Source organism: Microbacterium sp. A84 (assembly GCF_051842815.1).
Lineage (GTDB): Bacteria > Actinomycetota > Actinomycetes > Actinomycetales > Microbacteriaceae > Microbacterium.
In genome coordinates this window covers 226,889-457,574 of sequence record NZ_JBPXMS010000002.1, presented here as the reverse complement: position 1 = coordinate 457,574, position 230,686 = coordinate 226,889, and the positions used below count along the sequence as shown (strand labels likewise).

The following is a 230,686-nucleotide window of genomic DNA, read 5'->3' as shown; positions in this document are numbered from 1 at the left end:
GCGTCGGCACGGGTGAGGCGCTGAACGAGATCGCGACAGGTTTTCAGGGTCCGGGCGAGCAGGAATGGCCGGAGTTCCGTGAGCGCTTCGCGCGGCTGCGGGAGTCGATCCGCCTGATGCGTGCGTTGTGGACGGGGGAGCGGACGAGCTTCGACGGCGAGTACTACTCCACACACGATGCATCTATCTATGACGTCCCCGAAGGCGGTGTCCCGGTGTATATCGCCGCGGGCGGACCGACGGTCGCGAAGTACGCCGGCCGTGCCGGTGATGGGTTCATCTGCACCTCCGGCAAGGGTCGGGAGCTGTATGTCGACAGCCTCATCCCCGCGGTGAAGGAGGGTGCAGCAGCGGGCGGCCGGACATTCGAGCAGATCGATCGGATGATCGAGATCAAGCTGTCCTACGAGGAGACGGCCACGGCCGCGCTAGAAAACACCCGGTTCTGGGCGCCGCTGTCGTTGTCGAAGGAGCAGAAGCACGACATCACTGACCCGATCGAGATGGAGAAGGCTGCGGATGCCCTCCCGATCGAGCAGGTCGCGAAGCGCTGGATCGTGGGCACGGATCCCGGCGAGGTTGTCGCGCAGATCAAGGAGTACATCGACTGGGGCTTCAACCACCTCGTCTTCCACGCCCCCGGCCACGACCAGGAACGCTTCATGACCCTGTTTGAACGGGACCTCGCGCCGCGGTTGCGGGCGCTGTAGCCCTAAGCTGGCCGCATGCGCTTCGGAACCTTCATCCCTCAAGGCTGGCGATTCGATCTCGTTGGCATCGACCGCGCTGATCAGTGGACGACAATGCGCGATCTCGCGCAGGCAGCAGATGCCGGACCCTGGGAATCGTTGTGGGTGTACGACCACTTCCACACGACCCCCATCCCCAGCGAAGAGCCGACCCACGAGGCGTGGACGCTCATGTCGGCATTCGCCGCTTCGACCAGTCGCATCCGCCTCGGACAGATGTGCACCTGTATGACGTACCGCAATCCGGCGTACCTGGCGAAGGTTGCGGCGACGGTCGACATCGTCTCTGGCGGCCGCACCGAGATGGGCATTGGTGGTGGATGGTACGAGCACGAGTGGCGGGCCTACGGCTACGGATTCCCCTCGGTGGGTGACCGCCTCCGCCGTCTCGACGAAGGCGTCCAGATCATGCGCCAGGCGTGGACGACGGGCGAAGCCACTCTGGACGGGAAGTTCTACCAGGTCGACCGCGCGATCGTCCGGCCGCTTCCGCTCCAGGAGAATGGCATCCCGCTGTGGATCGCCGGCGGCGGCGAGAAGGTCACGCTGAAGATCGCCGCGAAGTACGCGGACTACACGAACTTTGCTGGCAGCCCGGAGGAGTTCACCCGCAAGAGCGAGATCCTGCGGCAGCACACGCTCGACGTCGGAACGAATTTCGACGCGATCGTGCGCTCGACGAACTTCAACACCGTGATCGGTGCGACCGAGGCTGAGGTTGCCGAACGGCTCGCCGTGATCGAGGCGCGCGTTGCTCCTCACCTCGGCGACCGTACGGATGCATATATGCAGAACTATCGCGGCGATCAGGGTCTCGCGGGCACTCCGGAGCAAATCGTGGAGCGGCTGCAGGCCATGTCCGACCGCGGGCTCGGCTACGCGATCCACTACTTCCCCGAGGCCGCCTACGACCGCTCCGGGATCGAGCTGTTCGAGCGCGAGGTCATCCCCGCGCTGAGCTGAGCCCGCACCGAGCGCGCTCTGACCCGAGTCGCAGCCTTAGCGACCGATGACGCGGTCGATCGACATCGTGAGGATCACGCGGTCGGCGCTGTCCGCCGGCGCAGGCGTGTCAGGCGTGCCGTACCGGCGACCAAGCTGCTGATAAAACGCACCGGTGGGGTCATCCGTGATCTCGATGAGGCGCCCGCGCACCTCGACGTATCGGGTCGGGTTATCGGAATCGAACACCGCAAGGCTCATTGACGGATTGCGCTGCAGGTTGCGGTACTTGGCCCGCTTGTTCGTGTGAGTGAAGCGGATGGTGTCACCATCGCGTTCGAACCACATCGGGCTCACGTTCGCGGCGTCGTCACGGCCGACCGTGCCCAGGGCGCCGTACAGTGGCCGCTCCAACAGGTCGATCAGATGGTCGGGGACGCTCGAAGTACTCATACCTCCGAGTGTATCGACGCCCAGGATGGCGAGGACAATCCGGTGGTGGGCTCGACAGGCTCGGCATCCAGCGGCGAGAATGCGATCAACGGTGAGCCATCCACCGGATGCGGGATGACGTCGGCGCGCACACCGTAGACGAGCTGGATCAGCTGGGGAGTGAGAGTGTCGGTCGGCGCCCCGGATGCCACGACTCGACCATGGTCGACGACGATGACCTGGTCGGCGTAGCGGGCAGCGAGCGGGAGGTCGTGCAGCGCCGCGAGGATCGCGATGCCGTCGTCGGCCAGCGTGCGCATCAGCCCGAGCGTGTGCAGCTGCGCATGGATGTCGAGGTGGTTAGTCGGCTCGTCCATGAGTAGCAGTGTCGGCTCCTGCGCGAGTGCGCGGGCCAGCAGCACTCGCTGGCGCTCGCCGCCGGAGAGCTCCTGAAACCGCCGCCCTGAGAAGGCATCCGCCCCCGCGCGACGCAGTGCCGCACGGGCGATTTCAGCATCCGCCTGATCCGGCCCTCCGAGCATCGAGAGGTGAGGAGTGCGCCCGAGAAGGACGACATCGAGCACGCTCAGATCGAGATCCGTGTCTGCCTGCTGCTCGACGAGCGCGGTATAGCGCGCCCGCGCGCGGCGCCGCATCGTACGAGCATCCGTCCCGCCGAGCTCGATCGCGCCCGTCGTCGGCGCTTCCGCGGCGGCGATCAGATGCAGCAGCGTCGACTTGCCCGCACCGTTGGGGCCGACGAGCGCGGTGAGGGAACCGGCCTCGACAGTGCAGTCGATACCGTCGATCAGCATCCGCCCGCCACGGTTGAATGAGATGCCGTGAGTACGAAGGGGCGCGCGCGTCATGAGATCCTCCGAGAGCGCAGCAGCAGCAGCCCGAACAACGGTGCCCCGATGAGCGCAGTGACGACGCCGACGGGCAACTCCCTCGGGTCGAACAGCGTGCGAGCCAGTGTGTCGGCCCAGATCAGGACGATTGCACCGGTCAGTGCCGACAGCGGCAGCAGTACGCGGTGCCGCGCGCCGACGATCAGTCGCACGGCGTGGGGGACGACCAGACCGATGAAGCCGATCGAACCGCTCACCGCGACCAGGCATCCCGTCAGCAGCGCCGTGGCGCCGAGGAGGATCCAGCGGGTCCGTTCGACCGAGACCCCGAGGGATGCTGCCGCGCGGTCGCCGAAGGCGAAGGCATCCAGTGCGCCCGCGCTGAGCATCAGCGGCCCGCCCACCAGTGCAATCGCCGCCAGCGCGAGGATGGCCATCGGCCAGGTAACACCGGCCAGCGACCCGAGCAGCCATCCGAGGATCTCCCGGTAGGTGTCGCCGGTCGCGCTCCAGAAGATCACCAGGCTCGTCAGCGCGCCGAGCGCGGCAGAGACGGCGACGCCGGCCAGGATCGTCCGCGACGCGGTCATGCGCCCGATCGCACCGGCCATCACGAGCGTCAGTGCCAGCGCTCCCAGCGCACCGCCGAACGCGGCGAGAGGAAGCGCGATCGAGAACCCCAGCACGATCACCAGGACAGCACCGAAGGATGCGCCGGAGGAGAGGCCGAGCAGGTAGGGGTCGGCAAGCGGATTGCGCAGCACCGCCTGCATGATCGCCCCGCAGATCGCGAGTCCGGCGCCGACGGCGGCGGCTGCGAGCACGCGCGGCATCCGCAATTGCCAGATGATTCCGTCGCGCAACGGCGTCAGAGATGACTCCCCGATCCCCAGATGGGACAGGATGCTGCCCCACACCTCGCCGGCGGATATCTGCGCCGGGCCCAGGGTGACGCTGACCACAACGGAAAGCCCGAGCGCGATGATCAGGGCGACCGTCCACGCGCTGGTACGCGCGCCGGACCGATCACGCCGATCGTTATCGGGCGCAATAGCCGGTTGATTCGAGGTGAGGGCGGTCACGGCAGGTCGATCGCCTCCAACTGGGTGAGCAGAGACTCGACGGCCTCGACATTGCGGACCCCGGCTTCGGCGGTGGGGAACGGCACGACCAAGTACCGGCCGTTCAGAACCGCCGGAAGCTGCGCCGTCGCCGGGTTCGCCTCGAGCAGGCTGATCTTCTTCTCCGTCGAGCCCCATGCAGAATCGACCAGCACGATGACGTCCGGGTTGGCGTCCACGACGACCTCCCAGCTCAGGCTCGACCAGGTCTCGTCCACGTCTGCGGCGATGTTGGTGAGGCCGGCGGCATCCATCATCATCTGTGGTGCGCCGATGCCGGCGCCGACGAACGGGGTGTCGCTGCCCGAGCTGAACCAGAGCGCGGTCAGGCCGCGGTCATCAGGGGTGACCGCATCGAGTCGGGTCTGCAGTTCGGCGACGAGGTCGGCCGCGGCATCCGATGCGTCGAAGATCGCACCGACCTGCTCGATCTCGGCGAAGACGTCATCGAAAGTCAGCGGAACCGGCTGGTAGCCAGGCTCCTGGCAGGCCGAAGGTGAGACGAACGTGTTCACGCCGAGCGAGGCGAGCACCTCGCGGTCGCCGGCGCCGTCGGCCGTGACGTTCGACTCCCAGCCCGCGTAGACGAGGTCAGGTTCGAGTTCGAGCGTCGCCTCCTGGCCGGGCACCTTGTCGGAGATCACCGGGATCTCGGCGCCGCGAGCGGCCCACGCTTCTGCGAGTGGTCCGTCCGAGAAGGCAGTACCGATCATCCGGTCTTCCAGGCCCAACGCGAGCATCATCTCGATCGAGGTCGACTTGATCGCGAGGGTGCGCTCTGGCGCTTCGTCGAATGTGACGGAGGTGCCACAGTTGTCGATCGTCAGCGGGTAAGCAGAGCCCGCGACGGAAGTCGGGACATCTTCTGCCGCCGTGCTCGGCGTGCTGGCGGAGCATCCGCTGGCGACGAGCGCAGTGAGCAGAATGGCGGATGCCGCGAGTGGGCGGCCGGTGACAACGGGCATGGATCTCCTGAGCGCAAGTCGAAAGTGAAGACGTGCGGCCAAGATTCCGGCCGAGAAACCCCGCCAATGCGGGCGAGGTGTGTCGCGAGTCTAGCGGAACGGACGGGCGCCGTGCACAACTTCGGATCACGGGCGCGACACGCCGGTCTGCGGCATCCGTTCTCGGGGTGTCACCCTTTCGAATCCGAAGTTGTGCCTACGCGGAGAGGCCGAGTTCGGCGGCGAGGGGACGCAGAGTCTCCATCGGGTCCTCGCTGGCGGGCAGCACCTGGACGCAGACGTGGTTGGCGCCGGCATCGAGGTGGCCACGAACCGTTGTCGCGAGCTGGGCTGCCGTCCCGTGCGGCGTGAGTGCGTCCACGGCCTCGTCGGTTGCGCCGCCGTCGAGATCCGCGGCGGCGAAGCCGTGGCTCTCCAGCGTGCGTCGGTAGTTGGACAGGCTGAGGTAACGCGAGAGGAATCGTCGACCCGCTGCGCGGGCTTCATCCTGGTCTGTGTTCAGGATGAGCCGCTGTTCCGGCGCGATGAGGGAGTCGTCCCCGACGATCTCGCGGGCGAACCGGGTGTGCGCCGGGGTCGTCATATACGGGTGGGTGCCCGCTGCGCGTTCCGTCGCGAGTTTCAGAGTCTTCGGCCCGAGAGCCGAGATCACCCGACGCTCGGCGGACACTCCCGCATCGTCGAGGGCATCGAGATAGGCGACGAGCGCGGCGTAGGGCTTCTGGTAGGTGTCGCCCTGGGCCTCGCGGTGCCCGATGCCGATGCCGAGGAGGAACCGGCCGGGGTGGGTCCGCTCGAGGCGGTGGAAGGATGCGGCGACCGAGGCGGCCGGGGCGGTCCAGATATTCACGATCCCGGTGGCGATCGTCAGGTGCTCAGTGGCATCCAACAGCTCTTCGGCGATGTTGAGATCGGCCGCAGGCGAGCCGCCGATCCACAGCGCTCCATATCCGAGCTTCTCGATGGATGATGCGATCTCGGGGGTGAGGAGGCTGCCGCCGCGCCACACGCCGACCTGGCCGACTGACTGGATTGCCGATGATGGAGAGATGGGCATGTGGTTCCCCTTCGATGGTGGAATCGGCCGCTCCGGTTCCGGTGAGGGGGATCGTGGGCAGCACTGCGCAGGAGCCTACACGTCGCGATCGATCCGACGGCGATGAGCCGGTGCATGCCAAAGTAGAACCCATGAGGAAAACGGCGCGAAGAGTCACCGCCATCGTCAACGTTCCTGCTCGGAAGAAGGCGAAAGTTGCCCTGTGTACCGCGGTGATCGCGGCGGGCTTCGTCTTGACCGGATGCACCGCTCCGACGGCGGAGGAGACGGCGCCGCACGTCGAGCAGACGCCTTCCGAGGTGACTGAGCAGACCGCCGGGCCCGAACCCACGCCAGAGCCCACGCCCGAACCCGCGCTGGGAGCGACCGAGAGCTTTCGGGCATGGCTGGAGGCTTCACGCATCCCCGAGGTCGATGAGGCCTGTGCCACGTTGGCTCCCGAGCTCGTGACTCGCATGCTCGCGGAAATGGCGGAGTCGGGCATCGAAGCTTCCTCGTGCGAGGAGATGATCACGGTCACCGCAGATCTCTACCGCGCATTCGATCAGAACGCAGACATCACCATCGCATCCGTGTCGGAGACCGAGACGGATGCAGTGCTGCACGTCACCTATCTCGCTTCCGGCGATTGCGGAACGGTTGTCATGACGCGTCCGGCATCCGAATGGATCATCACCGAGCAGACGCAGGAAACATGTGAGTAGTCGCACGCGCTCCGTGCGCTGAGCACGATCGATACAACGTTGTAGAGTGGCCGAAAAGGGGGTAGCGCATGGCGGCGACGCTGCATGACGTGGCGAGGCTCTCCGGAGTGTCGATCAAGACGGTCTCGAACGTCATCCATGACTATCCGCACATCCGACCAGAGACGCGGGCGAAGGTCGAGAAGGCCATCGCTGAGCTCGGCTATACGCCGAACCTCACCGCCCGGAACCTCCGCTCTGGGCGCACCGGTGCCCTCGCCCTCGCCCTGCCGGATCTGAGCCTGGCGTACTTCGCCGAGCTTGCCGCTCAGGTCATCCATGAAGCCGAAGCCGCCGGAGTCGTCGTCCTCGTCGAGCAGACCGGCGCCGACCGCACCCGCGAGCTCGAACTGCTGCGCAGCCCGCGGCTCAAGCTCACCGATGGCCTGATCTTCAGCCCGCTCGGCATGGGCCAGGAAGACGCCGCGGCGCTCGACGTGCCTTTTCCGCTCGTCCTTCTGGGTGAACGCATCTTCGACGGTCCCACCGATCACGTCACCATGCGCAATGTGGATGCCGCACGGGCGGCGACCGAGTACCTGATCGCGTCCGGAAATCGCCGCATTGCCGTCGTCGGCGCACATGAGGGCGAAGTGATCGGATCGGCGGGTCTGCGTCTGCGCGGCTATCGAGAGGCATTGGAGGCCGCAGGCATCCCCTTCGACGAGAGCATCGTCGGCTACACGACCCTGTGGCATCGCGCGAACGGCGCCGAATCGATGCGTGAGCTGCTCGCGCGCGGAGTGAAGTTCGATGCCGTCTTCGGGTTGAACGACACCCTCGCCCTCGGTGCGATGCGCGTATTGCAGGAAGCCGGGCTGCGGGTGCCTGACGATGTGCGCGTGCTCGGATTCGATGGGCTGGACGAGGCCGAGTACTCCATCCCGTCGCTGACGACGGTCGATCCCGGCCGAGACTGGATCGCCCGCACTGCGGTGGAGACGTTGCTTGAGCGGATCTCTGGTGTGGAGAAGGGGGAGCCACGCACGCGCTTCGCCGATTTCCGTATCCTCCGCCGCGAGTCCGCGCCCGGCTCCGCTTGAACTTTCACTGCCGGGCATAACCTCTCGAAATCTCGATTGACACCGGCGCCGGAGTACGTCACAATATCCTCTACAACGTTTACTACAACGTTGTAGAGGCTTGACATGACGATGTGTTTCTCCGATTCCAAGCGTCTTGAGCCCTCTTCCTGAGACAAAGGTGTCCCATGCACCGCGAGAGGAAACAGCACATGAAGAACAAGATCTTCGCTGCCGTCGGCGTTACTGCTGTCGCCGCAGCTACGTTGACCGGCTGCACGGCCGGGAGCGAAGCGGTGGACGGCGCGACAACCATCACGTTTTGGAACAGTTTCACCGCCGACGATCGTCCTGCTGTCGAGGAGCTCGTAGAGCGGTACAACGATTCGCAGGACGGGGTTGTTGTTGAGCTGAACATCATGCCTGGGGATGTCCTCGGACAGAAGCTGTTGCCAGCTTTCCAATCCGGCACTGGGCCGACGATCGTGGCTATCGATCCCTCCCAGGTACCAGGCTTCGCCGAAAAGAAAGTGATCCAGCCGCTCGATGGCCTGTATGAAGAGGGCGAGCTCGATGTCGCCACTCTGCCGGAGTCGCAGATCGCCGCGACGACATGGGACGGCAAGCGATACGGCGCACCAATGAGCGCCGCGACCGCCATGCTGTATTACAACAAGGCGCTCCTCACCGATGCTGGGATCTCCGAGCCAGCGACCACGCTCGAAGGGCTCGCCGAGCAAGCCGTCGCACTCACGGAATACGTCGAAGGCAAGGACACGACTAACCAATACGGCTTTGTCATCGCCGATCACGCGGCAGTCCCGGTGTGGGCATCGCTCCTATGGTCTTGGGGTGGCGGCGTCGTCTCTGCGGATGGAACCGAGTCTCTGCTCGGGTCATCGGAATCGATTGCGGCCGCAGATTACTGGGTAGATCTGATCCGCGAGCAGCACATTTCACCCGTCGGCTTGAGTGGTGTGGACGCCGGGGCGATCTTCCAGGCCGGTCGTGCGGCCTACGTGATCGAGGGGCCTTGGGCATCTGCCGGCTACAGTGAAGCGGGAATTAACTTCGGAGTGACGACGGTGCCAGCTGGTCCCGCTGCTCAGTCGTCCGTCGCCGTCGGCGCCACAATGACCCTGAACAGCGCCTCGAGCGACGCTGAGCGGGATGCCGCGTACGACTTCATGACGTTCTGGAACTCTGTCGAGTCTCAGACGTACTGGTCGATCGAGACATCGTACCCGCCGAACCGCACGGACATCGATGCGGCTGACATCAGCGAGAACCCGACGGCTGCGGCGTTCGCCCAATCTCAGGACTCCGCCTTCTTCCCCGGAGGGCCCGTCGTTGACTTCGCCAAGATCTTCGATGACATCTTTATCCCCTCGTTGCAGAAGATGACCAATGGCGAAGGGGCGCCGGCAGATGTCCTCCCGACGGCTTCTGATCAGATCGACGCTCTCCTTCCGTGACCCGAGAACAACGGGAAACCATGACATTCGGCTCCACAACAGCCGTGCGATCCCCGCGCAGGCGAAACGTGGTGCGGCGGCTGGACCGCCGCCGCACCATTACGGCCTTGCTCTTCTTGGCACCCGCGCTGATCGTGCTCGGCGTGTTCGTCATCTGGCCGGTCTTGCGCTCAACCTGGGTGTCGTTGACAGACGACACGGGGTTCGGGAATGCCGAGTTCATCGGGCTCGACAACTTCGTCGCCGTCTTCTCCGATCCTCGGTTCGGAAACGCGCTGCTGAACACAGTCATCTACACGCTGGGGACCGCACCCGCCTCGATCGCGCTCGCTCTGCTCCTTGCTATAACGCTCAACAGGCGCCTGCCTGGACGGGGTTTCTTCCGCGCAGCGCTCTTCCTGCCGTTCATTGCTTCGCTGGGGATCATCTCGATCGCCTGGTCGTACATGTTGGATCCTCAGATCGGCTTCATTGCCGCCTGGCTTGCGGAGTGGGGCATGCCCATCGGAAACGGCATCAGGGACCCTGCACTGGCCATGCCCGCTGTGATCTTGGTTGGAATCTGGCGGAACGTCGGCTTCTTCATGGTGATGTACCTCGCCGGGCTGCAATCCATTCCCGGCGATGTGAAGGAAGCGGCGACGATCGATGGAGCGGGGCCAGTCCGCACGTTCATCAGTATCACGTGGCCACTGCTGTCGAACACCACGATGTTCGTCTCGATTATCGCCGTGATCTTCTCGCTGCAGGCCTTCGATCAGATCTACGTGATGACGGCCGGTGGTCCGTTCTTCCGGACGGAGACGCTCGTGATGCTCATCTTCAAGACCGGGATCGAGCAGTTCGAGATCGGATACGCCTCGGCTATGTCCTGGGTTCTCGTCGCCCTCGTGCTCGTCGTCAGCCTCCTCCAGTTGCGTTTCTTCCAGAAGAGGGCGGTGCAGTACTGATGACCGAGACCTCGACAATCATCGCTCGGACGGTTTCGAGTCGATTCGTCCATTCACACCGCTCCCGACGTGGCGCCCTCACCACCGGCGCTACCGTTGCCGTCCTCGCGGTCGTCTCCATGCTGTTCCTGCTCCCCTTCATCTGGATGGCAGCCACCTCGTTCCGGACTCAGGGAGACTTGTCATCCGCGCCCCTCAGTCTGCTTCCGCAGGTGTTCACCTTTGAAAACTACGTGCACGTGTGGGAGCGGATCCCCTTTGGCCGGCAACTGATGAACACCGTGCTGTTCGCCGGCACGGTCACCGCTGTCTCGGTCGTCCTCGATTCGATGGCTGGGTATGCCTTCGCGCGGTTCGACTTCCCGGGGAAGAACATCCTGTTCGTCATCGTGCTCGTCACCTTGATGGTGCCGATACAGGTGACCTTCATTCCCCTGTACTCGTTGCTCGTCGACCTCGGCTGGGTGAACACGTTCCACGGCTTGATCATCCCGCGAGTGGCAGACGCCTTCGGCATCTTCTTCTTCCGACAGTTCTTTCTCGGGCTGCCGAAGGACCTCGAAGACGCGGCACGCATCGACGGCGCAGGTGAGGCCCGCATCTTCGCGCAGATCATGCTGCCGCTGGCGTCGCCTGCTGTGCTCACCATCGCAATGTTCAACCTCATCGCCAACTGGAACGATCTGCTCTGGCCGCTCATGGTGACCACGACCCCCGACATGCAGACGTTGCCGGCGGGGCTGGCGCTCTTCCGTGGGGAACACGTCACGGATTACGGATTGCTGATGGCAGGAAGCGTACTAGCGCTTCTGCCGATGGTCGTCGCGTTCCTCTTCGTGCAGCGACGGTTCATCGAAGGCATCGCAACGAGTGGCATGAAATGAAAGGAATGACTGAATGACCCGAGACTGGTGGCGCAGCGGCGAGCTCTTGTTCGCCGTGGGCCTTGAGGACACCTTCATCACACAGACGAGGGACGGCGAGCGTGAGCTCGATGAGTATGAGCTGACTCAGCACTATGACCAATGGCATGCAGATCTGGGTCTGATGGCTGAATCCGGCGCATCGTTGACGAGGTGGGGCATCCCGTGGCATCGCGTGAATCCACAGCGAGGTGTGTGGGACTGGTCGTGGATCGACCAGATCGCTGATCGCCTCGAGGAAGTTCAGGTGACACCGATCATCGACCTCATGCATTATGGGACTCCTAAATGGCTCGAGGGGGAGTTCCTCCACAAGGACTATCCCCAGCGGGTCGCAGAGTATTCGGCACTGGTCGCTGAGCGCTATCGTGGCCGCTTCGCCTGCTTCACGCCGGTGAACGAGCCGATGCTTAATGCGATCTACTGCGGCCAGTACGGCTACTGGCCGCCCTACGCCGAGGGCGACACCGGCCTTGTATCGCTGATATCGGCGCTGAGTCGGGGGATATCTTTGGCGCAACGCGAGATCGTCGACGCCGTCGGTGATGAGGCGACGTTCGTCCATGTGGAAGCGTCGTTTCCCTTCGAAGCAGATGCGCCGGAAGCGGAGCAGGAAGCAGCCTTCCTGCGCGAGCGCGCGTTCATCATCCAAGATCTCGTGACAGGGAAGGTCGGGCCTGACCATCCCTTGCTCGGGTTCCTCAATCGAAACGGAATGGACGATGCAGCGATCGCCTGGGCGGCAGAACATGCCGTTCAGCCGGACGTGATGGGAGTCAATTACTACCCCGCGGGACAGACCGAGATCGTGTCGATCGCCGACCCGCACCATGGGGGCCCCGGAGACTTTCGACCCCGCCGCAATGCGTGGACGGAGGGGCTGGAGGATGTGCTCGACGTCTTCGCCGAGCGATACGAGCGACCGGTCTTCCTCACCGAGACAGCCTTCACGGGCACGGAGCAGGAGCGCATTGACTGGCTGGATGCCTCGGTCGCGACCGTTCGCGCTATGCGCAAGCGTGGGCGCGATGTCGTCGGATACACGTGGTGGTCGCTGATCGACATGTACGAGTGGAACTACCGGCACGATGGCGGCGAATTGGACGACTATCAGTTGGCGATGGGGTTGTGGCAGCTCGTCAGGGAACCAGATGGCACGCTCCGACGGCAGCGAACTGAACTCGCCGATCGATTCCGTGCGCACGCACTTGGGCAGATCGCCTGAGGAATCGTCGCAAGCGAGAGGACGTGCGCGATCGCGCACGAGAGAGAAAAATAGAGAGGGAACATGATGAAGCAAAGAAGTTTCGCCGCCCGATCTGCCGTTTCGGCAGCGTCAGTTCTGATACTGGCGTCAACACTGGTGGCTGTACCAGCGATGGCGACCGACGCGCCGCCATCGCTCATCCATTCGGAACCGGCGACGAGCTCGTCCGCCCCGGTATACACGCACGGCATCGTTCTGCGGCACAGCGGGGCCGCCAACGGTACAGTGCTCGCCACCTTCGAGCACGACATCTACACCAACCCGATGTCCTTTCCGATTTACAAGAGCACTGACGATGGCACTTCCTGGACGCACCTGACGGATGTGCAGGACACGGCGTACAACCGGGGGCTTCGAGGACAGCCGGACCTCTTTGAGTTGCCGCAGGCCGTCGGGACGATGCCCGCTGGAACAATTCTCCTGGCTGGCTCTGTGCAGCCGTTGGATCAGAGTTCGACGACGTTGGTCCTGTACAAGAGCTCGGACCATGGGGCGAGCTGGACCTATCTGTCGACCATAGACGTCGGTGGGCCGGCGATATACGACCCGAGCCCGACGTCCACGACGACGACGGTCTGGGAGCCGGAGATCTATCTCGACGCGAACGGCGACATCGTCGTTTCCTACTCCGATGAACGGCAGAAGGCAGATGACATCCTTCAAGCGCTCGTCCACCGCACCTCGTACGATGCCGGACTCACGTGGGGGCCGGTCGTCAATGACATCGCAGTCCCGGATCTCTCGACGCGCCCCGGAATGATGACGGTCACGAAGTTGCCCGACGGTCGATACTTTGGGGCGTACGAGATCGTCGGAATCCCGGAGGTACCGGTATACGGACGCTTCTCCGACGATGGTCAAGACTGGGGCGACCCAGAGGACATCGGTGATCTGCTCGCCACATCGGACGGCAGCTTCCTGTTCGGCTCGCCGCAGGTGATATGGGTTGATGCTGGCGGCGCGGACGGCACGCTGGTGGTCAATGGACAGCGATACGTCACGTCGACAGGTTCGACGAAGTCGATGTTGCTGACGAACACGAGCCTAGGAAACGGAGACTGGACCCCGGTCCCACAGCCAGTTCAGATCACCGGTGACATTCTCACGATGGCCGGCTTCAGTCAGAGCATGGCGGCTTCGCTTGACAACACGAAGTTGATACAGGTCACCACTGTGAACAACAGCGTGGGGATGCATGACGTCGTCTCCGCGACCATGCCGTTGAATTCAACCCGCTACGCGGCGGCAGACGCGGCGTTGGCGGGCGGAGCAGCTCTGGTGTCGCGCTCCGCTTCAGCTGCGGGGTCCGATGTCGGATACATTAATGATGCTGCGAGCACGGTGACGTTCTCGAGCGTCACCGTTCCGACAGCAGGCACGTACGAACTTCGAGTTCGCTACTCCAGCGGCCTTGGCGCACCTGCCAGCCATGCGATCACGGTCAATGGTGGGGCCCCCATCATCGCGTCGTACGAGCCGACGGTCGATTGGAACTCGTTCTTGTTCGAGACCGTGACAGTCTCTCTGAACGCAGGAGCAAACACCATCATTTTCGCGCACGACACAGGGTTTGCCGAACTCGATCAGATCGAAGTACACGAGTAGCAAGCGATCGGGGTTTCGGTGCTTCGCATCGAAACCCCGATTGTCGGAACTTTACGCTCCGAGAAACGTCGCGAGTTTCTGTGTGTTCGGCCTGATGTAGGGCTTGGCTCCGGAGCTCATCCGTCCCATGTCGCCGTCCTCGTGACCGCGACCGCCGCGGCCGCGGTGACCGCGACCTTCCCGGTGCTCCTGTCTCTCGTCGGCATCTCCTTCCACTCGTCCTCATCCTCCGCATGCTCGACCGCCGCCTGATGCGCGCTGATCCGGTGCATCCGCTTCTCGAACCAGTCGCCCACTGACCATTCCCCTCATTCACGCCTCGGCGTGATCGTCCGCCGCGCTCTTCGCGCGGCCCGTCTCCGAAGGAGAACACCGTGACCACCGCACGAATCCAGGTCGATCGCACTGCGATCGTCGCCCCACTCAACCGGCGGATTTTCGGATCGTTCGTCGAGCACCTGGGGCGCTGCGTCTACGACGGCATCTACGAACCCGGCCACCCCACTGCGAACGAAGACGGCTTTCGTCTCGACGTCGTCGACCTGGTTCGCGAGCTCGGCTCGAGCACTATCCGCTACCCCGGCGGTAACTTCGTCTCCGGCTTCCGCTGGGAAGACAGTGTCGGGCCCCGTGAGCAGCGTCCCGTACGCCGCGACCTCGCATGGCACGCGCTGGAGACCAACCAGGTCGGCGTCGACGAGTTCTCGCGCTGGCTGAAGCTGACCGGCTCCGAGTTGATGATGGCCGTCAACCTGGGGACCAGGGGCATCGAAGCTGCTCTCGACCTGCTCGAGTACTCCAACCATCCATCCGGCACGGCGCTGAGCGACCAGCGCATCGCCAACGGTACGCCGGAGCCGCACGACATCCGCATGTGGTGCCTCGGCAATGAGATGGACGGTCCCTGGCAGACCGGCTACATGACGGCTGACGACTACGGCAAGATCGCGGCCCGCACGGCGCAGGCGATGAAGGCGGCAGACAAGAACCTGGAGCTCGTCGTGTGCGGCTCTTCCGGTTCGGGTATGCCGACCTTCGGCGATTGGGAGCGCACCGTTCTCGAGCACTCATACGAGCACGTCGACTACATCTCCTGCCATGCCTACTACCAGGAGCGCGGCGGCGACCTCGCGTCCTACCTCGCCTCGTCGATCGACATGCAGTACTTCATCGAGACCGTCGTGGCCACCGCCGATCACGTCGGCAACAAGCTGAAGTCGAAGAAGAAGATCAAGCTCTCCTTTGACGAATGGAACATCTGGTACCTCGATGAGCACCGCGACTCTGACGAGGTCAACGACGAATGGCGCTACGCCCCGCGTCAGCTGGAGGATGTGTACTCGGTGGCGGATGCCGTGGTCCTCGGCAACCTGCTCATCACGCTCCTGCAGAACCACGACCGTGTGGTCTCGGCATCCTTGGCGCAGCTCGTCAACGTGATCGCCCCGATCATGACCGAGCCAGGTGGGGATGCCTGGCGTCAGACGACGTTCTTCCCGTTCTCCGTCACCTCGCGTCTGGCGAAGGGTGAGGTGCTGAAACCGCGTATCGACGCTGGCACGTACGAGACGGCCGTGTATGGCGCAGCTCCGCTCATCGACTCGGTCGTCACCCGCTCCGACGACGGCTCGGCAGTGTTCCTGGTCAACCGCAGCCTGACGGAGTCCATCGAGGTCACGGTCGATGTGGCCGCACTGGGGATCTCTTCGATCGAGGAGGCCGTCACGCTCTGGGACGACGATGTATACGCGAAGAACACGCTCGTCGACCAGGACCGTGTAGGGCTCAAGTCGCTCGAGGGCGCGGTACTTGCGAATGGTGTTCTCACCGTGACGCTGCCTCCTGTGTCGTGGTCGGCGATCGCGCTCGGCTGATCCTGGGATGCGACATCACCTCGTGCGTCTTGTCGGCGCCGCCGCCGTGGTCATCACCGCGGTGGCGGCGCTGACGGGGTGCGCGGCGTCGGCGGCTCCGCTCGAACTCTCCGGCGACATCTACGTCCACGACCCGGCCTACGTGCAGGCCGGCGACGCCTCCTACATCTACTCCACCGGCAACGGTCAGATCGGCGACGGCAACATCCAGATCCGTCGCTCATCAGATGACGAGATCTGGGAGTACGTCGGCGAGGTGTGGAGTGAGAAGCCGGCCTGGCTTGAGGAACGCGTGCCGGGAGTCGACAACCTCTGGGCGCCCGAGCTCTACGAACACGACGGCACCTGGTACCTCTACTACGCCGCATCCACGTTCGGAAGCAACCGTTCGGTGATCGCGCTCGCCACCAACACGACGCTCGAGCTCGAAGACCCCGACTATGAGTGGGTCGATCGCGGCGAGGTCATCGCTAGCGAGGGCACCGACTTCAATGCGATCGACGCCGGCATCGTCGAGGATGCGGACGGCACCCCCTGGATGTCGTTCGGATCGTTCTCCAGCGGTCTGCACATGGTGCAGCTGGAATGGCCGAGTGGCCTGCGCGCGGACGATGAAGAACCGCTGCTGATCGCTGACCGCGGCCTCGTGGAGAACGCGATCGAGGCGCCGTTCATCCTGCCCCATGACGGACAGTTCTATTTGTTCGCCTCACGCGGCTTCTGCTGTCGGGGGGTCGACAGCACCTACGAGATCATCGTCGGTCGATCGGATGCCGTGACCGGCCCCTATCTGGATGCCGACGGTGGCGAACTGCTCGACGACGGCGGAACGGTCATCCTGACGACAGACGGCACACGGATCGGGCCCGGCGGCCAGTCCATCTCCGGCGACATGCTCGCATTCCATTGGTACGACGGCAACGCCGACGGTCAGTTCACGCTGGGCTTGCTCCCGCTGCGCTGGCAGGATGGCTGGCCTACCACCGAATGGCCAGCGGAGTCGGACCCGTTCAAGTAGCGCAGATGGCTGTTGCACGGTTGGCGCGATGCGCTGGCCTCGTCGGAGTTGAGGTGACCCGTCCCCCGTTCAACAGGCATAAATTGCGGTATCTGCGCGCCGGATTGAGCCATTTGCGCTTGTCGCACGTCAGATCTGGGTGCCGGATCGCCGTACAGTGGTCGGCGTGAGCGAGTTGAGAGCGGGCGCAGCCCGCACCGTCGGTGTCAGGGACGTCGCCGCGCTCGCCGGAGTGTCCCGGCAAACCGTCTCGCGTGTGCTGAACGACCATCCCGACGTTGCGGCCGAGACCACAGCCCGCGTGCGGCAGGCGATGGACGAGCTGGGCTACCGCATGAACAACGCTGCCCGCGCCCTCGGCACCCGCCGTTCGCGCACGATTGGCATTCTCGCGTCCGACACGCTGCTGTATGGCCCTTCGCGCAGCATCGCGGCGATCGAAGCATCCGCGCGTGACGTCGGGTACTGGGTGAGCGCGGCATTCGCGGAGTCTGGCGACCCGGACGCCGTCGCTGCAGCCGTCGAGCACCTCGTCGCCCAGGGAGTAGAAGGCATTGTGGTCGTGACGCCGCACGCGCGCACCCTGCAGGCCCTCGAGGCGTTGCACGTGGGCGTGCCCGTGTTGACTCTGCAGTCGGCGGGCCGCGGTTCCCGGGGGCTCTCTGTCGATCAGGTCGCCGGAGCCCGCCTCGCTGTCGCCGCGCTCGCGAATGTCGGACACACCCGCATCGCACACCTCGCCGGTCCCGCGCACTGGCTGGAAGCGGAACTGCGTGCGGATGGCTTCGCCGCTGAGATCGCGGCCAGAGGGCTCGAGCCCGGCCTCGTGCTCGAGGGGGACTGGACCGCGCGCTCCGGGTATGAGGCGGCGCCTGCGGTGATCGACGCCGGCGTCACCGCGGTCTTCGCAGCAAATGACCAGATGGCGTTGGGGCTGATCGGCGGTCTGCACGAGGCGGGCGTTGCCGTGCCCGGTGACGTCAGCATCGTCGGCTTCGATGACGTCCCGGATGCCGCCTTCTACTGGCCGCAGCTCACCACCGTCCGCCAGGACTTCGAAGAGCTCGCGCGCCGCGCGGTCGCTGCGCTCACCGGCGGTGCGGATGGTGATGGCGTTGCGGATGGCGATGGCGTTGTGGATACCGCGGCATCCGATCTCCCACCTGTCGAACCCGTGCTCATCGAGCGCCGCTCGGTCGCCGCTCCTGCCGCTCCCAATGCGTCATCTTGACGCCCCGAGTCCTGCACACCTAAACTTCTGAGACCGGAACTGTGACCGGTCACAGCCCTACGAGCATCCGATGAGGTATCCGTGAGCCACGAAGCACCCGCCTACACCGCCGAGGTGGAAGCATCCATCCAGACAGTCCGTGCCGACGTCGCGCGACTGCACGGCGAACTGGTCCGCAACGGCCTGGTCGTCTGGACCGGCGGCAATGTCTCTGGCCGAGTGCGCCTTTCAGAAGACGGCGGCGCCGACCTGTTCGTAATCAAGCCGTCCGGCGTCTCCTACGACGACCTCACCGCCGAGAACATGATCCTGTGCGACCTCGACGGCAACGTCATCCCGGGTTCCGCGGGCAGCGACCGCTCGCCTTCAAGCGACACCGCCGCCCACGCTTACGTGTACCGGAACATGCCCGGCGTCGGCGGCGTCGTGCACACGCACTCCACGTTCGCGGTCGCCTGGGCCGCGCGCGGGGAGGAGATCCCGTGCGTCATCACCGCGATGGCCGACGAGTTCGGCGGCCCGATCCCGGTCGGACCGTTCGCGATCATCGGTGATGACTCCATCGGCCGCGGCGTCGTCGAGACCCTGACCGGTCACCGCTCGCGCGCCGTACTCATGCAGAATCACGGGCCGTTCACAATCGGTGTGAACGCCGCGGATGCCGTGAAGGCAGCGGTCATGGTCGAAGACGTCGCCCGCACCGTGCACTACGCCCGCGAAGCCGGGCCCGTGATCCCGATTCCGCAAGAAGCGATCGACAGCCTCTTCAACCGGTACCAGAATGTGTACGGCCAGAACTCGGATGCCCGCCGATGACTCTTGGACAGGGCGTGAGCGCCGCAGCTGATATCGCCGCCGGCCGTACGAGTCTCGGCATCGAGCTTGGTTCCACTCGTATCAAGGCCTGCCTGATCGGGCCGGATGCCACCGAGGTTCTCGCCACCGGATCCTTCTCCTGGGAGAACAGCCTCGAAGACGGCCTCTGGACCTATGGGATCGACGAGGTCTGGCAGGGGCTGCAGAGCGCATATGCGGATCTCGTCGACGATGCCGAGAAGCGGCATGGCGTCCGCCCGGAAACCTTCGGCGCCATCGGGATCTCGGCGATGATGCACGGCTATCTCGGCTTCGACGAGTCTGGCGAACTGCTCGTGCCGTTCCGTACCTGGCGCAACACCAACACCACTGTCGCCGCTGCGGAGCTCACCGAACTGCTCGGCGTCAACATTCCGTTGCGCTGGTCGATCGCGCACCTGCACCAGGCCGTCGTCGACGCCGAACCGCACGTGCCGAACCTCGACTTCGTGACGACGCTTGCGGGCTACGTGCACTGGCGCCTCACCGGCGAGAGAGTGCTCGGTGTGGGAGACGCATCCGGGATGTTCCCGATCGACTCCGCCACCTGCGATTACGACGCGCGGATGCTGGATGCCTACGACGTGCTCGCCGCAGACCGCCTCCCTGCACCTGCGGCGTCGCTGCTGCCTCGGGTGCTCCCCGCCGGTGCATCCGCTGGATTGCTGACCACCGAAGGCGCGAAGCTGCTGGATCCGAGCGGCGCGCTGCCCGCAGGCATCCCGCTCTGCCCGCCTGAGGGTGACGCCGGCACCGGCATGGTTGCGACGAACTCGGTCGCTCCGCGCACCGGCAATGTCTCCGCGGGCACGAGCATCTTCGCGATGGTGGTTCTGGAGCATCCGCTGGGCGAGGTGCACCACGAACTCGATCTCGTCACCACGCCAGCCGGAGACGGCGTCGCGATGGTGCACTGCAACAACGGAGCCAGCGAACTGGCCGCCTGGGTGGGCCTGTTCACGCAGTTCTCGGCGGCCGCCGGCCAGCCGATCGACAGCGACGCTGCCTTCGACGCGCTGTTCCGCGAAGCGCTGGAAGGCGAAGCGGATGCCGGCGGGCTTCTCGCCTACAACCACCTCGCGGGTGAGCCGATCGCCGGACTGACCGAGGGGCGTCCGCTGTTCGTGCGCACACCGGACAGCGCCTTCACCCTGGCGAACTTCATGCGCGCGCAGCTCTACGGTGTGTTCGGCACGCTCGCGCTCGGCATGAAGGTGCTGGAGGCGGAGGGTGTGGGGCTCGACCGGATGTTCGCGCACGGCGGGATGTTCCGTACGGCAGGTGTCGCCCAGCGCTTCCTCGCCGGTGCGCTCGGAGCCCCGGTCGCTGTCGGAGAGCTCGCTGCTGAGGGTGGCGCCTGGGGGATTGCGGTGCTGGCCTCGTACCTCGCGCACGCCGAATCTTCGGATCTCGGCACCTACCTCGACGAGCAGGTGTTCGCCGCAGCATCCATCTCGACCGTCGATCCGACGCCCGCGGATGTTCAGGGTTTCGCCACCTACCTCACCCGCTACCGCGCCGGCCTCGCCATCGAGTCCGCCGCCGTCACCTCGCTCTAACCCGTCCCAGCCGCGAGACTTCACGAATGTCACCTTTTCGGGCCGAAAACGTGACACACGCGAAGTCTCGCGAGCTGAGTGAAAGGAACACCATGTCAACGCTCAACACCACACTCGACGGCTTCGAGGTCTGGTTCCTCACCGGCAGCCAGCACCTGTACGGACCGGAGACGCTCGCGCAGGTTGCTTCGCAGTCGCAGGAGATCGCTCGTCTGCTCGACACTGCGGGTGACGTCCCGGTGAAGATCGTGTGGAAGCCCGTCCTCACCGACAGCGACGCGATTCGCCGCACCGCGCTCGAAGCCAACTCTGACGACCGCGTCATCGGACTCGTCGCCTGGATGCACACCTTCAGCCCCGCGAAGATGTGGATCGCGGGCCTGGATGCACTGAAGAAGCCGCTTGCACATTTGCACACGCAGGCGAATGTCGAGTTGCCCTGGGCAGACATCGACTTCGACTTCATGAACCTCAACCAGGCCGCCCACGGCGACCGCGAGTTCGGTTACATCCAGACCCGCCTCGGCGTGCCGCGCAAGACCATCGTCGGCCACGCCAGCGACCCGCGCGTGCAGCAAGAACTCGGCACCTGGCAGCGCGCAGCGGCAGGGTTCGCGGCATCCCGTTCGCTGAAGCTCGCCCGTTTCGGCGACAACATGCGCTTTGTCGCCGTTACCGAGGGCGACAAGACCGAGGCCGAGCTGCGCTTCGGCGTGCAGGTGAACACCTGGGGTGTGAACGAGTTGGCGGATGCTGTCGATGCAGCGACCGACGCCCAAATCGATGCGCTCGTCGCCGAGTACGAAGAGCTCTACGAGGTTGTTCCTGAGCTGCGAAAGGGCGCCGAGCGTCACCAGTCGCTCCGCGATGGCGCGGCGATCGAGATCGGGCTGCGGTCATTCCTCGAAGAGGGCGGCTTCGGCGCCTTCACCACCTCGTTCGAAGACCTCGGATCGTTGAAGCAGCTGCCGGGTCTCGCCGTGCAGCGACTGATGGCCGAGGGCTATGGCTTCGGCGCCGAAGGCGACTGGAAGACGGCCATCCTCGTGCGCATCGCGAACGTGATGGGTGCGGGCCTTCCGGGAGGCGCGAGCCTCATGGAGGACTACACCTACGACATGACACCCGGCGACGAGCTCATCCTCGGCGCCCACATGCTCGAGGTCTCCCCATCGTTGACGAGCGCGAAGCCCACGCTGGAGATCCACCCGCTCGGCATCGGTGGCAAGGATGACCCGGTGCGCCTGGTCTTCACCGCTGACGCGGGCCCGGCGATTGTCGTCGCGATGAGTGATATGCGCGACCGCTTCCGTCTCACGGCCAACGTGGTCGAGAACGTCGCGCCGCGTGCCTCGCTGCCCAATCTGCCGGTCGGCCGCGCCGTCTGGAAGCCGCAGCCGGACTTCAACACCAGTGCGGCAGCCTGGCTGACCGCCGGCGCCGCGCACCACAGCGTCATGTCGACCGCCGTGGGGCTGGAAGCGTTCCGCGACTTTGCCGAGATGGCTGAGGTTGAGCTGCTCGTCATCGACAACGAGACCACGCTGCCGGAGTTCCAGAAGCAGGTGCGCTGGAACCAGGCCTACTACCGTCTCGCGCAGGGGCTGTGATCCCGACGGCTATCGTCGAATACATGAACGCTTCTTCCCCCGCATCCGGTCGTCAATTGCGCATCTCGGCACACGGATACGAGGCGGCCATCGCCAGTGTCGGTGCGTCGCTGCGCGTGCTCCAGTACGACAATCGCGACCTCATCGTGCCATTCGGCGCGGATGAGGTCCGCCCCGCCTACCGTGGTGCGACGCTCGCTCCGTGGCCGAACCGCATCGTCGACGGTCAGTATGCCTTCGCGGATGCCGAGTATCAGCTGCCGCTCACCGAGCCAGCCCGCGGTCACGCGCTGCATGGCCTCTTGGCCTGGACGGAGTTCGCCGACCGTCTCGTCGAGAGCGACCGGGTTGTGTTGGTCGCCGTCATCGAACCGCAGTTCGGGTACCCGTTCCGCGTCGAGGTTGAGGTCGAGTTCCGCCTCGCAGCCGACGGCCTCACCCAGACCGTGACGGCGCGCAACCTCGGGGCGGACGCTGCGCCCTGGGGTACCGGACCGCATCCGTATCTCGTCGGAGGCGATGGCCGTGTGGATGACTGGACGCTCACGCTTCCGGCATCTGAGGTACTCACGGTCACCCCCGATCGGCTGAGCCCGGTCGCGGTGGAGCCTGTCGAGCAGCATCCGGAATGGGACTTCCGAGAGGCGCGCGCGATCGGCGACGTCTTCATCGACCACGCGTTCACCGAGCTTTCACGGGCGGATGGGTTCGCCGAGGTACGCGTCGTGGCCGCGGATGGTCACGGTGTGGCGCTGAGCTGGGATGAGAGCTGCCCGTGGGTGCAGGTGCACACCGCAGACACTCCCGACCCGGCCACCCATCGGATCGGCCTTGCGGTCGAGCCGATGACATGCCCGCCGGATGCCTTCAACTCGGGTGTCGATCTGATCGTTCTCGAACCCGGTGCCGAGGCCGCGGCATCCTGGCGGTTTACCGCGCTCTGAGTCCCGGTTGACCGGAGTCCGAGCGTCGCCGCGCCTAGCGGGCGAGCCAGCGTCGTAGGGTGCGAGTGACCCAGGGGAGCACCCAGTACGTCATGATCGGCGTCAGCACGAGCGTCGTCGCGAGCACGCGCAGCCAGAGGGGGAGTTCGCCCCAGACCGGGATCGGCGACATCAGGTAGGTGAAGAGCAGATTCGTCGGAAAGAACCCCAACCAGATCGCTACGGCCTGCTTCCATCGCGCCGGCGCAGGCGGAGGAGTGTCGAATTCGGCTGTAGCGGGTAGGTTGATGGCCCCGGTCGCCGGTTCGTCGAACCAGCCCTCGATTCCGGTGCGACGTCTCGAGCGCTCGCTGCGGACGAAGCCCTGGCCCATCGACAGCCACCAGGTCCGCTCGGACGAGTGCTCCCACGCTTCGAGCGTCTCGGTGCTCGCGAAGCGGTAGAGCATGTGCCAGACCTGGGAATCATCGCCAGCACGCACCCACCCTGACCCCAGGAATCCGGGGTACTTATGGGCGAGATTCACCCCGGTCTGTACCCAGGTCGTCGCCTCGGAGATGCGTGCGGGATCGACCTCTCGGCGGATCGAGACGGTGATGGGTTCGCTGGACATGGGTGGGCCCCTCGGGAAGAAAGCTGCTTGTGGCGAATCCGAGTGTACGTCGACTGTGTTTCGCGTTTGCTACGAGGGCGTCGGGCTCTATCCGTTCGACAGGTGCAAATGGCGGCATCTGGCATGCAGATCGAGCCATTTGCGCTTGTCGAACGCCGCGTCATCGGCCGAGCGCGGCCGAGACCCGACGGACAAGCTCGGCGGGGCGCTTCAGGAGCGGGCCTGTCGCCTCGATGACTGTCCAGCCCGCGGCGCGCAGCGCAGCTAAGCGCTCGACGTCTTGCGCCCAGCTCTCGCCGTGCAACATTCCGAGGTACTCGATCGCCACCTTCTCGCCGGGATAGACCATATCGACGCACCCCAGGAACAGTCCAGACTCGTCGAACACGTCGATGTTGAGCTCATCACGCGTAGCCAGCGGCGCACGACCGGCGTTCGGTCGCCCGTAGCCCGCCCTCCATTGCCGGCAGAAGTAGTCGCCCAGGGCGACCAGATCGATCACCGGCAGTGTGCCGAGCATCGCCCAGGTTGACGCCTATCGCGCACACGTGCAGCTTGAGCTCGGCCTCAGTGGCGAGCGTGTCACACCGTGTAACCGCGCGGTTACACGTCGAATGTCGGCCCGAACTCGGGCGGAAGCTCCTGTCGTCGTCCCATCCGCACACCGTGCCACAGCCGCCGGCTCCGCCGCCAAGGGTATCCACAGGCTGGTGCTCCGTTCGACAAGCGCAAATGACTCAATCTGGCCACCGGATGCAGCCATTTGCGCTTGTCGAACGCCCCGGAGGCTATCGCCGCCCAGGGATCCGCGCCACGATCGGCGCGAGCGCACCGCGGAGCAAGCCGACCAGGCCGAACGGTACGAAGAACGCGAACAGGATCAGCACGATGCCGTAGGTCGCGCCGGTCGCCGACGGGCTGATGCTGGAGGTGAACGTCGGGACGTACTGGATGAACAGGGCTCCGAGCACCGCGCCAGGCACGGTGGCGAGGCCGCCGACGACGATCAGCGTGACGAACGAGATCGACATCATCAGCCCAAAGTTCTCGGGGCCGACGAACTCCAGCATCATCGCGTACAGACCTCCGGCGACGCCGGCATACGCAGCGGATGCCGCGAACAGCCGGGTCTTCGTCTGCCAGACATCCACACCCAGCGTCTCGGCGACCAGTTCCGCGTCGCGCACGGCGATGAACGAGCGCCCCAGCCGTCCGCGGGCCAGCCGTCGAGTCACGACGTAGGCGATCGACACCACCAGCAGCGCCAGGTAGTACACCCACTGATCGTGGGCGAGCGGCACCCACGCGGGCGGATCTCCGTCGATCGCGATGCCGCGGCTGCCGTGCGTGATCGGCTCGAACGCCCGGATCGCGGCCGGTGTTGCCATGGCCATCGCGAGGGTCACCAGGCCCAGCTGTAGACCCTTCAACCGCAGCGCGGGCAGGCCGATCAGATACCCCAGAATGAAGGGCAGGATGCCGGCGGCGATGAGCGTGAACGGATGCGGCCACCCCGCCTCTCCGCCGACGGCGACCGTATAGGCGCCGATCGCGAAGAAGGCGGAGTGGCCGAGCGAAATCTGGCCGCCGAAGCCGACCAGCAGATTCAGTCCGAGTCCGACGATCGTCCATATCATCACGAGGGTGACCGTGAGGTTGATGTAGCTCGGATTGACCAGTGGAATGAGCACAAGGGCGACCGCAAGCACGATGAGCAGCACGAGCAGAAGCCAGCGTGGCAGCTGCAGCGCAGGACGAGGCCGGCGCAGCCATTCACTCACCGAGGTGCGCTGCGTGCGCGCGGCCAGCAGATTCCGGATGGGGGAGGTCACCGCGGTCATGCGCGCACCAGCTCTCGTCGTCCGAAAAGTCCCTGCGGTCTGACCAACAGCACAACCACGATGATGAGCAGCGCCACCACCTGCTTGAGCTCGCCACCGATCACCGGGATGTAAGTCCCCGCCAGATTCTCGACTACGCCGACCGTGACGCCGCCGACGAGCGCGCCCAGTGGCGAGTCCAGCCCGCCCAGAGTGGCGGCAGCGAATGCGTAGATGAGCACCGGCGCCATCATGCCTGGATGCAGGAAGAGCTCAGGGGCGATGAGGGTTCCGGCAAGAGCGCCGACAGCCCCCGCGATCGCCCAGCCAGTCGACATGGTCCTGCCGGTTGAGATGCCGCTGAGCTCGGCAGACTCCGGCGCCGAGACAGCTGCCCGCATCCTCAGGCCGATCCGGGTTCGACCCAGCAACAGGGCCAACGCCACGGCGGCAACGCTCACGCAAACGGCGATGCCGACATCCTGTCGTGACAGCGAGATCGGCCCCAGCGTGAACGAGCCCGAGCCGAACAGGGCGGGCACCTCTTTGGTCTGATACGTCCACGCCCATCCGATCAGCGCATTCAGCGCGATCATGAGGCCCAGGCTGACGATGATCAGCGCGAGATGCTGATTCCGGCGCACGAGGGGACGGAACAACACCCGCTCGATGCCGGCGGAGAGCATCGCCAGCGCGAGCATCGAGATGACGAGAGCGACCCAGATGGGCACACCCCACGCGGTCAGCTGCCATGACACATAGGCGCCGAGCAGCGCGAGCTCGCCCTGGGCGAAGTTGAGCGTGTGCGAGGCGCGGTAGACGAGCACGATCGCGAGGGCGAGGGTGCCGTAGATCGCGCCAGTGGCGATGCCGTCGACGAGTTGCTGAAGGAACATCTCACACTCCCAGGTACGCGCGGCGGACGTCGTCGTTGTCGCGCAGATCGGACGCCGTGCCACGCAGTGTGATCTCGCCGCTCTCGATGACGAGTGCCTCCTCGGCGATGCCGAGCGCGAGCTGGGCGTTCTGCTCGACGACCAGCAGGGCGGTGCCGCGCTCGCGGGAGAGGCCATCGAGTGTCGAGAACAGCTCGGTCGTGATCTTTGGTGCCAAGCCCAGAGAGGGCTCATCGAGAAGCACCAGGCGAGGGTTCGACATGAAGGCGCGGGCGATCGCGAGCAACTGCTGCTCCCCGCCGCTCAGACCGGATGCTGGGCGGGAGCTGCGTTCCGCTAACCGGGGAAAGCGCTCCAGCCAGCGGTCGGCATCCGCCATCGCGTCGCGCCGGGAGCGCGTGGTGCCACCGGCGAGCAGGTTCTCGCGCACAGTGAGATCGCCGAAGGTACCGCGGCCCTGCGGCACGTGGGCGATGCCCGATGCTGCGACGCGGTGCGGCGCAAGCCCCGCGAGCTCGCGACCGTCGAAGCGGACGGATCCGGCCATCCGACACATCCCTGAGATCGTGCGCAGCGTCGTCGTCTTGCCCGCACCGTTCGCACCGAGGATGACAAGGCGTCCGCCCTCAGGAATCTCGAACTGGATATCGCGCAGGATCGTCACCGGTCCGTAGCCAGCGGCAGCGATGTCGAGGCTCAGCAGGCTCATGCGGCGCTTCCCAGATATGCGGTGATGACCTCAGGGTCACGAGAGACCACGAGAGGGTCGCCCTCGGCGATGAGACGTCCGAAATTCAGCACCACGACGCGGTCGCACACGCTGGTCACCAGGCCCATGTGATGCTCGACCAGGAGGATCGCCGTTCCTCGTTCGGTCGCCAGTCGGCGCAGAGTCGCACCGAGCTCATGCACCTCGCTGTGGATCAGACCATTCGCCGGCTCGTCGATCAGCAGCAGACGCGGTGTGGTCAGCATGGCGCGGGCCAGCTCGACTCTCTTGAGCGTGCCGAAGGGAAGTACCGCCACGACCTGGTCCGCGACTGCTGAGAGCCCCAGCTCTTCGAGCAGTGCATCGGCGTCGGCGCGTAGCGCGCGCTCGGTCGCAGCGGTCCGTGGCAGGGCGAGAGCGGTCGCCCAGTAGCCCCCGCGCGTGGTGTGGTAGCCGCCGGCGAGCACATTCTCGCGGACAGTCTGCGATGGCAGCAGGCCAAGATTCTGGAAGGTGCGGCTCACACCGAGACCGGTGATGCGGTGGCGACGCATCCTCGTCACCTCGGTGCCGGCGACACTGATGCTGCCGCTCTGCGGGCGGTAGAGGCCGCCGATGCAGTTGAACAGGCTGGTTTTGCCCGCGCCGTTGGGGCCGATGAGACCCACCACTTCGCCGTCGGCGACCTCGAAGCTCGGCCCGTCCAGTGCCTGCAGGCCGCCGAACGATAGGTGCACGTCGCGCACGTCGAGTAATGCGTTCATGTCATCTCCCCGGTGAGATGGGTGGGCTTCCGGTATCCGGAAGCCCACCCAGGTTCGTCAGTCGACCGTGTAGGTGTCGGGAGCCAGGTCCCAGGTCTCCCCGTTGAATACCTGCACGCCCAGCTCTCGGAACGCGAACGGATAGTCCGGCGTGGTGGTGATGGCCACCGGCGACAGGTCGAGCTCGAGTTCTTCGAACGAGGATGCCGCTTCCAGCAGCGATTCGCGGGTGCAGCCTTCCATCTGTGCTAGCGCTGCTTCAAGTAGCTGCGCCGTCTGATAGCCGGCGGCGGCCGGGGCACTGAGAGCATTGATGTCATCAGAATGCGCACCGGCGAACTCGGTCCAGGCATCGAAGCCGGCATCGCCAGCCAGCGAAGGGTCGGTGATGTCCTTCGTGTAGGCGATAGAGACGACGCCGTCAGCTGCCCCTGGACCGGCCGGCTTCAGGAAGAACGTCGCATCGGCGGCCGGGGCGTTGATGACCGTGGTGGCATCCCAACCGAGCTCGAGCTTCTTCTTCAGTGACTGCGTTGCGAAGGCGCCCACGGCCCAGTTCAGGAACACGTCGGCACCGGATGCGGCCAGGTTCGTCACCTGACTGTCGATGGTCGCCGAAGTCAGTTCATAGGGCTCAGCGGCGACGATCTCCAGATCTGTGCCCTCGAAGGCGGCTTCGAAGCCGGCCCGGATGCTCTCGCCGAAATCGTCATTCTGGTAGAGGATCGCAGCCTTGGCGCCAGGGTGATTCTCGACGAGGTACTCCGCGAGTGCCTTCACCTCGAAGCCGTACTGCGGCATGAAACCGGTCGTCCATGACGGGTCGTCGGCGTGAAGTTCGAGCATGGCATCCGTGCCCGTGCCGGTGAACAGATTGGGCACGCCCTGCTCTTCGATATAGGGAGCGACGCTGATCGCTGCTCCGGTGCCGAGCACGCCGGCGAGGGCGAACACGCCATCCTGCTCAACAAGGGTGCGGACGTTGGTAGCAGTCTTCGCCGGATCGTAGCCGTCGTCCATGATCTCGACGTTGACCTCGCGCTTCTTGCCATCGGTGAACTCCAGGCCACCGGCGGCGTTGATGTCGTCGAAGTAGATCTTCATGGTCTGGGCGATGGCGCCGTACGTGGCAGCGGGGCCGGATAGGGCGATGCTGTTGCCGATCTTCACCTCCGTGTCGGTGAAGCCAGGGCTGCACTGCACAGCATCGCCTGCAGCGGCGGGTGCGGCATCGGCCGGGTCGTCGCGACCGGCGCAGCCGGACAGGACGAGGCCGGCGGTGAGCGTGCTGGCTATGGCGATCGGCAGTGCGCGATTTCGGGTGGTGCGCAGAGTGGACATCATTCCTCCTTGAATGAACGTGGAGCTCAGGTGCTGCGAGGTAGGTGGTCGGGGACGATCACTTCGCGCGGGCCGACCTTCTCCAGCGCGAAGTAGTACAGGGCGCCGTCGTCATCGGCGGCGTGTCGACCGGTCATGACGCCGAGGACGGCATCGGGGCCGAGGCGGGTGAACAGGTCGATGATCGGCATGCCGTCGTAGACCATGGCGGCGGTGCGGATGCCTTCGTGCTCGACCGTGCGCAGCATTGCGCCGCCTCGAGCGAGGGCGACATCAGCCGTCAGCACGCCGTCGAAGCCTTCGCAGACGAGCGGCACCACGTCGTCGTCGGAGCGGAACAGCTTTCCGAACCATCCGCTTCGGGTGAGCATCCGGTGCGTGCGATGCTGAGGACTCAGACCGATGCCCTGCCAGAGTCCACGGAGCTCTTCCGGGCGCACTGCGGGCAGCGACCTCCAGAGTGTGGGCAGGTCGGCGGCCGGTACCCGGCCGTCCCGCAGCAGATCGATCAGCGCACCGGTAGGGGGCATCGTCGTGGGCAGAGACACGTCGTCGGCATCCATCATCAACACCGGTTTGATCGCGCGCCCGGCGCGTGCGTCGTCGATGGCCACGCCGATCTCATCGAATCGATAGCTGCGGATCAGCTTCTCGACCGGGAGGTGGCCGGCTCGCCACAGCCCGATGAGCATCGCGATGTCACGATCGATCTGCGCATCGCCCTCGACAACGCCGGTGAGCGTGCGGCCCCACAGCAGCTGCGACTGCGAGACCGTGACGCGGTTCGATCCGGAGTGCAGCGCGACCGTGGCGCACACGCCGCGCGGGCGTAGGGCGGCGAGCCCCGCATCGATGGTGTCCTGTCGGCCGACCGTGTCGAGCGCGTGAGTGACGCCGAGTCGTCGTGCATCGAGTTCACCGGGGGCCCATGCCTCGGTGGCGCCGAGCTCGAGCGCGAGCGCCCTTCGCGCCGGATCGGGGTCGCTAACGATGATGCGCAGGGCGCCGCGGTGATGCGCGGCCATGACCCCTGCGAGCCCGGTAGTGCCTGCCCCGAGGACGAGGAGTGAGTCTGCGGGCCCAGGTCGCAGCACGTTGATGACACTGCCCGCGCCGGTGAGGATGCCGCAGCCAAGGGGTGCGGCGACCTCCCATGGCACGTCGTCGGGGATCCGTACAGCGTTGGTCTCGCGCGCCAGTGCCAACGTTGACCAGGATGACTGCGCCATCCATCCGGTTGTGATCGACTCGTGCGCGGTCTCGGCATCCGAGCGGGGAAGATGATTGCGTTCCGCGAAGCGTTCGCAGTACGCAGGGTGGCCGTTGTCGCATGACGTGCACGCGCCGCAGGCGTCGAAGCTCAGCACCACACGGTCGCCGATTTGCACCTTCGTCACCGCGGGGCCGGTCGCCTCGACGATACCCGCCCCCTCGTGTCCGAAGACCGCGGGGAATCGATCGCCGGCACCGCCGGACATGCCGAACAGGTCGGTCGGGCACACGCCTGAGGCGTGGATGCGAACGAGAATCTCGTCCTCGCCAGGCTCACGCATCATGACGTCGGAGAGCACGACGGATCCGCCGCGCTCTCGAACGAGTGCGGCCACAGCTGCATTCATTGGCTAGGCCACCGACACTTTGGAGTCGACATGTTCGCGGTCGGCCGCGCGCAGCGCGACCTTGTTCACCTTGCCGCCGGCATTGCGGGGCAGCGCGTCCATGAAAACGAGCGCCTTGGGCTGCTTGAAGCGGGCGAGCTTGTCGCCCAGCCACGACTGCAGCTCTTCGAGGGTGAGCTCTTCGCCTGGACGCACGGCGACGGCGGCGACCGGGATCTCTCCCCAGCGCTCGTCGGCCCGACCGTAAACGGCGGCGTCGAGCACCTTCGGGTGCGCGGCCAGCACGTTCTCGACCTCTGCGCAGTAGATGTTCTCGCCGCCCGAGATGATCATGTCCTTCTTGCGGTCGACGACCCAGACGAAGCCCTCGTCATCCTGACGGACCAGGTCGCCGGAGTGGAACCAGCCACCCTCGAAGGCCTCGGTGGTCTCCGTGGGCTTGCGCCAATACCCCTTCATGAGGTTGGGACCGCGATAGACGATCTCGCCGACCTCACCGCGGGGCACGTCATCGAAGTTCTCGTCGACTACGCGATACTGGAGCGTCGAAATGGGCCTGCCGACGCTGCCGAGCTTGCGCAGGGAGTCCTCGCCGCTGAGCGCGCAGGTGATCGGCGTCATCTCGGTCTGCCCGAACACCGCGACGTTCGTCGCCTTCGGGAAGCAATCGGCCATCTGCCGCAGCAGGGTGTCGGATGCGGGAGCCGCACCCCAGCTGATGATGCGCAGGTACAGATCGCGGTCCGCGATGGTGGGATCGGCGCAGATTACCTGCCACTGCTGCGGCACGTTGAAGACGATCGTCGCCTTCTCGGTCTCCCAGGCGTCGAGCAGTTCGGTCGGGTTGAAGGCGCCGAGTGGATGGATGACGGTCGGGATGCCGATCACGAAGTTCGGTGCGATCGAGCCGAGGCCAGCGATGTGGAACAGGGGAGCGGTCATAAACGCGATGTCGTCTTCACCGAAGACCTGGTTCACGCGCAGCAGGGTGAGCGATTGCGCGAACAGATTGATGTGGTCGAGCATCGCGCCCTTCGGGCGACCCGTGGTTCCCGAGGTGTACATGATGAGGCAGGTGGTGTCTTCTGGTACATCGGGGGCCTCGAACCCGTCCAGGTCTTCCGCGACGAGGTCGTCCCACGACTCCTGCCCGTCACCTGCTTCGCCGATCACGATGACGCGCGTGATGCGGTCGGTCACCTGCGCCACCGCGCCCACCAAAGGTGCCAATGGGCCATCGACGATGAGGACATCGGCGTCGGCATCGTCGACGATGTAGGCGATCTCGGGAGGCGTGAGGCGGATGTTGAGAGGGACAGCGATCGCGCCGAGGCGATTGATGCCGAAAACCGAGAGCACCACCTCGGGGCGGTTCAGAGTTAGCAGCAGCACACGGTCGCCGAAGCCGACGCCGCGTCGAGCAAGGGCTGCGGCGAAGGAGTCCATCTTTTCGGCGGTCTGACGCCAGGTGGTCACATCTCCGAGGTACTTGAACGCGGTGTCATCTGGCTTCATCTCGCTGTGCGTCGCGACCTGGTTCATCCAGTGGTTGCGGCGCGTGGCCGCGGGGATCGCGGAAGGAATCTGGTCGGACATCGGATCGTCCCTCTCATTACGTCTCTGTAAGGCTGCCGCGTCACTGCGGCTGGGCTTGCCACGAGTATGCCAGGACTTCGCGCCGATGTCACGACTTTTGTTAATGAAAATTCACATTATGCTAGGCGCGATAAGTTAACAGCCAATCACGTCAGGTGTGGCCATCTCGGCGAGTAGGCTGTCGATCATGCCCCGCATCGATGGCCCACCTGCGAATCGCACGCGTCCGCGCGACCGCAAGCGTCACATTCAGGATGCGGCGGCGTCGGCTTTCGCGCGTAACGGGTATCACGCCGTCGGCATGCAGGACATCGCGGATGCCGTGGGCATCTCGGCGCCTGCTCTTTATCGGCACTTCCCGAACAAGTACGCCCTCTTCGTACGCACGGCCTTCGCGCTCGTGCAGCAGCTGATCGAGGCGACGGAAGAGGCAGCCGCCCGCCCTGCAGAGACCGTGGATGAGGCGCGTGCCGCACTGAATGCGTTGCTGGACGCGGTCATCGCCACGACCGTCGGGCTGCGCGACATCGGCGGAATCTATCGCTGGGAGGGTCGCTACCTCGAGCGTCCTGATCGCGAGCAGCTGACCGGGCAGTTCCGGGTGCTGCGCGAGAGGTTCGAGCGTGTGCATCGCGTGTATCGGCCGGAGATGGATGAGCGTCAGCGACTTCTCGTGGTGCTCGGCGCGCTCAGCGTCGTTGCCAGCATCACGGCGCACCGTACGGCCGTGGCGGCGCGCAGCCTGCGGGCACTGCTCAAGACGGCGGCCTGGCGCATGCTCGACGTCGGTTCAGCGGACGCGGCGTCGTCGATCGGTGGCGGCGATTTCGTCGAGTCCGTCGATGTCGGCGTCGGACGGCGAGAGCAGCTCGTCGACACCGCTGTCCGGCTTTTCGCCGCTCGTGGCTACAACGAGGTCACGATCGAAGACCTCGCCGTCGAGGTCGACCTGACGCCTTCGGGTGTCTATCGTCACTTCGACGGCAAGCCGGCCGTGCTGCTGGCTGCGTGCGACCGGGCGGCCGTGGCGCTGGAGCGTGCCGTGCTGCGCGTGCGTGAATCGGCGAACACCCCGGAGGAGGCGCTTCGTCGGCTGTGCCGTGCCTACGTCGACCATTCGTTCCGCAACCTCGCGCTGATGCGGATCTACTTCTCCGAGTTGGGGAATCTCGCGCCCGAAGACCAACGACGGCTGCGGGCCATGCAGCGTGCGCACATCGCTGACTGGACCGCTCTGCTGCAGGCTGTTCGTCCGGAACTCGGCGGACGCGAGGCTGCCGTGCTCGTGCATGCAGGCCTGAGCGTCGTCACCGACGAGATCCCGCTACTGTCGGAATTCGATGAAGCTGCGGCCGTGCGGCTCGCCCACTTTGTGGAGACCGTGCTCGGAATCTGACCCGCCTCAGCGACTGCGGCCGTGCAGCATCGGGATCATCTTCGCCACCAGATGCATGTCGCGCCCGGAGCGCTCCATTGTCAGAAGATTCAGTGCGGCCTTCCCGGTCTGGCGTGCGATCGACTTCGGCACGCTGAACTCACGCAGGCCGTCGGCGCCGTGGATCCGACCGAAGCCAGACCCCTTGACACCGCCGAAGGGAAGCGCAGGGATCGCGGCGAAGCCGAGCACCGAGTTGATGGTGACGACCCCGGCGCGCAGACGCGCGGCGACGGCCTCGCCCGTCTTCGCGCTCTTCGTGAAGACCGCGGCGCCCAGGCCGAATTCGGTACCGTTCGCGCGCTCGATCGCTTCGTCGAGATTCACGACGGCGTTGATCACGACGGTCGGGCCGAATGTCTCCTTCTGTACGGCATCCGAATCCTCCGGCACGTCGACCAGGACGACCGGTGCCACGTGGCGCCCGTCGACCGACTCGGGGCCGCCGAGGACAGCGTGACCGCCTCGTGCCAGCGCATCTGCGATGTGATCGGCGATCACTTCGGACTGCGGCGCGAGCGTCAACGGCCCATAGGAGGGATCATCGCCGTCCAGGCGCAGCCGCCGCGCGCGTTCGACGACCTTCTCGACCAGGGCATCCCGCACCGAACGCACGACATAGACGCGCTCAACGCCGACGCAGGTCTGGCCGGCGTTGCCGAGGCCGCCGAACACGATGAAGTCCGCAGCGGAATCGAGGTTGGCATCCGCGGCGACGATCATGGCATCCTTGCCGCCGCACTCGGCGACCAGCGGTGTCAGCGTTTCTGCGCAGGCGGCCATCACGCGCTTCGCGCTCGCCGTGGATCCGGTGAACGCCACCTTGTCGATGTCGGAGGCGACGAGGGCGGCGCCCGTGACGCGATCGCCGGTGGCTACCTGCAGGACGGGGTGTTCGCTGACTTCATTCCACCGTGCTTCGATCCAGCGGGCGGTGCCGGGTGTCAGCTCGCTGGGCTTGAACACGATCGCGTTTCCGGCGGACAGCGCGTACGAGATCGAACCCATCGGCGTGTACAGCGGGTAGTTCCACGGTCCGATGACGCCAATGACGCCGTACGGCTCGTAGCGCAGCGTCGCCTTCTGGTTGTAGTTGATGATCCCGGCCTTCACGCGACGGGGCTTAAGTACGGAGTGCGCGTTCTTGGCTGCCCAGTCCAGATGGCCGAGAGTGAGCATGACCTCGAGCAGGGCGTCGCCCGCGGGCTTGCCCGTCTCGCGGGAGATGATCGCGGCAAGATCGTCGGCGCCGCGAGCAATCGCCGACTTCCACGCCAGCAGGGTGCGCTTGCGGCCGTCGAAGCCGATCTCGGCCCACCAGGCGGCGGCCTTTCGCGCGGTGCGCACGCGCTCGGTGACGCGTGCGTCGTCTTCGAGCGCGTACTCGGCGATCACGGATCCATCGCGCGGATCGCGGGTGGTGAGACCGATGGTGGCTTCTGCTTCGCGGTTGATTGTCATGGGGCACCTCTTTGCTCGTCATTGAGAAAAAGTTAATCGATATTCACATTAGGGTGATTGGTGTCGAAGGGCAAGAGCTCGGAGAATATTTTCGAATCCTGGTTAGAATGAGCCAGGGAGGCGAGATGATCACGCAGCAGTCGTCGAAGTCGGCACGCACACGTCAGCGCATCCTGGATGCCGCAGCTCAGGTGCTCAGTCGCAAGGGCTACGCCGGTACTCGCCTCACTGATGTCGCCGAGGTCGCAGGTGTCCAAGCGCCCGCAATCTACTACTACTTCGCTTCGCGCGATGAGCTCGTCGAAGAAGTCATGTGGGCAGGCGCTCATCGCGTGCGGGTGCATGTGGAAGAGGTCCTCGCGGCGTTGCCTGATGACGCTGCGCCGCGCGAACGGATCCTCGTCGGAGTCAGCGCGCATCTGCGCTATGAGCTGCAGATCTCCGATTACACGACGGCATCCGTGCGCAACGCGGGACACGTTCCCGAGCATCTGCGGGTACGCCCTGCAGCAGAGGAGGGTGAGTACAGTCGACTCTGGCGCGAACTCTTCCTCGCAGCGCAGGATGTCGGCGAGCTGCGTGAGGGCCTCGACATCAATGTGTTCCGCCTGCTGTTGCTCGGTTCGATGAACTGGGCAGTTGAGTGGTGGAACCCGCGCACGCGATCGCTCGATGACCTCGTACGTGGGGCCCAGGACATGGTCCGCTACGGGACCTTCGCGCAGCCCTGACGGAACGCGCTCAGGCGAACATCCCCAGTCGGTCGGTGAGCACCTGGTGCGCCTGCGCGACCGTGCGACGCACAACTTCCCCCGCGGTCGGGATGTCGCGGATAATGCCCTGCACCTGGCCGACCGTCCAGATCCCGGCATCGAGGTCGCCGTCCTCGAAGACCTTGCGGCCTCGGACGCCGGCGACGAGCGGTTGCACGTCGGGAAACTGCCCGCCGTCGGCCAGGATCTGCACGACCTCGTCGGAGACGGCATTCTTCGCCACGCGGGCAGTGTTGCGAAGGCTGCGGAAGATGAGGTTGGTGTCGAGTTCGGATGCCTCGACGATGCGCTCCTTCACCGCCTGAGCGACCGGCGACTCCACGGTGCTCATGAACCGTGAGCCCATGTTCACTCCGCTCGCGCCGAGCGACAGCGCCGCAGCAAGCCCTCGACCGTCAGCGAAGCCGCCCGAGGCGATGAACGGAATCGTCAGCGCATCGGCTGCCGCAGGAATCAGCACCAAACCTGGCACGTCATCTTCGCCGGGGTGTCCTGCGCACTCGAAGCCATCGATCGATACTGCGGTCACTCCGACCGCCTGCGCCTTGAGCGCGTGGCGCACCGAGGTGCACTTGTGGATGACTCTCACGCCCGCAGCGTTGAAGATCTCCATGTGCGGCTCGGGGCTAGACCCCGCAGTCTCGACGATCGTGATTCCTGCGTCGATGATCGCGCGCCGGTACTCGTCGTAGGGCGGCGGGTTGATCGACGGCATGATCGTGAGATTCACCCCGAACGGCTTGTCGGTGAGCGTGCGTGCCCGTTCGATCTCCTTTACGAGATCCGCCGGGGTCGGCTGGGTGAGTGCTGTGATCATCCCGAGCCCGCCTGCCTCAGACACGGCTGCGGCGAGTTCGGCGCGGCCGACCCACATCATGCCGCCCTGGACGACCGGATGCTCGATACCGAGCACCTCGGTGAACGGGGTGCGCAGGTGCGGCGTCGTGGTTGTCTCACTCATCGGTACTCCTCCCCGACCTCGGCGCGAGCCAACAACGACTCAGGTGGCGTAAAGCGCTCGCCGTAGGTTTCGGCCAGCTCCTTTGCTCGTTCGACGAAGCCGGGCAGTCCGCCCTCATACTGGTTGACGTACTGCAGCACCCCGCCGGTCCAGGCAGGGAACCCGATGCCGTAGATCGAGCCGATGTTCGCGTCGGCGACTGAGGTGAGCACGTTGTTGTCGAGGCAGTCGATCGTGTCGAGGGCCTCGGCGAACAACATCCGCTCCTGCAGATCTAGCAGCGGCAGCTCGGTGCGACCCGAATCGTATTTCTCGCGCAGCCCTGGCCAGATTCCGACCCTGCGACCGTTCTCGTCGTAGTCGTAGAATCCGCCGCCCGACTTGCGGCCAGGCCGCTTCGCGTCATCGACGATCCAGTCCATAATCGCCTCTGACGGATGCTCGACCCATGCACCGCCCTCGGCCTCGACCGCCGTGCGCGTCTCCTGCCGAATCCTCTGCGACAGCGAGATGGTCAGCTCGTCCAACAGCTGCAGGGCACCGGCCGGGTACCCGGCCTGGAGTGCCGCCTGCTCGACGGATGCCGGCTCCACGCCCTCGCCGACAGCGGCGACCGCCTCGGCGATGAACTTTCCGATGACTCGGGAGGTGAAGAAGCCTCGCGAATCGTTGACGACGATCGGAGTCTTACGGATCTGCTGCACGTAATCGAACGTCTTCGCGAGCACCTCGTCGCCGGTGTTCTCGCCGCGGACGATCTCCACGAGCGGCATCTTGTCGACGGGGGAGAAGAAGTGGATGCCGATGAAGTCGCCCCGCCGCGTGATCCCCTCCGAGAGCACCGTGATCGGCAACGTCGAAGTGTTGGAGCCGAGCACGGCATCCGATGCCACGATGTCCTCGATCTCCTGGAACACGCCCTGCTTGACAGGGACGGATTCGAACACCGCCTCGATGACGAAGTCGACGCCGTCGAAGTCGGCTGCATCGCCCGTCGGGTGGATGCGTGCCAGCAGCGCCTCGCTCTTCTCCGGCGTCGTCTTGCCCCGGGCGAGTACCTTCTCTTCGAGCGTGCGGGCGTAGTCCTTGCCCTTTTCTGCGGCCTCGGCGGAGACGTCCTTCAGCACGACCTCGATGCCGGCCTTCGCTGAGACGTAGGCGATTCCTGCGCCCATCATGCCCGCGCCGATGACGCCGAGCTTCTTCGCGGTGTGCTTCGGGAACGGCTCTCCGTTCGCCTGCAGTGGGCGGCTGCCGCCGGAGTTGATCTCCTGCAGATCGAAGAAGAACGCCTTGATCATGTTCTTCGCGACCTGCCCGTGGGTCAGGCTCACCAGGTAGCGCGTCTCGACTTTGGATGCCGTGTCGAAATCAACATATGCACCCTCCACTGCTGCTGCGAGAGCCGCGCGAGGAGCAGGCATCGGTGAACCCTTGAGTTGCTTGCGCAGCAGTGCGGGAAGGGCTGGGAGCAGCGCGGCCACCGAGGGGGAGCTTGGAGCGCCTCCCGGAAGGCGGAAGCCCTTCTCGTCCCACGGCTTCACGGGAGACGGGTTCGCCGCGATCCACGCGCGGGCGCGGGCATCCAGTTCCGCCAACGGTGCGACCTCGTCGATGATTCCCACCGTCAATGCATCCTCAGCGCGGAATCGGGTCGCAGGGAGAATGACGTCCTGCAGAGCTTTTTGCAGACCGAGCATCCGGACCAGACGCGTCACGCCGCCGCCACCGGGCAGCAGGCCGAGCGAGACTTCGGGCACTCCGAACTGAGCGCCCTTGGCATCGGATGCGACGATGCGATGGTGAGTCGCGAGCGCAACTTCGAGTCCGCCGCCGAGTGCCGTGCCCGTGAGGGTGGCGACAACGGGCTTCCCGAGTTGCTCAACCCTGCGCAGCAGCGCCTTCACGTGGTCGATGTGGGCGGTTTCTTCCGCTGCCTTGGCGGGGTCTGCTGCACGGAGCAGATTCAGATCTCCGCCGGCGAACCAGCTCTTCTTCGCCGAGGTGAGGATGGCGCCGGCGATGTCATCACGCTCCATCTCCAAGCGCTCAACCGTCGCCTCGAGCGATGCGACGAAGTGCGGGTTCATGGTGTTGACCGCAGCATCCGGGTCATCCATGGTGATCGTGACGATGCCGTCGGCATCCTTCTCCCAGGCGTAGCCGGTGTATACGCCCGTGTTCTCTGCAGTGTTCATGATTCTCCTCAGACCTTTCGGCTCAGACGCGCTCGATGATGGTGGCGATGCCCATGCCCGCTCCGACGCAGAGTGTTGCGAGGCCGCGCTTGAGATCCCGACGCTCGAGCTCGTCGAGCAGGGTGCCGAGGATCATGGCGCCGGTCGCACCCAGGGGGTGGCCGAAAGCGATCGCGCCGCCGTTGACGTTGACCTTGTCGTCGGGGATGCCGAGATCCTTCTGCCACTTCATGACGACCGCGGCGAAGGCCTCGTTGAGCTCGAACAGGTCGATGTCATCGACCGTGAGCCCTGCACGATCGAGCGCCTTCTGCGTCGCGGGCGTCGGACCGGTCAGCATGATGGTCGGCTCTGAGCCGACGACCGCAGTCGAGATGATGCGGGCGCGCGGTGTCAGACCTGCGGCCTCACCGGCCGAAGCGGATCCGATCAGCATGAGGGCCGCGCCATCCACGATGCCCGAAGAATTTCCTGGCCCGTGCACATGCTCGATGTGTTCGACCGCGTGATACTTCTGCAGTGCCACGGCGTCGAAGCCGCCCTGTGCGCCGACGGCGGCGAAACTCGCCGGAAGCTTTCCGAGCGATTCGACGGTCGACTCGGGGCGACGGTGCTCGTCGGTATCGAGCAACACCACGCCGTTGATATCGCGCACGGGGATGATCGACTTCTCGAAGCGACCCTCCCGCCAGGCGGTCTCGGCGCGCTGCTGTGAACGCTCGGCGAAACCATCGACATCCTCACGGCTGAAACCCTCGAGCGTCGCGATGAGGTCGGCGCCGATGCCCTGCGGCACGAAGTAGTTGTCGTATGCGGTGGTTGGATCCTGCGCGTAGGCGCCGCCGTCCGAACCGATCGGCACGCGTGACATCGACTCGACGCCGCCTGCCAGCACGAGATCCTCGAATCCGGACGCGACCTTCTGCGCCGCGAGGTTCACAGCCTCCAGGCCCGAGGCGCAGAACCGGTTGATCTGCACTCCGGCAACGGTCTCGGGAAGATTCGCCACCAGAGCTGCGGTGCGGGCGATGTCGCCGCCCTGCTCGCCGATCGGCGATACGACACCGAGCACGATGTCATCGATGGCTGCGGCATTCAACCCTGGATTGCGATCGCGGATGGCGTCGATCAACGTCACCACCAGGTCGACCGGCTTGGTGCCGTGCAGCGCCCCGCCCTTGTTCTTACCGCGGGGTGTGCGCACGGCGTCGTAGATATACGCGTCTGTCATGTTCTGCTCCTATGCCTGCTCTGTGCGAGTACGCGGATGACTAAAGCCCGAGGTCCCGGCCGACGATCTCTTTCATGATCTCCGTCGTTCCTCCGTAGATGGTGGTGATGCGCGCATCGAGATAGTCCTGTGCGATGCGGTACTCCTTCATGTACCCGTATCCACCGTGCAGTTGCAGGCAGCGGTTCACGATGTCGACGTACTGCTCGGTGGTCAAGAACTTCGCCGCCGAGGCATCCGCGGCCGTCAGCTCGCCCGCGTTGTGCTGCGTGATCGCCTGGTCGATGTATGCGCGACTGGCGGCCGTCGCCGTCACCATCTCGGCGAGCTCGAAGCGGGTGTTCTGGAACGATCCGATCGGTTTGCCGAATGCGGTGCGCTCCTTCACATAGTCGAGCGTGCGTGCAAGCACGCCTTCGCTGGATGCCACGGCGGCGGATGCGATCGACAAGCGCTCCTGCGGGAGGTTCCTCATCAGCCCGAGGAAACCCGCTCCCTCATCGCCGAGCAGGTTGGCGGCCGGAACTCGTACATCCTCGAAGATGAGTTCGCTCGTGTCCTGTGCGTGTAGTCCTACCTTGTCGAGGTTCTGGCCGCGCGAGAAGCCGGTCATTCCTCGCTCGATCACGAGCAGGCTGAGACCCTTGTGTGGGTCGGGGGAGGTGCGCACCGCGGTGGCGACCAGGTCCGCGTTCTGGCCGTTGGAGATGAAGATCTTCGATCCGTTGACGATGTAGTCGTCACCATCGCGCACGGCGGTGGTGCGGATGCCGCTGAGATCACTGCCGGTACCGGGTTCGGTCATCGCAATCGCGGTGATCAGCTCGCCTCGGGCGATGCCAGGCAGCCAGCGCTGCTTCTGCTCGTCATTCGTGAGATCGGTGAAGTAGGGGATGGTGATGTCGTTCGACAGGGCGATGCCCGCCATTCCGCTGGAGACCGGATTGCCTGCAAGTTCTTCGCCCATGATCGCGTTGAAGCGGAAATCGTCTGTCCCGCCTCCGCCGTGGGCCTCATCGATCGCGAAGCCGAGGATACCGGCATCCGCTGCGGCAGTGAAGAGCCCGCGGTCGACCACGCCTTCGGCATCCCAGCGTTCGATATGCGGTCGGACGTTGCGCTCGACGAAGTCCCGAACGATCTTGCGGAATTCTTCGTGCTCTTCGTCGTACAGGTGTCGTGTCAGCGCCATCGCCGCTCTCTCCTTCTCCGCGTCGTCGCGGGTCACAGTTTTTATTATCCATTCAAAATGGCAAGAGTCAAGCCCGAGGAAATCAATTGGCTATGGGTTGCATTGCGGCAGGAATTTAATGAAAATTAGAGAAAGCCTGACGATCGAAGGAGATCTCATGTCGGATGCCGATGGACTGCTCGCCGGCCGCACAGCGCTGGTCACCGGTGCCAGCCGGGGGATCGGCCTCGCCATCGCGCAGCGTCTGGTCGCCGACGGCGCGTCGGTGTGTGTGACCGCGCGACGCAGTGAGCCGTTGGAAGAGGCCGTCGCGGGCCTAGGCGGACGCGCAATCTGGGTGGCAGGGTCTGCCGACGATCCGGAGCACCGTCGAGAGGTGTTCGAGCGAATCACCGCGGAGTTCGGCCGACTCGACATTCTCGTCAACAACGCTGGAATCAACCCTGTGTACGGGCCGCTCGTCGATCTCGACCTGGATGCGGCGCGCAAAATACTCGAGGTCAACGTGATCGGTACCCTCGCCTGGACGCAGGAGTCGGTGCGCGCGGGGCTCGGTTCGCAGGTGACAGGTGGCGTTGTCGTCAACCTCTCGTCCGTCACCGGTGAGGTGTCATCGCCCGGAATCGGCTGGTACGGAGTGAGCAAGGCGGCGGTGAGTCATCTCACACGCACGCTGTCGGTGGAGCTCGCCCCGCGCATCCGTGTCAATGCGGTGGCACCTGCGGTCGTCAAGACGCGCTTCGCGCGGGCGCTCTATGAAGGACGCGAAGAGGAAGTCGCCTCCGCCTACCCGATGGGCAGACTCGGAGCGCCGGAAGACGTGGCGGATGCTGTCGCGTACCTCTGCTCCGACGGCTCCGCGTGGATCACCGGCCAGGTGCTCAATGTTGACGGCGGACTACTGAACGCAGGAGGAACCGCATGAACGATCTCGTTGCCGTCACCGATCTCATTGCGCGCACGCGCACCTTCATCCGGGAAGTCGTGATCCCTGCGGAGCCCGCATGGGGTGAGACGCTGTCGGATGCAGCGCTGCAGAGGCTGCGCGCCCAGGCGAAGGATGCCGGTGTCTATGCGCCGCACGCACCGAAGGAATATGGCGGTCTCGGGCTGTCCTTGCCGCAGTGGTCGTCGGTGTTCCAGGAGGCGGGCTATTCGCTGATCGGACCTGCGGTGCTGAACTGCATGGCGCCGGACGAGGGCAACATGCGCCTGCTCGAGGTTGTGGGTACCGATGAGCAGAAGGAGCGGTATTTGCGGCCGCTCGTGGGCGGCGGCATCCGCTCCTCCTTCGCGATGACGGAACCGCATCCGGGCGCAGGGTCCGACCCGGATGCCCTCGCGACCGTCGCCGAGCGCGTCGACGGCGGGTGGCGTATCAGCGGGGAGAAGCGCTTCATCTCCGGTGCCGAAGGTGCAGCGTTCGCGATCGTGATGGCGCGCACTGAGGCGACCGGGGATCATTCGGCCGGGGCGACGATGCTGCTCACGCCTTTGAGTGCCGAAGGCGTGCGGATCGGGCCGTCGATTCGCACGATCGAGGCGGCGATCTCCGGCGGGCACCCGCACGTCACCTTTGACCGAGTCTTCGTTCCGGATGCTGATGTGCTCGGGACTCCCGGAGGCGGCTTCCGCTACGCACAGGTGCGGCTGGGGCCGGCCAGGCTCACGCACTGCATGCGGTGGCTGGGGCTGGCCAGGCGTGCGTTCGACATCAGTCTGGATCGCGCGAACTCGCGCTCGCTTTTCGGGTCGCAGCTTGCCGACCTAGGCGTCGCGCAGTCGCTGATCGCCGACAGCGCGATAGACATTGATACCAGCGACGCGATGATCGATCGGGCGGCTCGGGTGCTTGAGGATGATCCGCGCGCGGGCGCGGCGCTGTCGTCGATCGCGAAGGTGTACTGCTCCGAGGCGGTGAACCGCATCATCGATCGCGCCGTGCAGTTGTGTGGAGGTGATGGTGTGAGCTCTGGATTGCCGTTGATCCAGTACCTGAACGAGGTGCGCCCGTTCCGGATCTACGACGGGTCGAGTGAGACCCACCGCTGGGCGATCGCGCGTCGAGCGGCTAAGGCGCGGCAGCGTGACGTGGATGCGGGAGAGCCGCGCCGCGACATCGTGAATCCACGCATCGTCGGGGGCGCGTCGTGATTGACGCCGATCTCGAAGTGGTGCGCACTCGCGAGGAGGCATCGCTGCTGGGGCGACCGCCGTTACTCGTGCTCGATGCGCTGGCTGATCATCTCCGTGAGGTTGGCCTCGGCGATGGGGATCTGCAGTGGTCGAGGATCGGCGACGGGCACTCGAATATCACGTATTTATTGGATGTCGGTGGCCGGAAGTTGGTGCTGCGGCGCGGGCCCCGGCCGCCCCTGCCTCCGTCGACGCACGACATGCTCCGTGAGGCAAGGGTGCAGCGGCTGCTGGGGGCTGCCGGCGTTCCGGTCCCAGAGATCCTGGATGTCTGTGCGGACGAGAGCGTGCTGGGTGTGCCGTTCTATGTCATGGAGCACCTCGATGGGGATGTCGTGACCGATCGGATGCCGCCGGCTCTCGATGATGCAGAGGGTCGGCGCGCGCTGCCGTTCGCTGCCGTCGACACACTCGCCGGGTTGCATGCGCTCGATGTGAGCACGGAAGGGTTGTCGACGCTCGGTCGTCCCGATGGTTATCTGCGTCGGCAGGTGGAGAGGTTCGCCTCGCTGTGGCCGAACGTGTCACGGCGGACTTTGCCAGAGGTCGATCGGCTGGCCGACTGGTTGCTGGCGAACCTCCCTGTATCGGCGCGTGCGTCGGTAGTGCACGGTGATTATCGGATCGGCAACCTCATGTATCGCAGGGAGGGTCCCGCATCCGTGCACGCAATCCTGGACTGGGAGATGGCGACGCTCGGCGATCCGCTCGCTGACCTCGGCTATCTCGTGGCGACCTATGCGGAGGCGGATGCCGTGCCGACGCCGCTGGAGCTGACAACCGTGACGCGAGGTGAGGGATACCCGCGGCGCGCGGACCTGATCGAGCGCTACGTCGAGCGCACCGGAGCGGACGTCTCGGCACTTGCCTGGTACGAGGTGCTCGCACTGTGGAAGGCCGCGGTGTTCTGTGAGGCGATCTACACGCGCTGGCTCGACGGCGAGCGGCCTGGCGACACGTTCGCCCCGACGCTGGCGCAAGGTGTCCCCGTGCTGCTGGCTCAGGCTGCGGCTCGCGCCGCAGCCTGAGCGCCGTTCGACAAGCGCAAATGGCTCGGTCTGACCGTCGGATGCAACCATTTGCGCCTGTTGAACCTCATCGCTGTGCAAAAGGAAAGATCCCCGCCGACCCGATTCGGCGGGGATCTTCTCATCCGGGAGCTGAGCTCACCGTGGCGCGGAAGGCGTCTGAGTTACCCGATCCGGTCTGAGATTCTCCCGCGCACAAGCAGTTGTACGTGCCGAAGGTGACTGGGTGGTGAACGGAGTCGGAACAGGTGGATGCGACTTCTTCTGCACCGATCTGACTTCGCGGCGAGTTGTCCACAATGCCCGGAATCTCACGGAGGGCCTTCTCTTAAATCGGTCATCATCGTGGGCATGACTGAAACAACCAACCCCCTCAAGAGTCGGGTACTTGACCGCGATGATGACCTGCGTGACGTGCTGGAAGTGCTGCTGCAGCGCGCGAACAGGCGGCAGATGTGGCTGATGTTCATGGATGATCGCGGATGCCTCGGCGACCCGCTCATGCCCATGGCCGACTACCCCGATGACCCGAGCAACGTGGTGGAGATCGATGATCTCGGCCAGGTGACCGAGGCGCACGTGCTCATGCATCGCGCGGGCATGCTGCGGGAGATGACCGGCAACGCCAGCGTGGTCCTCGCGTGGGAGCGGGGCGGTTCGAGCGCCGTCTCGAAGGATGATCGAGCCTGGGCGCAGGCGATGGCTGAATCGGCGCAGAAGCTCGACATCCCGCTGCGCGCGCAGTTCATCGTGCATTCGCGAGGGGTGCGCCAGCTCCATCCCGACGACTACCTCTGAGTCCTGGTCAGCGGCGAGCACAAGCGAAATGCAAGGGCACCCTAGTAAATCTCAGGATGCCAGAGTAATCTGGTCATCGTGCCAACGACGGCACGAAGGGACATCGCATAATGACTCGTACCATCCCCCATTTCGTAGGCGGATCGCTCCTCACCCCGGATGCCGGACGCTTCAGTGACGTGTTCGACCCGAGCACGGGAGCCGTACAGGCACGTGTACCGCTCGCCTCGGCCGACGACGTTCGTCGAGTGATCGACGATGCCGAGGCCGCGCAACCCGCGTGGGCCGCGACGAATCCGCAGAAGCGCGCTCGTGTGCTGCTGCGTTTCCTTGATCTCGTGCATCGTGACATGGATTCGCTGGCACGTCTGCTCTCCAGCGAGCATGGCAAGACTTTCGACGATGCGAAGGGCGACATTCAGCGCGGGCTGGAAGTCATCGAATTCTCCGCGGGCGCCCCGCATCTACTGAAGGGGGAGTTCGCCACTGGCGCGGGCACCGGCATCGACGTCTACTCGATGCGCCAGCCGCTCGGCGTCGTCGCCGGGATCACTCCATTCAACTTCCCGGCGATGATCCCGTTGTGGAAGGCAGGTCCCGCGCTCGCCGCAGGCAACTCCTTCATCCTCAAGCCGAGCGAACGCGACCCCTCCGTGCCGGTGCGGCTCGCAGAACTCTTCCACGAAGCGGGTCTGCCGGCCGGTGTCTTCAACGTCGTCCACGGCGATAAGGAAGCGGTCGACACGCTGCTCACCGATCCGCGCATCCAGGCGGTGGGCTTTGTCGGCTCGACTCCGATCGCCGAGTACATCTACTCCACTGCTGCTGCGCACGGCAAACGCGCGCAGTGCTTCGGCGGAGCGAAGAACCACATGGTCGTGATGCCGGATGCCGACCTCGACCAGGTTGCCGATGCGCTCATCGGCGCAGGATACGGTTCTGCGGGAGAGCGTTGCATGGCGATTTCCGTCGCGGTCCCGGTCGGCGAAGAGACGGCAGACGCGCTGGCGGCGAAGCTCGCCGAACGAGTGGCAGAGCTGAGGGTCGGGCCCTCGCTTGCCGAGGGTGTCGACTATGGCCCGCTCGTCGCGCGCTCGGCGGTCGAACGCGTCGAGGGCTATATCCAGCAGGGCGTCGACGAGGGTGCGACGCTGCTGGCTGACGGCCGAGGCTTCACCGTGCCCGGTCATGAGGCGGGCTTCTATCTCGGCCCGACGCTGTTCGATCACGTCACGACCGACATGGCGATCTACCGCGAAGAGGTGTTCGGTCCGGTGCTCGTGATCGCACGCGCCGCGGATTACGAGCAGGCGCTGGCCATGGCATCCGATCATGAGTTCGGCAACGGCGTCTCGATCTTCACTCGCGACGGCGACGCCGCCCGTGACTTCACCGCACGCGTCAACGTCGGCATGGTCGGTGTCAACGTGCCGATTCCCGTGCCGATCGCCTACTTCAGCTTCGGAGGATGGAAGAAGTCAGGGTTCGGCGATCTGAATCAGCACGGCACCGATGCCTTCCGCTTCTACACGAAAACCAAGACCGTGACGAGCAGATGGCTCTCGGACACCGTTCGTGAAGGTGCCAGCTTCGTCATCCCCACGATGAGCTGAGGAGCCAGCCATGACCATCACCGCCACTGTCACCACGGCCGAGGAGCGAGAAGCGATCCTCGGTGCCGTGCGCGAGTATGCCGAAACTGAACTCGCCCCCTACGCGATCGAGCGCGATGAGAAGCACGAGTTCCCACGTGAGGCGCTACGTCGCGGGGGTGAACTGGGCCTCGGCGGTATCTATGTGCGCGAGGAGTCGGGTGGCACCGGGCTCGGCCGCGTCGACACCGTGGCGATCTTCGAGGAACTCGCCAAGGGCGACCCGACGATCGCGGCGTACATCTCTATCCACAACATGGTCGCCTGGATGATCGATACGTACGGTGACGATGCGCAGCGTGGCGAGTGGATCGAGAAGCTCGCAGCCATGACGGAGTTCGGAAGCTACTGCCTCACCGAGCCCGGCGCGGGGTCGGATGCTGCTGCCATCGCCACGAGCGCTCGCCGCGATGGGGACGAGTACGTGCTCACCGGGGTCAAGCAGTTCATCTCGGGCGCAGGTGAATCGGGCGTCTACGTCGTCATAGCGCGCACGGGCGATGCCGACAGTGGGGCGCGCGGGATCAGCGCGTTCCTCGTCCCCGCCGATGCCGATGGCCTCAGCTTCGGGGCGCTCGAGAAGAAGATGGGCTGGCACGCTCAGCCCACACGGCAGGTCATCTTTGACGGACTGCGCGTGCCAGCATCCGCCATGCTGGGCGACGAAGGCCGCGGTTTCGCGATCGCCATGTCGGCGCTCAACGGCGGTCGCCTCAATATCGCGGCGTGCTCGCTGGGCGGCGCGCAGTGGGCACTCGATCGTGCGGTGCAGTACGTGCAGGAGCGCGTCGCGTTCGGAGAACCTCTGGCAGAGAAACAGTCGATCCTGTTCACCATCGCCGACATGCGCACCGAGTTGCAGGCCGCGCGCTTGATGGTCAGGGACGGCGCGCAGGCGGTCGACGAGAATGCTCCGGATGCCACGATGCGGTGTGCGATGGCCAAGCGCTTCGCCACGGATGCCGGGTTCGATGTCGCCAACCAGGCCCTCCAGCTGCACGGTGGCTACGGGTACCTGCAGGATTACGGGATTGAGAAGGTGGTGCGCGATCTGCGCGTGCACCAGATACTGGAGGGAACCAACGAGATCATGCGGCTGATCGTCGGCCGAGAGATGCTTCGCCCGGCCGGATCCGCATCGATGCGAAGCGCCGCGAACGAACACCCGAGGAGTGCATGATGACCAGAATCGGTTTTCTCGGCCTCGGCCACATGGGTATGCCGATGGCTGTCAACCTGATGAAGGCTGGCCATGACGTGCGCGGCTTCGACCTCGTGCCTTCGGCGATCGAGGCAGCGCTGGCGGCCGGAATCCCGATCGCCGAAAGCGCCGCGGATGCTGCGGCAGGCGTCGATGTCGTGATCACGATGTTCCCCGCAGGCAAGCATGTCATCGAGGCGTATCAAGGCGGGCTGTTGGCGGCGGCTCGGCCAGGCACGCTGTTCATCGAATCATCCACGATCGCCGTGGAGGAGGCCCAGACTGCGCATGCGCTGGCCGTCGCTGCCGGGCATCGCAACATCGATGCTCCGGTCTCGGGTGGCGTCGTTGGCGCCGAGAACGGGACTCTGGCGTTCATGGTTGGTGGTTCGGAAGAGGATTTCGCCACGGCACTGCCGCTGCTCGAAGCGATGGGCAAGCGCATCGTGCACTGCGGCGGCCCTGGCCTCGGGCAGGCCGCGAAGGTGTGCAACAACATGATCCTGGCGGTGTCGCAGATCGCTGTCGCCGAAGCATTCGTGCTGGGGGAGCGGCTGGGGCTGGAGCATCAGGCGCTGTTCGACGTCGTCTCGCAGGCGTCGGGTCAGTGCTGGTCGATCACGACGAACTGTCCGGTACCGGGGCCGGTGCCGACGAGTCCCGCCAACCGTGACTATCAGCCGGGCTTCGCGGGCGCGTTGATGGCGAAGGATCTCGGGCTCGCCCTGCAGTCGATCGAGGGCACGGGGACGGATGCCAGGATGGGTATGCTCGCCCAGCAGATCTACGCGACGTTTGCCGCGGGGGATGGCGCGGGGCGCGATTTCTCCGGCATCATCACCGATATTCGTGACGCGTCTTCTGCTGATCTGTGACCGATGCGTAAAAGCAGACCCGGATAACCTCGACGTCGTGCTCTCGATGCTCGGTGTTCCTTATACATTCCGACGTGTCTCGCTGTACTCGGCGGGGATGACGAACATTGTGCGCGCGATGGCGCAGCACGACGTGCGCCGCCTCGTGTGCGTGAGCTCGAGCGGCACGGATCCCGCGTTACGCTCACGCGACACGGGCGGAGGATTCCTGTTCGAGAAGATGCTCAAGCCGCTCGTGGTCGCCACGCTCGGTCGGACGGTCTACGCCGACATGCTGCGGATGGAGCAGCTGGTCACGGCATCCGCTCTCGACTGGACGATCGTGCGCCCTGGTGCGCTCTTCCACACTGCCGATGTCACGGACTATCGCACAGCTGACGATTGTCTCGCCGGGCGATACACCTCCAGGGTCGACCTGGCGGACTGCGTGCTGCGACAGCTCGATGACGGGCGTCGCGTCCGCAGGGTGGTCGCCGTCGCCACGGTCGCCGTGCAGCCCACCATGGTGGGCATCTTCTGGAACGAGGCACTGCAGAGCGTGTCGAGGTGACGGGGATGCGGCGATACTGGACGAGAACCACGGACACTGGACGAACCACAATGAAGCGGTGAAGGGAACGAGATGACTGAGTACGAGACGATCCTGGTCGAGCAGCGAGGCCGCGTCGGGTGGATCACCCTCAACCGGCCGCAGGCGCTGAATGCCCTGAATGCCCAGCTCTCCCAGGAGGTCACTGCGGCGGCGGTCGCCTTCGATGCGGATGACGGGGTCGGCGCGATCGTGGTGACCGGGTCGGAGAAGGCATTCGCCGCGGGCGCCGACATCAAGGAGATGGAGTCGATGTCGGCCGCCGAGATGCGCGAGACCGACCACTTCGGTGCATGGAGCGACTTCGCCGCAGTTCGCACGCCCGTGATCGCTGCCGTGAGCGGCTTCGCGCTCGGCGGCGGATGCGAGCTGGCGATGATGTGCGACATCATCCTGGCCGCCGACACCGCGAAGTTCGGGCAGCCGGAGATCAATCTCGGGGTGATCCCTGGGATGGGTGGGACGCAGCGACTCATCCGCGCCGTGGGCTATTACAAGGCCGCCGAGCTCGTTCTTTCTGGCCGCATCATGGGTGCCGAGGAAGCGGAGCGTGCGGGTTTGGTGTCGCGTGTGGTTCCGGCATCCGATCTTCTTGCAGAAGCTACGAAGCTTGCCGAAACGATCGCGTCGAAGAGTCTGCCTTCGGTCTATGCGGCGAAGGCTGCGCTGGATGCGGCGATGGAGACGCCGCTCGCGGAGGGGCTCGCGCACGAGAAGGATGCCTTCGCCGCGCTGTTCGACACTGCGGATCAGAAGGAGGGCATGTCTGCCTTCCGTGAGAAGCGGGCGCCGAACTTCACGAACAGCTGAGACGCCAGCCGCAGGGTTTGGCTACGTCCGCTGCGTGAGACACCAACGAGGACGTGGTGCCTTACGCAGCGGATGTTGCGGTGCGCGTACGCTGGCGCGTCAGGCACGCATCCAGGATCGAGAACACGCAAACCGTCCTTCCGGCGAGGCGGGAAGGGCGGTTTGTGCGTTCTCGGTCTCAGCGCTCAAGGGATGCAGCGAGCAACTCGTTGCGTTCGGAGATCAGCCGGCGCATGTACTCCCGCATGAAGAGGCGGTCGACAAGCCTGCCGATCGGTCCGAACGGCGAGCGAAAGGTCACCGTGTCGCGCATCAGCGTGCCGTCCGGATGCTCCAGGAACAGATGTTCGTGATGGAATGCGCCGAACGGACCTTTCGTCTGCTCGTCGCAGAACCGATGCGGCGGGTCGATGTCGAACACGATCGAGCTGAGGTGGAACGGCACACCGAAGTGCCGCGCGCGCCAGGTGACCGTTGATCCCTCAGTGAATGTGCCTCCGGCAGGACCGGAAGTCATCGTCTCGCCGTAGCGCGCCATGGACTCGACATGAAGTGCCGGATCGAGGGATGCCGCGAACGCTTCCGCAGGCGTTGCGCGGATGACCCGCTCCAGCACGAACTCCGCCATCAGAGCGGATCCGGCTGCGGGCGCGGATCGGTGAAGTCCCCGGCATCCTTACGCAGACGGGCGACGATCGACACGAGATCGGCGGCATCGGCGTGGTTCACGCCCGGTTCGTTGAATACCTGTGCATTGAGAGCCGTAGTCGCCCGCTCCACCAGATCGCGCCCAGCATCGGTGAGCGCCAGCATCGCCGCGCGTCCATCGTGAGGATGCGGCTCGCGCAGGATCAGTCCATCGCGCACCAGCCGGTCGGCCGTGCTCGTGACCGTGGTGGGGTGCACCTGAAGGCGCGCGACGACGCTCGACAGCGGGAGGCGACCCGAGCGGCTGAAGGCGAGCAGCCGGAGCACCTCAAAACGCGCGAAGGAAAGCCCGAAAGGTTTGAGGGATGTATCCACTCGTGCGAGCAGCAACTGCTGGGCGCGCATGATCGAGGTCACGACCGCCATGCCGTCTGCGGCATCCGTCCACCCGTGCGAGATCCACTGACGCTTCGCCTCGGCGAGAGGGTCGATCGGGAGCGGACGAGGTTGGGCCACGAAGTCCACGGTACCGGGAAGTGCGTCGTGCGGATGAATTGTTCGTTCTGTATACATTAGGCCGCCGTTTTGGGAGTCAGTTCGGGGGTTATGGCCTGGATTGGCTACATAGCACGAGATATAGCTAGACTCAGCGGTGTCGTGAGGAGTAGTCGATGAAGATCTTCGTCTTGGTCAAAGAGGTGCCGGACACCTATGGCGATCGCAAGCTGAATCTGGAAACAGGTTTGGCCGATCGTGCGGCGGGTGATGTGGTCCTCGATGAGATCACTGAGCGCGCTCTTGAGGTTGCGCTGTCGTATGCCGATAAGTCAGAGGGCACCGAGGTTGTGGCGCTCACGATGGCTCCCGCGTCTTCGACGGCGTCGCTTCGCCGTGCGCTTGCGATCGGTGCGGCATCCGCTGTGCACATCGTTGATGAGCAGTTGGCCGGTGCCGATCTGGGTTTGACCGCCGAGGCGCTGGCTGCGGCGATCCGCCGTGCCGAGCCTGATCTGGTCATCACCGGAAACCTCTCCACCGATGGCTCCGGTGGTGTGATCCCGTCGATGTTGGCGGAGCACCTCGGCTACGCGCAGGCGACTGCCCTCAACGCGGTGGAGATCACCGCCGAGGGTGTCTCGGGTACGCGCGCTGCTGACGATGGCTCGCAGCCCGTTTCCGTGTCGTTCCCTGCGGTGATCTCGATCACCGAGGCGCTGCCGGATGCGCGGTTCCCGAACTTCAAGGGCATTATGGCCGCGAAGAAGAAACCGCTGGAGGTGCTGTCGCTCGATGACCTCGGTGTCTCGGCTGATCCTGCCGCGGCGCCGCGCGCGATCATGACGACCATTTCCCAGAAGCCCCCGCGTGCGGCGGGCGTGAAGATCACCGATGAGGGTGACGCCGGCGCCAAGCTGGTCGAGTTCCTCGTGCAGAACAGGCTGGTGTGACGACGATGAGCTACCCCGACAAGTCGATCCTCGTCCTGGTGGACGTGACGCCCACCGGCGCTGCGGCAAGTTCTACTGCCGCGCTCATCGGCGCCGCATCGCTGATCGGCTCACCGGTCGCGCTGGTGCCCGGTGGCTCGCAGAGCGCAATGGATGCCGCCTCCGCTGCCGGCGCATCCGTTGTGCTGACTGCCGACGCGGATGCCGCATCTCTCACCGTGCCGCTCGTGGATGCTCTGCAGGCGGCCTATCAGCGCGTGCAGCCCGACGCCGTGTTGGTGTCGAACTCGATCACGGGCCGCGATGTCGCGGGCCGTCTTGCGGTGCGCGAGAGGCTCGCACTTTCGGTTGACGCGGTCGGCGTCTCCCGAGATGACGAGGGCATCGTCGCGCAGCACTCTGTCTACGGGGGCGCGTACCTTGTGGATTCCGCGCCCACCTTCGGTGCGCCTGTCATTACGGTTCGTCAGGGTGCGGTGGATGCGCGCGCCGAGGCCGTCGCCTCGCCGACTGTCGAGGCACTTGAGGTCACGGCATCCGGATCCACTGCCGCGACCGCGGGTGCCACGGAGGTCATTGAGGTCGAGTCGTCTCGTCCTGATCTGCGGGGTGCCGCGAAGGTCGTCTCCGGTGGCCGCGGCCTCGGGTCGAAGGAGAAGTTCGTGCTCGTCGAGCAGCTCGCGGATGCGCTGGGGGCTGCCATCGGCGCCTCTCGAGCAGCGGTCGATGCCGGCTACATCCCGTACGCGCACCAGGTCGGTCAGACCGGCGTCTCGGTGTCGCCGCAGCTCTACATCGCGCTCGGCATTTCCGGTGCGATCCAGCACCGTGCCGGGATGCAGACCGCCAAGAACATCGTCGCGATCAACAAGGACGGCGAAGCGCCGATCTTCGACGTCGCCGACTTCGGCATCGTCGGTGATCTGTTCACCGTCGTGCCACAGGTGATCGCCGCGCTCGAAGCGCGGAAGAAGTAGCGAACGATGGGTGCGCAGAAGCTGCGTCGGGGGCTTCCCCGCGTTGTCGGCGGCGACGGATGGCCGCCGGCCGGTGACGTCGAGACGGCGGATGCTCCGGTGGTGGATACCGCTGCCGAGGTTGCTCCGGTAGCGGATGCTGCTTCGGTGGCTGCGCCGGTAGCGGATGCTGCTGCGCCCGTTGTCGAGACTGCGGCTGTCGCTCAGTCGTCGGCGCCTGTGGCCGCGTCTGCTGCCCCGGCTGCGGCCAGCGGCGTGCGTCGAGGACTGCCTCGCACGCCCGGTGGCGAGCCGTGGCCTCCGTCTGACGCTGCGCCTTCGGTCGGTGCCGCTTCCGCCGCCGCGCCTTCGGTCGCCGCGCCTTCGGTCGCCGCGCCTTCCGTCGCTGCGCCTTCGGTCGCTGCGCCTGCAGTAAGCAGCCCAGTTGCTGCGTCTGTTGACGCGCCCGCTACGAGCACCCCGAGTGCCGCGCCCGTCCACGCCTCCAGCGCTCCGGCGGTTACCGCGCCGGCCCCGGCCGGCGGAGGTTCCGCCGTGCGTCGTGGGCTCCCGCGCACGACCGGTGGCGAGCCTTGGCCGCCCGCCGGCACGAGCGCACAGATCGCCGCTGTCGCGACCGCGGCACCCGAGGCAACAGTGTCGCCCGCGACGGCGCCGTCCGCGACGACAGCCGTTGCGGTAGCTGTTGATGCAGCGACGGCCGTGACGCCGGTTGACGTGAGTGCTCCGCTGCCTTTCCGGCGCACGGTCTTCGCGGGCGAGTATGCCTTCGCCCGTCCGGCTCCCGTCCCGGAGCCGGTGCGTATGGGCCCTTTCACCAAGGGGCAGTGGGCGGGGGCCGTCATCGTTGGCGGCATCGGTCTGTTGGGCGCTGCGGCCATGGCCGTGCTGTTCGTGCGCTGGCTGCTGAGCCTGTCGGGCATGCAGGACTTCCTACAGACTTACCCCGGCGAGTATCACCTGCCCGAGGGCGCTCCTGTGGGCTTCCCGAGCTGGCTGGGCTGGCAGCACTTCTTCAACGTGTTCCTGATCGTGCTGATCATCCGATCCGGGCTCAGCGTGCGCCATGACGAGCGCCCGACCGCGTTTTGGACCGCACGCGGCAACGGCAAGACCAAGATCAGTCTGACGCTCTGGTTCCACCAGGCGCTCGACATCCTGTGGCTCGTGAACGGCATCGTCTTCGTGATCCTGCTGTTCGTCACGGGGCAGTGGATGCGGGTCATCCCCACCAGCTGGGAGGTCTTCCCGAACGCGCTGTCGGCTGTGCTGCAGTACGTGTCGCTGGACTGGCCGACCGAGAACGGTTGGGTGAACTACAACTCCCTGCAGCAGCTCGCCTACGGCACGACGATCTTCATCGCCGCTCCTCTCGCCGCGATCACTGGTGTGCGGATGAGCGGGCTGTGGCCGAAGAACGCCGCGAAGCTGAACAAGGCGTACCCGGTCGAGCTGGCGCGGGCACTGCACTTCCCGGTGATGCTCTACTTCGTGGTCTTCATCTTCGTCCACGTCGCCCTGGTGCTCGCCACCGGTGCGCTGCGCAACCTCAACCACATGTATGCCGCGCAGGGCTCCGTCGACGGCATCGCCTACGCAGACAACTGGACCGGGTTCTGGATGCTCGTGGCATCCCTCGTCGTCATCGCCATCGCATGGGTCGCCGCGCGACCGCTCGTGCTCGCACCGATCGCAAAGCTGTTCGGCACGGTCTCCGCGCGTTGATGTCCGCAGCTCTCGATCGGCCGCAGTCGATGCGTGTGCGCAGTGACGGCATCACGTTGACCGGCGATCATTGGCCGGTACAGGCGGACGCGCACGGCAGCGTGCTGCTGCTGCACGGCGGCGGCCAGCGTCGGCACTCGTGGCGTCGCACAGGGGAGTGGCTCGCCGAGGCAGGGTGGTCCTCGTACGCCTTCGATGCCCGTGGGCACGGTGAAAGTGACCGTTCTCCGACGGGTGATTATTCCGTGTCAGCGCTGGTCGGTGATGTTCTCAAGATCATTGAGCAGATCGGCGAGGCGCCCGTTCTCGTCGGCGCATCGATGGGTGGCATGACCTCTCTCATTGCTGAGGGGGAGCATGGTCCGCTCGCTCGTGCACTCGTCTTGGTCGATATTGTGGCGAAGGTCGAAGCTGAGGGGGCACGCCGCATCCAGACATTCATGTCGAGTGCTCCGAACGGATTCGCCTCGCTCCAAGAGGCATCCGATGCCATCGCCGCGTACAACCCGCACCGGCCGCGCCCGAAGTCGCTCGACGGGCTGCGCAAGAACCTCGTGCAGCGCCCAGACGGACGCTGGCATTGGCACTGGGACCCGAAGGTGATGTCCCGTGGCACTGAACCGGAGCGCGAGATCGGGCGCGAGCGTGCGGTCGCGGCGGCCCGTAACATCACCGCGCCCACTCTGCTGGTGCGCGGCGCGCAGTCCGACATCGTGAGTGACGAGGGTCTGCAGGAGATGCAGGAGCTCATCCCGCATGCGCAGGCCGTTGAAGTGCAGGCCGCGGGTCACATGATCGCGGGCGATGACAACGACGTGTTCACGACGGAGCTACTGCGCTTCATTGAATCCACGCGCTAACGCGGGGCCCCGGCAGAAGAGCGCCGGGGTGACCCGCGCTCAGCGTACGAAGCGGACTTCGGTCAGCTGCTCGCCGAGGAACGGCTCGGTGTGGCTCGCGCCATCGAGTGTGAACCCGTTGCGCTCGTAGAAGCGGTGGGCGCGGGGGTTGTCCTCGGCGACCCAGAGATACAGCGGCTCGTCCTTGTCGACAGCGGCATCGAACAGCTTCTGACCGAGACCGGTGGAGTGCCATTCGCCCAGCAGGTAGATGAAGTACAGCTCGCGGAACGCGGGAGAATCCTTGTCGCGCGCGGGGCCAGAGCCGACGAAGCCGACGATCTCGCCGTCGACGAGCGCAGCGCTCATGTGGAAGTCGTCGCCCTGTGCGGCCCAGTGTGTCCACAGCTCGGCGAGGCGACGAGGGGAGACCTTCTCGAGGGCGGCCTTGCTGATCAGGTGATCGTAGGTCTCGTGCCAGCACTTGGCGTGCACGCGACCTAGGGCCTCCGAATCAACATCACGGACCGGACGGACAATGACTTCAGGCTGGGCTTCGGCGCTCATGCCGCGACTCTACGCGCGACCCGCGCTAAGGCGAAATCGAGCGACGCTCCTGTGCGATATCCACAAAGGAGTGCGCAGTTCATGCGCCGGTGACTACGATCGAACCTCGTGAACGTGATCTGGCGGACCCTGCTTGTGATGTGGAACGCGCGCCGTCGCCTGCGCAAGGAAGGACGCCTCGCGTCCACGGAAGTGGGGCGCGTGCGCGTGACGACGCTGCCCACCGACCTCGACGTGCTTCGGCACATGAACAACGGCCGTTACCTGTCGCTGTTCGACTTGGGCCGCTGGGATCTGCTGGTGCGCACCGGGATGAGCGGTGCGATGAAACGCCACGGCTGGTACGCCGTCGTGTCTTCCGAGACCGTCACGTTCCGCAAATCCCTCGAGCTGTGGCAACGCTTCGACGTCGAATCGCGCCTGCTCGGCCACGACGACAAGGCGATCTACCTTGAGCACCGTGCCGTGGTCGACGGTGAGATCTACGCCAAGGCGATCGTCAGGGCGCGGATGCTGAAACGAAGCGGAGGCACGCTCTCGCATCAGGAGCTGTTTGCCGCCATCGGGCGTCCAGAGGGCCTGCCGGACGTTGAGCAGTGGGTGCACGAGTGGGCCGCGGCATCCGCCCTGCCACCCACGCGCGCGGACGCGCCCAGTACCTGGTCTTGAGCGAGGCGTGTGGCGTCGCTGCTACCACCGGCACTAGCGTGGACTCGTGCTGACGCTTCTCGCTTCCATCGGCCGTGTGCTCCTCGCCCGCTGGCCGGCGCTGCTGGCGTGGTATCTCGGCGGCGCGCTGGTGCACTACTTCGGCATCATCGGCGCCGCGTACGCCGGGGCGACGAGCGCAGCGATCGGCTTCCTACTGCTGCCCTTGGCGATTCTCGCGAAGCTCATCGCCTTCGTGGCGATGTTCCTCGTCGTCCGAGACGCACTGCGCGAACTACAGGCGATCGCCCCGCTGCCGGAAAGCGGCGTCGAGCGGCGTCGTACCTTCGCGGTGACCCTGCTCGCCAGCATCCTGCCGTTCTTCGCGATCTACACGGCCTGGGGATTCCTGCAGGACGACGTCGACTCCTATGCGCAGCGGGCGCTGGCGATCAGATCGGGGCTCGCCTGGCAGGCGGTCGTCGACGGGACAGACTCCCTCGAAGGTGGCGCTGTCCTCGAACTGAACGTGACCGTGCTGTCGCTGTTCACGATCGTCTCCGCATTCTCCGCCCGCTGGGCGTTCAAACGTTTCGGCGCAAAGCTGCCCAAGTGGACGACTCTGCTCGCGGTCTACTTCGAGGCCGTCTGGGTGTTCTTCTCGCTCTACCTCATCGCCGGCGGGTTCGCCGCCCTCGGCGAGTGGGTCGATTCGCGGGTCGCGATGGTGTGGCTCGGTGACATCCGGGACTGGCTCGGCGCATGGCTGGTTCCGATCGCGTGGCTGTGGGATGCTATCGGCGTCGTCGCGGGCAATATCGCGGGCCTCCTCGTGCAGCCACTGGCCTGGCTGACCATCGCCGGCGTCATCTACGGGCAGGCGATCGAGGCCGAGCAGCCGGGATTCCAGAAGAGGTTCACCGCGACCACGCAGAAGCGGCTGAAGAAGTTGCCGAATACCGTCGTGCGCTGGCTCGGTGAGCTCGCGGGCGAGTTCACCTCCCGTTTCCGTCCCATCGTGAACGCGCTCGTGCTCATGTGGCGGGCGGGGCCCGTGCTCATCGCCTCATATGTGCTGCTGTACACGATCGTGTTGGCACTTGACCCCTCGCTGCAATGGCTGCTCAGCCGCATCGTCGGCCCGCAGGATCTGAACGACTTCTGGCGGGCGTATGGTCCCGCGCTGTTCCTCGTCGTACCCTTCCTGCTCGAACCGGTGCGCATAGCCGTCGTCAGCGGCGCCTATGACAGCACGCTGGGTCGACTGCGCAAGAAGTCCGATCAGGGATCGATTGAGAAGCGGATCACCGAGGGGATGGCATCTACCGAAGCGATCTCCACCCAGAACGGCCCTTCGGCGTCGGCTGGCACGATGAACGGCACGATCATCTCGTAGGACGCGACCCTGTTCTCGCCGTCCGTCACGCAGCTCGTCGGCTCCTCGCTGGATGAGAGCAGACCGAGCTGGAAGCGAGATTCGGGAAAACGGATGCCGGTGCTCTGCTGCACGAGGGTCGGCGCGGAGCAGGACGGCGCATCGCCGTGCGGATCGACCGTGATCGCGGCGGCGATGATCCGCGCATCCGTTGGCATGTCGAAACCGGAGGTGTCGGTGATCTCGGATGCCCGGACAGGTCCCCAGGTCGTGTCGATGAGCTCCATGCTGTCGCCGTCGGCGACGTCGATCGGGATGGTGTTCGTGAACAGGTTGTGGTCCTGCCAGCCGTCCCAAGTGATGGCGCCGAAAGTGACAGGGGTGAGCACAACGAGGGCTCCGAGTGCCACGGCGTTGCGCCGCCACCAGCCGGTCATCGGATCCACTCCGGCCCGATGACCTGCGCCTCGGAGAGCGGACTGATCTCGTCGAGATCGATCGGGATTTCGAGCACCGAGTCCATCCTGGTGTCGGTGCTGAGCGACAGCTTCAGCACGCCGGTGCCGGCGAGTTCTGGTAGTTCGAAGGCCACGGATCCATGTCGGGGGACACCAGGGTTCAGTCGCACATTGAGCATCGATGGCGCGCGCTCGGTCGCGCGGTACTCGCGCCCGTCGAGTTCGAACATTGCGCTTCCGAGATTGACAGCGCCGGTGATGTACGTGGTCCGCGGGCCGGTCACGCTCGCGGCATCCAGATCGACGATGAGCCAGTTCCCGTCGGCGGTCCAGGTGGTGTCCCCGTTGTGATCTTCGTCGCCGGTCACCGTGGTCGTGGTGCGGACATCGGTCACCGTGGCGATGAGATCGCGCCCTGTCACCTGCTCGCCGATCTCGCCACTGACGACGAATGCGGCAACCTCGGCATCCTCAGCGGGGGCGATGGCGGACACGACACCAGCAGCGGCGAGCAGCACGATGGTTGCCAGCCAGATCTTCAGATGATTCATTCCGCTTCCCCCTTCCCGAGGTCCTCGATCGCGAGGTCGGCGTAGGCGCCGGTGTACTGGTCGGACCAGTAGACGCCGTAGAGGACGGACTGACCCATGCGGCGGGTCGACGTCGGTAGCGCGAGGCGCATCGTGTCGCCGTCGCTGAATGCGCCCACTGGCACCGCCCAGCTGAGCACGACGCGCACCGGAATCTCCGGCTGCAGCCAGGGGCCGAAGGTACCGTCGTCAAGGCGTGCGACCGAGGGTGAGATCCCGCTCATCACCTGCAGCTCGGTCAGCTCGGTGGTTTCGAGGACATCCTGCAGTCCTTCGACTCTTGTCAGCCCCAACACGCTGTCCGTGCTGGATGCCCGTGCGAACTCGCTCATATTGCGGACATCCATGACGAGGCTGAGGATGCGCTGTTCGCCAGGTATGGGGAAGACGCCTGTGCTGCCCAGCTTGTCGATCACCGTCAGACGCACTGGAGTCATCTCGAGCTCACCGCCGATGAACGTGTCGCCGGCTGCGATCACCGGCGTCTCCGGCGTCGGTACCGATTCGAGTCCGCCGAACAGGGCCGTCACACCGAGGAATACCGCGAGCGCCGCGGTGCTGAGCCATTTCACCGGCACCCGGTCGATGGCGCGCTGGGCGAGGGTGCGCTTGCCTCCGGATGCCGCAGGCGCAGCCCCTGGCATCGTGGCCGTAGCTGCAACGGTCGCGGCCGCGCGTGAGGTGGAACCGGCTCCGGCGGGCCCGCCGGGGGTGATCGGGGTGCCCGGCTTGGTCGCGGAGGAACTGCCGCCGAGCGCCGCGGCGAGACTCTGCTCTCCCGCGGCCGGTCTGTCCCCCTCGGCCGGTGTCACGGATCCAGCATAGAACGCGGCAAACCAGAGAAGAAGCATCCTCGCCACTGTGTGTCACCGCTCCGAGGGGATACCTCGCTCTTAGGCTGAACATATGTCAGAGTCGTCAGCGCCAGGCGCGGCCTCGCTCGCCGATCAGTCGGTCGAACTCGCACGCCGTTGGGTCGCCGAAGCAGCCGATGCAGAGGTCGATCCGGCTGCCGCTCGACTCGCCGATATGTTGCAGGATGAGAACGGCCTGCCCTTCACGCTCGGATTCGTCGACGGCGTCATGAGGCCCGAGAGCCTCGCGGCCGCCGCATCCCAGCTGCAGCGCATCGCACCGATCGTTCCCGGCTTCCTGCCCTGGTATCTGCGCGGCGCCGTGCGCCTTGGTGGTGGTGTCGCACCGCTGATGCCGTCGCCGGTCGTGCCGATCGCCCGGCGCGTTCTGCGTGACATGGTCGGGCACCTCATCGTCGATGCGCGACCGGCCAAGCTCGGCGCCGCGATCGAGAAGCTTCGCGGCAGCGGCGCACGGCTGAACCTCAACCTGCTCGGCGAGGCAGTGCTCGGTGAAGCCGAAGCGCAACGGCGGCGGGACGGCATCCATGAACTTATCCGGCGGGAGGATGTCGACTATGTCTCAGTGAAAGTTTCATCCGTCATCAGTCATATCTCGCTGTGGGCATTCGATGAGATCGTCGACAGGGTGGTCGAGCGGCTTCTGCCGCTGTACGTCACGGCCGCCAAGACCGGAACCTTCATCAATCTCGACATGGAGGAGTACCGCGACCTCGATCTGACCATCGCGGTGTTCACGCGCATCCTCGAGGATCCACGCCTGCTATTGCTCGAGGCCGGCATCGTGTTGCAGGCCTATCTGCCCGATGCGCTCTCTGCGCTGCGCGAGCTGACGGCGTGGGCGAAGGATCGAGTCGAGCACGATGGCGCTGCAATCAAGATCCGTGTGGTCAAGGGTGCGAATCTTGCGATGGAGCGAGTGGATGCCGCGATGCACGGGTGGCCACTGGCCACCTACGAGACCAAGCTCGACACCGACGCGAACTACCTGCGGATGCTCGATGAGGCGCTCCGTCCGGAGAACATCGCGGCCGTGCGAATCGGCGTGGCCGGTCACAACCTGTTCGGCATCGCATACGCCTGGTTGTTGGCAGGCGAGCGGGGTGTGCGAGACGAGGTCGAGTTCGAAATGCTGCTGGGCATGGCGCAGGGGCAGGTAGAAGCTGTCTCCCGCGAGGTCGGGCAGGTGCTGCTGTATGTGCCGGTCGTGAAGCCCGATGAGTTCGACGTCGCGATCAGCTACCTCGTCAGACGACTCGAAGAGAACGCCGAGCCTGCGAACTTCCTCTCTGCGGCGTTCCACTTGCACACCGACGAGAGCCTGTTTGATCGGGAGCGCGATCGTTTCATTCGCGCACTGGCCCGCTCTGCGGACCGGACGCTGCGGATCGTCCCTCGTCGTACGCAGAATCGCCAGACTCCGGTACATGAGTCATTGCGGCCATCGCCGGCAGCGCACGTCGAGGATGCCGACCTCACAAACGTCGTGCTCGGCATCGCCCGCGGATCCGGTGGAGAGCCCTTCGTTGAGACCGCTGTGTACTCCAAGCGCGAGATGGACTCCGACTCCGCGGGGGCACCCGGTTTCACGAACACCGCCGACAGCGACCCCGCACTGCCGGCGAACAGGAAATGGGCGCAGGAAATCCGCTCCCGCATCGAGACGTCCACGGCGGGCGACGTCACGCTGCGCGAATCGAGGATCACCGATCCCGAAGCGTTGGAGAGGACGATCGCTCGAGTACGCGCTGCGGCATCCGCATGGGGAACCCGCCCGGCATCAGAGCGGGCCGAGACGTTGATACGGGCGGCCGTCGCGCTCGAGTCTCGTCGCGCGGAACTCATCGAGGTCGCGGCATCCGAAACGGGCAAGGTGCTGGCCGAGAGTGACGTCGAGGTCAGCGAAGCGGTCGATTTCGCCCGTTTCTACGCGGCGAAGGCACGAGAGCTGGATGCCGTTGCCGGCGCCAGTTTCGAGCCCGCACGCGTCACCGTGGTCACGCCGCCGTGGAACTTTCCGATCGCGATCCCCGCCGGAGGAGTGCTCGCAGCGCTCGCCGCAGGCTCTGGCGTCGTCTTCAAGCCGGCGCCGCAGGCTCGCAGGTGTGCGGCAGTCGTCGCCGAGGCGCTCTGGGAAGCAGGAGTCCCGCGGGACGTCCTCACTCTCGCTGACATCGAAGAGGGCGAGCTCGGTCGACAGCTCATTTCACATGACGCGGTGGATCGGGTCATCCTCACCGGCGCATGGGAAACGGCGGCACTGTTTCGTTCTTGGCGCGCGGATCTGCCGCTGCTCGCGGAGACCAGCGGCAAGAACGCGATCGTGATCACACCATCGGCAGACCTGGATCTCGCCGTCGCCGACCTGGTCAAGAGTGCGTTCGGGCATGCCGGGCAGAAGTGCTCTGCGGCCTCTCTCGCGATTCTCGTCGGCCCGGTCGGTCGGTCCAAGCGCTTCGCGCGTCAGCTGGTGGATGCCGTGCGCTCGCTGCACGTCGGATGGCCGAGCGATCCACTCGCAGAGGTCGGACCGGTGATCGAGGAGCCGCAAGGCAAACTCGCGTGGGCGCTCAGCGAGCTCGAGGGTGATGAGCAGTGGCTGATCAAGCCTTCGCGTGTGGATGGGGATGAAACCGGAAGGCTGTGGCGCCCTGGCATCCGCGTCGGTGTGCAAGGGGGCTCGCGTTTTCACCTTGAGGAGTTCTTCGGGCCGGTGCTCGGCATCATGCACGCGCCCACCCTCGGCCGTGCGATCGAACTGCAGAACGCGGTGGAGTACGGGCTGACGGCGGGGCTGCACACGCAGAACCCCGATGACCTGTCCGAGTGGCTCGATCGGGTGCAGGCCGGAAACTTGTATGTGAACCGCGGAATCACCGGCGCCATCGTGCAGCGTCAGCCCTTCGGTGGGTGGAAGCGCTCCTCGGTCGGCCCCGGCACCAAGGCGGGCGGCCCGAACTACCTCATCGGGCTTGGGTCATGGCGATCGCGCGGCGGCGGGCAGGCGTCCAGCACCCTGCACCTGCGGGGCCTCGACACCCGGATCACGGAGCTGATCGAGGCAGCGCAGCCCTCGCTGGACTTCGAGAGCTTCGAATGGCTGCGCCGTGCCGCGCTTTCGGATGCCGTCGCCTGGGACCGCGAGTTCGGACAGGTGCGCGATGTCGCGCAGCTCGGCGTCGAGCGCAACCTTTTCCGGTATCGTCCGGTGCCGGTGATGATCCGGGCGTCCGGGGATGCCGCATGGCACGAGCTGCTGCGGGTGGTGATCGCCGCGATTCGCACCGGTGCGAGATTCTTCCTGAGTACGCCGGTCGGGCTGCCGGCTGACGTGCGTCGAGTGCTGTCGGAGTTGAAGGTTTCGGTCGCGGTCGAAAGTGATGAGCAGTGGATCGAGCGGATGTCGCGCAGCGACGATCCGGCCGACGTGCTCAATCCCGCGGTCGAGCATCGTGCGCATCGGGTGCGTCTGGTCGGCACGAGGGATGCCGTGGCCACCGTGCATCGCGCGCTGGCCGAGGCTGTCGGTGGCGACCCTGATCTCGCCGTATACGACGGCGAGGTGACGTCGGCTGGTCGCATCGAACTGCTGCCCTTCGTGCACGAGCAGGCGATCAGCATCACCGCGCATCGCTTTGGTAACCCGGACGACTGGAGCGTCGAGGTCATCTGAGCCCGAAAGTGAACCCCGCCGCTGCGGACCTGCACAGGTATGTGCAGGTATGTGCAGGTCGGCGTAGCATCAGTGCATGGCTACTTTGGAGAAGCGAGTTCAAGTGCTGTTCTCAGCCGAGCAGTACGCCCAATTGGAAGCGGATGCCGCGGCTGACCGCATGAGCATGGGCGCGTACATCCGTCAGGCGCTGGACGGTTGGCGGGACCGTAAGCGATCTGACGCGCTGGCAGCGCTCGAGCGGCTGTTCGAGCGTGCTGATCGGAATCCGATGCCGGCGATGACGCAGGAAGAATGGCAACTGCATAAGGAAGATTTGCTGGATCGGCCGTCGTTACGCGACATCCCATGACTGATCGAATCAATCCGATGAGCGAGAGCGCTGTGCTCGTCGATGCAACAGTTGTTCTGCATTCCTTGGGAGAGGTCGAACCTCACCGCAGCCGGTGTCGTGCATTTCTTCGTGAGCTGTGGAGCGGGACCGGCCGGGCCTATGCCAGTACCGAAATGGTGCAAGAAGTGGTCTTCCATCGGATGCGCAGGACGGGACAGGCGCAGGCGGTGGCGGATGCGCGTGACATCGCACGCTATCTCATTATCTTGAACTTCGATCACGAGGTTCTGGAGACCGCTCTCGCGCTCATCGAGTCGACCGAAGTGCGCGGTCGCGACGCCGTGCACGCTGCCACGGCGCTCGCGTACGGGATCGAGACGATCGCATCCTCGGATCCTGCGTTCGACGGCATCCCCGGTCTGCGCAGACTCGATCCGCTCCTGCCACGAGACTGACGCGCCTCTGGCGCGCACACAGATGCGGGTGCCACAATAAGACATGGCGTGCCAGCGTCGCATCTTCCCCCTCGTCTCGGTAATGAGCGGAGGGTCGAACTTCCGCCTGGCCCCTGGACAGCGTCCGCCGCATCCCTCTCAAGGAGAATGATGTCGACGCCAGAAACGATCACCGCACCCGCCCCGGTCCGCACGGCGCAGCACCGCCGCTATCTGATGTGCCGGCCGGAGCATTTCACGGTCAGCTACACGATCAACCCGTGGATGGAGCCGGCGAAGCCGACGGACACGACGAAGGCCGTCGCGCAGTGGCAGAAGTTGTACGACCTGTACATTCAGCTCGGCCACGAGGTCGAGCTCATCGAATCTCTCGCCGACTACCCGGACATGGTCTACACGGCCAACGGCGGTTTCGTCATCGGCGGCCGTGCCTACGTGCCGAAGTTCCGCTTCACTGAGCGTGCCGGAGAAGCGCCCGCGTTCGCGGACTGGTTCCGTGCGAATGGCTACGACACGACCCTGCCGGAAGAGGTCAACGAAGGAGAAGGCGACTTCCTGCTCGTCGGCGACGTGATCCTCGCCGGCACCGGCTTTCGCTCCACTGGCGACAGCCACCGCGAGGTAGGTGAGATCTTCGGCCGCGAGGTCATTTCACTGAACCTCGTCGACCCACGTTTCTACCACCTCGATACCGCTCTCACCGTGCTTGATCCGGTGCAGGGTGTCGAGAACGGCGGTCCGGGGCGCGCGAACATCGCGTATCTGCCAGGAGCGTTCGATGACGCGAGTCGGGCGATCCTCGAGGAGCGTTTTCCGGACGCCATTCTGGTGTCGGACGAGGACGGATCAGTCTTCGGCCTCAACTCCGCCAGCGACGGATACAACGTCATCATCTCGCCGCGTGCGGTCGGGTTCGAAGCGCAGTTGCGCGAGCGCGGCTATAACCCCATCACCGTCGACCTGTCCGAGTTGCTGCTCGGCGGCGGCGGCATCAAGTGCTGCACGCTCGAGCTGCGCGCGGCAGAGGAGGAGCAGGCATGACGACTTCAGCCCCCACGAACACAGAGTCCCACGTCGCCGAGAACTACCACCCGCTACCCGTGACGATCGCGTCGGGTGAGGGTGCCTGGGTCACCGACACTGAGGGCAAGCGCTACCTAGACCTGCTCGCGGCTTACTCGGCCGTGAACTTCGGCCACCGGCATCCGACGCTCATCGCTGCGGCGACCGAGCAGCTCGACCGGGTCACTCTCGTCAGTCGCGCGTTCATGAGCGACCGTCTCGAGCCCTTCGCTGCGGCGCTCGCGCGGATGTGCGGCAAGGACCTCGTGCTGCCGATGAACACCGGCGCGGAGGCCGTCGAAACAGGCATCAAGGTCGCTCGCGCGTGGGGCTACCGGGTCAAGGGCATCGCGCCTGAGAAGGCGCGCATCATCGTGGCGGCCGGCAACTTCCACGGCCGCACGACGACCATCGTCAGCTTCAGCGACGACGAGCAGGCCCGCGACGACTTCGGCCCGTACACGCCAGGTTTCGACGTGGTGCCGTTCGGAGATGCGGATGCCATCGCCGCAGCCATCACGGATGACACTGCGGCCATCCTGGTTGAGCCGATCCAGGGCGAGGCCGGCGTCATCATCCCGTCGGAGGGGTATCTGCGCCGCATCCGTGAGCTCTGCGATGAGCGCAATGTGCTGTTCATCGCCGATGAGATCCAGGCCGGACTCGGCCGCGTCGGCGAGACCTTCGCGTGTGATCGTGAGGACGTCGTTCCGGATCTTTACCTGCTCGGCAAGGCGCTCGGCGGCGGCATCCTGCCGGTGTCGGCCGTGGTCGGCAACCGCGATGTGCTGGGCGTCATTCGACCCGGCGAGCACGGTTCGACCTTCGGGGGTAATCCGCTGGCCGCGGCCGTCGGCCTGCGTGTGGTGCAGTTGCTGGAGACCGGCGAGTTCCAGGAGCGTACCCGCGCGCTTGGCGCGCACCTCGAGTCCGGGCTGGAGAAGCTCGTCGGCAACGGTGTCATTGGCATCCGTGTTGCGGGGCTGTGGGCTGGTGTCGACATCGATCCCGAGCGAGGCACCGGACGCGAAATCAGCGAGAAGCTGATGGAGCGCGGCGTGCTCGTGAAAGACACCCACGGTCAGACGATCCGCATCGCTCCGCCGCTCGTGATCCGCGCGACCGAGATCGACTGGGCGCTGGAGCAGCTGCGGCTGGTGCTCGAGGGTTGAGCGCTGGACGTTAGCGCCGCGGCGCCGTGCGGATCGGTGTGGTGGCGGCTGCGACCTCGTCGCTGAACTCCACCGGATCGACGCGCAGGACCGAAATTGGGCGCGTCTCGTCGAGCGTCAGCCGGAATCGTGAATTTTCCTGACGGTGCAGCCTGCCGGATACCAGGATCCAGGCGAGGCCGATCGCCATGGCCACGATCCCCGCGATGCCGCCGACGAGGATGGCGGCGCGCGGTCCGGCGACATCGGTGATCCACCCAGCGATCGGGGCACCGATCGGTGTCGAGCCCATGACGACGGCCATGTACAGCGCCAGCACGCGTCCGCGCAGTGCCGGATCAGTGGTGGTCTGCACGTAGCCGTTCGCCGTGGTCAGCATGGACACCGTGGCGAGTCCGACGAAAATGAGCACGGTTGCGTACGTCCAGTACGTCGGCATCCACGCCGAGATCACGGATGCCACACCGAACCCGCCGGCGGCGATGATCAGAACTCTCACTCGTGCGCGGTCACGTCGTGCGGCGAGCAGCGCGCCGGCCAGCGAGCCGATCGCCAGTACCGAGCTCAATATTCCGTAGCCGTCGGCGTCGCGGCCGAACTCCAGCGCCATGGTCGATGCGAAGATCGGGAAGTTCATCCCGAAGGCGCCGATGAGGAAGACCATCACGAACGTGATCTTGAGATCGCTCCGGCCCCATACGTAGCGGAAGCCTTCGGCGAGACCGTTTCGCCCCTTGCTCTTGGTTCGGGGGAGGAGCTCGCGCGAACGGATGAGCACGAGCGCGACGAGCATGGCGAGGAAGGTCACGGCGTTGAGCACGAACACCCATCCGGTGCCCACGGCAACGATCAGCAGGCCACCGACAGCGGGCCCGATGAGCCGTGCCATGTTGAACGATGCGGAGTTGAGTGCGACCGCGTTCGACGCGTCTTCGAGCGTGACCATGTCTGAGACGAAGGCCTGGCGCGCCGGTGCGTCGAAGGCGTTCGTGACGCCGAAGGCCAGAGCGAAACAGAACATCAGTGGAAGCGTCATGACATCGGTCAGCAGCAGCGCGGCCACGCCGAGCGCGAGCAGCAGCAACATCGACTGGGTAAGCAGCAGGATCTTGCGGCGGTCGAACCGATCCGCGACCCATCCGGTCATGCTCACTAAGACGAGAGGCGGTCCGAACTGCAGAGCCATCGTGAGGCCCATCGCAGTGGCATCATTGTCCGTCAGTTCGGTGAGGACCACCCAGTCCTGCGCGGTGGCCTGCATCCAGCCGCCGACGTTCGAGACGAGGGCGCCGAGGAACCAGATCCGATAGTTGAAGTTCGAGAATGACCGGAACATCGCGCTCATCGTTCGGCCACCTTCCGCATCAGGGCCGAGGCTGCTCTCAGCGTCGCCAGCTCCTCACCGGTGAAGTCGAACTCGGCCAGTGCCGCGGCAAGAGCGGTGTCGCGCTTGCGCACAGTCGCGGTGACGATCTCGATGCCGGCATCCGTGATCTCGATGTACACCCGACGGCGGTCCGCCTCATCGGGAACCCGAACGACGAGCCCGCTTTCCGCCAGTGCATCCACCGTGTTCGACATCGTCGGTGCGCTCACGCGCTCTCGGTGGGCCAGCTCGCCCACCGGAAGGCGGCCGTTCATCCTCAGGCAGGCGAGCACGGCGAACTGCGCGTCACTGAGGGTGTCTACCGCCCTCTCGCGGCGCAGTCGGCGAGCGAGACGAAAGGTGGCGAGGCGCAGATCAGTGGCAGTGGCGAGTACGGGATCATCAGGTTCAGTCATTACTTAGGTAGTCTAACTAAGTTTTCTGAGAATAGGGGCAGAATGGATGCCGTGAACATCGCGCTCGAACTCGCCGTCCAAGACCCCGCAGGGGTTCGCATCGCCCGGGAGGTCGGCGCTGCGCGCGTCGAACTCGCCCAAGCTCTCGCTCTTGGCGGGCTCACGCCATCACCCGCCACTCTCGAGCTGGCGCTGGAAGCCGCGGGGGAGGCCGGCCCCGAAATCCACGTTCTCATCCGCCCTCGCGCGGGCGGATTCCACTACGACGCCGACGAGATCGCGCTCGCGGTGCGAGACGTGGAATTGGCTGTGACCGCTGGCGCTTCCGGGGTCGTCATCGGTGCGCTGGATGCCGCTGGCGCGCTCGACTTCGACGCGGTGGCTCGGCTGCGCGATGCCGCGGGTGAGGCCGCGGTCACCCTGCACCGCGCGATCGACGTCACCGCTGACCCGGTGGCAACGCTAGACAGCGCGATCGCACTCGGGCTGCGCCGGGTGCTCACCTCTGGCGGTGCCTCCTGCGCGATCGAGGGCATTGAGACGTTGCGTGCGATGGTGGTGGCCGCTGGCGGCCGGATCGAGATCATGGCGGGCAGCGGAGTGAACGCCTCGAGCGCTGCTGCTTTGGCGGCCACGGGCGTCGATGCGCTGCACTTTTCCGCCAAACGCAACGTTGTCGTCGACGGTGCTGGCGGTGGTGGCGTGCGGATGGGATCGGCTGCCGATGGCGTCGGAGGGTACGAGGTCACCGACCGCGATGCCGCGTTCGCGGTACGAGAGGCGCTCGGACTCTGACACAGGTCTAGCCGTTTTCCCTGGCATCCGTAGACTCGACCCATGCCCCAGACTTCGGAGTTCACCGACGCGCACGGAGTCGTGATCGTCTACGACGTCCACCCTGCACAGGGCGCACCGCGAGGCGTGGTGCAGTTACTGCATGGTGTCGGAGAGCACGCCGGACGCTACGGCGCGCTGATCGCCGCGCTCACCGCTGCAGGTTTCACCGTGTATGCAGATGACCACCGCGGTCATGGGCGCACCGGCATCCGTCAGCATGGGGGCCCCGCGAAGCTCGGCAAACTTGGCAAGGGCGGGATGAACGCGGCCAAGGACGCGATCTGGCAGCTGACCGGAATCATCCGCGCCGAGCATCCTGATTTGCCGCTCGTGCTGCTGGGCCACTCCTGGGGCTCATTCCTCGCGCAGATGCTGGTCAACGACCATCCAGAGGCCTGGGACGCCGTCGTCCTCTCCGGCTCCGCGCTGCGCACCCCTCGCGACCTCAATGCGGCACCGTTGAACGCCCGATGGGAGGGGACGGATGCCACTGGATACGAATGGCTCAGCCGCGATGCCGCCGTCGGTAAGGCCTTCGACGACGACCCGCTCACCACGAACGTGCCGCTGCTGAGGCTGTTCGGTCCGATCGAAGCACTGAAGCTCTACGGGCGGCCGGCGAAGAATCTCGCTCGCGACATTCCGATGCTGTTGATGGTCGGTCGAGATGACCCGGTGGGCGGGCCGCACAGCGTGCACAAACTCGCCGAGGAGTATCGCACCCGCTCGGGTCTGACGGATGTCACCACACTCGTCTACCCGGATGCGCGTCACGAGATCTTCAACGAACTGCAGCAGGACGAGGTTCGCGCCGACCTGCTTGCCTGGCTCGATAAGCACGTGCCGGTCCGGGCCTGACGACCGGGGTTCCCGAGCCCATCGAACCTCGCGCGGCTTAAGCTGGAGTCGTGCATGGTGAATACAAGGTTCCCGGTGGAAAGCTCGTGGTCGTCGACGTCGAAATCGAAGACGGCAGGCTGAGCGACTTCCGCCTCGCGGGCGATTTCTTTCTTGAGCCAGACAGCGCGCTCGAAGACATCAATGCGGCCGTCAACGGGCTGCCAGCGGAATCGGATGCCACGGCCATTGCCGCAGCGGTCCGAGCGGCGCTGCCCGCCGGCGCGCAGCTGCTCGGATTCAACCCGGAATCGGTTGGCACCGCCGTGCGTCGCGCACTCGTTACTGCTCCGGGCTGGCGCGACTTCGATTGGGAGATCGTCCATGAGAAGGCCGTCTCACCGCGGATGAACCTCGCACTCGACGAGGTTCTCACTTCCCGCGTCGGCGAGGGGCGTCGCCGTCCGACGCTCAGAATCTGGGAGTGGGATGAGTCCGCGGTCGTGATCGGCTCCTTCCAGTCGTACCGCAATGAGGTCGACCCCGAGGGCGCTGCCAAACACGGCTTCGACGTCGTGCGTCGTATCTCCGGCGGAGGCGCGATGCTGATGGCCGCGGGGCAGATCATCACGTACTCGCTGTATGTTCCGGCATCCCTCGTGCAGGGTATGACGTTCGCCGATTCCTATGCGTTTCTCGATGACTGGGTGCTGCAGGCGCTGCGCGCCGTCGGTATTGATGCGACCTATCAGCCGCTCAACGACATCGCGAGCCCGACCGGGAAGATCGGCGGTGCTGCGCAGAAGCGTCTGGCCAATGGTGGTGTGCTGCACCATGCCACGATCTCGTACGACATCGACGGGCAGGTCATGACCGAGGTACTGCGCATCGGTCGCGAGAAGCTCAGCGACAAGGGCACGACCTCGGCCGCCAAGCGTGTTGACCCGTTGCGCACCCAGACCGGGCTCAGCCGTGCCGAGATCATCGACAGCTTCAAGGAAACATTCCGCTCGTTGACGAATGCGGAAGACGGCGGCATCACCGCCGAGGAGTATGCCGACGCGGAGTCACTCGTGGAGTCGAAGTTCGCGACCGACGCGTGGCTGCAGCGCGTCCCGTGAGCTCCGCTCTTCCTGAACCCGACGCGGTCCCAGGCTCCGTATCGATCCTTCAGGGTGACAACCTCACCGCGGCGCGATCTTTGCCATCGGCATCCTTCACGCTCGTCTACCTCGACCCGCCCTTCAACACCGGCCGCACGCAGACCCGGCAGGTAGTTACCGCGCGTCGTACGTTCACAACGTCGCAAGAACCGGAAGCGGAGCCGAAGGAGATCCGGCACGGCTTCCACGGCCACGAGTACGAGCGCGTGCGCGGAATGCTGCGCACCTACGACGACAGTTTCGACGACTACGGCGACTTCCTCATGCCGCGACTCGAGGAGGCCTGGCGCCTGCTCGCCGATGACGGCACGCTCTATCTGCACCTGGACTATCGCGAAGCGCACTACGCGAAGGTCATGCTTGACGCCGTATTCGGGCGCGACGCCTTCCTCAACGAGTTGATCTGGGCATACGACTACGGCGCGAAGTCACGGCGCCGCTGGCCGACCAAGCACGACACGATCCTCGTTTACGTGAAGACGCCCGGCGCGCACGTATTCAACGCCGACGACATCGACCGTGAGCCCTACATGGCGCCCGGCCTCGTCACCGCGGAGAAGGCAGCGAGGGGCAAGCTGCCCACCGACGTCTGGTGGCACACGATCGTTCCGACCACCGGCCGGGAGAAGACCGGCTACCCGACGCAGAAGCCCGAGGGGATCCTCCGTCGGATCGTGCAGGCTTCCAGCCGCCCGGGCGACCGTGTGCTCGACCTCTTCGCCGGCAGCGGCACGACCGGGGCGGTGGCATCTGCACTCGGTCGCAACGCCGTGCTCGTCGACGACAACCCCGAGGCGGTGCGCGTGATGCAGAAGCGGATGCCGCACGCCGAGGTCACGACGCTCTGACACGTCAACGACTGAGGCTCTCGGCGGATGCGACGCATCCACAGAGAGCCTCAAAGCTGCGGGTCAGATCAGCGGATCAGGCCGAGCGTCTCCGGCAGCCACATCGAGATCGCCGGAACGAAGGCGACGATGAACAGGCCGACCACGAGCGCCCAGAAGAACGGCCACAGTCGTGCGATGACCTTCTCCAGGCGCACGTTCCCGACGCGGGCGGCGACGAACAGGTTGTTGCCGATCGGAGGCGAGATGTTACCGAGGCACATGTTGAAGACCATCATCGCGCCGAAGTGAATCGGGCTGACGCCGAGTTCCATCACCACCGGGAGGAAGATCGGCGTGAAGATCAGGATCGCCGGTGTCGGGTCCATCACCGTTCCTGCAAGCAGGAGCACGATCATGATGATGATCAGCACGACCGCGACGTTGTCGGTGAACCCGAGTAGTCCCTCGGTCACCAGCTGTGGGATGCGCGCGAACGCGAGCACGTAGCCGAGGATGCCGGAGACGCCGATCAGCAGCATGATGATGCCGGTGACCTTGGATGCCTCGAGGATGATCTTCGGCAGTTCCCTGATCGGCAATGTCCGCTGAATCAGGCCGAGGAAGAAGCAGTACAGCACGGCGATCACCGCGGATTCGGTCGCGGTGAAGAAGCCGCTGAGGATGCCGCCGATCACGACGAAGATCATCAGCAGCGCGGGCAGCGCCTTCAAGAAGACGATCGTGACCTGTCCGACGCTGGGGCGCACCGAGCCCTTGGCTTGGCGCAGCTCGGGGTGCTTGTGGGCGTAGAGGGCCACGACCACGATGCAGACCAGTGCCCAGATGAGACCCGGTCCGACACCGGCCATGAACAGCGCGCCAATCGAGGTGCTCGAGACGAGCGAGTACACGATGAAGGTATTGCTCGGCGGGATCAGCATCCCTGCCGGTGATGACGCAGCATTGACGGCGGCGGAGAATGCCGGATCGTACTTCTCCTGACGCATCCGCGGCGTCATGACGGTACCGATCGCAGCAGCAGAGGCAACCGAAGCGCCGGAGACCGCACCGAACATGGTGTTCGCAACGATGGTGGTCTGCGCGAGCGATGCGGGCAGGCGACCGGCCACGACCTGGGCCAGATCGATGAGGCGGGCGGCGATGCCACCGGTGTTCATGAGTCCGCCAGCGAGTATGAAGAACGGTATCGCCAGCAGACTGAAGGAGTTACTGCCCTGGAAGATCTTCTGGGAAGCGGTGAATGTCGCACCTTCCCAGTCGCCAAGGAGGATGAAGATCGCGATTGCCGAGGGCAGGCCCATGGCGACCGCGACGGGCAGGCCGATGGCGATGCCGATGGCGATGCCTGCGACCAGGACGATCGACGCGACAAGTGTGATGGTGTCCATGTCAGATCGCCTCGCTGATGTCGTTGGTGTCGGGAGTGGGCTCCTCGACACCGGCCAGAAGACCGATGATCTGCACGATGGAGTAGAAGAGAATGAGCACGCCGGAGATCGGCATGATCAGGTAGATCTGCCCGATCGTGAGCGGGAGTGATGACAGGCTCTGGTGCCAGGCATTCTGTGCCACGGCGAGGCCGCCGATGATGAACACGGCGACGATGAAGAAGACCACGATGAGCTCGATCACGACAGCGGCGGCGCGACGTGATCGCAGCGGGAGTTTCTCGATGAGAATCTCGACCGCGATGTGTCCTCGCTCGGAGAAGACATAGGCCGCAGCGATCATCGCAAGGATGACGAAGCTGTACTGCGCGGCCTCCTGCGTCCACGCTGCGGTGTCGCCTAGTACCTCGCGGGTGAAGACCTGCCAGGCGACGATGACGACCAGTGCCACGAAGACAATGATGCACAGCCATCCGAGCAGTCGGTCGACGCCTTTGCGGGCAGTGCCAAGCACAGCCATCAGGCCATGCCAGCGGGTGGCGCCGGCCGGAGGGTTCGCCTCGCCAGCGTCATCGGGTGGGTTCGTGGTCACGGTGTCCTCCGTTCCGGCCTGACAGCGGGATGCTGTCGCCGATTTCGCACGTCGTCGTTGCGGGATGGAGCCTGAGCAGACCGGCGAGGACGCCAAGCGGTCGAGGTGACCGCCCTGCGCCCTCGCCGGGTGCGTCAGGTCTTACTCTGCAGCGCTGCGGATGGCTTCGTAAAGAGCGATCTGCGAGTCCTCGGTGAGGAACTCGTCGATCAGGGGCTCGAGGGCCTCTGCGAAGGCCTCGGTGTCGACCTCGGCGAACTCGGCGCCGCCGGCCTCAGCATCGGCGACGGCCGTCTTGGTGTCGGTCTTCCACAGCTCGGTGTGGTGCTCCCATGCGGCGGTCCAGCCTTCGTCGAAGGCCGCGCGGTCCTCGTCTGACATCTCGGCGAGCGTGTCGCTGTTGATGATCAGGAAGTCCGCACCGACCAGGTGACGCGTCAACGAGAAGTACGGTGCCACCTCGTGGTGCTTGTTGCTGAAGTACGAGATCTCGTTGTTCTCTGCGCCGTCGACGACACCGGACTGCAGGCCGCTGTACACATCACCGAACGGCAGCGGCGTGGGGGAGGCGCCGAGCGCTTCGATCATCGCGAGGAAGACGGGGCTCTCCTGCACGCGGATCTTCTTGCCCGCCAGGTCAGCAGGCGTTTCGACGATGCCGTCCTTGGTGTAGATGCTGCGCTCGCCCTGTGTGAGCCCACCGACGACGGAGATGTTGTTACTTTCCTCGAGCGATGAGTACACGTCACCGACGAGTTCCTGATCGTCGAGTACCGACATCTGGTGGTCGATGTTGTCGAAGACCTTCGGAAGGCTGAAGAGGACGAATTCTTTGTTCAGGTTCTCCAGCTGCGGAGCCGAGACGATCGCGAGGTCGATGACGCCCTGGCTGACCGACTGCAGGTACTCATCCTGGTTGCCGAGGGTGCTGTTGGCGTGCACTTCGATGTCCCAGCGGCCGTCGGTGGCTTCCTTGAGCTGCTCACCGAAGGCCTCGAGCGCGATGTACGAGGGGTGCGTCTCTGGCTGGTTGAGCGCCAACTTCATGACGGTGGGGCTGGTCGCGGCGCCGTCGCCAGCGCTGTCACCAGCATTGTCGCCTCCGGTGCCGGAGCATCCGGCAAGAGCGAGGGCGGTGATCGCAGTGGCCGCCAGGAAGGCGATCCGGGTTTTGCTCCGCATGAGATTCTCCTTTGAAATGCTGTGAGTGTGGGGGACAGCGGTCTGCAACGACCGGTCTCATACATTCATCCATCTGCATCGAGATCTTGGCAACCAGTTGCCATGGGTTGCCGTGCGAGCGTGATCGGGAATGCCGGTCCTCGGCTCAGCGGTCGCCGTCGTCCGTGAACGCCGGGCGGCCGCCGTTTGGCCAGTCATTCGTCGGGTTCGCGGGCCCAGTGGATGCCCTGGTCACCAGGCGAGCGGGGAGCAAAGCCGTCTTCAACGGACCTCCTGGCGACGTGCGTGGAATTCGCGGTGTGCCGCGCAGGTCATCGAGCAGGATCTGCACTGCCACCGCGCCCAACTGGCGCAGCGGCGCGGCAACAGTTGTCAGCTGCGGCGTGCAGAAGTCCGCGCCGAAGATGTTGTCGAAGCCGACGACCGAGACATCCTCGGGAATGCGGATGCCGAGACTCTGCAGTCCGCGCATCATGCCAATCGCCAGCAGATCGTTGTACGCGATGACAGCAGTGCTCGGTGATGCGGTCAGCTCCCCGGCCGCGGAGAGCCCGCCGGCCTGGGTGGGGGAGAAAGGCCCGATACGTCGCGCGCGAAGGCCGAGTTCGTGGCACGCCTCACGTAGTGCCTGCCATCGGATACCGTTCGCCCACGACGCATCGGGGCCGGCAACATACGTGATGCCGGTGTGTCCGAGCGCGCCGAGATGCTCGACGGCTCGGCGCATGCCGCGTGCATTGTCAGTCGCAACGCTGGCAATATCGCTCATCGAGCGGTTGAGCACGACTGTCGGACGCTGCTTGGCGGCGACACGGATGGAGGAGTCGGACATGCGAGAAGTGGCGAGCACGACGCCCTCGACCATGGGCAGCACCCGGTCGAGCGCTCGCCGCTCGGCTTCGACCGATTCCTGCACGTCGGCGACCAGCAAGGTGTAGCCAGCTTTGGTCGCCGTGTCCTCTGCGCCGCGCAGCAACTCGAAGAAGAAGGGGTTGGTGACGTCGGCGACGATGATCGCGAGCAGCGACGTCTTGCCGGTCGGCAGTGCCCTGGCGAGGGGGTTGGTGCGATAGCCCATATCGGCCGCGATCTGTCTGATCCGCTCCGCGGTCTCGGCGTTGACGCGGCCGGGGCGAGAGAATGCCCTGGATACTGTTGAAGGCGCGACTCCTGCCGCTTTGGCGACGTCGTAGATCGTCGGACGCGCCGTGCGCCCGGCGCTGGCAGAGGGCTCCTCAGTCATGCCGTGAGCCTAGGTCAGCCGTGCAACTGATGGCAACCGATTGCTGCTTTGTTGCCGCGCGGGCTGAATGGAACTGTCAAGAACGACGACCGCGCTGAGCGCACGACGATGAGGACCCGCGTGAACAACGACGACATGCTTGCTGAGGCCGAGATGGCAGAGGCGGAACTGGGCAGGCTGGGCCTCGGTTACGTGCGGGTCCGTGCACACGGAGAACTCGCCTGCCTTGACGTTCCGTTGAACGAGATTCCCGTGCTCGCCGGTGATCCGCTGCGCTCCGAAGTGCTGCGTGCAGTGCGCGGAGCCGGATTCGAGCGCGTCGCCGTGCACATTGATACGGAGTGACATCATGACTATGCGACTCCACGGCCACATATGGCAACCGGTTGACGTCCATGCAGACCGTCTGAATCATGGAGGGATGCCAGTGCCGCTCGAACTTGACGACGACCGCCTTCTGCCCGTGGACCCCGCCACCAGGGCGGTGGCACGCGACCTCTATGCCCTGGTCGCCGACCTGCCGATCATCTCCCCACATGGGCACGTCGACCCAGCCATGCTGCTTGAGGATCTGCCTTTCTCTGACCCGGCTGAGCTGTTCATCACCAAGGATCACTACGTCACGCGACTGCTGCATGCCTCGGGCGTCGACCTCGCGTCCCTCGGCGCAGGCAGCACGACAGGTGCCGATCCGCGCCAGGTGTGGCGACTGTTCGCCGAGAACTGGCATCTGCTGGCAGGCACGGCATCCGGCTACTGGCTCACGCACGAGCTCGTCACCCTCTTCGGCATTGACCTCGAGCCGTCCGCCGAGACTGCCGATGCGATTTACGACACGATCGCGGAGCGGCTGACCGAGCCCGCATACCGGCCTCGCGCGCTGTTCGAGAGGTTCGGCATCGAGGTGCTGGCCACCACAGACGACCCGATGGATGACCTCGCCGTGCACGCGGCGCTCGCCGCAGACGAGTCCTTCACCGGGCGCGTGCTGCCGACTTTTCGACCTGATGCGTATCTTGACCCGACGGCTCCGGGGTTCCGCGAGCGGATCGAGCGTTTGACGGCATCGAATCAGAGCGCACCGGATGATTTCTCGGGCTATCTCGCCGCCCTCGAAGCGCGCCGCGCCCATTTCATCGCCCACGGTGCAGTCTCCGCCGACCACGGCGTCGTCGACCCGTACACGGTTGATCTGAGCGATGACGACGCGGCCGCGCTCTACCGGCGCGCGGTCGCTGGCGAGTTGGATGCCGCGGGCGCCCGCGAGTTCCGCGGCAACATGCTGTTGCGGATGGCGGGCATGAGTGCGCGCGACGGGCTCGTCATGACCATTCACCCCGGTGTGTACCGCAACCATTCCTCGGCCACGTTCGAGGGGTTCGGAGCGGACACCGGACACGACATCCCCGTGACGACGACATACACCCAGAACCTTCGCCCGCTGCTGGAGAAGCACGGACTCGACGCGAACCTCACCCTCGTGCTGTTCACCGTGGACGAGACCGTCTACTCGCGCGAGATCGCCCCGCTCGCGGGTTTCTATCCCAGCGTTTTCATCGGCGTTCCCTGGTGGTTCCTGGATGCTCCGGATGCCGTGCTCCGCTTCCGCTCAGCCGTGACAGAGACGGCAGGGTTCTACCGCGGCTCCGGCTTCATCGACGACACCCGCGCATTCCTGTCGATCCCGGCCCGTCACGACATGGCGCGGCGGTTGGACGCCGCCTTCCTCGCACGGCTCGTCGGTGAGGGGCGTCTGTCCCGTGCGCAGGCCGAGCGCATCGCGGTCGACCTCGTGACGACCGTGCCGCGAAAGGCGTTCAAGCTGTGACCGATACTCACGCTGTAACTGAGATTGCCATCGCCGGGCTGGATCGCGCATCCGCCGCCGCTCGTGCCGGCCGTGCGTTCGACCGAGCGCCCGTGCGCATCGTGCACCTCGGCCTCGGCGCCTTCCACCGCGCGCACCAGGCCTGGTACACCGACGTTGCCGACGAGGCGAACGAGTGGGGAATCCGCGCCTTCACCGGGCGCAGCGCAACTGCCGCCGAAGAGCTCGCAGCCCAGGACGGCCTCTACTCGTTGATCGAGCGATCCGGTGCCGGAGACAGCATCACGCTCATCGACTCCATCGTCGATGCGGTCGATGGAGCCCGCATCGACATCCTGGCCGCAACGCTCGCCGAGCCAGCGACCGCACTGGTCACCCTCACGATCACTGAGGCGGGCTATGCGGTGGATGCCGAGCACCGCCCCGATCTGAACAACGCCGCGGTCGCGGCCGATGTCAAATGGCTTCGTGCGAATCTGGCTGCGGACGTGCTCGATCTGTCCACTGCGCCGCAGACGGCACTTGCCCGACTGCTCGTCGGTCTCGAGGCCAGGCGCCGCGCGGCTGCGGGCGCGATCGCTGTCGTGTCATGCGACAACCTTCCTGGCAACGGCGAGCTGACCCGGGCGGCGCTGACCTCGCTCGGAGAGCTTGCCGGTGCATCCGACACCCTCGCATACCTCAAGGCACAGGTGAGCTTCCCCTCGACCTCAATCGATCGCATCACGCCCAAGACGACGTCCGCCGAAATTGCGCTCGTGCGCGAGCAGACCGGTTGGGACGACCGCACTCCGGTGGTCACCGAGCCTTTCCGCGACTGGGTGATCAGCGGGGAGTTCCCTGCCGGTCGGCCGGAGTGGGAGAAGGCCGGGGCGCGCTTCGTTGACGACATCGATCCGTTCGAGCGTCGGAAGCTGTGGCTGCTCAACGGTTCGCACTCGTTCCTCGCCTACGCAGGGGCCGCTCGCGGCCACGAGACGGTGGCGCAGGCGATCGGCGATCCACAGATCCGCGCATGGGTGGGTGAGTTGTGGGATGAAGCAGCACGCCACCTCACCGAACCGCACCTCGACATCGACGACTACCGCACAGCTCTCCTGGAGCGGTTCGATAATGCCCGCATCCAGCACCTGCTCGCCCAGATCGGTCAGGACGGCACGATCAAGCTGCGCGCCCGCATCCTTGAGGTGCTGTTCGCCGAACGTGCAGCCGGTCGTGACGGCGCAGCGTGCATCCGTGTGCTCGCGGCCTGGGTGGCACGTGCACTGGGCGGCCGGCTTCCGGCAGACAGCAATGGCGCAGCAGTGTCCGATGCCGCCACACTGGATACGTCCGCCGCAGTGCCGGCGCTGCTGGCAGTGATCGATCAGCGACTCACCGACCCTGAGATCGTGGCAGCGGTCGTCCGTGCCGCTGCCGACTTCGTACAGAACTGATGAACACCACTGGAGGACCCCATGATCATCGATAAGGCTGAAGTCATTGTCACCAGCCCCGGCCGGAACTTCGTCACACTGCGATTGACGACGGATGAGGGCCATGTCGGCATCGGCGATGCGACCCTCAACGGTCGCGAGCTCGCGGTCGTGAGCTATCTGAAGGATCACGTCGTTCCGTTGCTGCTGGGCCGGGATGCACACCGCATCGAGGACACCTGGCAGTTCCTGTATCGCTCGGCGTATTGGCGTCGCGGTCCGGTGACGATGGCGGCAATCGCCGCGGTCGACATGGCGCTGTGGGACATCAAGGGCAAGGCGGCCGGGATGCCGGTGTACCAGCTGCTGGGTGGCGCAAGCCGCACCGGGCTGATGGCATACGGCCACGCCTCCGGCAAGGAGCTGCCGGAGCTGTTCGACTCGATCCGCGCGCATCAGGAGCAGGGATACCGCTCGATCCGCGTGCAGACTGGCGTGCCAGGGCTGAAGGCAATCTACGGGATCGCCTCGCAGGCCGCGGACACCGCGGATGGCAGCATCCGTTACGACCACGAGCCAGCCCGTCGTGGGGCGAAGCCCACGGAGGAAGACTGGGACACGCGCGCGTACCTGCGCACGCTGCCCGGTGTGTTCGAGGCGGTACGCAACGAGTTCGGTCCCGAACTGCCGCTGCTGCACGACGGACATCACCGGATGACGCCGATCCAGGCCGCACAGCTCGGCAAGTCGCTCGAGCCCTACGACCTGTTCTGGCTCGAGGACTGCACGCCGGCCGAGAACCAGGAAGCGCTGCGCCTGGTGCGTCAGCACACCACTACGCCGTTGGCGATCGGTGAGATCTTCAACACCGTCTGGGACTTCAAAGACCTGATCAGTGAACAGCTGATCGACTATGTCCGCGGAGCGGTGACGCACATGGGCGGCATCAGCCCGTTGAAGAAGACGCTGGACTACGCGGCGCAGTACCAGATCAAGTCCGGCATGCACGGACCGACAGACATCTCGCCGGTGGGGATGGCTGCGGCGATGCATCTCGGACTGAGCATCCACAACTTCGGAATCCAGGAGTACATGCAGCACTCCGCAGAGACGGATTCGGTATTCCAGCAGTCGTACACCTGGGAGAACGGCATGCTCCACCCCGGCGATCAGCCCGGGCTCGGCGTCACTCTGGACGTCGACGAAGCAGGCAAGTACCCGTACGAGCAGGCCTACCTGCCCTACAACCGCCTCGCCGATGGAACAGTACATGACTGGTGAGCGGGAATGACCGATGAGAACGCGCCGTTGATCTGCGTGATGGGAGTGTCGGCGGCGGGTAAATCCACCGTCGGCATCGCCCTCGCCGAGAAGTTGGGCGTGCCGTTCACTGACGCTGACGCGCTGCATTCGGATGCCAATCGCGCCAAGATGGTCTCTGGCACACCGCTGACAGATGAGGACCGTTGGCCGTGGCTGGAAACGGTCGGTGACCGCTTCCGCAGCAGTGCCGACACCGGTCTCGTCATGGCCTGCAGTGCACTTCGGCGCGTGTACCGTGACCGGATCCGCTCGGTCGCACCCGACGTGCTGTTCGTGCACCTGCACGGTTCACGCGAGCTGTTGCTGGAGCGAGCCCAAGCCAGGACTGATCACTTCATGCCTGCTGCGCTGTTCGACTCGCAGCTCGCAACGCTGGAGGTGCTCGACGAGGACGAGGCCGGTTTCGTCGTCATCGTCGATCGGGAGCCGCACGAGCTCGTCGAGGAGATTGTCGGTCGGCTGGCTAAGTCGTCCGTTCGCTGAGCGGCCCGTTTCAGACCAGCCCGTTTTCGGACCAGCGCATTTTCAGACCAGTGCGAGCACGCTGTCGTAGGCGTCGCTGGTGACCTCTTCACCTGATCCGCCGAAGATCCGCGTGGTGCCGGGGTCTGTACGCCAGGTTGCCCAGCCCGGGTCTCCATCGACGATGAGCGCCACGGCCGCGCCGTGCAACTCGTCGGCCAACGATTGCGGCGGGTGCGGCCCGGTGAGGGCATCGACACGCACCCGGTCGAGCCCGTCGAACCAGAACGGCACATCGAGACAGTGGCATGCCCAGCCCTTGGCGGGGGAGACCCAGGAGAACCGATACGCCCAGGTTGGGGCATCCGCGCTCTGTCTGGCCTCCGCCACTCGCGGCACGAGCACCCGGAAGATGTGGTCGCTGACGTAGCGCCCGGCCATCGCCGCCGTGCCCTTTGCGCGCTGTGGCGCGTTCGCGTCGAGATAGGCGCGACGCACGGTGCGATCGTGGATGAAGGGCCGCAGCAGTAGCCCTGCCGGGACTCGGCGCAGCACCGAGCGTTCGCGCTCTGCGACCATCGTGAACTCGTCATCAGCCGCGCCGAGCAATAGCGGCTTGTCCGCGCCGATCCCGGCCCGCAGCGCATCCACGGTGGGCCGAGCGATCAGCTCACCGTCGACCATCGGACCCCATGGCAGTCCGTTCTCCATGAGGTCCGCGATGACCCCGAGCCCGCGTTTGGCGCTGGCGGCCTTGCCCTGGAAGCTGTGCAGAGTCGCTTCGTCGACTGAGCGGAAGCCGCGGGCTGTGGCGTCGACGCCGGCCAGTTTCGCCAGCCGGGCCGAACGCGCCTTGGCCTCCTCCATCGGGACGTCGGCCAGTGCTCCCGACGCCGACAGCGCGCGGTGGAACAGGTGCTGCGCCGATGGCATCCCGAGCAGTGTGAGTACGGCGCCGCCGCCGGCTGACTGTCCACCGATCGTCACCTGGGCCGGGTCTCCGCCGAAGGCCGCGATGTTCTGCTGCACCCACTCGAGCGCGGCGATCCAGTCGAGTACGCCGCGGTTATGCGGGGCGCCCTCGATGTAGCCGAAGCCGTCAAAGCCCAGCCGGTAAGAGATCGATACGGTGACGACGCCGTCGCGATTGAATCGGCCCCCGTCGTACCACGGACTCGCCGGGGATCCTTCGGTATAGCCACCGCCGTGGATCCAGACCAGCACCGGTAGCGATGCCTCGGTCGACGGTGTGAACACGTTGACGTTGAGAATGCTGTCGCCTGCAACGGCGGGTTCGGGGATGAGTGTGTCGGTGCCCGTCGTGCGCAGTGCAGTTGCGCCGTATTCGGTCGCGTCGCGCACCTCAGCCCACGGGGCAGGGGGCACAGGGGCCGCGAAGCGCAGCTCGCCCACGGGCGGGGCTGCGAACGGGATGCCGAGAAAAGCGGAGGATCCGTCCCGCGCGAGCCCGCGGACTGGCCCTGAGCTGGTGATGACGACGGGGGCGTGCGGCACGCTGTCTCCTTCGAATGTGGGTGGCATCGCCAGCGTAGCGGCGCGCCGCTGCCGCAATGTGACTCAAAGTGTCGCTCTTGTGTGACACTTCATGTCATACTGTTGACGACGATGCACGAGGACATACTGTGACGAAACCTCTGGCAGGGCCGCAAACCCTGTTGCGTACGCTTAATTCGAGAGCGATCCTGGAGGCTTTGGCGCAGCGTGGGCCTTTGACTCGTGCGGAGTTGATGGGCGAGACCGGGTTGTCGCGGACTGCTGTGACTCAGGTCCTGAGGATGCTCGAGGCTGGGGACGCCGTAGCATCCGCTGGGGTGGACCGAGACACGCGTGGGCCGGCGGCAACCCGCGTCTCCCTACATCCCCGACTGGGGTTCGCGGCCGCCGTGCATGTTGATCACTATGCGATGCACGTCAGTCTGATCGATCCCACCGGCACCGTGCGCGCCGCGCAGGATGCCCCGCTCGGTCGTGTCGAGGAGCGCGCCGTCGATATCGCCCGCATGATCGCGGATTGCGCGCAGACTGCCCCGGGCCGGCTGCGCCACGCGGTCGTCGCCATGCCGGGGATCGTCCGGCCCGACGGTGAGATCAGAGACGACCAGGGTCCGGATGGTGGTGCCTTCCGTGCGGCTCTGGAAGGGCTTCTCGGTTGCCAGGTGCAGGTCGAGAACGATGTGAACCTCGCGGCGCTCGCCGAGGCGGAGTCCGGTGTCGGGCATGACCTGGAGAGCTTCACCCTGCTGATGATCGACCAGGGGCTCGGTGCGGGCACCGTGCTGGGCGGCCTGCTGCGCCGCGGCTTCGCCGGGGTCTCCGGTGAAGTGCAGTATTTACCGCAGTCGCCGGTGCCCATCGGTGTTCCGCTCATCAACGAGACGGTCGTCGAAGACCTCGCCCGCAGCAACGGGCGTGACCCGGCTGACCCGCTTGCTGTGCACCTCGACGCCTGCGCGGCCGGCGATGACGCTGCCCAGACGATGATCGACGAGCTGGCGAGGCGGCTGGTGCTCGTGGCAGGGAGTGTGACCCTTGTCGTCGACCCAGAAGCCTTCGTGTTGGGTGGGCACGCCGCGCATCCGTGTTTCTTTGCCGCGATCCTTCGGGCGGCCGAGGCGATTTCTCATCTGCTGACGCTGCGCTTCGTGCCCTCCGCCTTCGGGCGAGAGGCGACGATGATCGGTGCGATCGGTGAGGCGACATTGGCGCTGCGCGAGCGCGAGTTCACCGGCATCCTTTCTGGACAGTCCGGCATCCTTTCTGGAAAGTACCGGGTGACGCGATGACATCGCTCGTCTCTCGATTGGGTTTTCCGTCCGACGCGAAAGCGATCATCCTCAACGCCGACGATTTCGGCATGTGCCATGCGGCGAATGAGGCCATCACCGAGATGCTTGTCGGAGGGCATCTCGACTCGACAACCGTCATGGTGCCCTGCGCGTGGGCGCCGGAAGCGCTCGCCTTCGCCGCAGCCAACCCGACGCTGGATGTCGGCGTGCATCTGGTGCTCACCAGTGAGTGGAGCAGGTACCGCTGGCGTCCACTGACCGGGAATGGGTCGACTCTCGTCGATGCGGACGGCTACTTCCCGGCCGATGTCCGCTCGGTGGAAGAAAACGCCTCCGTCGCCGATGTTGCAGCCGAGCTTGCGGCGCAGTTGGAAGCAGCGCTGCACGCGGGCGTCGACGTCACCCACATCGACAACCACATGGGGTCGGTCTACGGCCTGCACACCGGGCGCGATCTGCTCGGCCCGGTATTCGAGCTTGCGGTGCGGCACGGTCTGCCGTTCCGGCTGCCCCGCGTCGTCGAAGGGACCGAGTTCGGCGCGGACCTCCAGCCGGTCCTCGATCGTGCGACGCAGGCGGCGGATGCCGCGGGCATCGTCATCCTCGACCGGCTGTGGACGCACCCCTTCGCGCTGGCAGGTGAGGGCACGGATGCGGAGGAGACGTACGAGCAGGTCAGGGATGGGTTCCTCGAATTGCTGCGCGCCGTGCCGGCCGGAGTCACTGAGATTTACCTGCATCCGATGGTCGATTCTGCAGAGTTGCGCGCGGCTGTCGATCACAGTTCGAGCAAACGTGGGTATGAGCGTCGGCTGCTTGCTGATCCGATTGTTCATCAGACCATCGAGGAAGAGGGGCTCATCCGGATAGGCTGGCGTGCGCTGCGTGACCTGCAGCGCCGATAGGAGCCCCGCAGATGAGTCTCACCGCGCGTATCCGCGACCGTCGCCTTGGCGCGGCGCCTACCCGTGCCCAATCCATGGCTTTCGGTGCATCGGGTTTCCCAGTGCAGCTGATGGGGCAGACCTTCTCGGCCTTCGTCGTCTACTTCTACGTCGCCCACCTCGGCGTGGCCGCAGAGTGGGTGGCGGCGGCGATGATCGCCCACGGCATCCTGAACGCCGTGCTGAATCCGGTGGTCGGTGCGCTCTCCGATCGAATTCGCACGCCCTGGGGGCGACGCATCCCGTGGATCGGGCTCGGCATCGTTCCGCTGGTCGTCGCGTTCGCGCTGATCTGGATCCCTCCGGAACTGCCCGCGGGCGGGCTGATCGCCTGGTTCCTCATCGTCGTCGCCGTGTACGACATCGCATTCGTGGTCGTCGTGTTGAACATCTCGGCGCTGTTCCCGGAGATATTCCGCACGACCGAGGAACGGGCGCGCGGCAATGTGCCTCGTCAAGTCTTCGCGATCGTCGGGATGATTCTCGGCACTGCCGGAGCGCCGCTGCTCTACGACAGCATCGGCTGGCCGGGGATGGCAATCGCACTCGGATTCGTGTGTCTGGTGATGTTCGGCTGGTCGTTCGCCGGCGGAATGGTCGAGCGTCGAGGCGAGGTTACGGCGTCGGCGTCGTCTTCGATGACGTGGAAGGACCAGCTGCGATACACGTTCGCCAACCGGGCCTTCGTGCCGTACGTGCTGGGGTCGCTGTTCGTGCAGACCTCGATCGCCGTGATCCTCGCGGCCATCCCGTTCTACGTGAGGTACTCGCTGCATGCGGCGGAGGGTGAGAGCAGCATCCTGCTCGGCGTGATCTTCGTGGTCGCGGTGCCGGCGATCTTCCTGTGGAGCTGGGTCGTCCGCCGCACTTCACCACGCGCTGCGCTGCTGTGGGCGGTCGGTGTGTTCGGCATCGCCGTGCTCGGGTATCTGCTGCCGTCGGGTGTTCTTGGCGCGGCGCTGGTCGGCGTCGCGGTCGGTGTTGGGGTGGGCGGCCTGTTGCAGCTGCTGGAGGTCGTGCTCTCGCAGATCATCGATGACGATGCGCAGCGCACCGGTCTTCGCCGTGAGGGCGTGTACTTCGGAGTCAACGGCTTCGTGGTGAAGGGCTCCATCGTGTTGCAGGCGATCGTTGCCGCGTGGGTGCTCAACGCCAGCGGGTTCGACGCTGCGCTGGGCGATTCGCAGCCGGAGGCCGTGGACGGTGGCATCCGGATCATGCTGGCCGTCGTGCCGATGGTGTTCACCGCGCTCGGGTGGGTGTGTTTCTGGCTGTACCCGATCCGGGTGCGCGATGTGGAGCCTGTTCAGGGCTGATTCCGCGGTACAGATGTCTGGTCAGATCACGGATGTCGGTCGAGATCCCGGTGTTCGGCAGGCATCCGTACTTCTGACCGACATCTGTACCGCTGGGACGGTCAGATTTCGGGGATGAGCTGTTTCACCCGGCGGCGTTCGGACAATGTGAAGCCCGGGCGCTCGTCGAGCTTGGTTCCGCCGTCCTCGGTCCAACCGTGACGCTCGTAGAAGTCCGCCGCGCGATCGTTGCCATCCAGCACCCACAGGTACGCGCTGCGATGCCCATCCTCTCGGAGCGCATCCTCAACCGCAGCAAGGAGCGCGCGCCCGACGCCGGTCGACCAGGAATCCGGGTGGGCGTAGATGCCCCACAGCTCACCGGTCGCCGGTGCATCGTCATCGCGCGCTGCGCCGAACGATGCCCACGCCAGGATCTCGCCGTGTGCTTCGACGACCAGCGTGTGCGAGTTCGTCGCGGGTTCGGCGAGGATGCCGACCCAGCGCTCGACGCGATCCTCAATCGAGAGCCCGTCGAGCACATCCTGCGGCAGGAGGCCGAGGTAGGCGCTCTGCCACGAGTGGACATGCACGCGGGCGATGCCGCGCGCGTCAGCAGTGGTGGCATCCCGGATCAGCATCGGGCTACTCGGCGTTGCGGCGAGCTTCCCAGCCGGTGCGCACCATCTCGTCGACGGTGTAGCGCATCTTCCAGTCCAGGTCGCGGGCGGCGAGCTCGCCGGTGGCGACGATCCGGTCGGGGTCGCCGGGGCGGCGCGGGCCGATCTCCGGCGTGAAGTCGATTCCAGTGACACGTGCGACGGCATCCATGATCTGCTTCACGCTCAGCCCGTCGCCGGATCCGAGGTTGTAGGCGGCCTCGATGGATGCGCCGGACGCGAGCCGCTTTGCAGCCTCGACATGGGCTGCGGCGATGTCGCCAACGTGCACGTAGTCGCGGACGTTGGTGCCGTCCGGGGTGTTGTAGTCATCGCCGAAGATCTTCGGAGTCTTCTCGGCGATCAGCGCCTCGAACACGATCGGGAAGAGGTTGTGCGGGCTGACGTCGTACACCGTGGGGTCCGCGGAGCCGACGACGTTGAAGTAGCGCAACGACGTGTGACGCAGCGGCTTGTCAGAATCGGCGGTCGCGATGGCCTGGTCTCGCAGCAGCCATTCGCCGATGAGCTTCGACTCGCCATAGGGGCTGGCAGGCTTCTTCGCGGTCTCCTCGACGACGAGCGACACGTCAGGGGTGCCGAAGACGGCGGCGGACGAGGAGAACACGATGTTCGTGACGCCTGCGGCATCCATTGCCTCGAGGATCACGCGAGTGCCCTCGACATTCTGCGCGTAGGTGTGCAGCGGGCGGTTCACCGAAACACCTGCGTACTTGTAGCCGGCGACGTGGATGACGCCCTCGGCGTTGTGGTCGCGGAGCGTCTTCTCGACGAGTGCGCGGTCAAGAATGCTGCCTTGCACGAACGGCACGCCCTCAGGCACGAACGATGCAACGCCGCTGGACAGGTCATCCAGGATCACCGGGGTGAGTCCGGCATCCGCAAGTGCGCGCACGACGTGCGCTCCGATGTAGCCGGCGCCGCCGGTGACGATCCAGGACATTCGTTCCCTCTTCCTCGTGACTCTTTATTCTCGCAGGCGTCAGGAGTCGCGGTGGGCGCCAGCGGCGGGCGTCACCGTGAAGATGTGCGGAGCCGTGAAACCGGATGCGGCGAACGCTGCGGTCACGGCATCCGACACCTGTTGCACGGAACCCTGCTCGACGAGCGCGATCGCTGCGCCGCCGAAGCCGCCGCCGGTCATGCGCGCGCCGATCGCGCCGGCAGTCAGGGCTGTCTCCACGGCGGTGTCGAGTTCGGGAATCGAGATCTCGAAGTCATCGCGCATCGAGACGTGGGATGCGACGATCAGCGCGCCGATCGCGCGGGGGCCCTGTGCGCGCAGCGCGGTGACGGTGTCGAGCACCCGCTGGTTCTCGGTCACGACGTGGCGCACTCGGCGGAAGGTCACGTCATCCATGAGCTCCTTGGCGCGGGGCAGGTCGTCGACGGACACGTCGCGCAGCGACGGAACACGCATGATCGCGGCACCGCGCTCGCAGGACGCGCGGCGCTCGCCGTATCCGCCGGTCGAGTGCGCGTGCTTGACACGGGTGTCCATGACGAGGATCGCGAGTCCGGTTTCACTCATGCTGAGTGGGACCAGGTTGGCGTCGAGGGTGCGGCAGTCCAGGAACAGTGCGGCGTCGGTTTCGCCGAGCATCGATGCCATCTGGTCCATGATGCCGGTCGGGGCGCCGACGGCATCGTTCTCCGAGCGGCGGCCGATTCGGGCCAGGGCACTGCGGTCAAGCTGCGCGTCCCAGAGCTCGTTCAGAGCGGATGCTGTGGCACCCTCGATCGCGGCAGACGAGGAGAGCCCCGCGCCGACGGGGACGTCAGAGGCGATCGCGATGTCGACGCCCACTCCGGTGGCTCCGGCCAGCTGCAGCGCCCAGGCCACGCCGAGCGGGTATGCGGCCCACTCGGCGACGGCCGGTTCTGCGCCGGTCGCCGTCGGGAAGAGGGTGTTCAGCTCATCGAGGGCAACTTCGACGGCCTCTTCGGCGAAGGTCGAGGCGACGCGGATGCGGCCGTCCTCGCGCATGCCGACCGCGGCATATGTGCGGTGCGGGATCGCGAACGGCAGCACGAAACCGTCGTTGTAGTCGGTGTGCTCACCGATGAGGTTGACGCGGCCCGGTGCCGACCAGACGCCAGCGGGGGCGTGGCCGGTGAGCTGCTCGAAGAGGGTGCGTGCGGCATCCTGGGGAGCGGTCATGCGCTGATCTCCTGTGCATCGTTGTCCTGTGCAGTGTTGCGGTCTGCACTGTTGTGCTCTGCGCGCTCGATCGCTTCGCGGATGCGGGCGGCGCCCTGCTCTGGAGTGACTTCAGCAGCCCATGCCCACATGGCAGCCTCGGAGCCGGCGAGGAACTTCAGCTTGTCGGCGGCGCGACGCGGACTCGTCAGCTGCAGGTGCAGGCGCACCGTCTCGCGTCCGACGTTCACCGGTGCCTGATGCCAGGCGGCGATGTACGGCGTGGGGGTGCTGTAGAGCGCGTCGACGCCCTTGAGTAGCTTCAGGTACAGCGGAGCGAGCTCATCGCGTTCGGCGACGGTCGTTTCGGCGAAATCCGGCACATGGCGGTGCGGCATGAGATGCACCTCGAGTGGCCAGCGCGCGGCGAACGGCACGAAAGCGGTCCAGTGCTCGCCGCGGAACACAACGCGCTCCGAGTCCTGCTCTGACTCGAGGATGCGCTGGTACAGATCGGGTGCGGTGCGGTCGATGCTTTCCAGTGCACGGGCGGTGCGCGGAGTGACGTACGGGTAGGCGTAGATCTGGCCGTGCGGGTGCGGGAGCGTGACGCCGATCGCTTCGCCGCGGTTCTCGAACGGGAAGATCTGCTCGATGCCGGGGATCTGCGACAGCGCGGCGGTGCGGTCTGCCCAGGCCTCGATCACGGTGCGGGCACGAGTGACGGTCTGAGTGCCAAAGGAACCCGAGTGGTCCGGGCTGAAGCAGACGACCTCGCAGCGGCCGACCGAGGTGCGGGTGCGGCCCAGGCCGAGCGCGGCGAGATCATCCAGACCTCGTGGCGGGTTGGCCGCGAAGGGCACTCCGCCGAAGCCATCGGGCAAAGCGGGGCCGAACGCGGGGGAGCGGTTCTCGAAGACGGCGACGTCATAGAGCGACGGCACTTCTGAGGGGTTCGTCGGCGATTGCGGTGCCAGCGGGTCGGCGTCGGCGCTGGGCATCATGACGCGGTTCTGCCGGTTCGCGGCGACGGTGATCCAGTCTCCGGTGAGCACGTCGAGGCGCATGTTCGCGGTGTCAGGACGCGGATCGAGCACGCGCGCATCCACAGCGCGCTCCGCGCCGAGTGTGGTGCCCGGGTCGTCGTAGTAGACGAGGTCGCGGCCGTCGGCGAGCGTGGTGGCGCGCTTGACGATGCCGGCACTCAACTCGGACGTGCGTAACTCCGCAGATTCTTGCATGTTCACGTAAACACGGTACCTGCTGGGCGATGGTAACGTCAACATTGCAGAATTGTGAGCGGCGCAGTTATGAACGGTTGAGGGAGACGGATGCCCGGGGAAGACGACCTGATCCAGCCCAACCGGGCGCGCCCGCAACGCCCCTCGTCGGGCCGAGTGTCCATGGCGCAAGTCGCCAGCCGCGCGGGAGTCTCCGGCCAGACCGTGTCGCGGGTCGTCAACGACAGCCCTCGTGTCGACCCCGCCACCCGTGCCAAGGTCGAGAAGGCGATGGTCGAACTCGGCTACCGGCCCCATCGGGCGGCCAGAGCGCTGCGTACGGGCCGCACGCAGACCATCGGCCTCGTCGTGACCACGCTGGCGACGGTGGGAAACTCGCGGATGCTGCAGGCGACCGCCGCAGCGGCCGAGCTGCGTGGCTACGCGCTGCTCGTTGTCACGGCTGGCGACTCGGTCGCGACAGCATTTGATCGCCTCCACGAACAGGGCGTCGACGGTGCGATCGTTCTGAACGAAGCGTCGGCGATGACGCGCGCGAGCGATCTGCCAGAGGGACTGCGGCTGGTCGTCGTCGATGCGCCTGCGGCATCCGATCTTCACATCGTGCACAGCGATCACGCCGGTGGAGCCGCGGCGGCGACGAAGAGGATGCTCGATCTCGGCCACGACACCGTCTGGCACTTGGCCGGGCCGGAGGGATCGTTTGCCGCGACAGAGCGCGAGCGCGGCTGGCGGGAGACGCTTCGAAGCGCGGGCCTTGACCCGGAACCCGTGGTGAGAGGTGACTGGTCTGCCGATTCCGGCTACGCGGCTGCACCTGGCATGTCCGGGGCCGCCGCTGTCTTTAGCGCCAATGATCAGATGGCGCTTGGCCTCATTCGCGCACTCGCCGAGCAGGGGCGACGGGTTCCGGAAGACGTCAGCGTGATCGGCTTCGATGACGTGCCGGATGCCGCGAACTACCGCCCGCCGCTGACCACTGTGAGGCAAGATTTCGCTGCGCTCGCGAACGCTGCCGTCTCGGCGCTCGTCGCCGAGATCAACGGGAAAGAGCTGGTTCCGCCCGCAGTCATTCCCGCTACGCTCATCGACCGAGCCAGCACTCGCTCGACATAGCTCACGGCCGCGGCGTGAGCCTCAGAGACCTCCAACGATCGCGTTGTCGAGCTCGTCGATGTTGATGCCTTCACGCATCGCCCGGTTTGTCAGCAGCACCCATGCAACGCCTGCGGTTGGATGCACCCAGAATTCCGTTCCGGCCCAGCCGCTGTGGCCGTACACGTCACGGTCAACGAGGTCAGGTGCACGCGTGCGCAGGTTCCAGGTGAAACCCCAGTCCTGCCCGCGCTCGGCGGGATACGGCTCGAGCCGGGGGATCTTGCCCGTCAGCGGACGTCGCATCATCTCCAGGGTCGCTGGATGCAGGATTCCGCCGTGTTCGCCCTCGCCGATGCGCAGCAGCGCCGTGCCGAGCCGCAGCAAGTCGTCGGCGCGTCCGGCAACACCCGCGCCGGGAGATTGCTTGCGCGCGAATCGGGTCATGTCCAGGCCTGCCGCGGCCGCATCGATGACCGGATGCGCGTCGGACAGGTCGAGACTCAGCCCGTCTGCGCCGATCTCGGCGACCCACGCTGCGACCTCGGCCTCCCACGTTCTGTCGGTGGCCTGCTCGATAAGCGCGGCGATGCCCTCGAACGCGAGTGTCGAGTACCGCGATGCTGCGCCAGCGACGAAGTCGCGACCCTGTGCGAGCAGTTCCTCGCGCAGGGGCGGCGCGGAGTCCATCGGGGGTTCGCTGATCCCGGAGGTGTGGCTGACCAGGTGCCGCAGCCGCACAGTGTCGTCGTCGTGCGTGTCGTCGCGCGCGTCGCCGAACGCCGGCAGCGCGGCGGTCAATGGCGTATCCAGCGTGAGCAGGCCGCGCTCAATCGCGCGCGCCGCGGCGATGCCGACGAGAGGCTTGGTGATCGAGAACAGCGGATAGCGGTCGTCAACGCGTGCGTCGCCGAACGACTCCAGGGCGACGGTACCGTCGGCGGAGGCGATGCCGAGCACGGCGGTGGGCAAACGGCCAGCCTCGACGTGCGTGCGGACCCAGTCGAACGCAGCGGAAAAGGTCATCGGTCGAGCAGGAAGTCGGTCTCGCCGACCCGGAAGTGGGAAGTCACGCCGTCAGCCTAACCCGAGGGACTAACATGGAGCCGTGACACGGAGAGCGCTTTCCCGCATCCCCGACCTCATCGATGGGTCTCACCCGACGTGGTCGGTGCTGCGGCTGCTCATGCGCCGCCCCGGACGGATGCTCGTCGCCGTTCTCGCCTTCACGGTGAAGGAGATCCCGCTGTGGTTCCTCCCCGTCGTCACGGCGGCCATCATCGACATCGTCGCCGACGGGGGTGAGCCATCCGCCGTGCTGTGGTGGTTCGCACTGGCCGCTTTCCTGCTGCTGCAGAACTACCCGAACCACATCCTCTACACTCGCAGCTTCATGACGGTCGTGCGTGATACCGGCGCCGATCTGCGCAATGCACTGGCTGCGCGACTGCAGAGTCTGTCGATCGGATATCACACCAGAGTCAGCTCCTCGATCGTGCAGACCAAGGTCGTGCGCGACGTCGAGAACGTCGAACTCATGCTTCAGCAGGTCACCCATCCGTTGCTGTCCGCGGCGATGGTCATGACCGGCGCGATCGCGATGACGTCGATCGTGGTGCCGCAGTTCCTGCCGGTCTACGCGCTGACCGTTCCGATCGCAATCGGCATCCGCTACGGCATGCGCACACGCTCGCGTACGCGCAACGAGGTTTTTCGCCGCGAGGTGGAGACGCTGTCGGTGAGGGTGGGGGAGATGGCCTCGCTCATCCCCATCACCAGAGCGCACGGCCTTGAGCAGACCGCAGTCACCCGCGTGGCCAGCGGCGCCGATGGTGTGCGCCGCGCGGGCCTTCACCTCGACATGCTCAACGGGCACGTCGCCTCCATCTCCTGGGTTGCGATGCAACTGCTCGGCGTCGGCTGCCTCGTGCTCGCCGCCGTGTTTTCGCTCACCGGCTTCCTGCCGGTCACTCCCGGTGAGGTCGTGCTGCTGTCGACATACTTCACGCTGCTGACCGGTGGACTGGCCCAGTTGCTCATGCTGATTCCAGTCGGTGCGCGCGGCCTGGAGTCCGTGCGCTCGATCGCCGAGGTGCTGCAGGAACCAGACGTCGAGCTGAACGAGGGCAAGCTCCGGGTCGATGCCGTCGAGGGCACGATCACGCTCGAGGACGCCTCTCAGCGCTACGCCGGCGCGGACGTCGACGCCTTGCATCGTATCGATCTCGAGATCCCCACCGGAGCGACAGTCGCCTTCGTCGGCTCGTCCGGATCGGGCAAGTCAACCCTCATGAACCTGGTGCTCGGCTTCGTGCGGCCGAGCGGGGGACGCATCCTGCTTGACGGCGCCGACATGCGGGAGCTCGACATGCGCACCGTGCGCCGGTTCGTCTCGGTCGTGCCGCAGGAATCAGTATTGTTCGAGGGATCGATCCGCGACAACATCGCGTACGGGATGCCGGATGCCACGGACGAACGCATCAGCCAGGCGCTGCGCGATGCCAACGCGTGGGAGTTCGTGCAGGACCAGCCACGGGGCTGGGATGCCGTCGTCGGCGAGCGGGGTGCGCGACTGTCGGGCGGGCAGCGTCAGCGTCTGGCGATCGCCCGCGCGCTCGTGCGCGATCCGCGGATCCTGCTACTCGACGAGGCCACCTCGGCACTCGACCCCGAATCGGAGGGGCTCGTCAAGGAGGCGCTCGAACGGCTCATGCGCGGGCGCACCACCCTCGTCGTCGCCCACCGGCTGTCCACGGTGCGGCAGGCCGATCGCATCGTCGTGCTCGAGCACGGCCAGATCGTCGAGAGCGGCACCCACGACGACCTGCTCGCCGCAGGAGGTCGCTACGCGAAACTGCACCTCACCCAGGCGGGGCTCACCTGAGCCACTGCCTCGCGTCCTAATCCACGAAGGAGTGACATGACCCTGACCGTCGATCGTGCCGCCACCGAGATCGTCGTCCGCGACGGCGACGTCGAGCTGCTCCGGTATGTCTTCGTTCCTGATTCGCCGCAGCTCGAGTCGCCGAAGCCGTACCTCGATCCGCTGCGCACGCGAGCTGGGCGGGTGGTGAGCCTGTTCCGGCCGTGGGATCACGTCTGGCACAAGGGTATCGCCTGGTCCCTGCCGGTCGTCGACGACCAGAATTTCTGGGGCGGGCCCACATACGTACACGGGCATGGCTACGTCCAGCTGCCCAACGACGGCACACAGGCGCATATCGCCGTCACCGCAGTCGACGAGGGCCAGATCGCCCGCTTCGCGCACGATCTGGAATGGATCACCGAGAATGGCCGCCGTCTTTTCACCGAGCGCCGCGAGCTCACCGCGCGACTACTGACCGACGAGGCATGGGCGCTCACGTTCGCGACCGAGATGACCAACATCACGGATGCGCCGATCCTGATCGGCTCTCCGACGACGAAGGGCCGCGACAACGCCGGTTACGGCGGACTGTTCTGGCGCGGCCCGCGCTCGTTCACCGACGGAATGCTCGTCACCGCAGACGGGACAGGGTCTGGATCCGACGTCCGTGGCCAGCGTCACGAGTGGATGGGCTTCGCCGGCCGGCATGACGAGATCGATGTGACGTCGCTGCTCGTGATGGTCGATGCGACGTCCAACCCTCATCACCCGCCGCAGTGGTTCGCCCGCTCCGAGGAGTTCGCCGCGTTGAATCCGGCACCGTTCTTCAGTGAGGAATTCACGATCGCCCCGGGTGAGACGGCGACGTTCCGCTACGCGGTCGGGATCGCGGATGCTGGAGCGGATGCCGCCGCGGATCTCGCGGCGCGACTGCGGGAGCTGCTGTGACCGGCATCGGAACGATGTCCTCTGGTGCGCGTCGTAAAGTTCAAAGCGTTCCTTCTTCGAGACTCTAAGGCTCCCGCATGATCTCCCCCCTCCGCGCCGCGATCGTCGGCACCGGCTCAGTTGCCAACCTCCACGCCCAGGCGGTGGCGGTGCATCCGCGCGCCGAGCTTGTCGCCGTGACCGACCTGTCGCGCGCCGCGGCCGACGCCTTCGCTGAGCGGCACGGCGGTCCGGCTGTGTACGACACGCTCGACGCGCTGCTGGATGCGGAGCATCCGGACGTCGTGCTCATCTGCACTCCGCCGGTGGTGCACCGCGAGCAGGCGCTTGCCGCGCTCGCCGCCGGTGCGCACGTCGTGGTGGAGAAGCCGCCGGCGCCGTCGCTGAATGAACTGGACGAGATGCGCACGGCGGCGGCGGCGGCCGATCGTCAGCTGGCGGTGGTGTTCCAACAGCGCACCGGTACCGCCGCCGCGCACATCCGGCGTCTGTTGCACGAGGGTGCGCTGGGTCGCCCGCTGATCGCCGTCTGCCAGACGCTCTGGTATCGCGGCGAGGACTACTTCGCCGCGCCGTGGCGCGGCAAGTGGAAGACCGAGGGCGGCGGCACGACGCTGGGTCACGGCATCCATCAGCTCGATCTGCTCGCGTTTCTTCTCGGTGACTGGGCGAGCGTGCAGGGGCGACTGTGGCGGCTCGATCGCGAGACCGAGACCGAGGACGCATCCACGGCTACCATCACCTTTGCGAACGGCGCCGTCGCGCAGGCAACGACCAGTGCGGTCTCGCCACGCGAGACCAGCTCGATCCGCATCGACACCCAGAAGGCAACCGTGACCGTCGACCATCTCTACGGGCACGGTCACGTGAACTGGTCGATCACACCGGCTCCCGGTTTCGAGGGTGAGTCCGACGGCTGGGCGCTGCCGCCGGTCGAAGAGCAAAGCGGCCACGCGGTGTTGCTACGCGACGTGTTCGACGCGTTGCTGGACGGCCATGAGCTGCCAGAGACCGCAGACGAACCGGCCCGCTCGTTCGAGCTCGTCGCTGCGATCTACGCCTCGGCAGCCAGGGACGGAGCCGTCATCACGCCGGCCGATCTCGCTTCGCACTCGACGCATCGCACCGGTTTCGCGAGCCCGGTGACCGACATGCGGGACGCGGACGCATGATGCTCACCGGTGTCGAGACCTACCGCGGGTGCGCGGAGGAATGCCGGTGACGCGTCACGATTCAGGCTCAAGGGGGAAGCGTTGCGTCACACGCTTGCAAAACGTTTCAACGCGTAGTACCGTGACCGGCAAGCGCTTTCCCTGAATGTAATCTTCTGTTCGATATGAATAGCGCCCACCCTGCACCCACATGGACAATGAACGTTCGCCCGAGCACAGAGAACGCGGACGTTCACAGAGAGGACAAAGATGTTCAACAAGAAGCGGTCACTCGCAGCGGTCGCGCTCGTCACCGGCGCAGCCCTGGCACTCGCCGGCTGCGCCGCCGGCGGTAACGAGCCAGCAGAGGAGGTCGACTCCGAGGAGGAGGTCACGCTTGACCTCGCGTTTTGGGGCAACGACGTGCGCGCGGACATGTACAACCAGGTCATCGAGGCGTTCAACGAGGAGCACCCGAACATTACGGTGAACGCCACCTTCCTGGGCTTCCCTGAATTCTGGGAGAAGCGCCAGACTGAGGCCGCCGGCAAGAACTTGCCGGACGTCATGCAGTTCGATTACTCCTACCTTCGTCAGTACGCCGAGAACGGGCTTCTCCTCGACCTTGACCCGTACCTGGGTGACATCATTCAGACCGAGCCGCTCTCCGAGAACATCTTGTCGATCGGCGTTGTGGCTGACACCACCTATGCGATCCCGACCTCGACCAATGCGTGGGGTCTGTTCACCAATCCGACGCTGCTCGCGACGGTCGGCGCCGAGGACTTCGGCGGCGGTTCGTGGGCCGACTACACCGACTGGATGGCCGGCGTCACCGAGGCTGCAGGCGGCGAGTTCTGGGGCGGCGCTGACTACACCGCTCGCATCCAGAACTTCGAGCTCCAGTTGCGCGCAGAGGGCGGGAATCTCTTCAACGAGGATGGCACGCTCGGCTTCGATGAGGATCGCCTCGCCGAATTCTGGGAAGAAGGGCAGGAGGTCCGCGACGGGATCGGCGTCCCGCGGCAGCTCATCGAAGAGCTGATGCCCCTCGACCCGTTCGACGCGGCCAAGACCACCAGCGCGCTCACCTGGGACAACTTCGGCAGTGGCTTCCTCGGCAACCTCGGCGAGGGGTACACCGAGCTGGGTCTGCTGGCTCCACCGGTGACTGTTGAAGGTGCGAAGGACCTGTATCTGAAGCCCTCGATGCTGCACTCGATTGCCGCGAGCACCGAGCACCCCGCGGCTGCCGCCACGCTGGTCGACTTCCTGATCAACTCTCCGCAGTCGGGCGAGATCTTCGGTACGAACCGCGGCCTGCCTGCGTCGAGCACCGCGCTCGAGGCGGCTGGCCTCGATCCGTTGAGCCTGCAGATCAAGGACTACCAGTCCTCGATCGCCGACCGCCTCGGCGATGCCCCGCCGGTGCCGATCGTCGGCTCTGGCACCATCGAGGAGAAGTTCCGCCTGCTCGGCGCTGAGCTGAGCTTCGGCACGATCACCGTCGAGGACGCGGTCGCGCAACTCTTCACAGAGATCGACGTCATCCTGAACGGCTGATCTGGCTGACGGGTACGGGGTTCGGGCGGTAGCATCACCGCACGGACCCCGCACCCAGGACGCCACCCGAACTGCCCTCATCCCCACAGGAGCCCCCGTGAGTACGACTGAGACGAGAGTCATCGTCACCGGTGAGAAGCGGCGCCAGCCGCTGCGCCGCCGCCGGCCCGAGAGTCTGAACCGCCCCAGTCAGAAGCGTCGCCAGCTGCGCGAGACCGCCGCCGGGTACGGTTTTCTCATCCCGTGGTTGATTGGCTTCTTCGGTCTCACGATCATCCCGATGGTGTATTCCCTGTACCTATCGTTCACGCGGTACAACATCTTCCAGCCGCCACGCTGGGTCGGCTTCGACAACTACGTGCGGCTGTTCACGAACGACCCGCAGTTCATGCAGTCGGCGCAGATCACGCTGATCTACGTGCTTGTCGGCACCCCGATCTCTCTGGCCGCGGCCCTGGGGGTCGCGATGCTGCTGAACTACCGAGACAAGGGTGCCGGCTTCTTCCGCTCGGCGTTCTACGCCCCGAGTCTGATCGGCGGCTCGGTGTCGGTCGCGATCGTGTGGCGGGCGATGTTCGGCTCGGACGGCCCCGTCGACAGCGCGTTGAGGTCCTTCGGCCTCGACCTGGGTGGCTGGGTCGGCAATCCCTCACTCGTACTGCCAGCGATGATCGTGCTGGCGATCTGGCAGTTCGGCGCCACGATGGTGATCTTCCTGGCCGGCCTCAAGCAGGTGCCTAAGGAGCTGTACGAGGCAGCTGAGATGGACGGCGCGAACGCGTGGCACCGCTTCCGAGCAGTGACACTGCCGATGCTCTCTCCAGTGATTTTCTTCAACCTGCTGCTCGGCTTGATCGGCGCATTCCAAGTGTTCGCCTCGGCGTACATCATCTCCAACGGCTCTGGTGGTCCCGCGGGCATGACGAACTTCATCACCCTGTACCTGTACAAGCGCGGCTTCTCCGACGGGCAGATGGGCTACGCCGCCGCGATCGCGTGGGTGCTGCTCGTCGTCGTTGCGATCATTGCCTTCATCCTCTTCAGAACCCAGCGTTCCTGGGTGCATTACGCGGGAGACAACCGATGAGCACTTCCAACGCCGCCACGACGTCCGGTGCAGCCTCCACTCCGGTCTTCGCCGTGCAGCAGACCACACCGGCCAGCCCGCCTGCCCCCCGGCGCCGAGTGAAGCGCAAGACCTGGCAGACCGTTGTGTGGCTCCTCGTGTTGCTGGTACTCACCGCGATCGTGCTGTACCCGCTGCTGTGGCTGTTCTTCTCCACTTTCAAGCCCAATGCGGAGTTCGGCCAGAACCCCGGTCTGCTGCCGAACTCGCCCACGATCGAGAACTACATCAAGGTCGCCGACGGCATCGCTGGCGTGCCGATGTGGCGGTTCTTCCTCAACTCGCTCATCCTGGCCGTCGCGGCCGTGGCAGGCACGGTGCTGTCCTCGGCACTGGCCGCGTACGCCTTCGCCCGCGTGCAGTTCAAGGGCCTTGGCATCCTCTTCGCCGCGATGATCGGGACGCTGCTGCTCCCGTTCCACGTCGTGATCATCCCGCAGTACCTCATCTTCAACAACCTCGGACTGGTTGACACCTTCTGGCCGCTCGTGCTGCCGAAGTTCCTCGCCACCGAGGCGTTCTTCGTGTTCCTGCTCGTGCAGTTCATTCGGCAGATGCCGCGTGACCTGGACGAGGCTGCGCGCATCGACGGCGCCGGGCACTTCCGGATCTTCTGGGCGATCATCCTGCCGCTGATCAAGCCCGCCCTGATCACCTGCGCGATCTTCTCGTTCATCTGGTCGTGGAACGACTTCCTTGGGCCGCTGCTCTACCTGACCAGCCCCGACAACTACCCGCTACCGATCGCTCTGCGCCTGTACAACGACCAGACCTCCAGCAGTGACTACGGCGCTACCGTCACCGCCTCGTTCATTGCGCTGCTGCCGGTGCTGCTGTTCTTCCTGGCCTTCCAACGGTTCCTCGTCGACGGCGTCGCCACTCAGGGACTGAAGGGCTAAGTCAGCGTGGTCATGCAGGAGGAGATGACGATGTCCCGGCGCGAGGAGCGCGCCGCCCGCCGGGCTGCGCTCTCGGGCAGTGGTCCGACTAGGGGCGACGCGCAGCCTGCGCGCTTCCCGGGCGCAGGCGCGAAGTTCGCCCTGTTCGGCGAGGTGCTGCTCACCGGGCTCCTCATCACGATCGTCAGCGTGCTGGTCCTCACGCTGCCCGCGGCGCTGGCCGCCGGCGTCCGTCATCTGCGCCGGTTCATCGCGGCGGAAGACTCACGACTGAGTCTGTTCTGGGTGGACGTGAAGCGGGCGATCCTGCCGGGCCTGCCCCTCGGCCTCGGCGCAACCCTTCTCGCCCTCGTGCTGTTGCTCGACATCGATCTGGCGCGGTCGGGCTTCCTGCCCGGAGGGTCGATGATCGAGGTCGTCGGCTGGGTTGGCCTCGCCGCCGGAGCGCTTGCGCTGCTCACTGCCGCCGGCGCATGGACGCCCGAACTCGGCTGGAGGGGTGCGCTGCGCGCGATCCCGAGCGTCGTCGGGGCAGACATCGTCGGCGCCTGCTACCTCGTCGCTGCGGCGGTGTTCGTCGTCGCGACCACGTGGGCGCTCGCACCACTGTTCGTCCCCGCGATCGGATGTGCGGCGCTCGCTGTCGTCGCGATCCCAGAGCGTCGCCGTTCCCGCTGACGGCTGACTGCTGACTGTGATCCTCTGAGACGGCAAGACAGCGTGGGCGCGGCTTGCGGAAAGCGTGTTCCGATGCCATGATGAATTAACTGGAAAGCGCTTACCAAGTCGGGGTGGGCCGGAGAAAAGGAACGAAAGTGTCAGAGACGACCACGCTCGCTACCGCCCCCGCGGCATCCACTCGCCAGCAGGTGCGCGAGATCGGCATCATCATGAACGGCGTCTCCGGGCGCATGGGCTACCGGCAGCACCTGGTGCGGTCGATCCTCGCGATCCGTGATCAGGGGGGCATCGAACTTTCAGACGGCACGAAGGTGACGGTGAAGCCGATTCTCGTCGGTCGCAGCGAGACCAAGCTCGCCGAACTTGCCGCTGTGCACGGCATCGAGGACTACACGACCGATCTTGACGCGGCACTCGCTGACCCGCAGTGGGAGATCTACGCCGACTTCCTGGTGACGAAGGCCAGAGCATCCGCCATCCGCAGGGCGATCGCTGCGGGCAAGGCGATCTACACCGAGAAGCCCACTGCGGAGACTCTCGAAGAGGCGCTCGAACTCGCGCGTCTGGCGAAGGATGCCGGTGTGAAGACCGGTGTGGTGCACGACAAGCTCTACCTGCCGGGCCTGCAGAAACTCAAGCGACTCATCGACTCGGGCTTCTTCGGTCGCATCCTGTCGGTCAGAGGAGAGTTCGGGTACTGGGTGTTCGAGGGTGACTGGCAGCCGGCGCAGCGCCCGAGCTGGAACTACCGCACCGAGGATGGCGGCGGCATCATCACCGACATGTTCCCGCACTGGAACTACGTGCTGGAGAACCTGTTCGGTGAGGTCAAGAGCGTCTACGCGCAGGCCGCGGTTCACATCCCCGAGCGCTGGGACGAGAAGGGCGAGAAGTACACCGCCACCGCCGAGGATGCCGCCTACGGCATCTTCGAGCTCGAAGGCGGCGTCATCGCCGAGATCAACTCCAGCTGGACGGTGCGCGTGAACCGCGATGAGCTCGTCGAGTTCCAGGTTGACGGCACGCACGGGTCGGCAGTGGTCGGACTCTTCGGTGCGAAGATCCAGCCGCGTAACGCCACGCCCAAGCCGGTCTGGAACCCTGACCTTGAAGACACTCACGACTACGACGCAGACTGGCAGCAGGTTCCCACCAACGAGATCTTCCTGAATGGTTTTCGCCAGCAGTGGGAGGAGTATCTGGAGTCCTTCGTGCGCGGCACCGACTACCCATTCGACCTTCTTGCGGGGGCCAAGGGCGTGCAGTTCGCCGAGGCGGGACTCACCTCCAGCGCCGAGGGTCGCAAGGTCGTTCTCGAAGCTCTGACGCTGGACTGACCCATGACGATGCTTCGCCTTCTCTCCGATGACGGTGTGCTGTCGGATGCCACGCTGAACGACACGGGCACGTACACCCGTCCGAATGCGCCGCTGCGCAGCCGGGTGGCCTTTGCCGCCGCGCACGTTGTCCCCAAGGTTCATGCTGACAACACTCCGGGTCAGCCCGCGGACATCGACTGGGATGCAACCCTCGCATTCCGACGCAACGTCTACTCGTGGGGTCTCGGGGTTGCCGATGCGATGGACACCGCGCAGCGCAACATGGGGCTGGACGCGGCAGCCACGCGCGAGCTCATCGCCCGCAGTGCCGAAGTTGCCCGTGAGGAGGGCGGTTCGGTCGTGGTCGGTGTCAACACCGACCACATCGCCTCTGATACCGGCGCCGAGTCGCACATCTCGCTCGATGCCGTCATCGACGCCTACAAGGAGCAGCTGCACTTCACTGAGGAACAGGGTGCCGGTCCCGTGCTGATGGCTTCGCGCCACCTCGCTCGTGTGGCGACGGATGCCGCGGACTACCGTCGCGTATACCGCGAGGTGCTGCAGTCGGCGACCGTGCCAGTCGTGCTGCATTGGCTCGGTACCGCCTTCGATCCTGAGCTCCGCGGCTATTTCGGTGCGGAGGACTGGCAGAGCGCATCCGCGGTCTTGCTGGACATCATCGAGGAGAACCCGGGAAAGATCGCCGGGGTCAAGATGAGCCTGCTCAATGCCGAGTCCGAGATCTCGGTGCGCTCGCGCTTGCCTGAGCACGTGCGCATGTTCACCGGCGACGACTTCAACTACGTCGACCTCATCGGAGGAGACACTGTCGGACGAGGAAGCGGTCACTCCGACGCGCTCCTCGGCGCGTTCGCCGCAATCACGCCGGTCGCCTCGGCGGCGATTCAGGCGCTGGATGCCGGAGATCCCGAGGCGTACCTGCGCATTCTCGGGCCCACCGAGGAACTCAGCAGGCAGGTGTTCGCCGCGCCAACGTTCTACTACAAGACGGGTGTGGCGTTCCTGTCCTGGCTGAACGGTCATCAGCCAGCTTTTCAGATGATCGCAGGGCTCCACTCGGCCCGAAGCCTCCCGCACCTCAGCCGCATCGTCGAGCTTGCGAACGCATCGCTCGCGCTGGAAGACCCTGAACTCGCCCACACCCGCTGGCACGCGATGCTGCGCCTGAACGGAGTGGACGCATGAACGCTCCAGACCCGCGCCTGTCCATCAACCAGGCCACCATCAAGTACGCCGACCTGGCCACAGCGCTTCGGGTGACGGTCGAGGCCGGAGTCCAGGCGATCGGGTTGTGGCGTGAGCCGGTACAGGCGGTCGGCTTGACGGAAGCGGCGGCGATGCTCGCCGACTCGGGGCTGCGGTTCACCACACACTGCCGCGGTGGCTTCTTCACGATTCCTGAGGGGCCAGCGCGTCGCGCGTCGATCGATGACAACCGGGTCGCGATCGAGGAGGCTGCAGTCCTCGCGGCGGCCGGCGCTGAAGGATCCACCGCCACTCTCGTACTCGTCGCCGGCGGCCTGCCCGAGGGTTCGCGCGATCTTGTGGGGGCTCGTGAGCGAGTCCGCGACGCCATCGGGGAACTCGCCCCTGACGCCGCCGCCGCAGGTGTCACCCTCGCGATCGAGCCGCTGCATCCGATGTATGCGTCCGATCGTTGCGTGGTTGCCACTCTCGGGCAGGCGTTGGACATCGCGGCAGACTTCGACCCGGCTGTCGTGGGCGTCACGGTGGACACCTTCCACATCTGGTGGGATCCGGATGTGATCTCGAGCATCCAGCGTGCGGGTCGTGAGAGACGCATCGCGACATACCAGGTCTGTGATTGGAAGACACCGCTTCCGCTGGATGTACTCCTCGGCCGCCACTACCCGGGAGAAGGCGTCATCGACTTCGGGCCGATGACGCGTGCCGTACTCGCAAGCGGGTACGACCGCGACATTGAAGTGGAGATTTTCAACGAGAAAGTCTGGGCGACAGACCCGCTCGAAGTCGTTCGACGAACTGCTGCGGGGTTCGGTTCAGCCGTTTCGCCGCACCTCACCGCTTAGAATCACGATTGTGACTGACGTTCCTGCTCCCGCGCACTCCGGCTCAGCCACGCTGCATGACGTGGCGCGAGAAGCCGGAGTCTCTCTGGCCACTGCATCGCGTGCTCTGAACGGCTCGACGCGCAAGGTCGCGGACTCCTATCGGGAGCGGGTCGAGGCAGCTGCTGAAAGGCTCGGATACACCGCGAACCTGTCGGCACAAGCAACGGCTCGTGGCACGTCGGCCATCATTGCACTGCTTGTGGCTGACATTGCCGACCCTTACTTCGGTGAACTGGCATCCGGCGTCGCCCGAGGAGCCGATGAGGCGAGTCTGGTCGTCACGATCGCGATCACCGAACGCGACCCCGAACGCGAGGTGCGCCTCGTGCGAGCCCTCCGTGGTCAGCGCCCACGTGGCGTGATCCTTGCGGCATCCCGTCCCTCGCCCGAGATCGCACCAGAGCTCGCCAAAGAGCTCGACGCGGTGACGGCGTCCGGTGGACGGGTCGTCGCTCTCGGCGTCGGATCCGACACTGTCCGCTCCGTCTGCATCGACAATCGCGGGGGAGCCAAAGCCCTGGGGGCCGCACTCGCCGAGCGAGGGTATCGTCAGGCAATCGTGCTTGCAGCGGCCGAGGGCGTGGTGACCAGCGATGCACGTCTGGCTGGATTCGAAGATGGATTCACCGCTGCAGGCGGAGCGCAGCCGCGCGTCTATCGTGGTGCCTTCACACGCGATTCGGGCACCGACGTCATGGCGCAGGCGCTCGCAGATGGCATCGACCCAGGAACGCTCGTGTTCGGCATCAGCGACGTGGTCGCGATCGGTGCTCTGTCGGCGATCCGTGCGTCCGGACGTGAGGTAGGCGTCGACATCGCTTTGTGCGGGTTCGACGACATCCCCACCGGACGTGACGTCACCCCGGCCCTCACAACCGTGCATGTGCCGTTGGAAGACGTCGGATACGAGTCCTTCCGCGCCGCCACTGACCCGGACTGGGTGCAGGACGACGATGCGCTCCGGCTCGAAGTCCTCCTGCGATCCAGCACGCCCCCGCTGTCTTGACCGAGGACACGCTCACAGGGGGAGACATGGATGATTAGGGTCGTACTCGCACCGGACAGCTTCAAGGGATCCATCACGGCGGCGGATGCCGCGCAGGCGCTCGCCGATGGGTGGGCTTCCGTCGATCGAACGGCCGAGTTCGTGATGCGCCCGATGGCCGACGGTGGCGAGGGCACGGTGGCCGCGTTCGCCGCTGCGGTGCCTGGTGCCGTGCGGATGCCGGTACGAGTCGACGGCCCGGCCGGCGTGCCGGTGGATGCCGAATGGCTGCTTCTTCTGCCGACGGATGCCGCGCCTGGCGGCACCGGCGTGATCGATCTGGCATCGACGTCTGGCATCGAACTGGTCGATGAGCTGCGTCCCTTCGATGCTGATACGACTGGATTCGGGCAGGCGATCGCCGCCGCGCTCGAACATGGAGTCTCGCGTCTCGTGCTCGGCATCGGATCGAGTGCCTCGACGGATGGCGGCACCGGACTGCTGACCGCGCTCGGTGCCCGGTTCACTGATGCGGGCGGACTGCCGATCGCGCCTGGAGCCCGCGGACTGCTGGACCTCGCCGTGGTCGATCTCGAAGGGCTTCGCCCTGCGCCGGAGGTCCTCGTCCTCTCGGACGTGACGAACCCGCTCGTCGGCTCGCACGGCGCCGCGGCGGTGTTCGGACCGCAGAAGGGTCTGACGGATGCCGTCGACATCGTGCGCGTTGATGCCGCACTGGTTCGCCTCGCCGACCTTCTCGGCCTCAACCCGCAGTTGCCGGGTTTCGGTGCTGCAGGCGGGGCCGGCGCAGCACTGGCTCGCTGGGGTGCCGAGCTCGTTCCGGGTGCCGGTGAAGTCGCGCGGCTGATCGGGCTGGAAGAAGCGCTCGCCGACGCCGACATCGTCGTGACCGGAGAGGGGTCCTACGACGGTCAGTCCGGCGATGGCAAGGTGCCATCGTTCGTCGCCGGCGTCGCAGCCCGCGCGGGCGTGCGCGCCGCCCTCGTCGCCGGGCGGATCACCTCAGACTCTGACACCTCACTGTTCAGCGCATCCGCGTCTCTCACAGACCTCGCCGGTTCCGGGGAAGCGGCAATCGCCGACTCGCGGCGCTGGCTTCATGCGGCCGGGGCTGCGCTCGCGAACACCTTCGCCCGCTGAAGGCGTGACCATGACTGACGCCAGGACATATAAAGGCAACAGCTGCTGGGCGACGCAGTTCTTCCGGCAAACCGCGGAGCAACTCGCCGCTTAGACAGAACCGGCGCGGCATCTGCATTCCGCAGGTGCCGCGCCGGTTCGTCGACTCTTCTGAGGATCGACTTAGAGCGTCTGCGCGAGCGGGTCGAAGTCCGCACCCAGCGCACCGACCGAGTCGAGCGTGCTCTCGACCGGAACGAACGCGCTGCTGTCGGCCGTGGCGGCCTCCTCGATCGTGAGGAGCGTGTCGAGCACGTGGTAGCCAAGCTCGCCGGTGGCGACGTGAGCCCGACCGGCACGGATCGACCGCGCCATGTCGAGCACGCCGAGACCGCGGCCGGTCATGATGCCTTCCTGCGGCAGGTCGATGCGAACCGTGTCGGATCCGGCATCCGGCGCCGGGCGCACGATGGCGAGCTCTCCGCCGAACGTGTTCGGGTCGGGGATGATCAGCGAGCCCTCGGTGCCGTGGATCTCGACGATGCCCTGTCGACGCAATGCAGAGTCAGTGCTGTACAAGCTCTGCCCCTGTCCGCCGTTCTCGAACTGCATGAGAACGGAGACGGTGGAGGGCACCTCGACGGGGAAGGTGTCACCAGCTAGCGGTCCGACCTGAACGGTGCGGTTCTCGGTTCCCTTGAGGCCGAGGGCTGCAACGGCGGCGACCGGGCCGAAGACGTGGATGAGCGTGGAGACGTAGTAGGGCCCCATATCGAGCAGCGGTCCGCCACCCACGGCGTAGAGGAACGCGGGGTTCGGGTGGAAGATCTCCGGACCCTGCCACTGGAACGTCGTCTGCGCGAACAGCGGACGCCCGATGTCGCCACGGGCGATCGCCCGCTTCGCGGTTTGAACGCCAGGGCCGAGCACGGTGTCGGGTGCCACACCGACGCGCAGGCCCGCAGCCGCAGCCTTTTCGAGCAGGCCGCGCGATGATGCGCGGTCGACGCCGATCGGCTTCTCCGTCCACACGTTCTTGCCGGCGGCGATGATGCTCTCCGACACCGCGACGTGCACGGCGGGGATGGTGAGGTTGATGACGATCTCGATGTCGAGGTCGTTCAGCACGACGTCGACGCCGCCAGCGTTCGGGACACCGTACTTTGCTGCCTGCTCACGAGCACGGTCCTCGAGGAGATCGCCGACTGCGAGGACGGTGACATCTGGGAACTGTGAGAGGTGGGTGAGGTACTGATCGCTGATGTTGCCGGCGCCGATGATGCCGACGCCGACGGGTCCGCTGGCGGCCATCAGAGTGCCGCCGCCGCGTTCGAGACTGCCTCTTCGATGAAGACGCGGCTCTGCTCAATGGCGGCATACAAGTCGCCTTCGAAGTGGTCAAACTCGACGATCGCGATTTCGAGAGCGGATGCCGTGGCGATCGACTCGGCGAGCGGAACGGCGCCAAGACCTGCGGCAACCTGGTCGGCCGGCGGGTAAGCGGCAACTTTCTCCGGCTCGAGCGTGCCGTCCTTGGCGTGCACCGCGATGACGCGGTCACCGAGGGTGCGCAGCAGTGTGAGGACGTCGACGCCTGCGCGGGCGGCCCAGTACAGGTCGACCTCGAGCACGACGCGCGGGTCGAGGTTGTCGGCGAGGATCTCCAGGCCGGTCTTGTCGCCGAAGCGCGCTTCGAGCTCGTGCGCGTGGTTGTGGTAGCCGATGCGGATGCCGCGTGCCGCCGCCGCGTCAGCGGCAACGTTGAGCAGCGCGGCGATCTCCTGGATCTGCTCGACGCTGGTCCAACGGGCGGGGTCCGTGTAGGGCTCGATGACGACACTCATTCCGAGCTTCTCCGCCGCGGCGAAGGTCTCGTCCAGGGTGGGGACATCGCTGTCTGTGGGGGTTCCGTCTGGGTTCACGAAAGAGGCGGATGCCACGAACGCGTGACCGGTCGGGGAAGCGAGGTTGCGCGAGGACAGCGCGTCAGCGAGCAGATCCGCGCGACGGACGAAGTTGTACGGCTCGACAGTCGTGAAGCCGCGCGCGGCGATGGCGTCGAGGGTTTTGTCGAGGTCTGCGTCAAGGTCTTGGTTAACGGTGAAGAGCTGGATGGAAGTGAGAACGGACAAGAGTGAATGCTCCTCGTTGAGGTGATTTCAAATGGTGTGGTGCGAGATTAGCAGAGAAAACCCCCGTGTGGAGGTTTTTCTTGAGTAGGATCGTGAACATGAAAGCGGAACTCGGGAAACTGGCCCAGGATGCCGGTGCTGCCGGTACTGATGCCGTTGCTGATGCTCCGAGGGCCCTCTCCCGAGGCGCCTATGCGAAGGGCGTCGCGCGGCGCCAGGAGATCCTCGATCGTGCGATCGAGGTGTTCGCGCAGCGGGGCGCCGATCGCACCAGCCTGCGTGCCATCGCCGAGGCCGTCGGCGTGACGCACGCGGCACTGAGGCACTACTTCGGGTCGCTGGAAGAGCTGCTCATCGAGGTCTATCAGGAGTCGACGCACACGATCGCCTCGACGGAGATCCCGGGCGCCGAGCCCGAACCCGTCGGGGGAATGAGTCGATCAGCGGAGCGCAACCGCGAGATCCCGGGGCTCGTGCAGCTGTACTCGACGCTCGTGTCATCCGCGCTCGAGGAGGGACATGAGCACGCGACGGCCTGGGCGACGCAACGTTTCGCGCGGCTGCGCGCTGACATCGCCGAGCAGGTGCGTGGGCAGCAGCAGACCGGGCGTATGCGCGCCGACGTCGACCCTGACGCCGTCGCAGCCCTCATCATCGCGGCATCCGACGGCCTTCAGACGCAGTGGCTACTGGACGAGTCGACGAAACAGTCCGAGGCTCTCGCCCTCCTCGAACTTTTCCTTGCCCCCTGAAGTAGCTCAGGCGCCCAGCGAGCGCTTTTCCGACACGCTCATTCGACTTCGTGTCCCAGGTTCGGGCGAGCGAGGAAGCGTGCCGTCGCATCAGTGATCGTCTCGAGTTCGACGATGACGATCTCGTTGCGGCCCTGCTTCGTCACCGGCCCTGGAACGTACAGAGTGCGCTGCGGGCCACGACGCCAGTATCGACCAAGGAAGAAGCCGTTGATCCAGGCGTAGCCTTTGCCCCAGCCTGCCGTGTCGAGAAAGAGATCTGCGGGCGCATCCAGGTCGAATCCTGCGCGCAGGCCCACCGGTCCGGCTGCATGGGCGTTGGTGATCGCATCCGAGACGCTCGCGTTCGTGACGGCGTGGACGAGTCGGGGGACGTCGATGCTGCGCACCTGCCAGGGGCCGCCGAGCGGGATGCCGTTGAGCGTCGGCGCGGAGATGACGCCCTTGTGCTCGCCGATCTTTGTGTCGTAGTTGACGCGTCCGGTCTCTTCGACCAGAAGGCGAAGGTGGTTCCCAGCAGGAAGGGAAAGGGCGAGGTCGCCCGTCGTCCGCTGAAGCGTGCCGACGGGGCGGTCATCCAGGCTCACCCATGCGAGGTCGCGAATGTCTGCCGCCAGAACGGTCGTCTCCTCGGACGCGATGCGAGTGGAATACTCCACGAGCACGACGTCGGCGCCGAGCTCATCCATCGACGGCGGGGTTCTGAACTCGCCGTGGTCGAGGGCCGCTGACGGGAGCGGGTCCCCAACGCTCTCGAGCGGAACAGTCAGCGTCGGTGCGTCGACAACAGCGGGCAGTGGATCCGAAGGCACCGCAGCATGCTTTGCGATCACACTGCGGAACGCATGGAACTTCTCGGTGAGATCGCCCGATTCGCTGATCGGCGCGTCGTAGTCGTAGCTCGTCACGAGCGGCAGATAGCGTCCGGAATCGTTCGCGCCGGCGGTCAGAGCGAAGTTCGTGCCGCCGTGGACCATGTAGATGTTGACGGATGCTCCGGCGCTCAGCAGCAGATCGAGATCGGCGGCGCTGTCGGCGAACGTCGTGGTGTGGTGCTTCTCACCCCAGTGGTCGAACCAGCCGCACCAGAACTCCATGCACATCAGCGGGCCGGTGCTCTGGTGTTCGCGCAGCGTGGCGAGGCGTTCGTGAATGCGAGAGCCGAAGGATCCGGTTTTATGAAGCCCCTCGTGCGCGCCGTTCTCGAGCATGTGCGCGATCGGCTGGTCTACCTGGGTCAGTGGCACGGTGATGCCCGCCTCGCGTGTGAGCCGGATGAGTTCTGCGAGGTAGGCCTTGTCTGAGCCGTAGGCGCCGTACTCGTTCTCGATCTGCACCAGGATGACGCTGCCACCGGTGTCGATCTGGCGCGGAGCGATGATCTCGTTGACCTTCTCCAGGTAACCGGTGACGGCTTCGATGTAGCGAGGGTCAGAACTGCGGAGTCGTATTGCCGGGTCGGCTGTCAGCCAGGTCGGCAGACCGCCGTTGTGCCACTCGGCGCACACGTACGGCCCCGGACGCACGATCGCGTGCATGCCTTCCTCCGCGATCAGATCGAGGAAGAGGCCGAGGTCGTTCTGTCCGGTGGCATCCCACTGCCCGCGGATCGGTTCATGCGCGTTCCAGGCGACGTAGGTCTCGATGGTGTTGAGTCCCATGAGGCGAGCCTTGCGGATGCGATCGCGCCAGTGACCCGGATGAATTCGCGGATAGTGCATCGCCCCCGAAATAATTTGTTGCGGTGCGCCGTCGAGAAGAAAGTCGGAGTCACCGATCTCAAAACGGGAAGTCATTGATGTCCTTTCAGAGAGTGGTCTTCGACGCGATCGCGTCAGCTGACGACCTGCGAGCCTTTTGCGGGCTGGTCGCCGCCCTGTCGTTCGATCGCACGCAGCGAGCGGGCAACGTACGCCGCAATGCGCTCGGCACCCTCGACGCGGAAGTGCGTGTTATCGGTCAGCCCGTCTGGCCAAGCGGCTGCCTCTCCTGGAGCAAAGTGCGAAAGCAGGCGTGTGGACTCGACCTCACCGAGATCCTCATACAGCCAGGAGGTGAAAGCCGTGAGGTCGATGAGTGGCGAATCGAGCTCATGGGCGAGATCTCGCACAGCGTTCGGGTAGTCGCCGTGCGTGGGAATCAGCTGGCCGGCATCGTCGAACCAACGCCGTTCGCACGACGTGCACAGCACGGCGAGCGCGCCCTGCTCGTGAACATCGGCGACCATGCGGCGCAACCGATCGGTGTAGCCGCTGCGAGCGGCGAGTTCTGGTTGCTTCTGGTCGTTGTGTCCGAACTGGATTATGACGATGTCGCCCATGCTGACCTCAGACAGCAGTTCTGTCCAGTTGCCGGAGGAGAGGAAGGATTCGGTGGTCGCGCCACCGAAGGCGAGGTTTCGTACAGGGGCGTCGATATGCGCCTGCAGAAACTGCCCCCACCCTGACATCGGAGACTCCTGGGGTTTCATCGGAGCGACGGTCGAGTCGCCGGCCAGGTGATAGGTCATCGAAGAATCCTCATGATCTCGATCGAAAGCGGATGCCGGTAACAGCAGTGTGCCACGGACAACGTTTTCCCGCTGCTGTTGACTCGTTTCAATCCGTGAGTTAGCATCGCTCTGGAAAACGCATTCCCGAAGAGTCTGCACCGTTGTACAGCCCGTAGAACCGATCGATGGAGATCCCATGAGCAACAGAACCGCGGCGGGCGGTTGGGCTCTGCGTGCGCATGCGGCCTGCGACTGGTTGTTCTGGGTCATGACGGTGAACGTGCTTTGGTACGCCTTCACGCTTGCCGGAGGCATCGTCCTCGGAGCGGCACCGGCCACGATCGCCGCGGCCGAACTCACACGTCGTCGGTTGCGAGGAGAAGCGTTCCCCGCTGTGCGCACGTTCGCTGCGGCATGGCGCCGTGAGTTCTGGCGGTCCAACACCGTGCTGGCGCCCATCCTGGTCATCGGCGCCATCCTCACGGTGAACACGATCGGCTTCGCCGGTGCAGGTACGCTCGCCGAGACGTCCGGAATCCTCACCCTTGTGGCCCTCGTACTCACGTTCGCGCTGCTGGCCGTGACCTTCCCGCTCTACGTCCACTACGACCTGCCGCTGCGGGGCTACGCCCTGACTGCATCACGATGGATGCTGCGCAATCTCGCCCACGTTCTGCTGCTGGTCTTGGCCGCGGTCGTCATCGTCACTGCGAGCCTGATTCTTCCCGGCATCATCCCGTTTCTCTCCCTCGGCGCATGGCTCACGATCGACACCGCACTGTGCCTGGCCTTCTTCGCGGCGAACGACCGGCAGCTCGCCGCTGCGGACGCCGATGCCGCTCCCCATGCGGTTCCCGTCGCAGCCGGCTGACCACCACCCCTGATCCGATCAACTACCCCGCACCCTCACAACAGCACGAACAAAGGAGTTCACATGAAGCACATCAGAAAGCTCAGCGGTCTGGCGCTGGTCACCGCCGGTGCCGTCGTCCTCGCCGGCTGCTCAGCCGGAGGAGCCGACGAAGGCGGCGGTGAGACGGCCGAGCTGAAGAGCCTGTCGATCATGGCCCCCTATCTGGTCACGAACGCACCTGCCGACGGCAACGAGGTGCAGGCCGCGCTCGAAGAGATTGCCGGCGTCGGCCTCGACATCACCTGGGTGCCCAACTCGTCGTACGGGGACAAGACCAACATCACACTCGCCGGAGATGACATCCCACAGGTCATGGTCATCCAGGGCAAGGATCCTGGCTTCGTCCGCAACGCAGAGGCCGGCGCCTTCTGGGATCTCACGGAATACCTGGACGACTACCCCAACCTGAAGACGACCTTCCCTGAGGTGCAGCAGTCCGCGAGCGTGAACGGCAAGGTGTACGGCATCTTCCGAGCCCGCGATGTCATGCGCACGGCCGTCATCATCCGCAAGGACTGGCTGGCAGCCGTCGGACTCGACATGCCGGAGACCACGGAAGACCTGTATGAGGTTGCCAAGGCGTTCACAGAGCAGGACCCAGACGGCAACGGCGTCGATGACACCTACGGGCTGATCATTCCCAAGTGGCCAGGCGCGATCGGCAGCAACAGCCCGTACGACGTGATCGAGACGTGGTTCGGTGCAGGTAACCGCTGGACTGAGCGCGATGGCGAACTGGTGCCGAGCTTCACAACTGACGAGTGGCTCGATGCGGTGGCGTACGAGAAGGAACTCGTCGACGGCGGGTATGTGAACCCCGATTACACAACGTTCGACTCCGCGAAATGGAATGAGCCGTTCCTGAACGGCAAGGGAGGCATCATCGTCGACGTGCACTCGCGTGCGGGTCAGCTGATGAACTTGCTCAAGGAATCTGAACCCGACGGCTTCGACCAGTACGTCGACGTCGCTGGCAACATGACCGGACCCGACGGTGAGCTCACTGCCCACCCGACCACGGGCTACAGCGGATTCCTGGCGATCCCGAAGACCAACGTGCGCACCGAAGCTGACCTGCGCGCGGTGCTCGAAGTTCTCAACAAGCTCAACTCGGCCGAAGCGGGACCCGTCCTCAACAACGGCATCGAGGGGGAGACCTTCACGCTCGACGGCGACCTCGCCGTCGCCGTCGATGACGCTCCGCAGGAGCTGAAGGACGCTGTTCTGAGCTACAGCCAGCTGGGGATGAACGTCACCGGCTTCCAGGGTTATCTCCCCAAGCAGGCGACGGAGTACGAGCAGGAGATGTACGACAAGCGCAAGGAGATCGAGGCCTCCGACTCCGAGCACGCGGTGTATGACGAGGCGGCAGCCTACGTCTCGGAGACCTACGTGTCCAAGGGCGCCCAGCTGGACATCATCATTTCGGACGCACGCATTCAGTTCATCGCAGGGCAGATCGACCTGGATGGACTCAAGGATGCGGTCGCGCTGTGGCGCAGCAGCGGAGGCGACGACATTATCACCGAGATCAATGAACTGAGCAGCCAGAACTGACCGAATGAGGGGCGGATGCGAGCTGCATCCGCCCCTCCACACCGATTGGAGATCGCGTGGTCGTTCTGGACACAGCCCTCACTCAGGCGGAGGCGCACACCGCGACGGAGGCTCTCACCGTTCCGCCACTGAAACGCCGTCGCGGCGTACGGGTGCACTTCACCCAGTTCAAGTGGCTCTACCTGATGCTGCTCCCTGGGCTCATCTATTTCGCGGTCTTCCGTTACGGGCCGATGGGCGGCGCGGTCATCGCGTTCAAGGACTACGTGCCCTTCCTCGGCATCGCGGACAGCCCCTGGGTCGGGTTCAAGCACTTCGACGACTTGTTCGCCAGCCCAGACTTCGGGCGGATCATGGCGAACACGCTGATCCTCGCGCTGCTGAGTGTCGTCGTGGCTTTCCCGCTGACGATCGTCGTCTCACTCCTGCTCAATGAGCTGCGGGTCAACATCGTCAAGCGCTCCGTACAAACATTGATCTATATCCCGCACTTCCTGTCGTGGACCGTCGTCGCGTCGCTGACCTATCTGCTGTTCGCGCTGGACATCGGCCCGTTGACGCAGCTGATCAACGGGGTACTCGGAACGGATGTCGGCTTCCTCACCGACCCTGCCTGGTTCCGACCCATCATCGTCCTTCAAGACATCTGGAAGAACACCGGCTGGGGCACCATCATCTTCCTCGCCGCGCTCGCGAGCGTGGATCAGGAGCAGTACGAGGCGGCGATCATCGACGGGGCAGGGCGGTTCCAACGCGTCTGGCATGTGACACTCCCCGCCATCCGACCCACGATCATCATCCTGCTCGTGCTGCAGATGGGGCAGGTGCTCAACACCGGGTTCGAGCAGATTTACCTCATGACTAACTCCCTGAACCGCCAGGTGGCCGACGTCTTCGATACCTACGTGTACTTCATGGGAATCACCCAGGGCTCCTACAGCTACAGCACCGCGGTCGGCCTGTTCAAGGCGGTCGTGGGTGTGGTGCTGATCTTCGGGGCGAATTGGCTCGCCAAACGGTTCAACCAGACGGGGATCTTCTGATGGCACGCGAGAAGTACCGGTTCAACACTCCCGCTGGCAAAGTCTTCGACGTGTTCAACGTCGCGCTGCTCACCGCCGTCGGAATCGTCGCGCTGATCCCGTTCGTGTACGTGGTCGCCGGATCCTTTGCCACCGAACTCGAACTCGCCACCCGGTCGTTCTTCGTGTGGCCCGAGACATTCAGCCTGCGCGCCTACGAATCGATCCTCACCAGTCCCACGTTCCTGCGTGCCATGGTCACGACGATCGCCGTCACGGCGGTCGGCACGCTGATCCAACTGTTTCTCACCGCGTCGATGGCGTACCCGCTGTCCAAGGGCAACCTCCCCGCTCGGCGTACGCTGCTGTCACTCATCGTGTTCACGATGGTGTTCTCCGGCGGCATGATCCCGACCTTCCTGGTGGTCAAGGACCTGGGCCTGCTTGACACATACTGGGCGCTGATCTTGCCGATGGCGATCAACCCCTTCAGCCTGATCATCATCAAGAACTTCTTCGAGCAGCTCCCCGCGGAGCTCGAGGAGTCCGCGAAGATCGACGGCGCGAACGAGATGCAGGCGTTGTGGAGCATCATCCTCCCGCTCTCCAAGCCCGTGCTCGCCACCTTCGCCCTGTTCTACGCCGTGGGCATCTGGAACGACTTCATGTCGCCCTTGCTGTACCTCAACGACAACACGATGTGGACGCTGCAGATGTTCCTGCGCCAGGTCACGGTCGCCACCGATCTGTCGATGCTGGAGGCCGGCCCCGGTCAGATGCCGCCAGCGCAGGGCATCAAGTTCGCCGTCATCGTCGTGGCGACTCTGCCGATTCTGCTGTTCTATCCGTTCCTGCAGAAACACTTCGCCAAGGGGATGCTGATCGGGTCGGTGAAGGGATGACGGCGCTGCTGTACCGAAATCCGATGGCTTCGCTGGAGGATCTCGCGGACTGGGTTGCCGAAGGGCCGATGGTCGCGGACGCCGGAGACGACGGACTGCTTCTCTCCAGCGACGGCGGAATCGATGAGCACTGGACGCTGTGGTGCCCCGAAATTTTCGGCGACCGCATCCGCATCACCTGGGAGATGTCTCCGCGCAGCGAACCGGGCCTTGCCATGTTGTTCTTCGGGGCGGCAGCGGTGGACGGCGGCAGCATCTTCGACGATGTTCTTGCTCCGCGCACTGGCGCTTATCCGCAGTATCACTCCGGCGACATCCGCACGCTGCACGTGTCGTACTTCCGCCGGCGATGGGAGGACGAACGCGCCTTCCATACCTGCAACTTGCGCAAGTCGCCCGGGTTCCATCTGGTCAGTCAGGGTGCCGACCCCCTGCCATCCGTCGACGATGCACGCGGAGCGTTCTACCGTATCTGCGTCATCAAAGATGGTGACCGCGTGGTCTTCTCGATCGATGATCTCGTCCTCTTCGACTGGGTGGACGACGAGTCGACCGGCCCGCGCGTGCGCGGCGGCCGTATCGGATTCCGACAGATGTCCCCGCTGACCGCCTGCTACCGAAACCTTGAGGTGCATTCGCTATGACCGTCCCCACCGCCCCGGCCGTCCCCCTGCGCTGGCTCGATGACGTCGCCCCGGCGGTGCTGCCCTCGGGTGTCACCTGGGGTGCACCACTCCCGCGCGGGAGCGTCGCATCGACCTCGGAACTTCGCCTTCGCCGTGATGGCGAGAACGTGCCCGGACAGTTCTGGCCTCTCGCGACCTGGCCTGATGGGTCGGTGAAGTGGACGGGCGTGGCGCTCGGTGCGACGGACGATGTCGGCGAGTACGAGATCGTGGCGGATGCCGCATCCCCCCTTCCTACACACGATCGGCCAGTGCAGGTGCGCCGCGAGGCCGGCGCCGTGGTCATCGACAACGGCGTGATCGCCGTGGAGATCGACGTGCCGCAGCACGGCGGGGCAGTCGACGCGCTGATCCGCTCGATCACCCGGGACAGTGCCACGATTGCGGAGGACGTCCGCCTGGTCAGCTTGCGGCAGGACGAGATCGTGGAGGACGGCGGCGGTGCGCCTCGAGAACACTTCCGCTCGCGCGTCTCGCTGGTCGATGTCGAGCAGGAGGGCCCCATCCGGGCGGTCGTGCGGCTCGAGGGTACGCACCGGTCGGAGTCGGGAGAGCGGGAGTGGCTGCCGTTCATCGTGCGACTCGTCCTGGTCGCTGGCTCTGAGGAGATTCGCGTCGTGCACACGGTGATCTGGGACGGCGATGGCGAGGCCGATTTCCTCACCGGGCTCGGCGTCAGGGCAGGGGTACCGTTGCGGGCCCCGCTGCACGACCGGCATGTCCGGTTCGCCGGTGCCGGTGGCGGCTTCTTCTCGGAGGCAGTGCGGGGGCTCACCGGGCTCCGCCGCGATCCGGGTGCCGAGGTGCGTGCCGCGCAGATCCAGGCAGTGGCGACGCCGCCGACCTCTACGTGGAATCCGGAAGTGTCCGAGCGGCTCGATCTCATCCCAGCATGGTCGGATGCCACGCTCACCCAGCTCAGCGCCGACGGCTTCGGCATCCGCAAGCGCACCGCCCCTGGCCACGCGTGGATCAGCGCGGGTGCCGGCACCCGGGCTGAGGGTTTCGTGTCGGTCAGTGATCCGGGTGGGGGGCTTGGCATCGGGGTGCGGGGCTTCTGGCAGTCGCACCCGGGTCAGCTCGACATTCGGGGTGCGGCGTCCGATCGTGCGGAGGTCACCGCGTGGCTGTATGCGCCCCAGGCCCAGCCGATGGACGTCCGGTTCTATCACGATGGTCTCGGACAGGATGACTTCGCAACGCAGCTTGAGGGTCTCGAGATCACCTACGAGGACTACGAGCCGGGCTTCGGTGATGCGCATGGGGTCGCACGCACCCACGAAATCACCCTGTTCGCATACGCAGCGACGCCCGCGATCGAACGGGTCGCTGCCGACGTGGCGCGGCTGCAGACGCCTCCGCTACTGCAACCGACTCCCGCGCACCTGGATGCCGTGGGTGTGTTCGGCGACTGGGCGCCGATCGATCGCTCGACGCCGGTTCACGCCGAGATTGAGGACAGTATCGACTTCCTCCTGGACTTCTACCTCGGCCAGATCGGGCAACGCAGCTGGTACGGCTTCTGGGACTATGGCGACGTGATGCACGCCTACGACGCTGATCGTCACGTCTGGCGATACGACGTCGGCGGCTACGCCTGGGACAACAGCGAGCTCTCGCCGGATCTGTGGCTCTGGTACTCGTACCTGCGCAGCGGTCGTGCCGATGTCTTCCGCCTCGCAGAGGCGATGACCAGGCATACCGGCGAGGTCGACGTCTATCACCTCGGTCGTTGGAAGGGGCTCGGATCGCGGCACAACGTGCAGCACTGGGGATGCAGCGCCAAGCAGCTGCGCATCAGCAGCCCGATTTACCGGCGCATCTTCCACTATTTGACCGCGGACGAGCGCGTCGGTGACCTGCTCACCGAGCTACGGGACAGCGACCAGCGTTTCCTCGACACCGATCCCACCCGGAAGGTTCGGACGGATGCGTCGACCTATCGACCGGATCGTTCGGCGCTCGCCGTCGGGCTCGGGACGGACTGGGGCGCGTTGGCTGCGACGTGGCTCACCGATTGGGAGCGCACCGGCGACACGCGCTCCCGCGACCGGCTGCTGGGAACCATGGCCGACATCGGCGCTCTTCCGCACGGATTCCTCACCGGCGAGGCGCTCTACGACCTGGACTCCGGTCGCTTCGACACCAGTCGGGACCGCATCTCGGTGTCGCACCTGAGCGCAGTGTTCGGGCTCGTGGAGGTGTGCAGCGAGCTGATCGATCTCGTGGACGTGCCCGGATTCCGGGATGCGTGGCTCGATTATTGCCGCCTGTATCTGGCGACGCCGGAGGAGCAGACGGCGGCGGTCGGTGCTCCGCTGTCCGGCATCCATCTCGAGCAGGCGCACAGCCGACTGACGGCGTATGTCGCTGCGAGCACCGAAGATGCTGCGCTCGCCGAGCTCGCCTGGCAGGCGTTCGAAGGGGTCGGGGAGTGGCTCGTCCACCGGCGTGACTTCACGCTGTGCCGGGTGGAGGTGCCCCACGTCCTCAACCCGGTGGACGAGGCGCCAACTGTTTCGACCAATGACGCGGCCCAGTATGGGCTGGCGGCGATCCAGAACCTCGCGCTGATCGGGGGTCGCCTCCGCTGACGCGAGTGCCGTAGGGCGCGGGGTACGCGAGCATCCTTCTCATGCTGCTTGCGCCACGTGCCACAGCGTGTTCTACTACTAAAAACGTTTTAGATAAAACGTTCTAGACGAACAATGGAGTCGCTATGGGATGGGTCCTGATCGATCGTATCCGTGGAGGTGACTCGTTCGAATGAGTCAAACAACCCCGACCATAAATCGAACGACTCTCGGCCGCACCGCTCTGAGCGTGTTCTCTCTCTGTGTCGGTACCGCTGCGTGGGGGCTCACATCCCCGGTGCACGGACTCTCGGTCACAGAAGCGGAGGCAACCGCCACCGTGCACGCGGCACTACGCTCTCCGGTGAACTTCATCGACACGTCGAACAACTACGGGGACGGTGAGAGCGAACGGCGCATTGGTGTCGCGCTCGCCAGTGTCGACGCACCTGAGGACTTCATCGTCCAAACCAAGCTCGATCGTGACCCAGAGACCGGGTCATTCGGTGCCGACCGAATGAGGCGATCTCTGGATGAGAGCCTCGAACGCCTCGGCCTCACACATCTGCCACTGCTTCATCTGCACGATCCGGAGAATATCTCCTTCGACGAGGCCATGTCGTCCGAAGGTCCCGTATCGACCCTGATCGCCCTGCGTGACGAAGGGTACGCCGACCACATCGGCATCTCCGGAGGGCCAGCGACACTGCTGAAACGATTCGTTGAAACAGACATCTTCGATGTGCTGATCACCCACAACCGCTTCACGCTCGTCGACCAGACAGCGGACGAATTGCTGACCGCCGCCGCTACACGCGGATTGGGAATCATCAACGCCGCCGTCTACGGGGGCGGCATCTTGAGTACATGGCCGCGAACCTCGGATCATTATCACTACCGCACCGCACCGTCGGAGGTCCTCGGCGCAATCGATTCGATGGGCGCCGCGTGCGCACGATATGGGATTCCGCTCATCGCAGCGGCGCTACAGCTGTCCACACGGGATCCGCGCATCCACTCGACCATCTGCGGGATGGTCTCGGCGGCACAACTTCACGAGACACTTACCTTGCTCGATGTGACCATTCCTCCGAGTCTCTGGGAGGAGCTCGCGCAGTTGCGCCCTGACCGCTCTACGTGGATCAATGACTGACGTGCAGAGCACCGCGCTGATCGTTGTTGCGAGCGGCGTCGGAAAACACGCGGATCCCTGGCATGCGCTCGAGGCGACGTCTGCTGCGATCGCAGCGATCGTGGCAGACATGGGGCACGTGCGAGTCGTCACGACCGACGAGGTCGATGCATGGGCGGGCGCGCGAGTTCTGATACTCAATGTGAGTGGCGACCTGGGCATGCCGCCGGGGTCGAGCGCGCTGCAGATGGATGCGATCGTCGCCCATCACAACGCTGGCCTGCCCATTCTCGTCGTGCACTCGTCTTCGCTGGCCTTTCGTGATGACCCCCGTTGGCGCGAGATTCTGGGCGGTCGGTGGATCCCGGGTGTCACGATGCATCCGCAGATCGGTAACTCTCTGATCCAGCACACCCCGGCCGATCGACTGCCCGAGGGAGTCGTGGCGTTCGAGGAAGACTTCTTCGTCTACGACGAGCGCTACACGAACCTGGAACTTGACGTTGCCCCTCATGTCCTCGCAATCCACACGGAGGACGGACACACGCATCCGATCGCATGGTGGAAGAGTGCGCAGGACGGACACGGAGCAGTTGTATATGACGCCCTCGGCCATGGGGTCGAGTCGTATGATTCTCGACACCATCGCGCCTGGTTGAGAGATGCGGTTCGCGTGTTGCTGAACGACGGCCACCGCTCTGGACCCTTATGAGAGCTGAATGGAACAGCCTCGTCGTCGATGCCATCGACTATGAGATCGCGAGAATCGGTACGTCAGACGCATCCGCCGAGATCGGCGCATTCCACGACGTGTTCCTTTCCACGCAGTCGCCCTGGCGCATGGTGTCCGGATATCTCATGTTGGAAGCGGATGCGCTTCGCTCGCGCCTGAACATCTTCAGTCATGGGCGTGTTGTCGCATCACTCTTTGCGGATGGCGACAACATCGTGTGGAGCACCGCACGCTCGCCGCTAAAGGACCCGGCATGGCGAGTCGATGGTTCGTCAATCCGCACCGACGGGATCGCCCTCGTGCCGATGAGCGGAGACGCGCCACATGTCGACGGCAATCTAATAGTGATGTCCGGGGGCCTGCCCTGGGCGTTCACGATCGTTCATGGCCCGGCCGAGTCGAAGATCGATGCGCGAATACGACTCCTGATGAGTCTGGAACGGACAGGTGGACGCCGTGGCTGATGTGGGTATCCGAGATGTGGCGGCGCGCGCCGGTGTATCGGTTTCGACCGTGTCCAATGTCCTCAATCGGCCGGAGCTGGTCTCGAAAGACGCTGCGCAGCGCGTGCAGCAGGCCGTCGCTGACTTGGACTACGTGCCCAACGTCGCAGCCAGGCAGCTGCGCGCGGGGCGCAGCAACGTTTTCGGGATGGCAGTCATCAACATTACGAACCCGTTCTTCTCCGAAGCCGTTCTTGGCGCGGAAGAGGTCGCCGAAGAAGCCGGCTACTCCGTGATCGTGGGCAACAGCTATGACTCGTTCCCGCGGGAGTCCCGCTATCTCGATCTCTTCGATCGTCAGCGACTCGATGGCATTCTTCTGGCTCCGGTGAGCGACGATCTGTCCGGGCTGGAGCGCTTCGTTAAGCGGGGCGTTCCGATCGTACTTGTGGACCGCGTCGACTCGTCGGGAGCTCACTTGTCGGTATCGCTTAACGACGTCCAGGGTGGTGTCTTGGCGGCCGCGCACCTCCTTGCAGGTGGTGCGCGACACATCGCGTTCGTCGGAGGACCGTTCTACGTCGCCCAGATGCGCGACCGCCACGAGGGCGTCGAGCGCACGGTCCGAGAGGCCGGCGCGCGATTCAGCCTCATCGAGACCAACACGCTGAGCGTGCGACTGGGCCGCGAGCTCGGCGACCGCATCGCCGGGATGAATGAAGTTGATCGTCCGGACGGTGTTTTCGGCGCCAACGATGAGGTGGCGCTGGGCATCATGCAGAGCCTGATCCACCACGGCGTCTCCGTGCCAGGCGACATCGCGATTGTCGGTTATGACGACATCGACTTTGCTGCGTCGGCGATCGTGCCTCTCACCTCCATTCGCCAGCCCAGTATCGAGATGGGGCGCAGCGCCGCAGGGCTGCTCCTGTCTGCGCTGTCAGAGCCAGACGAACCGCTCAAATCGGTTCGATTCGAGCCGACACTTGTCCAGCGACAGTCGACCCGACCTCGCGTATGAACGTGGCGTGAAGTGGAGGCCGGGATCCGCGGGTGACGGGGTCAGATGAAGGGTCGCGCGTCGAGGATGGAGCGGAGCGAGAGTCCGCCGGTGTCGATCGCGTCGGGCAGTTGGACTGCGAGTTCGGCCACCAGCCCGACGCGCGCTTGGACGACGTGAAGATCACCTTCCGCAGCGTCCGGAGCCGACAAAGCGGCCGCAGCACGGTTGGCAAGCGTTTCGCACGCCGCCGTGACCTCTGCTGCTCGGTGACCGTCGCGCGCCGACCGACCCACTGAATACACCCAGTCGAGCTGCCGGAATCCCCACGCGTCGAGCGGGCTATCCTCGGACGGCAGCACGGTCGGTGTCTCGTGTAGAAGCAGAAGCCCCGTGTCAACGACGCCAGAAGGATTTGGCCACGTGCGCCCGAGCCACTCGTAGAGAAAATGCATGTGGAAACTGCATCCGAGATTGCCGAACAGTCCTGGGTCCTCGTCGACAGCCCCCATTCGATCGCGGAGCCAGAGCCCTGTCTCGCCATCGGCGTGATCGTCCAGCCAGCCCAGATACTGGTCAAGCCATCCGGTGCGCTCGTTCTCTGCAGCCCCAGCGCAGGCGACACCGATGGCGAGGAGCCCGGCCGCCTCGTGCGACGCAGGCCACGGCTGATCCCAGTCGAGTCCGGCGAGGAACGGGGCGGCCGCTTCCGCGCGCAGCAGGTCTTGCAAGCGAGCGGGGACAGGAGGCAATTCCCCGAGCACCATGAGTGTCGTCAGTGCGGTGGCAGCGCGGTGGATTTCGCCGTGAGTCGGATCCGCGAACAGCCCATCTGCTGTCGCGAATGAATTCACTGCGCGGCGCAGATCGTCCGCTTCGCGGCCGATGGGATGGTCTCCGAGCGCAATCCTGATGCCGATAGCTGCTGCCGTTCCGTACAGATCCGTGGCGGTACCGCCACGGTGACGCGTATATCCGTCCCCCCGGCGGCTCTCGGCAACCCGCTCGCGAGCATTGCGAAGAAAGCCGTCGAAGCTCAATGCACTGACCATAAATCGCCGTTCTCGGGAGGGCTCGTCGCGAGCACCGTTGGTTTTGCAACGGCGTGTATCGCCGATACGGGTTGATACAGAGGGCGGAAGGCTAGCCCCCGAGCGCCGCCGACACCACCGCGCGGGCCTCGGCCTGCACCTCGGCGAGGTGTTCTGCCCCGAGCAGGCTCTCGGCATAGAGCTTGTATACGTCTTCCGTGCCGGAGGGACGGGCGGCGAACCAGGCGTGCTCGGTCTGCACCTTCAGCCCGCCGATCGCTGCACCGTTGCCCGGCGCATGCGACAGCTTCGCGATGATCGGCTCACCCGCGAGCGACGTCGCCGTGACGGCATCCGGAGCGAGCTTTCCGAGTGTTGCCTTTTGCGCAGGCGTCGCCGGAGCGTCGACGCGCTGATACGCGGATGCTCCGAACGCCTGCTCGAGTTCGGCATAGCGCTCTGACGGGCTCTTGCCCGTGACCGCGATGATTTCGGCGGCGAGCAGGCAGAGCAGGATGCCGTCCTTATCGGTCGACCAGACCGTGCCGTCCTTGCGGAGGAACGATGCCCCCGCCGACTCCTCTCCACCGAATGCGACCGTGCCGTCAAGCAGGCCAGGTACGAACCACTTGAAGCCGACCGGAACCTCGAGCAGACGACGGCCGAGAGACTCAGCGACCCGGTCGATGATCATCGACGAGACCAGCGTCTTACCGATTGCGGCATCCCGTGGCCACGCGTCGCGGTGCGAGAACAGGTAATCGATCGCGACGGCGAGGTAGTGGTTCGGGTTCATGAGACCGGCATCCGGTGTCACGATGCCGTGCCGGTCGGCGTCGGCGTCGTTTCCGGTGAGCACGTCGAAGTCGCCCTTCTTGGCGACGAGGGATGCCATCGCGTTCGGCGAGGACGGATCCATCCGGATCTTCTCGTCCCAGTCCAGCGTCATGAAGCGCCAGGTCGGATCGACCTCACGGTTGACGACCGTCAACTCCAGCTCGTAGACCTCTTTGATCAGTGCCCAGTACTCGACGGATGCGCCGCCGAGCGGATCAGCGCCGATGCGGACGCCGGCGTTCTTGATGGCGTCGATGTTGATGATCGTCGCCAGGTCGCGTACGTAGGCGTCGCGGAAGTCGTAGTTCGGCAGGGCATCCCAGTCGATGTCAGCGAAGCTCTTCGATTTGACGGCATCCAGGCCCGCCTCGATGAGCTCGTTCGCGCGGTTCGCGATCCAGCTCGTGGCGTCGGTGTCGGCGGGGCCGCCGTGCGGCGGGTTGTACTTGAATCCGCCATCGCGCGGAGGATTGTGCGACGGGGTGACGACGATTCCGTCTGAGCGGCCAGCAGCATCCGCCGGCAGTTCGCGGTTGTAAGTGAGGATCGCGTGGCTGAGCGCCGGGGTCGGAACGTAGGAGTCGCGTGAGTCGACGCGCACCTCGATGCCGTTGGCGACGAGCACCTCGATCGCGGTGCGCTCTGCGGGAAGTGAGAGGGCGTGAGTGTCGCGCCCGAGGAACAACGGACCGGTGATGCCCTGCGTGCGGCGGTAGTCGACGATCGCCTGAGTGGTGGCGAGGATGTGCTGCTCGTTGAAGCTGTTCGACAGCGACGAGCCGCGGTGACCACTCGTGCCGAAGGCGACGCGCTGAGCAGGATCGCTCGGATCCGGACGGCGGTCGTAGTACGCGGCGATCAGTTCGTCGACGTCAATGAGGTCACTTTCCTCCGCGGGGAGGCCGGCACGGCTGGTCATGGTTCCAGTCTGCCCCTTTTTCCTCCTCCACGACATCCCGCGAGACTTCACGTGCGTCACGAATAACCCGGGTTTCGAGGACATACGCGAAGTCTCGCGGTGGGGGTGAGGCGGTGAGGGCTAAGGTGAAACGCGTGACTGAACGTCGTACCTATAGCTACCTGGGCCCTGCGGGCACCTTCACTGAAGCAGCACTCGACCAGGTGGCCGAGGCGCGTGGCCAGGACTGGCGTGCCGTACACAACGTCGGCGAAGCTCTGGCTGACGTGCTTGAGGGTCGCAGCTACGCGGCGATGATCGCGATCGAAAACTCCATCGAGGGTGGCGTCTCCACCACACAGGATGCTCTTGCGACTCTGCCTGGACTGCGCATCGTCGGCGAATACCTGGTGCGAGTCAACTTCGTTCTGGTCGCTCCGCGCGGCACGAAGCTCGAGGACGTCACCGTGATCGCGGCGCATCCTGTTGCCTACGCGCAGTGCCACGGCTGGCTGGGCGAGAATCTTCCGAACCATTCTCATGTTCCGGCGGCCAGCAACGTAGCATCCGCAATCGGCGTGCTGGACGGCTCCTTGCCCGCTCAGGCCGCGATCGCTCCTCCCGGGATCGTGCAGCACTACGACGTTGATGTGCTGGCATCCGAGATCGGCGACAACTCCGCGGCCGTCACGCGCTTCGTGCTCGTGACTCGCACCACCACTCCGCCAGATCCGACCGGCGCCGACAAGACCTCTCTGATCGTCGAGCTCCCGAACGACCGACCCGGTGCGCTGCTCGACATGCTCGAGCAGTTCTCGACACGAGGCATCAACCTCTCGCTGATCGAGTCCCGCCCCATCGGAGATGAGCTCGGCCGCTACCGATTCGTGCTCGACGCCGATGGTCACGTGCAGGATGAGCGGATGGCGGATGCTCTGCTCGGCATCCGTCGATTCAGCCCGCGCGTGGTGTTCCTCGGTTCATACCCGCGCGCCGACCGCCGGATCGTGCATTATCCGGACCGATACTCGGACGAGGTGTTCGTCGAAGCGCGCGACTGGCTCCGCGGGCTTCTCTCCGGCGCGCCGGAGGAGTAAGCGGGGCCTGACGCTCGTCGCGGAGGGCTGGCGGTACGCAGCCGGGCGCGAGCCCCCTACAACGCTGCGGCGATGAGCTCTAGCGTCCGCGCGCGGCCGGAAGCAGCATCCTTGGCCTCGGCCTCATAGGCGCCGGCCACGGGAGAGATCATGACCTCGTCGACGCCGTACTTCGCGGCGAACTCGCGCGTCTCGGCGGCAACGGACTCCCCGGTGCCGACGAACCAGCGCGAACGCCCGGCCTGGACGGCTTGATCGGTGGCGGCATCTGGTGTCGCAGCAAGCGCCTCTTCTACAGTCTCGAGTGCGGTCAGAGGCTTGTTAAGGCGCAGCCGAGCCATCATCCGCAGCTGCGGAAGGGCGCGCGCTTCGGCTTCAGCAATCGTCGGCGCGGCCACCACATTGACAGTGAGGAAAGTGCGCGGCTCCGGATGTTCCTCGCTGGGCTGGTATCCAGTGCGGTACAGATCGAGTGCGAGTTCAAGACCCTGGCCGGAGAAATGATTCGCGAACACGTAGGGCAGGCCATGGGACGCCGCGAGCTGCGCCGAGTAGTCACTTGAGCCCAGCAACCAGATCTCGGGGGAGCTGGTCGCGGCAGGTGTGGCGTGCACGATGTACTCGCCGCCGGAAGTGAATCGCAGGGTCGCGCCATCGCCCGCGAGGAACGCAGCGATGTCCTGCACGTGCCGTGGGAACTGCTCGACGTCGCTGGTCGTCCCTGATCCACGCAGCAGTTGCGTGATCACCGGATCGCTGCCTGGCGCGCGGCCAAGGCCGAGGTCGATGCGTCCCGGTGCGATGGCCTCGAGGGCCGCGAACTGCTCGGCAACGATGAGGGGCGCGTGGTTGGGCAGCATCACGCCGCCCGAGCCGAGCCGGATCTGCGTCGTGCGTCCGGCCGCGGCGGCGATCAGGACCGGAGGAGTGGTGGATGCCACAGCCGGCATGTTGTGGTGCTCGGCGAACCAGAAACGGCGATAGCCGAGCCGGTCAGCGATTTCGGCGAGCGAGAGCGACGCGGCAATCGCCTCGCTGCTGGTCTGGCCGGTGCGCACCGGAACGAGGTCGAGTACGGAGAGGGCAGGGGCTATGGCAGTCATCAAAGGGAGCAACGCCTGGCGATGGGCGCGCATTCCCTGCGAGGTACCCGGGTTCCCCGCGTGGCATTCGCGCGATGATGCACGTGCGACGCCGACGCCGGGTAAAGTGTCGTCGTGACATCACAAAGGCGTCCTCCCGGCTCGCAGGCTTCATTGCGTGAAGCCAACCGGCGGCGCGTCGTGGCCGCGATCAAGAAGCAGGGAAGCCTGACACAGGTCGAACTCGCTGCGGTGACAGGGTTGTCTGCCGCATCCGTGTCGAACATCGTCAAGGAGCTCACCGTAGGCGGAGTGCTGCGCACGGCACCTAGCATTCGCAGCGGGCGCCGCGCCACATTGGTCTCCTTTGCGCGCGCTGTCGGTCTCGTCGCCGGTGTCCATGTCGCCCCACGGCATTTACGTGTGGTGGTCGCCGATGTGAACGGCACCGTGCTCGGTGAGAACCACATGCCCTTAGCTCGTGATCACCGCGCGGACAACGAACTTGATCGGGCATCGCTCCTGCTGGCCGACATGCTGTCGAATCTCGAATCGGGCTTCGATGAGCTGCGCGGCGTGGGCATGGCGGTCTCGGCACCGATCGATCGGGCGGCGGGGCGCGTCGCGGGGCGGGGAATCCTGCGCGGCTGGACGGGAGTAGACATCGTCGAGGTTATGCACCGGCGACTGCGGCAGCCGATCTTCCTCGACAACGCCTCGAATCTCGCAACGCTCGCAGAGTCAAGGCTGGGCGCGGGGCGCGGTAAGCAGAACGTCATCTTCATCGATGCGGACGAGGGGATCGGCGCAGGGCTGCTCTTGGAGGGACGGTTGCTGCGCGGCCACAATGGCACAGCAGGCGAGCTCGGCCATACTGTCATTCTCGAAGATGGTCCGCTGTGCCGGTGCGGTAACAGGGGGTGCCTGGAGGCCATAGCCGGTGGCCCGGCAATCCTTGAGGAGCTGGGCGACGTGGGTGGGATCACCAAGGTCGGCGATGTCGTCGTGCGCGCGATGGCGAACGACGGCGAGTGCATTCGGGCGCTGGCCAGGGCCGGCCGTCACATCGGGCTGGCAGCCGGCAACCTGTGCAACCTCTTCGACCCCGAGCGGATCATCGTGGGCGGAGACCTCGCGCGCGCAGGTGAGCTGCTGCTGGGGCCGATCCGGCTGGCGATGGAGAACACGGTGATCGTCAGCGGCGACGGCGTACCAGACGTCGTGCAGGGACAGCTCGGTATCGGGGCGGCGGCGCGAGGTGCTGCGGTGCTGGCGATCGACGAAACAAATGTGCGTCAATCGGTTCTGTGAACAGATTGAGTTCAAGTCTTGACGCCAATGGATGAATCCTGCCATGCTCGGTGGGTCGACACAGTGGTCGGCACAGCTACGGAGGTTTTCAATGAAGAACACAACCAAGCGCGCGCTGGTGGCTGTTACCGCGCTCGCCCTTTCGATGGGCATGCTCTCGGCATGCTCCAACGCCACGCAGACCGGCGATGCGGCCCCCGCCGACGATGCGGCTCCAGCCGATGAAGGGGATGCATCGACCGCGACGATCGGGTTACTGCTTCCCGACAATGTCACCGAGCGCTATGCGAGCGCGGACAAGCCCTACTTCGAGGAGCGCGTCGCAGAACTGTGCGCCGACTGCACGGTGCTGTTCGCCAATGCTGACGGCGACGCAGCCAAGCAGCAGCAGCAGGCCGAGTCCATGCTCACGCAGGGTGTCGACGTGCTCGTGCTCGACCCGTTCGACGGTAAAGCCGCCGCCGCAATCGTCAATCAGGCCAAGGCCAAGGACATCCCGGTGATCTCCTACGACCGCCTTATCGACAGCCCAGATGTGTCCTACTACGTCTCGTTCGACAATGAAAAGGTGGGCGAACTGCAGGCGCAGGCGCTCGTGGACCGGATGAAGGAGCTCGGTCTGCCGGATGACTCCGGGATCATCATGGTCAACGGATCACCCACCGACCCCAACGCTGCGCAGTTCAAGAAGGGCGCGCACAGTGTCATCGACGCTTCCAGCCTGACGGTGCTCGCCGAGTATGACACTCCCGGATGGGAACCCCCCAAGGCGCAGAACTGGGTTGCTGGACAGGTGACGAAGTTCGGCGACAAAATCACCGGCGTATACGACGCTAACGACGACACCGCGGGCGGCGCAATCGCCGCGCTGAAGTCCGGCGGCATCACACCGCTCCCGCCCGTCACCGGTCAGGACGCGGCTCTGTCGGGCATCCAGCGCATCCTCTCCGGAGACCAGTACATGTCGGTGTACAAGGCCTTCAAGCCTGAGGCCTACCAGGCCGCCGAGCTGGCCGTTGCCCTCACTAAGGGAGAATCGCCGGAGGCCGATACCGAAGCCGATACGGCCAGCGGCGTCGCGATCCCGTCCTTCCTGCTGACGCCGGTTGCAGTCACGGTGGACAATATCAAGGACACCGTCGTCGCCGACGGGCTGTACACCATCGAGCAGATCTGCACCGCGGAGTACGCTGACGCCTGCGCCGAACACGGTCTGAAATAACTCGACCCTCTAAATGATCCGACCCGCGGTGTCGGCGTTTCGCCGGCACCGCGGCCTCATAACGAAGGATTCTCCGTGGCGCTAGCATCCGATCTTGACGAACAGCATGACGCTGTGCGTGAGCCGGTCCTGTCTATTCGAGGCATCTCCAAGGGATTCGGTGCAGTCAGGGCGCTGACCGATATCGACCTCGACGTGTACCCGGGCGAGGTCGTCGCGCTCGTCGGTGACAACGGTGCCGGTAAATCCACCCTGGTGAAGGTCCTCGCCGGCGTTCACACCGCGGACAGCGGCACCATCACCTTCAACGGCACACCAGCAACGATCCCGTCGCCGACTGCGTCGCGTGAACTGGGCATTGCGACGGTCTTCCAGGACCTGGCGCTCTGCGACAACCTCGACGTCGTCGCCAATCTGTTCCTCGGGAACGAGCGGGGAGTGGGGACTCTCGATGAGGAGCTGATGGAGCAGCAGGCGTGGGACCTGCTGCGTCAGCTTTCGGCAAAGATCCCCTCGGTGCGAATCGCCGTGGCATCTCTGTCGGGCGGGCAGCGCCAGACCGTCGCCATCGCCCGCTCCCTGATTGGCGAGCCGCGCATCGTCATCCTGGACGAGCCCACTGCGGCGCTGGGGGTGGCGCAGACCGCTGAAGTTCTCAACCTCATCGAGAGGCTGCGCGAGCGTGGTCTGGGTGTCATTCTGATCAGCCACAACATGGCCGATGTGCAGGCGGTCGCCGACCGCGTGCTGGTACTCAGACTCGGCCGCAACAACGGCATTTTCCGAACCGCGGATGTCAGCTATGAGGACATTGTCGCTGCGATCACCGGCGCCACAGACAACCCGGTCAGCACCCGTGCCGCGTCGCGAAACGACGGGCAGATCGACGAGAAAGACGCGTGATGAGCACACCACAGCCTGTGAAGGACAATTCCATGCCCACCACCAGCGCCCTCGACCTGCAGGACGAACGGCTGGTGCGCGGAGAGGGGCTCCGCGGTGCGGCCGCCGCATTCGGCACCCGCATCCGCACCGGCGATCTGGGGTCGCTGCCGATCTTCCTGGGGTTGGTGGTCATCGGGGTCGTCTTTCAGCTACTGAACCCGCACTTCCTCGCGGCTGACAACCTGGTCAACCTCACGCTGCAGTGCGCGGCGGGCGGGACTATCGCGCTGGGTGTGGTCGTGGTGCTCCTAGTCGCCCAGATTGACCTGTCGATCGGTTCGCTCAGTGGGCTGTCCTCGGCGATCCTCGGCGTGACCTTCGTGAACATGAACTGGCCGATCTGGCTGGCGATTCTGCTCGCCATCGCGGTGGGGGCGCTGATCGGGTTCTTCTACGGATTCCTGTTCACCCGGTTCGGAGTCCCGACGTTCGTGGTCACGCTGGCGGGTCTGCTCGGCTTCTTAGGGTTGCAGCTGTGGGTTCTGGGGCCCACCGGCACGATCAACCTGCCGTACTCATCCTGGCTGGTGCAGTTCGCGACTTCCTGGTTCCTGCCACCGTGGCTGGCCTATCTCATTGCCGGTATCGCTGTCGCAGGGATCGTGCTGAGCGACCTTGCGCGAGCGCGCCGGAGGACGAAGGCAGGGCTGTCGACAGGGCCAGTGTCGATCATCGTCATCAAGGCCGTCCTCATCGCCGTTGGTGCCGTCGGCGCCATCGCATACCTTGCGACCGACCGCGGTGTGGGCGTGATGTTCCTGACGTTCATCGTGTTCGTCGCCGTGATGGCATATCTGCTCACCCGTACGCGCTGGGGGCGCTGGATCTACGCGGTGGGCGGCAATGTTGAGGCAGCCCGACGCGCCGGCATCAACGTGAAGGCCATCTACATCTCAGCGCTCATGGTCGGCACAGTTCTCGCGACAGTGGGCGGCCTGATGGCGGCGGCACGGCTGACCGCGGCGAGCATCTCCAGCGGTGGCGGAACGACGAACCTCATTGCGATTGCAGCGGCGGTCATCGGAGGCACGAGTCTGTTCGGCGGACGCGGATCGGCGTGGTCCGCACTGCTGGGCATCTTCGTAATCATGTCGATCCAGAACGGTTTGACGCTTCTGAGCCTCGACTCGTCCGTGCAGTTCATGGTCACCGGTGCCGTGCTGCTGCTCGCGGTGATCATCGACTCGTTGTCACGGAAGTCCCGGGCTCTACACGGACAATCCTGACGCGCCTCAGGCGCCTTGGCCCGGGCGGAGCGGGCATGCATCGGGCGATTGGGAGCGCTCTCATGAAATTGTGGTACCGTCTGGTGCGCCTGTGGGGGATCACTCGGCGCGCCGGGCGCAATGTGCGCCAGCCGGTTGTGCGATAGCACGGCCGGTGAAGCGGATTTTCGTGCGCGCTGCGCACAAAAAAGGGGGAACGCATGACGATACGTCAATTCAGGCGCGGGGGCGCACTCGGCTCACCGTCATCAAAGGCCGGGAGCGCGCGACGTCTGCTCGCAGCTGCAGCCGCGCTTGCTGTTGCAGGCACGGGACTTATTGTCAGCTCAACCGCTGCTGTCGCGGCACCGGTGGCTGCGGCTGCTTGCAGCGCGGTCAACCCGATGGGTGCGGCCACTCCAACCGGTTCTGAGAACGGGTACACCGTCTTCGTGCGCGATAACGCGATCTTCGCCAACAGTGAGACCGAGGGCACCATCGCAGTCGGTGGCACCGCTACCTTCGGCGATCCCCGGGGCAATGCGAACCAGCAGTACCCCATCATGCACGGCAATGTGGGCGGCAACGCAGATTACTCAGTGCCTACTATCGACGGCGCGCCGAACCGTGTCCTGATCCAGGAGTTCGCGACCAACGGACCAAAAATTGTTCAGGTCAAGGCGCAGGGCGCCACTGGCGCCGACGCCGAAGCGGGCGCCAAAATCGGTGACCAGTCCACTCCTGCCGGGTATACGTTCGGCCCAATGTTTGGCGGGACTGGGACTACATTCTTCCCGGCTGGCGGCGGCAACCAGAGCCCGCAGATCGATTCCACGGTGCAGACGTGGACTGATCTCGCTGCGGCTCAGGAGAGCTGGGGCATTGACGGTGATGTGCTCTCACACTTTCCGGCAGATAACGGCACGTCTGTGATCGAGTCGTTTACCGATTGGCAGCCCGCTGGAATCCCGGCGGATCCCAATCTGCCTATTGAGCTCAGCGTTGAAGGTCCAAGCAAGCTACCGCTTTCTGACTTCGCCGGAATCAGCAAATACGAGCTCGCGGGTTATTCGGAGACGTCGTTCCTTGTGATCACGGTCGACCCCACGGACGTCGTGGATGGTCGGGTAACCCTGCCGTCATACGCATCCAATGGTAAAGACAGTGCAGGGAAGGAAGGCATCAGCCATATCCTCTTCGATTTCAGCGCCATTAGCGGCGAAATCGAGGTTGTCACCCCTAACGAACCGGTCCGTGGTTCCATCTACGCGCCGAACACGCACATCGTGTTCCCCGCTGAATCCGACGGTGGACGCGAGTTTGAGGGCCAGATTATCGCTCAGAATCTGACCGCGCTCCAGGGTGGCAAGGAAATCCACACCAACCTCTTCAAGGGTCGCTTCCCGTGCAGCAGCGTTGAGGGGACCTTTAACCTGCAAAAGAACCTCGCGGGTGTTGACGCAGCCGCGTTCCCCGCCGGAACCACGTTTCCGGTGACGGCGACGTGGGAGGGTGGCGAGCAAGTTTTCGAGCTTCCTGCTGACGGGACTGTAGTTTCGTCGGGTGTGTCCCTGCCCGAGGGTACGGTGGTGACATTCGCCGAGGGTGATCTGCCTGCTGCCCCCGAGGGGTACTCGTTCGTATCGAAGGGCCTGTCGGCTGACACGGTTACGATCCTTGCGGACGGGAACGCGAATATTGCGTGGACCGTCACCAACACCTACGCGACCGACGCCGTCGACGCCGCCGATGCTGATGCGACGGACGCGACGGATGCGACTGACGCGACGGATGCGGCTGACGCGACGGACGCGACGGATGCGGCTGACGCGACGGATGCTGACGCGACGGATGCTGCTGACGCGACGGACGCGACGGACGCGACGGACGCGACGGACGCGACGGACGCGACGGACGCGACGGACGCGACGGACGCGACGGACGCTGCTGACGCGACTGACGCCACGGACGCGACTGACGCCACGGACGCGACTGACGCGACGGACGCGACCGACGCGACGGACGCGACTGATGCGGCTGATGCAACTGATGCAACTGACGCAACTGACGCAACTGACGCAACTGACGCAACTGACGCAACTGACGCTGCTGACGCGACTGACGCTGACGCTGCTGACGCTGCTGACGCTGCTGACGCTGCTGACGCTGCTGACGCGACGGACGCGACGGACGCTGACGCCCCGGACGCGACTGACGCGACTGACGCCACGGACGCGACTGACGCGACTGACGCGACTGACGCCACGGACGCGACTGACGCAACTGACGCCACGAACTCTGACGCTGCTGACGCTGACGCAACCGACGCCGATGCATCCGATGCGACCGTCACGGACGCAGACGGCTCGGGTAACGCCGGTTCCGCAGCCGGGGCCGACTCCAACCTCGCTGCGACGGGTAGCTCGATTCCGACGATCTCGATCGCTGCGGGTGTGGCACTCCTGCTCGCCGGAGTTGTCGTAGCGTTCCTCACTCGAGCACGCCGCCGGGTCTGATCCCAGGGCCAACGGCCTCCACGCGAAACGCCGCGGACATCGCATCCTGATGTCCGCGGCGTTTCGCGTTCAGATCCGAAGTATGCAGCCGTGCGAAAAGCGGGACTCGATAATCTAAATAGATGGATGCCACGCTGTTCTACGTGCTCGTCGGTGCCGTCGTCGTGGCGGCCATCGCGCGCTGGCGGGGGTGGCCGGCGCCTCTGCTGGTCACGGTCGTGGCGCTCGCGGCATCCTTTCTGCCGTTCATTCCAGAACTGGAAATTGACGGACATGTGCTGCTGAACGTCGTGCTGCCGCCGCTGCTGTACTCCGCCGCGCTCGATGTCTCATTCGTCGGATTCAAGCGCAGCCTGCCGCAGATCCGTCGGCTCGGCATCTGGCTGGTGCTGCTGACCGCGGTTGTCGTCGGCCTGGTCGCGTGGCTCATCCTGCCAGCACTGACTCTGCCGGGTGCGCTGCTGCTCGGGGCGATCGTCGCCCCGCCGGATGCCGTGTCCGCTGCCGCCATCGGCCGAAAGCTCGGACTTCCCAGGCGCATCATGACGGTGCTCTCAGGGGAGAGTCTGATCAACGATGCCACGTCGCTGACGCTGTACCGGGTGTTCGCGGCCATCATCGCCGGGGCTGCACTGAACGTGTGGGATGGCATCTGGCAGTTCGCGCTGGCGGTCGTGATCGGCGTGGTGGTCGGTCTGGTCTTCGGCATCGTGCTGCACCAGCTGCGCATGCGCGTCGCCGACCCGGTGGTGATCGGCACGTTCGGGCTGCTGGTGCCGTTCGGCGCCTATGCGATCGCCGAGCATCTGGGTGGCTCCGGTGTGCTCGCGGTCGTCGCGATGGGTCTGTACGTCGGCTTCAACGCTCCGCGCACCGACTACACGACAAGGCAGCAGGAGGCGCCGCTGTGGCTGTCGGCCGACCTGCTGCTGGAGAGCTTCGTCTTCGCGTACATCGGGCTGATGTTCCGTCGTGTGCTGAGTGACCTGGGATCCGAGTCCGTCGAGCACATTCTGCTGCTCTCCGGTGCTGTGCTGCTCACCGTGTTGCTGGTGCGGCCGCTGTACATCTATCCCGCACACGCATTCGCGCGCTGGCAGCAGCGCGTGCGGCTCAGACGTTGGGAACGCGCGAGCACGGCCGGGAGATTCGAGCAGAAGCAGCGCACGCGGCCGGGGCGTCAACCGACTACCGCGGAGCAGATGAAGAAGCGATTGACTGAGCCCGAGCTGAGCTGGAAGGACAACGCGATCATCTCCTGGGCGGGGATGCGCGGTGTGGTGACATTGGCGACCGCGCTCGCTGCCGCCGACCTGGCAGCGCTCGATGACAAGTCTTCGCACGCCGTCGTGGTCGTCGCGTTCATCGTCACGGTGGCGACCCTGATGCTGCAGGGGTTGACGCTGCCGTTCCTGATCAAGAAATTGGGGATCGCGAGTGATGTCGATCAGGCGGAAGATGCCAGAGCGACCGCGGCGGTGCGCAAGCGTAGTCGCGAGGCGGGCATGGCGTTCCTCGAGGAGAAGCGCGATGAATGGACGGCGAAGTATGGGCCGTCCGAAATGAAGACGTTCGACGTGTTCACCAAGCGAATGTCACGGGTGGAGACGGAGACCGAACAGATACAGGTCGTCGAAGAGAACGTGGTGCGCCCGTCCTATGACGATCTCACGGCCTTGATGAAGGGCTGGCTGCACGTGCGGCGCGAGGTTCTGCTTGCTGAGCGCGACGCCGACAACCTCGACGAAGAGGTGATGCGTGAGCTCATGGCCGCGATCGACGCTGAGGAGCTCGCCCTCGATACGAGGGGTGCCACCAGGCCGCAGTCGCGGGCATAGGGTCACTGCCGATTACGTGGATGCTCCTTGGCAGCGCGTTCGTTTCCGTGCTTGTAGTTGCCGGTCCAGCGGGCCATCGTGCCCTGCGGATCAGAGGCGACGGCTTCGAGGAACTCCGCGGCTCGTGCGCCGCGCAAGACGGTCGCCTGTCGTCCGTGGTGGGTGATCACCACGCTGCCGTCCGCGCGCACCTGAAAATCGAATCCCATGACCGAGAGTCTTTCAGCGCTGAGCGATCGGCGCCACTTTCAGCCGGGCGCGGAGACGACTCAGGCGAAGATGACGAAGGATGCCGGGTGACGGATGCCGAAGCATCCGTCACCCTGTCAGACGTTGCCTCAGCGCGCGCCGATGGCCTCGGCCTCCTGCTCCTCGGCCGAGTCGTCCGCAAACGGAAGTCCCTCACGATCGGCGTTGTACAGCTCCTCATCGAGGATGCCTTCGCGCTTCGCGACGATCGTGGGCACGAGTGCCTGGCCTGCGACGTTCACTGCGGTGCGGCCCATGTCGAGGATCGGGTCGATCGCGAGCAGCAGGCCGACGCCCTCGAGCGGCAGTCCGAGGGTGGACAGCGTGAGCGTCAGCATGACGGTCGCCCCGGTCGTACCGGCAGTCGCCGCCGAACCCAGAACCGATACGAGCACGATCAGTAGGTACTGCACGATGTTCAGCTCGATGCCGAAGAACTGTGCGACGAAGATCGCGGCGATCGCCGGGTAGATCGCGGCGCATCCGTCCATCTTTGTGGTGGAGCCGAAGGGAACGGCGAAGGATGCGTATGAACTTGGCACGCCGAGGTTTCGCTCCGTGACGCGCTCGGTGAGCGGGAGAGTACCGATGGAGGAGCGGCTGACGAATCCGAGCTGCACGGCGGGCCAGACGCCGGTGAAGTACTGCTTGATCGACAGGCCGTGAGCCCTGATCAGCACTGGGTAGACCACGAAGATGACGAGGGCCAGGCCGATGTAGACGGCGGCGGCGAACCAGGCGAGCGAGGCGAGCTTCTCCCAGCCGTACTTGATCACCGCGGATCCGATCAGACCGAAGGTTCCGAGAGGTGCGATGCGGATGATCCACCACAGCACGCGCTGGATGACCTTCAGCAGCGACTCGGTGAAGGCGAGGAACGGCTCGGCCTTCTTGCCTGCCTTGAGTGCTGCGATGCCGATGACGGTGGCGACGACGATGACCTGCAGGATGTTGAAGTTGATGCTGGATGCCACCACGCCTGCCTCGGCGTCGAACGAGCTGCGTACTCCGATGCCGAGGAAGTTCTGCGGGATCAGGCCGATCAGGAAGTTCCACCAGGTGCCGACTGCGTAGGGCTCGCCGGGAGTGAGGCCGTCGCCCGCACGAGAGCCAGGCTGGATGACCAGACCAAGGACGATGCCGATCGTCACGGCGATGAACGCGGTGATCGCGAACCAGAGCAGGGTCTGACCGGCCAGACGGGCGGCGTTCTGCACGCGGCGCAGATTCGAGATGCTGGCGACGATCGCCGTAAAGATCAGCGGGACGACAGCGGCGCGCAGGATCGTGACGTACGAGCTGCCGATCGTGTCAAGGGTGGCGGAGAGGCCGTTCGGACTATCCGCGGTGGCGCCGAAGTTGCGGCCGATGAGGCCGGCGATGATGCCCAGGATGAGGGCGGCGAGGATCTGGAACCCGAACGAGGTCAGGAGCTTCCTCGCGGGGCTGCGGGTGTCTGGCGCCTTTTGGGTACGAGTGGTGGTGCTCATTGAGACTCCAAGTCGATGCGCGCCGGATGCGCGCGATGGGTCAACGCTAGGAGTCCATCGGCGGTAGGTGGTGGAGATGACGAAGGATGACGGAGTGGAGCGTCGGTGGTCGCGTTGCTCAGCCGGCGCGGCGGCGGCCGTCGCTTGAGCTGACGGGGAACATCTCCAACGTGACGTCCTTGAGGAAATAGTCAATGGGCGTGCGCATCGCTATTGCGATGCGCAGCAAGGTGTGGATGCTCGGCATCGCGCGGCCGGATTCATACGCCCGGACGTTGGATGAGTCGATGTCTGCGCGCACGGCGAGCTGGTCCTGAGTCATCGTCGACGACTCGCGAGCGGTGCGGATGCGTTCCCCAATGTGTGCGGCGGCAGGGGAGGGAACGCGGGGCATTACTCAAGCGTCTGAAATGTCTGTGACTTGTGCCAGGGTTAACAAACCCGGGTACAAGAACCCGGCAGGGTTCGAGGGAGACGGGCTGTGGCGCACATTCACGAGCTGATCAAGCAGTTGCGCGAGTCGAACCCCGCATTGGGCGACGAAATCGCACGTGAGTTCGACGTTCTGTCACAGCGCCGGGCGTTCGGGCTCAACTTCGAGCGACACACGCCCGAGGCTGTCGAACTACCGGGGAGGCGCGTTCGGGTGGGTGACACCGTGCGGCTCCTCCCGCCTCGCGGCGAGACACCGAAGGCCGCAAACGATCGGCTCTGGCGGGTTCGGTCGATCAGTGACACAGGCGGCGAGCGCGTTGCCGAGCTCGAGGATGCGAAGGGCACAGCGGATGCTGAACAAACGAGCGTCGACGTCGACGACCTCGTGTTCGTGGCGGAGTTCCGTGACCCGATCTATCCGGGACTCGTTTCGACGGGCAAGGTGGAGCGCGGTGGAGACAAGCCGTTCCACTCCGTGATTAACGCTGAGAATTACCACGCGCTTCAGGCGCTGCTCTACACGCATCGTGGCAAGGTTGACACGATCTACATCGATCCGCCGTACAACACCGGAAACGATGGCTGGATCTACAACGACAAGTACGTGGGCAGCGACGACATGTACCGACACTCCAAGTGGTTGGCATTCATGGAGCGTCGTTTGCTGCTTGCTAAGGAGTTGCTCGCACCGACCGGAGTGATCATCGTGGCTATCGGTGATGACGAGCATCACCGCTTGCGAATGCTGATGGATCAGATCTTCAGCGTGCAGAATTTCATCTCTGACGTGGTGTGGCAGGGTGGGCTGAAAAACGACTCGCGTTACGTGTCAAACGGCGCTGACTACATGTTGATGTACGTGCGAGACGGTAGCGCCTCGACCGAAGCCGACATCAAGTGGAGAGAGCGGAAACGTGGGTACGATGCGGCTTTGAGCGCAGCCGAATCCGTGTGGTCGGATTCCGGGGGCGATCCTGATGTTGCAACCAAGCGATACAAACAATGGCTCCGCGGCGAAGGTAAGTCGCTCTGCGATGCGGGAGTATCCAGATTCGATCAAATTGACGCGGATGGGCGGGTCTATAACGCCGACCGCGATCTTTCCTGGCCAGGGGGCGGCGGACCACGGTACGAGGTGAGGCACCCCGACACCGGGCGTGCAGTGACTGTCCCCAGCGGTGGATGGCGCCTGCAGGAAGTTCGCATGCTGGAGGAGATTGCCGCGGGGCGAGTTTCTTTCGGCCCGGACGAATCCAAGATCCCACGTGGGAAGAGTTACCTCGTGGATCAGGACAGCCAAGTTGCCACCTCAGTGTTCGAGGTTGTGCGCACTCGCGCTGGGAAACAGCTTCAATCAGTTTTAGGGGACAAACGGTTTCCGAATCCCAAAGACCACGAAGTGCTCCAGCGGTGGCTCCGACTCGTGGGTCCCAAGGATGCAGTGATCCTCGACTTTTTCGGTGGTTCTGGCTCCACTGCGGAATCCGTGATGCGGCTTAATGAAGAGGACCGCGGCACCCGTCGATGCATACTCATCACGAACAATGAGCTTGCAGTCCCCGACTCGAAACGGTTGATCAAGGATGGCTACCGGGCTGGAGACGAAGAATGGCGGGCGAAGGGCGTCTATGAGCACGTCGCCAAACCGCGGATCACGACCGTCGCAACCGGGCTCCGTGAGGACGGATCAACGTACTCCGAAGGCCTCGCGCAGAACGTCGAGTTCTTTACGCTGAGCTACGAGGCACCGATGCGGGTTCAGTCGCATCGAGAGTTCGCGAAGATCGCACCGTTGCTCTGGTTACGTGCCGGCTCGTGTGGCCGTCGCATCGAGTCCCTTCCCGACGGGTGGGACGTCGCCGAGACCTACGGTGTGATCGATGACATCGACAAGACCGACGCGTTCGTCGAAGCCATGGTCGCGAATCCCGATGCAACTCTCGCATTCGTCGTCACCGATGAGGATCGCTTCTTCGAAGCCATCGCTCGGGCGCTTCCCGAGGCGGTCGAGGTCGTGCGCCTCTACGACTCTTATCTGCGCAACTTCGAGATCGACGCAATGCGAGGTGTGCGATGAGATTCACGCTCAAGGACTATCAGCGCGACGCTGTCGTCCAGACGCTCGACAACCTTCGACGTGCTCGACGGCTGTACCAGAACGAATCCATGGAGACGTCGTTCGCGCTGACCGCGACGACCGGTGCGGGTAAAACGGTGATGGCTGCCGCCGCCATCGAGGCGCTGTTCTACGGCGACTCCGAGCTTGAATTCGAGCCGGACCCTGGCGCCGTCGTCATCTGGTTCTCGGATGACCCGAACCTCAACGAGCAGACGAAGCGGCGCCTCGTCCAGGCGTCTGAGAAGCTGTCATACGACCGCCTGGTGACGGTCAAACCGCCCTTCGCTCTCCCCACGCTCGAGCCACAACACGTCTACTTTCTAAACACGCAGCGTCTGTCCAAGACATCACTTCTCACCCGAGGTGCGGAGCGTGCCGCGCAGGCCGATGCCCTTGGTGAGGAGTACGTTCCCGCTCCGGATGATCTGGCGTGGAACATCTGGGAGACGCTCGAGAACACGATCGAAGATGACGGCCTCACCGTCTATCTTGTGCTTGACGAAGCGCATCGCGGGTTCAACAGCAAGGCATCCAGAGACAAGCCGACCATCGTGCGCCGCCTCGTCAGCGGCGAGATGACCGGCCTCCCCATTCCCGTCGTGTGGGGCATCTCTGCGACGATCGATCGCTTCACCGAGGCGATGAAGGACGCGGCGAGCGACGGGCGCACCACGTTGCCTCCGGTGGCAGTCGATCCGGCGCGCGTGCAGCAGTCCGGCCTCATCAAGGACGTGATCGCTCTCGACATCCCTGCGGAGGCCGGAAACCTCGAGACGGCGCTGACGACCCGCGCCGCTCGGAAGCTGAAGGAATCTGCGAAGCGCTGGGGACGTTACTTGGCCGAGCAGAAGAACCTTCCCGGCGAGACCTCGGCCGACAAGGTCGTGCCGCTCCTGGTTCTGCAGATCCCTAACACCGAGAACTCCGATGACGTAGGTCTATGGCTCGACACGATCCAGTCCGAACTTGGCGACCTGACCTCCGTCGGCGTGCGCCATGTGCTGGGTGACCACAAGTCGCTCACATTCGGGTCGTGGGACATCGACTGGATCGAACCCCAGCGCGTGCAGGATGAGACCCAGGTACGCGTGCTCATCGCGAAGGACGGCATTTCGACAGGGTGGGACTGCCCGCGTGCGGAAGTTCTCGTCTCGTTCCGTCCGGCGAAGGACCACACGCACATCACACAACTCCTCGGGCGCATGGTGCGTACGCCTCTCGCCCGTCGTATCCCGGGAGAGGACCGCTTAAACGCGGTCGATTGCATCCTGCCGCACTTCGATCGCACGACGGCCGGGAATGTTGTCAAATATCTCACCGGCGCGACTGACTCGATGCCCGGCAGCGGGCAGAAGGTGCTGATCGATCCGCGGGAACTGGTGCCGAACTCGGCGATCCCGGACGGTGTGTGGGAGACCTGGGATCAGATGCCCGCAATGGTGATCCCCCGACGAGGATCGCGACCGGTCAAGCAGCTTGTCAGCCTCGCCCAGGCGCTCGCGGCCGACGGCCTGCGTCCAGGCGCCGTCGCATCGGTGAAGTCGCAGATGCACAACACTCTCGAATCTCTCGCCGCTCGCTACGACGGAGACCTTCGAAACGCTGAGATTGAGGTGCTCACCGTCCGGGGCATGACGATCTCTGGCAGGACTGCGAGCAAGAAAGTCAGCTACACCGACTTCAATGAGCGTGCCGACGAACGTGCCATCCGTGTCGCGTTCGAAGAGGCGAAGCGTGCGTTTGGCGCGGATATCGCACAGTCATATGTGGATTTCCTCGCCGACCCAAACATCGACGACAGCGACGAGGCTCTGCGCGACGCCTTTGTGAAGGCCGCAGCACTCGCGACGGTGCCCAACGTGCGGGAGAAGATTGACGAAGCGGCCCAAGAGATCGTGGCGGAGTGGTTCGGTGCGCATCGAGTCGCATTGCGCGGCCTGGCCGACGAACGACGCGAGGCATATGAGGAAATTCGCACCCAAGCCGTCGAACCACAGCCGACCGAACTTGCAAGGCCGAAGTCGCGCCTCGAGGACTTCGCCGAGACCGAGCATGATCAGGTCAAGGCAGCGGAACTCATCGACAAGCACCTGATGGCTGACGATGACGGTTGGTTCCCCTTGTCTAGCTTGAACGGCTGGGAGCGTCCTGTCGTTCGAAAGGAAGCCGCCCGTACGGACTGCGTCGGGTGGTATCGCAACCCCTCGGTGACGCGCCCGGACTCCCTCGGAGTGCCTTACCGCGATGGGTCCGGAAATTGGCGCACCCTGCATCCGGACTTCTTGATCTTCACCCTTGTGGGAAACGAGATCCGCCCATCGATCGTCGACCCGCACGGTACGCATCTCGACGACTCGCTCGTCAAGCTCCGAGGCCTGGCTGCGTTCGCCGAGCAGAACGGATCGAAGTTCCACCGGATCGACTCGATCGGTACGTCCGGGTCGTCATCGGAACTCAGGGTGCTCGACATGCTCGACCCCGCCGTTCGGCACTTGGTACAGGAAACGAAGGGAAGCGCGAGTGACCTGTTCGGTTCGGCGATCGGAGCGAAGTACGCATGAGTGAGCTAGCATTCACACCATCGCAGGAAGCGGCGATCGGAGACGTCGACAGCACGCTTCAGCTCATCGCATGCGCCGGATCAGGTAAGACGCAAGTGCTCGCGCAGCGGATTGCCCGCATTCTCGCCCAGTCGGGCGTGCGCCCTGGCAACCTGATCGCCTTCACCTTCACTGAGAAGGCTGCGGCCGAACTGAAGGAGCGCGTGCACTCCGTTGTTCGCGCGGAGATCGGCGAGGTAGTCGGCCTGGCTGAGATGTACATCGGCACCATGCACGGCTACTGTCTGGATCTGCTGCAGACGTATGTTCCGGAGACGTTCAAGTACGGTGTGCTGACCGATATCACGCAGCAGTTGCTGATCGATCGCGAGAGTAAGCGGTCGGGTTTGACGACATGCACGAAGCTCGTTCAAGGGAACGAGGCTCCGCTCCGACGATATGTGGACACGCGTACCTACAAGTCGGCACTCTCGATTCTGCAAGAGGACGAGATCGACTTCTCGCGAGTGCGTGACGCGGTCGCATCCAGCCTTGCCTCGTACCGTGACCTCCTCGGTCAGCGGAAGTACTTCGACTACACGTCGATGATGGTGCAGGCCGTCGAGTTTCTCGGAAACGTCGAAGAGTCGGACGATCTCACTTCGTCGGAACGAGTTCTGAGGGACCACGTCAGAGATGAAGTCCGTTACGTGATCGTGGACGAGTACCAGGACGTCAACCCGATCCAGGAGCGCCTGGTCGAGCGTCTCGTTCACTATGGTGCGAACTTGTGCGTCGTCGGAGATGACGATCAGACGATCTATCAATGGCGCGGCTCTGAGGTGTCGAACATCATCACCTTCGCGAATCGGTATGCGGACGTGCGGACGATCGAGCTGGCCGAGAACTTCCGGTCAACGAAGGGTGTCGTCGAGCTCGGGCGTACCGTCGCCGAGCGACTCAATTCCAGCGAGCGTCTTTCGAAGAAGATGCTCTACGCGTCGCACCAGGAATGGCAACGCGGTGACATGCTCGCGCTGCAGTTCGGCGATGTGGCGGAAGAGGCATCGTGGATCGCCGAGCGCATCCTCGACCTGCAAGGGATGCCCTTCGTCGACAAGCCGGGGGCGTCCCCACGTGGTCTCTCTTGGTCGGATTGTGCTGTGCTCTTCCGATCAGTCAAAGATGCAGACGCACTTGTTGACGAGCTCAAGCGACGCAATATTCCATACCTCATCAAGGGGTTGGCGCGCCTGTTCGAAGCGCCCGAGATTCGTGCCTGCGTCGGACTGTTCCGCTACATGATGGACGACGCGACGGCTGCGGACTTGCGTGAACTGTGGGACGACGCTGACCTCGTGCCGGACGCCTCGCGTTGGCAGCGCTTGCTCACGGTCCTCGACGAGGGCGCCGATTTCGGGAAGAGCGACCGATGGGGGACGTACAACATCCAGCGTCTCTACCTGGCGGCACTCGACGCGTTGGAACTTCGTGAGGAGACGATCCCGGGTGACGCGCGCCGACGTGAACTCGTGATGTACCAACTCGGGAAGTTCTCTCAGGTCATCTCGGACTTCGAGGCGATCCACTTCTCATCGGCGCCGGAGCGCAAATACGAATCGTTCCTCGGTTTCCTGACATTCCAGGCGCCGGACGTGTACGAAGAGTCCGACGACGACGCGGGATACGTCCAGCCTGATGCTGTCGTTATATCGACGGTGCACCGGTCGAAGGGGCTGCAGTGGCCGGCCGTGTTCGTTCCGTTCCTTCGTCACGGGCGGTTCCCGATGCGCGGGATGGGCGGCACCCAGGTCATCCCTCACATTATTGACGCCGACGCCGTCGCCAACGGTGCGCGTTACAAGGGCGGTGTATCTGACGAGACCCGCCTGTTCTACGTCGCAGTCACGCGTTCGCAGAAGTTCCTCTACGTCAGCTACGCGCCGGGGGAGAAGAGAGGGCAAGGGAAGGCGTCTGACTTCTATCTGCACTGCACGGCATCGTCTTGGATGTCGACAAGCGACGAGGGCATGCCTGACATTGAGCGTCTAGATCCGACACCGAAGCTCGAGACGCCCAACATCGCGATCTCGTTCTCGGAGCTCAAGTATCTTTTCGACTGCCCGTATCAGTTCAAACTCCGCTTCATGTATGGATTCAACCCACCCATCCACGAGGCGCTCGGATACGGCAAGGGGCTGCACGACGTGCTCGCCGAGATGCACAAGCGGGCGCTCGCAGGAGATGCCCCGGCGCGTGACGAAGCGGAGCAACTCGTGCAGCGCCACTTGCACACTCCATACGCGTACCCGGCGCTTCACGATCAGCTCCATCGCGCAGCTGTCGATGCGGTTGAGCGTTACTTCGATCGTCATGGCGATGACCTCACCCGAACGATCCATTCGGAGAAACAGATCGGTGTGGACATCGCGCCGGGTGTGTCGGTCAATGGCCGGATTGATCTAATCAAGTCGCTCGAGACTGATGAGACGGCGATCGTTGATTTCAAGTCGACGGCGAGATCCCAGGATGAGGACGCCACTCGGGATCAGCTCGCGATCTACGCGCTCGGATATCAGGAGCTGTCCGGAACTGCTGCCGACCGCATCCAAATATTGAACCTCGACGACCAGGGGAAGAGCACGAACGACCCGATCGATGCGGATCTGATCGGAGGCATCCGCGAGAAGGTTGCCGGTGTCGCTGGAGATATTCGTGCCAACCGTTTCGAATGCACACACGACCATTCCGCAGACGGTGCGTACAACGACCTCGTGGCGTTGATGCCGCGTGCGCGCTGATCGCGTTCATATACGGATCATGTGGCGGGGGCTAAAGTCGAAGACGAAGCGGTGAAGGCGTTTTGAAATCCCGCTGACTCGTCGTGAGTCGGCAGCGTGCGCTCAGCGAGGTGCACCCTTCCTGGCTCTCGACCTCGACGAGGAAGCCCAAAGCGCGTTGCCCTCCCCAGCTTCAACGTCTTCCCACGTCGCGGTGATCGAGAGACCGGTACGGCGCGCCAACTCCAAGAGTCGACGGAGATGAATCGTCGACATCCCGTTCTCGATCGCGCTGATGGTGCTCTGGGGAAGGTCTGTCTCGGCGGCCAGCTCGTTCTGTGTCCACCCTTGGGCGAGGCGTGCCTGCTGCAGCGCCAGACCGATGTCGCCTGGCGTGCGCAGTCGAGTCGTGTGCTGCACGGTCGCCTCCTATCGCTATTTCACGATATTACTCGCATATCGTGAAATAACGATATTGAGTGAGTATCGTGTTTTCGCGATACGCGAGCGGTAACACTCGAGGAATCAACTTCACCGTACGGAACACCTCGATGCAGGTGGGGTCATTCGTTGATTCTCGCAGGGAATGACTCATTAAAGTGAAGTTCTATCGCACGCTTGCACGTAATTATCTTCGAATGTCTGTGGTCGCTGTCATTATTAAGTATGGCAATTTTCACCGACATCGCGTCGCTGATCCCCACGCTGGGATCGCGACTCGGTGACGGCTGTGACCTCGCTTCGGCGCAGGTCATCATGCAGGGGATGACTGATGCCGAGGTCGTCGCGGTTCTTGAAGAATGGGCCGGATTGGTGCAGCAGGCAGAGTCGGTCGGGCTGATCGCCGCTGGGATCGTCGGGCAGCGATCCACGCGGAGCGCCGGGCATTCCGGCCTCGCTCAGTCGCACGGGCAGCGATCGGCGGTCGCACTTATCCAGCAGATCACGGGCTGCACGCGGTCTGAAGCTGCGCGACGACTGCGGGTGGGTGAGGCGCTGATCGAAGAAGTGGTGCTCGACGACGAGCGTGACGCGGATGTTGGTGCCGGCGGATCCGCTGGTGAGCAATCTGGGGATGCTGCGGCGGGAGCTGATTTGGGCGGGGACGATGCCGATCGTGGCACGCAGGATGCCGGAGCCGCTGGCGCTGACGAGCAAGAGGACTCGGGGTGGGGTTCCGGTGGCGGGTTTGATTTCGGTGCTGGTGCTGGTGCAGGTGCTGGTGCTGGTGCTGGTGGCGATTCCGGAACTGCCCCGTCGCCTCCGCAGCGGGACTGGCAGGAGCCGTTGAAGCGGGCATTGCGTGCTGGTGAGATCTCGGCGGCGCAGTTCGATGCGATCCGAGCAGGGCTCGGTGAACCGCCCGAGGCGACGGAAGATGGCTCGCCCGAGGGCGACGCAGATGCGCGCGCGGCTTGGGAACAGGCTGCCGATCAGCTTCTCCACGAAGCGGTAGAGCGCACGGTCGAAGAACTCCGCACCGCGGCGCAGTCGATCCGCGACCTCCTCGATCCCGTCGGAGCTGAAAAGAGATTCCTCGCGCGATTCGAAAAGCGGACGTACCGCACGTGGATCGACCGGGATGGGCAGCGTCGCGGCGCCATCGTGTTCGACGACGAAGGCGGGGTGTTCACGGAGGCAGCATTTGCTGCTGCATTGCGGCCACGCCGAGGCGGGCCACGGTTTGTGGACTCAGAAGAGAAGGAACGTGCCTCGGCCCTGATCGACGACGCGCGTACCAACGATCAACTTGCCTACGACTTACTTATTGACGTGATCCGCGCCGGCGTGCTGGCCGACGCGAAGACCGTCTTCGGTACGCGTCAAGCCGGGGTTCGACTCGTGCAGCAGGTCAGCGCGGGCGGCGAGTATGCGCCGATCGCGCTGACTGAAGATCATCTGATCGCCGTGCCGACTCAGTCGGCCAAGCAGCGCATCTGCGACACCGGAACCGTTCGCGTGCTCGTCGATTCCTGTGGCAACCCGCTCGACGTCGGCCGCGAACAGCGGCTGTTCATGCCTCACCAGCGCATTGCGCTGGCGATCCGCGATGGCGGATGTCGATGGCGTGGATGCGACCGTCCGGCCTCCTACTGCGAAGCGCACCACATCGACGAGTGGGCTGGCGGCGGCCGAACCGACATCGATCGGGGGATCCTTCTTTGTCGATTCCATCACATGCAGTTGCATCACGGCGACTGGTGGATCACGCGCGATGGCACCGGTGACTTCGTTCTCCACCACCCGTCGGGGGAGCAGTTCGTGCTCGCCCAACGTGCGGTGCTCCGCTACGCCTGGGCGGGCATCGACCCGCCGCCCAAGCGATTCATGCCCGCCGCGTGAGGCGGGCGGATCGCAAGAGCGATGGGGCGGTTGTGACGGGTATCGGCGGTGGCAGAGTTCGGTGGTGGCGGAGTCCGGTGATGGCAGAGTCCGGCAATGATGGGGAATCGTGCCCGGCACGTTGGTTCGGGCACGGAGCGGTGTACCGCAGACAGGGTTCCCGCGCCTGACGCGAGCTAACGCGCCGCAACCACCAGCAATTCGCCCACCTCGCACTCCAACGCATCGCAGATCGCCCGCAGCGTCGAGTATCTGATCGCGCGAGCGCGATCGTTCTTCAGCACCGAGAGATTCACGATGCTCACCCCGACGCGAGCGCTCAGTTCGGTGAGAGTCATCCCGCGCTCGGCGAGCAACTCGTCGAGACGGCAGTGGATGCCGGTCTCCTCCTCTTCTGCAGGCGGAGTCATACGAGACCCTCCGTCTCGCGCTGCAATTGCTCATTCTCCTGCTGAAGCCGCATGCCCTGCCGGAACACTGCGGCCAGCGCAGCGAGCGCGAGAGCGCCGACGAACGGCAGGGGCGTCACGGTGAGCTGGAACACCATTGGGTACCATTGCGAACTCTGATCGACCACTTCTCGCAGCCCGATCGTCGCAGCGACGCCGCCAAGCAGATCGGACACGATCCCAAGCGCCAGCACCGCGATTGCTCCGCCGGTCAGCACCCGCGTCACCGTTCGCGAGAAGGTGCGCCCACGCAGAGTCTGGAAACAGATCACGGCAAGCATCGCGGCGGGAACAGTAGAGAACGCCATCGAGAAGAGCTGCGCTGAGCCGGCAATCAGCCTGAGCCCCAGTGACGCGCCTTCGACCGTGAAGTCCGACAGGTTCTCAGATCGGCAGGTCGTCGTACCTCCCTTGGCGAGCGTGTTGCACAGGTCGGATGGCCAAGGGAACCACACAGATGTCGCTCCGTGGAGCTCCGCCCAATCCACGGTGAACGCTTTGATCACGACGATCAGGGCACCGGCGAGTGACAACATCACCCACAGACCTGAGATCGTCAGGGCCGCATCCAACGCAATCGTCTTGCTGCCTCGGCGCTTGCCGCGCCAGATAACGAGTCCAACGACAGCGCCGATCACAGCGAGTGTGATGCCGATGTTCCCCAGCGATGGCCAGAACTCGCCCATGAAGTTGATCATCAGACGAGCCCTTCTATCTCGCGCTGCATGGCTGCGCCTCGACGGAAGACGATGACCAGAACGCCGACCGCGACGGACGCGATGTAGAGCGGGATTCCGTCTCGGAACAGCAGCCATCGTCCGTCGCTGAAGTCGCCGCCGAGGGCTACGAACACTCCGTTGAACCCCATGGTCTCGAAGAAGTGAGGGCCGAGGCCGGCAAGGAGCAGCAGTATCGAGATCGTGAACGTCAGACCTGTGTTCACTCGATCGAAGACGATTCCGCGCAGCAGGCGCAGGCAGACGATCACTGCGAACACTGCGACCGAGATCAGGCACAGTGCGCGCAGCACGATCGCGATGACGAGCGACGCGACGCTGATCACGTTGACTCCGGATGCTGTGAGCGTCACCATCTCCGCGGTGGCGGGCACACCACCGCCGACGGCGGCGGTAATCTCCTGCGCGGGCACGCGGGTCGTGACGGTGATCGATCCCGGAACGGCGAAAAGATCGACCAAGCGCTGGATGCTGTCGTTGACCAGGATGCCGACGACGATCGCGCCGACCGCGATCCCGGTCAGGAGATCATTGCGATCGCGCTTTGCCTGAAGCTGCGGGGTTCGAGATGTCATCAGACGAGTCCTTTCGTGTCCTGCTGCATGCGCTGCCCGATCTCGAACGCACCCGCGACGACGGCGAGGGCCATGCCCCAACCGAGTGGGGAAAGGTCGAGAACGGCGAGGAACACCGGCAGCCCGGTTATGTCGAGCGTCATTACGATTTCGGCGTTCGCGAGGCTCTCGAAGAGTGGACCAAGCAGCCCGCCGGCCACGACGAGGATCGCCACGATCCCGATTCCCCACGTCGCAGATCGGACGAACGGTCGCCCGACGAGAACGCGCACGCACAACCAGGCGACGACGGCGCAAATCCCGATCGCGACCAGTGCTGTGAGGATGCTTGCTGTGATGAGCAACCCCCTTATCGACCCGGACAAGCCCGTCGCGGTGAGAGTCAGCGTTTCGAAGGCGGCGCTGGTGACCTGTGCGGATGCCTCGCTGATCTGCTCGGCGGGGAAATCCATCAGAGGGATGCCGTTGACGACGATCGCTTCATCGGTTGCGAGCGCGATGACCCGCATCGTGAGCGCCACGATGTCGACGATTCCGATGGCGGCTGCGGCTCCTGCGACGACGCCGAGTACCACCTTCTCGATCTGCTTCATCCGGCGGTTTGCTGCTGTGTCTCCGGTCATGTTCCTATCCTTATCGATAGTCGTTGTTATCGACTCTCGTTAACATAACGACTATCGATAACCCATGTCAACAGCCTGGCTCGCTATGCCGACGGCGAACACGGGCATACCAGCCCTGTGCGGTCGTTACTCTCGATGTACAGGCGCTTGCCGCGTCTTCGCCCCGTGCGAATAAGGAGTCAGCATGTTCGAGAGATTTACGGACCGAGCCCGTCGAGTGGTTGTCCTCGCCCAAGAAGAGGCGAAGATGCTCAACCACAACTACATCGGAACCGAGCACATCCTGCTCGGTCTCATCCACGAGGGTGAGGGCGTCGCCGCCAAGGCGCTCGAAAGTCTCGGCATCTCCCTCGACGCAGTGCGCGAGCAGGTGCAGGACATCATCGGCCAGGGTCAGCAGCAGCCGACCGGCCACATCCCCTTCACGCCCCGCGCGAAGAAGGTGCTTGAGCTGAGCCTGCGCGAAGCGCTGCAGCTCGGCCACAACTACATCGGCACCGAGCACATCCTCCTCGGCCTCATCCGTGAGGGTGAAGGCGTTGCCGCTCAGGTGCTCGTCAAGCTCGGCGCCGACCTGAACAAGGTGCGCCAGCAGGTCATTCAGCTGCTCTCCGGTGCTCCGGGTCGCGAGCCCGCCGCCGTCGGTGCGCAGACCAACGACTCGTCCAGCGGTACGCAGGCAGGCTCTGCGGTGCTCGACCAGTTCGGTCGCAACCTCACCCAGGCCGCGCGCGACAACAAGCTCGACCCGGTGATCGGGCGCGAGAAGGAGATCGAGCGGGTCATGCAGATCCTCTCCCGACGCTCCAAGAACAACCCGGTTCTGATCGGTGAGCCAGGCGTCGGCAAGACCGCCGTCGTCGAGGGACTCGCTCAGGCCATCGTCAAGGGTGATGTCCCGGAGACGCTGAAGGACAAGCAGGTCTACTCGCTCGACCTCGGCTCGCTCATCGCCGGTTCCCGCTACCGCGGTGACTTCGAGGAGCGCCTGAAGAAGGTCACCAAGGAGATCCGCACCCGCGGCGACATCATCGTCTTCATTGACGAGATCCACACCCTCGTGGGTGCAGGTGCTGCGGAAGGCGCGATCGATGCCGCGAGCATCCTCAAGCCGCTGCTCGCCCGTGGTGAGCTGCAGACGATCGGTGCGACCACGCTTGACGAGTACCGCAAGCACTTCGAGAAGGATGCTGCGCTCGAGCGCCGCTTCCAGTCGATCCAGGTCGCGGAGCCCACGCTCCCGCACACGATCAACATCCTCAAGGGGCTGCGTGATCGCTACGAGGCCCACCACAAGGTGCAGATCACGGATGGCGCCATCGTTGCGGCAGCGAACCTTGCTGATCGCTACGTCGCTGACCGCTTCCTCCCGGACAAGGCCATCGACCTGATCGATGAGGCTGGCGCACGCCTGCGCCTCTCGATCCTCTCCAGCCCTCCGGAGCTGCGGGAGTTCGACGAGAAGATCGCTGCCGTCCGTGAGCAGAAGGAAGTCGCCAGCGAGGAGCAGGACTTCGAGAAGGCCGCCTCCCTGCGTGACGAGGAGAAGAGCCTCCTCGCCGAGCGCCTTCGCCTGGAGAAGCAGTGGCGTTCGGGTGACGTCGCGACGAACGCGGTCGTCGACGAGGGTCTGATTGCCGAAGTGCTCGCTCAGGCCACCGGCATCCCGGTGTTCAAGCTGACGGAAGAGGAATCGAGCCGTCTCGTCTTCATGGAGAAGGCGCTGCACCAGCGCGTCGTCGGCCAGGAAGAAGCGATCGCAGCGCTCGCGAAGACGATTCGTCGTCAGCGGGCCGGCCTCAAGGACCCGAAGCGTCCCTCTGGCTCGTTCATCTTCGCCGGCCCCACCGGTGTCGGAAAGACCGAGCTGGCCAAGGCGCTCGCCGAGTTCCTATTCGACGATGAGGATGCGCTCATCTCGCTCGACATGAGCGAGTTCGGTGAGAAGCACACCGTGTCGCGGCTGTTCGGTGCCCCTCCCGGGTTCGTCGGCTTCGAAGAGGGCGGCCAGCTCACCGAGAAGGTGCGCCGCAAGCCGTTCTCCGTCGTGCTGTTCGACGAGATCGAGAAGGCTCACCCCGACATCTTCAACTCGCTGTTGCAGATCCTCGAAGAGGGCCGTCTCACCGACGGTCAGGGCCGGATCGTGGACTTCAAGAACACGGTCATCATCATGACCACGAACCTCGGATCGTCCGCGATCGCCGGTGGCCCCGTCGGCTTCCAGGTCGAGGGCAACGCGCAGACCAGCTACGAGCGGATGAAGGGCAAGGTCGACGAGGAACTCAAGCGTCACTTCAAGCCCGAGTTCCTCAACCGCGTCGACGATGTCATCGTCTTCCCGCAGCTGTCGAAACTGGAGCTCGTGCAGATCGTGGATCTGTTCTCCAAGCGCCTCGGCGATCGTCTGCTCGACCGTGACATGACGATCGAGCTGTCACAGGCGGCCAAGGAGCGCCTCATCGAGATCGGCTTCGACCCGGCACTCGGTGCTCGCCCGCTGCGTCGTGCGATGCAGCGTGAGATCGAGGACCACCTGTCCGAGCGCATCCTGCACGGGGAACTCAACTCCGGCGACCACGTCAAGGTGGATCTCGAGGACGGCAAGTTCACGTTCGAGACCAGCCAGCGCGGCGAGAAGGTCTCGGTCGGGATCAACACGGGCGGCGCGATCACCGCGACCCCCGACCTGGCGGTAGCTTCAGGCGAGTAACTCGCAAACGAAGAAGGGCGGATGCTTCGGCATCCGCCCTTCTTCGTTTCTGCTCATGTCTCGAACCCCAGACGAACTGTTGCCGCAGCAACTATCAGGTGAATGCCGGGTGGGAAGGCGGCGCGAGTTTAGGCTGGGAGGGTGAACGAGTACACCGTCCGCCCCGCGCGCAGCGCCGACGTCCTCGGCATCCACCATCTGCTGGAGCCGCTGGTCGAGCGACGCATCCTGCTCGGCAAGGATCTTGCGGTGCTCTACGGGGCCGTGCAGGAGTTCATCGTTGCCGAGAAAGACGGTGAGCTCATCGGGTGCGGCGCAATGCACGTGATGTGGGAAGACCTCGGCGAGGTGCGCACGCTGATCGTGCGTGATGACTGGCTGCATCGCGGCGTCGGGCGCGAAATCGTCGAATCGCTCGAGGCGCGTGCGCGCGAGCTCGGCCTGAGCCGACTCTTCTGCCTCACCTTCGAGACGGCATTCTTCACCGGTCGAGGGTTCGCTCCGATCGGCGAACAGATCGTGGACCCGGACGTGTACTCGCAGCTGCTGCGCAGCCCGGATGAGGGTGTCGCCGAGTTCCTGGACCTTGCCCATGTGAAGCCGAACACTCTCGGGAACATGCGGATGCTGAAGAACCTGTGATGGCAGGTCGTCGCAGAACACGCGCCAAGTATCGGCGACGCAGGCTCGCTGTGTTCTTTGGGCTTCTCGTATTGCTCGCCGCGCTGGCAGTCGGGGCGTGGCTCATCATCGCGCAGCCGTGGGCGGATGCCACTACCCACCACACCTCGACATCACAACCCACGTCGACACCACAGGAGACGGGTGAGCAATCGCCGTCTCCGGAACCGAGCCCGGAGCCGAGCGTCGAGCCGACCGCTGAGGAGACGCCGGGGATCGCGCCGTGCCAGGCGAGTGATGTTACCGTCGAAGCGACCACGAATGCCGAGACCTATCCGGCGGGCTCGCTGCCTGAGTTCTCGATCGTGCTGACGAACAGCGGCTCCGAGGACTGCTCGATCGATGTCGGCTCTGCCACGCAGGAGTTCACTGTCACCAGCGGAAACGATTTGTGGTGGGACTCACGGCACTGTCAGGAGAACCCCAGCAGCATGGTCGTGACGCTTGCGGCCGGTCAGTCCGTGCCCAGTGCCGAGCCCGTCATCTGGGATCGCACGCGTTCTGACGTCGACACCTGTGCGCAGGAGAATCGGCCGCGAGCGCCCGGCGGAGGAGCGTCGTACCATCTCACCGTCTCCATCGGCGGATTCACGGATGCAACAACCCGGCAGTTCTTGCTGTATTAAAGCTTAGAGTCCGCTATCCGTGGCTGACACTTCGCATCCTTTGGGATACCATTGAAGAGATTCTCGAGATAATTCGGTGTGAGCCATCCCCAGTGGCGTCGTATTCAGCGTCCCCAGCGCTTCGACACTTCACCGATCGAGAATCCGAGGGCCCTTTCGAGTACCCCAGTCCCCACTGGACGACTCGAGAGGGCCCCAATCTTTATGCTGGAGACATGGCAGCAAAGAAGTCGAAGTCCGCGAGTAAGAAACCCGCACCCGAGCAGTTCCGCTCCGAAGCCCTCGCGCGGGCGCTCGAGAAGCAGGACATGGCAGCGGTTGCGCTGGCGTTGCGCAACGGTAATACGGTGGTGCCGCTGCTCACGGCAGGCGCACGCGATAACCCGCTGGACGGCGGAGAGGTGTGGACCTTCCGCGATCCCGTATCCGGGGACGTTGCCCTGTTGCTGTTCAGTGACGCGACGCACAAGCCGGCGAATCTTCCCCCTGGCGTCGGGATCTATTCGCCAGCCTGGTTGCAGAAGTTTCTGACCACACATCGCGAGACGATCACCACGGTGTTCCTCGACATCGCGGGGCCGCATCCGATGCAGGCATCGCCCGACGAGCTACTCAAGGCACTCGAGGCCTGATCAGAACGGCGGAATCGCGTCTTCCCGGCGCGGCTTCGCCGGATGCGATGAGCGGCTGTGCGAGCGGACGTCGTTCAACGCAGCGTCGAGAGTGCCCGAGCGTTCATCGATGACCTGCACATATCCGAGCCGCGCTGCCTCGGATCGACGCTGCGCGGCCTGCGTCACCGCTCGCACCTCGCCTGCGAGGCTGAGCTCGCCCACCGCCGCGACCGTGCGAGGCACGGAGAACTGTCGGATCGAGCCCGCCACGGCGATCGCGATCGCGAGGTCTGCCGCGGGTTCGATGAACCGCACTCCGCCGACGGTGGACACGTAGACGTCGAGCTTTCCGGTCGGGATGCGACCACGCTTCTCGAGGATCGCCAACACCATCGCCACGCGCGCCGAGTCGAGTCCCGACACCACCCGGCGGGGATTCGGCGCCGTCGACTCGACGGTCAGTGCCTGCACCTCGACGGGGAGCGCTCTGCGGCCCTCCATTGAGATCGCGACGCACGTGCCGGGCTCCGTCGAGCCGTGGCCCAGGAACAGCCCGCTCGGATCCGGAACTTCGGCGATGCCAGCGCCGGTCATCTCGAAGCATCCGACCTCATCCGTCGGACCGAAACGATTCTTCAGCGCGCGGATGAACCGCAGTGATGTCTGGCGGTCGCCCTCGAAATGGCAGACGACGTCGACCAGGTGCTCCAGAATGCGCGGACCTGCCACCTGTCCATCCTTGGTGACATGCCCGACCAGGATGATCGGCAGGCTCCGCTCCTTCGCCACCCGGATCAGCGTCGCAGCGACCTCCCGCACCTGGCTGGGCTGGCCCGCCGCACCGTCAGACAGTGAGGATGCCACGGTCTGGACCGAGTCGACGATGACGAGCTGCGGCTTCACCTCGTCGATGTGCCCGAGAATCGTGGCGAGGTCAGTCTCGCTGGCCAGATACAGCTCGTCGTGCAGCGCACCGGTGCGCTCGGCGCGCAGTCGCACCTGAGCCTGCGACTCCTCGGCGCTCGCGTACAGCACACGGCGCCCGCCGCGAGCAGCTTGAGCGGCGACCTCGAGCAGCAGGGTGGACTTACCGACGCCTGGTTCGCCGCTGAGCAGGATCGCAGCCCCCGGCACGATGCCGCCGCCGAGCACACGATCGAACTCGCCGACACCGCTGGAACGGCGGGGCGTGTCGGCCGTGCTGATCTGTGTGATGGGGCGCGCGGCCCGATCGGCGCCGGGCGCGATCGGACTCATCTGTCTGAGGATGCCCGTCTTCGCGGCCTGTTCCTGCACCGTGCCCCACTGCTGGCACTCACCGCAACGGCCGGCCCACTTCGGTGTCGTCCATCCGCACTCGGTGCAGACGAAAGCGGGAGGTGCGGGTTTGCGGGTGGCCATACGACAAGCCTATCGACGGCATCCGACATCCCTATCGCGGAAAGTGCATTATTCACGGCCTCAGGAACCCGGGCTGATCAGGAACTCGGGATAATTGATGCATGCCCACCACCCGGCCCGCATGCGGCCCGATCTCGACATACTCCCGTGTGCAGATCCTGCATCTGGTGCAATCGCGGCCCGGTCGGATGATCAGTGAACTGTGCGAGGCGACCGGCCTGCATCAGAACACCGTGCGCGAGCACCTGCAGCGTCTGATCGACGGCGGCTACGTCATCGCCGAGGCCGAGCACCGCACCACCCGCGGGCGCCCCCGTACCCTCTACAGCGCGGCCACCGGAACCCCGGAAGCCTCCAGCTCCGTCGCCCGCGACAAGGTCACGGCAGCGGCCCGGCGCGGAGACCTCATGCGTCGCACCATGCCGGTGGCGGCATCCGATCTCGGCCAGCAGGCCACCCATCAGCTCGATGCTCTCATCGAGCATCTCGAAGAGAGCGGTTTCGAGCCCGTCATCGACGACGAACAGCTCACCATCGACCTCACGCCCTGCCCGCACGCCGCGGCACGGCCAGAGGACCGTCCGGTGCTGTGCCGGGTGCACCTCAGCCTCATGCAGGGGGTGCTCACCGAAGCGGGCGGCCCGCTCGCCGCTGACTTCGTGCGCGACCCCGCCCTGCCGCAGGAGTGCGTCGTCCAGCTCGCGGGCACCGCACAACTAGTGGACACCGCGCAACTGCGCCGGATCGAGACCGCGGCCTGACGGCTGCTGGAAGAGGGAGTCGTGTCATGGAGTGGTTGGATCCACTGGTATTGGCGAGGTGGCAGTTCGGTCTGACGACCATCTACCACTACCTCTTCGTACCGCTGACGATAGGTATGGCACTGTCTGCCGCGCTTTTCCAGACGGCATGGGTGCGCACGGCAAAGGTCCAGTACCTGCACCTGACGCGGTTCTTCGGGAAGATCTTCCTCATCAACTTCGCGATGGGCGTCGTCACCGGCATCGTGCAGGAGTTCCAGTTCGGAATGAACTGGTCGGACTACTCCCGCTTCGTGGGTGACGTGTTCGGCGCTCCGCTCGCGTTCGAGGGGCTGCTCGCGTTCTTCTTTGAAGCGACCTTCATCGGCCTGTGGATCTTCGGATGGGACAAGCTCTCCCAGAAACTCCACTTGGCCACGATCTGGTGCGTCGCCATCGGCAGCATCCTGTCGGCCTATTTCATCATCGCGGCCAACGCGTTCATGCAGAACCCGGTCGGCTACGTGTACAACCCCGAGACCAACCGCGCCGAACTCGTCGATATCTGGGCTCTGCTGACCAACCCGGTCGCGCTCGCCGCGTTCCCGCACACAATCTTCGGCGCATTCATGTTCGCCGCCGGTGTCATCATCTCGGTCTCCGCGTGGCATCTCATGCGCGGGCAGCACACCGACACGATGCGCGTCTCGCTGAAGTTCGGCCTGTGGGGGATGCTCGTCTCCACCGTCGGGGTGGCGCTGTCTGGTGACCAGCTGGGACTCGCGATGTACGTGGCCCAACCGATGAAGATGGCTGCGGCCGAGGCGACGTTCAACACCGTCTGCGGGCCGGATGCCTCCTTCAGCCTGTTCACGCTCGGAACGCCCGATGGCAGCTCGGAGCTGTTCTCGCTCCGGGTGCCGTATCTGCTGTCGCTGTTGTCGACGCACACCCTCGACGCGTGCGTACACGGCATCAACGACCTCAACGCCGAATACGCCGTACAGTTCGCCGACAGTGGCATCACGAACTTCGCGCCGGTGCTGTGGATCACGTACTGGGCCTTCCGCTGGATGATCGGCCTCGGCATGCTGCACGCCCTGATCGCGCTTGCCGGGCTCTGGTTCACCCGTCGCGGTGCGAAGAAGCCGGTCGCCAAGTGGATGTGGAAGATCGCGATCTGGTCGTACCCGCTCGCATTGCTGGCCAATATCGTCGGATGGGTCTTCACCGAGATGGGGCGCCAACCCTGGCTCGTGTTCGGTTTGATGACGACCAGAGACGGTGTCTCGCCCGGTACCTCCGGCCTGGAAGTGCTGATCTCGCTCGTCGCCTTCACTGCGATTTATGCGGCGCTCGCCGTCGTCGAAGTCCGCCTCATCATCAGGGCGGCGCAGAAGGGTCCGGACACCACCGAGCAACCCGATGGCGAGACGGCCCAGCTGCCGTCGGTCGTGTACTGAGAAGGAAGGAACAGATCATGGATCTCCAAGTGCTGTGGTTCGGGCTCATCGCCTTCTTCTTCGTCGGCTACTTCGTTCTCGACGGCTTCGACTTCGGTGTGGGCATGTCGCTGCCGTTCCTTGGCGGCGTCGGTAAGGACCGCGACGACGTCTCGCGCCGTCAGATCATCAACACCATCGGTCCGGTCTGGGACCTCAACGAGACCTGGCTCATCGTCGCCGGCGCCTGCCTGTTCGCGTCGTTCCCCGAGTGGTACGCCTCGCTGTTCAGCGGTTTCTACCTACCGCTGCTGCTCATCCTGCTCACGCTCATCTTGCGCGGCGTCTCGTTCGAATTTCGGCACCAACGTGAGAGCGCCCGCTGGAAGGCCGGCTTCGATCGGATGATCGTGATCGGCTCTGCCGTGCCCGCATTCCTGTGGGGAGTCGCCTTCGCGAACATCGTGCAAGGCGTCGCCTTGGACGAGCGGCATGTGTACGTGGGAACCATGTTCGACCTGCTGAACCCCTACGGACTTCTCGGCGGCCTCACCACGCTGCTGCTGTTCTTCACACACGGGGCGACGTTCATCGCGTTGAAGACCGATGGTCAACTGCGAGCGGATGCTCGTCGACTGGCCTTCCGCTCAGGGCTGTTGACGTTGGTCATTGCAGCGGTGTTCCTGGTCTGGACTGTCGTGGTGCACTTCTCTCTCGTGGTGCTCGTGCTGGCTGCGCTCGCTGCGGTGTCGCTGGTGCTGTCCATCGTCATGAACCTGCGCGGGCGCGAGGGCTGGGCGTTCAGCTTCGGGGCTGCGACCACGCTGTTCGCCGTCGTCACACTGTTCGCGGCGCTGTTCCCGAATGTGATGCCGTCGACGATTGATCCGGCCTTCAGCCTCACGATCGAGAACGCGTCGAGCACGCAGTACACGCTGCAGATCATGAGCTGGACGGCACTGGCCGCCATGCCGTTGGTACTGCTCTATCAGGGGTGGACGTATTGGGTGTTCCGCAAGCGCGTCACCCGCGCCTCCATCGAAGGGCCGTCGATCGAAGGGGCTCCGGCGCACGCGTGAAACCCGTCGATCCGAGGCTGCTGAGGTACGCCGGCGCCGCGCGGGGATTCTTCGTCCTCGCAGCGTTCATCGGCGTACTTCAGACTGTCGTCGTCATCGCCTTCGCCTGGTTCTTGACGGATGCCATCACCGGAGCCCTCGCCGGGCGTTCTGTTGCGGCGTCGCTGATCTGGCTGCTGGTGCTGGCACTGGTACGCGGCGGTCTGATCGCCGCCGCGGACGCTGCAGGTTCTGCGGCCGCGGCGAAGACCGGAATGCAGCTGCGCTCCGCGTTGATCGGTGCCGTGGGGAGGCTGGGGCCCGGTTGGTTGGCCTCGCGCAACCAGGCATCCCTGGCAGTGACCGCCGGCCACGGTCTCGAGGCGCTGGACACCTACTTCGCCCGCTATCTGCCGCAGCTCGTGTTGACCGTGATCGCGACGCCAGTGCTGGTGTTGGTGATGTGGTGGTACGACTGGCCGAGCGGCCTGATCGCGACGATCACGCTACCGCTGATCCCGCTGTTCCTCGTCCTCATCGGCATTGCGACGCGCACCGTTCAGCGCAAGCAATGGCAGACGCTGCAGCGGCTGGCCGCACGCTTCGCCGACACCGTGCAGGGGCTTGCGACGCTGCGGCTCTTCGGACGCGAGCGACGCGCAGCATCCCAGATCGAGGTCACGGCCGAGCAGTACCGCCGCGAGACGATGAAGGTGCTGCGGTTCTCGTTCCTCTCCGGCTTCGCGATGGAGCTGCTCGCTTCGCTTGCTGTCGCGCTGATCGCGGTGACGGTGGGATTTCGGCTGCTGGCGGGAGACATGTCGCTCGAGGTCGGGCTGTTCGTGCTGCTGCTGGCGCCCGAGGCGTTTCTGCCGATTCGTCAGGTGGGGGTGCAGTTTCACGCAGCGTCGGAGGGCGTCGCAGCGACCGAGGACATCTTCGAGGTGCTGGATGAGGCGGCTGCCGTTCCTAGCTCCTCAAAACTCGGTACAGATCCAGCATTTCGGGGGCTTCCCGCTCGAATCGTGCCCGGTTCTGAGGAGTTGTGCGCAACTGACCTCCGTGTCCGCGACCTTCCGCCCGTCTCATTCACTGCTTTGCCGGGCACGCTCACTCTGATCGAGGGGCCGAGCGGCGCGGGCAAGTCGAGTCTGCTGGCGGCGCTGCGCGGCGCGGTGGCGTTCGAAGGCTCTGCGGTGTTCGCCGGCGAGGATGTCCGCACTCTGTCCCCAGCCGACTGGCTCGCCTGGGTAGGACAGTCGTCGCAGCTGATGCAGGGCACGATCGCGTCGAACGTGACTCTGGGCGATCCGGACCCCTCATTCACCAGGGTTCGGGAAGCTCTTGATGCCGCATGCGCAGGCGATCTCGATCCGGCGCAGGAACTCGGCGTGCAGGGGAGCGGGCTGTCCGGCGGGCAGGCGCAGCGCGTCGCCGTCGCGCGGGCGCTGTATCGGCATGCCGCGAATCCCGCGCGTGTGCTGATGCTGGACGAACCTTCGAGCGCACTGGATGCCGACACCGAAGAACGCCTGTGGCAGTCGCTGCGCGAGCGAACGGATGCCGGTGCGACGATCCTGCTCGTTTCTCACCGACGCTCCGCGCGGGAGATTGCGGATCAGATTGTCACTCTTTCGACAGGCTCAGAGCTGGGGGTGAGGGCGTGAAGGTCGGCGATGTCCTCCGCCTCGCGCAGCCTCCGGTGCGCCGGTTCCTGCCCGGGCTCATCTGGGGTGTGCTCTCGGCCGGTGCCGCAGTTTCGCTGCTGGCAGTGAGTGGATGGCTGATCATCAGCGCCTCGATCGTCGACTCTCTGGTGCCGCTGTCGATCGCCGTGGTCGGAGTGCGGTTCTTCGCGGTGTCACGTGCGGTGTTCAGGTACCTCGAGCGGCTGTCCGGGCACGATGCCGCGCTGCGTCAGCTCGCCAGCACGCGCTCTGACATGGTGCGCAGACTCATCCCACTCTCGCCTGCGGGCCTCGGCAAGACCGATCGCGGGCAGGTGCTCTCGGCGCTCGTCGACGACGTGGAGAATCTGCAGAATCTGCCACTGCGTGTGGTGCAGCCGCTCGCAGTGGCGACGGTCGTCGCGGCCGGAGCCGTGGGGTTCATCGCGTTCGTCTCGCCCCCTGCAGCTCTCACCCTGGCCGCCTGTCTCGTGGCCGCGGCTGTCGTTGCGATCGGACTCGGATGGGTGTTCGGGTCTCGTGCAGAAGAACGTGTGTCGCTGCAGCGGGCGGAGCTGTCCGCATCCCTCGTCGACTACTTCGGCAGCCTCGACGTGCTGCTGGCATACGGCGCTGAGCCGCAGGCACGTGACCGGATTGAGCGAGCGGATGCCGTGCTGCGCCGCACGGTCACCCGTGCTTCGCTGGCGCAGGCGATCGCCGCGGGGATCGTCTTGATGCTCGCGGGCGTCGCATCGGTGTGGGCGGTTGCCGCGGCATCCCCGGGGCTGGTCACCGGCGCGATCGATGGGCCGTGGCTGGCCGTCGTCGTGCTCGTGCCGATGGTGGTCTTCGAGGTATTCGGCGCGGTGCCGATCGCGGCGGCATCCTGGCGGAGTGTGCGCTCGAGCGCCCAGCGTGTGGTCGATGTGCTGCCGTCGTCGATTCCTGCGGAGCTGCGGACGGATGCCGGCACAGACGAAGCGCCGGTCGGTACCGCACTGCGGTTGCGCGATGTCCGGGCATCGTGGCCGGGCGGTGCGCCGGCGTTACGCGGGGTGTCGCTGGATCTCGGTGTGGGAGAGCGCGTGCTTCTCAGCGGGCCGAGCGGCGCGGGCAAGAGCTCGCTCGCGTCGGTGCTAGTCGGATTTCTGCGATCGGATGGCGAGTACACGATTGGCGGGACGGATGCCTCGGCGCTGTCGGGGCCCGCGCTTCGACGCACCATCGGTCTGTGCGAGCAGAGTCCGCAGCTGTTCGATGAGGACATCCGGCAGAACCTGCTGTTCGCCCGCGACACGGCGACGGACGACGAGCTGCTCGCCGTCTTGGGCCGGGTGGGTCTGGGGGACTGGACACGGGAGCGCGGCGGACTGGATGCGCGCGTCGGTGACCGCGGGGCGCTGGTCTCAGGTGGGCAGGCGCAGCGGATCGCGCTGGCGCGTGCGCTGTTGCGCGGGTTTCCGGTGCTCGTGCTGGATGAGCCGACCGCCGGGGTTGATCCCGAGGCATCCGAGGCGCTACTGCGTGATCTGCTGGAAGCGGCGGGGGAGCAGTCGGTGCTGCTGATCTCGCACGTCGATCCGCCGGCAGGAACGGTTGATCGCGTCGTGCGCATCGAGGCAGGGCGCACCGTCTGAGCGCCAGCCGACGTCTGGAATCGTCGGCGACGACGGCGTAGCCTCTCGGCATGGGGCGAATCGACGAAGCACGTCTTCTGATCAGCGCGTCGCCGGAGCAGGTCTACGCGGCGTTCATCGACCCGGCGGCGCTGGCACGCTGGCTGCCGCCCGACGGCATGACGGGGCGGGTAGAGCGCCTGCACGCGCGGACCGGCGGTGACTATCGGATCGTGCTCACCTATTTGGACACCACGGATGCTCCCGGCAAGAGCAGCGCGGACGAGGACGTGGTCGAGGGGAAATACGTCGAGGTGACGCCTGGTGTTCGCGTCGTCGCAGATGTCGAGTTCGAATCGGACGATCCAGCGTTCGCGGGGACCATGCGGATGACGTGGGAGGCCATTGCGCGCGGCACCGGCAGCGAGGTCGTCTTCCGTGCGGAAGATGTTCCGGACGGCATCTCCGCAGCGGATCATGTCGCGGGACTCACATCGTCGCTGCGGAACCTCGCTGCCTTCGTCGCAGGGTGATGCTCAGTAATACAGCTCGACCGGAGGCTCCATGACGATCCCCTGCGCCTCGAAGGCGCGGCGGCGCTCTTCGATGCGGCGGTGCAGTTCGACCTGCGCCTCGTCAATGGTCTGCTGATCGATCGCGACGCTCCGCGGATGCTGGTCGCCGTTGTTGCCGGCGATGTAGGTGTCGAGCTTCGGGCCGGAGGTCCACGATGTGATCAGCGAGTATCGCGGGGCGGTGCCTCGGTGCCACACGGCGTGCCAAAAGCGCTGGGTGTCGACGATGGCGCGGGTTCCGGCGGGTAGTGCCATCCTGACCTCGGTCGCGGGGTCGAAGCGGTCTTCGCGCAGGATCAACATTGAGTCTGGGTCGTCGGTGAGGTTAATGAACGAGCGGACGACCCATCCGCTGCCATCCTCGTTCAGGCGGTTGTTGTCGTCCTGGTGCAGGTTGTAGACCGCGTCGGCGTAAGTGTTCGGCTGCAGTTCGATCACGCGGCAGCGGCCGATGTTCGCGCCGGGCTCCTGGGCAAGCTCGGTGAGAGTGGGGGCCTTCTCGACCTGGCCCGGAATCCACACGCCATCCTTGTCGGTGCGCGGTGGGGTCTGATTCCAGAAGCCGTTGCATTCGACTTCACCGGCGTAGCTGGTCAGTGGCGCAAATCGGGTGATGCCTGAGGAACGCCAGCCGACGTACTCGAGATCCTGCCACTCGGCGGGATCGATAGGATCGGCGTACCGATCGAGGACGACATATCCCGTCTCCTCCAACGCTGCTGACGTGATGAAGCTCATGGCGCACCCTTTCCGGACCGGCGTCTCCGTCCATCCGTAAGGCCATCCTAACTCGCCGTAATCTCAGGCAGGCAGCGAGGCGAGGTTTCCCGCACGAGACAGGAGCTGCCTAGTCCTTTCTCATGTAGCAATGCCCGTTTCGCGCCCGCAAAGCGCCGATTCGCGCGACGGCCTGCCGTCGCGTAAACTCATTCGCGGTGACGTGTCCGAGCGGCCGAAGGTGCAACACTCGAAATGTTGTGTAGGTTCACCCCTACCGTGGGTTCAAATCCCACCGTCACCGCCACCGTCGAGTCCCGTTTCAGCCTGATTCAATCAGCTGAGGCGGGACTCGTTTCGTTCGTTCCCGTGCGATCAGTCGTGCTTTCCTTCGTGCATGGCTGCTTGGATGCGGCGGTCAAGCTCGTCGAGCTCGGCCATCACTTCGGATGCCGCCCAGACGCGGTCCTTCTTGCGCCCTGTGATCTCCTCGATGAAGCCGGCGTCGACCAGCTGGTCGATCGCCCTGTAGGCGGCCGTGGGGGAACCAGCTGTGGCTTCGATCTGGTCGGTGCCCATGACGGGGTGGTCGTAGAACGCCTGGATGAGAGCAGCTGCAGCGGAGTTCGCGCGTGGATTCAGCTCTGCAGCCCACAGTTCGGGCATCGCCTTCAGCCGGGCGATGGTCTCGCGGGAGCATTCGGCGGCCGCGCGCGCTGAAAGAGCGAACAGGTCGATGAGCGGTGCAGGGTCGCCGAGTCGGTGGGAGCCGAGGGCAGCGAAGTAGTCGTCGCGGCGGGCGAGCAGGCCGCTGGCGAGGGGGACCACCGCGTTTCGGGTGACGCCTCGACGCCGCAGCACGGCGGAGACGAGAGCCCGGCCGATGCGACCGTTGCCGTCGGTGAAGGCATGGATCGACTCGAACTGGGCGTGACCGATCGCGGCCTGCGTCATCACGGGTACGTCGTCCCGGTTGAGGTAGGCGATGAGGTCGTCCATCAGCTCGGGCACGCGCTCGGGCGCCGGGGGAACGTGGAGTGCGCCCCGAGGGGAGTGGTCGCTGCCGCCGATCCAGTTCTGCATGTCGCGGAGGCGACCGGCGTAGTCGGCTTCCTGGGGGTCGTCGGCCATGAGCGCACGGTGGGCGCTCATGAGGTAGTCGAGCTCGAAGCGCCCGCTCTCACCGACCCTGGTGATCAGCTCGTGGAGAGCGGCAGATGCTGCGACCATGCTGGTGGCGGAGGTGTTGCCCTTGTTGCCGGCCAGCGCCTTGGCGTAGTCGCGGGCGGAAGCGTTGATGCGCTCGATCTTCGACGAGGCGGCGGACTCGGAGCGGACCATGAAGCGGCTGAGAGCTGTGGAGTGCCCCTCGGCGTCGGTGTCGGCCTGGGCTACAGCGAGCAGTGCGCGCTCGGTGTGGAGCATCACCTTCAGTGGCGGCATGTAGTCGAGTTCGCGGATGAACGGCGGGACGGTCGCATCCACGGACCGCATCATCCGGTCCTCGCGGGTGCCACCACGAACCTGCTGCTGCCAGGGAAGCGTTTCGACGCCGTGTGGCGGCCACTGCAAGATCCGATCTTCGTCCATAACTGCTAGTTTACCTGCCCATATCCCCACTTAGAATAGCTAACCGGTGATTTACTGGGCGAAATTACCAATTTAGGTCACCACAATCGCGGGAGCGCAGGTTCTCGAAGCCGATGCTCCCGCCGCGATACGGTTGTCAGCATGGCCCAGGCCCTCCGAACCTTCCTGCGCATCCTCGCGCGGCACTGGCCAGCGCTCGTGGCGTGGTGCCTGGGCGGGGAAGCCCTGCATCAACTGCTCGTGCAGCTCGCCGGGTTCGTGGGCGGCCACACGACGCTCGGCGGACTGCTCCTGCTGCCGCTCGCCGTTGCGGTCAGGCTCATCTCCTACGTCGCCATGTACCTCGCCGTGCGGCCGTCGCTGGCGAACGCCGTCAGCCCATCTGCTCATGGATACCGCGAGTTCGCGGGTGCCATGCTGCCCGCGATTCTGCCGTTCTCCGCGTTCTACGCCGCGCAGGGACTGCTGTCGACCGATCTGTCGGAGTTCTTCAACATTGCGGCCGCGGTCGCCCTCCCCGAATCCGGCTACGACCTGGACCAGCTCGGCGACCGGGGCGGCCTCGTCTCCGTCAGTGCGCTCCCCGTCGCGGTGCTCGTGATCGCACTGGTGGTGCGATTCGTGCTGTCGAGGCTCGGCGGGAGGCTGCCGTCCTGGACGCTGGCGATCGCCGCCTATGTTGAGGTGCTGTGGACGTTCATGCTGTTCACTCTCGTCGGCCAATGGTGGTCAGAAGTACGGGCATGGATGTCGGAACGGGTCGTGGCCGGATGGCTGAACGATAGCGGCGACTGGGTCGCGGCGAACATCGCGCCCGTCGCATCGCTGTGGGAGGGGGCGCTCTGGCTATTCGGCATCGCCGTGGCCGCCCTGATCATTCCCGCAGCCTGGCTCGCCGTGGCCGGCGTCATCTACGGCACGACTTTCGAACAAGCGCCGGTGCCCCGCAGGCTCTCTGCCCTGCAGGGCGGCAGGGCGGCATTGCTCTCCCGGATCCTGGCGTATCGATTCGAGCATCTGTGGGCCGCAGTGGCAGTGGTCTGGCGTGGAGGACCTGCACTGTTCGGCGCGTTCGCGGTCGCCTATGCGGCGTGGAGTCTCGCCGAGCGACTCGGAACACGCGGCATCCTGCACCTGTTCGGAGGGCACGAGACGCCGTTCTGGACGGCGTTTCTCCCACTGATCCTGGTCGGTGTCTCCGCCATCGCCGAGCCCTTGCGCGTCGCGATCGTGGCGACCGCATACGACAGCGTCATCTCCCAGCCGGAGGCGGGCTTGGAGACCCAGCCGTCACCTCTCGATCACGAAGCGCGCGACGGTCTCGTCACTACCGGAAACGTCGCTACCCGCAACGTCGCTGCCGGTGATGTCGAGAGCGAAGGGGCCGGTGGCATCCTCTGGCAGAAGGAAGACCGCCACGATGTCGTAGGAGAATGACTCGCCCTCCAAGCAGGATCGCTCGCCGATATCGTATGGCACTTCCAGAACTGACCGGGCATTCAACCACACGCGGCCACTGCTCGGCTCAGTGAGAGTGAACGGGCCGCAGCTCGCCGATTCCGTGCCTCCGGATGCTCCGAGGCGCACGGTGAATGTGCGCGAACCGTCCGGGCTCTCGAACTCGTCCCATTGGGAGGAGACGAGTCTGAGCGTCTGCCCGGAGATATCGGCGCTTCGATCCGCTTCGATGACCGCGGCCGTGTTCTGGTCCTGTTCCGGGAGGACATCGAGCCACACGTGCACGCAGGCCACTGCGATCGCAGAGACCAGCAGCGCGACCAGCGGCACACGCTGCTTCCGCCACCACTCCTCGATGGCTCCGGTCATGGTGCCCTCGGTCATGGCGCCCCCAGTACGGGGGCGTCGACATCAGTGCGCGCGACGACCGGCAGGTCATCGAGTGTGATCGGGATAGCGATCAGATCATCGAGCCGCGGCGTGAAATTGTCGATCGTCAGGCGCAGTTCGGCGTCGCCGGTGCGCAGGTCGGATGGCAACTCGAATGCCAGAACCCCGACGGTGTCGATGCCGACATGCAGGCGCTCGCCGACGAGTGACGTCGACGGACGCTCGCTCGCCTGGAACACCCGCCCGTCGATGACGAGGGTCGCGAGCGATATCGCGGCATCGACCTCGGTCAGCGGTGCGGATGCCGTGACCGTGACGACGAGCCAGTTCCCCTCTGCCTGCCAATCGGATTCCGGTACCGCAAGGTGTTCCGTGAAGAAAACATCGTCGATGGCTGCGGTCAGCGTCCGCGAAGTCACCGTCTCCCCGGTGCCACCGCGCACCAGAAAGGCATCATCCACAGACTCCTGAGCCGGAGTGATCGCAGTGATGACGCCGGCGACGAGAACGAGCGCCGCGCCGGTCAGCCAGGGCAGGGCGCGCTTCATGGCGTGCTCCCGGCGGTGGCGCTGATCCGGGCGGAGATGTCGCCCCGTTTCCAGGTGATGTGATCCGAAGCCAACAGGATCTTGCCGGTAGACACGGCGGCATCGTGAACGTTCAGCTGGAAGTCTCCGTCGGGGAGGGCGTCGTCGGGGACGGTCCACGCGATACGCACTTCGCTGGCGACGCCGGGCTGGAGGATGACCGATCCGGCAGAGCCGTCGTCACGCCACACTCGGGGCGAGCTGGTCTGCTCGACGTCGGCGAGCTCGATGAGTGGATTCGATGCGCTGATGAGCTGCGATTGGACTCGATCAGCACCGACGCCGACGCCGACCGGTCGATCCGAGAGGTTCTCCAGCAGGACGGTGGCGACCAGCAGCGTCTCGCCGGGCTCTGCTTCCAAGAACTCCTCTTCGATGCTGTCGGTGAGCTCGGCATCGAGCACTGTCACCGCATACAGCGACACGCGCGCTTCTTCGCCGACGGTGAGCTCGGCGGGGATCGGATCCGACCGATCCAGACCGCCGAACGTGACGACGCCGACGAGCGCGACACCGGCGACCGCAAGCGCGATCCATGCCGGTACAGCGGCCGGGCTGACAGCGGATCGAGCGAGCCGCGATGCGGTGGTGCGCGCCCATTCGGATGCTCCGCCGATCGTAATCACGACGTCAGCTTATCCACCCGTCACGTCATCGACGTCGACTCAGGGGTCGCGCAAACGGCCAGAGTTTGTAAGACTATGGAACTAAGTGTTACGCCCACCGGGGTGTGCCAGAGGCGAAGGAGCCGCATGACCGTCATCGAACTGTCCGAGAACTGGACCGTTACCGCGACCGCAGGTCCCGCGCCCGAGAACGTCGCGGGTCACGCGATCCCCGCGCAAGTGCCGGGTTCGGTGCACCTCGACCTGCACCGCGCAGGCGTGATCGACGAGCCATTCGACGGAGCGAACGAGACCGCGCAGCAGTGGATCGGCGACGTCGACTGGACATTCGAGACCACGTTTCGCTGGCACGAGAATGGCTCCGAGCGCCGCGACCTCGTCGCAGAGGGCCTCGACACGATCGCGACGGTGACGCTCAACGGCGTCGAAATCGGCCGCACCCAGAATCAGCACCGCTCCTACCGCTTCGACATCGTCTCGGCTCTCGTCGAAGGGGAGAACACGCTGCGCGTCGCCTTCGCCGCACCCGTCCCCGCAGCCCACGCCCGCTCCGAAGAGCACGATGCGCGCCCGCACGTGAATCATCACCCGTACAACGCGGTGCGCAAGATGGCCAGCAGCTTCGGCTGGGACTGGGGCATCGACGTCGCCGGTGCTGGCATCTGGAAGCCCATCCGCATCGAGACGTGGGACACCGCGCGCATCGCATCCGTCCGTCCCCTCGTCGACGTCCGCACCGGCGACGCCGGCGCAACCGGCATCCTTGACGCCCACATCGAGATCGAGCGGGCAGACGGTCTCAAGCAGAAGGCCGTGCAGGTCGACGTCGAGATCGACGGCCAGACCGTCACCGCCGAGATCGCCGCAGGTGCCACCAGCGCCCATGTGCACGTTGAGGTCGCCGACGCTGACCTCTGGTGGCCGCGCAGTCACGGCGCCCAGCCGCTGTACGACCTTGCGGTCCGGCTCGTCGGCTTGGACGAATGGACGCGCCGCATCGGTTTCCGCACGGTTCGCGTCGATATCGCGCCCGACGAGCACGGCACCCCGTACGCCGTCTATGTCAACGAGCAGCTCGTGCACATCCGTGGCGCCAACTGGATCCCCGACCACGCTTTCCTCACCGAGATCGACGGCGACCGCTACGCTCGCCGCATCGCGGATGCAACCGAAGCGAACATGAACCTGCTGCGCATCTGGGGTGGCGGCATTTACGAATCCGAAGAGTTTTACACGATCTGTGACGAGCAGGGCGTGCTGGTGCAGCAGGACTTCCTGCTGGCCTGCGCCGCGTATGCCGAAGAAGAGTGGCTCGCCGACGAGATCGAGGCCGAGGCTCGCGAGTCGATCGCGCGGCTGTCCGCGCATCCGTCGCTCGCGATCTGGAACGGCAACAACGAGAACATCGTCGGCTACTCCGACTGGGGATGGCGCGCCACTCTCAACGGCAAGACCTGGGGCGAGGCGTACTACCGTCGCCTGTTCCCGCGACTGCTCGCCGAGCTTGACCCGACGCGCTTCTACTCGGCAGGCAGCCCGTACTCGTTCTCTTCCTACGTGAGCCCCAACCTTGATACGCATGGCACCACGCACATCTGGGACGTCTGGAATGAGAAGGACTACACCGCGTACGCCGACTGGAAGCCCCGTTTCGTCGCCGAGTTCGGTTTCCAGGGGCCGCCGGCCTGGACGACGCTGACGAATGTCGTGCACGATTCCCCGCTCGAGCCTTACGGCGAGCAGATGCTCGTGCATCAGAAGGCTGGTGACGGAAACCTCAAGCTCGAGCGTGGCTACGGTCCGCATCTGCCAGCGCCCGCGACGATCGACGACTGGCACTGGGCCACGCAGCTCAACCAGGCCGCAGCCGTCCGCTTCGGCATCTCGTACTTCCGCTCGCTCGCGCCGTACAACACCGGAACGATCGTGTGGCAGCTCAACGACGACTGGCCGGTGATCTCTTGGGCAGCTGTCGACTTCGCCGAGCGCCGCAAGCCCCTCTGGTACGCGCTCAAGGCCGTCTACGAGCCCCGCTTCATCACGGTGCAGCCGCAGGAAGGCATCCTCGCGGCCGTGCTTCTCAACGACCATGCGGATGCGTGGTCGGGTGACGTCGCCATCAGGCGCATCGCTTTCGATGGCACGTTGCTGGCGGAGGCCACGGTCGCCGCAGAGATCGTTGCACGTGGCGAGGCGACCATTGCCATCCCCTCAGAGTTGCAGACGCCAGCGGATGCCGCGGGGGAAGTGCTCGTCATCGACGCTCCTGGCTTCGGTCGCGGGGTGCACAACTTCGCCGAGGTCGTCGATCAGCGCCTCGAGAAGTCGCCGTTCGACGTCTCCGCCGAAGCAGTGGATGGCGCTGTGCGCGTGACGGTGACCGCACGTTCGTACGTGCGCGACGTGTTCGTGCTCGCCGATCGGGGGCACGTCGATGCGGCTGTCGACAGCGGGCTCGTGACGTTGTTGCCCGGCGAGAGCCACGCGTTCCTTGTGACGGGTGCGCCGGCAGGAACCGACCCTGCGGCATTCACCGCACCGCTCGTTCTGCGACACGCGGGAGACCTGCAGGCCTGACTCCACGCGCGCAATAACGGGGACCCCATCCGGTGAATGTCGGACGGGGTCCCCGCTCTGCCCTTGGCAGGGAAGCGCTTCGAATGCTTTGTTCCGTTTGTGTCCTAAGTGGCTTGACGGACTTCGTTTCAGTGCGTAACAATGGCCTCCGGGAGAACGCACTCCCAGCCCCTGCTTCAGCACAGGGTTCGTCGACGCCGCAGCTCCAGCTACGGCGTGAGGAAAGGACCAAGGATGATTCTTCGCTCACAGCGCGCTCGTCGCGCATCACTCACGATCGCCACGGGCGCCACCGCGCTCGGCCTCGTACTTACCGGTTGTGCCTCCACCGGCTCGTCCGGCGACTCCGGCGGCTCGTCCGAGGCGAACACGCTCGTCGCCTTCACCGGCCAGGCCGGCGACTACCAGCGCAACTTCAACCCGTACGCGCCCACCAACATCGGCGGCCTCGGCACGATCTTCGAGCCGCTGTTCTTCGTCACGAACGTCAACACCGAGGCCTTCGAGCCCCTGCTCGCGACCGAGTACGTGTGGAACGAAGACGGCACGCAGCTCGATCTGACGCTCCGCGAGGATGTCACCTGGAGCGACGGCGAGGCGTTCGACGCAGACGACGTCGTCTTCACCTTCCAGATGATCCTCGACACTCCGTCGATCAACACCGGCGGATTCGCCGGCGCGGTGACGAAGGTCGATGACTTCCACGTGAGCATCGCGTTCCCCGAGCCCGCGTTCGTCACTGGCCCCGAGGTGCTCGGCAAGACGTTCATCGTCCCTGAGCACATCTGGTCAGGCGTCGATCCCGTCACCGATGTCGTCGCCGAGCCGATCGGCACCGGCCCTTACACGCTGACCAACTTCAAGCCGCAGGCGTTCACCCTCACCGCGAACGAGGACTACTGGGACGGCGCTCCCGCGGTCGAGAACGTGCGCTACCTGTCGCTGTCCGGAAACACCGCCGGGGCTGACGCGCTTGCCGCCGGTACGATCGACTGGCAGACGGGCCCCGTCCCCGACATCCAGAACGTCTCAGAGAACTACCCGGGCTACGAGGCGATCACCATCGGCGCGAACCAGATGGCGCTGCTCACCTGCTCGAACGCTGACCTCGGCTGCACGGGTCCGCAGACGGATCCTGCCGTGCGTCAGGCGATCTACTACGCCCTTGACCGCGAACAGATGAACTCGCTCGCCTTCCAGGACACCGCAAGCGATATGTCGTCGACCTTCGCACTGCTGCCATCGCAGGAAGAGTTCATCTCCGGCGCTATCGAAGACAAGAGCGTTCCGGCGACGGCTGACCTCGACAAGGTCGACGAGATCCTCACCGGTGCCGGCTACGAGAAGGATGCCGACGGCATCTATGCCAAGGATGGTGTCGCGCTGAACCTCACGGTCGAGGTCGTCACCGGCTGGACCGACTACATCACCGCGATCGACACCATGGCCCAGCAGCTCAAGGCCGCAGGCATCGGCGTCACAGCCGCACAATCCTCGTGGAACGAGTGGACGGACAAGAAGAGCAAGGGCAATTACGAGCTGGCCATCGACTCGCTCGGCCAGGGCGCGGCATCCGATCCCTACTACCTGTACAACAACTACTTCTCGACGGCGAACACCGCCGAGGTCGGTCAGGCCGCCCCCGTGAACGTCGCGCGCTTCAGCGACCCTGCCGTCGATGAGGCACTCGCCGTGCTCAAGAAGACGAACCCGGCCGACATTGAGACGCGCCAGGCACAGTTCGACATCATCCAGGCCGCGATCGTCGAGGACCTCCCGTACATCCCGATCCTCACCGGAGGAACGACGAGCGAGTTCCATGCCTCGAAGTTCACCGGCTGGCCCACACTCGATGACCTGTACGCGTTCCCGGCAATCTGGGCATCGCCAGACAACGCGCAGATCTTCAAGGCGCTGAAGCCGACGGGCGAGTGACCGTGGCCGAGGAGGAGTTTGAGATGACGGCGGGCGTGATCCGGTGAACTACTACGTACGAAAGCTGGGCTTTTACGTTGTCGCCCTGTGGGCGGCACTCACGCTCAACTTCCTGATCCCGCGCCTGTTGCCGGGCAACCCGGTCGATATTCTGCTCGCCAAGCTCCAGCAGCGCGGTGGACAGGTATCGGCCGAGACCAGGCACGCATACGAACTCCTCCTCGGTGGTGACTCGTCCGAGCCGCTGATCGTTCAATACGTCAGCTACCTGGTGAACGTCTTCAAGGGTGACCTCGGAGTATCGGTCACCTACTTCCCGGCGCCGGTCACAGAGGTGATCGCGGTCTCTCTGCCCTGGACGATCATGTTGATCGGCATCTCGACCGTGTTGGCGTTCATCATCGGCGTCTCGCTGGGCGCCTTTGTCGGTTGGAAACCGGGCACCTGGGTGGACTCGCTGGTGCCGGCGACGACGCTGCTGGCGGCCGTGCCGTACTTCTGGCTCGCGCTCATCCTGGTGTACTTCCTGTCCACCGGGCTTGGACTGTTCCCGTCGCAGGGCGGGTACAACGTCATCCTCGACCCGGGTTGGAGTTGGGAGTTCATCGGCTCGGCGATCTACTACGGCTTCCTGCCGGCGCTCACAATCGTGATTGCGTCGCTCGGCGGATGGCTGCTGGGCATGCGCAACATGATGGTCTCGACACTCTCGGAGGACTACATCCTCACCGCTCAGGCGAAGGGCCTCTCCAACGGCCGGATCCTGCGCAACTACGCGGCCCGCAATGCGGTGCTGCCATCCATCGCCGGGTTCGCGATCTCACTCGGCTTCGTTGTGGGCGGCTCGGTCATCACCGAGCAGGTGTTCTCGTACCCCGGCATCGGCTCCAAGTTGCTCTCGGCGGTGACGAACAACGATTACGCGCTCATGCAGGGACTCTTCCTGTTCATCACGCTCGCAGTGCTCGGCGCGAACCTCATCGTCGACTTGTTCTACGGCCTCATCGATCCCCGCACGCGGACACGGAGCTGATCGCCATGACTAATATCGCCCCCACCACTGAACCTCAGCTCGCCGACGCGACCGAGGCGATCGTCACGCGTGCGGCGCGCGAGAGGTCGAACCGGTCTCAGCGATCGCGTTCGGCACTTCGCCAGATGCTCCCGACGATGACGCCTTGGCTTGCCTTTGGGCTTGTGCTCATCGGCAGCATCGCCGCGTTCGGCCTCATCGGTCCCTATCTCGTCGGTGACCCGGCGACCATCCGCAACATCGGCCTCACCGGCCCCTCGGCCGAACACCTGCTCGGAACGACGCAGACGGGCCAGGATGTGCTGGCGCAGCTCACATACGCCACGCGTGGGTCGCTGGAGATCGGCCTCATCGTCGGCATTCTCGCCACCGCGCTATCGGCGTTCTTCGGGATCTTCGGCGCCTACATCGGCGGGTTCGCCGATGAGGCGTTCTCGCTCCTGTCGAACGTGTTCCTGGTGATTCCCGGCCTGCCGTTGGTCATTGTCATCTCGGGCTTCGTCCCGGCCGAGGCGCGAGGGCTCTGGACCATCGCGGTTGTCCTGGCGATCACGAGCTGGGCTGGCTCTGCCCGCGTGCTGCGCGCACAGACGCTGTCGATCCGCAACCGTGACTACGTCGCAGCCTCCCGCGTCGCAGGAGAAAAGGCGTGGCGAGTTATCGTCGTCGAGATCCTCCCGAACCTGCTGCCCGTGCTCGCCTCGCAGTTCGTCTTCGCCGTCATCGCCGCGATCCTCGGCGAGGCAGGGCTGTCGTTCATTGGCCTCGGCGCATCCAACTCGTCCACGCTCGGAACAATGCTCTTCTACGCGCAGAACGGCTTCGCGCTGCCTCTGGGCGCCTGGTGGTGGTTCGTGCCGCCAGGCTTGCTCATCGCACTATTCGGCATGGGGCTGTCGCTGGTGAACTTCTCGATCGACGAGATCATCAACCCCAAGCTCAAGCACGTACGCCAGCATGCGCGCCGTGCACGCCGTGCGCGCCACGAGCAGCTCAGGAAGGAGCGCAGCCGATGAGTGCTGTCACCGAGGCCCGTCGGCCCGTTCTCACCATCGAGGATCTCACCGTCGTCTACGAGGTGGAGGAGCCCGTCACCGCGGTCAGGAATGCCTCATTCCAGCTCGCCGCCGGTGAGATTCTGGGCCTTGCCGGAGAGTCGGGATGCGGCAAGACGACCCTCGCCTATGCCGTGAACCGACTGCACAAGCCGCCGGCGCGTATCGCGAACGGCAGCATCGTTTTCCACGATCGTGGCGGTGAAGACATCGACCTGCTCGCGCTCGACGACGAGAAGCTGCGTGCTTTCCGCTGGTCGGAGTTGTCGATGGTGTTCCAGGGCGCGATGAATGCGCTCAACCCCGTGACCAGCGTCCGTGCCCAGCTGGAAGATGTCTTGCAAGAGCACCGCCCGAAGATGTCGAAGCACGAGCGCCGAGAGCGCGCAGCCGACGTGATGCGTCGCGTGGGCGTCGACCCATCGCGGCTCACGTCGTATCCGCACGAACTGTCCGGTGGTATGCGTCAGCGCGTGATGATCGCGATGGCGATGATCCTCGAACCGCAGGTCATGATCATGGATGAGCCGACCACGGCGCTCGATGTCGTCGTGCAACGCGACATCCTGCGCGAGATCGTTCGCCTGCGAGATGAGCTCGGCTTCGCTGTGATTTTCATCACGCACGACCTGCCGCTGCTGCTGGAGATCAGCGATCGCATCGCCGTCATGCTGCGCGGCGAGATCGTCGAGCTGAGCAGCGCGGACGAGATGTATCGAAACCCGCAGCACGAATACACCCGCAAACTGCTCGCCTCATTCCCGAGCCTCAGCGGATCACGCGGATCGTTCATCCGCACCGGAATCGACACCGGAATCGACACTGAGGAGGCGCGCGCATGACGAGCGTGAAGGTCACTGATCTTGTCAAGGAGTTCAGCATCCGCAAGGGTGTGCGACGCGAGCGATTCCGTGCGGTGGACGGAGTCTCCTTCGACCTCGTGCCCGGCCGAACCGTGGCGCTGGTGGGGGAGTCGGGTTCGGGTAAGTCGACTATCGCCCGCATCCTCTCCAAGCTGGAGACGCCGACGTCTGGAACGATCGCGGTGACGCAGCCGGACGGTCGGCCCGTCGCGCGGCGTGACTATCGGCGTCACGTGCAGATGGTGTTCCAGGACCCGTTCGCCTCGCTCAACCCGTTCCATTCGATCGAGCATCACATCAGCCGCCCGCTGCAATTGCACAAGCGCACCCGCGGAGCCGATGAGACCTACGAGAAGGTCATCGAGATGCTCGAGCGTGTGAATCTCGACGAGTCGTTCGCGCAGCGGCGTCCGCATGAGCTGTCCGGCGGTCAGCGACAGCGTGTGGCGATCGCCCGTGCGCTCGCGCCGGGCGCGCAGGTCGTGCTCGCCGACGAGCCGGTATCGATGTTGGACGTGTCCATCCGTCTCGGCGTGCTGAACCTGCTCGGTCGGCTGCAACGTGAGGACGACCTGGCCGTCCTCTACATCACGCACGACCTTGCCACTGCGCGACACTTCTCCGACGAGATCCTCGTCCTCTACAAGGGCCGCGTTGTCGAGCGGGGGCCAGCGGATGCCGTCATCCTCGACCCCCATCACAACTACACCCGCTTGCTCGCGATGGCTGCGCCTGACCCCGAGCGGATCGGCAAGGTCGTCAGTGGGGAGAAGACACCAGACCGCACGACGCTGGACAACTCGGTCTGCTTCAACCACTTCACCGGTGAGTGGGAAGACGCGAAGACGGCCCCAGCTGCCACCTGAGCGCTTCTTTCGAGCGGGTGGTGCGCAACGGCGCGCCACCCGCTCTCCGCTTTGCAGCGGGCGTGCGCTCAGCCCGCGTGCACCTCCAGCACGCGGGCGGACGGCTCGTTTCCGGATGCCGTCACCGCGAGGACGGCGGATGCGGCATCCCATGTCCACGTCCACCCGCTGGCGTCGGCCGGGAAGAAGGCTACGGCCGACAACTCGCGCCCCTGCGCCCACGGCAGGTGCAGGCGCGACGTCTCGGACCCGGCACGTCGCCATACCGACACGTGCGCGTGGTCGCCGTTCCGAAGGCCGAGCGACACCCAATCGTCGTCCCATGCCGGCAGCCCCAGCGGCCACTCCGGGTGCCTGCCGCGGATATCGGAGAGCACGCGCTTGTGTGCGGTGACGGCCTCGCGTACGGCGGCGACCTCGATGGGCGACATGCGGTTGAGATAGCCGGACAGATACATGCGGCCGAGCACGCCGTTGACGAGAGCGAACGTGCGCTCCTCGTCGGTCATGCCCGCCTGCGGGTACGCCCAGTTTCCCGCCTGCTCCGGCAGGATCGCCGCGGGTGCGGCAGCGGCGATGGAGGCGTACGCGACCGGATCCTGCTGATCGGATGTCGACTGCATGTGCAGGCGCGACAGCAGTGCGTAGTCCATGCGCATAGCGCCGGATGAGCAGTTCTCGATGAGGAGTGCCGGATGCCGCGACTGCACGCCATCGATCCAGCTGAGCAGCGCGCGAGCGTGTTCGAGCAGGCCGTGCCCAGGGGCGAGTCCGTCGAGGTCGGTGCCAGGGCCCGTCATCGTGTTCTCGTCCATCTTGATGAAGCCGACGCCGTACTCATCGACGAGACGGTCGACGACGGCATCGAGATGTGCGCGAGCAGCGGGGTGGCGTAGATCCAGCAGGTGCCGGCCGTGCTCGGCGATGCGCACGCCCTGACGTTGGAAGAATGCCTCGTCAGGCAGTGTCTCGGCGAGAGGGGAGCGCACACCGATGACTTCGGGCTCGAGCCACAGGCCCGGTGTCATTCCGCGCGAACGGATGTAGTCGGTCACCTCGGTGATGCCGCCAGGGAAACGCGCGGTGGATGGCTGCCACGCTCCGACGCCGTCCCACCAGTGCCCGTCGGCGTACCAGCCGGCGTCGATGCAGAAGTAGTCGGCACCCGCCTCGGCTGCTGCATCGATCAGAGGGAGCAGCTTCTCGGCCGTCGGGTCGCCCATGAGCGTGTTCATGTAGTCGTTGAAGACGACCGGCAGCGCAGCATCGGCGCTACGCGGAAGGCGGATGGCGCGGCGCTGGTCGGTGAGCGCACGCAGCGCATCGGTGGCATCGCCGGTGGCCACGGCAACGGAAACCGGAGCGGATCGGAAGGTCTCGCCGGGGGCCAGGCGTACGTTCCACTGGTGCTCCTGGTCGGTGGGCCCGCTGAGCAGCACATAGGCGCCGTGCCCGTTCTCGCCGATCTCGGCCAGCCACGGACCGTTGTGCTCAATCTGCCAGGCGAGGGCGTAGCCACCACCGGATGCCGCGAGGGCAGCGGTGGGCACCTTCTCGCCACTGGACCATGAGCCGCGGTTACCGAGCGCGATGCGCGTGCGCGGCGGCTGGTTGTGGTGCAGGTGGCGGCCGACGTCGATGAGTCCGGCTGCGCGCAGCGGTTCACTCTTCCAGCGATTCTCGGCGATCCAGTCGTTGTCGGCGTGGGTGAGCACGATGGCGTCGACGGATGACGCCTGTGCGTCGGCGAGGAACGATCCGGTCGCGAAGCTCGAGACGGCGTCGAGTACGAGCTCAGCATCCGTCGTCACTTCGGTCCAGGTGCGTACGGCGGCAGCCGAGGCGCGGGCTTGGAAGACGCTCGTGACGCGGATGCCGCGCGAGCCGTCTTCCTGCACGATGCTTTCCTGCACGATGCGCAGTTCGTGGCATCCGTCCTTCTCCGATTCATCGTGCGACACGAGGCGCAGATCGCGCCCGATGATCGTGTCGACGTGGCGGTAACTGCCGGGGAAGCGGCCATGACCGAACGCGGAGATCTCGACGAGTGGCTGCTCACCGTGACCCGATGGCAGGACAGGTGTGGGTGCGGGGGAGTCGGAGGGGCGCAGTGAGAGGACGCTCACCGGTCCATCGGCCGGCGCCGAAAAGGTGAGAGAGATGCGCGGAGCGTGCCAGACGATGTCTGCTGCAGGACGGGGTGTCATATGGATCCTCGATCGTGGGTGTGATGAGATCCTTTCAATCCTCTAGGCCTCGGCGCAAGCCACTATGTTTAATTACGTGACAAACAGGGTGAATCAGATGACAGAAATGCGCGAGATGTCTCCGGCCGTGCGCGCCGCGCTCCTCGAAGTGCTCATCCACGGTGAGCTGCCCCGCGCGGAGATCGCGCGACGCTTGCACCTTTCGCGAGCGAGCCTCACGCGCATCACCAGGCAGCTCGTCGACGGGGGCTTCCTCGCGGAGGGAGAGACGCGGCTGATGGCGCAGACTGGCCGGCCATCGGAGCTCCTGTCGCTGCGTGCGGATGCGCGTCATTTCCTCGGCGTCAAACTCACCGGCGATCGCCTTTACGCCGTTGTCACTGACCTGTCCGCTCGCATCGTGGCCTCGGTCGATCACGCGCTCGTCTCACGCGATCCCGCAGACGTCGTTGGCCAGATCGCGGATGTGGCACGGGAATTCTCGGCGCAGTGGCCGGACCTGGTTGCCATCGGCATCACGCTCGCAGGACGAGTGGGCCGTCGCGCTAACGGCGCGCTGGTGGAGCAGTCTGCGTTCCTCGAGTGGGAGGACGTGCCGTTGGGTGTGATGGTCGAGACCGCGACCGGCATGCCGTGCTCAGTGGAGAACGACGTGCAGGCGCTCACCGCAACCGAGCACTGGTTCGGTGCGGGCGCTGGCATTGACGACATGGCGCTCATCACGGTGGGGATGGGCATCGGCTGCGGTCTCGTCGTGGGTGGCAACGTCGTCGAGGGTGCGCACGCACGGTCGGGTCAGGTGAGTCACACGATCGTGGATGAGGCGGGTCCGCACTGTGATCTCGGGCACCGGGGCTGCGCGTCGAGCATGCTCGTGAACGACGCCATAGTCGGGGCGTATCGCCAGGCCGGCGCGGACTACTCGCAGGTCGTCGAGGCGGCACGTGAGGGTGATCCCATCGCGCGTGCAGTCTTCGCGGATGCTGGCCGGGCGCTGGGTGTGCTCATTGCCACGGTCGTCAATCTCGTGGATCCGCAGAAGGTCGTACTCACTGGCGACGGCATCGCCGTGCATGAGCTTGGCGGAGAGGCGATGCGTGCGGCGCTCGCCGACCGCCTCGACCGGGAAGCTGTGGAAGTGGACCTGGATGTGCGCACCGGAGACTTCTCGGAGTGGGCGCGTGCGGGTGCGGGAATCGCCATTCGGGGGATGCTCGCATAATTCTTTGTTTCATGATTTGACAAACCCCTGCTCTGCGCGGGACGCTGGAACCTCCACAACGACGGAGGCTCCGCCATGCCCGATGTTCGACGTTTCCACGCCGCAGGCGCGGCGCTGGTCGTTGCCTTCCGCGACGCCGGACTGCCGGAGGTGCTCCACTGGGGTGCGGACATCGGTGAAGTGTCGGACGCTGCGCTCGCGGCGCTTGATTCGGTCAGCGTGCGCCAGATTCCCGCGAGCGCGCTCGACGAGGTCTGGCCACTCACGATTTTGCCGACCGAACGGGATGGCTGGCAGGGGCGTCCGGGCCTGTCTGGTGCGATCGCTGGTGCGCCGCTGTTGCCGGATTGGACGCTCGAGCGAATCGACGCCGACGAGCGTGGCTTCTCGATCGTTGCGGTGGCCGAAGGGCTGAGGCTGGAAAGCGCGCTGCGGTTTGACGCCGACGGTGTGCTGCGCGTCGATCACCGTGTCGTGAACTCAGGCAGCGCGGCTGTCACGATCGCGGGTTTGGATGCGGTGTTGCCTGTCGCCGAGCGGGCGAGTGAGCTGCTCGACTTCACCGGGCGATGGATGCGTGAGCGCTCGCCGCAGCGTCGTCCGATCGTGATGGGCAGCCAGGTGCGTGAGTCGCGTCGCGGACGCACGGGGCATGACGCCCCGACGCTCGCTGTCGCGGGAACGCCGGGTTTCAGTGACCGAACGGGTGAGGTCTGGGCTGTGCACCTCGCGTGGAGTGGGGATGCCGTCTATCGCACCGACCGCCTACCCGAAGGCCGCAACGTGCTGGGTGCGGGCGAACTACTGCGCCCCGATGAGATCGTGCTCGCATCGGGTGAGGCGTTCGCCGCGCCGACGGCATGGTTCGTGTGGAGTGAGGCCGGCCTCGACGGCCTGTCGTCGCGGCTGCACCGTTCGCTGCGTGCCCGTCCGGCGCATCCCTCGTCTGCGCGTCCCGTCGTGCTGAACACCTGGGAAGCGGTGTACTTCGACCACACGTTGGCTCCGCTGGTCGCACTGGCGGATGCTGCGGCATCCGTCGGCGTGGAGCGTTTCGTGCTTGATGACGGCTGGTTCCTTGGGCGCCGCCGAGACGACGCCGGCCTGGGTGACTGGCTCGTCGACCCTGCAGTGTGGCCGGAGGGCCTGCATCCGATCGTCGATCACGTGCGCGAGCTCGGCATGGGGTTCGGGCTGTGGGTCGAGCCGGAGATGGTCAACCTCGATTCGGAGCTTGCGCGCGAGCATCCGGAATGGCTGCTGCGTGCCACGGGGCGCGAGACGCGTTCGTGGCGCAATCAGCATGTGCTCGACGTTGCGCGTCCGGAAGTCGCGTCATATCTGCTGGAGCGACTGAGTGCGATTCTGGACGAGTACCCGATCGAATACCTGAAGTGGGATCACAACCGCGATCTGCTCGAGGCCGCGCATGCGGGTCGTGCGGGCGTGGATGCGCAGACCCGTGCGGTGTACGCGCTGCTTCATGATCTGCGCCGCCGGCACCCCGCCGTGGAAATCGAGTCGTGCTCCTCGGGTGGCGGGCGAGTCGATCTCGGTATTCTCGCGCACACCGATCGGGTGTGGGCGTCGGATACGAATGACCCGATCGAGCGTTCACGCATCCAGCGTTGGACCGAGCTGCTGCTGCCGCCCGAGCTGATCGGCAGCCATGTCGGGCCAGGTACCGCGCACACGACGCGCCGCGCGACCGACCTGCGGTTCCGGATGGCGACGACCCTGTTTGCGTCGGCGGGTATCGAGACTGACATCACTCGGTTCACGGACGAGGAGCGCGCAGAGCTTGCAGCGTGGATTCTCGAGTACAAGCGGCTGCGTGAACTCATGCACACCGGCGAACTCGTGCACGATGCGACCGACGACGAGGGGCAGTTGCTGACCGGGGCGGTGGCGCAGGATAAGCGGCACGCGCTGTTCCGGCTGACGCGGGAAACCACAGGTGAGTGGTCGGTGCCTCCGGCGCTGCGCCTGCCGGGCCTGGACCCCGCGTTGACCTACCGGGTCTCGGTCGTGTCAGCGCTCACGACGAAGGCATACCTCGACCCGAAGACCGTGCCGTGGCTGGCAGACGGTGGCGCCGTGTTGCCGGGGTCGTTGCTGTCGGGGATCGGGCTGCGCACGCCGCTGCTGGCGCCCGCATCCGCGCTCGTGCTGGAGGTCGTCGCAGTCTGATGGGGGACCGATCCGCCGGATCCTGAGTCACCTGCTGTTCACCGTAGCTTCGTATTCTGGCCGACATGCTCGATATCGTGGCGGCGCTGGAAGAAGAAGTGGCACAGCTGCCTCCCGGGGCGCGGCTGCCGAGTGAGCATGAGCTGATGGGCCGGTTCAACGCGACGCGCAGTACAGTTCGGCGGGCGATCGAGCAGCTCGAGAATCGGTACCTCCTGAGGCGGGTGCACGGATCCGGCACGTTCGTGAACAGGAGGATCGACTATCTCCTCTCGCCCGGCCTTGCACCGTCGCTGCATGACACTGTTCAACGCGCCGGAGCCGAAGCACGCACCTTCGTTCTGGATGCCGGCATTCATGACGCCCCGGCAGACATCGCCGCACACCTTGATGTTCCGGCGGGCGAGAGCTGCATGCGCCTCGTACGGGTGGGGTACATCGACGATCAGCCGGCGATGTGTGGCGAGGAGTGGATTCGCCCAGGCATCCTCGATCACGTCGATGTGAGTCTGCGCGCGATCGAATCGCTGACCGAAGTGCTGCGCGGCTCCCACCGTGACCCGACCCGCGCCTGGTCGCGGGTGTCGACCGAGTTGCCACCCGCGCTGGTGGTGCAACGGCTCGAGCTGCGCGCACCCGCCCCGGTGTGGTGTCTGGAGACCCTCACCCGCGACGGTGTCGGAGGCGCGCCGTTGATGTTCAGTCGGTCTTGGATGCGCCAGGACCGCATTCGCGTCGTCATCGAGTTCGACGGGCGGGATGCTGCGGCATCCACGGCGCACTAGCCGACTGCGCGACAAGTCACCAGTCGTTTACCAAACGGTTCACCTGCCGGTAACTGAAGCATCCGGTCTGGGCCACTTCCACGCCGGACAGTGGAGGCATGAACACGAACGCACGGAATCCCGAGGAACGACGCCGCACCGCACGCGTCCTCGTCGGCGCGACCGAAGCCCAACTCGCCGATCTCTGGCGCACGTGGACCGATCGTCCTCAGATCGAATATCTGCGCGGTCCGGAATCTGGCCTGGTCATGGTGCAGGGCCGTATCGGCGGCACCGGCGATCGCTTCCATCTCGGCGAAGCCACCGCCACCAGGGCGACGGTCGCCGTGCGCAGCGGCTCCGACGAGGCTGTCGGTTCGGCCTATGTTCTCGGCAGCCATCCGGAGCACGCCGCGCTCGCCGCAATCTTCGAGGGGATGCTGGAATCCGCGGCTCGCGACCGGGTGATGGCGGAGGTCATCGAGCCTCTCGAACGGGGGCAGACGGCACACGATCACCAGAAGCGTCGGGAGGAGCGGGCCACTGTCGTGGACTTCTTCACCGTCGCACGAGAGAACGACGGCTTCGGGCCGGACGAGGAGGAAGACGAGTGAACGTCACCGCCATCCAGACGCCGGGTCTCGCAGATCCGGTCAACGACGCGCAGCGAATCTTCCGTGCTGCACTTGCAGCGCTCGCGCGCCCGACGCTCGCACAGCCGGTCCGCGCCGGCATGGTGCCACCCGCGCCATTGAGCCCGACGGTCGGAGCGCTTGTTCTGACGCTCTGCGACGAGCAGACTCCGATCTGGCTGGACCCCGCACTACGCGGAACCGGCGACGTCGAGACGTGGATCCGCTTCCACACCGGCGCGCGGATCGTGGAAGATGCGCACGATGCGCTGTTCTGCGTTGCATCCGGGCCGTCGGCCGTGCCGTCGCTGAGTGACCTGCGTCAGGGAAGCGACGAGGAGCCGCATCTGTCCGCGACGGTCATCATCGACGCGGCAGGCGCTGAGTCGACCGGCTCTTTCGTGGCGTCCGGTCCTGGCATCAACGGAGAGGTCTGCTGGGACGGCGCAGGCCTGCCGGCATCCTCACCCGAACGACCGGGCTTCCTCGAGACATGGGATGCCAACACGAGGCGTTACCCGCGCGGGGTCGACCTGATCCTCGCCGGTGAAGACGAAGTGCGCGGACTGCCGCGTACCACTGCACTGAAGGAGAGCCGCTGATGTACGTGGCAGTGAAGGGTGGCGAGAAGGCGATCGCCAACGCCCACGCCCTATTGGCCAAACGGGGAGCGGGCGACACGGAGCGCATCGCCTACGACCAGGTGCGAGACCAGCTCGGTGTGCTGGTCTCCCGAGTCATGGCAGAGGGGTCGCTGTACGATCCCGACCTGGCGGCGAAGGCGCTCCTGCAGGCGCAGGGCGACGTGCTCGAAGCGGTCACGCTGATTCGCTCCTACCGCACGACGTTGCCACGCTTCGGCGTGACGCACGCCCTGGACACGTCCGGTCTTCCGCCTGAGCGGCGGATCTCGGCGACCTTCAAAGACATCCCGGGCGGACAGCAGCTGGGTGCCACGTTCGACTACACGCACCGTCTGCTGGCCGACGAGCTCCCGACGCCGACGATCACCGAACCCGATGTGGAGCTCGATCCCGAGCTCGACCCCGAGCTCGATTTCGACGCAGCGATGCCGCGTGTCACCGATCTGCTCGGCCGGAGCGCGCTCATTGAACCTGACCGTCCAGCCGAAGGCTGGGAGGATCCGGATCCTGCCGATCTCACCCGCGAACCCACGACGTTCCCGATGACGCGTGCCGAACGACTGCAGGCTCTCAGCAGAGGCGACGAAGGTTTCCTGCTGTCGCTGGGCTATTCGACCCAGCGCGGCTTTGGCAACACGCATCCGTTTGTTGGCGAGGTGCGCGTGGGCGAGGTCGAGGTATCGTTCGAGGCCCCAGAAATCGGCCACGATGTGCCGATCGGCCGCATCGAGGTCACCGAATGCCAGATGGTGAACCAGTTCGTCGGCACGGCTGAGCAGCCGCCGCAGTTCACCCGCGGCTATGGACTGGTCTTCGGGCGTGCCGAGCGCAAAGCGATGTCGATGTCGCTCGTGGACCGCGCGCTGCGCAAAGACGAGTTCGGCGAGCGCGAGGTCTCACCCGCTCAGGACGAGGAATTCGTGATCGCGCACAGCGACAACGTGCAGGCCGCCGGCTTCGTCGAGCACCTGAAGCTGCCGCACTATGTCGATTTCCAGGCCGAACTCGGACTCATCCGTCGCCTCAACCAGGAATTCGAGGAGCGGCGTGCAGCCGCCGGGAAGGACGCATCATGAGCGAGCCGCGCATCGTCTACAACGAGGGATACCTCGACGAGCACACCAAGCGCGTCGTCAGGCGCGCACTGCTGAAGGGCGTCGCGATCCCCGGGTTCCAGGTGCCGTTCGCCTCGCGCGAGGTGCCGATGCCGCGCGGCTGGGGCACGGGTGGGGTGCAGGTCACCGCGTCGGTGATCGGCAAGTCCGACACGCTGAAGGTGATCGATCAGGGCGCCGACGACACGACCAACGCCGTGTCGATCCGGCAGTTCTTCGAGAAGGTCGCTGGCGCTCAGGCGACGACGCGCACGGATGAGGCGACGCTGATCCAGACCCGCCACCGCATCCCCGAGACACCTCTCGTCGATGGCCAGATCATCGTCTTTCAGGTGCCGATTCCCGAGCCGCTGCGATTCCTCGAACCACGTGAGACCGAGACGCGTCGCCTTCATGCCCTCGAGGAATACGGACTGATGTACGTCAAGCTCTATGAGGACATCGCGCGCTACGGTCACATCGCCAAGACGTACGACTACCCGGTGATGGTGAACGGACGTTACGTGATGGCGCCGTCGCCGACGCCGAGCTTCGACAACCCGAAGATGCACCAGAGCCCCGCGCTGCAGCTGTTCGGCGCCGGCCGTGAGAAGCGCATCTACGCCATCCCGCCGTACACCGACGTCGAGTCGCTCGGGTTCGAGGATTTCCCCTTCGAACCCCAGCGCTTCCAGGATCCGTGCGAGATCTGCGGATCAGAGGGCGTCTATCTCGACGAGATCATCATCGACGACGCAGGAGGGGCGATGTTCGCATGCAGCGATACCGACCACTGCGAGCGCACAGCGGCTGCGAACGCGGACCGTCGGATTCCGGCCGCGATCACCGGCCGCCAGAACGAGGAGGTCCCGGTATGAACACCGATCAGCCACTGCTCAGCGTCACCGGCGCAGGCCACCGGTATGGGGAGCGCTTTGGATGCCGAGGCGTCGACTTCGACCTGTGGCCGGGCGAAGTGCTCGCCGTCGTCGGGGAATCCGGCTCGGGCAAGTCCACCCTGCTGGGGATGCTGTCGCAGCGACTGAGCATCGACGAGGGATCGATCCGTTACCGCACCGGTGACGAGCTTGTCGAGCTGTCTTCCCTGTCGGAGCGCGAGGTGCGCCGTCTCTGGCGTACCGAGTGGGGCTTCGTGCACCAGAACGCCGCGGACGGACTGCGGATGCACGTCTCAGCCGGCGGCAACGTCGGCGAACCGCTGATGGCGAACGGCGAACGCCACTACGGCACGATCCGCGCGCAGGCGGCGGACTGGCTGGAGCGTGTGGAGATCCCGCGAGAACGCATGGATGAGACGCCAGCCACCTTCTCGGGCGGTATGCGCCAGCGCGTGCAGATCGCCCGCAACCTCGTGTTCGGGCCGAAGCTCGTCTTCATGGACGAGCCCACCAGCGGCCTGGACGTCTCGGTGCAGGCTCGTCTGCTCGATCTCATCCGCTCGCTCGTCGCCGACCTCGGCCTCGCGGTCGTGATCGTGACGCACGACCTCGCCGTGGCCCGGCTCATCTCCCACCGCACGCTCGTGATGAAGGACGGCCGGGTGATCGAATCTGGGCTCACTGACCGCGTGCTCGATGACCCCCAGGCCGCCTACACCCAGCTGCTCGTCTCTTCGATCCTGCAAGGATGACCATGACCGACACACCCGCTCTCCGCGTCGACGGAGTCGCCAAGACCTTCACCCTGCATCTGCAGGACGCCCAAGTGCCCGTGCTGAAAGACGTCTCCTTCGATGTGCCGCGTGGACAGTGCGTCGTGCTCGGCGGCGATTCCGGCGCGGGCAAGAGCACCATCATGAAGATGGTCAACGGAAACTACGCCGTCGACCGCGGCAGTATCGTCGTGCGTCATCGAGATGGGCACGTCGATCTGGCGAGCGCGGCACCGCGTGAGGTCATCGCGGTGCGCCGGGAGTCGATGGGCTACGTGAGTCAGTTCTTGCGCTCGGTGCCCCGCGTGGCGGCACTGGACATCGTGGCGGAGCCGCTCACCGAACACGGAGTATCGCGGGATGCCGCCCGGGAGCGCGCCGGAGAGCTGCTCGAACGCCTCAGCATCCCACAGCGGCTGTGGAACCTGCCGCCCGCCACGTTCTCCGGCGGTGAGCAGCAGCGCGTGAACATCGCCCGCGGGTTCGCGACCACCCGCCCACTGATGCTGCTCGACGAGCCCACCGCGTCGCTCGACGCACGCAACCGCGGCGTCGTGATCGAGATGATCCGTGAGCGCCTTGCGTCAGGCACCGGAATCCTCGCGATTTTCCACGACCACGACGTCCGCGATGCCGTCGCCGATCTCGTTGTGGATGTCGCGGCGTTCACGCCCACGCGTCAGAAGGTTGCCGCATGACACGCTGCGCCGTGTACGCGGTGCCTGGTCTGGATCAGGGGGCGCCGACTGTGGCCGTTCGGCTGCGCGACGCCGTCGAGAGCTGGTACTCGGAGCATCCCGGCATCACCGTGGATGCACGTCGCTACGGTTTCCACGCCACGCTCAAGGCTCCGTTCGAACTCGCTTCCGGTGTGACGATCTCCGATCTCGCGGCGGCGGTGTCGGCGTTCGCGAGCACGCGCCGATCCATCGTGCTGCCCGATCTGCGTGCTGCCTCGATCGGTTCCTTCCGCGCTCTCGTGCTCGGGGGCGATGCTGTCGAGACGAATGCGCTCGCCGCCGACGTCGTCCGCACGTTTGAACCGTTCCGTGCGCCGCTCACCGATTCCGACATTGCACGGCGCAGGCCCGAGCGATTGACCGCGCGGCAGCGGGAGATTCTGCACGAGTACGGCTATCCGTTCGCGCTCGACGAGTTCCGCTTCCATCTGACGCTCACCGATGCCCTCGACGGTCCGGCCGCGGACATCGACGCCGCGATCGGGCGGCACTTCGCCGCCTTCGAGGGTGCGGATATCCCGCTCACTTCCCTCGCCGTCTTCGTCGAACCCGACCGTGGACAGCCCTTCGGCATCCACTCAATCCACCCCTTCCAGGAGATCGCATGACGACCGACACCATTCTCCGCAACGCCCAGATCGTGCTCGCTGACGAGGTGGTCCACGGATCCGTCCGGATGATCGACGGCGTGATCGTCGACGTCGTCCCCTCCGACAGCGCGCTCGATGGCGTCCTGACCGGTCCGGGTGGTCTTGACGGTCCGGGGGAGGACATGTGCGGCGACTATCTGATGCCCGGTCTCGTCGAGCTGCACACCGACCAGGTAGAGGGGCACTTCCAGCCGAGGCCGAAGCGATTCTGGGATCCGATTCCGGCGGTGATCGCGCATGACGCTCAGATGACGGCATCCGGAATGACGACAGTGCTGGATGCGCTGCGGATCGGGGGCAGCCCCGATGAGGCCGGCTTGGCGGCGCAGGCCGACATCCTGGTCGCGGCCATCGTGCATGCGGCGGACGCCGGACTGCTGCGGGCCGATCATCTCGTGCACCTGCGGTGCGAGGTCTCGACGTACGACGTCGTCGACGTCTTCGAACGGATCGGCGGCCATGAGCGCGTGCGTCTCGTATCGCTCATGGACCACACGCCAGGTCAGCGCCAGTACGCCGACGTCGAGGCGTTCCGCACCTATATGGTCGGCAAGCACAGCTTCTCCGACGCGCAGTTCGAGGCGCACGTAGTCGATCTGCATGAGCGCAGCGCGCTGTATGCCGACGCGCACCGTGGCGAGATGGCACGACGCGCCTCGGCGCGGGGCATTACGATGGCCGCGCACGATGACGCGACGCTCGCTCATGTCACTGAATCGTCCGAGCTCGGCGTGCGGATCTCGGAATTCCCCACCACCGTCGAGGCCGCGCGGGCGGCGCGGGCGGCGGGTCAGCTCGTGGTCATGGGCGCGCCGAACATCGTGCGCGGTGGATCGCACTCCGGCAACGTCGCGGCCGCCGAACTGCTGAGGCACGGCCTGCTCGACATCCTTTCCAGCGACTACGTGCCGGCAAGTCCACTGCAGGCCGTGTTCGCTCTCGTCGCGAATGGCGATGTGACCCTCTCGCAGGGGGCAGCGCTCGTGAGCGCCAATCCCGCTCGGGCCATCGGTCTGCACGATCGCGGAACCATCGCGGTGGGCCTTCGGGCCGACCTCGTGCGGGTGCATGTTCACGAGTTGGCGGCGAGCGCGCACCACCCATCGGGTGCACCGGTTCCGATCGTGCGCGGCGTGTGGCGTGAAGGGGTGAGGGTGGCATGAACGGAGCACTCGTTGCCGTCGTCGGCCCCAGCGGAGCCGGGAAGGATGCCGTGATCGACGTCGCCCGCGATCATTACGCCGGCAACACCAGAGTGGTCTTCCCCCGCCGCGTGATCACCCGGCCCGCCGGCGCAGGGGAAGACCACCAACCCGTCACCGAAGCGGAGTTCGCATCGCTCGAGCGTGCAGGCGGATTCGCGATGTGGTGGGCGGCGCACGGGCTCCGATACGGCGTCCCGAATCCCGTCGCCGAGTCGGTGCGCGACGGGGCAGTGGCGGTCGTCAACGTGTCACGGGGCGCGCTGTCTGGCCTCGAATCTGCCTTCCCGTGCGTCCGTGTCGTGCGCGTAACGGTCCCCGACGAGGTGCGCAAGGCACGCATCCTTTCCCGCGGGCGGGAGAACTCCGTCGAGGCGCTGGCGCGGCTGCACCGAGCCGATCCCGCTCCCGATCAGCCGGTCGACCTCGAGATCGTCAACGACGGGCCGCTGGCGGATGCCGGCGACACTCTCATCGCCTTCATGCGGGATGTGCTGGAAGAGCAGAAGGCTCTCGACGGATCCCGATGAACGACACGATCCCGCCGAGCGCCATGAGTGCAGCCGTCACCCAGGCCGCACTGTGGAATCCATCGAGATCGAGCATTCCCCCGACGATCGTCGACAGCATTGCGACGACGATGAGTCCGGCGACGCGGGAGATGGCGTTGTTGACGGCGGATGCGATGCCGGAGCGGTTCTCGTCGATCGCGCCGAGTACCGCAGAGGTGAGCGGTGCGACCGTCAGCGACAGGCCCAAACCCATGACGATCATCGCCGGCAGCACCTGCCACCAGTAGTTGAAGCTGCTCGAGACCGTGAGCAGCAGCAGTGCACCCGCAGCCATGAGCAGCGGACCCACCGTCATGAACAGGCGCGGTCCGAGCTTGCCCGCCCAGGCGCCCGCGTGGGAGCTGAGGAGAATCATCAGGATCGTGATCGGCAGGCTCGCCAACCCCGCCGCGGTCGCGCTGAGACCGGCACCCTCCTGCAGGTAGACGCCAATGACGAAGCCGTTCAGCGACAGTGCCGCGTAGATGAACAGCGTGGCCAGGTTGCCCCACGCGAAGTTGCGGGCGCGGAACAGTGAAAGTGGCATCAGGGGCGCGCTCGAGTACCGCTGGCGCACCAGAAATGCGGCGAAGAGCAGGATGCCGCCCACTCCGGGGAGCCAGATGGTGGGAGAGCCCCAACCCAGGTTCGGTTGTTCGATGAGTGCGAACACCGCGGCTCCGAGGCCCAGTGCGCACAGCATTCCGCTCCACCAGTCCACGCGCGTGCCGCGGGGCTGATCCGGAAGGCGAAGACGTGCGAGCAGCATGAGCGTGATGCCGATGGGGACGACGTTGATGAGGAACACGAACCGCCACGACAGCAGGTCGACGAACAGCCCTCCCAGCAGCGGGCCGGCGAGCTGTGCACCGGTGGTGAATGCCGTCCACATACCGATCGCGCGCGCTTGCAGTTCGCCCCGCATCGCTGTCATGATCAGCGCGAGCGAGCTGGGTACGAGCAGTGCTCCGGCAGCGCCCTGGGCGGCACGGGCGATGATGAGCGTGATCGGTTCCGGCGCGGCCGCCACCGCGATCGAGGCCACGCCGAAGGCGATGAGTCCGATGCGCATGATGCGAACGCGACCGTAGGCATCCGAGAGTGAACCCGCCAGCAGGATCAACGCGCTGAGCGTGATGAGATACGCATCGACGACCCACTGCTGCGTTGTGATTCCGCCGCCGAGCTCATCGCTGATCGCAGGAAGCGCGACCGTGACAACCGTGCCGTCGAGGAAGGTGACGAAGGATGCCAGGACCGCGATCGAGATCACGAGGCGCTGGAGTGCGGTGAACGAGGTCACGAGACTGAGACTACTTTCTTCCCGCCTCGTGTTCGACTCTGCTTAAGCTCGCGGGGACTCCGCAACGCATCCGCAAGACTCGCGGACGACCAGGTGGGGGGAGATTAGGTCGACCGCGGGTATCCCCTTCGGGTCGCGCATGCGAGCGAGTAAGACCTCCGTGCACCGCGCACCGACATCCTTTCCACGCGCTCCCACCGTGGTCAACGGTGGTTCCCATAGCGCGGCCGCGGCGACCTCGTCGTAGGAGATTACGCGCGGAATTCTGCGCGGCTCCACGGCGAGCTCGCGCAGCGCCCGGAAGACGCCGAAGGCAACGATGTCGTTGTGGCAGATAATCGCGTCTGGCAGCTCATTCCGGATCGCGAGACCGTGCGCGATCTCCCGACCCCATTCTCCGCTGACGGGACCAGCGAGGTCGAACACAAGCTGCGCGCCTGCATCCAAAAGTGCCTCTTGCGCTCCGCGCACGCGGTCGCGCCGGGGGGTAAGTATCGCGTCGCCGCCGAGGTAGCCAACAGTCTTGACGTCGTGCTGGAGCAAGTGGGTCGCGGCCATTCGGCCGCCGGAGAGGTTATCGATCCCGGCGTACGGCAGGTCTGATGCGCCGATGTCGCGCGTTGCGATCACAACGGGGAGGGCAACATCGATCAGCCGTTGAGCAAACACCGCGCTGGTGCCAGCTGCGGGCACCACGATGAGTCCATCGACGTTCCGCTCGAGCATGGAATTGAGCAGGAGATCCTGTCGATCGGCATCCTCAAGGGAGTTTGCAACCAACGTGACGTGACCGGCGTCGCCCAAGAGTCGTTCAATGGCGACGGTCATTTCAGCCGTGAAGCCATTTGAGACGTCTGGCACGATGAGGCCGATTGACTGCGTGTGGCTTGTCCGCATCGCCGCCGCTGCGCGGTGGTAGACGTAGCCAAGGTCATCCATCGCTGCACGCACTCGATCGCGTGTCTCGTCGGTGAGGCTTCCCGTTCCGCGGAGCACGAGCGATGCGCTGGCTCGGGAGACGCCGGCTCGTTCAGCGACATCGCTGAGCGTTACTCGAGCCATTCGTCTGTCCTCCATCGGTAGTCGGCGATCCCCACAGCCTAGGGCCTCGTTGTCGTAAAGCTGCGTGATATTGACAGCTGAGAGTGGCTGTCGTAGTGTGCAGTAGATCGATCTAGTAGATGGATCTACTAGATCATCGTAAACCACTTTCAGGTGAGACGGAATCGTTCAAAGGAGAGCACATGCTCAAGTCTCGTTCGTTGATGGCTGCCGCAATCGGCGCCGTCGTCGTCCTCGCAGCCGCAGGCTGCGCGTCGACAACCCCAGCAGCAGATCAACCAGAACGCACCACGCTGAACATCGGGTACTTCCCGGTGGTTTCGCCGGTGCCGATCATGCAGGATCAAGATCTGCTGGCCGACCTCGGCTATGACGTGAACTGGGTGGAGATCACCCAGGGACTGCCCGGCGCTGCAAGTGCCCTCGCAGCAGGCCAGCTCGACATGACCTGGGGCAACAGCGCCTCAGCCACGGTCATCTTCTCGCAGTCACCGGATGCCGCATTCTTCGTCGGCCAGTCGTTCGTGAACGCCAACGTGACTATCGTCGGCGCAGACAGCGGAATCAAGTCCATTGAAGATCTCGCGGGGGAGAAGGTTGTCGTAAGCGGCCCGAAGACCGCGTCGACGCTGTTCTTCGAAATTGGTCTCAAGAGCGCCGGCATCGAACCCGGCGGAAATGAGTACTTCGTCTCTGGCACGGGCCCCGGCATGGTCGGCGTGCTCGAATCGGGCGACGTCGATGTAGCCGCAACCTATGTGCCATACGCCGCAGACATGGTACTCAAGGGCATCGGCGAGATTCTCTTCACCGGCTCTGATGTGCTGGGTGCGGATGCTCCTGGCGACGGTTTCATCGTGTCGCAGAGCTTTGCGAAGAAGCACCCTGACGCCGTTGTTGAGGTGCTTCGCGCACAGTTCGCAGCAACAGACGTCATCAAGGACTCACCGGCCGACGCATACGAGTTGATGGCAGATTTTGCCGGCGTTGACGTCGCAGCGGTCGAGTACTCCTTCGACAACGGCCTTGTCGGAGTCGCAAGCAGCTACGTTCCCGACGTTGATGGTCTTGCCACGGTCGCCGAGCTCGCGCAGGACCTGGGCTTCGCTCCGAACGAGACCATCGACCTGACGAAGTTTGTGACCGAGTTTGTGAACACTGAGTTCGCAGAACGCGCTCTGGAGGACTGAGCACCAGATGTCGGATACGAAAGCAATCGAGACGGCCATCAGGCCTACCTCTCGACGTGACAGTCCCTGGTTGTGGGGCGGGATTGGCGTTGTCGGCTTCATCGCCGTCTGGGCGCTCATCGCCGCGGTTCTGGATACCAGCGGTGGTCGCATCTCGAAGCTGGCCGGCCCTCTTCAGGTCGTCCAGGCTCTCGTCGAGTACGCGCAAAAGTCGCTGCTCACCGACCTGGCAAGCAGTCTTGGGGTCTTTATCGGCGGCTGGGCACTAGGTGCTGCAGCTGCCGTCCTCACCGGACTCCTTCTCGGCAGGATCACCCTGCTCGGAAGGATGTTCCTGCCGGTGATCGAGATGATCCGCCCCGTGTCGAGCATCGCGTGGATTCCGCTGGCCATCGTCTGGTTCGGCTTCGGCTACTCGGGCAAGCTCTTCTTGGTCGGCCTTGCGGTCTACCTTGTCGTGATTGTCTATGCCGTTGACGGGGCCAGCAGAATCCCGTCGACGTTGGAGAAGTCGGCGACAATGCTCGGCATGGGCACCTGGCAGAAGATGCGATTCCTCGTGCTTCCATCGATGATGTCCGAGGTGCTGATCGGGCTCCGAGTCGCGCTCACCGCCGGCTGGGGAACAGTGATCATCGCTGAGCTCATCGCGGCAGACAGCGGACTTGGCAAGAGCCTGGTCCGCGCTCAACAGGGGTACGACATCCCGACGGTCATGGCGCTCATGCTGTGTTTCGGCGCCGTCGGCCTCATCCTCAACGGTCTGTACAGCCTTGCCCTGAAGGGAGCCCAGCGATGGAAGAACGCGTAGCAGTGCGGCGGAAAGCAATGAACGGATGGATTGGCCGCGCCTGGCCGGGGATCCTCGGGCTAGCAATCGTCCTCGTGATTTGGCAGACGACGGTAGCGCTGAGTGGCGTTCCGGTCGTTGTGCTTCCGACTGTCACCGACGTGGTTCAGGCGTTCTTCGCCCTGATCGCGACCGCGCCATTCTGGAACAGCCTCGGCGTAAGCGTCCTTGAGTTCATCCTCGGCTTCTTGGTGGGTGTGAGCGCGGGAGTGGTCGCAGGTCTCGTGCTGAGCGCTCTTCCCCGGCTGGCGCTCGCGCTGAATCCAGTCATCGAGACCCTGCGCTTCATCGTGCCGTTCGCCTGGATCCCCTTGACGATCCTCTGGTTCGGCACGAGCATCGGCGGCAAGGTTTTCCTCGTCGCATACGCGGTGTTCTTTGTCATGCTCGTCTCCACAACGGATGCTGTGCGCAATGTCGATTCGACCCTGTTGCGCGTCGCCACGATGCTTGGCATGTCGCGGTGGCAGTCGCTGTTCCAGGTGCAGTTCCGCGCCGCAGCGCCCTCGATTCTCAACGCATCACGCGCTGCAGCCGGTCTCGGCTGGATCGCCGTCGTCGCTGCCGAATACGTCGGATCGAGTGCCGGTCTTGGCTTCATCATCATCAACGCCTCGTCGTCTCTCGATACCGCGGTTGTTATCGCCGCGATGGTCGTCATCGGACTCGTCGGTGCCGCGGTGAGCTGGCTCATCGGGCTGGCCACGTCCTCCAAGGTCAACTACGACGCGTAGTGCGCTGCGCTCCGCCCTTCCAGACAAGAAAGCTTTCCATGTCCAGTAACTCCTCACTCCGATCCGACAGCTCTCGGGCCGTTTCCGGCGAACTGCGGGCGGAGAACGTCTCCTTCGCATACGCGAACCCGTCAGCATCCTCGGGCAACACCCCGATCTTGCACGATCTCACTTTCACCGCCGCTCCCGGCACTGTGATCTCTCTCGTCGGCCCGTCTGGTTGCGGTAAGAGCACCTTCCTCAGCCTTGCCGCGGGGCTTATGGCGCCCACAGAAGGCACGCTCTATTGGGAGGGAGAGCCGGTCAAGCTCGGCCCGACCAACCACCTAGGCATGGCATTCCAACAGCCGGGACTTTTCCCGTGGATGACCGTGGAACGCAACATCACGGTCGGCCTGGAGGTGCGAGGCCACAAGCGCGCTGAAGCTAAGAAGCTGGCACACGACTTTCTCGCGAAGGTCGGCCTCGCCGACTATGCACGCGCGTACCCGCGCCAGCTCTCCGGCGGTATGGCACAGCGCGTCGGCATTGCGCGTGCGCTCGCGCTCCAGCCGCGCTTGCTCTTGCTTGATGAGCCGTTCGCCTCTGTCGACGCGTTCACCAGAATTACCCTTCAGGGCGAGCTTCGGCGCATGCTGGAGCTGGTCCAGCCCACCGTCATCCTCGTGACCCACGATGTATCCGAGGCGATCACTCTCGGCGATCAGGTCGTCGTGCTGTCCACGCGGCCTGCGGGCATCAAGACGATCATCGATATCGATGAGGCCGATCGCGACAAGTCGAGCCCGTCCTATGCCGACAAGCTCTCCCGCATCCTCGAGGACCTCGGCGTTGGAGAGGCACACCGATGAGCGTGCAGTTCGGCGGAACGATCGGTACCACTTACCGTGATTCTCAAGCCTGGTGGCAGGAACAAGCGCAGGCGACGGGCAAGTCCAACGTCGTCTTCATCGTTCTCGATGACCTCGGTTTCGGCAGCCTCGGATGCTACGGCTCGGAGATCTCGACGCCAGCTATGGATGCGATCGCCGCGGATGGCACCCAGCTGACCAACTTCCACGCCACAGCGCTGTGCTCGCCTACTAGGGCAAGCCTTCTGACGGGCCGGAACCACCATGCGGTTGGCATGGCATACCTCTCCCACGTCGACGATGGCTTCCCCGGATACCGCGGTCGCATTGGCCACGACTCGGCGACCCTCGCCGAGATGCTGGTCGACCAGGGCTACAACACGATGGCTGTGGGTAAGTGGCATCTGACTCCGATGGATCAGACCACCGCATCCGGTCCCTACGATCAGTGGCCACTCGCGCGCGGATTCGAGCGTTACTACGGGTTCCTAGAGGGTCTCACCGATCAGTTCCACCCGGAGCTGTACTACGACAACCACCCTGTTCCGCCACCGGCGACGCCTGAAGAGGGCTACCACCTCACGACCGATCTGGTCGATAAGTCGATTGAGTTCATCCGCGACCAGACGTCGATCACGCCGGAGAAGCCGTTCTTCCTCTACTTCGCCCTCGGCGCCACGCACACGCCGTTCCAAGCACCGCGTGAGTTTGTCGAGCGGTATCGCGGGGCATACGAAGAGGGCTGGGATGTCATTCGGGAACGGCGGTATCAGCGGCAGTTGGAAACCGGTGTGATCCCCGAGGGTACGGAACTTCCGCCGCGCAACGACGACGTGCAGCCCTGGGATGACATCGCCCCCGACGCGCAGAAGGCTTATGCGCGTTTCCAGGAGGTGTTCGCTGGATTCCTGGAGCACACCGACTTCGAGATCGGGCGACTCATGGCCGGAATTGAAGAGATTGGCAGGCTCGACGACACCCTCGTCGTTCTCCTCGCCGACAACGGGGCCAGCCAGGAAGGCGGCCCACACGGAGTGCTCAACACCACCCAGTATGAGAACGGGCACTTCCCCGATCTCGAAGAGGTCATCGCCAAGATGGACCTCATCGATGGTTCCTCGACTCAGGTGAATTATCCGTTGGGGTGGGCGCAGGCAGGGAACACCCCACTACGCCGCTACAAGCAGAACACGCATGCCGGCGGCATCCGTACCTCGGCGCTCATCCGCCTTCCCCAGGGGGCAGACAGTATCCCTCGAGGTGTGAAGCTTGAGCGCTTCCAGCACGTGACCGACATCGTGCCAACCGTTCTGGAACACCTGGAGCTGGTGGCGCCTACCGTTCGCCGCGGACTTTCGCAGCGTCCGATCGATGGTCGGTCGCTACTCCAGGCGCTTGAAGGTGGTGGAACCGAGTCCGAGACGCGTGCCCAATACTTCGAGACGCTGGGGCATCGCGCGATCTGGAAGGACGGCTGGAAGGCTGTCGCTTTCCATGTGCGCGGCGCTGATTTCGAGACCGATCGGTGGGAGCTTTACAACCTCGCAGAGGACTTCTCCGAGACGCACGATCTGGCGGAGGTTCACCCTGAGCGGCTCCGCGCGCTTATCGAAGACTGGTGGGAGCAGGCGCGGAACAACGCGGTGCTGCCGCTAGATGACCGGGGCTTCGCTCAGCGAGCCAACGCCAAATTCAGTCCTCATTCGCCGCGAGACCGGAAGCGGTTTGCCTACTTGAAGGGTGTGCAACACATCGGCAACGGTGCGGCTCCGCCCGTTCCTGGCCGCTCCTTCGAGGTCTCTACGACGGTCGAACGTCCGACGGGTACCGAGGAAGGCGTGCTCCTCGCGCACGGCAGCTGGAACAGTGGGTATGCGCTGCTGATCCGCGACGGGCATTTCGAGTACGACTTCAATTACTATGGCGACCACAAGATCCTTCGATCCAACGTTCCAGTGCCCGCGGGAACGAGTCGTCTACGGATGCGCTTCGTTATCGATGAGCACGGGACCGGGGGAACGGCGTCGCTGTATATCGATGACATCGAATCTGGCGTGCTGCGCTTGGAGGAGGCGTTCGAGTATTTCGTCTCGTTCCAGGGGCTCGACATTGGTGCGGATCGGCTTTCGCCGGTTCGGCTCAATGGTCAGGGAGAGTTCGCGTTCGAGGGCGGATTCGACGAGGTCGTCGTCGAGCTTCTCGACAGCTAAGATCTAAATCGCCGTGGCGCGGGGGTCTGGAAAAGGAGCCCCGGGAAAGGGGGTTTTTTGGGGGGAGGTTTCCTCTTGAGGGGGGCGGTNATCGCCGTGCCGCGGAGTCCTGAACAGGACTCCGCGGCACGGCGATTTTTTGTGGGAAGGCTTACTGCTGAGGGTGGATGATCGCCTTCAGTGAGTCGGGAACCCGGCTCGCCAGCGTCAGTGCTTCTTCGGTGCCGTCGAGCCCAAAGTGGTGCGTGATCAGGGTGTCTACTCGCACGCGGCCCGATGCAATGAGCTCGATGGCCATCGGCCACGTGTGGGAGTAGCGGTTCACGAGGCTGATCGTGAGCTCTTTGTCGTTGAGGTTCGACAGGGGGAGCGAGACCGCTTCTTTCGGCATCCCGACCATCGCGGCCCTGCCATTGGTGCGCAACCGGGCAAGCCCCGCGGCCAGCACACCAGGGGCTCCAGCGCATTCGAGCAAGACGTCAAAGCGCCGCTCGGAGGGTGCATTGCTGTGCTCGGTATCGAAGCCTAGTTCCTTTGCGACGCCGAGACGGAACTCGGACACATCGACCAGGGTGACGGATGCTGCCCCGAACGCACGCGCGGCCTGAGCAGCGAGAATTCCGACGGGCCCGGCGCCGGAGACGAGCACATGATCTCCCGGCGTCAGCGAGGCCCGCTTGCACGCCCAGATTCCGACCGATAGGGGTTCGCACATTGCGCCCTCCTCGAAGCTCATCGTGTCGGGGATCGCGAAGAGGTTGCGTTCATCTATGACGAGTTTTTCCAGCAGAGCGCCGTCGTACGGGGGAGTCGCGAGGAAGACCAGATCGGGGCAGAGATGGTAGCGACCAGCGAGACAGTCTTCGCAGTCCCGGCAGGGCGAACCCGGTTCAATCGCGACGCGGTCACCAATGGCGACCTGCGTGACGTCGGAGCCGATGGCCTCGACGCGTCCGGCAGCCTCATGGCCCAGCACAATCGGTCCGTCCACGACCCAGTCGCCGATGTATCCGACCTTGTAGTACGCGGCATCCGAGCCACAGATTCCGACCGCTTCGATGCGAACGACGACCTCTCTGCCGCTGGGCGCACGGTCTGGGAGATTCTGGATCTCAATCGTGCCGAGGTGGGGCATCACTGCTGCTCGTGTCGTCATTTCGGGTCCTCCGTGACCAGTATTAGTAGATCGATCTATTCGACGTTCAAGCCGAGTATTCCCTGCGACTGTTGCGGCTGTCAATCCGGCACCGTTTCCGCGTGATTTTGCGCCTTGATCGTCAGAGAACTGTCGTGAGAACAACGGATGACGCAGCCCTCGTCAGTGTTGCGCCGAGGTTCGCTTCGGTGCGGATCTCGGGGACGGGCAAACCGGGCCGAGCGTGCTCGATGCCAGCTCGAATGTGATCGATGGATGACTCCAAGGAGACGACACCACTGCTGAAGATGAGCAGGCTGATGCCCACCAGGTCGGTGAGTGCTGCGGTGAGTTGCCCCGATCGATACGCACGCTCATGTAGCAATGCCGTCGCCGCATCGGATTCCGGTGTGGACTCGGTGGCGAGCGCGAGGACATCCTCGAAGGAGGAGCCTGCCGGGACGAGCCCGGAGGCCTCCGCCTTGGCGATCACTGCACCGTCGCTGACAACCTTTCCTGCAGTGCTCACGCGCCCTGTTCCGTCGTCGACGACCCAGCTTGCGAGAGCGCCACCGAGTCCATGTGGCCCGGCGTGCACTCGTCCGCCGACGACCAGCGATGCCTCTACGACGTGCCCGATGAAGACGTGGGCGAAGTCGGCATGGCCGTGTGCGTTGCCATACAGAATGTCGGCCACTGCGTGAGCGCGAGCGCTGGTCTCGACCAGAACGTCCACGCCGGTGCGTCGCGTGAGCTCCGCTCGCAGCGGCACGTCGCGCCAATTCAGCAGGCCATGGCGGTGGATGATGCCGGTCTCAGGTTCGACCCACCCGCCGGAGATCACGCCGATCCCGAGCAGGGGTGCTGTCGCGAGGGCGCGCAACTTATCGATGAGTTCGGCGCAGAGCGCAATCACGTTCTCGGGGGTGCCGTCATGTGCGATTCGCCGGCTCTCGACAGCCTCCCCGCCGAGGTTGGTGAGCGCCGCATGGATGAAGTGGACACCGATATGCACGCCGACGCTCAGACGTGATTCCGCAATGATGCCGACAGGCACGCGCGGTCGACCGGGAGAGTTCGCGCTCACGCTGGCGCCCTCTTCGACCAGGCCCTGCTCTGCGAGGTCGGCGACGATTCGGGTGACGGCTCCTTGGCTCAGCCCCAGAATCGTGGAGATCTCGGCGCGGGGCATCGGACCATTCTCGATCAGCAGGCGCAGGATCACAGACGAATTCGTACCGCGGACCTCTGTGGGGCGCAGCACGCGCGCGGCGTTTTGAGCACGAGCTACTGCGGCGAGGTTCATAACGGCCATTATCTCGTTCTTCCGGTTCGTGATGGGAGTGAGATCTACAATAACTTGCCGTAGACAAGATATGTGTGCTTTCATCATAAACGTCACTCCGAAGACAACAAGAGGGAGTCGTGATGATGAGCAAGGGTGCTCGGCTGAGGCGCGTGAATGCGCTGACGCAAACGAGCAGCATCCGCCGACGAGTGCTGGTGGGAGCGGGCGCGGCTGTCGCCGCGATCCTCCTCTGGCATCTCGCGACGACACAGCTGCATCTGGTGTCTCCGCTTTCGTTGCCGAGCCCGGAGGCCGTGTTCCAGCGCATCGTCACACTCAGCACCACACCGTATCTCGGGGAGACCATCTGGGGTCACGCCTGGTCGAGCGTGCAGATCGTGCTGTCCGGATGGCTGCTGGCAGGCGTCTTCGGCATCATCCTCGGCGTGGGCATCAGCTGGTCAGCGACCGTGCGAAACCTCACGTTCCCCATCTTCCAAATGCTCCGATCGATCTCTCCCATCGCGTGGATCCCCATCGCGCTCGTGTGGCTGGGCATCGATGACAGCGCGCGAGTGTTCATCGTGTTCATCGCAGCCTTCGTGCCGTGGACGGTGAACTCGATGGATGCCGTGCGTTCCGTGGACCCGCTGCTTCTACGCGCGGCAAAAACGCTCGGCGCAGGGCGACGGACGCTCACCAGCGTTGTTCTCCCCGCCTGCCTTCCCACCTTGCTTGCCGGAGCTCGTATCGCCCTCGGCAATGCCTGGACGGCGCTCATCGCGGCCGAGCTCCTTGCCGCGACGGCGGGGCTCGGCTTTATGGCACTGAACTCGTCCAGAGCCCTGGACACCCCGACCATGCTCGCGTCGATGGCGGTGATCGGAGCGCTCGGCATTCTCTTCTCGGCGTTGATGCTCCGCCTGTCGAAGGTCATCGCGCCCTGGGCGAAGAACTGAGGCCCGGCATGACTTCTCTGACGACGACACGTTCGATCATTCGTCCGATCGCGAAGCGCTCATCTACGGCGGTTTCGCCGCTCTGGGTGATCGTCTCCCTCGCCCTGTTCCTCCTCGTCTGGGCGGCGGCCAGCCTCGTCATCGGCCCGCACCTCGTGCCTGGGCCGGTCGAGGTGGCGCAAACCTTCTTCTCCCTCATGGTGCAGCCGCTCGCCGGTCTGAGCCTGCCAGCGCACGTCTTGTCATCATTGACGCGATGGGGCACTGGATTCCTGATCGCGGTCGTCATCGGCGTGCCGATCGGCATCGCGTTCGGTGCGATCACCTGGGTGCGTGAGGCATTCACACCCATGTTCGAGTTCCTCCGCTACATCCCGCCGTTCGCGTGGATCCCGCTGGCGATCCTGTGGATGGGAACGGGGCAGACAAGCGCCGCCTTCATCGTTTTCGTCGCCGCTTTCCCGGCCGTGGTCATCAGCACTCAGGTCGGCATCGTGAACGTCGACCCGCGGTTGCCGCGAGCCGCGATCAACCTCGGTGCTGGCCCCGTCCGACTCATCACTCAGGTGCTCACCCCGGTCGCCGTGCCGTCGATCTTCACCGGAATCCGCGTCGCAGTGAGCAACGGCTGGATGGCTGTGGTGGCCGCCGAGATGATCGGTGGCACCCAAGGCGTCGGATTCCTCATCATCCAAGGGCAAGAAACGGGCGATGTCCGTGTCGTGATGGCCGGCATGATCGCGATCGGGATCACCGGTGCGTTGATCGACTGGATCGTCAACATCGTCGGACGCCGCTCCACACCCTGGAGGAAAAGCAATGACTGACCAGCGCGAAATCACACAGGAAAGGTTCGAAACGACGATGACTGATCGACGTGAGCCCACAGCAAAACTCTCCGTGCGCGGCGTCACGAAGCGGTTCCAGACAAAACGGGGAGAAGTCGATGCGCTTTCTCCGACGGATCTGGATGTCGCGGAGGGCGAGTTCGTCACGATTGTCGGGCCGTCGGGCTGTGGCAAGTCCACACTGCTGATGATCGCGAGTGGCTTGGAGTCGGCCACCGAGGGCGAGATCTTTGTCGATGGGAAGCTGGCGACAGAGCCTGGCCCAGACCGCAGCGTCGTCTTCCAGCAGTTCGCACTCTTCCCGAACATGACGGTCGAGCAGAACATCGGCTTCGGACTGAAGGCGAGGGGGGTGCGCAAGAACGATCGCGTGGCTCCGGTTGCCGAGCAGGTCGAGAACATGAAGCTGACCGGGTTCGAGGGCGCGTACCCGAGCGAACTTTCCGGCGGCATGCAGCAGCGTGTCGCGATCGCCCGCGCCCTCGTGCTGGAGCCACCGCTGCTCTTCATGGATGAGCCGTTCGGCGCACTTGATGCGCAGACCCGTACGCGGATGCAGGACGAGATGGCGAAGCTGCGTGCGCGCATCAGTTCGACGATCCTGTTCGTCACGCACAGCGTAGAAGAAGCCGTCTACCTCGGCGACCGCATCATCGTGATGTCTGCGCGACCGGGACGCATCGCCCACGAGTACCGGGTCGATCCGAACAGCGCGTGGAAGGGCATGTCGATCGAGACCGCGATGAGCGACTCCGATTTCAACTCGCTCCGCGAACGCATCTGGCAGCACCTGCACGGAAATTGAGACTGCGCATGCCGTGAGCCACCCGCTCACGGAGCGCACCTGCGATACCCACCCCGAATGGAGAACGAACAACATGAAGCACCTCACCCGCCGCACCGTCGCGGTACTCGGCGCATCGACCGCCCTCGCGGTCGCGCTCGCCGGCTGCACATCCTCACCCAGCGCTGACGAGCAGGATGGCCCCGCGAAGATCACGCTCGCGTCGCAGCCGAACGGTGCGGGCCTGCCGTTCTTCATCGCCGAAGAGGAGGGCTTCTTCGAGGATGAAGGGCTCGACGTCACGATTGAGAACTATGCGAGCGGCCCGGCGTCACTGGCTGCGGGGGCAGCGAATGAATGGCAGGCCGGATGGCTCGGTGCCCCGCCAGCCCTCACCGGTGCGAACACCTTTGGTCTAATCCCCGCAGGGCTCATGATGCGTGAAGACCCGAACCACATCATGTTCATGACCGCTGATGTGTTGAAGGGATCCGACCCGGCCGAGGTGTTGCGCACGCACCCCGTCGCAACCTCGCAGAACTCACTTGCCGAGCAGGTGATGCGCGGATGCGCGGAATGGCTAGGCGTTCCTGCTGAGGACGTTCAGATGGTCCCGCTGGATGGCGGCGCCGTTGTGCAGGCGATCATCTCTGGGCAGGTCGACGTCGTCAACAGTTGGGTCACCCCGGCCTGGCCGCTCCTCGAGGACCCGGAAACCTACGTGCCGGTGTGCGACGCCGAGGAAGCGGGCGTGGCAGTGACATCGGCGATCGTGGTGACGCCGACGTTCTTGAAGGAACGTCCGCAGGATGCAGAGGCATTTGTGCGTGCCACGACACGGGCCACTGCGTTCATCACGGAGAACCATGAGAAGGCCGTCGCGTACATGCTCGACTATTACGAGACGTACGCCATTACCGGTTCGGAGGAGCAGGCCGAGTGGGAGGTCACCGCGCGCACCTGGTTCGACATCGACGAGGCCATCGGTGGGGTCGAGTCGGGAGAGACGAGCGACGCGCTCAAGGCGAGCGCGGAGTTCTTCGTCAACGCGGGTGTCTACCCGGAGGCCCCGCCCATCGACGATCTGCTCGAGGAAGGGCTTGCTCTGCTGAAGGCAGCGCAGAGCGGCGCCGCCGAGTAGGCACGTAGCGACTCCACGACTGAAACGGAGGCGGCGGGTGCATGCTCGCCGTCTCCGTCGTGTCAGAGCGGGCGCAGTCCTTCATCCTCTGCAGGAAAGACAGAAAGAACCATGAGCAACGAATCGAACACGAGTTTCGGCGGCACCATCGGACGCACGGTCGCCGACTCGACTCCGGCGTGGGAACAATCCCGCGGCGCACGCGAGGGGGCGCCGAACGTCATCACGATCGTCCTGGACGACGTGGGCTTCGGGCAGCTCGGCTGCTACGGTTCGTCGATCGCGACGCCGCACATCGACAGCCTTGCCGAAGGTGGCGCGAGGTACTCGAACTTCCATGTCGCGGCCCTGTGCTCGCCGACCCGGGCATCCTTGCTCACTGGGCGCAACCACCATGCGGTCGGGGTGGGGTTCCTCGCGGACTTCGACAGCGGATTCCCCGGATACCGCGGAGCGGTACGGCGCGAAGTGCCGATGCTCCCGGAGATCCTCAAAGAGGAGGGGTATGCCACCTATGCCGTTGGCAAATGGCACCTCACCCCGCCGTCGCAGATGACGCAGGCCGGCCCCTTTGAACAGTGGCCGACCGGCCGCGGTTTCGACCGGTATTACGGCTTCCTCGGTGGTGAGGAAGACCAGTGGGCTCCCGAAGTCTGGGAGGACCAGCACTACGCCGAGTTGCCAGAGGACCCGGAGTACCACGTGAGTGCCGACCTGGTCGACCGGTCGCGACGCTACCTCGCAGATCACGTCAGCGCGACCCCGGAACGACCCTTCTATCTCCACCTTGCGTTCGGAGCAGGCCACGCGCCGCATCAGGCGCCGAAGGACTACATCGCCCGATATCAAGGAGCATACGACCACGGGTGGGACGAGGAACGCGCACGAATCCTGCGCCGCCAGATCGAGCGCGGGATCGTCCCAGAAGGCACCGAGCTCCCGCCAGCGAACCCTGGCGTAGCGGCATGGGATGGACTCAGTGATGACCAGAAGCGGCTCTATGCGCGCATGCAAGAGGTCTTCGCCGCATTCATGGAGTACACCGACGCGCAGATCGGACGGCTCCTGGCGTTCCTTCAGGAACAGGGGCTGACGGAGAACACGCTCGTCGTGCTGCTCTCCGACAACGGCGCCAGTGGTGAAGGCGGCCCGCACGGCTCTGCCAACGAGTACCGCTACTTCCTCGGTCTCGAGGATCGCTTCGAGGACAGCCTGGCGATGATCGACGACCTGGGCAGTCCACTGACGCACAACCACTACCCGTCGGGGTGGGCGCAGGCAGGGAACACGCCGCTGAAGATGTACAAGAAGTACACCTATGGTGGCGGGGTTCGCGCGCCTCTCATCGTGCACTGGCCAGGGCATGTGCAGCGCGCCGAGCAGGTACGGCACCAGTTCCATCACGTGACAGATCTCGTGCCGACGATTCTCCAGGCGATCGACGTCGATGTTCCCGAGTCATTCCGCGGTGCGGCGTTCGAAGACTTCGACGGCACCTCGCTTGCATACTCACTCGCGGACCCCGATGCCGAAGGCACCCGGTCCACGCAGTACTTCGAGACCGCCGGGTACCGGGGCATCGTCAAGGACGGCTACAAGGCGATCGCGAATCACGAGCCGGGTGCAGATTACGATGCGGATCGATGGGAGCTGTACGCGATTCGGGAGGACTTCAACGAGGTCGCGGACGTCTCCGCGCAGCATCCGGAGCTGACGCAGTCCCTCGTCGACGCATGGTGGGAAGAAGCGGAGCGGCACGGCGTTCTTCCGCTCGACGACCGGATGCAGACACGAGTGCAGTCCCGAGACCTGGTTCGCGAACGCGCTAGCTATCGGATGCTGCCTGGTGCGCGGCTGCCGAATGGATCTGCCGCGCCGGGGTTCGGTGATCGAGAGTTCCGGATCACCGTGCAGCTGAGCAACTTCGTGGGGCAGGAGAGCGGAGTGCTTGTCTCCTACGGTCGTCGCGCAGCCGGATTCGTGCTGTTCATGGACGACGGCAAGGCTGTATTCGACCTGAACAGGGCGGGGGAACACACCGTTGTGAGTGCGCCTCCCGCACCGGCGGGCACCACCGAAGTGTCGCTGACTTTGCAGCGGCGTGAGGGCAAGGCCGTAGCGACCTTGGCGTATGACGGTGTGGATGCTCAGACGCAGGAGCTTCCCTCGCTCATGCCTGCGGGGCTCGGCTGCCTGTCGTTGCAGGTGGGTTACAACTATCCGTCACCTGTCTCGTCGCTGTACGAGCGGCCGGCCCGATTCACCGGGTCGATTCGAGAGGCGCTGATCGAGTTTCCGGATGCCGCACCGGAGATGTCGGAACAGCATTGGCAGAGGCTGATTGCCGCGGAATAACAGGCGAGGATGGGGGTGGCACATTCGGCATTGCGCCGGTTGTGCCACCCCCATCGACGTAACCGCATCGGAGGACTAATCTGGCGTCAGGCGGGTCACCTGCCCGCCCCGAATCTGAGGGAAGCGGTGTGCGATGGACTCGATGATGATGGGCGCCATGTCACAGGACATGAAGTCGATGCCCGGCATGGAAATGATGGATATGGCGGTCATGCAGGCCTGTATGGATGCCTGCTCCGCCTGCGAGCAGGCTTGCACTATCTGCTCGGTGCAGATGATGGACTGCGCCCCCGCGTGTATGAACTGTGCGGACATGTGCAACACGATGATGCGATCGATGATGCGGATGCAGGGCATGACACCCGCCGTGATGATGTCGATGCTCGACGCCTGCATCGCCATGTGCCAGCTGTGCATGGACTCCTGCATGGAGCACGCGGATCACAGCGAGGTCTGCAAGATGTGTGCTCAGTCCTGTAAGGCCTGCATGGACGCCTGCATGGACATGAAGAACATGATGATGGCGGCTGCCTGAGCAACCCTCACATTCGGAACGCGAGTCGGGTCAGACCGATGCGACGTTGAACTGCACGCGCCCGACGGCGAGCACGTGATAGCGAGGGTGTAGCGCCACCGGCGTGCCTGCGGCAGCCTCGAGAGCTGCCCCCGAACCGTTCCACAGTGCGTGCGCGGTGCCGTCGAGATCCCGCACGATCAGGTCGCCGCTCACGGCATCCGCTGATTCGACGATTCCGTCGACCCATTCGCTGGATGTCGCTGACGCGAGGCGTGCCTGGATCAGGTGCAGCGCATGGCCCGGTGTGAATGAAGAGCAGACATCTCCGTGGTCGCACATGCACGCCGCACGCTCCGTCACCTCGAGGGGTGAAAGGCGGTGGAGTGGGGTGGACACGGTGATCTCCTCTGGTCGGGAACTGATCTGGCAAGAGTAGATCGGGCGTGCGCGACATGAAAACGCAGGCGACACGTGGCGAAACATTGGCGAGTTCGTGCGGCACCATTCACCGAGGCACGTGCGCGGCGAGAGCCTCCGTCATTGCAGTGAGCACCGCCGTGACCGCGGTGTTGTCGCGCGAAGACGAGCGGGTCGCCGCGAAGATCTCGCGCACGGGCGACCCTGGCAACTCGAGCAGCCGCACCGAGGAGCGGTCTCCGGTCCAGACGAGATCGGGCAGCATCGCCACCGCGTGACCGGCGGCGACCAGGCGCGTATGCGCGATCAGGTCGGTCGCCTCGAATCGCACATCCGGTTCGAAACCAGCGGCACGGCACTGCTGCATCGTCCATTCCCGCACGGCGGCTCCCTTGGGTTCCATCACCCACGGCCGATCGTGCAGGTCGGCAAGCTCGGTAGCCGAGGATGTCGGAGGTACGGCCAGGCGCACCGGGTCAGGTCCGAGCAGTGTGCGATCGATTCCGTCGCGCAGTTCACGTGTGTACCCGGCGTATTGCTCGGCGACCACGAGGTCAAAGCCCCGCGCCTGCAGTTCGAACAGCCCTTCCTCAGGAGCCATCTCCACCATCTCCACGCGGAGGTCCGGCATCCGCTCGGCGAGCAGGGTCAGCGCTGGCGGCACCAGGGCCTCGGCGGCTGTGGGCATGACGGCGATCCGCACCCGCTCCTGAATCTGCTGCGAAGACGACAGCTCGGCGCGTGCGGCCTCGTCCAGTTCCAGAGCGCGCGCCGCGTGCGCGGCGAGCAGACGCCCTTGTGTCGTGAGCCTGACGCGCCTACCGTCGGGTTCGAGCAACGAAACTCCGGCCTCACGCTCGAGTTGTGCGAGCTGCTGCGACACCGTGGACGGACTGTACGCGAGGGCTGCGGCAACCTCCGAGATGGTGCCACGCAGGGCCAATTCATGCAGCAGGCGCAGTCGTCGAAGCTCGAACATGGAGCGCCTCACAATCATCGAGAAAACCGAATATTAACTATCGTAAACGCTTGCTTTTCACGAAGGGTAGTGCGGCTCCACACTGAGATCAAGACTCGCGGTTCCACCGCGCTCTGGAGTGAGGAAACCCGATGAACCCGATGACATCCACCCCGACCGGCAACGCTGAGCTCGCAGCGCTCTCAGACGACGCGATCGCGCTCGTACAGCACTGGCTCGTCGAGAGTCGCGAGGTGCCAAGCGACACTGCCGCCAAGCGTCTCGCTGGCGTGCTCAGCGACCCGAACGGTCTCGACTTCACCGTCGGTTTCGTCGATGGTGTGGTGCGCCCGGAAGATCTGAAGGTCGCGGCCCTCAACCTGCGAGGCCTGGTGCCGCTCACTCCGAAGTTCCTCCCGCTGGCGCTGCGTGGTCTCATCCGTATCGGCGGTGCGCTGGCTCCGGCGTTCCCCGGAATCGTTGTGCCGATCAGCCGTCGCGTGCTCCGCGGGATGGTCCGGCACCTCATCGTCGACGCCACCGATGCCAAGCTCGGCAAGGCGATTCGCCGCATTCGTGCGGACGAGGGCGTGCACCTGAACATCAATCTCCTCGGAGAGGCGATCCTCGGCGAAGAAGAAGCTGCCCGCCGACTGGAGGGCACCCGACGACTCCTCGAACGCGATGACGTCGACTACGTCTCCATTAAGGTCTCATCCACCGTTGCCCCGCACAGCCCGTGGGCGTTCGACGAGGCCGTCCGGCATGCCGCCGACGCTCTCGTCCCGCTGTTCCGGATCGCCAAGAGCCGCGGCGGAAAGTTCATCAACCTCGACATGGAGGAGTATAAGGACCTCGACCTCACGATCGCGGTCTTCACCTCGATCCTCGACCGCGAGGAGTTCCGCGGTCTTGAGGCTGGCATCGTGCTGCAGGCTTACCTGCCGGACGCCCTCGGCGCGATGATCCACCTGCAGGAGTGGTCTGCCGCTCGCGTGTCCGCCGGCGGGGCACCGATCAAGGTCCGGGTCGTGAAGGGTGCGAACCTGCCGATGGAGCAGGTGGATGCCGAGACCCACGGCTGGCCGCTCGCGACGTGGCACAGCAAGGAGGCTTCGGATGCCTCGTACAAGGCCGTACTCGATTACGCACTGCGTCCGGAGCACGTGCAGAACGTACGAATCGGCATCGCCGGGCACAACCTGTTCGACATTGCCCTCGCTTGGCTGCTCGCGAACAAGCGCGAAGCGACGGCCGGCATCGAATTCGAGATGCTGCTGGGCATGGCCACCGCGCAGGCGACCGTCGTCCGCCGCACCGTCGGTTCGCTGCTGCTCTACACGCCTGTCGTGCACCCGACCGAGTTCGACGTCGCGATCGCTTACCTGATCCGCCGACTCGAAGAAGGCGCTTCCACCGACAACTTCATGTCTGCGGTATTCGAACTCGACGATGAGCCCGCTCTGTTCGCCCGCGAGCGGGACCGCTTCCTCGCCTCAATCGCATCGATGCCGGCCGAGGTTCCAGGCCCGAACCGCACGCAGGATCGCAGCGCCGAGCCTGCGCCGTCCCCGCGTGACGAGTTCGACAATGCCCCCGACACCGACCCGAGCCTGAAGGCGAACCGCGCATGGGGCGATGCGATTCGTTCCCGCATGGAAGGCTCCAGCCTCGGCGAGGAAACAGTCCGCACCCACACACTGTCGGACGCCGCATCCCTCGACGCCGTCATCTCCGCCGCCACCGCAGCAGGTGAGGCCTGGCGAGCACTCGGCGCCGCCGGTCGGGCGGAGATCCTGCACCGTGCCGGTGATGTTCTCGAGGCTCGTCGCGCCGACCTCCTCGAGGTGATGGGTGCCGAGTGCGGCAAGGTGCTCGAGCAGGGTGATCCTGAGGTTTCAGAGGCCATCGACTTCGCGCACTACTACGCCGAGAGCGCCAAGCGCATCGAGGCGATCGACGGTGCGACGCACAAGAGCGCAGGTCTCACCGTCGTCACGCCGCCGTGGAACTTCCCTGTCGCCATCCCCGCCGGCTCCACGCTTGCCGCGCTCGCCGCCGGCTCTCCCGTGATCATCAAGCCGGCCCGTCAGGCACGTCGCTCCGGCGCGGTCATGATCGAGGCGCTGTGGGAAGCGGGAGTCCCGCGTGAGGTGCTGCAGTATGTACAGCTCGATGGCCGCGAACTGGGTCAGCACCTCATCAGCGACCCGGCTGTCGAGCGCGTCATCCTCACCGGCGGCTACGAGACGGCAGAGCTGTTCCGCAGCTTCCGCCCCGACCTGCCGCTGCTCGCCGAGACGAGCGGCAAGAACGCGATCATCGTCACCCCGCACGCCGACCTCGATCTCGCAGCCAAGGACGTCGCCTACTCGGCGTTCGGTCACGCCGGGCAGAAGTGCTCCGCGGCATCCCTCGTCATACTCGTCGGCTCGGCCGCGCAGAGCGGGCGGTTCCGTCGTCAGCTCATCGACGCGGTCGGCTCGTACCAGGTCGGACAGCCGTGGGGCGGGTCCAGCCGCATCGGACCGCTGATCGGTCCGGCCGACGGTAAGCTCCTGCACGCGCTCACCACGCTGGAGCCCGGCGAGAAGTGGGTCATCGAGCCCGAGAAGCTCGACGACGAGGGCAAGATGTGGCGTCCGGGCATCCGCGAGGGTGTCGCTGCCGGCTCGCCCTTCCACCTCACCGAGTACTTCGGCCCGGTGCTCGGCATCATGACCGCGAAGACGCTCGATGAGGCGACCGCGATGGTCAACGCCATCGACTACGGCCTCACCTCGGGGCTGCACTCCCTGGACGACGGCGAGATCGCGCAGTGGCTCGCGAACGTGCAGGCCGGAAACCTCTACGTGAATCGTGGCACCACGGGCGCCATCGTGCAGCGTCAGCCCTTCGGCGGCTGGAAGAAGGCCGCCGTCGGCGCCGGGACCAAGGCCGGCGGTCCGAGCTACCTGATCGGTCTGTCCGATTGGGAAGACGCCCCGGTCACCGCCGATGCTCCGAAGGATGCCGTCTCCCAGGCCGCGCTGGCGGCTCTTGCCTCGGCGAAGGATGCAGGGGATGCTGACACCGCCTGGTTGCAGGGCGCTCTCTCCACAGATGTCGCGGCATGGAGTAACGAGTTCGGTGCCGTGCGCGATGCGACCGGCCTCATCACCGAGCAGAACGCCCTGCGCTACGACGTCATGCCGGTCACGATTCGTCTCGAGCAGGCGAGCGCCGCTCAGGCGATTCGCGTGATCGCGGCCGGTGTCCGTGCGGGTTCCCGGCTCAGCGTCAGCACCGACACCGAACTTCCCGCATCCGTCCACACCTGGCTTTCTGGCGAGAGTGTCGGTGTCGCCGTCGAAGATGCCGCAGCATGGGGCGCCCGCGCCGCACGCCTCGCTGAGACTGGAGGGCGCATCCGTCTCGTGGGCGGCAACGCCGCAGCGGTCGCGGCGCACACCGGCGGCTCGCCCGCGGTCGCGGTATACGCGGGCCCGGTCGTGTCTGCTGGCAGGATCGAACTGCTGCCGTTCCTGCGCGAGCAGGCCGTGTCGATCTCGGCGCACCGCTTCGGTGCGCCGCACCGCCACGAGATCGCCCCGCTCACTGCATAACCAGCACGAGGAGACCACCGATGAGGCCCAACCCCGATTACGAACTCGACGACGTCGACGCCATCCGTTCTCTGGTGCGTGAGAACCCGTGGGCGAGCATCGTCAGTTTCGTCCCGGGGAAGGGCCTCGTCGCCTCGCACTATCCGATCCTGCTCGATGAGGATGCCGACGGCTTCGTGCTGCTGAGCCATGTCGGCCGTCCGGACGAGCGTTTGCACGAACTCGGCGGACACGAGGCGATGGTCATCATCTACGGCCCGCAGGGCTACGTCTCGCCCGGATGGTATGACTCCTCACCGGCGGTGCCGACGTGGAACTTCGTTGTCGCGCACCTTTACGGCACCCCAGAGATCCTCTCCGATGAGGAGAACCTGCAGGTGTTGGAGAAGCTCGTCGCGCACTTCGAGAACCCGCTGCCGGAGCCCTACCTGATGAACCGTACGCTGGAGAATGCCGCCTACGCCGAACGCATCGTGCGCGGCACAGTCGGCTTCCGGATGCGTGTCGAGCGCTTCGAGGCCAAAGACAAGATGAGCCAGGACAAACCTGCCGAGGTCATTGACCGCGTCATCGATGCACTGGGCAAGCCCGGCCCGTACTTCAACCCACCACTCGCCGCGCGTATGGCCGCGACCCGCACCGATGCGACCCACACAGAGGAGAACCGTTCGTGACTGACATCCTTACCCTGCGTGGTGCCCGTCCCTATGGTGCAGAGCCCGTCGACGTCGTGATTCGTGATGGCGTGATCGCGGAGATTGGACTGGCCGGCTCAGTAGAGACGGCAGGCGAGGTCGTCGATGTCTCGGGTCGCTGGATCGGCCCTGGCCTGTGGGACTCGCACGTGCACTTCACTCAGCACGTGACTCGCCTGCGTCGGATCGACCTTACCGAGACGCGCAGTGCGCAGGACGTGCTTGACACGGTCATCCGCGCTCGCGCAGGCGGAGCTTCGCTGATCGGCGGGATGCTGATGGGCTACGGCTTCCGAGACGGCCTCTGGTCGGAGCCCGCGACGCTCGCAGCCCTCGACGCGGTCATCAGCGATGTACCGGTCGTGCTGGTGAGCGGCGACCTGCACTGTGGGTGGTTCAACTCGGCCGCAGCCGCACACCTCGACGTCAAGATCGACGCCACCGGCGTCCTGCGTGAGGGGCCGTGGATCGAACTTCTGCACTCCTTCGACACGGCATCCGACTTGCCCTTCGAGGCCTACCAGGAGGCTGCTCAGGCAGCGGCCGCTCGAGGCGTCGTCGGGATCGTCGAGTTCGAGACGACAGACAATGTCGCCGAGTGGCGTGAGCGCATCGCGAACGGGCTCACCAGCCTGCGGGTGGATACGGCGGTCTGGCCTGATCGTCTGGAAGAGGCTATTGCGGCTGGATTGCGCACCGGTGATGCGCTTGACGACCAGGGGCTCGCGACGTTCGGCCGGCTCAAGGTCGTCGTTGACGGCTCGCTCAACACCCGCACCGCATGGTGCTGGGATCCGTACCCCGGACTTGACCCGGCAGACCCGCACGTGTGCGGGATGGAGAGCGTTCCTCTCCCGGAGCTGCGGCGGCTACTGGAGCGCGCCCGCGAAGCGGGCATCGAAGCAGCTGTGCACGCGATCGGTGATCGCGCGAACAGCGAGGTACTCGACACCTTTGCGGAGCTCGGCATGCAGGGTGTGATCGAGCATGCGCAGCTGGTTCGTGAGGACGATTTCTCCCGCTTCGCCGAGTTGGGCCTTGCAGCCAGCATCCAGCCGGAACACGCGATGGACGACCGTGATGTCGCCGACCATCACTGGGCAGGCCGCACTGCTCACGCGTTCGCGTTCGGATCACTGCACCGCTCCGGTGCAGAGCTGCGACTGGGATCGGATGCGCCGGTCGCGCCTCTTGATCCATGGATCTCGATCAGCGCTGCCACTTCTCGCAGCCGAGGAGAACGCGATTCCTGGCATCCAGAGCAGCGACTGCCACTCGACGTCGCGCTCGCATCATCCGCACGCTCGACACTCGAGGTCGGTCAGCCGGCCGACCTGGTGATCATCGACCGCGATCCGAATGCCTGCGCCCGCGATGAGCTCCGCGACATGCCGGTCGCGGCCACACTGCTCGGAGGACGCTTCACGCACCGCACCTTCTGAAGTGCGGGCGGACGGCCGTCATGCGTAAGAGCGTGACAACGTCTCTTCGCTGACCTTGCCCGCACGCTTCACCGAGATCGACAGGTTCGCCCGTCGCGCATATGTCGTGACCGAGGTCGACGGCGTTCTCAACGGCGCGCGTCTGCAGCGCGCCGAGCAGCGGGTCAAGGAGCAACAGTGACGATCACTGCGGCGAGGGCGACCAGGCCTACGCCGATGCTGAACAGGGCTGTCACCGCGATCAAACTGCCGTCGGGTAGTGCGACCTTGCCCTCGTTGTCGTGGAGTGCGCGGTATCCGCTGCGGTAGCGGGCCCGGGCGGCGAGCCACATCAGCGCGGCGATGATCATTCCGGCGACGCCGAGGAGCATCCACAGTGCGGATCCGAGCATGACGGGCAACACACGCATGCTCACCAGTGAACCGACAGCGATTGCGAGCGCTGTGCGGCGCCACGCCAATTCGGTGCGCTCGGGTTGCAAGCCTGGGTCGTAAAGCGCCATCACACCAGCGTTGCGATGAGGATCAGCACTCCCGAGAGAGTCACCGCGAGTCCTGCCAACGGCGCCAGCAGCGAAGCCGGGAGCGGGTTGCCCAGTCGCAGCGCCCGTTCGCTGCGGATCCAGCCGACCCATGCGAGTGCAGGGGTGACGATGCCGGTGCCGATCAGGACGAGGGATGCGGCGAGCTTGAGCGTGGGCTGCAGATCAAGTCCGAGGAGTTCGAGCGCCACGCCTGCGGCGACGAGAGCGAGTGCGGTCCGAGTCCACGCGAGGAAGGTGCGTTCGTTCGCGAAGGTGAAGCGCGCATCGGGCTCCGCTCCGTGTCGATACACGGCCGCGGGGAAGCGTTCGCGAGGACTCACAATCCCACCGTCCTGAATCCGGCGTTGCCCATCGAGGAATCGGGAGTGTTTTGGGAGCGTGCCGAGTTGCGGTACCGGTTGCAATACGAGATGTGGCACAGGTAGCTCCCGCCGCGGAGGACGCGGGAGTTTCCTACCTCTGCACCCTTCGGCGCGGCCCCGGGAGAGCGCTCGTAGTAGGTCGGGTCGTACCAGTCGGCGCACCATTCCCAGACGTTGCCGACCGTCTGCCAGAGGCCGAATCCGTTGGGCTGGAACGAGCGAACGGGCGCCGTGGTGAGGAACCCATCTTCCAATGTGTTCTCGCGGGGGAAGGAGCCCTGGAAGATGTTCGCCCTCCACCCACCGGCATCGACCTCGTCGTCACCCCACGGATATTTGGCGGCGTGCAGACCGCCGCGCGACGCGTACTCCCACTCAGCCTCAGTGGGCAGCCGTCGGCCGGCCCACTCGCAGTAGGCGACCGCGTCATTCCAGCTGACGTGTACGGCCGGGTGGTCGCCAAGGCCGTCGATGCTGGACTCGCGCCCACCGGGGTGCGCCCAGTCGGCACCGCGGACTCCGAACCACCAGGGGGTCCCAGGCGGCTGGCCGAGGACGTCCTCTTCCGCAGCGGCGAGGGCCAGGTGGAAGACGGCAGAGAATTCGAACGTCTCCGCCTCGGTCAGGTACCCGGTCGCCGCGATGAACGCGGCGAAGGCGTCGTTCGTGACGGCGGTCGCGTCGATCGAGAACGCGGGCAACGTCACCTCGTGCCGAGGCGTCTCTCCATCGCCGTGGTTCTGATCGCCGGAGGAATCACCCATCAGGAAAGTTCCGGCAGGAATCTCTGCCTGGGCGATCGGATGCCGATCGGCTGATGGAGCGACGGGTGCAGGGATGCTCGCCGTCACGGTCGCGCCCAGCGTCAGAAACTGGTCGCGGGCAGGTGCCCCACACGTGCAGCCGGGGCCGCAGCTCTTGTCCTCATCGGCGTTGTTCATCGCCTCTCATCCTAGGGCGACCCCATCACCCCCTTAGCGCGTCGCGCACGGCCAGCACCCCAGCCACCGCCTCGGCATATGACGTGCTCAACGGCGACAGCCCGAGACGGATGCCATCGGGGAATCGGAAATCCGGGATCACCCCATCCGCCCACAGGGTCTTCGTCACCTCGGCGAAGTCCGGATGCCCGATCGTCACATGGCCGCCGCGTCTCTCGGCATCGCGCGGGCTGAGAAGTCGCACGCCTGAGGCAGTGAGTTCCTCATCGAACGCCCGCACCACAAGATCCGTGAGGGTCATCGACTTCTCGCGCACGGCTGCGATCGTCGCATCTTCGATCAGGTCGAGCATCCCCTGCATCGCCAGCATCCCGAGCACTGGCGGCGTGCCGCTGATGAACTGACGGATGCCGTTGGCCGGCGCGTAAGCGGATCCCATCGCGAACACGTCGCCCGCCCCCATCCACCCCTGGATGGGTTGGGCGAGTGCGCCGTGGTGACGGGCGTTGACGTAGGCGAAAGCCGGAGAGCCCGGCCCGCCGTTCAGATACTTGTACGTGCAGCCGACCGCAAGGTCGACGCCGCATGCGTCGAGCTCGATCGGGATCACACCGACGGAGTGACACAGATCCCACATCATGAGCGCGCCTGACTCATGCACGGCATCCGTGATCGCGGCCATGTCGGCCAGGGCGCCCGAGCGGTAATCGACGTGGCTGAGCACGACCAGCGCGGTCTGATCTGACACGATCCCCGCCATATCGGATGCCTCCACGCCCGCCGTCGGGTCGCCCGAGATCCAGCGCAGCGTCAGCCCGCGTTCGGCGGCGATGCCCTCGGCGACGAAGCGGTCGGTGGGGAAGTTGCCCTCCTCGATCACGATCTCGCTGCGGTCAGGTCGCGCAGCCACCGCGGCGCGCATGAGCTTGTACAGCAGCACGGTCGTCGAATCGGCGACGACTGTCTGGCCGGGTGCGGCGCCCAGGCACAGCGCGGCGATCCGGTCTCCGAGCTCGATCGGCAGGTCCATCCACTGCTCGTCCCAGGAGCGGATCAGACGCGTGCCCCAGTCTTCGCGCACGAACGACGCGAGACGGTCGGGAAGCGAGCGCAGCGGGCGGCCGAGGGAGTTGCCGTCGAGGTATGCGCTGACGCCCGGCGCATCCACGAACGCGTCGAGGTGGCGGGCCAGCGGGTCGCGCGCGTCCAGCGAACGGGCGAGCTCGAGCAGATCAGACATGTCAATCCTCCAGATCGGCGATCGTGAGACGGCGGGAGCGCACAGGGTCGCCATCAGGGAGAAGGAGAAGGTCGCCCGACCCGATCTCGAGCGGCGCGAGCGCCGTCAGCAGAGCGACCCCATCTACACCTGCCTCGCGCAGCGCCTCGATCTCGGCATCCCGCAGATCGACCGGGGTCGGGCCGTTGCCCATATCGCTGCCGTAGACCAGATCTCCACCGGCTGCCGCGAAACGGCGCACGTTGTCGACCACATGCGCATATGCCTCACCCTCGTGGATCGCCATCGTCGAGATCCAAGAGACGGATGCCACCTGCACCGCGATCTCGTCATCGGTGAGTCGCTCCGTGAATGGTGCGTGCGCGAGACGGGATGCGCCAAGGTGAGCGACGCGCTGCACCTGACCTGCGCCCTCGGCGTGCGCCACGACCGGAAGGCGGTGCTCGGCGGCTTCGCGAACCACAGCGCGGAACAGCTCGTCGTCCAGCACCGGGCCCGCGTCGCTGTTGCCGACGACCTTGATCCAACTCACCCCGGCCGCGGCGAGTGCGCCGATCACGGTGGCGGCATCCGCGGCATCCTGCACTTGGTGCACGGCGCCCTCCGGCGCCCAGTCCCGATCGGCAGGATAGCCGCCGACTGCGGTCAGGAAGGGGCCGGCGTACTCGCACTCGATGCCGTCGTTCTCAAGCGCGAGGTCGTAATCGCGCACCACGTCGACGTTCGCGCCCAGGTCGATCACCCTACCCAGTCGGCTCGATGCAAGCGCGCTCGGATCGATGAGCTGCAGGTGCACATGGTGGTCGCTGAACAGCCCGGTGAGCACGCCCTCGAGTCGCTTCGCGTGCTGAGGCGCGGGTGAATGAAGCAGCGTGATGCCCTTGGCATCCTTCGTCAGCGTCCCTTCGCGCAGCACCGCACCGTCGAAGTACGTGACCGCACGCATCACACGCCGATCTCGGTGCGCACGGTGTACAGCTCGGGGAAGAAGGTCAGCGCCAGCGCCCGCTGCAGGAAATCGACGCCGCTCGATCCGCCCGTTCCCGGCTTCATGCCGATCGTGCGTGTGACGGTCTTCAGATGCCGGAAGCGCCAGAACTGAAAGTTGTCCTCGAGGTCTACGAGGTCTTCGCAGGCCTCGTAGAGATCCCAGTGCGTCTTCGGGTTCTCGTAGATCTGCTGGATTGCCGGCACGAGTGACGCGTGCGGCCGGTACGGTTCGCGGACATCGCGCTCGAGGATCTCGGTCGGAATCGGGATGCCTCGGCGAGACGCGTATCGCAGGAACTCGTCGTACAGCGTGGGCCGTTCGAACTCGACGGTGAGCAGGGCGAGGTTGGCTGGGTGATCGCGGAAGACCGACAGCATCCGCTCGTTCTTGTTCCCCAGGGCGAACTCGACGGCTCGATACTGCACGGACTGGAATCCGGACGAGTTGCCCAGTGCTCCGCGGAACTGCGCGTACTCGGTCGGGGTGAGGGTCGCGAGCACCGACCACTGCTGGGTCATGACGTCCTGGATGCGTTTGACGCGCGCGACGCGCTTGAGTGCTTCGCGCAGGTCATCGCTGGCCAGCAGGTCACGCGCGGACGACAGCTCATGCAGGAGCTGTTTCAGCCACAGCTCGGTGGTCTGGTGCTGGATGATGAACAGCATCTCGTCGTGATGCTCCGGTGTGCTGACCGGATGCTGCGCATCGAGTAGCTTGTCCAATTCGAGGTACGACCCGTAGGTCATCCGTCCGGTGAGGTCGGTGACGATTCCGTCTTCGAGCGCGCGCTCGTTGCCTGTGCTCATGATGCTCTGAACGTTACGCCAGTGACACCTTGCGAGTGGTCGTTTGTGGCTCTGAATCTTGTGAAAATTGAGCCACAACCGGCCACTCGCAACAGGTGTGAAGGGTCAGCGGGTCGTGTGCGCGTTCAGGAAATCGATGGTCTTCTGCAGGGCGGTCTGGGCATCCGGCATGTCGAGGTGGAACTGGTACTCGTGCGGAAGAGCGGGCTCGTGGGGTGCCGGCCAGAACAGTGTCGTCACGTCGACGCCGAGCTCATCCAGGCGCTGCGCCATCGGGATCGACTGCAACCAGGTGAGGGCATCGCCGTTCCCGCCGGAGATATACGTGGTCGGGAAGTCCTCCGTGACCCAGTTCACGGTCGACATTGTCGCGCCCGTGGATCCTTCTGCCCAGGTCTTCTTGCCGGCGTACGCCCACATCGACGTCTTCAAGCCCCAACCGACGATGCCGTCCAGCGCGGCGAGGGCTGCGAGGTCGTAGACGCCGCAGTTCAGCACCGTCGCGATGACCTGATCGGACGACAGCGACGGGGTGATGCCCATGATCTCGGCGTAGTCCGTGCTCGTGATGAGCGTCGCCATCTGGCTTGCCAGCTGGCCGCCGGCCGAGTCTCCGGCGAGCACGATCTGGGATGCATCGACGTTCAGCTCATCGGCGTTCTCGTTGATGTACCCGAGTGCGGTGTTGATCTGGTGGACGGCTTTCGGGTAGGTGCCCTCCGGGCCGAGCGTGTAGTTCACGGCGATGGTCGTGTACCCCTCGGCGGCAAGGATGCGCATGTACGGGTCGATGTTCTCCTTGGACCCGGAGATCCATGCACCGCCGTGAATCCAGACGATGGTCGGCAGGGGGCCTGTGGCGGATGCTGGAGTGAAGACATCCATCGTCGTGTCGACGCCGTCATCGCCGTAGGCGACGTCGAGCGTCTCGGTGAGCTTCGTATCCGGGACGTACTTTTTCATCTCGGCAGCGGTGGCGTCGCCGCCCTGAGTGAAGACGGCCCGGATCACCATGGCGGACGGCCAGGGGGTGATGGCTCCGATGATTGCGACCACCAGTGCGATGACGATGATGATTCCGAGGGTGATCCTCGTCTTGCGCCACCGCCGATGCGGCTTCTTCGGGTTGTCTTCGTCGTGTGCGGCCTCGTGCGTGAGCGTGGTCATGGAACCCCTTCCACGGATCAGTCTGGCAGGGATCCGCTCGTCCTCGGGGCGGTTCGGGGGGTGAGTGCGGTGAGGAGGTGGCGTAGGCCGTAGGTGAACGCCTGATCGACGTCACCGCCTAGGCGGAAAGCGCCTGACAGTTCCATCTGCAGGAAGCCGGTGGCCCAGGCGGTGAAGAGACGGGCGGCATCGAGGGCATCGGCTTCGCCGACGAGTGCGGATGCGGCGCGGATGACGGGAGCGGCAGCCCGATCGAGCGAGGCCAGCGGGGCGGATGCGGTGAACATCAGGCGGAACCCCTCCGGAAAGGCGTAGGCGTGCGCACGATAGACCAGCGCGAGGGACGCGAGGTCATCGCCCGCATTCTCTAGGCGTACGGCGAGCTCGTCTACCACGGCCTCGGCGACGGCGGCGATCAGTGCATCCCGATCCTGCACCCGTTTGTAGAGCGACGGTGCGCGCACTCCGACGCGCGTGGCGACGGCCTGCATCGTCAGGCCGGCCAGGCCGCTCTCTTCGAGGATCTCTCGCCCAGCGGCGACGATCGCTGGATAGGACGTGCGTTCCGGCGTGGGCATCCGAACCTCCGTAGCTATTGACATTAGCCATCATAGCTACGTACTGTAGCCATGACAAGCGCCACACGGATGGCGGAGAAAGGACGCGACCATGAAGCTTGCACCGCACCTGCACCGTCTGGGCAATGACATCGTCGCCTCGTACCTGATCGATGTGCCGGAGGGGATCACTCTCATCGACGCCGGCTTGCCGGGGCACTGGCGAGATCTGCAGCAGGAGCTCGAGGCAATCGGACGTCCGCTCTCCGACATCCGCGGGCTCATCCTCACCCATGGCGACAGCGACCACATCGGCTTCGCCGAACGGCTACGGCAGGAGACCGGCGTGCCGGTCTACGTGCACGCGGCGGATGCCGTCCGCACCCGCACGGGCGAGAAGTCGAAGACCCCGATGGGCCCATCGCGCATCGGCCCGATGCTGAGCTTCTTCGCCTACGGGCTGCGCAAGAACGCAATGCGCACCCGATACGTGCAGGAAGTCACCGCGGTCGCCGAGGGTGATGTCCTCGACCTGCCTGGTGCGCCGGTGATCATCGGGATGCCCGGTCACTCGCCCGGCAGTATCGCCGTACACGTGCCCGCGGCGGACGCGGTATTTGTCGGCGACGCGCTCACCACCCGGCACGTGCTCACCGGTCAGCAGGGCCCGCAGCCCGCCCCATTTACTGATGAACCGGCTGAAGCCCTGGCATCCCTCGACGCTCTGGCACGGGTTCAGGCATCCTGGGTGCTGCCCGGCCATGGCGCCCCGTGGCGCGGCACACCCGCCGACATCGCCGCTGCGGTCCGCAACGCCTGACGTGCGCAACAGCGAAGTCAGCTGCCCGAGCGAATCATCTCCGCGCACTTCTCGCCCATCATCATCACGGTGATGTTCGGGTTGACCGTGGTGATCTCCGGCATCGCCGAGGCATCCACCACACGCAAGCCGGTCACACCCTTGACGCGCAACTGCGGATCCAGCGGTGAGCTCGCATCATCGGCGGCGCCCATCCGTACCGTGCCCACCGGATGGTAGACGGTGTTGTGGGTGGCGCGGATATAGGCGGCCAGATCTTCATCGCTTGAGGCATCCGCTCCGGGGGCGAGCTCGCGCCCTGCCCATTCGGCCATCGCCGGCTGCGCGACGATCTGGCGCGCCTTGCGGATGCCGTCGATCATCACCCGCATATCGTGACCCTCGGAGTCGGTGAAGTAGCGCGGGTCCACTTTGGGCTTGTCACGGTAGTCGATCGAGCGTAGCCGCACGGTGCCGCGCGAGCGTGCGTGGGTCACGTTCGGGGTCAGACAGATCATCTCCTCGGCTGTGGGATAGCCAGCACGATAGGTGTGCATGTCGAACGGCACCGAGCCGTAATGCATCATCAGATCGGGCCGGTCTAGCCCCTCCTCGGTCGGTGTGAAGATCCCGATCTCCCACCACTGCGTCGATGTGCGAGGCATGGGCTTCTTCGCCTCCCACTGCACGACGCCCTCTGGATGATCGGCGAGATTCGAGCCGACGCCAGGGGAGTCCACCCGCACCTCGATACCGACCTCGCGCAGGTGTTCGGCCGGGCCGATCCCGGAGAGCATGAGCAGCTGAGGGGTGTTGATGGCGCCCGCCGAGACGATGACCTCACGACGTGCTGCGATGTGCGCAGGCCGCGCGAAGGGATTGTCGACGCTTATCACCCCTGTGCACACGTTCTCATCGGAGAAGGTGAGCTCCTTGACGTGCTGACCGGTGAGGATCGTGAGATTCTCCCGCTCCAGAATCGGATGCAGGTACGACACCGACGACGATGCGCGAGTGCCGTCAGCCTGGCGGTTGATCTGGAAGAAGTTCGCGCCGTTGATGACCGTCTCGCCGGTGTTGAACTGCACGCGGGGGATGCCTGCCTGTTCGCAGGCATCCAGCAGTGCGATGCCGCACGGGTCGACTGCCGGAACGTTCATCAGATGCACCGGGCCGTCGTGGCCGTGAAGCTCGCCCTGCAGCTCGTTCGTCTCCAGCTTCTTGTACAGCGGGAACGTCTGCTCCGATTCCCAGCCGCTCGCTCCGTGCGTGTGTGCCCACTCGTCGAGATCTTCGCGCGGCGCCCAGAAGGCGATGCAGGAGTTGTGTGAGGAACATCCGCCCAGCACCTTCGCGCGTGCGTGCCGCATGAACGAGTTGCCGTTCGACTGCGGCTCGATCGGATAGTCCCAGTCGAAGCCGGATTCCAGCAGCTCCATCCACCGATCAAGCTGCAGCACGACCTGTTCATCTGTATCGGAGGGGCCGGCCTCGAGCAGGCCCACCGTGACCGTGGGGTCCTCACTCAGCCGGGCAGCCACCGCGGCGCCGGCGGAGCCACCGCCGACGATCACGTAATCGAAAGTATGTGTCGTCTTCATCGTCATCACTCCGGTTCGGTGCGTCAGCGCTCGGGGAACCAGCCCGTCACCGCGGGGGTGAGGTTCTGGTAGATGTGCTTGGCCTCCTGGTACTCCGCGAGACCCGTCGGGCCCAGCTCACGGCCGAAGCCGGACTGCTTGAACCCGCCCCATTCCGCCTGCGGGAGGTAGGGGTGGTAATCGTTGATCCAGATCGTGCCGTGGCGGAGCCGCCGGGCGATGCGCTGGCTGCGCCCGGCATCCTGCGTCCAGACGGCGCCAGCGAGCCCGTAGATGGTGTCGTTGGCGATCTCGACCGCTTCGTCCTCGGTGGAAAATGTCTCGACGGTGACGACAGGGCCGAAGGCCTCGTCACGCACCACCGACATGCCGCGCTTCACCTGATCGAGGATGGTTGGCAGGTAGTAGAAACCGTCCGCCAGATCGCCCTCCGGCGCCCGCCCGCCGGTGCGCAATCGTGCGCCTTCGGCGACGCCGGCCTGCACGTAGGCGTCGACCTTCTCGCGGTGCGCGGCGGAGATGAGAGGGCCCGTTTCCGCATCGTCGTCGAACGGTCCGCCGAGGCGGATGGCCTCTGCCTTTCGCACGAGTTCATCGACGAAGCGCTCGGCGATCGACTCCTCGACGATCAGTCGGGCGCCGGCAGAGCAGACCTGCCCCGAGTGCACGAACGCCGCATTCAGCGCGTTGTCGACCGCCGCATCGAAGTCGGCATCCGCGAAGATCACATTCGGGTTCTTGCCGCCCAGCTCCAGCGCCACCTTCTTCACGGTTGCCGCCGCATTCGCCGCCAGCAGCCGGCCAGTGACCAGCCCGCCAGTGAACGAGACCATGTCCACGTCTTCGTGGGTGGACAGCGGTCCGCCCGCGGTGGCACCAGCGCCGAGCACGAGGTTGGCGACGCCCGCCGGCAGACCGAGCTCGTCGAGTACGTCCATCATCAGGATCGCCGTGTGCGGGCTCAGCTCGGCGGGCTTCAGGACGAACGTGTCTCCCGCAGCCAATGCCGGGGCGATCTTCCACGCGGCCTGCAGTAGCGGGTAGTTCCACGGGGTGATCAGCGCGCACACCCCGACCGGCTCATGCTCGATGCGGCTGAGGACATTTACGTCTCCGGCATCCACGATCCGCCCGGCATCCTGGGCCGCGAGCTTCCCGAAGTAGTCGAAGCAGGCCGCGATGTCGTCCATGTCGATGCGCGATTCGACCAGGCGCTTGCCGGTGTCGAGAGACTCGGCGCGCGCGAACTCCTCCTTACGCTCCCGCAAGCGCTCGGCGACTTGCAGCAGGAAGTCACCGCGCGCCGGCGCCGGCGTAGAACTCCACTCGCCGCTGTCGAACGCTCGACGTGCGGCGTGGATCGCTGAGATCGTGTCGGCCTCCGAAGCCTCGTCGACGACAGCGACCAGTGACCCATCTGCCGGGCAGTGGATCTCTCTGGTGCCGCCATCGATCGCCGACGTCCAGGTGCCATCGATGAACAGTGTCGCGGTCATGGGGTCTCCTTGGTTGTGTTCTCTGCGGAGGTGTTCGCTGAGTCGTCGGCACCGTTCGTGTCGGATGCCGGGTCCTGGAAATCGTCCTGCCAGTCGGTGACTACCGGTAGTGCCTCTGTGAAGACGGGCTCCGCAACGTCGACCGTGATGCGCAGATACTCCAGGTGGGATTCATAACCGCTCAGCACATCGGTGATGAGCTGTTCGCTCGTGTAGCCGTAGACGTCGTACCCGCGTGAACCGATGGCAGAGAAGATCTCGAGCCGGAGGTACTGGCCAGATTCACTGACGCTTCTATAGGCGAAAGTCGGCAGCTCGTGACTGACCGGATACACCTGATAGATGAAGTCTTCGCTGCCGTCGTAATGCACGGTGAGCACCATTGAGGGCACATCCAGCGACTCGATGTCGATACGTTCCAGGGTCGCCGGCACTCCGGCTGCCTGCAGTTCGTCGGTGACCTCCTTGAGTGCGGGCGCAACAGTCTTTTCCAGATAGATGATTGTCTGCGCGCGCTGAGGGTAAGACGTGGAGCGCTTCAGCCGCTGACGCCAGTTCGTCTGCGTCGGACCGAAGCGGCCAGGGATCGTGGCGAGATATCCCGCACGACGTTGCTTCTCTGCGCCCAGTGAGCGGTACAGCGAGATCATCACCAGGTACAGCAGCAGCGAGACAGGCAGGCCAATGATCAGCGTCGCTGCCTGCAAGGTCGGCACTCCGCCGACCAACAGCATTCCGAGGGTCAGTAGTCCCGTGGCGAGCGCCCAGAAGACGCGCAGGAGCTTGCCCGCATCCTGTCTGGGGTCTTCCATCTTCGAGGTCAGGTTCGCCAGCACCAGGGCGCCGGAGTCGGCGGAGGTCACGTAAAAGAGCAGGCCGGTCAACAGCGCGACTCCGAGCACTACCGGAGCCGCCGGATACTGCTGCAGCAGGTCGAAGAACGCCCGCTCCGGGGTATTGACGGCCGATTCGGCGAAGGCGGTGTCGCCTCCGAGGATGAGTTCGAGCGCGGAGTTGCCGAAGATCGACACGAAGATCGCGATGAACGCAAACGGGATCACCAGCACGCCGACGATGAACTGGCGCAGCGTCCTTCCGCGGGAGATGCGCGCCAGGAACAATCCGACGAACGGCGCCCACGCGATCCACCATGCCCAGAAGAACAGCGTCCATCCCTGCATCCAGTCGTCGGGGCGGCTCCACGCGAATGTCTCCATGAGCAGACTGGGGAACGTGGCGACGAAATCGCCGATGTTCATTACGAGGCCGTCCATGATGCGACGTGTCTGGCCGGTGACCGTGATCCAGACGAGCAACACGATGGCGAGGATGACGTTGGCTTCGGAAAGTCGGCGGATGCCTTTCTCGACACCCGACACGGTGGAGATGGTCGCCATCGCCACGGCGAGCACGATCAGTGCGATCTGCATCGAAACCCCATCCGGAGTGCCGAACAGCACGTGCATACCGTAGCTGAGCTGCACAACGCCGATACCGAGTGTGGTGGCGATGCCGAACACGGTGCCGAGCACGGTGAAGATGTCGACGCTGTGCCCCACCCAGCCGTTCGTGAACTTACCGAAGATCGGAGCGATAACCGAGCGGATGCTGAGAGGCTGGTTGCGACGATAAGCGAAGTACGCGAAGGCTGCGCCCATCAGGGCATACATCGCCCAGCCGACAGGTCCGTAGTGGAAGAACGTCCATACGATCGCCTGCCGTGCGGCAGCGATGGTCTCACCTTCACCGGTCGGCGGATACATGTACTGCGCTGCTGGTTCCGAGACGGAGAAGAACATCAGGTCGATGCCGATACCGGCGGCGAACAGCATCGAGGCCCACGTGAACATGCTGAATTGCGGCTTGGAATGATCGGGTCCGAGCTTGGTGCGCCCCACCGAGGAGAACGCCAGAATCAGCACGAACACGACGACGATCGCCGCGGTGAGAACGAAGTACCAGCCGAAGTTCGTCGAGATCCAGACGACCATGACGCCGATGACTTCGCCGGCCTGAACCGGGGCGAGGATCGCCCACAGCGCGATCGCCAGAATCGCAGCAGCCGAGCCGATCAGCACTGGCCAGCGAGGCGGCGGGGCCGCGATTCGCCGGTTCGAGAGAGCAGGGGGAGAGGTGTCTTCAGGCATCACATCAGTTTCGTCAGGTGTCGCTCAGTCAAAGTCTTTGTCAGTTATGTACTGGCACTGACGATAGCAAAGCGCTGGACACCTGTTCAGGTGAGTTCTGCGAGCACCTCTGCTGCCGTGCTGATCGTGATCTGCGGTGGGTAGAGTCCCATCACCTGGATCGCAGCCGCGTGGTTCTCTGCGCTCGAGCCCGCGCAGGCATCGGCGGCGATGGTGATGTGGGCTCCGGCATCCGCTGCGGCGAGCGCGGTCGAGATCACGCAGCAGTCGGTCGACACTCCTGCGAGAACGATGTGCGCGCCGCGGCCGACAACAGCCTCCATGGATGCGCCCCACTTGCCGAACGTCGGCAGGTCAAGTGTCGGATGCGGGGTGAGATTGCGGGCTGCGGGGACCAGATCGAACAGCGGATCTGTCGGTGGCTGATCAGCAAATGGCCAGCTCGCGAAGTACTCACCCCACGAGGTGGATCGATCTGCCGTCGGCATCCATCTGGTGACGAGGACGCGCTCGCCGAAGGCGCCCGCCAGCGCACGAATACGCGGCATCGCATCGACGAAGAACGGCGAACCCCAGGCGGAATCCGGTGATGCGAAGATCGCCTGCGGATCGATGACGACGAGCCAGGGCTCTGTGTCGGTCACGCTTGTTCCTGCCGCCGGATCTTTCCCGCGCGAGCGAAGTACGTCACCAGGAACGACAGCACCAGCGCGAAGAAGACGCCGAGGTTCGCGTACGCCCAGTCGCCGTCCTTGCCGCCGACGATGAACAGCAGGTAGCCCTGCCAGTTGTTCCAGGCGGCGTCTTCGGCGAAGTTGTTGATGACCAGGCCCCAGCCGATGACGCTGGTGACGACCATGGTGATGATCGAGGTCCAATCCCACGCGCCGTAGCGCCCCTTCGCGTCGAACAACGCATCCTCGTCGTAATCCTT

The 230,686-nt window shown here is 65.2% G+C and carries 208 protein-coding genes, 1 tRNA gene and 1 pseudogene (2 of these 210 cut by a window edge); 132 read left to right on the top strand and 78 right to left on the bottom strand.

Translation table 11 applies throughout. The annotated features are described in order from the left end of the window. Both fgd and ACSU04_RS12495 read left to right on the top strand, forming a co-directional pair. A protein-coding gene (gene fgd, locus ACSU04_RS12500) for a glucose-6-phosphate dehydrogenase (coenzyme-F420) (RefSeq protein ID WP_439289740.1) crosses the window boundary here: on the top strand, positions 1 to 710 show its 3' portion. The gene continues 307 nt to the left of window position 1, outside the view; 710 of the gene's 1,017 nt are visible here — the last part of the coding sequence; the start codon falls outside the window, past its left edge; its stop codon occupies positions 708 to 710. 15 nt (positions 711 to 725) lie between these two features. Continuing rightward, the gene (locus ACSU04_RS12495; protein WP_439289739.1) at positions 726 to 1,712 is read left to right on the top strand and encodes an LLM class F420-dependent oxidoreductase; all 987 of its coding nucleotides are present in this window, start codon (positions 726 to 728) and stop codon (positions 1,710 to 1,712) included. 36 nt (positions 1,713 to 1,748) lie between these two features. Here the strand turns inward: ACSU04_RS12495 and ACSU04_RS12490 are convergent, their stop codons facing one another. From ACSU04_RS12490 to ACSU04_RS12470, 5 genes are all read right to left on the bottom strand, one after another. Continuing rightward, entirely contained in the window at positions 1,749 to 2,144 is a 396-nt protein-coding gene (locus tag ACSU04_RS12490; protein ID WP_439285113.1) for a PPOX class F420-dependent oxidoreductase, read from the bottom strand. Then, positions 2,141 to 2,992, bottom strand: coding sequence for an ABC transporter ATP-binding protein (locus ACSU04_RS12485; RefSeq protein ID WP_439289738.1), 852 nt, complete (start codon positions 2,990 to 2,992; stop codon positions 2,141 to 2,143). Before ACSU04_RS12485 ends, ACSU04_RS12490 begins: the two co-directional genes overlap by 4 nt. Further along, a complete protein-coding gene (locus tag ACSU04_RS12480) occupies positions 2,989 to 4,056 on the bottom strand; it encodes a putative F420-0 ABC transporter permease subunit (RefSeq protein WP_439289737.1) in 1,068 nt (355 codons plus the stop codon). Before ACSU04_RS12480 ends, ACSU04_RS12485 begins: the two co-directional genes overlap by 4 nt. Next, positions 4,053 to 5,060: a putative F420-0 ABC transporter substrate-binding protein gene (locus ACSU04_RS12475; RefSeq protein ID WP_439289736.1), complete on the bottom strand. Its 1,008-nt coding sequence runs from the start codon at positions 5,058 to 5,060 to the stop codon at positions 4,053 to 4,055. The genes ACSU04_RS12480 and ACSU04_RS12475 overlap by 4 nt, the downstream gene beginning before the upstream one ends. 196 nt (positions 5,061 to 5,256) lie before the next feature. Then, complete coding sequence (locus ACSU04_RS12470) at positions 5,257 to 6,117, bottom strand: LLM class F420-dependent oxidoreductase (RefSeq protein WP_439289735.1); 861 nt, start codon at positions 6,115 to 6,117, stop codon at positions 5,257 to 5,259. 131 nt (positions 6,118 to 6,248) lie between these two features. Here ACSU04_RS12470 and ACSU04_RS12465 point away from each other — a divergent pair, with 131 nt between their 5' ends. The 7 genes from ACSU04_RS12465 (at position 6,249) to ACSU04_RS12435 (ending at position 14,102) form a co-directional block, all read left to right on the top strand. Beyond that, on the top strand, positions 6,249 to 6,821 hold the full coding sequence (locus ACSU04_RS12465) for a hypothetical protein (protein WP_439289734.1): 573 nt from the start codon (positions 6,249 to 6,251) through the stop codon (positions 6,819 to 6,821). 68 nt (positions 6,822 to 6,889) lie between these two features. Next, positions 6,890 to 7,903 carry a LacI family DNA-binding transcriptional regulator gene (locus tag ACSU04_RS12460; protein WP_439289733.1) on the top strand — a complete coding sequence of 338 codons (1,014 nt, stop codon included), beginning with the start codon at positions 6,890 to 6,892 and terminating at the stop codon, positions 7,901 to 7,903. 191 nt (positions 7,904 to 8,094) lie between these two features. Further along, positions 8,095 to 9,357 carry an ABC transporter substrate-binding protein gene (locus ACSU04_RS12455; protein WP_439289732.1) on the top strand — a complete coding sequence of 421 codons (1,263 nt, stop codon included), beginning with the start codon at positions 8,095 to 8,097 and terminating at the stop codon, positions 9,355 to 9,357. Between the two features lie 71 nt (positions 9,358 to 9,428). Beyond that, positions 9,429 to 10,307: a carbohydrate ABC transporter permease gene (locus ACSU04_RS12450; RefSeq protein WP_439289731.1), complete on the top strand. Its 879-nt coding sequence runs from the start codon at positions 9,429 to 9,431 to the stop codon at positions 10,305 to 10,307. Further along, complete coding sequence (locus tag ACSU04_RS12445; RefSeq protein ID WP_439289730.1) at positions 10,307 to 11,191, top strand: carbohydrate ABC transporter permease; 885 nt, start codon at positions 10,307 to 10,309, stop codon at positions 11,189 to 11,191. Before ACSU04_RS12450 ends, ACSU04_RS12445 begins: the two co-directional genes overlap by 1 nt. A 13-nt stretch (positions 11,192 to 11,204) precedes the next feature. After that, positions 11,205 to 12,455, top strand: coding sequence for a family 1 glycosylhydrolase (locus tag ACSU04_RS12440; RefSeq protein ID WP_439289729.1), 1,251 nt, complete (start codon positions 11,205 to 11,207; stop codon positions 12,453 to 12,455). A gap of 63 nt (positions 12,456 to 12,518) precedes the next feature. Next, positions 12,519 to 14,102 (top strand): CBM35 domain-containing protein, encoded by a 1,584-nt coding sequence (locus ACSU04_RS12435; RefSeq protein WP_439289728.1) that lies wholly within the window; start codon positions 12,519 to 12,521, stop codon positions 14,100 to 14,102. 116 nt (positions 14,103 to 14,218) lie between these two features. Here ACSU04_RS12435 and ACSU04_RS12430 read toward each other — a convergent pair whose 3' ends face one another. After that, a complete protein-coding gene (locus tag ACSU04_RS12430) occupies positions 14,219 to 14,398 on the bottom strand; it encodes a hypothetical protein (protein ID WP_439289727.1) in 180 nt (59 codons plus the stop codon). A 78-nt stretch (positions 14,399 to 14,476) separates the two neighbouring features. Here ACSU04_RS12430 and arfA point away from each other — a divergent pair, with 78 nt between their 5' ends. The 7 genes from arfA (at position 14,477) to ACSU04_RS12395 (ending at position 23,193) form a co-directional block, all read left to right on the top strand. Next, positions 14,477 to 15,976 carry an arabinosylfuranosidase ArfA gene (gene arfA, locus ACSU04_RS12425; protein WP_439289726.1) on the top strand — a complete coding sequence of 500 codons (1,500 nt, stop codon included), beginning with the start codon at positions 14,477 to 14,479 and terminating at the stop codon, positions 15,974 to 15,976. Positions 15,977 to 15,983: 7 nt separating this feature from the next. After that, positions 15,984 to 16,994, top strand: coding sequence for an arabinan endo-1,5-alpha-L-arabinosidase (locus tag ACSU04_RS12420; protein WP_439289724.1), 1,011 nt, complete (start codon positions 15,984 to 15,986; stop codon positions 16,992 to 16,994). 166 nt (positions 16,995 to 17,160) lie between these two features. After that, positions 17,161 to 18,225 carry a LacI family DNA-binding transcriptional regulator gene (locus tag ACSU04_RS12415; protein WP_439289723.1) on the top strand — a complete coding sequence of 355 codons (1,065 nt, stop codon included), beginning with the start codon at positions 17,161 to 17,163 and terminating at the stop codon, positions 18,223 to 18,225. Positions 18,226 to 18,306: 81 nt separating this feature from the next. Continuing rightward, on the top strand, positions 18,307 to 19,041 hold the full coding sequence (locus ACSU04_RS12410) for an L-ribulose-5-phosphate 4-epimerase (RefSeq protein ID WP_439289722.1): 735 nt from the start codon (positions 18,307 to 18,309) through the stop codon (positions 19,039 to 19,041). Beyond that, complete coding sequence (locus tag ACSU04_RS12405; protein WP_439289721.1) at positions 19,038 to 20,639, top strand: xylulokinase; 1,602 nt, start codon at positions 19,038 to 19,040, stop codon at positions 20,637 to 20,639. Before ACSU04_RS12410 ends, ACSU04_RS12405 begins: the two co-directional genes overlap by 4 nt. A 92-nt stretch (positions 20,640 to 20,731) precedes the next feature. After that, positions 20,732 to 22,249: an L-arabinose isomerase gene (araA, locus tag ACSU04_RS12400; RefSeq protein ID WP_439289720.1), complete on the top strand. Its 1,518-nt coding sequence runs from the start codon at positions 20,732 to 20,734 to the stop codon at positions 22,247 to 22,249. A 23-nt stretch (positions 22,250 to 22,272) separates the two neighbouring features. Beyond that, positions 22,273 to 23,193, top strand: coding sequence for an aldose 1-epimerase family protein (locus tag ACSU04_RS12395; RefSeq protein ID WP_439289719.1), 921 nt, complete (start codon positions 22,273 to 22,275; stop codon positions 23,191 to 23,193). Between the two features lie 34 nt (positions 23,194 to 23,227). Here ACSU04_RS12395 and ACSU04_RS12390 read toward each other — a convergent pair whose 3' ends face one another. The 9 genes from ACSU04_RS12390 to ACSU04_RS12350 form a co-directional block, all read right to left on the bottom strand. Continuing rightward, positions 23,228 to 23,806 carry an antibiotic biosynthesis monooxygenase gene (locus tag ACSU04_RS12390; protein WP_439285170.1) on the bottom strand — a complete coding sequence of 193 codons (579 nt, stop codon included), beginning with the start codon at positions 23,804 to 23,806 and terminating at the stop codon, positions 23,228 to 23,230. A gap of 160 nt (positions 23,807 to 23,966) precedes the next feature. After that, the gene (locus tag ACSU04_RS12385) at positions 23,967 to 24,326 is read right to left on the bottom strand and encodes a hypothetical protein (protein WP_439289718.1); all 360 of its coding nucleotides are present in this window, start codon (positions 24,324 to 24,326) and stop codon (positions 23,967 to 23,969) included. 268 nt (positions 24,327 to 24,594) lie between these two features. Then, on the bottom strand, positions 24,595 to 25,647 hold the full coding sequence (locus ACSU04_RS12380) for a branched-chain amino acid ABC transporter permease (RefSeq protein WP_439289717.1): 1,053 nt from the start codon (positions 25,645 to 25,647) through the stop codon (positions 24,595 to 24,597). Then, complete coding sequence (locus ACSU04_RS12375; RefSeq protein ID WP_439285176.1) at positions 25,644 to 26,522, bottom strand: branched-chain amino acid ABC transporter permease; 879 nt, start codon at positions 26,520 to 26,522, stop codon at positions 25,644 to 25,646. Before ACSU04_RS12375 ends, ACSU04_RS12380 begins: the two co-directional genes overlap by 4 nt. A 1-nt stretch (position 26,523) precedes the next feature. Next, positions 26,524 to 27,231 (bottom strand): ABC transporter ATP-binding protein, encoded by a 708-nt coding sequence (locus ACSU04_RS12370; RefSeq protein ID WP_439289716.1) that lies wholly within the window; start codon positions 27,229 to 27,231, stop codon positions 26,524 to 26,526. Continuing rightward, complete coding sequence (locus ACSU04_RS12365; protein ID WP_439289715.1) at positions 27,228 to 27,995, bottom strand: ABC transporter ATP-binding protein; 768 nt, start codon at positions 27,993 to 27,995, stop codon at positions 27,228 to 27,230. The genes ACSU04_RS12370 and ACSU04_RS12365 overlap by 4 nt, the downstream gene beginning before the upstream one ends. Before the next feature lie 57 nt (positions 27,996 to 28,052). Beyond that, positions 28,053 to 29,336 carry an ABC transporter substrate-binding protein gene (locus ACSU04_RS12360; protein ID WP_439285182.1) on the bottom strand — a complete coding sequence of 428 codons (1,284 nt, stop codon included), beginning with the start codon at positions 29,334 to 29,336 and terminating at the stop codon, positions 28,053 to 28,055. 26 nt (positions 29,337 to 29,362) lie between these two features. Then, the gene (locus tag ACSU04_RS12355; RefSeq protein WP_439289714.1) at positions 29,363 to 30,943 is read right to left on the bottom strand and encodes an alcohol dehydrogenase catalytic domain-containing protein; all 1,581 of its coding nucleotides are present in this window, start codon (positions 30,941 to 30,943) and stop codon (positions 29,363 to 29,365) included. Between the two features lie 15 nt (positions 30,944 to 30,958). Further along, positions 30,959 to 32,551 carry a long-chain-fatty-acid--CoA ligase gene (locus ACSU04_RS12350; protein ID WP_439289713.1) on the bottom strand — a complete coding sequence of 531 codons (1,593 nt, stop codon included), beginning with the start codon at positions 32,549 to 32,551 and terminating at the stop codon, positions 30,959 to 30,961. Positions 32,552 to 32,738: 187 nt separating this feature from the next. Here ACSU04_RS12350 and ACSU04_RS12345 point away from each other — a divergent pair, with 187 nt between their 5' ends. Further along, complete coding sequence (locus tag ACSU04_RS12345; protein ID WP_439285188.1) at positions 32,739 to 33,947, top strand: TetR/AcrR family transcriptional regulator; 1,209 nt, start codon at positions 32,739 to 32,741, stop codon at positions 33,945 to 33,947. A 6-nt stretch (positions 33,948 to 33,953) separates the two neighbouring features. Here ACSU04_RS12345 and ACSU04_RS12340 read toward each other — a convergent pair whose 3' ends face one another. After that, the gene (locus ACSU04_RS12340) at positions 33,954 to 35,447 is read right to left on the bottom strand and encodes an aldehyde dehydrogenase family protein (RefSeq protein WP_439289712.1); all 1,494 of its coding nucleotides are present in this window, start codon (positions 35,445 to 35,447) and stop codon (positions 33,954 to 33,956) included. A gap of 125 nt (positions 35,448 to 35,572) precedes the next feature. Here ACSU04_RS12340 and ACSU04_RS12335 point away from each other — a divergent pair, with 125 nt between their 5' ends. Next, positions 35,573 to 36,178: a TetR/AcrR family transcriptional regulator gene (locus ACSU04_RS12335; protein ID WP_439285192.1), complete on the top strand. Its 606-nt coding sequence runs from the start codon at positions 35,573 to 35,575 to the stop codon at positions 36,176 to 36,178. A 10-nt stretch (positions 36,179 to 36,188) separates the two neighbouring features. Here the strand turns inward: ACSU04_RS12335 and ACSU04_RS12330 are convergent, their stop codons facing one another. The 4 genes from ACSU04_RS12330 to ACSU04_RS12315 are packed head-to-tail and all read right to left on the bottom strand — an operon-like array spanning position 36,189 to position 41,838. Further along, on the bottom strand, positions 36,189 to 37,181 hold the full coding sequence (locus ACSU04_RS12330) for an NAD(P)H-dependent flavin oxidoreductase (RefSeq protein WP_439285194.1): 993 nt from the start codon (positions 37,179 to 37,181) through the stop codon (positions 36,189 to 36,191). After that, positions 37,178 to 39,379: a 3-hydroxyacyl-CoA dehydrogenase NAD-binding domain-containing protein gene (locus ACSU04_RS12325; protein ID WP_439285196.1), complete on the bottom strand. Its 2,202-nt coding sequence runs from the start codon at positions 39,377 to 39,379 to the stop codon at positions 37,178 to 37,180. The genes ACSU04_RS12330 and ACSU04_RS12325 overlap by 4 nt, the downstream gene beginning before the upstream one ends. 22 nt (positions 39,380 to 39,401) lie before the next feature. Next, positions 39,402 to 40,610, bottom strand: coding sequence for an acetyl-CoA C-acetyltransferase (locus ACSU04_RS12320; protein ID WP_439285197.1), 1,209 nt, complete (start codon positions 40,608 to 40,610; stop codon positions 39,402 to 39,404). A 40-nt stretch (positions 40,611 to 40,650) separates the two neighbouring features. Next, positions 40,651 to 41,838, bottom strand: coding sequence for an acyl-CoA dehydrogenase family protein (locus tag ACSU04_RS12315; protein ID WP_439285199.1), 1,188 nt, complete (start codon positions 41,836 to 41,838; stop codon positions 40,651 to 40,653). A 121-nt stretch (positions 41,839 to 41,959) separates the two neighbouring features. Here ACSU04_RS12315 and ACSU04_RS12310 point away from each other — a divergent pair, with 121 nt between their 5' ends. The 9 genes from ACSU04_RS12310 (at position 41,960) to ACSU04_RS12270 (ending at position 50,951) form a co-directional block, all read left to right on the top strand. Beyond that, entirely contained in the window at positions 41,960 to 42,727 is a 768-nt protein-coding gene (locus tag ACSU04_RS12310) for an SDR family oxidoreductase (RefSeq protein ID WP_439289711.1), read from the top strand. Beyond that, entirely contained in the window at positions 42,724 to 43,956 is a 1,233-nt protein-coding gene (locus ACSU04_RS12305; RefSeq protein ID WP_439289710.1) for an acyl-CoA dehydrogenase family protein, read from the top strand. Before ACSU04_RS12310 ends, ACSU04_RS12305 begins: the two co-directional genes overlap by 4 nt. Next, entirely contained in the window at positions 43,953 to 45,026 is a 1,074-nt protein-coding gene (locus ACSU04_RS12300; RefSeq protein ID WP_439285205.1) for a phosphotransferase family protein, read from the top strand. The genes ACSU04_RS12305 and ACSU04_RS12300 overlap by 4 nt, the downstream gene beginning before the upstream one ends. Before the next feature lie 351 nt (positions 45,027 to 45,377). Then, positions 45,378 to 45,824, top strand: a complete 447-nt coding sequence (locus tag ACSU04_RS12295) for a hypothetical protein (RefSeq protein WP_439289709.1) — start codon at positions 45,378 to 45,380, stop codon at positions 45,822 to 45,824. Positions 45,825 to 45,934: 110 nt separating this feature from the next. Further along, entirely contained in the window at positions 45,935 to 47,437 is a 1,503-nt protein-coding gene (locus ACSU04_RS12290) for a CoA-acylating methylmalonate-semialdehyde dehydrogenase (protein ID WP_439289708.1), read from the top strand. Positions 47,438 to 47,447: 10 nt separating this feature from the next. Next, complete coding sequence (locus ACSU04_RS12285) at positions 47,448 to 48,656, top strand: acyl-CoA dehydrogenase family protein (RefSeq protein WP_439289707.1); 1,209 nt, start codon at positions 47,448 to 47,450, stop codon at positions 48,654 to 48,656. Beyond that, positions 48,656 to 49,552, top strand: a complete 897-nt coding sequence (gene mmsB / locus ACSU04_RS12280) for a 3-hydroxyisobutyrate dehydrogenase (protein ID WP_439289706.1) — start codon at positions 48,656 to 48,658, stop codon at positions 49,550 to 49,552. Before ACSU04_RS12285 ends, mmsB begins: the two co-directional genes overlap by 1 nt. Further along, a complete protein-coding gene (locus ACSU04_RS12275) occupies positions 49,527 to 50,102 on the top strand; it encodes an NAD(P)-dependent oxidoreductase (RefSeq protein ID WP_439289705.1) in 576 nt (191 codons plus the stop codon). The genes mmsB and ACSU04_RS12275 overlap by 26 nt, the downstream gene beginning before the upstream one ends. Positions 50,103 to 50,174: 72 nt before the next feature. After that, on the top strand, positions 50,175 to 50,951 hold the full coding sequence (locus tag ACSU04_RS12270) for an enoyl-CoA hydratase-related protein (protein ID WP_439289704.1): 777 nt from the start codon (positions 50,175 to 50,177) through the stop codon (positions 50,949 to 50,951). 178 nt (positions 50,952 to 51,129) lie between these two features. On the opposite strand, the gene ACSU04_RS12265 is transcribed toward ACSU04_RS12270, so the two are convergent. Continuing rightward, positions 51,130 to 51,579 (bottom strand): SRPBCC family protein, encoded by a 450-nt coding sequence (locus tag ACSU04_RS12265; protein WP_439289703.1) that lies wholly within the window; start codon positions 51,577 to 51,579, stop codon positions 51,130 to 51,132. Next, entirely contained in the window at positions 51,579 to 52,115 is a 537-nt protein-coding gene (locus ACSU04_RS12260; RefSeq protein WP_439285219.1) for a MarR family winged helix-turn-helix transcriptional regulator, read from the bottom strand. The genes ACSU04_RS12265 and ACSU04_RS12260 overlap by 1 nt, the downstream gene beginning before the upstream one ends. A gap of 155 nt (positions 52,116 to 52,270) precedes the next feature. Here ACSU04_RS12260 and ACSU04_RS12255 point away from each other — a divergent pair, with 155 nt between their 5' ends. The 4 genes from ACSU04_RS12255 to ACSU04_RS12240 are packed head-to-tail and all read left to right on the top strand — an operon-like array spanning position 52,271 to position 56,609. Continuing rightward, positions 52,271 to 53,047: an electron transfer flavoprotein subunit beta/FixA family protein gene (locus ACSU04_RS12255; protein WP_439285220.1), complete on the top strand. Its 777-nt coding sequence runs from the start codon at positions 52,271 to 52,273 to the stop codon at positions 53,045 to 53,047. A 5-nt stretch (positions 53,048 to 53,052) separates the two neighbouring features. Continuing rightward, positions 53,053 to 54,024 (top strand): electron transfer flavoprotein subunit alpha/FixB family protein, encoded by a 972-nt coding sequence (locus ACSU04_RS12250; protein WP_439289702.1) that lies wholly within the window; start codon positions 53,053 to 53,055, stop codon positions 54,022 to 54,024. Between the two features lie 6 nt (positions 54,025 to 54,030). Further along, complete coding sequence (locus ACSU04_RS12245; protein WP_439289701.1) at positions 54,031 to 55,749, top strand: cytochrome b/b6 domain-containing protein; 1,719 nt, start codon at positions 54,031 to 54,033, stop codon at positions 55,747 to 55,749. Continuing rightward, on the top strand, positions 55,749 to 56,609 hold the full coding sequence (locus tag ACSU04_RS12240) for an alpha/beta fold hydrolase (RefSeq protein WP_439289700.1): 861 nt from the start codon (positions 55,749 to 55,751) through the stop codon (positions 56,607 to 56,609). The genes ACSU04_RS12245 and ACSU04_RS12240 overlap by 1 nt, the downstream gene beginning before the upstream one ends. Before the next feature lie 39 nt (positions 56,610 to 56,648). On the opposite strand, the gene ACSU04_RS12235 is transcribed toward ACSU04_RS12240, so the two are convergent. Beyond that, positions 56,649 to 57,155, bottom strand: a complete 507-nt coding sequence (locus tag ACSU04_RS12235) for a GNAT family N-acetyltransferase (RefSeq protein WP_439285226.1) — start codon at positions 57,153 to 57,155, stop codon at positions 56,649 to 56,651. Positions 57,156 to 57,263: 108 nt separating this feature from the next. Between ACSU04_RS12235 and ACSU04_RS12230 the strand changes: the two genes are divergently transcribed. Continuing rightward, on the top strand, positions 57,264 to 57,824 hold the full coding sequence (locus tag ACSU04_RS12230; protein WP_439289699.1) for an acyl-CoA thioesterase: 561 nt from the start codon (positions 57,264 to 57,266) through the stop codon (positions 57,822 to 57,824). Between the two features lie 46 nt (positions 57,825 to 57,870). Continuing rightward, positions 57,871 to 59,199: a hypothetical protein gene (locus ACSU04_RS12225; RefSeq protein WP_439285230.1), complete on the top strand. Its 1,329-nt coding sequence runs from the start codon at positions 57,871 to 57,873 to the stop codon at positions 59,197 to 59,199. Here ACSU04_RS12225 and ACSU04_RS12220 read toward each other — a convergent pair. From ACSU04_RS12220 to ACSU04_RS12210, 3 genes are read right to left on the bottom strand one after another with little or no spacing between them, the layout of a single operon-like run. Continuing rightward, on the bottom strand, positions 59,085 to 59,615 hold the full coding sequence (locus ACSU04_RS12220; protein ID WP_439285232.1) for a hypothetical protein: 531 nt from the start codon (positions 59,613 to 59,615) through the stop codon (positions 59,085 to 59,087). The two genes, ACSU04_RS12225 and ACSU04_RS12220, sit on opposite strands and share 115 nt — an antisense overlap. Then, positions 59,612 to 60,187 (bottom strand): hypothetical protein, encoded by a 576-nt coding sequence (locus ACSU04_RS12215; protein ID WP_439289698.1) that lies wholly within the window; start codon positions 60,185 to 60,187, stop codon positions 59,612 to 59,614. Before ACSU04_RS12215 ends, ACSU04_RS12220 begins: the two co-directional genes overlap by 4 nt. Next, positions 60,184 to 61,038, bottom strand: coding sequence for a hypothetical protein (locus ACSU04_RS12210; protein WP_439289697.1), 855 nt, complete (start codon positions 61,036 to 61,038; stop codon positions 60,184 to 60,186). The genes ACSU04_RS12215 and ACSU04_RS12210 overlap by 4 nt, the downstream gene beginning before the upstream one ends. Before the next feature lie 94 nt (positions 61,039 to 61,132). On the opposite strand from ACSU04_RS12210, the gene ACSU04_RS12205 reads away from it, so the two are divergent. The 5 genes from ACSU04_RS12205 to rocD all read left to right on the top strand — a co-directional run bounded on the left by ACSU04_RS12205 (position 61,133) and on the right by rocD (position 67,797). Next, a complete protein-coding gene (locus ACSU04_RS12205; protein ID WP_439289696.1) occupies positions 61,133 to 64,774 on the top strand; it encodes a proline dehydrogenase family protein in 3,642 nt (1,213 codons plus the stop codon). Positions 64,775 to 64,850: 76 nt separating this feature from the next. Then, complete coding sequence (locus ACSU04_RS12200; RefSeq protein ID WP_439289695.1) at positions 64,851 to 65,126, top strand: hypothetical protein; 276 nt, start codon at positions 64,851 to 64,853, stop codon at positions 65,124 to 65,126. Next, positions 65,123 to 65,563 (top strand): type II toxin-antitoxin system VapC family toxin, encoded by a 441-nt coding sequence (locus ACSU04_RS12195; protein ID WP_439289694.1) that lies wholly within the window; start codon positions 65,123 to 65,125, stop codon positions 65,561 to 65,563. The genes ACSU04_RS12200 and ACSU04_RS12195 overlap by 4 nt, the downstream gene beginning before the upstream one ends. 150 nt (positions 65,564 to 65,713) lie before the next feature. Beyond that, positions 65,714 to 66,604: a dimethylargininase gene (gene ddaH / locus ACSU04_RS12190; RefSeq protein ID WP_439289693.1), complete on the top strand. Its 891-nt coding sequence runs from the start codon at positions 65,714 to 65,716 to the stop codon at positions 66,602 to 66,604. After that, positions 66,601 to 67,797 (top strand): ornithine--oxo-acid transaminase, encoded by a 1,197-nt coding sequence (gene rocD, locus ACSU04_RS12185; RefSeq protein WP_439289692.1) that lies wholly within the window; start codon positions 66,601 to 66,603, stop codon positions 67,795 to 67,797. Before ddaH ends, rocD begins: the two co-directional genes overlap by 4 nt. A 10-nt stretch (positions 67,798 to 67,807) precedes the next feature. Here the strand turns inward: rocD and ACSU04_RS12180 are convergent, their stop codons facing one another. Both ACSU04_RS12180 and ACSU04_RS12175 read right to left on the bottom strand, forming a co-directional pair. Further along, entirely contained in the window at positions 67,808 to 69,133 is a 1,326-nt protein-coding gene (locus ACSU04_RS12180) for an MFS transporter (RefSeq protein ID WP_439285391.1), read from the bottom strand. 5 nt (positions 69,134 to 69,138) lie between these two features. Beyond that, on the bottom strand, positions 69,139 to 69,579 hold the full coding sequence (locus ACSU04_RS12175) for a MarR family transcriptional regulator (RefSeq protein ID WP_439285242.1): 441 nt from the start codon (positions 69,577 to 69,579) through the stop codon (positions 69,139 to 69,141). Between the two features lie 42 nt (positions 69,580 to 69,621). On the opposite strand from ACSU04_RS12175, the gene ACSU04_RS12170 reads away from it, so the two are divergent. Genes ACSU04_RS12170 through ACSU04_RS12155 form a run of 4 tightly spaced genes read left to right on the top strand, consistent with a single transcriptional unit; the run spans position 69,622 to position 73,264 of the window. Then, the gene (locus ACSU04_RS12170; protein ID WP_439289691.1) at positions 69,622 to 70,374 is read left to right on the top strand and encodes a copper homeostasis protein CutC; all 753 of its coding nucleotides are present in this window, start codon (positions 69,622 to 69,624) and stop codon (positions 70,372 to 70,374) included. Between the two features lie 42 nt (positions 70,375 to 70,416). After that, positions 70,417 to 71,274, top strand: a complete 858-nt coding sequence (locus ACSU04_RS12165) for an alpha/beta fold hydrolase (protein ID WP_439289690.1) — start codon at positions 70,417 to 70,419, stop codon at positions 71,272 to 71,274. 50 nt (positions 71,275 to 71,324) lie between these two features. Beyond that, a complete protein-coding gene (locus tag ACSU04_RS12160) occupies positions 71,325 to 72,374 on the top strand; it encodes a lipoate--protein ligase family protein (RefSeq protein WP_439289689.1) in 1,050 nt (349 codons plus the stop codon). Beyond that, on the top strand, positions 72,371 to 73,264 hold the full coding sequence (locus ACSU04_RS12155; RefSeq protein ID WP_439285249.1) for a DNA-methyltransferase: 894 nt from the start codon (positions 72,371 to 72,373) through the stop codon (positions 73,262 to 73,264). The genes ACSU04_RS12160 and ACSU04_RS12155 overlap by 4 nt, the downstream gene beginning before the upstream one ends. A 68-nt stretch (positions 73,265 to 73,332) precedes the next feature. On the opposite strand, the gene ACSU04_RS12150 is transcribed toward ACSU04_RS12155, so the two are convergent. From ACSU04_RS12150 to ACSU04_RS12135, 4 genes are all read right to left on the bottom strand, one after another. Next, on the bottom strand, positions 73,333 to 74,655 hold the full coding sequence (locus ACSU04_RS12150; RefSeq protein ID WP_439285251.1) for a TRAP transporter large permease: 1,323 nt from the start codon (positions 74,653 to 74,655) through the stop codon (positions 73,333 to 73,335). A 1-nt stretch (position 74,656) separates the two neighbouring features. After that, positions 74,657 to 75,247 carry a TRAP transporter small permease gene (locus tag ACSU04_RS12145; protein ID WP_439289688.1) on the bottom strand — a complete coding sequence of 197 codons (591 nt, stop codon included), beginning with the start codon at positions 75,245 to 75,247 and terminating at the stop codon, positions 74,657 to 74,659. 141 nt (positions 75,248 to 75,388) lie between these two features. Then, positions 75,389 to 76,429, bottom strand: a complete 1,041-nt coding sequence (locus ACSU04_RS12140; protein ID WP_439289687.1) for a TRAP transporter substrate-binding protein — start codon at positions 76,427 to 76,429, stop codon at positions 75,389 to 75,391. A gap of 145 nt (positions 76,430 to 76,574) precedes the next feature. Then, a complete protein-coding gene (locus tag ACSU04_RS12135; protein ID WP_439289686.1) occupies positions 76,575 to 77,672 on the bottom strand; it encodes a LacI family DNA-binding transcriptional regulator in 1,098 nt (365 codons plus the stop codon). A gap of 120 nt (positions 77,673 to 77,792) precedes the next feature. On the opposite strand from ACSU04_RS12135, the gene ACSU04_RS12130 reads away from it, so the two are divergent. The 5 genes from ACSU04_RS12130 to ACSU04_RS12110 all read left to right on the top strand — a co-directional run bounded on the left by ACSU04_RS12130 (position 77,793) and on the right by ACSU04_RS12110 (position 82,721). Beyond that, entirely contained in the window at positions 77,793 to 78,017 is a 225-nt protein-coding gene (locus ACSU04_RS12130) for a hypothetical protein (RefSeq protein WP_439285257.1), read from the top strand. A 76-nt stretch (positions 78,018 to 78,093) separates the two neighbouring features. Beyond that, the gene (uxaC, locus tag ACSU04_RS12125; protein WP_439289685.1) at positions 78,094 to 79,500 is read left to right on the top strand and encodes a glucuronate isomerase; all 1,407 of its coding nucleotides are present in this window, start codon (positions 78,094 to 78,096) and stop codon (positions 79,498 to 79,500) included. After that, complete coding sequence (locus ACSU04_RS12120; RefSeq protein ID WP_439289684.1) at positions 79,497 to 80,936, top strand: mannitol dehydrogenase family protein; 1,440 nt, start codon at positions 79,497 to 79,499, stop codon at positions 80,934 to 80,936. The genes uxaC and ACSU04_RS12120 overlap by 4 nt, the downstream gene beginning before the upstream one ends. Before the next feature lie 21 nt (positions 80,937 to 80,957). Next, positions 80,958 to 82,196, top strand: a complete 1,239-nt coding sequence (gene manD / locus ACSU04_RS12115; protein WP_439285262.1) for a D-mannonate dehydratase ManD — start codon at positions 80,958 to 80,960, stop codon at positions 82,194 to 82,196. Positions 82,197 to 82,202: 6 nt separating this feature from the next. Next, positions 82,203 to 82,721, top strand: a complete 519-nt coding sequence (locus ACSU04_RS12110) for a gluconokinase (protein ID WP_439289683.1) — start codon at positions 82,203 to 82,205, stop codon at positions 82,719 to 82,721. A 42-nt stretch (positions 82,722 to 82,763) separates the two neighbouring features. On the opposite strand, the gene ACSU04_RS12105 is transcribed toward ACSU04_RS12110, so the two are convergent. Further along, entirely contained in the window at positions 82,764 to 84,215 is a 1,452-nt protein-coding gene (locus tag ACSU04_RS12105) for a carboxylesterase/lipase family protein (RefSeq protein ID WP_439289682.1), read from the bottom strand. Positions 84,216 to 84,283: 68 nt separating this feature from the next. Between ACSU04_RS12105 and ACSU04_RS12100 the strand changes: the two are divergent. The 4 genes and pseudogenes from ACSU04_RS12100 to ACSU04_RS12085 all read left to right on the top strand — a co-directional run. Then, positions 84,284 to 84,496, top strand: a pseudogene (locus ACSU04_RS12100) (winged helix-turn-helix transcriptional regulator); the annotation flags it as partial. A 129-nt stretch (positions 84,497 to 84,625) separates the two neighbouring features. Further along, positions 84,626 to 85,504, top strand: a complete 879-nt coding sequence (locus ACSU04_RS12095; RefSeq protein ID WP_439289764.1) for an ROK family protein — start codon at positions 84,626 to 84,628, stop codon at positions 85,502 to 85,504. Further along, positions 85,501 to 86,412 (top strand): polysaccharide deacetylase family protein, encoded by a 912-nt coding sequence (locus tag ACSU04_RS12090; RefSeq protein ID WP_439289681.1) that lies wholly within the window; start codon positions 85,501 to 85,503, stop codon positions 86,410 to 86,412. Before ACSU04_RS12095 ends, ACSU04_RS12090 begins: the two co-directional genes overlap by 4 nt. An 11-nt stretch (positions 86,413 to 86,423) precedes the next feature. Beyond that, positions 86,424 to 87,767 carry an MFS transporter gene (locus ACSU04_RS12085; protein WP_439289680.1) on the top strand — a complete coding sequence of 448 codons (1,344 nt, stop codon included), beginning with the start codon at positions 86,424 to 86,426 and terminating at the stop codon, positions 87,765 to 87,767. Between the two features lie 101 nt (positions 87,768 to 87,868). On the opposite strand, the gene ACSU04_RS12080 is transcribed toward ACSU04_RS12085, so the two are convergent. The 4 genes from ACSU04_RS12080 to galT are packed head-to-tail and all read right to left on the bottom strand — an operon-like array spanning position 87,869 to position 91,807. Further along, positions 87,869 to 88,387, bottom strand: a complete 519-nt coding sequence (locus ACSU04_RS12080) for a GNAT family N-acetyltransferase (protein WP_439289679.1) — start codon at positions 88,385 to 88,387, stop codon at positions 87,869 to 87,871. A 4-nt stretch (positions 88,388 to 88,391) separates the two neighbouring features. Further along, positions 88,392 to 89,369, bottom strand: a complete 978-nt coding sequence (gene galE, locus ACSU04_RS12075) for a UDP-glucose 4-epimerase GalE (protein WP_439289678.1) — start codon at positions 89,367 to 89,369, stop codon at positions 88,392 to 88,394. Positions 89,370 to 89,408: 39 nt separating this feature from the next. After that, complete coding sequence (gene galK / locus ACSU04_RS12070; protein WP_439289677.1) at positions 89,409 to 90,587, bottom strand: galactokinase; 1,179 nt, start codon at positions 90,585 to 90,587, stop codon at positions 89,409 to 89,411. Beyond that, on the bottom strand, positions 90,584 to 91,807 hold the full coding sequence (galT, locus tag ACSU04_RS12065; RefSeq protein WP_439289763.1) for a galactose-1-phosphate uridylyltransferase: 1,224 nt from the start codon (positions 91,805 to 91,807) through the stop codon (positions 90,584 to 90,586). Before galT ends, galK begins: the two co-directional genes overlap by 4 nt. 162 nt (positions 91,808 to 91,969) lie before the next feature. Here galT and ACSU04_RS12060 point away from each other — a divergent pair, with 162 nt between their 5' ends. Further along, positions 91,970 to 92,923, top strand: coding sequence for a LacI family DNA-binding transcriptional regulator (locus tag ACSU04_RS12060; protein WP_439285395.1), 954 nt, complete (start codon positions 91,970 to 91,972; stop codon positions 92,921 to 92,923). 21 nt (positions 92,924 to 92,944) lie between these two features. Here the strand turns inward: ACSU04_RS12060 and ACSU04_RS12055 are convergent, their stop codons facing one another. After that, entirely contained in the window at positions 92,945 to 93,928 is a 984-nt protein-coding gene (locus tag ACSU04_RS12055) for a serine hydrolase domain-containing protein (protein WP_439285280.1), read from the bottom strand. Between the two features lie 82 nt (positions 93,929 to 94,010). Here ACSU04_RS12055 and ACSU04_RS12050 point away from each other — a divergent pair, with 82 nt between their 5' ends. The 12 genes from ACSU04_RS12050 to ACSU04_RS11995 all read left to right on the top strand — a co-directional run bounded on the left by ACSU04_RS12050 (position 94,011) and on the right by ACSU04_RS11995 (position 107,718). Next, complete coding sequence (locus ACSU04_RS12050) at positions 94,011 to 95,786, top strand: ABC transporter ATP-binding protein (RefSeq protein ID WP_439285282.1); 1,776 nt, start codon at positions 94,011 to 94,013, stop codon at positions 95,784 to 95,786. Positions 95,787 to 95,822: 36 nt separating this feature from the next. Then, positions 95,823 to 96,716, top strand: coding sequence for a PmoA family protein (locus tag ACSU04_RS12045; protein WP_439285284.1), 894 nt, complete (start codon positions 95,823 to 95,825; stop codon positions 96,714 to 96,716). Positions 96,717 to 96,793: 77 nt separating this feature from the next. Then, positions 96,794 to 97,888, top strand: a complete 1,095-nt coding sequence (locus ACSU04_RS12040; RefSeq protein ID WP_439289676.1) for a Gfo/Idh/MocA family protein — start codon at positions 96,794 to 96,796, stop codon at positions 97,886 to 97,888. Positions 97,889 to 98,137: 249 nt separating this feature from the next. Continuing rightward, complete coding sequence (locus ACSU04_RS12035; protein ID WP_439289675.1) at positions 98,138 to 99,430, top strand: ABC transporter substrate-binding protein; 1,293 nt, start codon at positions 98,138 to 98,140, stop codon at positions 99,428 to 99,430. Positions 99,431 to 99,527: 97 nt separating this feature from the next. Beyond that, complete coding sequence (locus tag ACSU04_RS12030) at positions 99,528 to 100,517, top strand: carbohydrate ABC transporter permease (protein WP_439285289.1); 990 nt, start codon at positions 99,528 to 99,530, stop codon at positions 100,515 to 100,517. Further along, positions 100,514 to 101,455, top strand: a complete 942-nt coding sequence (locus ACSU04_RS12025; protein ID WP_439285290.1) for a carbohydrate ABC transporter permease — start codon at positions 100,514 to 100,516, stop codon at positions 101,453 to 101,455. Before ACSU04_RS12030 ends, ACSU04_RS12025 begins: the two co-directional genes overlap by 4 nt. Before the next feature lie 30 nt (positions 101,456 to 101,485). After that, entirely contained in the window at positions 101,486 to 102,133 is a 648-nt protein-coding gene (locus tag ACSU04_RS12020) for a hypothetical protein (RefSeq protein ID WP_439285291.1), read from the top strand. 212 nt (positions 102,134 to 102,345) lie between these two features. Beyond that, on the top strand, positions 102,346 to 103,473 hold the full coding sequence (locus ACSU04_RS12015) for a Gfo/Idh/MocA family protein (protein ID WP_439289762.1): 1,128 nt from the start codon (positions 102,346 to 102,348) through the stop codon (positions 103,471 to 103,473). Between the two features lie 3 nt (positions 103,474 to 103,476). Further along, the gene (locus tag ACSU04_RS12010; protein ID WP_439289674.1) at positions 103,477 to 104,664 is read left to right on the top strand and encodes a dihydrodipicolinate synthase family protein; all 1,188 of its coding nucleotides are present in this window, start codon (positions 103,477 to 103,479) and stop codon (positions 104,662 to 104,664) included. Beyond that, entirely contained in the window at positions 104,661 to 105,530 is an 870-nt protein-coding gene (locus ACSU04_RS12005) for a sugar phosphate isomerase/epimerase family protein (RefSeq protein WP_439289673.1), read from the top strand. Before ACSU04_RS12010 ends, ACSU04_RS12005 begins: the two co-directional genes overlap by 4 nt. A 10-nt stretch (positions 105,531 to 105,540) precedes the next feature. Beyond that, a complete protein-coding gene (locus tag ACSU04_RS12000; RefSeq protein WP_439285296.1) occupies positions 105,541 to 106,578 on the top strand; it encodes a LacI family DNA-binding transcriptional regulator in 1,038 nt (345 codons plus the stop codon). Between the two features lie 30 nt (positions 106,579 to 106,608). Next, positions 106,609 to 107,718, top strand: coding sequence for a glycerate kinase (locus tag ACSU04_RS11995; protein ID WP_439289672.1), 1,110 nt, complete (start codon positions 106,609 to 106,611; stop codon positions 107,716 to 107,718). Positions 107,719 to 107,880: 162 nt separating this feature from the next. Here the strand turns inward: ACSU04_RS11995 and ACSU04_RS11990 are convergent, their stop codons facing one another. Next, positions 107,881 to 109,008, bottom strand: coding sequence for a Gfo/Idh/MocA family protein (locus ACSU04_RS11990; RefSeq protein WP_439289671.1), 1,128 nt, complete (start codon positions 109,006 to 109,008; stop codon positions 107,881 to 107,883). Beyond that, positions 109,008 to 109,829 (bottom strand): sugar phosphate isomerase/epimerase family protein, encoded by an 822-nt coding sequence (locus ACSU04_RS11985; protein ID WP_439289670.1) that lies wholly within the window; start codon positions 109,827 to 109,829, stop codon positions 109,008 to 109,010. Before ACSU04_RS11985 ends, ACSU04_RS11990 begins: the two co-directional genes overlap by 1 nt. A gap of 98 nt (positions 109,830 to 109,927) precedes the next feature. Between ACSU04_RS11985 and ACSU04_RS11980 the strand changes: the two genes are divergently transcribed. Beyond that, positions 109,928 to 110,581 (top strand): TetR/AcrR family transcriptional regulator, encoded by a 654-nt coding sequence (locus ACSU04_RS11980; protein ID WP_439289669.1) that lies wholly within the window; start codon positions 109,928 to 109,930, stop codon positions 110,579 to 110,581. A gap of 38 nt (positions 110,582 to 110,619) precedes the next feature. Here ACSU04_RS11980 and ACSU04_RS11975 read toward each other — a convergent pair whose 3' ends face one another. Then, a complete protein-coding gene (locus ACSU04_RS11975) occupies positions 110,620 to 112,377 on the bottom strand; it encodes a glycoside hydrolase family 35 protein (RefSeq protein WP_439289668.1) in 1,758 nt (585 codons plus the stop codon). A 38-nt stretch (positions 112,378 to 112,415) separates the two neighbouring features. Next, positions 112,416 to 113,090, bottom strand: a complete 675-nt coding sequence (locus ACSU04_RS11970; protein WP_439289667.1) for a rhamnogalacturonan acetylesterase — start codon at positions 113,088 to 113,090, stop codon at positions 112,416 to 112,418. Positions 113,091 to 113,268: 178 nt separating this feature from the next. Between ACSU04_RS11970 and ACSU04_RS11965 the strand changes: the two genes are divergently transcribed. The 10 genes from ACSU04_RS11965 (at position 113,269) to ACSU04_RS11920 (ending at position 124,054) form a co-directional block, all read left to right on the top strand. Continuing rightward, positions 113,269 to 113,943, top strand: a complete 675-nt coding sequence (locus tag ACSU04_RS11965) for a YesL family protein (RefSeq protein WP_439289666.1) — start codon at positions 113,269 to 113,271, stop codon at positions 113,941 to 113,943. A gap of 63 nt (positions 113,944 to 114,006) precedes the next feature. After that, a complete protein-coding gene (locus tag ACSU04_RS11960) occupies positions 114,007 to 115,542 on the top strand; it encodes an extracellular solute-binding protein (protein WP_439289665.1) in 1,536 nt (511 codons plus the stop codon). A 56-nt stretch (positions 115,543 to 115,598) separates the two neighbouring features. Then, on the top strand, positions 115,599 to 116,585 hold the full coding sequence (locus ACSU04_RS11955) for an ABC transporter permease (protein ID WP_439289664.1): 987 nt from the start codon (positions 115,599 to 115,601) through the stop codon (positions 116,583 to 116,585). Then, positions 116,585 to 117,466, top strand: coding sequence for a carbohydrate ABC transporter permease (locus ACSU04_RS11950; protein ID WP_439285315.1), 882 nt, complete (start codon positions 116,585 to 116,587; stop codon positions 117,464 to 117,466). Before ACSU04_RS11955 ends, ACSU04_RS11950 begins: the two co-directional genes overlap by 1 nt. Beyond that, the gene (locus ACSU04_RS11945) at positions 117,463 to 118,110 is read left to right on the top strand and encodes a DUF1961 family protein (protein WP_439285317.1); all 648 of its coding nucleotides are present in this window, start codon (positions 117,463 to 117,465) and stop codon (positions 118,108 to 118,110) included. The genes ACSU04_RS11950 and ACSU04_RS11945 overlap by 4 nt, the downstream gene beginning before the upstream one ends. Further along, positions 118,107 to 120,746 (top strand): exo-rhamnogalacturonan lyase family protein, encoded by a 2,640-nt coding sequence (locus ACSU04_RS11940; RefSeq protein WP_439289663.1) that lies wholly within the window; start codon positions 118,107 to 118,109, stop codon positions 120,744 to 120,746. Before ACSU04_RS11945 ends, ACSU04_RS11940 begins: the two co-directional genes overlap by 4 nt. A 172-nt stretch (positions 120,747 to 120,918) precedes the next feature. Further along, positions 120,919 to 121,878, top strand: coding sequence for an aldo/keto reductase (locus ACSU04_RS11935; protein ID WP_439289662.1), 960 nt, complete (start codon positions 120,919 to 120,921; stop codon positions 121,876 to 121,878). Beyond that, positions 121,871 to 122,569 (top strand): ThuA domain-containing protein, encoded by a 699-nt coding sequence (locus ACSU04_RS11930; RefSeq protein WP_439289661.1) that lies wholly within the window; start codon positions 121,871 to 121,873, stop codon positions 122,567 to 122,569. The genes ACSU04_RS11935 and ACSU04_RS11930 overlap by 8 nt, the downstream gene beginning before the upstream one ends. Then, positions 122,566 to 123,054 (top strand): hypothetical protein, encoded by a 489-nt coding sequence (locus ACSU04_RS11925; protein WP_439285324.1) that lies wholly within the window; start codon positions 122,566 to 122,568, stop codon positions 123,052 to 123,054. The genes ACSU04_RS11930 and ACSU04_RS11925 overlap by 4 nt, the downstream gene beginning before the upstream one ends. Continuing rightward, positions 123,047 to 124,054 (top strand): LacI family DNA-binding transcriptional regulator, encoded by a 1,008-nt coding sequence (locus ACSU04_RS11920; protein ID WP_439289660.1) that lies wholly within the window; start codon positions 123,047 to 123,049, stop codon positions 124,052 to 124,054. Before ACSU04_RS11925 ends, ACSU04_RS11920 begins: the two co-directional genes overlap by 8 nt. A 41-nt stretch (positions 124,055 to 124,095) precedes the next feature. Here the strand turns inward: ACSU04_RS11920 and ACSU04_RS11915 are convergent, their stop codons facing one another. Then, entirely contained in the window at positions 124,096 to 125,085 is a 990-nt protein-coding gene (locus ACSU04_RS11915) for a hypothetical protein (protein ID WP_439289659.1), read from the bottom strand. Between the two features lie 91 nt (positions 125,086 to 125,176). Continuing rightward, on the bottom strand, positions 125,177 to 126,820 hold the full coding sequence (gene pgm, locus ACSU04_RS11910; protein WP_439289658.1) for a phosphoglucomutase (alpha-D-glucose-1,6-bisphosphate-dependent): 1,644 nt from the start codon (positions 126,818 to 126,820) through the stop codon (positions 125,177 to 125,179). A gap of 125 nt (positions 126,821 to 126,945) precedes the next feature. Between pgm and pheA the strand changes: the two genes are divergently transcribed. After that, entirely contained in the window at positions 126,946 to 127,896 is a 951-nt protein-coding gene (gene pheA / locus ACSU04_RS11905; RefSeq protein WP_439285331.1) for a prephenate dehydratase, read from the top strand. A gap of 56 nt (positions 127,897 to 127,952) precedes the next feature. On the opposite strand, the gene ACSU04_RS11900 is transcribed toward pheA, so the two are convergent. Beyond that, positions 127,953 to 128,999: an LLM class flavin-dependent oxidoreductase gene (locus tag ACSU04_RS11900; protein ID WP_439289657.1), complete on the bottom strand. Its 1,047-nt coding sequence runs from the start codon at positions 128,997 to 128,999 to the stop codon at positions 127,953 to 127,955. Positions 129,000 to 129,113: 114 nt separating this feature from the next. Between ACSU04_RS11900 and ACSU04_RS11895 the strand changes: the two genes are divergently transcribed. The 6 genes from ACSU04_RS11895 to ACSU04_RS11870 all read left to right on the top strand — a co-directional run bounded on the left by ACSU04_RS11895 (position 129,114) and on the right by ACSU04_RS11870 (position 138,015). Beyond that, on the top strand, positions 129,114 to 130,289 hold the full coding sequence (locus ACSU04_RS11895) for an ROK family transcriptional regulator (protein ID WP_439289656.1): 1,176 nt from the start codon (positions 129,114 to 129,116) through the stop codon (positions 130,287 to 130,289). A 91-nt stretch (positions 130,290 to 130,380) separates the two neighbouring features. Then, the gene (locus ACSU04_RS11890; protein ID WP_439289655.1) at positions 130,381 to 131,511 is read left to right on the top strand and encodes an ABC transporter substrate-binding protein; all 1,131 of its coding nucleotides are present in this window, start codon (positions 130,381 to 130,383) and stop codon (positions 131,509 to 131,511) included. A 75-nt stretch (positions 131,512 to 131,586) separates the two neighbouring features. After that, positions 131,587 to 132,414, top strand: coding sequence for an ATP-binding cassette domain-containing protein (locus ACSU04_RS11885; RefSeq protein ID WP_439289654.1), 828 nt, complete (start codon positions 131,587 to 131,589; stop codon positions 132,412 to 132,414). Between the two features lie 32 nt (positions 132,415 to 132,446). Beyond that, a complete protein-coding gene (locus ACSU04_RS11880) occupies positions 132,447 to 133,682 on the top strand; it encodes a sugar ABC transporter permease (protein WP_439285339.1) in 1,236 nt (411 codons plus the stop codon). A gap of 200 nt (positions 133,683 to 133,882) precedes the next feature. Continuing rightward, the gene (locus ACSU04_RS11875) at positions 133,883 to 136,177 is read left to right on the top strand and encodes a collagen-binding domain-containing protein (RefSeq protein WP_439289653.1); all 2,295 of its coding nucleotides are present in this window, start codon (positions 133,883 to 133,885) and stop codon (positions 136,175 to 136,177) included. A 122-nt stretch (positions 136,178 to 136,299) separates the two neighbouring features. Continuing rightward, complete coding sequence (locus tag ACSU04_RS11870; protein WP_439289652.1) at positions 136,300 to 138,015, top strand: cation:proton antiporter; 1,716 nt, start codon at positions 136,300 to 136,302, stop codon at positions 138,013 to 138,015. Positions 138,016 to 138,017: 2 nt separating this feature from the next. Here ACSU04_RS11870 and ACSU04_RS11865 read toward each other — a convergent pair whose 3' ends face one another. The 3 genes from ACSU04_RS11865 to ACSU04_RS11855 form a co-directional block, all read right to left on the bottom strand. After that, positions 138,018 to 138,224, bottom strand: coding sequence for a hypothetical protein (locus ACSU04_RS11865; RefSeq protein ID WP_439289651.1), 207 nt, complete (start codon positions 138,222 to 138,224; stop codon positions 138,018 to 138,020). Between the two features lie 129 nt (positions 138,225 to 138,353). Beyond that, complete coding sequence (locus ACSU04_RS11860) at positions 138,354 to 139,754, bottom strand: dicarboxylate/amino acid:cation symporter (protein WP_439289650.1); 1,401 nt, start codon at positions 139,752 to 139,754, stop codon at positions 138,354 to 138,356. A 118-nt stretch (positions 139,755 to 139,872) separates the two neighbouring features. Next, positions 139,873 to 140,148, bottom strand: coding sequence for a helix-turn-helix domain-containing protein (locus tag ACSU04_RS11855; protein ID WP_439289649.1), 276 nt, complete (start codon positions 140,146 to 140,148; stop codon positions 139,873 to 139,875). Positions 140,149 to 140,235: 87 nt separating this feature from the next. Between ACSU04_RS11855 and ACSU04_RS11850 the strand changes: the two genes are divergently transcribed. From ACSU04_RS11850 to ACSU04_RS11840, 3 genes are read left to right on the top strand one after another with little or no spacing between them, the layout of a single operon-like run. Further along, on the top strand, positions 140,236 to 142,266 hold the full coding sequence (locus ACSU04_RS11850) for a site-specific DNA-methyltransferase (protein ID WP_439289648.1): 2,031 nt from the start codon (positions 140,236 to 140,238) through the stop codon (positions 142,264 to 142,266). Next, a complete protein-coding gene (locus ACSU04_RS11845) occupies positions 142,263 to 144,869 on the top strand; it encodes a DEAD/DEAH box helicase (protein ID WP_439289647.1) in 2,607 nt (868 codons plus the stop codon). The genes ACSU04_RS11850 and ACSU04_RS11845 overlap by 4 nt, the downstream gene beginning before the upstream one ends. After that, complete coding sequence (locus tag ACSU04_RS11840; protein WP_439289646.1) at positions 144,866 to 147,649, top strand: ATP-dependent helicase; 2,784 nt, start codon at positions 144,866 to 144,868, stop codon at positions 147,647 to 147,649. Before ACSU04_RS11845 ends, ACSU04_RS11840 begins: the two co-directional genes overlap by 4 nt. A gap of 102 nt (positions 147,650 to 147,751) precedes the next feature. Here ACSU04_RS11840 and ACSU04_RS11835 read toward each other — a convergent pair whose 3' ends face one another. Beyond that, positions 147,752 to 148,048 (bottom strand): helix-turn-helix domain-containing protein, encoded by a 297-nt coding sequence (locus tag ACSU04_RS11835; RefSeq protein WP_439289645.1) that lies wholly within the window; start codon positions 148,046 to 148,048, stop codon positions 147,752 to 147,754. 246 nt (positions 148,049 to 148,294) lie between these two features. Between ACSU04_RS11835 and ACSU04_RS11830 the strand changes: the two genes are divergently transcribed. Continuing rightward, on the top strand, positions 148,295 to 149,971 hold the full coding sequence (locus ACSU04_RS11830; protein WP_439289644.1) for an HNH endonuclease signature motif containing protein: 1,677 nt from the start codon (positions 148,295 to 148,297) through the stop codon (positions 149,969 to 149,971). A gap of 176 nt (positions 149,972 to 150,147) precedes the next feature. Here the strand turns inward: ACSU04_RS11830 and ACSU04_RS11825 are convergent, their stop codons facing one another. The 4 genes from ACSU04_RS11825 to ACSU04_RS11810 are packed head-to-tail and all read right to left on the bottom strand — an operon-like array spanning position 150,148 to position 152,355. After that, positions 150,148 to 150,381, bottom strand: a complete 234-nt coding sequence (locus tag ACSU04_RS11825) for a helix-turn-helix domain-containing protein (protein ID WP_439289643.1) — start codon at positions 150,379 to 150,381, stop codon at positions 150,148 to 150,150. Continuing rightward, positions 150,378 to 151,118, bottom strand: a complete 741-nt coding sequence (locus ACSU04_RS11820; RefSeq protein WP_439289642.1) for a hypothetical protein — start codon at positions 151,116 to 151,118, stop codon at positions 150,378 to 150,380. The genes ACSU04_RS11825 and ACSU04_RS11820 overlap by 4 nt, the downstream gene beginning before the upstream one ends. After that, positions 151,118 to 151,732: a hypothetical protein gene (locus ACSU04_RS11815; RefSeq protein WP_439289641.1), complete on the bottom strand. Its 615-nt coding sequence runs from the start codon at positions 151,730 to 151,732 to the stop codon at positions 151,118 to 151,120. Before ACSU04_RS11815 ends, ACSU04_RS11820 begins: the two co-directional genes overlap by 1 nt. After that, positions 151,732 to 152,355 carry a hypothetical protein gene (locus ACSU04_RS11810; RefSeq protein ID WP_439289640.1) on the bottom strand — a complete coding sequence of 208 codons (624 nt, stop codon included), beginning with the start codon at positions 152,353 to 152,355 and terminating at the stop codon, positions 151,732 to 151,734. The genes ACSU04_RS11815 and ACSU04_RS11810 overlap by 1 nt, the downstream gene beginning before the upstream one ends. A 184-nt stretch (positions 152,356 to 152,539) precedes the next feature. Here ACSU04_RS11810 and ACSU04_RS11805 point away from each other — a divergent pair, with 184 nt between their 5' ends. The 4 genes from ACSU04_RS11805 (at position 152,540) to ACSU04_RS11790 (ending at position 157,007) form a co-directional block, all read left to right on the top strand. Continuing rightward, positions 152,540 to 155,068 carry an ATP-dependent Clp protease ATP-binding subunit gene (locus tag ACSU04_RS11805; RefSeq protein WP_439289639.1) on the top strand — a complete coding sequence of 843 codons (2,529 nt, stop codon included), beginning with the start codon at positions 152,540 to 152,542 and terminating at the stop codon, positions 155,066 to 155,068. Between the two features lie 141 nt (positions 155,069 to 155,209). Further along, entirely contained in the window at positions 155,210 to 155,710 is a 501-nt protein-coding gene (locus ACSU04_RS11800; protein ID WP_439285361.1) for an amino-acid N-acetyltransferase, read from the top strand. Next, entirely contained in the window at positions 155,710 to 156,375 is a 666-nt protein-coding gene (locus ACSU04_RS11795) for a hypothetical protein (protein ID WP_439285363.1), read from the top strand. The genes ACSU04_RS11800 and ACSU04_RS11795 overlap by 1 nt, the downstream gene beginning before the upstream one ends. A gap of 215 nt (positions 156,376 to 156,590) precedes the next feature. Beyond that, the gene (locus tag ACSU04_RS11790; RefSeq protein ID WP_439285365.1) at positions 156,591 to 157,007 is read left to right on the top strand and encodes a dehydrogenase; all 417 of its coding nucleotides are present in this window, start codon (positions 156,591 to 156,593) and stop codon (positions 157,005 to 157,007) included. On the opposite strand, the gene radA is transcribed toward ACSU04_RS11790, so the two are convergent. Then, a complete protein-coding gene (radA, locus tag ACSU04_RS11785) occupies positions 157,008 to 158,390 on the bottom strand; it encodes a DNA repair protein RadA (RefSeq protein ID WP_439285367.1) in 1,383 nt (460 codons plus the stop codon). It abuts the gene before it with no gap. 101 nt (positions 158,391 to 158,491) lie between these two features. Here radA and ACSU04_RS11780 point away from each other — a divergent pair, with 101 nt between their 5' ends. The 6 genes from ACSU04_RS11780 to ACSU04_RS11755 are packed head-to-tail and all read left to right on the top strand — an operon-like array spanning position 158,492 to position 165,449. After that, entirely contained in the window at positions 158,492 to 159,151 is a 660-nt protein-coding gene (locus ACSU04_RS11780) for a helix-turn-helix transcriptional regulator (RefSeq protein ID WP_439289638.1), read from the top strand. Between the two features lie 26 nt (positions 159,152 to 159,177). Continuing rightward, positions 159,178 to 160,593, top strand: coding sequence for a cytochrome ubiquinol oxidase subunit I (locus ACSU04_RS11775; protein ID WP_439289637.1), 1,416 nt, complete (start codon positions 159,178 to 159,180; stop codon positions 160,591 to 160,593). A 17-nt stretch (positions 160,594 to 160,610) separates the two neighbouring features. After that, the gene (gene cydB / locus ACSU04_RS11770; protein ID WP_439289636.1) at positions 160,611 to 161,651 is read left to right on the top strand and encodes a cytochrome d ubiquinol oxidase subunit II; all 1,041 of its coding nucleotides are present in this window, start codon (positions 160,611 to 160,613) and stop codon (positions 161,649 to 161,651) included. Further along, positions 161,648 to 163,297 carry a thiol reductant ABC exporter subunit CydD gene (cydD, locus tag ACSU04_RS11765; protein ID WP_439289635.1) on the top strand — a complete coding sequence of 550 codons (1,650 nt, stop codon included), beginning with the start codon at positions 161,648 to 161,650 and terminating at the stop codon, positions 163,295 to 163,297. The genes cydB and cydD overlap by 4 nt, the downstream gene beginning before the upstream one ends. Then, positions 163,294 to 164,937: a thiol reductant ABC exporter subunit CydC gene (cydC, locus tag ACSU04_RS11760; RefSeq protein WP_439289634.1), complete on the top strand. Its 1,644-nt coding sequence runs from the start codon at positions 163,294 to 163,296 to the stop codon at positions 164,935 to 164,937. Before cydD ends, cydC begins: the two co-directional genes overlap by 4 nt. Positions 164,938 to 164,987: 50 nt before the next feature. Then, a complete protein-coding gene (locus tag ACSU04_RS11755) occupies positions 164,988 to 165,449 on the top strand; it encodes an SRPBCC domain-containing protein (protein ID WP_439289633.1) in 462 nt (153 codons plus the stop codon). Between the two features lie 3 nt (positions 165,450 to 165,452). On the opposite strand, the gene ACSU04_RS11750 is transcribed toward ACSU04_RS11755, so the two are convergent. Continuing rightward, positions 165,453 to 166,229 carry a hypothetical protein gene (locus ACSU04_RS11750; protein ID WP_439289632.1) on the bottom strand — a complete coding sequence of 259 codons (777 nt, stop codon included), beginning with the start codon at positions 166,227 to 166,229 and terminating at the stop codon, positions 165,453 to 165,455. A gap of 196 nt (positions 166,230 to 166,425) precedes the next feature. Between ACSU04_RS11750 and ACSU04_RS11745 the strand changes: the two genes are divergently transcribed. After that, positions 166,426 to 166,515, top strand: a tRNA-Ser gene (locus tag ACSU04_RS11745). Between the two features lie 68 nt (positions 166,516 to 166,583). On the opposite strand, the gene ACSU04_RS11740 is transcribed toward ACSU04_RS11745, so the two are convergent. Then, positions 166,584 to 167,798, bottom strand: a complete 1,215-nt coding sequence (locus ACSU04_RS11740) for a Fic family protein (RefSeq protein WP_439289631.1) — start codon at positions 167,796 to 167,798, stop codon at positions 166,584 to 166,586. Between the two features lie 141 nt (positions 167,799 to 167,939). On the opposite strand from ACSU04_RS11740, the gene ACSU04_RS11735 reads away from it, so the two are divergent. After that, the gene (locus tag ACSU04_RS11735) at positions 167,940 to 169,235 is read left to right on the top strand and encodes a hypothetical protein (protein ID WP_439289630.1); all 1,296 of its coding nucleotides are present in this window, start codon (positions 167,940 to 167,942) and stop codon (positions 169,233 to 169,235) included. Positions 169,236 to 169,636: 401 nt separating this feature from the next. Here ACSU04_RS11735 and ACSU04_RS11730 read toward each other — a convergent pair whose 3' ends face one another. Continuing rightward, positions 169,637 to 170,194: a hypothetical protein gene (locus tag ACSU04_RS11730; protein ID WP_439289629.1), complete on the bottom strand. Its 558-nt coding sequence runs from the start codon at positions 170,192 to 170,194 to the stop codon at positions 169,637 to 169,639. Further along, complete coding sequence (locus ACSU04_RS11725) at positions 170,191 to 170,859, bottom strand: hypothetical protein (RefSeq protein ID WP_439285053.1); 669 nt, start codon at positions 170,857 to 170,859, stop codon at positions 170,191 to 170,193. The genes ACSU04_RS11730 and ACSU04_RS11725 overlap by 4 nt, the downstream gene beginning before the upstream one ends. A 126-nt stretch (positions 170,860 to 170,985) precedes the next feature. Here ACSU04_RS11725 and ACSU04_RS11720 point away from each other — a divergent pair, with 126 nt between their 5' ends. The 6 genes from ACSU04_RS11720 (at position 170,986) to ACSU04_RS11695 (ending at position 179,188) form a co-directional block, all read left to right on the top strand. Continuing rightward, positions 170,986 to 173,436, top strand: a complete 2,451-nt coding sequence (locus tag ACSU04_RS11720; RefSeq protein WP_439289628.1) for a glycoside hydrolase family 2 protein — start codon at positions 170,986 to 170,988, stop codon at positions 173,434 to 173,436. 234 nt (positions 173,437 to 173,670) lie between these two features. Continuing rightward, positions 173,671 to 175,371, top strand: a complete 1,701-nt coding sequence (locus tag ACSU04_RS11715; protein WP_439289627.1) for an ABC transporter substrate-binding protein — start codon at positions 173,671 to 173,673, stop codon at positions 175,369 to 175,371. 43 nt (positions 175,372 to 175,414) lie between these two features. After that, on the top strand, positions 175,415 to 176,404 hold the full coding sequence (locus ACSU04_RS11710) for an ABC transporter permease (RefSeq protein WP_439285047.1): 990 nt from the start codon (positions 175,415 to 175,417) through the stop codon (positions 176,402 to 176,404). Positions 176,405 to 176,409: 5 nt separating this feature from the next. Next, positions 176,410 to 177,420: an ABC transporter permease gene (locus tag ACSU04_RS11705; protein WP_439289626.1), complete on the top strand. Its 1,011-nt coding sequence runs from the start codon at positions 176,410 to 176,412 to the stop codon at positions 177,418 to 177,420. Then, a complete protein-coding gene (locus ACSU04_RS11700; protein ID WP_439289625.1) occupies positions 177,417 to 178,301 on the top strand; it encodes an ABC transporter ATP-binding protein in 885 nt (294 codons plus the stop codon). The genes ACSU04_RS11705 and ACSU04_RS11700 overlap by 4 nt, the downstream gene beginning before the upstream one ends. Then, on the top strand, positions 178,298 to 179,188 hold the full coding sequence (locus ACSU04_RS11695; protein WP_439289624.1) for an ABC transporter ATP-binding protein: 891 nt from the start codon (positions 178,298 to 178,300) through the stop codon (positions 179,186 to 179,188). Before ACSU04_RS11700 ends, ACSU04_RS11695 begins: the two co-directional genes overlap by 4 nt. A 68-nt stretch (positions 179,189 to 179,256) precedes the next feature. Here the strand turns inward: ACSU04_RS11695 and ACSU04_RS11690 are convergent, their stop codons facing one another. After that, complete coding sequence (locus ACSU04_RS11690; RefSeq protein ID WP_439289623.1) at positions 179,257 to 181,395, bottom strand: glycoside hydrolase family 36 protein; 2,139 nt, start codon at positions 181,393 to 181,395, stop codon at positions 179,257 to 179,259. 97 nt (positions 181,396 to 181,492) lie between these two features. Here ACSU04_RS11690 and ACSU04_RS11685 point away from each other — a divergent pair, with 97 nt between their 5' ends. The 12 genes from ACSU04_RS11685 (at position 181,493) to phnN (ending at position 192,735) form a co-directional block, all read left to right on the top strand. Then, positions 181,493 to 182,617, top strand: a complete 1,125-nt coding sequence (locus tag ACSU04_RS11685; RefSeq protein ID WP_439289622.1) for an ROK family protein — start codon at positions 181,493 to 181,495, stop codon at positions 182,615 to 182,617. Positions 182,618 to 182,692: 75 nt separating this feature from the next. Continuing rightward, positions 182,693 to 184,807 (top strand): alpha-galactosidase, encoded by a 2,115-nt coding sequence (locus tag ACSU04_RS11680; RefSeq protein ID WP_439289621.1) that lies wholly within the window; start codon positions 182,693 to 182,695, stop codon positions 184,805 to 184,807. Positions 184,808 to 184,872: 65 nt separating this feature from the next. Beyond that, on the top strand, positions 184,873 to 185,592 hold the full coding sequence (locus ACSU04_RS11675) for a GntR family transcriptional regulator (RefSeq protein WP_439289620.1): 720 nt from the start codon (positions 184,873 to 184,875) through the stop codon (positions 185,590 to 185,592). A 98-nt stretch (positions 185,593 to 185,690) separates the two neighbouring features. Continuing rightward, on the top strand, positions 185,691 to 186,185 hold the full coding sequence (gene phnG / locus ACSU04_RS11670) for a phosphonate C-P lyase system protein PhnG (protein WP_439289619.1): 495 nt from the start codon (positions 185,691 to 185,693) through the stop codon (positions 186,183 to 186,185). Next, positions 186,182 to 186,805: a phosphonate C-P lyase system protein PhnH gene (phnH, locus tag ACSU04_RS11665; RefSeq protein WP_439289618.1), complete on the top strand. Its 624-nt coding sequence runs from the start codon at positions 186,182 to 186,184 to the stop codon at positions 186,803 to 186,805. Before phnG ends, phnH begins: the two co-directional genes overlap by 4 nt. Continuing rightward, entirely contained in the window at positions 186,805 to 187,923 is a 1,119-nt protein-coding gene (locus tag ACSU04_RS11660; protein ID WP_439289617.1) for a carbon-phosphorus lyase complex subunit PhnI, read from the top strand. The genes phnH and ACSU04_RS11660 overlap by 1 nt, the downstream gene beginning before the upstream one ends. Continuing rightward, positions 187,920 to 188,819 carry an alpha-D-ribose 1-methylphosphonate 5-phosphate C-P-lyase PhnJ gene (locus ACSU04_RS11655; protein WP_439285026.1) on the top strand — a complete coding sequence of 300 codons (900 nt, stop codon included), beginning with the start codon at positions 187,920 to 187,922 and terminating at the stop codon, positions 188,817 to 188,819. Before ACSU04_RS11660 ends, ACSU04_RS11655 begins: the two co-directional genes overlap by 4 nt. Beyond that, positions 188,816 to 189,592, top strand: a complete 777-nt coding sequence (gene phnK, locus ACSU04_RS11650; RefSeq protein WP_439285024.1) for a phosphonate C-P lyase system protein PhnK — start codon at positions 188,816 to 188,818, stop codon at positions 189,590 to 189,592. Before ACSU04_RS11655 ends, phnK begins: the two co-directional genes overlap by 4 nt. A 2-nt stretch (positions 189,593 to 189,594) precedes the next feature. After that, entirely contained in the window at positions 189,595 to 190,311 is a 717-nt protein-coding gene (phnL, locus tag ACSU04_RS11645; RefSeq protein WP_439285022.1) for a phosphonate C-P lyase system protein PhnL, read from the top strand. Then, positions 190,308 to 190,961, top strand: coding sequence for a DUF1045 domain-containing protein (locus tag ACSU04_RS11640; protein ID WP_439289616.1), 654 nt, complete (start codon positions 190,308 to 190,310; stop codon positions 190,959 to 190,961). Before phnL ends, ACSU04_RS11640 begins: the two co-directional genes overlap by 4 nt. Continuing rightward, positions 190,958 to 192,166 carry an alpha-D-ribose 1-methylphosphonate 5-triphosphate diphosphatase gene (locus tag ACSU04_RS11635; RefSeq protein ID WP_439289615.1) on the top strand — a complete coding sequence of 403 codons (1,209 nt, stop codon included), beginning with the start codon at positions 190,958 to 190,960 and terminating at the stop codon, positions 192,164 to 192,166. The genes ACSU04_RS11640 and ACSU04_RS11635 overlap by 4 nt, the downstream gene beginning before the upstream one ends. Continuing rightward, positions 192,163 to 192,735, top strand: a complete 573-nt coding sequence (gene phnN, locus ACSU04_RS11630) for a phosphonate metabolism protein/1,5-bisphosphokinase (PRPP-forming) PhnN (protein WP_439285016.1) — start codon at positions 192,163 to 192,165, stop codon at positions 192,733 to 192,735. The genes ACSU04_RS11635 and phnN overlap by 4 nt, the downstream gene beginning before the upstream one ends. Here phnN and ACSU04_RS11625 read toward each other — a convergent pair. Then, complete coding sequence (locus tag ACSU04_RS11625; protein WP_439285014.1) at positions 192,686 to 194,059, bottom strand: MFS transporter; 1,374 nt, start codon at positions 194,057 to 194,059, stop codon at positions 192,686 to 192,688. The two genes, phnN and ACSU04_RS11625, sit on opposite strands and share 50 nt — an antisense overlap. Positions 194,060 to 194,101: 42 nt before the next feature. After that, positions 194,102 to 195,121, bottom strand: a complete 1,020-nt coding sequence (locus tag ACSU04_RS11620; RefSeq protein ID WP_439285012.1) for a LacI family DNA-binding transcriptional regulator — start codon at positions 195,119 to 195,121, stop codon at positions 194,102 to 194,104. Positions 195,122 to 195,303: 182 nt separating this feature from the next. Here ACSU04_RS11620 and ACSU04_RS11615 point away from each other — a divergent pair, with 182 nt between their 5' ends. From ACSU04_RS11615 to ACSU04_RS11595, 5 genes are read left to right on the top strand one after another with little or no spacing between them, the layout of a single operon-like run. Then, positions 195,304 to 196,311 carry an ABC transporter substrate-binding protein gene (locus ACSU04_RS11615; RefSeq protein ID WP_439285010.1) on the top strand — a complete coding sequence of 336 codons (1,008 nt, stop codon included), beginning with the start codon at positions 195,304 to 195,306 and terminating at the stop codon, positions 196,309 to 196,311. 7 nt (positions 196,312 to 196,318) lie between these two features. Then, positions 196,319 to 197,122, top strand: coding sequence for an ABC transporter permease (locus tag ACSU04_RS11610; RefSeq protein WP_439285008.1), 804 nt, complete (start codon positions 196,319 to 196,321; stop codon positions 197,120 to 197,122). Then, positions 197,107 to 197,895, top strand: coding sequence for an ABC transporter permease (locus tag ACSU04_RS11605; RefSeq protein WP_439289614.1), 789 nt, complete (start codon positions 197,107 to 197,109; stop codon positions 197,893 to 197,895). The genes ACSU04_RS11610 and ACSU04_RS11605 overlap by 16 nt, the downstream gene beginning before the upstream one ends. 38 nt (positions 197,896 to 197,933) lie before the next feature. Next, complete coding sequence (locus ACSU04_RS11600) at positions 197,934 to 198,746, top strand: ABC transporter ATP-binding protein (RefSeq protein ID WP_439289613.1); 813 nt, start codon at positions 197,934 to 197,936, stop codon at positions 198,744 to 198,746. Further along, on the top strand, positions 198,743 to 200,956 hold the full coding sequence (locus ACSU04_RS11595) for an arylsulfatase (RefSeq protein ID WP_439289612.1): 2,214 nt from the start codon (positions 198,743 to 198,745) through the stop codon (positions 200,954 to 200,956). Before ACSU04_RS11600 ends, ACSU04_RS11595 begins: the two co-directional genes overlap by 4 nt. 151 nt (positions 200,957 to 201,107) lie before the next feature. On the opposite strand, the gene ACSU04_RS11590 is transcribed toward ACSU04_RS11595, so the two are convergent. Beyond that, positions 201,108 to 202,112: an NAD(P)-dependent alcohol dehydrogenase gene (locus tag ACSU04_RS11590; RefSeq protein ID WP_439289611.1), complete on the bottom strand. Its 1,005-nt coding sequence runs from the start codon at positions 202,110 to 202,112 to the stop codon at positions 201,108 to 201,110. 121 nt (positions 202,113 to 202,233) lie between these two features. Then, complete coding sequence (locus ACSU04_RS11585; RefSeq protein WP_439289610.1) at positions 202,234 to 203,406, bottom strand: ROK family transcriptional regulator; 1,173 nt, start codon at positions 203,404 to 203,406, stop codon at positions 202,234 to 202,236. A gap of 116 nt (positions 203,407 to 203,522) precedes the next feature. Between ACSU04_RS11585 and ACSU04_RS11580 the strand changes: the two genes are divergently transcribed. The 6 genes from ACSU04_RS11580 to ACSU04_RS11555 all read left to right on the top strand — a co-directional run bounded on the left by ACSU04_RS11580 (position 203,523) and on the right by ACSU04_RS11555 (position 210,001). Then, positions 203,523 to 204,338, top strand: coding sequence for an ABC transporter permease (locus ACSU04_RS11580; protein WP_439289609.1), 816 nt, complete (start codon positions 203,523 to 203,525; stop codon positions 204,336 to 204,338). A gap of 8 nt (positions 204,339 to 204,346) precedes the next feature. Next, a complete protein-coding gene (locus ACSU04_RS11575) occupies positions 204,347 to 205,165 on the top strand; it encodes an ABC transporter permease (RefSeq protein WP_439289608.1) in 819 nt (272 codons plus the stop codon). Then, positions 205,158 to 205,991, top strand: a complete 834-nt coding sequence (locus tag ACSU04_RS11570; protein WP_439289607.1) for an ABC transporter ATP-binding protein — start codon at positions 205,158 to 205,160, stop codon at positions 205,989 to 205,991. The genes ACSU04_RS11575 and ACSU04_RS11570 overlap by 8 nt, the downstream gene beginning before the upstream one ends. Before the next feature lie 73 nt (positions 205,992 to 206,064). Then, the gene (locus tag ACSU04_RS11565) at positions 206,065 to 207,111 is read left to right on the top strand and encodes an ABC transporter substrate-binding protein (RefSeq protein WP_439284991.1); all 1,047 of its coding nucleotides are present in this window, start codon (positions 206,065 to 206,067) and stop codon (positions 207,109 to 207,111) included. 111 nt (positions 207,112 to 207,222) lie between these two features. After that, positions 207,223 to 209,466: an arylsulfatase gene (locus ACSU04_RS11560; protein WP_439289606.1), complete on the top strand. Its 2,244-nt coding sequence runs from the start codon at positions 207,223 to 207,225 to the stop codon at positions 209,464 to 209,466. Between the two features lie 133 nt (positions 209,467 to 209,599). Next, entirely contained in the window at positions 209,600 to 210,001 is a 402-nt protein-coding gene (locus ACSU04_RS11555) for a hypothetical protein (protein WP_439289605.1), read from the top strand. A 30-nt stretch (positions 210,002 to 210,031) separates the two neighbouring features. On the opposite strand, the gene ACSU04_RS11550 is transcribed toward ACSU04_RS11555, so the two are convergent. Continuing rightward, complete coding sequence (locus ACSU04_RS11550; protein WP_439289604.1) at positions 210,032 to 210,379, bottom strand: hypothetical protein; 348 nt, start codon at positions 210,377 to 210,379, stop codon at positions 210,032 to 210,034. Positions 210,380 to 210,488: 109 nt separating this feature from the next. Further along, a complete protein-coding gene (locus tag ACSU04_RS11545) occupies positions 210,489 to 211,379 on the bottom strand; it encodes a LysR family transcriptional regulator (RefSeq protein ID WP_439289603.1) in 891 nt (296 codons plus the stop codon). Positions 211,380 to 211,510: 131 nt separating this feature from the next. Between ACSU04_RS11545 and ACSU04_RS11540 the strand changes: the two genes are divergently transcribed. The 4 genes from ACSU04_RS11540 to ACSU04_RS11525 are packed head-to-tail and all read left to right on the top strand — an operon-like array spanning position 211,511 to position 217,281. Next, positions 211,511 to 214,963: a bifunctional proline dehydrogenase/L-glutamate gamma-semialdehyde dehydrogenase gene (locus ACSU04_RS11540; protein WP_439289602.1), complete on the top strand. Its 3,453-nt coding sequence runs from the start codon at positions 211,511 to 211,513 to the stop codon at positions 214,961 to 214,963. Positions 214,964 to 214,983: 20 nt separating this feature from the next. After that, positions 214,984 to 215,637, top strand: a complete 654-nt coding sequence (locus tag ACSU04_RS11535) for an FMN-binding negative transcriptional regulator (protein ID WP_439289601.1) — start codon at positions 214,984 to 214,986, stop codon at positions 215,635 to 215,637. Continuing rightward, positions 215,634 to 217,100, top strand: a complete 1,467-nt coding sequence (locus ACSU04_RS11530) for an amidohydrolase (RefSeq protein ID WP_439289600.1) — start codon at positions 215,634 to 215,636, stop codon at positions 217,098 to 217,100. The genes ACSU04_RS11535 and ACSU04_RS11530 overlap by 4 nt, the downstream gene beginning before the upstream one ends. Positions 217,101 to 217,155: 55 nt before the next feature. After that, positions 217,156 to 217,281, top strand: a complete 126-nt coding sequence (locus tag ACSU04_RS11525; protein ID WP_439289599.1) for a hypothetical protein — start codon at positions 217,156 to 217,158, stop codon at positions 217,279 to 217,281. On the opposite strand, the gene ACSU04_RS11520 is transcribed toward ACSU04_RS11525, so the two are convergent. From ACSU04_RS11520 to ACSU04_RS11485, 8 genes are all read right to left on the bottom strand, one after another. After that, positions 217,265 to 217,603, bottom strand: coding sequence for a DUF202 domain-containing protein (locus ACSU04_RS11520; protein WP_439289598.1), 339 nt, complete (start codon positions 217,601 to 217,603; stop codon positions 217,265 to 217,267). The genes ACSU04_RS11525 and ACSU04_RS11520 overlap by 17 nt on opposite strands. Further along, the gene (locus tag ACSU04_RS11515; RefSeq protein WP_439284975.1) at positions 217,603 to 217,965 is read right to left on the bottom strand and encodes a YidH family protein; all 363 of its coding nucleotides are present in this window, start codon (positions 217,963 to 217,965) and stop codon (positions 217,603 to 217,605) included. Before ACSU04_RS11515 ends, ACSU04_RS11520 begins: the two co-directional genes overlap by 1 nt. Beyond that, the gene (locus ACSU04_RS11510; RefSeq protein WP_439289597.1) at positions 217,962 to 218,948 is read right to left on the bottom strand and encodes a formylglycine-generating enzyme family protein; all 987 of its coding nucleotides are present in this window, start codon (positions 218,946 to 218,948) and stop codon (positions 217,962 to 217,964) included. Before ACSU04_RS11510 ends, ACSU04_RS11515 begins: the two co-directional genes overlap by 4 nt. A 25-nt stretch (positions 218,949 to 218,973) precedes the next feature. Next, positions 218,974 to 220,188, bottom strand: a complete 1,215-nt coding sequence (locus tag ACSU04_RS11505; protein WP_439289596.1) for a kynureninase — start codon at positions 220,186 to 220,188, stop codon at positions 218,974 to 218,976. Between the two features lies 1 nt (position 220,189). Further along, the gene (locus ACSU04_RS11500) at positions 220,190 to 221,134 is read right to left on the bottom strand and encodes a hydrolase (RefSeq protein ID WP_439289595.1); all 945 of its coding nucleotides are present in this window, start codon (positions 221,132 to 221,134) and stop codon (positions 220,190 to 220,192) included. Continuing rightward, positions 221,134 to 221,985: a tryptophan 2,3-dioxygenase gene (locus tag ACSU04_RS11495; RefSeq protein WP_439289594.1), complete on the bottom strand. Its 852-nt coding sequence runs from the start codon at positions 221,983 to 221,985 to the stop codon at positions 221,134 to 221,136. Before ACSU04_RS11495 ends, ACSU04_RS11500 begins: the two co-directional genes overlap by 1 nt. Before the next feature lie 105 nt (positions 221,986 to 222,090). After that, positions 222,091 to 223,152: an alpha/beta hydrolase gene (locus ACSU04_RS11490; RefSeq protein ID WP_439284967.1), complete on the bottom strand. Its 1,062-nt coding sequence runs from the start codon at positions 223,150 to 223,152 to the stop codon at positions 222,091 to 222,093. A gap of 17 nt (positions 223,153 to 223,169) precedes the next feature. Beyond that, the gene (locus ACSU04_RS11485) at positions 223,170 to 223,730 is read right to left on the bottom strand and encodes a TetR/AcrR family transcriptional regulator (protein ID WP_439284965.1); all 561 of its coding nucleotides are present in this window, start codon (positions 223,728 to 223,730) and stop codon (positions 223,170 to 223,172) included. A 91-nt stretch (positions 223,731 to 223,821) separates the two neighbouring features. Between ACSU04_RS11485 and ACSU04_RS11480 the strand changes: the two genes are divergently transcribed. Further along, the gene (locus ACSU04_RS11480) at positions 223,822 to 224,529 is read left to right on the top strand and encodes an MBL fold metallo-hydrolase (protein ID WP_439284964.1); all 708 of its coding nucleotides are present in this window, start codon (positions 223,822 to 223,824) and stop codon (positions 224,527 to 224,529) included. 17 nt (positions 224,530 to 224,546) lie between these two features. Here ACSU04_RS11480 and ACSU04_RS11475 read toward each other — a convergent pair whose 3' ends face one another. The 5 genes from ACSU04_RS11475 to ACSU04_RS11455 form a co-directional block, all read right to left on the bottom strand. Continuing rightward, entirely contained in the window at positions 224,547 to 226,109 is a 1,563-nt protein-coding gene (locus tag ACSU04_RS11475; protein ID WP_439285090.1) for a GMC family oxidoreductase, read from the bottom strand. 23 nt (positions 226,110 to 226,132) lie between these two features. Then, complete coding sequence (locus ACSU04_RS11470; RefSeq protein ID WP_439289593.1) at positions 226,133 to 227,605, bottom strand: aldehyde dehydrogenase family protein; 1,473 nt, start codon at positions 227,603 to 227,605, stop codon at positions 226,133 to 226,135. After that, the gene (betT, locus tag ACSU04_RS11465) at positions 227,602 to 229,752 is read right to left on the bottom strand and encodes a choline BCCT transporter BetT (protein ID WP_439289592.1); all 2,151 of its coding nucleotides are present in this window, start codon (positions 229,750 to 229,752) and stop codon (positions 227,602 to 227,604) included. Before betT ends, ACSU04_RS11470 begins: the two co-directional genes overlap by 4 nt. A gap of 86 nt (positions 229,753 to 229,838) precedes the next feature. Beyond that, a complete protein-coding gene (locus ACSU04_RS11460) occupies positions 229,839 to 230,396 on the bottom strand; it encodes a cysteine hydrolase family protein (protein WP_439289591.1) in 558 nt (185 codons plus the stop codon). Next, a protein-coding gene (locus tag ACSU04_RS11455) for a purine-cytosine permease family protein (protein ID WP_439289590.1) crosses the window boundary here: on the bottom strand, positions 230,393 to 230,686 show its end. It continues 1,158 nt past the right edge of the window; only the last 294 of its 1,452 coding nucleotides appear in the window; the start codon falls outside the window, past its right edge — the gene reads right to left on this strand; it ends in the stop codon at positions 230,393 to 230,395. Before ACSU04_RS11455 ends, ACSU04_RS11460 begins: the two co-directional genes overlap by 4 nt.

Coding starts and splice junctions, on each gene's coding strand:
- ACSU04_RS12360 (WP_439285182.1), bottom strand. CDS start 29,336: ATGTCCACTCTGCGCACCACCCGAAATCGCGCACTGCCGATCGCCATA.
- ACSU04_RS11890 (WP_439289655.1), top strand. CDS start 130,381: ATGAAGAACACAACCAAGCGCGCGCTGGTGGCTGTTACCGCGCTCGCC.
- ACSU04_RS12490 (WP_439285113.1), bottom strand. CDS start 2,144: ATGAGTACTTCGAGCGTCCCCGACCATCTGATCGACCTGTTGGAGCGG.
- ACSU04_RS11605 (WP_439289614.1), top strand. CDS start 197,107: ATGGAAGAACGCGTAGCAGTGCGGCGGAAAGCAATGAACGGATGGATT.
- ACSU04_RS12370 (WP_439289716.1), bottom strand. CDS start 27,231: ATGAGCCTGCTGAGCCTCGACATCGCTGCCGCTGGCTACGGACCGGTG.
- ACSU04_RS12090 (WP_439289681.1), top strand. CDS start 85,501: ATGACATCGCTCGTCTCTCGATTGGGTTTTCCGTCCGACGCGAAAGCG.
- ACSU04_RS12380 (WP_439289717.1), bottom strand. CDS start 25,647: ATGACCGCGGTGACCTCCCCCATCCGGAATCTGCTGGCCGCGCGCACG.
- phnN (WP_439285016.1), top strand. CDS start 192,163: ATGAACGGAGCACTCGTTGCCGTCGTCGGCCCCAGCGGAGCCGGGAAG.
- ACSU04_RS12290 (WP_439289708.1), top strand. CDS start 45,935: ATGACTCGTACCATCCCCCATTTCGTAGGCGGATCGCTCCTCACCCCG.
- ACSU04_RS12005 (WP_439289673.1), top strand. CDS start 104,661: ATGAACGCTCCAGACCCGCGCCTGTCCATCAACCAGGCCACCATCAAG.
- ACSU04_RS11620 (WP_439285012.1), bottom strand. CDS start 195,121: ATGGCTCGAGTAACGCTCAGCGATGTCGCTGAACGAGCCGGCGTCTCC.
- ACSU04_RS11655 (WP_439285026.1), top strand. CDS start 187,920: ATGAGCGAGCCGCGCATCGTCTACAACGAGGGATACCTCGACGAGCAC.
- ACSU04_RS12255 (WP_439285220.1), top strand. CDS start 52,271: ATGAAGATCTTCGTCTTGGTCAAAGAGGTGCCGGACACCTATGGCGAT.
- ACSU04_RS12375 (WP_439285176.1), bottom strand. CDS start 26,522: ATGTTCCTTCAGCAACTCGTCGACGGCATCGCCACTGGCGCGATCTAC.
- ACSU04_RS11660 (WP_439289617.1), top strand. CDS start 186,805: ATGTACGTGGCAGTGAAGGGTGGCGAGAAGGCGATCGCCAACGCCCAC.
- ACSU04_RS12265 (WP_439289703.1), bottom strand. CDS start 51,579: ATGGCGGAGTTCGTGCTGGAGCGGGTCATCCGCGCAACGCCTGCGGAA.
- ACSU04_RS12080 (WP_439289679.1), bottom strand. CDS start 88,387: ATGCTGATCCGGGATGCCACCACTGCTGACGCGCGCGGCATCGCCCGC.
- pgm (WP_439289658.1), bottom strand. CDS start 126,820: ATGACCAGCCGTGCCGGCCTCCCCGCGGAGGAAAGTGACCTCATTGAC.
- ACSU04_RS11500 (WP_439289595.1), bottom strand. CDS start 221,134: ATGCGTGCGGTCACGTACTTCGACGGTGCGGTGCTGCGCGAAGGGACG.
- uxaC (WP_439289685.1), top strand. CDS start 78,094: ATGCCAGTGCCGCTCGAACTTGACGACGACCGCCTTCTGCCCGTGGAC.
- ACSU04_RS12460 (WP_439289733.1), top strand. CDS start 6,890: ATGGCGGCGACGCTGCATGACGTGGCGAGGCTCTCCGGAGTGTCGATC.
- galE (WP_439289678.1), bottom strand. CDS start 89,369: ATGTCCTGGATCGTCACCGGCGGCGCCGGCTACATCGGAGCGCACGTC.
- ACSU04_RS11940 (WP_439289663.1), top strand. CDS start 118,107: ATGACCGTCCCCACCGCCCCGGCCGTCCCCCTGCGCTGGCTCGATGAC.
- ACSU04_RS11705 (WP_439289626.1), top strand. CDS start 176,410: ATGACTAATATCGCCCCCACCACTGAACCTCAGCTCGCCGACGCGACC.
- ACSU04_RS12390 (WP_439285170.1), bottom strand. CDS start 23,806: ATGTCCAGCGAACCCATCACCGTCTCGATCCGCCGAGAGGTCGATCCC.
- ACSU04_RS12420 (WP_439289724.1), top strand. CDS start 15,984: ATGCGACATCACCTCGTGCGTCTTGTCGGCGCCGCCGCCGTGGTCATC.
- ACSU04_RS11865 (WP_439289651.1), bottom strand. CDS start 138,224: ATGGGATTCGATTTTCAGGTGCGCGCGGACGGCAGCGTGGTGATCACC.
- ACSU04_RS11545 (WP_439289603.1), bottom strand. CDS start 211,379: ATGTTCGAGCTTCGACGACTGCGCCTGCTGCATGAATTGGCCCTGCGT.
- phnG (WP_439289619.1), top strand. CDS start 185,691: ATGAACACGAACGCACGGAATCCCGAGGAACGACGCCGCACCGCACGC.
- ACSU04_RS11610 (WP_439285008.1), top strand. CDS start 196,319: ATGTCGGATACGAAAGCAATCGAGACGGCCATCAGGCCTACCTCTCGA.
- ACSU04_RS11575 (WP_439289608.1), top strand. CDS start 204,347: ATGACTTCTCTGACGACGACACGTTCGATCATTCGTCCGATCGCGAAG.
- phnL (WP_439285022.1), top strand. CDS start 189,595: ATGACCGACACACCCGCTCTCCGCGTCGACGGAGTCGCCAAGACCTTC.
- ACSU04_RS12455 (WP_439289732.1), top strand. CDS start 8,095: ATGAAGAACAAGATCTTCGCTGCCGTCGGCGTTACTGCTGTCGCCGCA.
- ACSU04_RS12305 (WP_439289710.1), top strand. CDS start 42,724: ATGAACGATCTCGTTGCCGTCACCGATCTCATTGCGCGCACGCGCACC.
- ACSU04_RS11805 (WP_439289639.1), top strand. CDS start 152,540: ATGTTCGAGAGATTTACGGACCGAGCCCGTCGAGTGGTTGTCCTCGCC.
- ACSU04_RS12095 (WP_439289764.1), top strand. CDS start 84,626: ATGCACGTCAGTCTGATCGATCCCACCGGCACCGTGCGCGCCGCGCAG.
- ACSU04_RS11570 (WP_439289607.1), top strand. CDS start 205,158: ATGACTGACCAGCGCGAAATCACACAGGAAAGGTTCGAAACGACGATG.
- ACSU04_RS11600 (WP_439289613.1), top strand. CDS start 197,934: ATGTCCAGTAACTCCTCACTCCGATCCGACAGCTCTCGGGCCGTTTCC.
- ACSU04_RS11750 (WP_439289632.1), bottom strand. CDS start 166,229: ATGAGCTTCATCACGTCAGCAGCGTTGGAGGAGACGGGATATGTCGTC.
- ACSU04_RS11840 (WP_439289646.1), top strand. CDS start 144,866: ATGAGTGAGCTAGCATTCACACCATCGCAGGAAGCGGCGATCGGAGAC.
- ACSU04_RS12250 (WP_439289702.1), top strand. CDS start 53,053: ATGAGCTACCCCGACAAGTCGATCCTCGTCCTGGTGGACGTGACGCCC.
- ACSU04_RS11925 (WP_439285324.1), top strand. CDS start 122,566: ATGAGAGCTGAATGGAACAGCCTCGTCGTCGATGCCATCGACTATGAG.
- ACSU04_RS11740 (WP_439289631.1), bottom strand. CDS start 167,798: ATGGACGAAGATCGGATCTTGCAGTGGCCGCCACACGGCGTCGAAACG.
- ACSU04_RS12015 (WP_439289762.1), top strand. CDS start 102,346: ATGAACGGCGTCTCCGGGCGCATGGGCTACCGGCAGCACCTGGTGCGG.
- rocD (WP_439289692.1), top strand. CDS start 66,601: ATGACGACTTCAGCCCCCACGAACACAGAGTCCCACGTCGCCGAGAAC.
- ACSU04_RS11495 (WP_439289594.1), bottom strand. CDS start 221,985: ATGAGCACAGGCAACGAGCGCGCGCTCGAAGACGGAATCGTCACCGAC.
- ACSU04_RS12345 (WP_439285188.1), top strand. CDS start 32,739: ATGCCCCGCATCGATGGCCCACCTGCGAATCGCACGCGTCCGCGCGAC.
- ddaH (WP_439289693.1), top strand. CDS start 65,714: ATGTCGACGCCAGAAACGATCACCGCACCCGCCCCGGTCCGCACGGCG.
- ACSU04_RS11510 (WP_439289597.1), bottom strand. CDS start 218,948: ATGAACAACGCCGATGAGGACAAGAGCTGCGGCCCCGGCTGCACGTGT.
- ACSU04_RS12475 (WP_439289736.1), bottom strand. CDS start 5,060: ATGCCCGTTGTCACCGGCCGCCCACTCGCGGCATCCGCCATTCTGCTC.
- ACSU04_RS11995 (WP_439289672.1), top strand. CDS start 106,609: ATGATTAGGGTCGTACTCGCACCGGACAGCTTCAAGGGATCCATCACG.
- ACSU04_RS12445 (WP_439289730.1), top strand. CDS start 10,307: ATGACCGAGACCTCGACAATCATCGCTCGGACGGTTTCGAGTCGATTC.
- ACSU04_RS12020 (WP_439285291.1), top strand. CDS start 101,486: ATGTCCCGGCGCGAGGAGCGCGCCGCCCGCCGGGCTGCGCTCTCGGGC.
- ACSU04_RS11990 (WP_439289671.1), bottom strand. CDS start 109,008: ATGGCCGCCAGCGGACCCGTCGGCGTCGGCATCATCGGCGCCGGCAAC.
- ACSU04_RS11930 (WP_439289661.1), top strand. CDS start 121,871: ATGACTGACGTGCAGAGCACCGCGCTGATCGTTGTTGCGAGCGGCGTC.
- ACSU04_RS12325 (WP_439285196.1), bottom strand. CDS start 39,379: ATGAACACTGCAGAGAACACGGGCGTATACACCGGCTACGCCTGGGAG.
- ACSU04_RS11935 (WP_439289662.1), top strand. CDS start 120,919: ATGAGTCAAACAACCCCGACCATAAATCGAACGACTCTCGGCCGCACC.
- ACSU04_RS11720 (WP_439289628.1), top strand. CDS start 170,986: ATGACCGTCATCGAACTGTCCGAGAACTGGACCGTTACCGCGACCGCA.
- ACSU04_RS12405 (WP_439289721.1), top strand. CDS start 19,038: ATGACTCTTGGACAGGGCGTGAGCGCCGCAGCTGATATCGCCGCCGGC.
- ACSU04_RS12060 (WP_439285395.1), top strand. CDS start 91,970: ATGGCGCAAGTCGCCAGCCGCGCGGGAGTCTCCGGCCAGACCGTGTCG.
- ACSU04_RS12195 (WP_439289694.1), top strand. CDS start 65,123: ATGACTGATCGAATCAATCCGATGAGCGAGAGCGCTGTGCTCGTCGAT.
- ACSU04_RS11735 (WP_439289630.1), top strand. CDS start 167,940: ATGGCCCAGGCCCTCCGAACCTTCCTGCGCATCCTCGCGCGGCACTGG.
- ACSU04_RS11860 (WP_439289650.1), bottom strand. CDS start 139,754: ATGAGCACCACCACTCGTACCCAAAAGGCGCCAGACACCCGCAGCCCC.
- ACSU04_RS12270 (WP_439289704.1), top strand. CDS start 50,175: ATGACTGAGTACGAGACGATCCTGGTCGAGCAGCGAGGCCGCGTCGGG.
- ACSU04_RS11975 (WP_439289668.1), bottom strand. CDS start 112,377: ATGACTTCCCGTTTTGAGATCGGTGACTCCGACTTTCTTCTCGACGGC.
- ACSU04_RS12180 (WP_439285391.1), bottom strand. CDS start 69,133: ATGTTCCGGTCATTCTCGAACTTCAACTATCGGATCTGGTTCCTCGGC.
- galK (WP_439289677.1), bottom strand. CDS start 90,587: ATGACCGCTCCCCAGGATGCCGCACGCACCCTCTTCGAGCAGCTCACC.
- ACSU04_RS11505 (WP_439289596.1), bottom strand. CDS start 220,188: ATGTCTGATCTGCTCGAGCTCGCCCGTTCGCTGGACGCGCGCGACCCG.
- ACSU04_RS11715 (WP_439289627.1), top strand. CDS start 173,671: ATGATTCTTCGCTCACAGCGCGCTCGTCGCGCATCACTCACGATCGCC.
- ACSU04_RS12110 (WP_439289683.1), top strand. CDS start 82,203: ATGACCGATGAGAACGCGCCGTTGATCTGCGTGATGGGAGTGTCGGCG.
- phnK (WP_439285024.1), top strand. CDS start 188,816: ATGAACACCGATCAGCCACTGCTCAGCGTCACCGGCGCAGGCCACCGG.
- ACSU04_RS12340 (WP_439289712.1), bottom strand. CDS start 35,447: ATGACAATCAACCGCGAAGCAGAAGCCACCATCGGTCTCACCACCCGC.
- ACSU04_RS11780 (WP_439289638.1), top strand. CDS start 158,492: ATGCCCACCACCCGGCCCGCATGCGGCCCGATCTCGACATACTCCCGT.
- ACSU04_RS12365 (WP_439289715.1), bottom strand. CDS start 27,995: ATGAACGCATTACTCGACGTGCGCGACGTGCACCTATCGTTCGGCGGC.
- ACSU04_RS12045 (WP_439285284.1), top strand. CDS start 95,823: ATGACCCTGACCGTCGATCGTGCCGCCACCGAGATCGTCGTCCGCGAC.
- ACSU04_RS11475 (WP_439285090.1), bottom strand. CDS start 226,109: ATGAAGACGACACATACTTTCGATTACGTGATCGTCGGCGGTGGCTCC.
- ACSU04_RS11585 (WP_439289610.1), bottom strand. CDS start 203,406: ATGGCCGTTATGAACCTCGCCGCAGTAGCTCGTGCTCAAAACGCCGCG.
- ACSU04_RS11970 (WP_439289667.1), bottom strand. CDS start 113,090: ATGACCTATCACCTGGCCGGCGACTCGACCGTCGCTCCGATGAAACCC.
- ACSU04_RS12040 (WP_439289676.1), top strand. CDS start 96,794: ATGATCTCCCCCCTCCGCGCCGCGATCGTCGGCACCGGCTCAGTTGCC.
- ACSU04_RS12440 (WP_439289729.1), top strand. CDS start 11,205: ATGACCCGAGACTGGTGGCGCAGCGGCGAGCTCTTGTTCGCCGTGGGC.
- ACSU04_RS11875 (WP_439289653.1), top strand. CDS start 133,883: ATGACGATACGTCAATTCAGGCGCGGGGGCGCACTCGGCTCACCGTCA.
- ACSU04_RS11560 (WP_439289606.1), top strand. CDS start 207,223: ATGAGCAACGAATCGAACACGAGTTTCGGCGGCACCATCGGACGCACG.
- ACSU04_RS12245 (WP_439289701.1), top strand. CDS start 54,031: ATGGGTGCGCAGAAGCTGCGTCGGGGGCTTCCCCGCGTTGTCGGCGGC.
- ACSU04_RS11580 (WP_439289609.1), top strand. CDS start 203,523: ATGAGCAAGGGTGCTCGGCTGAGGCGCGTGAATGCGCTGACGCAAACG.
- ACSU04_RS11700 (WP_439289625.1), top strand. CDS start 177,417: ATGAGTGCTGTCACCGAGGCCCGTCGGCCCGTTCTCACCATCGAGGAT.
- ACSU04_RS12175 (WP_439285242.1), bottom strand. CDS start 69,579: ATGACTGAACCTGATGATCCCGTACTCGCCACTGCCACTGATCTGCGC.
- ACSU04_RS11730 (WP_439289629.1), bottom strand. CDS start 170,194: ATGAAGCGCGCCCTGCCCTGGCTGACCGGCGCGGCGCTCGTTCTCGTC.
- ACSU04_RS12215 (WP_439289698.1), bottom strand. CDS start 60,187: ATGAATCATCTGAAGATCTGGCTGGCAACCATCGTGCTGCTCGCCGCT.
- ACSU04_RS11950 (WP_439285315.1), top strand. CDS start 116,585: ATGGCACGCGAGAAGTACCGGTTCAACACTCCCGCTGGCAAAGTCTTC.
- ACSU04_RS12285 (WP_439289707.1), top strand. CDS start 47,448: ATGACCATCACCGCCACTGTCACCACGGCCGAGGAGCGAGAAGCGATC.
- galT (WP_439289763.1), bottom strand. CDS start 91,807: ATGCAAGAATCTGCGGAGTTACGCACGTCCGAGTTGAGTGCCGGCATC.
- ACSU04_RS11820 (WP_439289642.1), bottom strand. CDS start 151,118: ATGATCAACTTCATGGGCGAGTTCTGGCCATCGCTGGGGAACATCGGC.
- ACSU04_RS12055 (WP_439285280.1), bottom strand. CDS start 93,928: ATGACCTTTTCCGCTGCGTTCGACTGGGTCCGCACGCACGTCGAGGCT.
- ACSU04_RS12010 (WP_439289674.1), top strand. CDS start 103,477: ATGACGATGCTTCGCCTTCTCTCCGATGACGGTGTGCTGTCGGATGCC.
- ACSU04_RS11790 (WP_439285365.1), top strand. CDS start 156,591: ATGGCAGCAAAGAAGTCGAAGTCCGCGAGTAAGAAACCCGCACCCGAG.
- cydB (WP_439289636.1), top strand. CDS start 160,611: ATGGATCTCCAAGTGCTGTGGTTCGGGCTCATCGCCTTCTTCTTCGTC.
- ACSU04_RS11830 (WP_439289644.1), top strand. CDS start 148,295: ATGGCAATTTTCACCGACATCGCGTCGCTGATCCCCACGCTGGGATCG.
- ACSU04_RS11690 (WP_439289623.1), bottom strand. CDS start 181,395: ATGACACCCCGTCCTGCAGCAGACATCGTCTGGCACGCTCCGCGCATC.
- ACSU04_RS11675 (WP_439289620.1), top strand. CDS start 184,873: ATGCTCGATATCGTGGCGGCGCTGGAAGAAGAAGTGGCACAGCTGCCT.
- ACSU04_RS12465 (WP_439289734.1), top strand. CDS start 6,249: ATGAGGAAAACGGCGCGAAGAGTCACCGCCATCGTCAACGTTCCTGCT.
- ACSU04_RS11470 (WP_439289593.1), bottom strand. CDS start 227,605: ATGACCGCGACACTGTTCATCGATGGCACCTGGACGTCGGCGATCGAT.
- ACSU04_RS12150 (WP_439285251.1), bottom strand. CDS start 74,655: ATGGACACCATCACACTTGTCGCGTCGATCGTCCTGGTCGCAGGCATC.
- ACSU04_RS11810 (WP_439289640.1), bottom strand. CDS start 152,355: ATGACCGGAGACACAGCAGCAAACCGCCGGATGAAGCAGATCGAGAAG.
- ACSU04_RS12135 (WP_439289686.1), bottom strand. CDS start 77,672: ATGACTGAGGAGCCCTCTGCCAGCGCCGGGCGCACGGCGCGTCCGACG.
- mmsB (WP_439289706.1), top strand. CDS start 48,656: ATGACCAGAATCGGTTTTCTCGGCCTCGGCCACATGGGTATGCCGATG.
- ACSU04_RS11490 (WP_439284967.1), bottom strand. CDS start 223,152: ATGACCACGCTCACGCACGAGGCCGCACACGACGAAGACAACCCGAAG.
- radA (WP_439285367.1), bottom strand. CDS start 158,390: ATGGCCACCCGCAAACCCGCACCTCCCGCTTTCGTCTGCACCGAGTGC.
- ACSU04_RS11535 (WP_439289601.1), top strand. CDS start 214,984: ATGAGGCCCAACCCCGATTACGAACTCGACGACGTCGACGCCATCCGT.
- ACSU04_RS11945 (WP_439285317.1), top strand. CDS start 117,463: ATGACGGCGCTGCTGTACCGAAATCCGATGGCTTCGCTGGAGGATCTC.
- ACSU04_RS11615 (WP_439285010.1), top strand. CDS start 195,304: ATGCTCAAGTCTCGTTCGTTGATGGCTGCCGCAATCGGCGCCGTCGTC.
- ACSU04_RS12025 (WP_439285290.1), top strand. CDS start 100,514: ATGAGCACTTCCAACGCCGCCACGACGTCCGGTGCAGCCTCCACTCCG.
- ACSU04_RS12435 (WP_439289728.1), top strand. CDS start 12,519: ATGATGAAGCAAAGAAGTTTCGCCGCCCGATCTGCCGTTTCGGCAGCG.
- ACSU04_RS11915 (WP_439289659.1), bottom strand. CDS start 125,085: ATGGTCAGTGCATTGAGCTTCGACGGCTTTCTTCGCAATGCTCGCGAG.
- ACSU04_RS12140 (WP_439289687.1), bottom strand. CDS start 76,429: ATGCGGAGCAAAACCCGGATCGCCTTCCTGGCGGCCACTGCGATCACC.
- ACSU04_RS12170 (WP_439289691.1), top strand. CDS start 69,622: ATGGATGCCGTGAACATCGCGCTCGAACTCGCCGTCCAAGACCCCGCA.
- ACSU04_RS12240 (WP_439289700.1), top strand. CDS start 55,749: ATGTCCGCAGCTCTCGATCGGCCGCAGTCGATGCGTGTGCGCAGTGAC.
- ACSU04_RS12385 (WP_439289718.1), bottom strand. CDS start 24,326: ATGCTCGGCACACTGCCGGTGATCGATCTGGTCGCCCTGGGCGACTAC.
- ACSU04_RS11540 (WP_439289602.1), top strand. CDS start 211,511: ATGAACCCGATGACATCCACCCCGACCGGCAACGCTGAGCTCGCAGCG.
- ACSU04_RS12335 (WP_439285192.1), top strand. CDS start 35,573: ATGATCACGCAGCAGTCGTCGAAGTCGGCACGCACACGTCAGCGCATC.
- manD (WP_439285262.1), top strand. CDS start 80,958: ATGATCATCGATAAGGCTGAAGTCATTGTCACCAGCCCCGGCCGGAAC.
- ACSU04_RS11900 (WP_439289657.1), bottom strand. CDS start 128,999: ATGACTGCCATAGCCCCTGCCCTCTCCGTACTCGACCTCGTTCCGGTG.
- ACSU04_RS12350 (WP_439289713.1), bottom strand. CDS start 32,551: ATGTCCGACCAGATTCCTTCCGCGATCCCCGCGGCCACGCGCCGCAAC.
- ACSU04_RS11480 (WP_439284964.1), top strand. CDS start 223,822: ATGAAGCTTGCACCGCACCTGCACCGTCTGGGCAATGACATCGTCGCC.
- betT (WP_439289592.1), bottom strand. CDS start 229,752: ATGCCTGAAGACACCTCTCCCCCTGCTCTCTCGAACCGGCGAATCGCG.
- ACSU04_RS12295 (WP_439289709.1), top strand. CDS start 45,378: ATGACTGAAACAACCAACCCCCTCAAGAGTCGGGTACTTGACCGCGAT.
- ACSU04_RS12220 (WP_439285232.1), bottom strand. CDS start 59,615: ATGACCGGCTGGTGGCGGCGCAACGCCGTGGCACTCGGAGCCCTCGTT.
- ACSU04_RS11695 (WP_439289624.1), top strand. CDS start 178,298: ATGACGAGCGTGAAGGTCACTGATCTTGTCAAGGAGTTCAGCATCCGC.
- ACSU04_RS11960 (WP_439289665.1), top strand. CDS start 114,007: ATGAAGCACATCAGAAAGCTCAGCGGTCTGGCGCTGGTCACCGCCGGT.
- ACSU04_RS11980 (WP_439289669.1), top strand. CDS start 109,928: ATGAAAGCGGAACTCGGGAAACTGGCCCAGGATGCCGGTGCTGCCGGT.
- ACSU04_RS12035 (WP_439289675.1), top strand. CDS start 98,138: ATGTTCAACAAGAAGCGGTCACTCGCAGCGGTCGCGCTCGTCACCGGC.
- ACSU04_RS11555 (WP_439289605.1), top strand. CDS start 209,600: ATGGACTCGATGATGATGGGCGCCATGTCACAGGACATGAAGTCGATG.
- ACSU04_RS12495 (WP_439289739.1), top strand. CDS start 726: ATGCGCTTCGGAACCTTCATCCCTCAAGGCTGGCGATTCGATCTCGTT.
- ACSU04_RS11880 (WP_439285339.1), top strand. CDS start 132,447: ATGCCCACCACCAGCGCCCTCGACCTGCAGGACGAACGGCTGGTGCGC.
- ACSU04_RS12165 (WP_439289690.1), top strand. CDS start 70,417: ATGCCCCAGACTTCGGAGTTCACCGACGCGCACGGAGTCGTGATCGTC.
- ACSU04_RS12310 (WP_439289711.1), top strand. CDS start 41,960: ATGTCGGATGCCGATGGACTGCTCGCCGGCCGCACAGCGCTGGTCACC.
- ACSU04_RS12320 (WP_439285197.1), bottom strand. CDS start 40,610: ATGACAGACGCGTATATCTACGACGCCGTGCGCACACCCCGCGGTAAG.
- ACSU04_RS11755 (WP_439289633.1), top strand. CDS start 164,988: ATGGGGCGAATCGACGAAGCACGTCTTCTGATCAGCGCGTCGCCGGAG.
- ACSU04_RS12085 (WP_439289680.1), top strand. CDS start 86,424: ATGAGTCTCACCGCGCGTATCCGCGACCGTCGCCTTGGCGCGGCGCCT.
- ACSU04_RS12485 (WP_439289738.1), bottom strand. CDS start 2,992: ATGACGCGCGCGCCCCTTCGTACTCACGGCATCTCATTCAACCGTGGC.
- ACSU04_RS11795 (WP_439285363.1), top strand. CDS start 155,710: ATGGCAGGTCGTCGCAGAACACGCGCCAAGTATCGGCGACGCAGGCTC.
- ACSU04_RS11520 (WP_439289598.1), bottom strand. CDS start 217,603: ATGGCGCTTTACGACCCAGGCTTGCAACCCGAGCGCACCGAATTGGCG.
- ACSU04_RS11815 (WP_439289641.1), bottom strand. CDS start 151,732: ATGACATCTCGAACCCCGCAGCTTCAGGCAAAGCGCGATCGCAATGAT.
- ACSU04_RS12205 (WP_439289696.1), top strand. CDS start 61,133: ATGTCAGAGTCGTCAGCGCCAGGCGCGGCCTCGCTCGCCGATCAGTCG.
- ACSU04_RS12395 (WP_439289719.1), top strand. CDS start 22,273: ATGAACGCTTCTTCCCCCGCATCCGGTCGTCAATTGCGCATCTCGGCA.
- ACSU04_RS11680 (WP_439289621.1), top strand. CDS start 182,693: ATGCCCGATGTTCGACGTTTCCACGCCGCAGGCGCGGCGCTGGTCGTT.
- ACSU04_RS11965 (WP_439289666.1), top strand. CDS start 113,269: ATGAGCAACAGAACCGCGGCGGGCGGTTGGGCTCTGCGTGCGCATGCG.
- ACSU04_RS11775 (WP_439289637.1), top strand. CDS start 159,178: ATGGAGTGGTTGGATCCACTGGTATTGGCGAGGTGGCAGTTCGGTCTG.
- ACSU04_RS11485 (WP_439284965.1), bottom strand. CDS start 223,730: ATGCCCACGCCGGAACGCACGTCCTATCCAGCGATCGTCGCCGCTGGG.
- ACSU04_RS11845 (WP_439289647.1), top strand. CDS start 142,263: ATGAGATTCACGCTCAAGGACTATCAGCGCGACGCTGTCGTCCAGACG.
- ACSU04_RS12200 (WP_439289695.1), top strand. CDS start 64,851: ATGGCTACTTTGGAGAAGCGAGTTCAAGTGCTGTTCTCAGCCGAGCAG.
- ACSU04_RS11870 (WP_439289652.1), top strand. CDS start 136,300: ATGGATGCCACGCTGTTCTACGTGCTCGTCGGTGCCGTCGTCGTGGCG.
- ACSU04_RS12235 (WP_439285226.1), bottom strand. CDS start 57,155: ATGAGCGCCGAAGCCCAGCCTGAAGTCATTGTCCGTCCGGTCCGTGAT.
- ACSU04_RS11595 (WP_439289612.1), top strand. CDS start 198,743: ATGAGCGTGCAGTTCGGCGGAACGATCGGTACCACTTACCGTGATTCT.
- ACSU04_RS11855 (WP_439289649.1), bottom strand. CDS start 140,148: ATGCCCCGCGTTCCCTCCCCTGCCGCCGCACACATTGGGGAACGCATC.
- araA (WP_439289720.1), top strand. CDS start 20,732: ATGTCAACGCTCAACACCACACTCGACGGCTTCGAGGTCTGGTTCCTC.
- ACSU04_RS11640 (WP_439289616.1), top strand. CDS start 190,308: ATGACACGCTGCGCCGTGTACGCGGTGCCTGGTCTGGATCAGGGGGCG.
- ACSU04_RS11685 (WP_439289622.1), top strand. CDS start 181,493: ATGACAGAAATGCGCGAGATGTCTCCGGCCGTGCGCGCCGCGCTCCTC.
- ACSU04_RS12470 (WP_439289735.1), bottom strand. CDS start 6,117: ATGCCCATCTCTCCATCATCGGCAATCCAGTCAGTCGGCCAGGTCGGC.
- ACSU04_RS11825 (WP_439289643.1), bottom strand. CDS start 150,381: ATGACTCCGCCTGCAGAAGAGGAGGAGACCGGCATCCACTGCCGTCTC.
- ACSU04_RS11590 (WP_439289611.1), bottom strand. CDS start 202,112: ATGACGACACGAGCAGCAGTGATGCCCCACCTCGGCACGATTGAGATC.
- ACSU04_RS11565 (WP_439284991.1), top strand. CDS start 206,065: ATGAAGCACCTCACCCGCCGCACCGTCGCGGTACTCGGCGCATCGACC.
- ACSU04_RS12330 (WP_439285194.1), bottom strand. CDS start 37,181: ATGAGTGAGACAACCACGACGCCGCACCTGCGCACCCCGTTCACCGAG.
- ACSU04_RS11635 (WP_439289615.1), top strand. CDS start 190,958: ATGACGACCGACACCATTCTCCGCAACGCCCAGATCGTGCTCGCTGAC.